Here is a 230686-nt window from a genome sequence, read left to right on the forward strand (position 1 = left end):
CACCGGAATGTGCTTCGTGTAGCGCGCCGCAGCGTCCACGCTCTTCTCGGCAATGAAGTCGTCGATCAGCTCGTTGCAGATGGCGCGGACCCGCGGCTCGAGCTTCTTCATCGCGTCCGGCGTGAACGGCGGCAGCAGCAATTGCTTGGCCGGCTTGTGCACGGGCGGATCGGAGGTGATGGGCGGAGCGGCGTTCTTGCTGGTGATTTCCGGCCGCACGTCACGGACGATGATGCGGCGGGAGGAGAAATGCTCGGTATCGTTGGCGATCTCGCGCACCGCCTCATAGGTCGTCGGCAGGTAGCAGCCGAGGAAGCGTTGCGTGTGCACGACCGGACTCGCGGCGCGCAGCTCGTCCCAGATCGGGAACGGGTTCTCCGTCCATTGTGGATCGGTGTGGTCGAAATCATGGACCCAGTCGGTCACGGGCGGATGGGCGGCGGGCTGGTTGACGTCGGACATGGCAGGCAATCCCTTGGCTCGTGTTCGCTGAAAGCACGCGGGGCGGCCGCGGCCGCGCTACTCCTCGATCACATCAATCGCGATTTCCGGGCAGTTGGATTTCGCCAGCCAGGCCTTGTCCTCGAGCCCCGGCGGCACGGTGCCGTCGCCGGTTTCGTGCGCGTTGCCATATTCGTCCAGCTCGAAAAGTTCCGGCGCGAGTGCATTGCAGCGGGCATGGCCCTGGCATTTGTCGGGATCGACGTGGACCTTCAATCGCTCTGCCATTGCGGCTCCCTTGGTCGTGCGCGCAGAGCCCGAAGGCGGCGCGTTTCCTCACCTGAATTCTATTTAAGTTATATCCTATTACATTCGCGATGGACTTCCCCTGTCAAGCGCAAACTTATAGCGGACAGTCTCGCAAATCGTGCGAAAACGTCACCAAATGTCGCGAAAGTTTCCAAACCCCGACGAGATCGACTTGGAACCTGTCGTCAAGCTGTTCAAGTGCTCGGTGCCGCCACCTGGTTGCTCACCGAGATTGATCCCGGACGATCACACCGTTGCCTGGGCCCTTCGCGATGTTGGCATAGGCTTCCCCGAGTTTGGCACCGTCAGCCTGACGGAGCTCGCAGCCTTTCGCGGGCAATCAGAGTCGGGATCGAACGCGATCTTCACGGGCACGCGGGCCGATCTCGGCTGATGTTCAAACCGCCAGTAAAGCGTTGGATCGAGCATCAGGTTTCCCGGTTTCCCCAACGGTCTTTCCCAGGCTCAATCACCCGTTGGTCCGCCAGTTGCAGCCGCAAGCTGGCGGACCTGTCCTTTAAAGATCTCTCAGGCGCCGGGCCGCTGTCCCAACCAGCCTGGGCTCGGCTCGCCTCTCACTTCGCCAAAGTAGATCGCAAAGGTTTGGCGCCACCTTTCGACCAAGGCTCGATTTTCCATGAAGCGTGGAAGCTCGGCGAAATTGGAGTTTGCATAGTCCCAAACCGGCTTCAGGCCGCCTTGCGGCTGCACGTCCGTGCGAACGGACCAGCCGTTATAGGCCTTGCGCTGGTTCTTCTCCGAGATCTGGCAATTCATGTACAGCTTGGCAGCAGCCTTGTGAGGTGCCTCCTTGAGGATCGCGGCTCGTTGCCCCCAAGCAAGGAATGGATGTCCGTCCGCGATGGCCCATTTCACCGGCGCGTTGGCCGGTGTCGTCAGCGATCCGGATCCGCCGAGACCGAGGATGATGATGATGTCCCGACCCCGGCGCTTCATCTCAGCGGCAAGCCCGCTGATCTTCAGGATCTCCGACACGCCGATCGACGAAAGGCGGCGGGAGGGGCGGAATAATGCCGAGCTGTGAAGAGGCGCGTTCATCTATCTTTTCTTTACGCCACGTCGAACTTGACGCCCTGCGCGAGCGGCAATGTGCGGCCGAAATTGATCGTATTGGTCGCGCGGCGCATGTAAGCCTTCCAGGCATCCGAGCCCGACTCGCGTCCACCGCCGGTTTCCTTCTCGCCTCCGAAGGCGCCGCCGATTTCGGCGCCGGATGGGCCGATATTGACATTGGCAATGCCGCAATCCGATCCGCGCGCCGACAGGAACGCTTCGGCCTCGCGAAGGTCGTTGGTGAAGATCGAGGACGAGAGTCCCTGCGGCACTGCGTTGTGCAGGTCGAGCACCGCATTGAAGTCGCGGTATTTGATCACGTAGAGAATGGGCGCGAAGGTTTCGTGCACGACCGGGCCAGTCTGTTCTGAAATCTCGACCAGCGCCGGGCGAACATAATACGCCTCATCGGCGCCGTCGGCGAAAACGCGCTCGCCGCCGAACACCTTGGCGCCCGCGGCGCGCGCCTCGCTCAGTGCCTTCTGCATCGAGGCGAAGGCTGCGGCGTCGATCAGCGGACCGACCAGGGTGCCGTCCTTGAGCGGGTCGCCAATGGTGACGGATTCATAGGCGCGCTTCAGTCGCGGCACGAACGTGTCATAGACGCTTTCGTGGACGAAGAGGCGTCGCAGCGTCGTGCAGCGCTGGCCTGCCGTGCCCATGGCGGCAAATGCGACGCCGCGCAGGGTCAGGTCGAGGTCAGCCGTCGGCGCGACAATTGCGGCGTTGTTGCCGCCGAGTTCGAGAATCGCGCGGGCAAAGCGTTTCGCGAGGCGCGGTCCGACGATACGCCCCATCGCCGTCGAGCCGGTTGCCGACACCAGCGGGACCTTGGCGTGATCGACAAGAATTTCGCCGATCTCGCGGCCGCCGAAGAGAACGGTGGACAGCGCGTCCGGCGCCTTGCCGCCTTCCGCCTTGAAGCGCGCGAGTGCGCGATCGAACAGTGCTTCCGTCGCAAGGGCCGTCAGCGGCGTCTTCTCGGACGGCTTCCAGACGATGCTGTTGCCGCAAATCAGCGCCAGCGCCGCGTTCCAGGACCATACGGCAACTGGGAAGTTGAACGCCGAGATGATCCCGGTGACGCCGAGCGGATGCCAGCTTTCCATCATCCGGTGGTCGCTGCGCTCCGTCGCGATGGTCAGGCCATAGAGCTGGCGCGACAGACCCACCGCGAAATCGCAGATATCGATCATCTCCTGGACCTCGCCGAGGCCCTCGGAGGCAATCTTGCCGGCCTCGATCGACACGAGCCTGCCGAGCGCCTGCTTGTTGGCGCGCAACTCCTCGCCGAGCAGGCGGACGAGCTCGCCGCGCTTCGGCGCTGGCACCAGTCGCCATTCGAGGAAGGCCGCATGCGCCTTGTCGATTGCCGCCTGTGCATCGGCGGCGCCGATCTCGTTGACATGGCCCGTGATCTCGCCGGTGATCGGCGATCGTGCGATCAGCTTGCCGCCGGTGTACCGGCTGCGCTTGACGCCGAGCGAGATCAGGAGCGCGTCTGCCTCGCCCGCCAGGGAATTGATGGCGCGAGTTGAAGTCTGGGTCGTGGTCGTCATGGCGGTTTTCTCTTGGACGTTTGAAAGGCGGTTCGATTAGGCCATCGCGTGGCGTGCGAGGTGCGGTGATCCGAGCTGGACCAGAGCTTGCTCCAGGGAATCCCTTTCCGCCCGCGCGTAAAGCTCCATCTCGTCGTAAACCTTGGCACCGAGGGCGGCTTCGAACGCAGTCCGGTTGGAACGCGCGGCGTAGTTCTGCTGCTGGTCGGCGCCGAGATTCGACTGGAAGATTCCTGCCGCGCTGACAGGGAGGAAATCCTCGTAGACGATCGGATCGTAGTGCAGAAAGCCCGCAGACACCAAATCCTCGAGGCTGGATGGCGGAGCGTGCCGCCTGCATGCCTCAATGCCTGCTTGCGTCGCCAAATAGCGGAAGAAGGCGAGCCCCTGCGCGCGAAGCTTCGACCATCGTCCGGAAACGCTTTGAATTGATCGGCCAATTCGGTATCGTAGTCGCGCGCGGTCGCGCCCGCCTGCCGCACGGAGGCGAGCAATCGGTCGTAGAGCTCGCGGCCTTTGGAAGTGAGAGCGGCACCGCGCTGCTCGATCTCACCGAAGCGGGCCGTATGCGTCCCGGCGACCTTTGTGGCGTTTGCCTGTCTGAACAGGATGGGCTCTTCGAGCGCCTTGAAGCTGGTCTGGCGCAGCAGGATCGGGCAGTCGCGGCGCGGCGGCCCTTCGATCACGGCCTTCGGCGCAATGCCGCGTCGTGGCACCCCGGCCTGGACGGCATCGATGTCCAGCGTGCGCGGTGTCAGATGGTTGATGTGAGGCCCTCTGAAGCTCACCACGTCGGCGATCAGCCGATGCGCGTCATGCAGCCGCTTGTAGACCTCGAGGCTCACTGTCGCTTCGCTATGCCAACGGAAGGTGTCGAGCGCTTCGCGCACGAACTCCTCCGCCTGCGCGACGGTCAGGTGACCTTCCGTCTCGAAAATGTTCACGAGCTCGAGTGCGCGCGGCGTAAAGATGCGGCGCTCACCAAGGATTCGCTCCGCCTGGGCGCGAAGGGTCTCATCCTCGATCAGGTCGAGGCGCAGCAGCGAGGTGAATACCCGGAACGGGTTGCGCCGGAGAGCGGCATCGTCGATCGGCCGAAAGGCCGTGGCATGGACGGGCACGCCGGCCACCGACAGGTCATAATAGCCGACCGGGTGCATGCCCATCACCGCAAAGACGCGACGCATGTCGAACAATTCGTCCGCCCGCCCGAGGCGAACGGCGCCGTGACGCTCGACGTTTAACCGCTCGAGTTCATCACTTCGCTCGAGGCTCGCACGAAGCTCCTCGTGCTGGCGCAACGTTTCGCGATTGGTGTCGTTGACGAGTTCCATCAGGGTGCCGTATTGCGGCACTTCGACCCGGTACATGTCCGACATGGCGCGGGAAAACAGAGTGCGGATCTCGTCCGCGTCCGCGCGCAGCGCTGGCATCAAAATCTCCATCGACGGCGGATCGGCCGTCCTCGTTGGCTAGATCCAGGGATCATGCAGTTTCATCATGATCCTGGCGATTAGACCTTGCCTATTCGGCTAGTTCAAACGATGTTTAATCAGAAGATCATTCTAAAACGGAATGAAGAGGGATGATCTGCGCGCGCCTTGACCAGACGGGCGCTGCGCGCACGCGGCGGCGCGCGAGACGGCGCTTGGGCGCCGCCGATGTCGCGGCCCGACTCGCCGCGCAGACCCGCGAGTCGCGGCCGCTGACGATTGTGGATTAAGGCGGCCGCGGGCTGCCAACAGAAAACAATAAGCGAGGGGAGAGAACCGATGCCGATCGCGCGAAGGAATTTATGGGCAATACTGCTGGTGGCTGCGACTTGCCAGATGACATCGGCATCCGCCGAGCCGCTGGCTTGTGACGACGGCATCAAGGCTGCCTTCCATCCCGACGAGATCACGACGGTGATCGCGGTCCGCCAAGTCAAGAAGAGTGAGGAGTTGTTGGCGCCCGATGCGCCGAAGCCGATCACGGCGGCAGCCGATCTTTGCCTCGTGAAGCTGCTGGTCGGTCCCGGCGTCACGGCTGAGAAAGACAAGACCGCGCCGTCTTATTCAGAAGGTATCGGCATCGAAGTCTGGCTGCCAACGCAGGGTAACTGGAATGAGCGCATCCGCAACTATGGCGGCGGCGGCTGGGTCGGCGGCGGCCATCGCTACCCCGACAAGATCGGCAGCAAGGTGCCGGCGATCGTCAATGCCAATATCGGATATGCCTCCGGAACAACGGATGCGGGCCAGCCCTGGTATCAGGACGGCTCGTTCGCCTTCCTCTCCGACGGCAAGGTCAACGTCGAGGGCCTGCGCGACTTCGCGGTGCGGGCGATGGTCGAGCAGGCGGTCAAGACCAAAGCGCTGGTCAATCTCTACTACGGCAAGGTGCCGAAATTCGTCTACTACGATGGACACTCGCAGGGCGGCCGCCAGGGCCTGAAGATCCTGCAGGAGTATCCCGAGCTCTATGACGGCTACATGATTGCGCAGCCTGCGCTGAACATCGCGAAGTTCGGCACCACCAGCCTCTATCCGCAGATCGTGATGAAGACCGAGCTGGGCTTCACAGCAATCAACAAGCCAGAGGCCGCCGCTTTCGCCGCCAAGGTCGAGGCCGCCAATAAGCGCGCTGTTGCGACCTGCGACAAGGCCGGCCTCGGCTTCCTGCTTGATCCCTTCGCCTGCGACTACAATCCCGCGCGTGACGCGGTGCTGCTTTGTGCGGGCGAAGCGGGCGACGGCGTCACCGGCAGCAATGGCGACACGGCGGCCTGCATGAGCGCGAAGGAAGCGGGTGCGCTCAATAAGATCTGGTACGGGGCGACCCGCGATGGCAGCGTCGATCCGGCTCAGACGGCGGAAGCCCGTAGCGGTAAAGCGCTCGGCGTGAAGCAGCTGTGGTGGACTTTTACCAAGGGCACGTCGATCTCGATGCAGATCACGAGCGCGTCGACTGACAATTTTGCGCTCGGCATGCAGGACGTCAGCTACGCCGCCGATGCCAGCGCGACGTCAGCCATTCCGATCACCAACACCTCGACCGCCAAGCGTAACCGCTGGCTCGAGCTCGACTATGCCGACCTCGCCGCTGGCGTCGACAAGAACGTCGCGCTGCAGCCCACGCTGTTCAGCAATCTGATCACCGACAAGACGGATCTCTCCAAGCTGCGCGATCTCGGCCGCAAGGTGATCGTGTGGAGCGGACTTGCGGATGATGCGATCCCGCCGGCCGGCAACGTCAACTATCACGAGCGCGTGCTTGCTGCGATGGGCGGCGATGCCGAGGTCTCAAAATTCATGCGGATGTATCTGGTGCCGGGGGTCGCGCATTCCTCGCAGGGTCGCTCGTACACCGTGACCGGCAAGAACGACGCCGTGCCGCTGCCGAAGCTGCCAGGCAACGCCAACCAAACGCCGACCCGCGACAAGGACCAGTTCTTCTCCGCATTGACCGATTGGGTCGAGAAGGGAGTCGCGCCGGGCGAGATCACGTTGACCTCGCGCGATGGCAGTGTGAGCTATCCAGTCTGCGTCTATCCCCAGCGGACGACGTGGGATGGCCACGGCCCGGCGACGCAGTCTTCTAGCTTCAGCTGCCGCTAGTCCCTGAAGCGTTGCCGGCACACAAACCTGATTGTTGCGATACCGGCCGAGGCGAGGGTCGCCGTCTTGGGCCCCATTTTGCAGGAGAAGCTATTTCCCCCTCGCGAATTGAACCTGCCCTGGGTCGATCATGGCGAGCTCAGCGTCATTGGTTGGGCAGCCGTTTGAAGCTTGCTGCAAATCGCGTCGTTTGAACGGGGAATGAGCACCGTCAAAACTAAGCTCTCACAAACAAAAGCGGGAGAGCCGGTTTTGGGTTAAGCATACGCTTTGAGACACCGAGGCAACTCGTCGGGTCCGGTGTGTGCTGGCTAACAATGCGCCGCCGTGGGCAGCCATGATCTAGATCGAGCTACGTTGGCGCGAGGGTGCTTCAACATATTTTGGGGAACGAGATGGCAGTGGTGGCGTGCGGGTATTCCGTCATCAGCGTCGTCCACACCGTATCGAGATCGCGCGCGACGACCAGCGGCAATCTCACATCGAGGAGGTCTTTGAACCCAGACTACCGGCTTTGGGCCGTTCAGTACGGACCGGTCACGGATAGTGTTCGACAGCTGCTGGAAGCGCATGCGCTGGCTCATGGCGTGCTGATCCTGACGGGTGCCGAAGAATTAGAAGATTCAGGGCAGCTTCCGCCGCGGCGAGCCGGATCGGGTTGAACGTGCAATCCCACATCGGAGCCGCGTATGGATACAGAATGAGAATCCTTTCGCACGTTTTGCTCGACTTGTCGCTTTATCCCGCACTTTTTGCTTGGTAAGTTTCGCAATCGAGGTTGGACCGGGGAAACTAAATGTCTGAAAGTGCTGCGATGATATTCTCGGTAATTGCCTGACGGACCATATAGGCTTCGCCTCAACATGCACTCAAAACTCGCCCGCAAGCCCGTGAAGACCTACCACCATGGCGATCTTCGCGATGCGTTGATCAAGGCTGCGCTGCACGAAGCAGAGCAGGGCGGCGCCGAGGCGATCAGCATCAAGGCGCTTGCAAAGAAGCTCGGTGTCTCGCAGCCGGCGCCATACCGGCATTTTGCCGACCGCGAGGCGCTGCTCGCGGCAGTCACCGCGGAGGCATTCCGGCAGCTCTCGGCGCTTCTGCGCGAGGCAATGGCAAAGCCGTCGAAGCAGTCGAAACTCTCGCGACTCGCGCAGGCGACGCTCGATTTCGGTCTGCGCCGAAATGGCATCTACCGATTGATGTTCGCTTCGCGCACGGTGTCCTGTGCGGCCAAGGGCAGCGAGCTGCACGAGGCGACACGGGAGACCTTTGCGCTCGTGATCGAAGCTTTGGAAGCGCCCGCTGTCGGCTACTTGCGTGAACGGCAGGCGCTCAAGATCTGGGCGGCGCTCCACGGTGTGGTGATGCTGGCCGAGCAGGGCTTGTTCACCGGCGAGGCGGCGCATGCCACGCGCGAGGAGCTGGTCGAGGATTTCGTCCACGAGACGAAGGCTGCGCTTGCGGTCGCGATCAAGGACGTCCAGCGTCGAAAAAGGGCTGGCGCTTAAGCCTTCGCCTTCAGCAGTCTCATCAGCTTGTCGACCGCGCTGTCCGGCGTCGTCACGACAGGGCGACCGGTTGCCTCCGCGACCAGCGGCGCCGTTGCCGCAATGCTGAACTGCGCCAGTGCGACGACGTCGCAATCGCGCAGCTCCCTTGAAGCCTCCGCAATCAGCCGGTCATGTGTGGCGCGGTCGCCGCGGTCGAGCGCAGCCAACGCGCCCTCGGCGAGTTTCGGAACGATTTGGACGGAGGTCGGAAATTCCGGCGGCATCGAGACCAGCGTCGGCGGAAAAGTCGAGAGCAGGCCGATGCGCTGGCCCATCGTCACCGCGCGCTCGATCATGGCCTCGTTCGGCTTGAGCACTGGCATCGATGCATGCGCGCGCGCCACCGCCTCGATGCAGGGGCCGAAAGCGGAGCAAGTGAACAAGATTCCATCCGCTCCCGTCGCCGCTGCGTAATCGCCGAGCGCGAGGAAGCGATCGGTCATGGTGTCGCTGAGCGAACCGTCGCGCGCCAGGTCCGCCGACAGGCTGTCATCGAGCAGGTTCATCAGCCGCGCCTCGGGCCACGCCTTTGCAAACGCCGCTTCGATCGGGGCGATGGAATGCTTGAGGGCGTGGATCAGGGCGATGCGAGGGGGCGTTGCCATTGAACGTGTCTACTGGTTCCGTGCCCCGGACGGAGCGCAATGCGCAGCACTGCGCTCCGGAGCCGGGGTCCATTGTCGCTGCTGGGTCCCGGCTCTGCGCAGGAGCGTTGCACTGCAGCGCGTCCGGGACACGATCAATATCTACTTGAACGGAATGGCGTACATCAGGCCGCCCTTGCTCCAGAGGCCATTGAGCCCGCGATCGAGCTTGAGCGGGCTCGCCTTGCCGACGTTGCGCTCATAGATCTCGCCGTAGTTGCCGGTGGCCTTGATCGCCGTGGCCAGCCATTTGTTGTCGAGCCCGAGTCGCGAGCCGAGGTCGCCCGAGGTGCCCAGCAGGCGCTGGATCGCCGGCGTCTGCGACTTCGTCATCTCCTCGACATTGGCCTGCGTGACCCCGAGCTCCTCGGCCTCGATCAGGCCGTAATGCAACCAGGTGATGATGTCGCTCCAGACTTCGTCACCGTTGCGGGTGAAGGGGCCGAGCGGCTCCTTGCTGATGGTCTGCGGCAGCACGACGTAGTCGGCCGGGTTCGGCGCCGCCGTAGTCACCGCGCCGGCGAGTGCGGAAGCGTCCTGGGTCATGGCATCGCAGCGGCCGCCGAAAAAGGTCTGGTACATGGTGTCGACGCGATCGAACACCAGCGGCTTCCAGTCGATGCCGTTGGCTCGGCCGTAATCGCCGAGCGTGACCTCGTGCGTGGTGCCTTGCGCGACGCAGACGGTGGCGCCCTTGAGGTCCTTCAGCTCCTTCACGCCGAGGTTCTTCTTCACGACAAAACCCTGGCCGTCGTAGAAGTTGATCGGGCCCTGGCGCAGGCCCAGCGTCACGCCGCGCAAGTAGGTCTGCGTCGAGTTGCGGTACAGCACGTCGATCTCGCCTGATTGCAGCGCGGTGAAGCGGTTCTGGGCCGTCAGCGAGACGTAGCGCACCTTGTTGGGGTCACCGAGCACGCCGGCGGCAAGCGCGCGGCAATAGTCGACGTCGAGACCCTTGTAGTTGCCTTGCGAGTCCGGCGCGGAGAAGCCCGCGAACCCGGCGCTGACGCCGCAGACCAGCGTGCCGCGGCTCTTCACCGTGTCGAGCGTCGCCGCCGACGCCATCACCGTTGATGCTGCGAGCACGCTCGCTGCGATAACCACTTTCCTCATACTACTCTCCCCTCAGTGATTGATGCTACGCAACACGTTATCGACGGCGGTGCCGAGCTTGTCGACGATCAGGTCGATCTCGTCGACTGATGCGATATAGGGCGGCGCCAGCAGCACGTGGTCGCCGCGCACACCGTCAACGGTGCCGCCGCCCGGATAGCAGCCGAGCCCGCCGGCGAAGGCTTCGGCCTTGATCTTCTGGTGCAGCTTGAGCGCTGGATCGAAGGAGGCGCGCGTCGCGCGATCGGTGACGAGCTCGATCGCCCAGAACAGGCCGCGGCCCCTGATGTCGCCGACATGGCGGTGATTGCCGAAACGTTCGGTCAGGCGCTGCTCGAGCTGCCGGCCGCGCTCCTTGACTTGCTCGAGCAGACCGTCCTCGCGGATCACATCCTGCACCGCGAGCGCGGCCGCGCAGGCGAGGGGGTGCGCGAGATAAGTGTGGCCGTGCTGGAATGCGCCCGAGCCCGAACGGATGGTGTCGATGATCTTGCCGCTTGCGAGCATCGCACCGATCGGCTGATAGCCGCCGCCGAGCCCCTTTGCGATCGCCTGGATATCAGGCGCCACGCCCTCCTGCTCCCAGGCATGCGTCGTGCCGGTGCGGCCCATGCCGCACATCACCTCGTCGAGGATCAGCAGAGCGCCGTGGCGATCGCAGATCTCGCGCACGGCTTTGAAGTAGCCGTCCGGTGCGGTCACGGCGCCGGCGGTGGCGCCGACGACGGGCTCGGCGAGGAATGCAGCCACGGTGTCGGGGCCGAGCCGCTGAAACTCGGCTTCGAGCTCGGCGGCGAGCCGTGCGACGAACTGCGCATCCGACTCGCTCTCGCGCTTCTCGTGGTAGGCGAAGGCCGGCGTCACGTGACTGAAAGCGGTCGAGAGCAGCGGCGCATAGGGTGCGCGGCGCCAGGCATTGCCGCCGGCGGCGAGCGCGCCGAGCGTGTTGCCGTGATAGCTCTGCCGCCGGGCGATGAAGTGCTGCCGCTGCGGCTCGCCGCGCTCGATGAAATATTGCCGCGCCAGCTTGATGCTGGCTTCGATCGCCTCCGACCCGCCGCTGACGAAATAGGCGTAGGCGAGGCCGCCGGGCTCGTGTCCCACCAGCGTTTCGGCAAGTGCTTCTGCCGGCTCGGAGGAGAAGAAAGCAGTATGCGCATAGGCGAGAGTGGAGGCCTGCTTTGCCATCGCCGCGACCACGCGCGGATGCTGATGGCCGAGGCAGGAGACCGCCGCCCCGCCGGAGGCGTCGATGATGCGGCGCCCGTCCTCGGCGAAGAGATAAACGCCTTCGCCGCCAATCGCCTTCGGCGGCGTCTCGCGTAGCGAGCGATGCAGCACGCGGCTGGTGCGAGTACTCATGGATCAACCTTTCTCCGAGACGTAAGTCGAGGCCGCAGCAAGCCGCGCCTCGGTATTCTCCAGACGTTTCTTGGCGGCCGTACCGCCGAGCGAGAACATCACCGCAGCGAGCGACTGGGCGATCGCGATGGCGCCGGTGAGGCTCGGGAAGAAGCCGGGCGATGAGGCGGCTTCGAACAGCAGCACGTGGTTGGCGCCCTCGGCCATCGGCGCTGCGAGACTGTCCGCAATCGCGATCAGCGTTGCGCCACTGCGATGAGCGGCTTGCGCGACGCGGACGCTCGCATGTGTGTAAGGCAGGAAGCCGATCACGATGACGGCTTCGCCGGGACGGAAGGCGCCGAGATCGAGATCGTCGGGACCGGATGCGCCGACGAGCTGCACCTGCTCGGGGCGGAACAGTCGCAGCTCGTAATTCAGGAGCTCCGCAACGCTGCGGCAGCTTCGATAACCTGCGATCCAGATCCGCTTGGCATCGTGCAGCGCGCGCGCCGCTTCTGCAATGAGTTGCGCTGGAATGCGCGGAAGGCCGGCGGCCTCGGCCTCGAGCTTGTCGATGACAAGTGCGACATCGGCGTTCGGCCCATGGCGACGGCCTTTTGTGCGCCCGGAGAAGGGCGCGGTCTGCGACGGCCGCCGTGCCTCGGTCAGCGCCGCACGCAGTTCGTCCCAGCCAGAATAGCCGATCGCCTTGGCAAGCCGCGTGAACGCGGCTGGATCGGCGCCGGCCTCTGCCGCGAGATCGCGCATTGAGCGGGTGGTGGCGTCATAGTCATTGGCCGCGACGAAGCGCCCGACCTCCTGCAGCCGCATCGGCAGCGATGGCAACGCGATGCGCAGTTCGCTCAAGGGCGAGGATTTCGCGGGCTCAGCCATGAAACATTTGTTGCATGAAACGGGGTTTGGTGCAACACTTGACGTGCGCCGCCGGAAATCGCTGCATTTTGAGAAGGATTTTTGTGCTGTGACTGCCGATCATCCCAGACCGCCGCCGCGCCGCCGCCTGTTCGCGCTTGGGCGGAACGAATTGGAGGGCCTGTTCTGGCAGGTCCTGGTGGTCGGCATCGCGGTCGCAGTGATCGTCTTCCTCTGGTCCAACACCGTCACCAATCTCTCGGCCCGGCGCATCACGACTGGCTTCGCCTTTCTCGGCCGCGAGGCCGGCATGCCCATTGCCGACAGCCTGCTCGCCTACAATCCGAGGGACACCTATTTCTGGGCGTTCGTCGTCGGCATCGCCAACACCTTGCGCGTCGCCGTGATCGGCATCGTCCTTGCGACGATCTTGGGCACGTTGATCGGGATCTCGCGGCTGTCGGCCAACTGGCTGCTGTCGCGGCTCGCCGCCGTCTATGTCGAAACGCTCCGCGACATCCCGCTGCTGCTTCAGCTCCTGTTTTGGTACGTGCTGATGCAGGCCTTGCCGGCTGCACGCGCCGCCTGGCGACCCGTCGAGGGCGTGTTCCTCTCCAATCGCGGCCTGATCCTGCCGGCGATCCCGTTCGGTCCGCCGCAACTCGCGGTGCTCGGCGCTGCGGTATTGGGTTGCGCGGTGTCCTATGTCATTCGGCGATGGCTGGTCGCGCAGCAGATGCGCGACGGAAGGCCGCGGCCGGCCTGGCCGTTTGCGCTCGGCCTCATCGTCGTGATGCCGGTGGCGGTCTCGCTCGCGCTCGGCGTGTCCTGGTCGATCGAATGGCCGCAGCTGCGCGGCTTCAACTTCGTTGGCGGGCTGACGCTCGCGCCGGAATATTTCGCGCTGCTGATCGCGCTCGTCACCTACACCTCGGCCTTCATCGCCGAGATCGTCCGCAGCGGCATCCAGTCGGTGCCGCGCGGCCAATGGGATGCCGCCAACGCGCTCGGCCTGCGTCGCAGCTTCATGCTGCGGCAGATCATCCTGCCGCAGGCGCTCCGCGTCATCGTGCCGCCGATGACGAGCCAGTATCTCAATCTGACCAAGAACTCCTCGCTCGCGGTCGCGATCGGATACCAGGACGTGGTCTCGATTGCCAACACCACGCTGAACCAGACCGGGCAGGCGATCGAAGCCATCGCCCTGATCATGGCGGTGTTCCTGACCATCAGCCTTTCGATCAGCTTCTTCATGAACTGGTACAATGCGCGCATCGCGCTGGTGGAGCGCTGATCATGACCGCAATCACGGAGATTCCGGACGCCCCGCGCGCCGCCCGCCGTCCGCAGATGGGCAATCCGGTGCTGCGCTGGCTGCGCACCAATCTGTTCTCCTCGATCCCGAACGGCATCATCACGGTCGTGCTGCTGGCGCTGCTCGCCAAGGGCATCTTCAGCTTCGTGCAATGGGGCATGGCGAACGCGGTCTGGCTGACGCCGCCGAACGATTCCAGCGCCTGCCGCGCAGTGCGTGGCGTCGGTGCCTGCTGGGCGATCATCCCCGAGAAATATCGCTTCATCCTGTTCGGCACCTATCCATTCGACGAGCAGTGGCGGCCGGCGCTATCAGTCGGGCTGTTCATCGTGCTGTACTACCTCTCGACCCGCCGCGCACTGTGGCGGCGCGAGCTTGTCTATCTCTGGATCGGTGCGCTGGCGCTGATCAGCGTGCTGATGTGGGGCGGCGTGCTCGGGCTGTCCTTCGTTTCGCAAGACCGCTGGGGCGGACTGCCGGTGACGCTGATCCTGGCGACGTTCGGTCTCGCTTTCGGCTTCCCGCTCGGCATCCTGGTCGCGCTCGGCCGTCGCTCGAAGCTGCCGGCCATCCGCTCGCTCAGCGTGCTCTATGTCGAGCTGATCCGCGGCGTGCCGCTGGTGAGCCTGCTGTTCATGGCGAGCGTGATGTTTCCGCTATTCATGCCCGCCGGATTCAACATCGACAAACTGCTGCGCGCGCAGATCGCGATCATCCTGTTCGCCGGCGCCTACCTCGCCGAAGTGATCCGCGGCGGGCTTCAAGCCGTGCCGCGCGGGCAATATGAAGCCGCCGACGCGCTGGGCCTGTCCTACTGGCGCAAGCACCGGCTCATCGTCCTGCCGCAAGCGATCCGCCACGTCATCCCGCCGCTCGTCAACACCTTCATCGCCTTCTTCAAGGACACCAGCCTCGTGCTGATCATCGGCATCTTCGATCTGCTGACGACGGCCAAGACCGCGATCATCGATCCGGCCTGGCAGCAGTTCTCGGTCGAGGTCTACGTCTTCGTCGCCGCGATCTACTTTGTCTTTTGCTTTGCGATGTCGCGCTACAGCCGGAGCCTGGAGGCAAGGAGCGGGAGATGAGGTCTCGTGTCCCGGACGAGGTGCAGCGCGCCAGCGCTGCGCCGGAGAGCCGGGACCCAGGAATTCACGGGAGCTCGCGGAGAGATGGGCCCCGGCTCTGCAGCGCACCGCACCGGACGATCCTTCGCACCGCCCGGGACGCTGCGCTGCGCCCGGAGCACGATTACCGCTTCACCTTTGGATCAATCGGCGTCGTGGCGCGAAGGTCCAGAATATCCTCCAGCACCTTCGCGCCGGCGATCACCTGCGCGTCGGCGCGGGGGGCGCCGACCACCTGCACGCCGACGGGCAAGCCTGATGCCGTGAAGCCGCACGGCAGCGACAACGACGGGCAGCAGGCCAGCGTGATGGCGTAGACGATGCCGAGCCACTCGATGTAGTTCTCGAACCTCTTGCCGGCGCATTCGGCGACATAGCGATGTTCGATCGGGAAGGGCGGCACGATCGTCGTCGGTGTCAGCAGCAGATCGTAGGTCTTGAAGAATTCGACCGCGCGCGCGGTCATACCGACGCGTTGCTCCTCGGCGCGCGCCAGCCGGTCGACCGTGAGCTTGAGGCCTTCCTCGATGTTCCAGATCACCTCAGGCTTGAGCAGGTCCCGCTTGGTGCGTAGCAGATTGGCCTTGCTGATCGCGAAATCGAAGGCGCGCAGCACGTGGAAGCATTCATGCGCCTCGCGCCAATCGGGATGCGCCTCCTCGACGATCGCGCCGGCTTCGGCAAAGCGTTCCGCCGCTTTGCGCGTAATCGCTTTCACTTCGGGATCGACCGGGGTGATGCCGAGATCGGGCGAATAGGCGATACGCTTCGGCTTCTTGCCTGCGCGCGCGGATGTCAGGAACGAGGTTGCGGGCGCCGGCAGTGACAGCGGATCGTCGGCGTAGTCGCCGCTCATGGCATCGAGCAGCAGCGCGAGATCCTCGACGTTGCGCGCCATCGGGCCCTGCACGCCGAGATTGCGATCGATACCTGCCTTCGGCGTATGCGCGACGCGGCCGATGCTCGGCCGCATGCCGACGATGCCGCAGAAGCTAGCCGGGCTGCGCAAGGACCCGCCCATGTCGGAGCCCTGTGCCAGCCAGGCCATGCCGGTCGCAAGCGCCACCGCCGCGCCGCCGGACGATCCCGCTGCCGATTTCGTCGTATTCCAGGGATTGAGTGTCGCGCCGAACACCTCGTTGAAGGTGTTGGCGCCGGCGCCGAATTCCGGCGTGTTCGACTTGGCGTAGACGAGGGCGCCGTTGGCCTCGAGGTTCTCGACCATGAGGTCGGATTTCGCGGGGATGTTGTCCTTGAAGATCGGCGAGCCCTGCGTGTTCAGTACGCCCGCGACGTCGGTCAGGTCCTTGATCGGCACCGGCAGGCCTGCGAGCAGCCCGCGCGCACCGGCCGGCTTCTGCATCAGCGTCTTCGCACTCTCGCGCGCGCGATCGAAGCACAGTATCGGCAGCGCGTTGACCTTGCCGTCAACCTCAGCGATGCGCTTCTCCAGTACATCCAGGAGCTCGAGCGGCGAGACGTCGCCGGAGCGCAGCTTGTCGACGACGGTGCAGGCGGTTTCGCGGATCAGGTCTTGAGACAACTATCTTACTCCTACCTCTGGATCGTCATTCCGGGGCGCCCGAAGGGCGAACCCGGAATCTCGAGGGTTCTCAGGTGCGCAACTGCGCACCATGGTTCGATGCTCTTGCATCGCCCCGGAACGACGGTGCCTAAATCATTTCGGGGCGATTAACCCCACCCCGCGCTGATGCCGCCGTCCACCGTGTAGATCACGCCCGACGTGTAGCCGGCGCGGTCCGACGCCAGGAACGCCATGAGGTCGCCGATCTCGCGGGCATGCGCGGGGCGGCCGAGCGGCAGGCTCTTCTGGAATTCTTTGTAGCGACTCTCGTCGCCGAATTGGTGCTTGGCCCGTGTCTTGAGCAGGGTGACGTGGCGGTCGGTGCCGACGGGCCCGGGATTGATGCCGACGACGCGGATGTTGTCGGCGAGGCTCTTGCCGCCGAGCGCACGTGTGAACGCCATCAGGGCCGCATTGCCGGCGCTGCCGCAGATGTAGTTTGCGTCGAATCTCTCGCCAGCTGCGCCGATGTCGTTGACGATGACGCCGCCACCCTTCGCCTTCATCTGCGCATAGATATGCCGCGTGAGGTTGATGTAGCCGAACACCTTCAATTCCCAGGCGTGCCGCCAGGTCGCCTCGTCGATCTTGTCGATCGAGCCGCCGGGGATATCGCCGGCATTGTTGACGAGCACGTCGACGTCGGCAGCTTCTTTCGCCAGCCGCGCGACGTCCTCTTCCTTGCGCAGATCGACGATGCTCGTCGCGGCGTCGATCTGGTGCGCTGCGCGCAAGCGGTCGGCCAGCGCGTTCAGCACCTCACCGCTGCGGGCCGCCAGCAGGAGATGCGCGCCTTCCTCGGCGAACGCCTCGGCGGCGGCTGCGCCGATGCCCTTGGACGCGCCGGTGATCAGGACGCGCTTGCCACGCAGATGCAGATCCATGAGGGGTACTCGTTCGTGGGAACAGGATCAAATCAGTAGGCGCTTGGCCGCGCCATGGTCAAGATTGCAGTGCAGCGTTGCACTGCCGCCGCGTTTGGTCCATTGCAGTGCGGTCAAAACGCGGCGGCTGCCGGACCAACCAAGGACGTTATCGATGAGCAAGAAGCAATACCGGATCGCAGTCATTCCTGGCGATGGCATCGGCAAGGAAGTGATGCCGGAAGGTCTGCGCGTTCTGGAGGCGGCCGCCAAGAAGCACGGCGTCTCCGTGCATTTCGACCATTTCGATTTCTCGTCCTACGACTATTACGAGAAGCACGGCCAGATGATGCCTGATGACTGGAAGGAGAAGATCGGCAAGCACGATGCGATCTATTTCGGTGCGGTCGGCTGGCCGGCCAAGATTCCGGATCACGTCTCGCTGTGGGGCTCCTTGATCAAGTTCCGCCGCGAGTTCGACCAGTACGTGAATTTGCGTCCGGTGCGGCTGATGCCCGGCGTGCCGTCGCCGCTGGCAGGTCGCAAGCCCGGCGACATCGATTTCTGGGTGGTGCGCGAGAACACGGAAGGCGAATATTCCTCCGTCGGCGGCCGCATGTTCCCGGATACCGACCGCGAGTTCGTGACGCAGCAGACGGTCATGACCCGCACCGGCGTCGACCGTATCCTGAAGTTCGCCTTCGAGCTCGCGCAGTCGCGGCCGAAGAAGCACCTGACCTCGGCGACCAAGTCCAACGGCATCTCGATCACCATGCCCTATTGGGACGAGCGCGTGGAAGCGATGGCCAAGAAGTTTCCGGGCGTGAAGTGGGACAAGTACCACATCGACATTCTCACGGCGAATTTCGTGCTGCATCCGGACTGGTTCGACGTCGTGGTCGGCTCGAATCTGTTCGGCGACATCCTCTCCGACCTCGGCCCGGCCTGCACCGGCACCATCGGCATCGCACCGTCCGGCAACATCAATCCCGAGGGCGATTTCCCCTCGGTGTTCGAGCCTGTTCACGGCTCGGCGCCCGATATCGCGGGGCAGGGCATCGCCAACCCGATCGGCATGATCTGGTCCGGCGCGATGATGTTCGAGCATCTCGGCGAGAAGGAAGCCGGCAAATCGATCGTCGAGGCGATCGAGCGCACGCTGGCCGAACGCACGCTCCGCACCAAGGACCTCGGCGGCAATGCCGATACTACGGCCTGCGGCAAGGCGGTCGCGGATATGGTGGACTAAGTTGTTCTGGCGCGTTCACGCATCCAAGGCGGAACGCGCCAGCGTCCGACAGTTTATCACCCGACGATCTTCTCGATCGCCGCCTGATCCAGCCCGAACTTCTTCGCGGCTTCTAGAATCTCCTGCCAAGTGGTCGGATCGATCGGAATGCCTTCGGCAAGGCGCTTCGTCTTGGTCTCGCGCTCGGGATCGCCGGCGATCCTGACCTTGTCGACGCCGGGTGCGGGCGGCGAGCCGGTGTGCCAGGCGACGAAGCTCTCGACTTCGCGCGCGAGATTTTCGCCGGTGCCGAGCTTGCCCGGGTCGATGACGATCGAGAGCATGCCGTTGAGGACGTTGTACTTGCCGTCGGACGGACCCTTGACCACCTGTCCGCCGGAGAGGGCGCCGCCGAGGATTTCGCAGACCAACGCGAGGCCCGACCCCTTATGCTCGCCGAACGGCAGGATGGCGCCGTACGGGGGGATCACGGTGTAGCGCGGATTGACCGTGGGCTTGCCTTCATTGTCGATGATGGTGCCGGGCTCCAGTTCGACGCCCTTGTTGTGGGCGACGCGGGTCTTGCCCTGCGCGATCCTGCTGGTGGCGAAGTCGAGCACGATGGGGTCCTTGCCCCTGCGCGGAATGCCGACGCAGAACGGGTTGGTGCCGTGGCGCGCATCGCTGCCGCCCCAGGGCGCCACGATCGGACGCGAGATCACGTTGACGAAATGGATCGACACCAGCCCGTGGTCGATGCACTGCTCGGCCCAGTGGCCGATGCGGCCGATGTGGTGCGAGTTGGAGAGGCCGACGAGACACACGCCGTTGCGCTTGGCGCGCTCGGCCGCCAGCTCCATCGCTTCATGGCCGATCACCTGGCCGTAGCCGGTGAGGCCGTCGAGGGTGAGGAGCGGACCGGTGTCGAGCACGATCTTGACGTGCTGGTTCACGGCGAGGGCGCCATTGGTGACGCTTTGGACATAGCGCGGGATCATGCCGACGCCGTGGGAGTCGTGTCCCTTCAGATTGGCCTCGACGAGGTTGGTGGACACGAGCTCGGCTTCGCGGTCCGAGGAGCCGCCGGCCTTGACGATGGCGCGGATGGCGTTGGTGAGCGGCTCTGCCTTGATGGTACGATAGTCGGCCATTGTTGTTGCTCTTATCCTTGCACGATGCGGCGGCAGTGGATCCAGGCCGCTTCAATCAGATTTTCGCTCGCTTCCGGCGTGCGGAATGCGGAATGCGCCGACAGCGTCACGTTCGGCAGCTTCGTCAGCGGATGATCGCCGGGCAACGGCTCGATGTTGAAGACATCGAGGCCGGCATGGCGGATGTGGCCGGATTTCAGCGCATCGATCATGGCGGCCTCGTCGACGATCGCGGCGCGGGCGGTGTTGACGAGGATGACACCGCGCTTCATTGCAAAGATCCTCTCGCGCGTGATCATGCCGCGGGTCTCGTCGTTGAGCAGCAGATGCAGCGACACGACGTCGCTTCTGGCCAGCACCGTATCGAGATCGGTGAACTCGACCCCGGGATGGCTCTTGGGCGAGCGGTTCCAGGCGATCACCTTCATGCCTGAACCGGACGCGATGCGCGCAACCTCGGCGGCGATACCGCCGAAGCCGATCAGGCCGAGGGTCTTGCCGGTGAGCTGCATGCCGTCCTCGCGCAGCCAGTTGCCGGCCCGCATCTCGCGGTCCATCATCGCGATGACGCGGGCCGAGGCCCACATCAGCGCGATCGCGGATTCGGCGACCGCCGTGTCGCCATAGCCCTTGATCAGATGGACGGAGATGCCGAGCTCGCTGAGCTCCTCCGGGTTCATGTAGCTGCGCGCGCCGGTGCCGAGGAACACGACGTGCTTCAAGCCGGTGCATTTCTTTGCCACCTCTGTTGGCAGCGCGGTGTGGTCGACGATGGCGATCTCGGCGCCATCGAGGATCTCGGGGTATTGCTCGGGCTTGATGTCGGGATCCCGGTTAATCCGGACCTTGGGATCATCAGGCTTGTTCAGCCGCTCCATGATCGCCGCGAGGGTTTCATTGGCGTCGACGAAAACTCCGCGCATGGTTCTCTCCGGTCAGGATGCGACGCCGGCGATCGCCAGCACGGTATGCATGAGGACGTTGGTGCCGGCGGCGCAGTCGCCCTGCGTGGCGTCCTCGAGCTCGTTGTGGCTGATGCCGTCCTTGCAGGGCACGAACACCATCGCCGCCGGCATGACGGTGTTGAGGTTGCAGGCGTCGTGGCCGGCACCGGAGGTGATGCGGCGGGAGGAATAGCCGAGCGTCTTCGCGGCGTTCTCGACTGCCGCAATCAGCTTCGGATCGAAATGCGTCGGCGCCTTGCGCCAGACCAGGTCGATCTTGACCTCGACCTTGCGGCGTGCGGCGATGTCTCCAATCGCGGCGCGCAAATCGCGATCGAGCGCGTCCATGATGGCGTCATCCGCGCTGCGGCAGTCCATGGTGAAGGCGATCTCGCCGGGAATGACGTTGCGCGATGGGTTTGCGATCACGGCTTCGCCGATGGTGCCGACTGCGTTCGGTCCGTGCTTCTTCGCGATGGACTCCATCGCCAGTACGATCTCCGACAAGGTCGCCAGCGCATCGCGTCGCAGCAGCATCGGGGTCGAACCCGCATGGCTCTCGAAGCCGGAGATCTTGCCGTCATACCACAATACGCCCTGACCGGAATCGACCACGCCGATGGTCTTGCCCTCCGCTTCCAGAATTGGACCCTGCTCGATGTGCAATTCGACGAAGCAGCCGAGCTTCTGGAAGCCGACCGGCTTGTCGCCGCGATAACCGATGCTGTCGAGCGCCTGGCCGACGGTCGTGCCTTCGGCGTCCTTGCGCGACAAAATGTCGTCGGTGGTGAAGTCGCCGACATAGGCGGCAGAGGCCATCATCGCAGGTGCGAAGCGCGAGCCTTCCTCGTTGGTCCAGTTGACGACGCAGATCGGCGCCTCGGTCTCGATGCCGGCATCGTTCAGCGTGCGGATTACCTCCAGCGCGCCGAGCGTTCCCAAAATGCCGTCATACTTGCCGCCGGTCGGCTGGGTGTCGAGATGCGAGCCGATACCGACCGGCGGCTTCGACATGTCGCGTCCCTTGCGCAGGCCGAATATCGAGCCAAGCGCGTCGACGTGGACCTCCAGGCCGGCATCCTCGCAGGCCTTGCGGAACCAGTCGCGCACCTGTTTGTCTTCGCTGCTGAGCGTCAGCCGCCGCACACCGCCCTTGGCGGTCGCGCCGAATTGAGCAGTTTCGTGGATGGAGCCCCACAGGCGGGCGGAATCGATTTGCAGATTGGTGGCGGCTCGGCTCATGCGGTCAGTCCATTTTGGCTGTCGTTCGGGAGCGGCTCGAAGAGCCGAACCCGGAATCTCGAGATTCCGGGTTCGATGCTGTCGCATCGGCCCGGAATGACGTTGAAGGTTGTCCGGCGCTTTTTCAATGACGCGCCAGCGCGGGCGCGTCAACCGCGAGGCTGCTCTGCGCAATCTGCCGTGCGAGTTCGGCAACGCGCTCCACGGCGACGACGTCGGGCGAGGCGAGCCAGCTCGCGGTGAAGGTCAGCGGCGCGATCGCAAGATCGGTGTCGAGCAGTTGCAGCCGCCCGTCGGCAAGCTCGTTCTCGACGATGGCGTCGGGGATTACGGCGATACCGAGTCCCTCGACCGCCATATGGATGACCGTCGCCAGTGAGGCGGAGGCATGCAGGCGGATCGGCGGCAGCTCCGGGCGGTCGAACACCTCGCGCACGACTTCGTAAGGCTTGGTCTTGCGCGGGAACGTGATGATCGGAAACCGCGCAAGCTCCGCCGGCGTCACCGGCCCCTTGCCGAGCCCGAGCGAGGGGCTGGCGAGGAAGCCGATCGGATAATCGGCGAGCACGCGATTGTGCACACCGGAGGCGGACAACGGCCCCACCACGAAAGCGAGCTCGATCTCCTGCGCGAGCAGGCGCGCGGTCAGGTTCGGCGTGATGTCGACTTCGATCTCCAGCGACAGGTTCGGGTAGACCTCGTTCACGCTCTTCACGAGCCGCGGCAGCCAGGTGTGCACGATGGTCTCGGCGACGCCGAGCCGCATCACCCCGCGCATCGCCGAGCGGTCGCCGATCTCCGCCATCATCTGCGCGCGCAGGCCGATCAGCTTCTCCGCATAGACCATCATTTGCCGGCCGCTCGGCGTCGGCGAGGCGATGCGATGATCGCGGTTCAGGAGCTTCACGCCCATCTCGCGTTCGAGCTGGGCGATGCGCTGGGAGATCGCCGGCTGGGTGGTGTTGAGCCTTTGCGCGGCGCCACGAAAGCTGCCGAGCTTCACAACCCATAGGAACGTCTCGATCGACCTGAAGTCCAGCATTGGAAGGATTTTCCTAGTCGATAAATCAGATTTATCGAGATTGATTAGAAACGACGATTAGACTTTATAGCACGCTTGGTGTTGGCTTGTCTTTGTCGAGTTTATAGGCAGGTCGATCACATGACTGTTTTGGTGGCAGCGCAGCAAACTGAAACGCCCGACGCCCTTCCGAGCCGTAAGGCTCGGCTCGCCTACCGCGCGGGGCTGGTCGCCTCCACCGCCGGCGTCGCCCCCGGATACGTTCAGGGCAATCTGGCGATCCTGCCGGCGGAATATGCCGGCGCCTTTCACCGCTTCTGCCAGCTCAATCCGAAGCCGTGCCCGATCATCGGCATGTCCGACGTCGGCAGTCCTTTCATCCCGTCGCTCGGCGCCGATCTCGACATCCGCACCGACGTTCCCCGCTACCGCGTCTGGCGTGACGGCGAAGTCGTTGACGAGCCGACCGATGTGTCCAAGTATTGGCGCGACGATCTCGTGACCTTCGTGCTCGGTTGCTCCTTCTCGTTCGAGGAGGCGCTGCTGGAGGAGGGCATGCCGATCCGCCACATCGAGAAGAACGTGCGCGTGCCGATGTATCGCACCAACATCGCCTGTGGTGAGGCGGGACCGTTCGCCGGTCCCATGGTTGTGTCGATGCGTCCTTTCAAGCCGGCGGATGCGATCCGCGCGGTGCAGATCACCTCACGCTATCCCGCCGTGCACGGCGCGCCCGTGCATCTCGGCCATCCGCATCTGATCGGTATCAAGGACATTGCGAAGCCCGACTACGGCGATCCGGTGCCCGTCGCGGATGACGAGATCCCGGTGTTCTGGGCCTGTGGCGTGACGCCGCAATCGGTGATCAACGCCGCGAAGCTCCCATTCGCGATCACGCATTCGCCCGGCTTGATGCTGGTGACGGATCTCAAGAACAGGGCCATGGCCGTGATTTAGTGGGCAGCGTTTGCCGCTTCTTCAGGCTTTACCGAATCCATCAATCGCTTCATTCGATCGGCCGAAATTCAGTAACAGGGGACATTGCCATGACGATCACTCGCCGCGACGTGTTGTTGGGAGCCACCGCCACTGCCGCTCTGGTGCCGCTGGCAGCGCGCGCACAGACCTCGGAAGTCGTGATCGGCGTGATCTATCCGTTCTCCGGCGGCAGCGCGCAGCAGGGCGTCGACGCGCAGAAGGCCTATGAGACTGCGCTCGAGGTCATCAACAAGGACACTGATTTCGACCTGCCGCTGGCCAAGGGCGAGGGCCTGCCGGGTCTCGGCGGTGCGAAGATCCGTCTCGTGTTCGCCGACCACCAGGCCGATCCGCAGAAGGGCCGCGCCGAGGCCGAGCGCCTGATCACGCAAGAGAAGGTCTGCGCCATCATCGGCACCTATCAGAGCGCGGTGGCCGTCACCGTCAGCCAGATCTGCGAACGCTATCAGGTCCCGTTCGTTTCCGCCGACAACTCCTCGCCGAGCCTGCATCGCCGCGGCCTGAAATATTACTTCCGCGCTGCGCCGCATGACGAGATGTACTCGGCCGCGATGTTCGACTTCTTCGACGCCATGAAGAAGAAGGGCGCCAAGATCGAGACGCTGTCGTTGTTCCACGAGGACACCATCTTCGGCACCGATTCCGGCAATGCCCAGACCAAGATCGCCGGTGAGCGCGGCTACAAGATCGTCACCGACATCAAGTATCGCACCAACTCGCCCTCGCTCTCGGCCGAGGTGCAGCAGCTCAAGACCGCCAATGCGGACGTGCTGATGCCCTCGAGCTACACCACCGACGGCATCCTCTTGGTCAAGACCATGGCCGAGCTCGGCTACAAGCCGAATGCAATCGTGGCGCAGGACGCCGGCTTCTCCGAGAAGGCGCTCTATGATGCCGTCGGCGACAAGCTCGAAGGCGTGATCTCGCGTGGCACCTTCTCGCTCGACCTCGCGCAGAAGCGCCCGATGGTCGGCAAGATCAACGAGATGTTCAAGGCGCGCTCGGGCAAGGATTTCAACGACCTCACCTCGCGCCAGTTCATGGGCCTGATCATTCTCGCCGACGCCATCAGCCGCGCCAAGTCGACCGACGGCGAGAAGATCCGCGATGCGCTGGCGGCGACCGACATTCCGGGCGAGCAGACCATCATGCCCTGGAAGCGCGTCAAGTTCGACGAGATGGGCCAGAACAACGACGCCGACCCGGTGCTGCTGCAATATGTCGGCGGCAAGTTCGTCACCATCTTCCCGCCGCAAGCCGCGATCGCGGAGGCGATCTGGCCGATGAAGTAGGTGTTGGGGGGCAAGCATTTGGCAGTTTAGCCAATAGAGCTGCCTCACCGCACGTCATTGCGAGCGAAGCGAAGCAATCCAGAAATGGATCCACGGAGACAGTCTGGATTGCTTCGTCGCAAGGCCTCCTCGCAATGAGGAGGAGGTAGTTTCCGCGCTTATCCAGTCATTTGTGGGGGACGACTTTTGACAGCCCAAGCCATTATCCAAAGTCTCGCGAGCGGCCTTCTTATGGGCCTGCTCTATGGACTGATCGCGGTCGGCCTTGCGCTGATCTTCGGCCTGATGGACGTCGTGAACTTCGCCCATGGCGAGTTCCTGATGATCGCGATGTATGCGAGCTTCTTCCTGTTCGCATTCTTTGCCATCGATCCCTTGCTGTCGGCGCCGCTGGTCGCCGCGGCGCTCTTCGTGTTCGGGGCAGTGGTCTACCTGCTCGTTGTACGCTTCGCCATGCGGGCCAAGGCCAATGCCGGCATGGTGCAGATCTTCTCCACCTTCGGCCTCGCCATCGTGATGCGGGGCCTCGCGCAATTCTTCTTCACGCCGGACTATCGCAGCATTCCGCAGTCCTGGCTCGGCGGCAAGACGGTGTCGATCGCGGGCATCTTCCTGCCGGAGCCGCAGCTGATCGGCGCGCTGGTCTCGATTCTCGCCTTTGCCGGCCTCTACTTCTTCATCAATCGCACCGATTTCGGCCGCGCGCTGGAGGCGACGCGTGAGGATCCCGGCGCCGTCGCCCTCGTCGGCATCGACAAGAACCGCGTGTTCGCGCTCGGCTGGGGCTTGGGTGCCGCACTGGTCGGTCTCGCCGGCGCGATCATGGCGGTGTTCTTCTACATCTATCCCGACGTCGGCGCGTCCTTCGCCCTGATCGCCTATGTCACGGTGGCGCTCGGCGGCTTCGGCAGCGTGTTCGGCGCCTTCGCCGGTGGCATCATCGTCGGCCTCGTCGAGGCGGTTACGGCCCTGGTGCTGCCGCCATCGCTGAAGTCGGTCGGCATCTACGCCGTCTATCTCCTGGTCGTGTTCATTCGGCCGCGTGGCCTGTTCGGATCGATGTGATGGACAAGAATTTCGCTGCGCGGCGCCGCCGCGACCTCATCATCGCCGCGGTTCTGGCCGGGCTCGCGGCGCTGGCGCCGCTGTTCATCAAGGACGTCTACGTCCAGAACATCCTGATCCTGACCTTGATGTATGCGGCGCTGTCGCAGAGCTGGAACATCCTGTCCGGCTATTGCGGCCAGATCTCGCTGGGTCACGCGCTCTATTTCGGCATCGGCGCCTACACCACCGAGCTCTTGTTCACCAAGTTCGGCGTGCTGCCCTGGTTCGGCATGCTCGGCGGCGGCGTGATCGCCGCACTCATCGCGATGGGACTCGGCTATCCCTTCTTCCGCCTGCGCGGCCATTACTTCGTGATCGCGACCATCGTCGTTGCCGAAATTGGCCTGCTGCTGTTCCAGAACTGGGAGTGGGCGGGAGCCGCGATGGGCATCACCATTCCGATCCGCGGCGACAGCTGGCTGAAATTCCAGTTCCTGCGCACCAAGCTGCCATACTTCTATTTCGCGCTGGCGCTCTGCTGCCTCGCCTGGTTCGTCACCTGGTGGCTGGAGGACTCCAAATGGGGCTTCTGGTGGCGCGCAGTGAAGGACAATCCGGAGGCGGCCGAGAGCCTCGGCGTCGTCGTGTTCAACTCCAAGATGGGCGCGGCCGCCGTTTCCGCCTTCCTGGTCGCGATCGGCGGGGCCTTCTATGCGCAGTTCCTCGCCTATATCGATCCTGAAAGCGTGATGGGCTTCCAGTTCTCGCTGCTGATGGCGCTGCCGGCCGTGCTCGGCGGCATCGGCACCCTCTGGGGGCCGGTGCTTGGCGCCGCCATCCTGATCCCGATGACGGAGCTGACGCGCTCCTATATCGGCGGCTCCGGTCGCGGCGTCGATCTCATCGTCTATGGTGCGCTGATCGTAGCGATCTCGCTGGCGTTGCCGCGAGGCTTGGTGAGCCTGTTCTCCCGTGCAAAACCGAAGGGAGCCACGCGATGACCGCACTCCTGGAAACCCGCGGCGTCTGGCAGCGCTTCGGCGGCCTGGTCGCCAACAGCGACGTCTCGATCTCGGTCGGCCGCGGCGAAATCGTCGGCCTAATCGGTCCGAACGGTGCCGGCAAGTCGACGCTGTTCAACCTCATCGCCGGCGTGCTGCCGCCGACCCAAGGCTCGATCTGGTTCGACGGTGAGGATGTCACCCACATGCCGGCGGCCGAGCGCTGCCAGCGCGGAGTGGGCCGCACCTTCCAGGTGGTCAAGAGTTTTGAGACCATGACCGTCGTCGACAACGTCATCGTCGGTGCGCTCGTGCGCAATACCGTGATGCGCGAAGCCCGTCGCAAGGCGCATGAGGTGCTCGAGTTCACCGGACTTGCCGGGCGCGCGGACGTGCTCGCGAGCGACCTCGTGCCGGCCGAGAAGCGCCGCCTCGAAGTCGCGCGCGCGCTCGCGACCGAGCCAAAGCTGCTGCTGCTCGACGAAGTCCTCACCGGTCTGACGCCGACCGAGGCGCAGACCGGCGTCGCGCTGGTGCGCAAAGTGCGCGATGCCGGCATCACCGTCTTGATGGTCGAGCATGTGATGGAGATCGTGATGCCCTTGGTCGACCGCGCCATCGTGCTCGACCTCGGCAAGGTGCTGGTCGAGGGCAAGCCTGCCGACGTGGTCCGCGATCCCAAGGTGATCAGCGCATATCTGGGAGATCGTCATGCTGTCGGTGCGTGAAGTCACGACGGCCTATCAGGGCCTGGTCGCGATCTCCGCGGTCTCGATCGAGGTCGAGAAGGGCGAGATCGTCTGCGTCGCCGGCGCCAACGGCGCGGGCAAGTCGACGCTGCTGAAATCCATCGCCGGCGCCGAACGTCCGCGTTCTGGCACGGTGACGTTCGACGGCAAGCGCCTCGAGGGGATGGCACAGCATCACATCACCGCAACGGGCATCGCCTATGTGCCGGAAAACCGCCGCCTGTTCCCGCGCCTGTCCGTGCGCGACAATCTTCGCCTCGGCAGCTATCTCTATCGCAGCGAAGCCGACCGCGAGGGGCCGCTCGATCTCGTCTTCAACCTGTTTCCGCGCCTCTCCGAGCGCCTGGAGCAGCGCGCCGAGACGCTAAGCGGCGGCGAGCAGCAGATGCTCGCCATCGGCCGCGCGCTGATGACGCGCCCGCGGCTCTTGATGCTGGACGAGCCGTCGCAGGGCATCATGCCGAAGCTGGTCGACGAGATCTTCCAGGCGGTGAAGCGCATCCGCGACGCCGGCATGACCGTGCTGATCGTCGAGCAGCGCATGGCCGAATGCCTCGAGATTGCCGACCGCGCCTACATCCTGCAGACCGGCCGCGTGCTGATGCAGGGCCCGTCCGCGGAGATCAAGGGCAATCCGGATGTGAGAAAGGCGTATCTGGGGCTGTAACCACAAGCGCGCTGCCGTAGCCCTGATGAGCGTAGCGATATCCGGGACGGGCGGTCCCACATGTCGCTGCGCTCATGCGGGCTACGATGATCGCCACAATCTCAGTCATTGCGAGCGTAGCGAAGCAATCCAGAATCCCTCCGCGGAAAGACTCTGGATTTCTTCGCGGAGCCTGTCATCGGGCCGCGCTTCGCGCGGACCCGTTGGCTCGCAATGACGAGCAGGGAGCCGGGCTCAATGCCCGTGCCCATGCTCGGGCAGCGTCACCCCGAACACCTTCACCAGATCCTTCACCTGCTCCGGCGACAAGTACCGCGGGTTCATCCCGCGCAGCAGCAGGTACAGCTTCGCCGTCTCCTCCAGTTCCTCCGTGGCGAACACCGCAGCCTCCAGCGTGTCGCCGGCGACGACCGGGCCGTGATTGGCGAGCAGCACGGATGAATATCTCCCGGCGAGACCCTTGATCGCATCCGCAACGGCCGGGTCGCCCGGGCGGTAATAGGGCACGAGGGCGGTGGCGCCGCATTTCATCAGGTAATAGGCCGTCATCGGCGGCAGCGCGGCACGCGGGTCGATCTCGGGCAGCATCGAAAGCGCGACCGAATGGGTGGAGTGCAGATGCACGATCGCCCGCGCAGTCCCGCGCGTGTCGTAGAGCGCCGTGTGCAGCGGAACTTCCTTGGTCGGCGCATCGCCCGAGACCAGCTGACCTCGGCTATCCAGCCGCGACAGCTTCGCAGGTTCGAGGAAGCCGAGCGAGGCGTTGGTCGGCGTCACCAGCCAGCCGCCATCGTCCAACCTGACGCTGATATTGCCGGAGGAGCCCGGCGTCAGCCCGCGCTCGAACAGGGACCGCCCGAAGCGGCAGATATCCTCGCGCAGCAATGTCTCGTTGCTCATGGCCGTCATGCCTGCTTGTCTCACGCTTTGGCAGCGCGGCCAAGCCGTGATATTCGGTTGCCAGGCTGCCGCAAAGGGCGGCTATTCGGGAAACGTTCAAGGGTCAGTTGCATGTCCGCCTCCACGTCACAAAATCAGCGTATCGCCGTCGTCGGGCTCGGCTCGATGGGTTTTGGCATGGCGACCTCGCTGAAGCGCGCCGGCCATGCCGTGACCGGCTGCGACGTCTCGGCGGATGCCGTCGCGCGCTTCGTGAAGGATGGCGGCGCGGGCGCCAGGACCCCGGCCGAAGCGGCCAAGGAGGCCGATATCGTCGTCAGCGTCGTCGTCAATGCGGCGCAGACTGAGGCGATCCTGTTCGGCAAGGATGGTGCCGCCGAGACCATGCCGAAGGACAGTGTCTTCATATCCTCCGCCACCATGGATCCCGACGTGGCGCGGCGCCTCGCCAAGCAGTTGGAGGCGACCGGCCGGCACTATCTGGATGCGCCGATCTCGGGCGGGGCCCAGCGCGCCGCGCAAGGCGAGTTGACGATTCTCGCCTCCGGTAGCTCCGCCGCTTTTGCCAAGGCGCGGCCCGCGCTTGATGCCATGGCGGCAAAGCTGTACGAGCTCGGCGATGCCGCCGGACAGGGCGCGGCGTTCAAGATGATCAACCAGCTTCTCGCCGGCGTCCACATTGCTGCCGCCAGCGAAGCCATGGCCTTTGCGGCCAAGCAGGGCCTCGACATCCGCAAGGTCTATGAGGTGATCACGGCATCCGCCGGCAATTCCTGGATGTTCGAGAACCGCATGCCGCATGTGCTGGACGGCGATTACACACCGCGAAGCGCGGTGGAGATCTTCGTCAAGGACCTTGGCATCATTCAGGACATGGCGCGCAGCGCCAGATTCCCGGTGCCGGTCTCTGCCGCAGCGCTCCAGATGTTCCTGATGACATCAGCCGCCGGCATGGGCCGCGACGACGATGCGTCGGTCGCGCGTATGTATGCGCAGGTCACCGGCGTCAAGCTGCCCGGCGACAAGTAAGCAAGAGGATCTGCAATGCCGCGTTTCGCCGCCAATCTCTCGATGATGTTCACCGAGGTGCCGTTCCTCGACCGCTTCGATGCCGCCGCGCAAGCGGGCTTCACTGCCGTCGAGTTCCTCTTTCCTTACGAGCATCCGGCCGAGGTGGTCGGCGAGCGGCTGCGGCGCAACGGCCTGACGCAGGCGCTGTTCAACTTGCCGCCCGGCGACTGGAACGCCGGCGAGAAGGGTTTTGCGGCGCTCCCGGCGCGATTCAATGATCTCAAGGCGAGCCTGGAGACGGCGCTGCCTTATGCCAAGGCGACCGGCGTCAAGCGGCTGCACCTGATGGCCGGCATCGCCAACCGCGGCGAGCGCGTCGCGATCGAGGCCTTCTACAAATCGGTGGCATGGACCGCGGAATTCTTCGCGCCGCACGGCATCGACGTCGTGATCGAGCCGATCAATGCGCGCAACGTGCCCGGCTACTTCCTCAACGATTTCGGCTTCGCACGTGATCTGATCCAGGAGCTGAGGCTCGCGAACCTGAAACTCCAGTTCGACATTTATCACTGCCAGATCATCCATGGCGACGTCACCATGCGGCTGCGCGAGATGATGCCGATCATCGGCCACATCCAGATTGCCAGCGTTCCCTCGCGCAACGAGCCTGACGGCGAGGAGTTGAACTATCCGTTCCTGTTCGAAGAGCTCGACCGGCTCGGCTATGCCGGCTTCGTCGGCTGCGAATACAATCCGCGCGGCAAGACCACCGACGGCCTCGCCTGGTTCAAGCCTTATGCTGGAGTGAAGTCGTGACACTTGCGTTGGGCTGCATCGCCGACGACTATACCGGCGCCTCCGACCTCGCCAATACGCTGACGCGCGCTGGCTTGCGCACCGTGCAGACCATCGGCGTGCCTGCCGACGATCTCGCGCTGCCCGAGGTCGACGCCGTCGTGGTGTCGCTGAAGAGCCGCTCGATCGAGGCGGGCCTTGCCGTGTCGCGCTCGCGTGCGGCGGAGGCGTGGCTGCGCGGCCGCGGCGCGGGCCACGTCTTGTTCAAGATTTGCTCGACCTTCGATTCCACCGATGCCGGCAATATCGGTCCCGTCATGGACGCGCTGCGCGCCGATTGCGGCGAGGGTGCCGTTCTGGTGACGCCGGCCTTCCCGGAGACCGGCCGTACCGTCTACCAGGGCAACCTCTTCGTCGGCGCCGTGCCGCTCAACGAGAGCCCGCTGAAGGACCATCCGCTCAACCCGATGCGCGATTCCAATCTGGTGCGCGTGCTGGCGCGTCAGAGCAGGACGCAGATCGGCCTCGTCGATCTCGCCACCGTCACGCGCGGGGCGGATGCCGTGCGGGCGCGACTGGCCGAGCTGGCGGGCAAGGGCATCGGCGCTGCGATCATCGACGCCGTGTTCGATCGCGACCTCGAGACCATCGGCCTTGTCGCCGCCGGACATCGGCTCTCGGTCGGTGCCTCCGGCATCGGCCTTGGGCTCGCGCGCGCGTTGGTGTCGACGGGCAAGGTCAAGTCGGCGTCACCGAGCGGCGAAACCGGCGCTGCGGTCGGCGGGCTGGCGGCCTGCCTTGCCGGAAGCTGCTCGCAGGCGACCCTTCAGCAGATCACCAACGCCGAGCGCATCATGCCGGTGCTTCATCTCGATCCAGACCGCATCATTATGGGGGCAGGCGAAGTGCAGCGCGCGCTGGACTGGGCAAGACCACGACTGGGCGAGGGTCCGGTGCTGATCGCATCGAGCTCGACACCCGATCAGGTCACCGCGCTGCAAGCGCGCCACGGTCGCGACGCCGCCGGCCATGCGATCGAGCAGGCCATGGCCGATATCGCAGAAAACCTCGTCAAATCAGGCGTGCGGCGACTGATCGTTGCCGGCGGCGAGACGTCCGGAGCCGTTGTCGATCGGTTGAAGATTCCCGGATTTCTCGTGGGAGTGGAAATTGCGGCAGGCGTTCCGGTGCTGCGCGCGGTCGGCGCCGAAAGCGACATGCTGCTCGCTCTGAAGTCCGGAAATTTCGGCGGCGGAGAGTTTTTCTCCGATGCGCTTATGCTCATGCGCTGAGCACAGTGCATTCTTTGCTGCCTGTTCATTTCATTGAGCTCCGTACTCGTACGGAGTCGCAGTTAACATTTGCGCAGGTGCTCTGGTGTTGGATGTCGGTGCCGCTCCTTTTAGTTGATTCGTAAAGTTTCCGGACGCGCCACCGCGTCAGCACAAAGAGACCCGATTATGCTCGCCACCATTTCCATCCGCGCCAAGATTATCAGTGTCGTGGCGTTCCTGCTGGTCGTGATGGCCGGCATGGGGCTGCTCGCCGTCATGAAGATGCGGACGATCAACGCCAACACCGTCGATATCACCACGAACTGGATGCCCAGCGTCCGCGTGATCGGCGACCTCCGTGCCGGCGTCATCACCTACCGCAACGTGATCCGCGAGCACATGCTGGCGGAGACACTGGAGGAAAAGCTTGCGGCCGAGAAAACCCTGGCAACAGTGGTCGAGGCGAACACGAAGTTCCGCAAGTCTTATGAGGGTATGATCGCCTCGCCCGAAGAGAGAGCACTGTACAGCGAGTGGTCGAAAAAGTGGGAAGAGTACAAGAATGGCACCCAGGAAGTCATGGCGCTGTCGCGCCGGGATGCCAACAAGATCCCGCACGACGCGCACGAGCTGGACAGCAAGACAGTCAACAAGATCGGGCTTGAGGCCGATGCCATCCTGGCCAAGGATATCGAGCTCAACACCAAGGGCGGTGATCAGGCCGCTGCGGATGCCGCCGATACCTTCTATTACGCCTTCATGCTGGTTGCGATCATCCTGGGCGCCGCCGTCATCTCCGGCATCAGTGTCGGCTTCTACCTCGTCCGCGACGTCTCCAGCGGCATCAATTCCATCATCCAGCCGATGCAAGCGCTCGGCAAGGGCGACCTTTCCGCCGAAGTCCCGCATCGCGGCGAGAAGACCGAGATCGGCGCCATGGCCGACGTGCTCCAGATCTTCAAGGAGGCGCTGATCGCCAAGAAGGCCGCGGACGAAGCCGCCGCGGCCGATGCCGAGGCCAAGATCGAGCGCGGCCGCCGCGTCGACAACATCACGCGCGAATTCGAAACGATGATCGGGGAGATCGTCCAGACCGTGTCGTCGGCCTCGAGCCAGTTAGAGGCCTCCGCCTCGACCCTGACTGCGACCGCCGACCGCTCGCAGCGGCTTGCGACCACGGTTGCCGGTGCTTCGGAGGAAGCCTCGACCAACGTGCAATCGGTGGCCTCGGCCACGGAGGAGATGGCGTCGTCGGTCGGCGAGATCAGCCGTCAGGTGCAGGAATCGGCGCGGATGGCGGGCGATGCCGTCGGCCAGGCGCGTGCCACCACCGAGCGCGTCAGCGAACTCTCCAAAGCCGCCTCGCGCATCGGGGATGTCGTCGAGCTGATCAACACCATCGCCGGCCAGACCAATCTCCTGGCGCTGAATGCCACCATCGAGGCGGCGCGCGCGGGCGAAGCCGGTCGCGGCTTCGCTGTCGTCGCCTCCGAGGTGAAGGCGCTAGCCGAGCAGACCGCGAAGGCGACCGGCGAAATCGGCCAGCAGATTTCCGGCATCCAGGCGGCGACCAACGACTCGGTCGGTGCGATCAGGGAGATTTCCTCGACCATCGAACGTCTGTCGGAGATCTCGTCGGCGATCGCGGCGGCGGTGGAAGAGCAGGGCGCGGCGACGCAGGAGATCGCCCGCAACGTGCAGCAGGCCGCGCAGGGCACCCAGCAGGTGTCGTCCAACATCACCGACGTTCAGCGCGGTGCGACCGAGACCGGCACAGCCTCCTCGCAGGTGCTGTCGGCGGCCCAGATGCTGTCGAACGATTCGAACCGGCTCAAGACCGAGGTCGGCAAGTTCCTCGCCAACGTCCGTGCGGCGTAGGACGCGCAGCTGCATGGCTGCGATGTAGATTCCGCAGTGCGGTAGCAGGGAAGTGAATGCGTGAAAGCCGCCGGAGGTTAGCGTTTCCGGCGGTGCTCAGGTAAAGGGGACGGAGGATCCCCGTGGGGGCGGATTCCGTGATTGCTCTGGTCCGTATTGCCCTGAGCCGGCCTTATACGTTCGTCGTGCTGGCGCTGCTGCTGCTGATCATCGGACCGCTCGCGGCGCTGCGGACCCCGACCGACATCTTCCCGGACATCCGCATTCCCGTGATCGGCGTGGTCTGGCAGTATACCGGGCTGCCGCCGGATCAGATGTCAGGCCGCATCACCACGCCCTTCCAGCGCGCACTGACGACCACCGTCAACGACATCGAGCACATCACGGCCAACTCCTACAACGGTTTTGGCATCATCAAGATCTTCTTCCAACCTAACGTCGACATCCGCACCGCCAACGCGCAGGTGACCGCGATTTCGCAGACGCTGCTCAAGCAGATGCCGCCGGGTGCGACGCCGCCCTTGATCCTGAACTACTCGGCTTCTACCGTACCGATCATCCAGGTGGCGTTGTCAGGTGAGGGGCTCACCGAGCAAAACCTCGCCGACATCGGCATCAACCAGCTTCGCACCCCGCTGGTCACCGTGCCTGGCGCTGCGATTCCCTATCCATTCGGCGGCAAGCAGCGCCAGGTCCAGATCGACCTCGATCCGACCGCGCTCCAGGCCCGCGGCCTGTCCGGCCAGGACGTCGCCAATGCGCTTGCCGCGCAAAACCTGATCACGCCGGTCGGCACCCAGAAGATCGGCCAGTTCGAATACAACATCCAGCTCAATAACTCGCCGCTTCGGATCGACGAGCTCGGCAACCTGCCGATCAAGACCGTCAACGGCGCCATGGTCTATGTGCGCGACGTCGCCACCGTGCGTGACGGCAATCCGCCGCAGACCAACATCGTCCATGTCGACGGCAACCGCTCGGTGCTGATGATGGTGCTGAAGGCGGGCGCGACCTCGACGCTCGATATCATCGCCGGCATCAAGCAGAAGGTCATCGACGTCAAGGATCAGTTGCCCGACGCGCTCAGAATCGGCTTCATCGGCGACCAGTCGGTGTTCGTCCGTGGCGCGATCGAGGGCGTCGCCTTCGAGGGCGTGATCGCGGCGCTGCTGACCAGCGTCATGATCCTGTTGTTCCTCGGTAGCTGGCGCTCGACCATCATCATCGCGGTCTCGATCCCGCTCTCGGTGTTGGGCGCCATCATCATGCTGTCGGCGATCGGCGAGACGCTGAACATCATGACGCTCGGCGGCCTCGCGCTTGCGGTCGGCATCCTCGTCGACGACGCCACCGTCACCATAGAGAACATCAACTACCATCTGGAGCAGGGCAAGCCGGTCGAGCAGTCGATCCTCGACGGCGCCAACCAGATCGTGACGCCGGCGTTCGTGTCGCTGCTCTGCATCTGCATCGTGTTCGTGCCGATGTTCTTCCTGACCGGCGTCGCGCGCTTCCTGTTCGTGCCGATGGCTGAAGCGGTGATGTTCGCGATGATCTGGTCGTTCATCCTGTCGCGCACTTTGGTGCCGACCATGGCGAACTACCTCCTGCAGGCGCATGTCCATCACGAGGGCGCTCCGCCGAAGTCGCGCAATCCTTTTGTCTGGTTCCAGCGCGGTTTCGAGGCACGGTTCGAGCGCGTCCGCGGCTTCTATCGCGGGCTGCTGGGCCTTGCACTGGCGCATCGCGCGGTGTTCGCGATCGGCTTCGTCTGCGTGGTCGGCGCGTCCTTCGCGCTGGTGCCGTTCCTCGGCCGGAATTTCTTTCCCGCGGTCGATGCCGGCAACATCCTGATGCATGTCCGCACGCAAGTGGGCACCCGCGTCGAGGAGACCGCCAATCAGCTCGCCGACGTGCAGAAAGCAGTCCGCAAGCTGATCCCCGGCGAGATCGAGACCATGACCGACAATATCGGCATGCCGATCTCCGGCATCAACATGACCTACAACAACACCGGCGTGATCGGCCCGCAGGACGGTGACATCCAGATCAAGCTGAAGGAAGGCCACAAGCCGACCGAAGAGCACGTCAAGGTGCTGCGTGAGCAATTGCCGCGGCTGTTCCCCGGCGTCAGCTTCGCGTTCCTGCCGGCCGACATCGTCAGCCAGATCCTGAATTTCGGCGCGCCGGCGCCGATCGACCTGCAAATCCGCGGCGCCAATCTCAGTGCCAACTTCGCCTATGCCAACAACCTGCTGGCCAAGGTCCGCAAGATTCCGGGCGTCGCCGATGCGCGCATCCAGCAGTCGCCGAACAATCCGACCTTCAACATCGATGTCGATCGCACCCGCGCGCAATATGTCGGCCTGACCGAGCGCGACGTCACCAACAGCCTCGTGGTCAATCTCGCCGGCTCCTCGCAGGTGGCGCCGACCTACTACCTCAATCCTGATAACGGCGTGTCCTACTCGATCGTGATGCAGACGCCGCAATACCAGATCGACTCGCTCAGTGCGCTGCAGACGCTGCCGATCACGGCTGCCGGCAATGCGCAGTCGCCGATCCTCGGCGGCATCGCCGACATCAAGCGTTCGACCTCGAGCGCGGTGGTGTCGCAATACGACATCCAGTCGATGGTGCAGATCTTTGCCACGACCTCGGGCCGCGACCTCGGCGCGGTCGCCGCCGACATCCGAAAAGTGATCGCCGACACCGCCAAGGAGGTTCCGAAGGGCTCGTCCGTGGTGCTGCTCGGCCAGGTGCAGACCATGAACAGCGCCTTCACCGGACTCTTGTTCGGCCTGCTCGGGGCCGTCGTGCTGATCTATCTCCTGATCGTCGTGAACTTCCAGTCGTGGTCCGATCCGTTCGTGATCATCACCGCGCTGCCGGCCGCGCTCGCCGGCATCGTCTGGATGCTGTTCACGACGGAGACCACCCTGTCGGTTCCGGCGCTCACCGGCGCGATCATGTGCATGGGCGTTGCCACCGCCAATAGCGTGCTCGTGATCTCCTTCGCGCGTGAGCGCTACGAGGAGCTCGGCGATCCCATCGCCGCCGCGCTCGAAGCCGGCTTCGTCCGGTTCCGCCCCGTCCTGATGACCGCGCTCGCCATGATCATCGGCATGGCGCCGATGGCGCTGGGGCTCGGCGAAGGCGGCGAGCAGAATGCGCCGCTCGGCCGCGCCGTGATCGGCGGCCTGATCTTTGCAACCTTCGCCACGCTGATGTTCGTTCCCGTGGTGTTCAGCATGGTCCACAAGAAACAAGGCGTCAAAGCCGCCGCCGCATTGGAGACTCCGCATGTCCCCCACTGAACCCCGCTCGGCGGTGTCGCACCGGAAACTGGGCATCTTCGGCGTGATGGCGTTGATTGCGGCGGGCCTTGTCGTCGGCACCGGCATCAGGGCCCGCGAGGAGCAGGGCATCAAGCTGAAAGAATGGACTGACGACCAGGCCGTTCCGAGCGTGGCGGTGACGCTGCCCAGCGCCAAGGACCTCAACGCCACCATCGATCTGCCGGGCCGATTGGAAGCCTACTACCGCGCGCCGATCTTCGCGCGCGTCTCGGGCTATCTGAAGAGCTGGAGTGCCGACATCGGTGCCCGTGTCAAAGCCGGCCAGGTGATTGCCGAGATCGAGGCGCCCGATCTCGATCAGCAGCTGCTGCAGGCGCGCGCCGACCTCGCCAGCCAGCAGGCCAGCGCCAGGTTGTCGGAGGCAACGCTCAACCGGCGCAAGACGCTGGTCGCCTCCAACTTCGTCTCGGCGCAGGAGATCGACGAACGCACCGCCGACCTCTCCAACAAGAAGGCGGCCGTCAATTCGGGGCAAGCCAATGTCGAGCGGCTGGAAGCGCTCGCCGGCTACAAGAAGATCACCGCGCCGTTCGACGGTGTCGTCACCGCGCGCGACACCGACGTCGGCGCGCTGATCAATGCCGGCGGCGGTTCGGGGCCGGCGATGTTCGTGATATCAGACATCACCAAGCTGCGCGTCTACGTCAACGTGCCCCAGAACTACGTGCCTGCGATCAAGATCGGCGCCAAGGCCACCATCACGCTGCCGGAATATCCAAACCGGACCTTCCAGGCGACGGTGGAGGCCTCCTCGCAGGCCGTCGATGTCGCCTCCGGCACCACGCGCATGCAGCTCGGGCTCGACAATTCCTCAGGCGAGCTGATGCCTGGCGGCTATGCCAGTGTGAAGCTGAACCTGCAGCATGACGCCGCGCCGCTCAGCATTCCCGCCAGCGCCCTGATCTTCAACGGCAGCGGCCTGCGTGTGGCCACCGTCGGCGCGGACGACAAGGTGCGGTTCAAAACGGTGGCGATCGCCCGCGATCTCGGCCGCGAGATCGAGCTGGCCTCGGGGATTACCGCGGATGACCGCGTCATCACCGCTCCGCCGGATGGCTTGTCGGATGGCGATCCGGTTCGCGTCGTTGGCGCCGGCGCCAAGGGCAAGCCGGCGACCGCGTCCGAGAAGCAGCCGCCGCGGAGCTAAGGCATGATCCGGAAAAGTGCGAAGCGGTTTTCCGGAAAGATCATGCGTAAACAACAAGCTAAAGCGCGATGACGATTCATCCAAATCTCATCGCGCTTTAGGTCAGTCCAGTGCCCGGGACGCAGCGCAGCATGAAATGATGCGCTGCTGCGCCGGGACCCATCTCTCTCCCAGCGGTACACGTTGCTGTCTGAGTCAGCTACGCCACCCGCCACTCCGGCACGCCATCCGCAGCCATCGCTACCTCACCGAGCGAGCCCACCGGCGTGCGATCCATGTCGAGCAGATGCGCCAGCGTCGCACTATCGCTCGCCGGAATCCGCGCCAGCGTACGCCGATCATCGGTCGTGCGCAGCATCACCACGCCATGCTCGACATCGCCGCCGCGGCCGTAGAGCACGGTAAAGCTCTCGACTTTGCCCTTGCCTGAGGCCTCCGTGACGAACTCCGGCACCGCGTGCTTGTTGCGGTCCGCTTCGCCTTGCACGCTCGTCTCCTGCGCCAGAGTCTCGCGGGGCGCCGTCTTCGACACCACCAGCGCGTGATGCTTGGTGACGAAGCCGCCCTGGCCGTAGAGCAGGCCGAGTCTTGCGCCACCGCGCACACGCCGCACCATCGCGCAGGCCGCATGCGTCATGTAGGTGTTGAGCGGAGCGCCAAAGAAGGTGAGGCCGCCGGTCACGGTCGGCTGCACGTCGGCAGAAAGGCCCAGCGTCCGCCGCGCCATCTTGGGTACGCACGGAAAGCAGCTGTAGAGCTCGATCGCGTCGAATTTCCTGCCGTCGCCGCCGGCGATGTCCATCACGCTTCTGAGCACCGCGTTCTGCGGATGGCTCTCGTAAAACTGGTCGCGCAACAGATAATCGCGCGGCTCTTCCGCCGAGGCGCCGCCGAGCGGATAGACCAGCTTATCTTGCGCGATACCGAGTGCCCGCGCCTTGGCAAGGCTCGTGAGCAGCAGGGCACCACCCATGTTGACGCTGGGATTGGCGACCATCAGCTTGTTATAGGGCCACGCGATCAGGCGGTTGTCGGCGGTCGGGGTCGTGATCTCCTCGGGCACATAGCGCCGCTTCAGCCAGGCATTGGGATTTTGTGCGGCGGCTTCCGAATAGCGCGACCACAGCGTGCCGGACTCCGCCATCGCCTCGCGCGGCGTCTGGCCCCAATGCGCAGCGGAGGCCGCCTCGTAGAAGGGATAGACCGTGACCGGGCGGAACACGCCGAGCTTCACCGCCAGCGGCTTCTGGAACGCCGCGCCGCGCTTGGGCTCCTCGACATCATGGGCGAACGGCGTCCATGGCAGCTTGACGCCGGCGCGCTCCGCCTTGGTCGCGGTCGACTGCGCCTCCGCGCCGCACACTGCGGCGACGCCGCATTCCCCGCGCGCGATGCGCTTGGACGCTTCGTGGACGTAGCGGACCGGACTCTCGCCGCCGACCGGGCCGTAATAGCAATGCGCGGGCGAGATGCCGAAGCGCTGCGCCAGGAGCTTCTCCGGATCGCGATAGCGCCAGCTCAGGAAGTTGACGACGTCGAGCGACTGCACCTCGCCGAGCAGCTTTGCGCCGGCATCAGCCTCGGCGCGCCGCAGTGCCTGTTCGAGCAGATCGAGCGGCTCGAGACCATCGGTGATCTCTTTCGGGCGGTCGACGATCTCGCCAATGCCGACGATGACGGGGATGCGGTCTTCGGAGATGGGGTTCTTGTCAGTCATAATCTCGATTCACGACGTTAGTTGCTTCGTCAATTGCGAGGAGCCCGCGACAAAATTGCGAAGCAATTCTGCGCTGGCGACGAAGCAATCCAGAAATGGATCCGCGGAGGCAGTCTGGATTGCTCACATGGGGATTTGGTGTGTCAAGGCGGTTTGTTCAGCTCTTTGTTCGATTGCAGGCCAGCTCTTCGTCCCGACCGTGGAGCACGTAGGATGGCGCGCGCAGATCGAGTCAAGGTCGGCCCGTAGGGCCGTCGCGAAGCGACTTGGCCTTGACTCGAGCGAGCACGCCATCAGGCTTTGGCAGTCGGGGCAGCGGGCGGATAACTCCTTTTCGTCAGGCGATCCAAGGGTCGAGCCGGTTTTTGCAATCTGGTTTGCTTGCCAGATCAAACTCACATTCGGTCGCCGCGCGGCGGCGGCTGCACCAACATTCCGCTTGCGGCGGGCAGGCTCGAGAGGACGAGACCATTCTTCGTTACGGCGTTTGAAGCCATGCAATCCATCGGTTCGTCCACCCGGATCGGCCGAGGCTGATCAATCTCGGCGGATTGGCTTTGAGGCTGAGGAGCGTGGTGTCAGGCGGCGGCCTTTATCTCGGCTCCCTCGATCACCACGCCCGCGGTCACGTACTTCCAGAGGGCCACGAGCAGCTTGCGCGCGAGCGCCACGATCGCGCGCTTGCGGCCGCGTTGGCTGTGCACCTTGAACCACTGGGTCAAAGCCGATTGAGGCTGGTGGCGTACCCAGAGCCAGGCGAGCTGGATCATCGTGGTTCTCAGGCGCGGATTGCCAGCCTTCGACACGCCTTGCTCGCGCTCGATGCCGCCACTGCGCCATGGCGTGGCTGCAAGGCCGGCATAGGATGCAATCTGGCGGCGGTTGGCGAACTGCCGGTAAAAGGCCTCCGACCAGAGAACGGCCGTGAAGTTCGGGCCCAGGCTCTTCAGTTCGAGCAGCATTGCCACCGGGTTCGATACGGTCTTCTCCCCCGCCGCCTTGCTCGCGGCCAGCAACGCATCCTGCTCGCGCTCCACCGCCGTGATCTGGTCGAGCAGCAGTTCGAGCCGGTCGAGTTCGCGGCTGATCTGCGCCTTCAGATGCGCCAGCAAGGCGCGCCCGTCGCCCGTCCGCAAGGCCTCCAGCCGCTTCCGCCGGTCTCGCCGCAGCGGCGCGTAGTCGAAGATCCCTTGCGCGAACAGAAGACCCTTGATCCGGTTCACATGCTCGATCCGCTCCGCGATCAAGGTCTCTCGCTCGCGGCACAGCCTACGGCGGTCCTCCTCTGCCGGAGAGGGCGCAACGACCATGGCGCAGACCCGTACCTCGCCGCGCTTGTAGGCCAGCAGCGTCCGCAACAGCGTCTCGCCATCCAGCCGGTCCGTCTTGGCCCGCCGGCGCCGGCGCGGCGTCGCAATCGAGGCCGGATCGACTACGTGGCTCTCGATGCCTTCCTGCTGCAGGGCGCGGTGAAGCCAGAACCCGTCCAGCCCCGCCTCCTGGATCGTGATGAGCGGATAGCTCTCACCCGTTCGCGCCTGCGCCTTGCGCTTCAGCTCCGCAAACAGCTTCAACAGTTCCGAAAGGTCGCCGGCCTTCATGCTGCGTTTGGACATCTTCTCGCCCTTGCAGGGCGACAGCGAAGTGACCAGCCATGTCGAACGGCTTAGTTCCAATGACACAAAAATTGCGCCAAACTGCGTGCGGATAGCGGCCAGTCCGTCGGAAGGATGATCGAGCAACATCGTCGTCTCCAGGTTGAATGGATTCAGCAACCCTCAGTCTGGCCTCAGACCTGGTCGCTATCCACTCCCCATGGAATCTTCGCTGCCCTCGCAATGACGATGCAGTGACTACTGCGCCACCAGCGCATTCATGTGCTCGACGGCTTCGGCGAACTCTTCCTTGAACTCCTGCACCACGGCACCCGCCGATTTCACGCTGTCGATCAGGCCGACGCCCTGGCCGACGAAATAGCTGACGAGATCGCGCGCCTTGGCGTTGCCGCTCGCGGCGGCTCGGTCGATGGAATGGAAGGCGTCGCGGCTGATGATGCTCTGCAGCGGCATCGGCAGCGCGCCCGGGCTGTCCGGCGCGCGGTCCCAGGCATCGGTCCAGACCGAGCGGAGCTGCCGTGCCGGCTTGCCGGTGCGGCCCTTGGAGCGGACGGCGTCGCGGGAGGACGCCGCGATCATCTTCTCGCGGAAAATCTCCGTGGTCTCGGCCTCGACGGTGGCAAGCCACACCGAGCCGGTCCAGACGCCGGCCGCGCCCATCGCCATGCAGGCCGCCATCTGCCGTCCCGTCATGACGCCGCCGGCCGCCAGCACCGGCACGTCGCGAATGGGCTTGATGGCCTTGATCACCTCCGGCACCAGCACCATGGTTGAGACCTCGCCGCAATGGCCGCCGGCCTCGGTGCCCTGCACCACGAGGATGTCGACGCCGGCCGCGACCTGGCGCAGCGCGTGCTCCTTGGCGCCGACCAGCGCCGCGACGGGGACGCCGCGCGTCTTGCCCATTTCGATCATCGCCTTCGGCGGCACGCCCAGCGCATTGGCGATCAGCCGGATCGGATGATTGAAGGAGACCTCCAGCAGCTGAAGCGCGGTCTTCGCATCGAACGGTTGCGGCTGGTTGTCCGCGACGTCGGTGGTGGTCAGTTCGATGTCGTACTTCTTCAGGAGATTTCGCGTGTAATCGCGGTGCTCTTGCGGCACGCGCGTTTCCAGTCTCTTCCAGGTGACGTCCTTCTCACCCGCGGTCGAGATGTTTTCGGGGATCAGCACATCGATGCCATAAGGCTTGCCATCGACGTGATCGTCGATCCACCTCAGCTCGCGCTCGAGCGTATCAGGCGTGTGCACGGTCGCGCCGAGCACGCCGAAGCCGCCGGCGCGGCTGACGGCGGCGACGACATCGCGGCAATGGCTGAAGGCGAGCAGTGGGAATTCGATACCCAGCATGTCGCAGATCGGCGATTTCATGGTTCTCTCCCGGCAGCAGCCTTCCGCGTTGCTGTTGTTGCTTTGCTTGCGAAGGCCCCGCGACGCTAGCCCATCGTCGCCCGCGATGCCAATCCGGATTTGGCGGCGCATCTTGCGTACAGGCGCCACGAAGCGGATGAGCCATTCCGCTCTACAAAATAAGCAGCCCAGAGCCTGCCGATTTGCCTCTTGCGCTTTCGAGGACGAAAGCAAATGCTGGCGTACAACAACAGAAAAATCAGGGAGCGCCAATCAATGTCGTCAGCGCAATCGAACCCCGCCCGCGCCGCCGAGGCCTACGATGTGGTCGTCGTCGGCGCCGGCTTTGCCGGCATGTACATGCTGCATCGCTTGCGCGGGCTCGGCTTCTCCGCACGCATATACGAGCAGGGCGGCGGCGTCGGCGGCACCTGGTATTGGAACCGCTATCCCGGCGCGCGCTGCGACGTCGAGAGCATGCAATATTCCTACTCGTTCTCCGAAGAGCTCCAGCAGGAATGGGACTGGAGCGAACGCTACGCGCCGCAACCGGAGATCCTGAAATACGCCAATCACGTCGCCGATCGCTTCGATCTGCGTCGCGACATCCAGTTCAACACCCGGGTCGAGCGCGCTGTGTTCGACGAACGCGCGGAGCGCTGGTCGGTGACGATCTCCGACGGAAAGACCGTTCAAGCGCAGTTCGTCGTGCTTGCCACGGGCTGCCTTTCGAATGCACGCAAGCCCGACATCAGGGGGCTCGAAGATTTCAAGGGGCCCGTCTACCACACCGGCAACTGGCCGCATGAAGAGGTCGACTTCACGGGCCTGCGCGTCGGCCTGATCGGCACGGGATCATCGGGCATCCAGTCGGCACCCGTCATCGCCGAGCAGGCGAAGCATCTCACCGTGTTCCAGCGTACAGCCAATTTCTCCGTTCCGGCCCGCAACGCCGCGCTGACCGCTGAGGAACGCAGCGCGTTCCGCAGGAACTATCCCGAAATCCGTCGCTTCGCCCGCGTGGTCGCCCGCAATGGCATCTATGCCGCGCAGCCGGATCGTGGCGCGCTCGATGACGACGACGATGTCAGGCGCGCAAAGTATTCGGCGCGCTGGGAGCGCGGCGGGCTCACCTTCATGTACGCCTATAACAATCTCGCCCTCGACCGGGCCGCGAACGACACCGCGGCGGATTTCGTGCGCGGCAAGATCGCCGAGATCGTGAAGGACCCTGAGACCGCAAAGCTGCTTCAGCCGAACAGCCATCCGATCGGCACCAAGCGCATCTGCGTCGACACCGACTATTTCGCAACCTTCAACCGTTCCAACGTCTCGCTGGTCGACATCAAGATCAATCCGATTCAAGAGATCACCGCAAACGCCGTGCGCGTCGCGGGGAAGGACCACGAGGTCGATGCGCTGGTGCTTGCGACGGGGTTCGACGCGATGACCGGCTCCGTCGCCAGGATCGACATTTTGGGTCGTGGCGGGCAGACGCTGAAGCAGAAATGGGCGGGAGGTCCAAAGACCTATCTCGGCCTGATGAGCGCGGGCTTTCCGAACCTCTTCATCATCACTGGCCCGGGCAGCCCCTCGGTCCTGTCGAACATGATCGTGTCGATCGAGCAGCATGTCGACTGGATCGCAGACGGCCTCGTCCACATGCGCAAGCAGCGCCTCGCGACGATGGAGGCGGGCAGGGAAGCCGAGGAGAGATGGGTGGCGCATGTCAACGAGATCGCCCACGGCACGCTCTATCCGCAGGCCAATTCCTGGTACATGGGGGCCAACGTCCCCGGCAAGCCGCGCATCTTCATGCCCTATATCGGCGGCGTCGGCGTTTACCGGCGGATCTGCGAGGAGGTCGCCGCGAAGGGATATGAAGGATTTGTGATGAAGCACGAGGAGCAGCCGCAAGCCGCGGCGTCCTAGGTGGCGCCGTCATTCCGGGCTCGCCCTGCGGGTGCCCCGAAATGAGATGGGGGAGGGGTGCCATGACAAAACGTGGAGTTGGCCCATCCGACAATGCATTTCGGCGCCCTTGTCATCGGCCGTTCGCGGGCTAATTAATGCAGGCGCATCTTTCCGCCGGAGCCCTTGCATGACTGACACCCCTTACGTGCCGCCCAAAGTCTGGACCTGGAACAAGGAGAATGGCGGGCAGTTCGCCAACATCAACCGCCCCATTGCCGGCCCCACCCATGACAAGGAGCTGCCGGTCGGCAAGCATCCCCTCCAGCTCTATTCGCTGGCGACGCCGAACGGGGTGAAGGTGACCGTGATGCTGGAGGAACTCCTGGCGCTCGGCCACAAGGGGGCCGAGTACGACGCTTGGCTGATCAGGATCGGCAACGGCGAACAGTTCGGCAGCGGCTTCGTCGACATCAATCCGAATTCCAAGATTCCAGCGCTGATGGATCGTTCCGGCCCCGAGCCGATCCGTGTGTTCGAGTCCGGCTCGATCCTCCTCTACCTCGCCGAGAAGTTCGGCGCCTTCCTGCCGAAGGACATCAAGACCCGCGCCGAGGCGATGTCCTGGCTGTTCTGGCAGATGGGCAGCGCGCCCTATCTCGGCGGCGGTTTCGGCCATTTCTACGCCTATGCGCCGACCAAGATCGAATATGCCATCGACCGTTTCGCGATGGAAACCAAGCGCCAGCTCGACGTGCTCGACCGGCGCCTTGCCGACAACGAATATCTCGCGGGCAAGGAGTACACCATCGCCGACATGGCGGTGTGGCCCTGGTATGGCGCGCTCGCCAAGGGGCTGGTCTATGGCGCCGGCGAATTCCTCTCGGTACAGGACTACAAGAACGTGCAGCGCTGGACCGACCAGATCGCCAAGCGTCCGGCGGTGAAGCGCGGCCGCATGGTCAACCGCATCTCCGGCGACCCCGCCAGCCAGCTCCATGAGCGTCACGACGCATCCGATTTCGAGACCAAGACGCAGGACAAGCTCGCGCCCGCGATGTAGTTCGAACGGTGTAAGGTGGGCAAAGCGAAAGCGTGCCCACCACTTCTTGCGAGGTCACGGTGGTGGGCACGGCGCGAAGAGCGCGCCTTTGCCCACTCTACGGCACCTCGTGACTCACGCCATGCTCAGCTCGTGGCGTCCGACCACCATCCAGTGCACCTCGTCCGGACCGTCGGCGAAGCGCAGGTGCCGCACGTCCTGGTACATCTCCGCGAGCGGGGTCCAGTGCGAGATGCCGGTGGCGCCGTGCATCTGGATCGCCTGGTCGATGATCTTGCAGGCGCGCTCCGGCACCATGGCCTTGACCATGGAGACCCAGACGCGAGCCTCCTTGTTGCCGAGCACGTCCATCGCCTTCGCCGCCTTCAGCACCATCAGCCGCATCGCCTCGATCTCGCAGCGCGCCTGCGCGATGATCTGCATGTTGCCGCCGAGATGGGCGATCTTCTTGCCGAAGGCTTCGCGGGTGAGGCCTCGCTGCACCATGAGGTCGAGCGCCTTCTCGGCCTTGCCGATGGTGCGCATGCAGTGATGGATACGTCCCGGGCCGAGGCGGAGCTGCGAGATCTCGAAGCCGCGGCCTTCGCCGAGCAGGATGTTCTCCTTCGGGACGCGCACATTGTTGAAGCGCATGTGCATGTGGCCGCGCGGGGCATGATCCTGGCCGAACACGTACATGGGGCCGAGCACCTCGACGCCGGGCGTGTCGCGCGGCACCAGGATCTGCGACTGCTGCTTGCTCGGCGGCGCGTCCGGATTGGTCTTCACCATCACGATGAGGATCTTGCAGCGGGGATCGCCGAGACCCGAGATGTAGTACTTCTCGCCGTTGATGACCCATTCGTCGCCGACGAGCTTCGCGGTGGTCGAGATGTTCTTGGCGTCGGAGGAAGCGACGTTCGGCTCGGTCATGACATAGGCCGAGCGGATTTCGCCGTTGAGCAGCGGCTTCAGCCACTTCTCCTTCTGCTCCTCGGTGCCGACGCGCTCCAGCACCTCCATGTTGCCGGTGTCGGGCGCCGAGCAGTTCATGGTCTCCGATGCCAGCGGGCTCTTGCCGAGCTCGGCGGCAATGTAGGCGTAATCGAGATTCTTCAAGCCCTGGCCGGTCTCGTCATCGGGCAGGAAGAAGTTCCAGAGGCCTTCCTGCTTGGCCTTGTTCTTGGCCTTCTCCAGCACCTCGAGCTGCTTCGGCGTAAAACTCCAGCGATCCTCCTTGCCTTCGCCCGCCTTGGCGAACTCGATCGACATCGGCTCGACGGTGTCGCGGATGAACTTCTTGACGTGGTCATAGAGCGGCCGGACCTGGTCCGACATCCTGAGGTCGTTGAGTTCGTCGCCGGGATTGAGCGTGTAATTGGTGGTGCGGGGAATGTAGGTGTGTTTTGTCATTGTTCCTCCCGGGGACGCTGAGATCGTTCTGGGCGCAAGAATAGTCGCAGCGCTGCCAAAGTGCGAGCGCGCATTTTGCGCGCAAGCCATGCCATGCGATGGAATATCGCGAGGACGTTTGAAATGTTGTTTGAATGGGGCGGCGTAGGGAAGCGGCAGGTCCGCGCCTCACTCTCCGCTGTCATCGCCCGACTTGATCGGGCGATCCAGTACTCCGAAACGGCAGCGATTGAACCGAGAAGCTGCGGCGTACTGGATTCCCCGCCTCCGCGGGGAATGACGGCATCCTGAGCGATCAGTTCGCCATCCGATGCATCGCGCAGATCTTGTTGCCGTCGAGGTCGCGCAAGTAAGCGAGATAGAGCTTCACTCCGGAGCCCTCCCGGATGCCGGGCGGATTTTCGATCGGCGTTCCACCAGCGGCGACGCCCGCGGCGTGCCATCTGTCGACCTGCTCAGGCGAATTGGCGGCAAAGCCGATGGTGCCGCCGTTGGCGCAGGTCGCTGGCTCGCCATTGATCGGCTTCGACACCGAGAACACGCCGGTCTTGGTGATATAGAAAATGCGATGGCCGTCGACCTTGGCTGGCCGCACCTCGAGCGTGCCCAGCAGTTGGTCGTAGAACGCCTTGGCTTTGTCGAGGTCGTTGGTGCCGACCATGATGTGCGAGAACATTTGCCCATTCCCTCAGTGTTGTAGCCCGGATGGAGCGCAGCGAAATCCGGGTCTTGCCTCACGGTTACGCCGGTCCCGGATTGCGCTGCGCTCCATCCGGGCTACGAAAATCAAAACGCCGTATAGCCGCCGTCGATCACGAACGTATCCGCCGTGTGATACGACGACGCCTTGCTCATCAGATACACCGCGATGCCGCCGAAATCGGAGGCTTCGCCGAAGCGCCGCATCGGAATCCGCGGCATCACGTTGGCGACGAACTTGTCGTTGGCCATGAGCCCTGCGGTCATGTCACTCTTGATCCAGCCTGGCAGGATCGCATTGGCGGTGACGCCGTAACGCGCCAGCTCGACCCCGAGTGCGCGCACCAGCGCGTTGATGGCGGCCTTGGTCGCGGCATAATGCTCGTTGCGCGCCGTGCCGAAGATCGAGGCGAGGCTCGAGGTCGCGACCAGCCGGCCGAAGGGATCGCCTGCATTGGCGCGATCGGTCATGTGTTTCGCCGCGGCCTGGAACGCGTGGAACACGCCATCGAGATTGGTCGCGAACATCGTGCGCCATTCCTCCTCGGTGCGCTCGATGAAGGCGCGCCGGCCGCCGCCACCGATGCCAGCATTGGCGAAGCAGCCGTCGACGCGGCCGTAGGTGTCGAGCGTCGCCTTCATCGCCGCATTGACCGAGGCCGGATCGGTGACGTCGCAGACGCGGGTGTCGACCTTGCCGGCAAGGTCGGCCAGGCTCGCGGCGGCACTCTTGTTCTTGTCGGGATTGCGGCCCCAGATCGAGACGTTGCAACCCTGGGCCGCAAGCGCCTGCGCGATGCCGAGCCCGATGCCGCCGTTGCCGCCGGTGATCACGGCGACGCGGCCGGAGAGGTCGAAAATGGTCATGGCGCGTTTCCTTTTTTTGGTCTGCGGCCCGTCAGCCGCTGCGCGCAAGATTGCTTGCTATGCTCTGATCACCATGGACAAGACCGCGACAAAAATCAAATATGCACTCCGGCAAAAACTAATTCCGGTCTGCGAAACATCGCGGCCGCAACTGACGAGGAAACAATGCAGTTCAAACACGTCACGCTCGATTTCGATGGCTCGGTCGCGATCCTCAAGCTCGACCATCAGGAGGTGATGAACGCGGTCTCCGTGGATATGCTGGGAGGTCTCGCCGAAGCGCTCGACGCGATCGAAGAGAAGAAGGACGAGGTGCGCTGCGTCGTCTTGACCGGCGCGGGCCGCGCGTTCTGCACCGGCGCGAATCTTCAAGGCCGCAACAACCAGTCGAAGAAGACCAAGGCCGGCCTGACGCTCGAGACGGGTTTTCACCCCTTCCTGCGCCGCATCCGCAACCTGCACTGCCCGATCGTCACCGCGGTCAACGGCCCGGCTGCCGGCGCCGGCATGAGTTTCGCGCTGCTCGGCGACATGATTTTGTGCGCGCGTTCCTCCTACTTCCTGCAAGCCTTCCGCCGCATCGGCCTCGTGCCGGACTGCGGCTCGACCTGGCTCCTGCCGCGTCTCGTCGGCCGCGCGCGCTCGATCGAATTGTCGCTGATGGGCGAGCGGCTGCCGGCCGAGAAGGCGCTGGAGTGGGGCCTCGTCAACCGCGTCTATGACGACGGCGTGCTGATGGAGGAGGCGATGAAGCTCGCACGCGAACTCGCCAGCGGCCCCACGGTCGCGCTGTCACTGATCCGCAAGCTCTATTGGGACAGCCCGGAAAACTCATTCGAGGATCAGCTCAATCTCGAATTCCAGTGCCAGCTCCGCGCCGGCGACACCCAGGATTTCCGCGAGGGCGTCGGCGCGTTCCTGGAGAAGCGTCCCGCGCAGTTCAAGGGCAAATGATCGAGGCGGAGCTCTCGCGCAGCGTCGCGCGCTGGTGCCCGGGCGCGACCGGCGTCACAGGCGCCGCAAAACTGTCCGGCGGCGCGAGCCAGGAGACCTGGCGCTTCGACATCGTGCATCCCGATGGTCCGATCGGTGCGATCCTGCGCCGCTCGCCGAAGGGCTATGGCGCCGCACCGACGCGTGCAGCGGGCCTTGGTGCTGAAGCGCAGCTGATGCAGCTCGCCTATGAGGCCGGCGTGCCGTCCCCGCGCGTGATGCATGTGCTCACGCCGGAGGACGAGCTCGGCACCGGCTTCATCATGCAGCGTGTCGAGGGCGAGACCATCGCGCGCAAGATTCTTCGCGATGAGGAGTACGCGGCGGCGCGGCCGCTTCTCGCGCGGCAGATCGGCGGCATTCTCGCTGGCCTCCACAGGCTGCCGCAAGACGAATTGCCTGCGCTGCGCAGCCGGGGGGCGACACAGGAGATCGGCGAGTTCGAGCGCGACTATCGTAGCCTGAACTGGCCCAAGCCCGTGTTCGAGCTGGCACTGCGCTGGCTGCGCGACCACGATCCCGGTCCCGCGGCCGAGACCACGCTGGTGCACGGCGATTTCCGCAACGGCAATCTCATCATCGGCTCGGACGGCGTTCGCGCGGTGCTCGACTGGGAGCTCGCTCATCTCGGCGATCCCATGGAGGATCTCGGCTGGGTCTGCGTCAATTCCTGGCGCTTTGGCGAGATCGACAAGCCGGTCGGTGGGTTTGGCACGCGCGAGGAATTGTTCGCGGGCTATGAGGCCGCAGGCCGCAAGGTCGATCCGGCGCGCGTAAAATTCTGGGAAGTGATGGGGACGCTGCGCTGGGGCATCATGTGCGGCGGCATGATGCAACGGTTTCGCGAAGGGCCGGACCATTCCATGGAGCGCGCCATGATCGGCCGCCGCGCCTCGGAGACCGAGATCGATCTGTTGCGGCTCTTGGCGCCGCGCGGGAGCTGACGCATGCAGGATGAACCGACGCCCATCGAGCTGACGAAAGCAGTCGCCGATTTCCTCCGGAGCGACATCACGCCGCTGATTTCCGGCCACCAGGCCTTCAAGCTGCGCGTCGCCATCAACATCCTCGAGCTCGTCACGCGGCAGCTGACGCGGGAGAAGGAGAGCGACGCTGCGGAGGTGGAGCGCCTGCGTACGCTGCTTGGCATCGACGGCTCGGTCACCGAGCTCAACCGCGCGCTCGCCGAGCGCATCGCCCAAGGCGAGGTTGATCTGACAACGCCCGGTCTCGCCGAGCATCTGTGGGCGACCACGATGGACAAGCTCGCCGTCGATCAGCCGAATTATGCGTCCTACAAGCGGGAGCTGTCTCGAGGCGGGTAGGCGGCGCCTCAACCTCCGCCGTCATCGCCCGCGAGGGCCGGCGATCCAGTATTCCAGAGACCGCAGCGAGATACGGAGAAGCCGCGGCGCACTGGATGCCCCGGTCAAGCCGGGGCATGACACAGATGGTGTCGGGCGTCTCATCGTGAGGAGCGGAGCCGCTACTTCCCGACCCATTTCGGCGGCCGCTTCTCCGCAAACGCTTTCGGACCCTCGATATAGTCCTGCGAGGCCACCATTGCCTTGACCGCCGGATACTCCCGCTGCTCGGCGATCGCCTGCTCCAGCGACACGCCAAGCCCACGCTGGATGGCCTGCTTCGAGGCCCGGATCGACATCGGCGAGTTCTTGGCGATCATCTCGGCCCAGCGCAGCGCGGCGTTGAGCGCCTCGCCCTGTGGCACCACCTCATTGACGAAGCCGAGCTCAAGACCTTCCTTTGCGCTGACATGGCGCGCGGTGAGGATCATGCCCATGGCGCGCTTGAGGCCGATCTGCCGCGGCAGACGGTGCAGGCCGCCGGCGAGTGCGGCGAGGCCGACGCGCGGCTCGGGCAGCGCGAAGGTTGCGTTCTCCGCGGCGATGATGAGGTCGCAGGCCAGTGCGATCTCGAAACCGCCGCCCATGGCAACGCCGTTCACTGCGGCGATGATCGGCTTGTCGCAGTCGAAGCGCGAGGTGAGGCCGGCAAAGCCGCCCTTGTCCCAGCCGCGCTTGCCGCCGGCGGCCTGCCATTTCAGATCGTTGCCGGCGCAGAACGCCTTGTCGCCGCTGCCCGTGACGATCGCGATCCACTGCTCGGGATCGGCGGAGAAATCGTCGAACACTTTTTGCAGCTCGAAATGCGCATCGGTATGCAGCGCGTTGTAGACCTCGGGCCGCGACAGCGTCACGATCGTGATCGGTCCCTTGCGTTCCACCTTGGAAAAGTTCAGCTCCATCGCGCGGCTCCCGCATTTTCTTGTGAAGGAATATCGGCGTCATACTAGCGCGCGTCGCCGCTCGAGCACCATCGAATTGCGTAGGTGCGCCTTGCGCCGCCGGCACGTCTCGGCTCGCTTGACTTGGCGAGGCTCTTCTCACCTTAATCATGCGAAGCAAAGACGCGCCTAGCGCCTCAACGCAAAACGAAAATCAATCCGGGAGAGAACCGTGGATTTCTCATTGCCTGCCGATCTCGTCGCTTATCTCGGAGAGCTCGACCGTTTCATCGAACGCGAGATCAAGCCGCTGGAGAAGGCCGAGGACAACATCCGCTTTTTCGATCATCGCCGCGAATGGGCGCGCACGGATTTCGAGAATGGCGGTCTGCCGCGGCATGAATGGGAAGCGCTGCTGCGCAAGGCCAAGGATCTCGCCGACGCCGCCGGCCATCTGCGGTTCCCGGTGCCGAAGCAATATGGTGGGAAGGACGGCTCCAACCTCTGGATGGCCGTGATCCGCGAGCATTTTGCCGCAAAGGGCCTCGGCCTGCACAACGATCTCCAGAACGAGCACTCGATCGTCGGTAACTTCCCCGTCGTCACCATGCTCGACCGTTACGGCCGCGACGACCAGAAGGCGATGATCGACGGTTCGATCAGGGGCAAGTACCGCATCACCTTTGGCCTCACCGAGCCGCATCACGGCTCGGACGCCACCCACATGGAGACGCGCGCGGTGCCGGCCACGCGCGACAACGTCAAGGGCTGGATCATCAACGGCGAGAAGATGTGGACCACCGGCATGCACGTCGCCACCCATTGTGCGCTGTTCGCGCGCACCGGCGGCAATGACGGCGATGCCCGCGGCATCACCTGCTTCCTGGTGCCGGCCAAGAGCCCCGGTGTGAAGGTCGAGGAATACATGTGGACCTTCAACATGCCGACCGACCATCCGCGCGTCAGTTTCACCGATGTGTTCGTGCCCGAGGATGCGCTGTTCGGCGAGGTCGGCCGCGGCCTCTCCTTGGCGCAATGTTTCGTGCACCAGAACCGCATCCGCCAGGCCGCGAGCTCGCTGGGAGCGGCCGTCTACTGCATCAACGAGAGTGTGAAATACGCCCGAGAACGAAAACCGTTCGGCAAGGCGCTCGCGGAAAACCAGGCGATCCAGTTCCCGTTGGTCGAGCTCGCCACCCAAGCCGAGATGCTGCGCCTGTTGATCCGCAAGACCGCTTGGGAGATGGACCAGCTCACCGAGGAGCAGATCGAGCGCACGCTCTCCGACCGCGTCTCGATGTGCAACTACTGGGCAAACCGCCTCTGCTGCGAATCCGCCGACCGGGCGATGCAGGTCCATGGCGGCATGGGCTACTCACGCCACAAGCCGTTCGAGCACGTCTACCGCCATCACCGCCGCTATCGCATCACCGAGGGCAGCGAGGAGATCCAGATGCGGAAAGTGGCGGGTTTCTTGTTCGGCTATATGGGGCCGGGGAAGCATTAGCGTCATTGCGAGCGCAGCGAAGCATCCAGAAATGTTGCCTCGGAGGGACTTGGGATTGCTTCGCTCGCAGCGGGGCTAATTCACCCGTCGATCCTTCCCCGCCCAATACGGCTCGCGCAACTGCCGCCGCAAAATCTTGCCGCTCGGATTGCGCGGCAGCGCCGGCAGGAACTCAACGCTCTTCGGCGTCTTGTAGCCGGCGATGCGCGTCCGGGTGAAATTGATGATGTCGGTGGCAGTCGCCTGTTTGCCGGGCTTCATCACCACGACGGCCTTCACCGCTTCGCCCCATTTGTCGTCGGGCACGCCGATCACGGCAGCTTCCGCGATATCAGGATGATCGCACAGCGCGCTCTCGACCTCGGCGGGGTAGATGTTCTCGCCGCCGGAGATGATCATGTCCTTGATGCGGTCGTGGATGTAGAGGTAGCCGTCCTCGTCCATGTAGCCGGCATCGCCCGTGCGCAACCACCCGTCACTGCGCAGCGTCGCAGCGGTGGCCTCCGGCAAATTCCAGTAGCCGACCATATTGGAGCCCGAGCGCGTCGCGATCTCGCCGACCTGGCGCGGCGGCAGCGGCTTGCCGTCGGCGTCCAGAATCGCGATCTCGACGCCCGGCAGGGCCTTGCCGGCCGAGCGCATCCGCTCCAGCCCCTCGACATGGTCCTCAGGCGGCAGCGCGACGATGGTGCCGGTCGTCTCGGTCATGCCGTACAGCTGCACGAAGTCGCATTTGAACACCTCGATGCACTCCTTCAGCAGCGCCGCCGGGATCGGCGAGGCGCCGTACAGCATGTATTTCAGCCGCGAGAAGTCCATCGTCTTGGCCCGCGGCTGCCGCACCACGAACTGCATCGCCGCCGGCACCATGAACAGTTTTGTGATGCCCGACTGCTCGAAGAAATCCAAAACCTTGGTGGGGTCGAACTCGCGCGCGATCACGCCGCGGGCGCCGTGATAGAGCCCCATCACGCCCCAGCCTGAGCCGCCGATGTGGAAGATCGGCATCGCTACCAGCGAGACGTCGTCGGTCGACCACCGGTTCCACTCCGGCTTGTCCTCGGCATTGCCTGTCTGCATGAGGTTGAGGAAGTTCGCGTGGCTCAGCATCGCGCCTTTCGGCTTGCCTGTGGTGCCCGAGGTGTAGAGCTGGATCGCGATGTCCTTCGTGTCGATCGGCACTTTTGGATCGTCGCCGCTCTGTGCATCGCGCCACGCCGTAAAATCCCGCCACTCCGGCGCGCCGCCCTCGGTGGTGATGACGGTGCGCACGCCCGGTATCTGATCCCTGATCTGGCGAACCTGTGTGATGAACTCCGGCCCGACGAACAGCACTGGCGCCTTGCAATCCGAAACGATGAAAGCGACCTCGGGCCCCGCGAGCCGCCAGTTCACCGGCGCCATCACCACACCGGCCTTGATCGCGCCCAACAGCAGCTCGAAATAGAGATCGCTGTTCTTGCCGAGATAGGCGACGCGATCACCCTTCTTCAAGCCCATTGCAATCAGCGCGTTGGCAACCTTGTTCGTTTTGATGTCGAACTCGGCAAAGCTGGTGAGGCGGCCCTCGAACTCGTAGGCGATGGCATCGCCGCGGCTGTTGGCGCGCTCACGCACCATGTCGGCGAGGTCAGCCAGTTTCTGTGTGGACATGTTTCTCCCGTGACGTTTTGTTTTTATTGCGGGGGAGTTTGGCGGCATCTGTGGGTGAAGACAAGGTGGGGAGCCCCGCGGTCGTCCCGGACAAGCGCAGCGAAGCGGAGCGCAATCCGGGAGCCATAGCCCCTAAACGCAATTTGGCGAAGACTGGTCATTGCCAATCTTCGCCAAGCTAACTTCTGTGGTTATGGGTCCCTGCGTTCGCGGGGATGACAGGTGAGGGTGGCGTGAGGGGGCGTCAGCTCCTCACGCCTTCATTCGGGCGACACAACTAGCCCCGCTTCGCCCGGTCCTTTTCGTTCTGCGCCATGATGCTCTCGCGCGCGGTCTTCCAGTCCTCGTCGCTCCAGTCGCGCAGCTGGTAGAAATTGCCGCCCATGGCCAGCGCCTGGGCGCCGTCCATGGCGATGGTCTCGCCGTTGATCCAGTTGCAGCCGCCTGAGATCAGGAACACCGCGAGGTTCTGCAATTCCTCCATGGTGCCGACGCGGCCCATCGGGTTCATCGCCTTGGTGCGCGCGCCGGCCTCGTCACCCGGCTTGATGCGTTTGCTCATGCCCTCGGTCGGGATCTCGCCGGGGGCAATCGTGTTGAGGCGGATGCCGTAGCGGCCCCATTCGGTCGCCAGCGACATCGTCATGGCGTGGATCGCCGACTTGCTCATCGCTGACGGCACCACATAAGGCGAGCCGTTGCGCACCCAGGTCACGGTGATCGACACGACGTTGCCCGGCTGCTTCAAGGCGATCCAGCGCTTGCCGACCGCATGCGTCACATAGAACGTGCCGTGCATGACGATATTGGCGACCGCGTCGAACCCGCGCGGCGAGAGCTCCTCGGTGCGGGAGATGAAGTTGCCGGCGGCGTTGTTGATGAGGTCGGTGAGGGGGCCATCGCGGAAGATGGTCTCGATCATCTCCTCGACCGCGAGCGCATTGCGGATGTCGACGCCGTGGCTGGTGACGCGGCCGCCATAGAGATCCATCAGCTCGGTCGCGGTCTCGTCGCACACGATCTTGCGTCGGCCGCAGATGTGCACCTCGGCGCCGAGCTGGAGGAAGCGCGCCGCCATCGACTTGCCGAGACCGGTGCCGCCGCCGGTCACGAGAATGCGCCGGCCGGCCAGAAGATTTTCCTTGAACATGGCTGTTTCCCCCGTAGGGATTGTCAGTTAATTGGTCGATTGACTAAATCCGGCCTCCAGCGTCCTGTAAAGCGGCACTGAACAAGAACAGGGAGAATTCGTCCATGGAAGATCGCGTCTCGATCTCGATCTCGGAAGGCGTCGCCGACGTGCGACTGGTGCGCAGCGACAAGATGAATGCGCTGGATCAGCCGATGTTCGAGGCCCTCGTTGCCGCAACCGACCGACTTTCCAGGGAAAAAAGTGTCCGCGTCGTCGTGCTCTCAGGTGAAGGCCGCGCCTTCTGCGCCGGGCTCGACATGGGGCGTTTCGCCGCCATGAAGGAGAAAGGCGGCGATGGAATTCCGGGTGGCGAAAATCGGGATCTCACGGTGCGCACGCATGGCAAGGCGAATTTTCCGCAGCAGGCAGTGTGGGGTTGGCGCCAGCTTCCGGTGCCGGTCATCGCGGCGGTGCACGGCGTTGCCTTCGGCGGCGGCTTCCAGCTCTCGCTCGGCGCCGACATGCGCTTCCTGGCGCCCGATGCGCGGATGTCGATCATGGAGATCAAATGGGGTCTCGTCCCTGACATGGCGGGCACGCCGATCCTGGCCTCACTGGTGCGCGACGACGTCTTGCGCGACCTCACCTACACGGGCCGCATCTTCTCCGCCCAGGAGGCGATGACGTATGGGCTCGCCACGCGCATCTGCGATGACCCGCGCGCCGCGGCGCTGGAGACCGCGCGCGAGATCGCCGGCAAGAGCCCCGATGCGATCCGTGCGGCCAAGCGGTTGCTGAACAATCTCTTGGTCGATCCGGGCCCGGCGCTGCTCGCCGAGTCCGTCGAGCAGCAGAAGCTGATCGGCAGCCCCAACCAGACCGAAGCGGTGCGCGCCAACCTGGAAAAGCGTGCGCCGAAGTTCGCGGATTAGCCCTTGTCGTTCCGGGATGGTCCGAAGGACCAGACCTCGGGTGCGCAATTGCGCACCAGAGTTCGGCTCTCCGAGCCGCCCCGGAATGACCAACACAACAACAAAGAAAAACAAAATGAGCGAAACGTCCCCATTCCTCGGCATCGTCTCCGGCGACCGCCGCCGTTCCCATGCCGAAGTCGCCGATCGCGCCGACCGCATCGCGAGCGGCCTTGCCAAAATCGGCGTCAAGCAAGGCGATTGCGTCTGCATGCTGATGCGCAACGACATCGCCTTCCTCGAAGCCGCCTACGCCGCGATGCGCCTGGGCGCCTACGGCGTGCCGATCAACTGGCACTTCAAGCCGGAGGAGATCAATTACATCTTGAACGACACCGGCACGTCCGTGCTGATCGGGCACGCCGACATGCTGCACGCGCTGCGCGATGCGATCCCGCGCGGCGTCACCGTGCTCAGCGTGCCGACGCCGCCGGAGATCCGCTCCAACTACAAGATCGATCCGGCTCATCTGGCGACGCCTAGCTTCGCGATCGATTTCGAATCCTGGCTCGCGCAGCAGCAGCCCTATGACGGCCCGGTCGTGCCGCAGCCCATGAACATGATCTACACCTCGGGCACGACAGGCCATCCCAAGGGCGTCCGGCGGAAGGCGCCGACGCCGGAGCAGCAGGCCGCCGGCGAGCGCATGCGCGCGATGATCTATGGACTGAAGCCCGGGGCCCGCGCGCTGCTGCCGGGCCCGCTCTATCATTCCGCGCCGAACTCGTTCGGCATCCGCGCCGGCAAGCTTGGCGGGGTACTGGTGCTGATGCCGCGGTTCGAGGCGGAAGAATTTCTGCAAGCGATCGAGCGATACAAAATCGACACCATCTTCATGGTGCCGACCATGTTCATCCGCCTGATGAAACTGCCGGAGGCAGTCCGCAACAAGTACGACGTCTCGTCGCTGCGCCACGTCATCCATGCCGCCGCGCCGTGCCCGGCCGACGTCAAGCGGGCCATGATCGAGTGGTGGGGACCGGTGATCTACGAATTCTACGGCTCGACCGAGTCCAGTGCCGTGACGTTTGCGACCTCCGAGGACGCGCTGAAGAAGCCCGGCACGGTCGGCAAGATATCGCCCGGCGCCGAGCTCCGCTTCATCGGCGAGGACGGCCGCGTGCTCGGCGTGGGTGAGATCGGCGAGATCTATTCCCGCATGGCGGAGCTGGCCGACTTCACCTATCACAACAAGCCGGAGAAGCGCGCCGAGATCGACCGCGACGGCTTCATCACCTCCGGCGATGTCGGCTATATCGACGAAGACGGCTACGTCTTCATCTGCGACCGCAAGCGCGACATGGTGATCTCGGGCGGCGTCAACATCTATCCGGCGGAGATCGAGTCCGTGCTGCACGCGGTATCAGGCGTGCATGATTGCGCGGTGTTCGGCATCCCCGACGCCGAATTCGGCGAGGCGCTGATGGCGGTGGTCGAGCCGCAAGCCGGCGTCACGCTCGATGAAGCCGAGGTTCGCGCCGCGCTGAAGGCGCATCTCGCCGACTACAAGGTGCCCAAGCACATCGAGATCCGCACCGAGCTGCCGCGCGAAGACTCCGGCAAGATCTTCAAGCGCCGCCTGCGCGATCCCTATTGGGAGCGGGCGGGACGGAAGATCTGAGGTGATGCCGTAAGGGTGGGCACGCGCGTCCGCCGTCGCTCGAAGAGCGAAGGCGGACGCGCGTGCCCACCAAATTCGCTGACGGAGACAGATCGTGGGCACGTCGCAAGGGCCCCTTTGCCTACGAGACTTCGCTCCATCCGGATCTACGTCTTGCGGGCATTGAAGCGTCTTAGCAGGGACAGATTTCGATCCTATATAGATGGCGTCATCCACCTCCGGATCATGTCATGACCCCCGTCTCCATCCTCCTCAACATCGTCTGGATCCTCATCGGAGGCGCCTGGATGGCGTTTGGCTGGCTGATCGCCGCGATCATCATGGCCATCACCATCATCGGCCTGCCCTGGGCGCGGGCGGCCTTCAACATCGCGGTCTACACGCTGCTGCCGTTCGGTTCAAAGGCGGTCAGCCGCTACGAGGTCACGGGTGTCGAGGATATCGGCACCGGCCCGCTCGGGGTGATCGGCAACATCATCTGGTTCATGCTGGCCGGCTGGTGGCTGGCGCTCGGCCACCTCGTGACCGCACTGGTGCTCGCTGTCACGATCATCGGCATCCCCTTCGCCTGGGCCCATCTGAAGCTTGCAGGCATCGCGCTCTGGCCGATCGGCAAGGTGATCGTGCCGGCATAGGCCCGTGACCGTGAACGTCGGCTTTCGACGGCAGAGCGGAAGTCGCGCGGTTTGGCCATCATTGACGGCTTGTGGACCCATGCCGGTCGTCGCCTGTCCGTCCGACACGTCGTTTTCGGGCTGCTCGTCTCGCGCATCTCACGTACATGACAGGAAGAAAGTTAACCACTTTGATTTAACCTAATTTAATATTGAAGACATTAAATCGTATAAAGTGCCACGATACCCGAGCAAGCTTTTGGGGCAGGGCGTTGCGGGCGCACGTGCCCTGGTGGCCCAAGCTCGTTCTATCGGAATGGAGCTGGCTGGCATGGATCGAGAAGACCTTGACGCGATGTCCATCGATGAGTTGTGGGCGCTTCACACTGAGGTCGATCAGATCCTCGCTGCGAGGCTCCTTGCGGAAAAGCGCGAACTCGAAAAGCGGCTCGATCAGCTCGGCCAAGGAGCAAAAGCAAACCCGAACGAACCGGCAAAGAACTCCCCGGCGAAGCACTAGAATGCGAAAGCCGGTTTCTGGCGGGAACCGGGGTTCTGTTATATTTAGTGATTGAAATGAATTAACGTAATTTAATTAATTCGGAGCTCGATGGGGGTTTAATTGCAGCAACCGTGAGGGGCTCGATGTCCTCATCCGAACACAAATACCGGCGCGAGTTTTTGGAGACCTGCGGAAAATTCGCGGCCGTAACTCCTCCTGCCGTAACCATGCTGCTTTCGAGATCAAACTCGGTCGCGGCGTGTGGCGGGGAGGGCGCGGGGGCCCATAAACACTATCATCACAAACGCGGTGAAGATTAGCTGAGGGTCGCCGACCGGGGCGCGGCCTTACTGCTCATCTCTTCTCGCGACGAAATCGGTGGAGAACCTTCGGAGGTTCGAACCCTCGGTACGTCGCCACGCGGAGGACCGGCCATGAGTGGTCTCCATCATCTCCAGACTTCCCCGGCGGCCCTGGCCCGGGCCGATCTTCTCAAGTCGGCCAAGGTGCCGGCGGGCAATCCCTGGGTGGATGCCGCTGCCGCTCTTCTTCGTCACCGTTTCGAAGCGCTCGCTTCTCAGCTCGCCGAACTGGAAGCGCTTCGCGAACGAGTGCTTGAGGCTGAGCAGAAGCTCGACCCGAGTTTCACCTGATGAAAAGCTAGGTCGGGCAACAGCAAGCACCGCTAGCTTGATGAACTCGGCCCCGTTCCGCTTCTGGGCCTCTGAAGAGTGCTGCCGCGCCAAAGAAATAGGGCGCCATTGGAGGCAGATATGCTCAGATCGGTGATCAAGTCTACTGTCATAGCAGCGTTGTTGATCACCTTGATTAACCCGCCGGTCATCACCCAGGCCTTTGGCCACGGGAGCGGTGGTGGCGGTGGTGGTGGTGGCGGCGGTGGTGGTGGTGGCGGCAGCGGTGGTGGTGGCGGCAGCGGTGGTGGTGGCGGCAGCGGTGGTGGTGGCGGCAGCGGTGGTGGTGGCGGCAGCGGTGGTGGCGGCGGCGGCGGTGGTGCCGGTGGCGCTGGAGCTGGAGGTGGAGCTGGCAGCGGTGGTGCCGGTGGCGCCGGAGCTGGCGGCAGTGGTGCCGGTGGCGCGGGAGGCGCTGGAGCTGGCGGCAGTGGTGCCGGTGGCGCGGGAGGTGCTGGAGCTGGCGGCGGTGGTGCAGGAAGCGCTGGTGGTGCCGGCAGCGGTGGTGGGGGTGACGCTGGTGGTGCTGGATCCGCGAACGGCGGTGCCGGTGGCGGTTATGGCGGGGGCCATGATTATGCTGGTGCATCCAGCTTGCCCTACTCGAGCCGGCTGGGCACGAACATGCAGATGATCCAAAGAAGCAATGCTTGGCCTCGCGGTGGTTGGGTTCGTGGCGATACTTTTTTTTATGGGTTCCGCGAACGCGCGCCCCGGCTGCGGTGGGATATGTGGAGGTACGCAGCGCCCTCATCTGATCTCCACAGGCTTCACAAGGCTCAGCGAACAAGGATCAAGCCGCACGAAATGCGGAAGATATCGTCGGACCAGAAATCTGTGCAATCGTTCGGGGCGCGAACCTCAGTGGACGCCCATCGCCGAGGGCGCGATGATGCGACAGCTGCCAGCGGACCGGTAAATCGCTCGCGGGTCGAAGTTCAGGCAGCGCCGCCATCCGTGATCGAGCGTCAGGAAGAGCAAAGGACTGGCGCGGCGCCGGTAGATGTCCCGGCGGATGTAGTTAAGGTCACATCGCCACCCGCGATCGAGCGCAAAAGCGAGGAAACGATCGGCACGGCACTCGTAGACGCGGATGTCGCTCAAGTCAGCCCGCCATCCATCATCGAACATCACGACGCGTCGATAACGAGGTCACTCGAAGGGCTGGTCATGATGATGGCACTCGTGGCACTTGGTTTTGTCCCATTGCTCATTCGCCATAGGTATGCCCAACGCGTGTTAGCCTATGCTGCGACGCGTCGCTCCGAAGCACAAGTTGGCGATGCTCGCCCCGTCTACTTACTTTGTCCACCGCGGATCGAGGCCGATCCAGATCTCGTATCCAATCTGGAAGCCTCCGTGAAAAACGTTCTCGACACAATCAAGGAGGCGGAGGCCGAGATCGCTCTCTCGCGACAGCTCCGAAGACCCTCGTGAAGCCGAGACCCTCGCTTTGTCAGTACACCACGTGCAGGGAAAAGAGCGCGCCATAAGCCGTAAAACCATTGCGCAGGGAAGGCCGGGAGCCCGGCATCACCTGTGGTCAACACGCGTGCGTTTCTCGCGTGCGGACCCTGGGTGCCAGCCGGCGCCCGGCCTTCCCTGCGCCCTTTCTTCTCGATGAGGGCGAAACGGTCAGCAGAGCTCGGGCGGAGCGCGCCGCGAGACCGCGAAGACATGCTTGTTGAAAGACTGATTGTTTTCTTGTGCCCCGGACGCAGCGCAGCGCGCCCCCGGCGATGCAAGGCATCGTCCGGTGCGGCGTGATGCACTGCAGAGCCGGGGCCCAGAATGCGGCGATGTGCTCTTCGGCTCCTGGTCCCGGCTCTGCGCCGCAACGCCCGCAACGCCAAGGGCGTTGCAGCGCGTCCGGGACGCGAGCCTCGCCGGCAGTGTGCACCGCCCCCAACTTCACCTTGCACTGCGGTAGAAAAATAGCGCACACTCCTCCCGACCGGGGAGCCGAGCCAGCTCTTCAAGAGAGCGCTTGAAGGGGAGCGAGCCATGTCCCTCCAGACCGTACCATCCGACCCCACTGAGCATCGCCCCAATCGCCCTGAGGACGTCCAGGCGATGGAGGCCGATGCGCGGCTGCGGGACGACATCCGCCTGCTCGGGCGCATCCTCGGCGACACCGTCCGCGACCAGGAAGGGGCCGACGTATTCGACCTGGTCGAGCGTATCAGGCAGACCTCGATCCGTTTTCACCGCGATGAGGACCGGCTCGCCCGCCGCGAGCTCGAGCAGATTCTCGATAGCATGTCGATCTCCGAGACGGTGCGGATCGTCCGTGCCTTCAGCTATTTCTCGCACCTTGCCAACATCGCCGAGGACCAGAACAACATTCGCCAGATGCGCGCGCGCAGCGCCGCCAGGAGTGGCGGCTCCGGCGTGCTGGCGGAAACGCTCGCCCATGCCAGGGACGCCGGCATCGGCCCTGACCAGCTGCGCAACTTCTTCAAGACCGCGCTGGTCAGCCCGGTGCTGACCGCGCACCCGACTGAGGTCCGCCGCAAGAGCACCATGGACCGCGAGATGGAGATCGCAGCCCTGCTCGACCGCCGCGAGCGGGTCGCCATGACAGCGGAGGAGGCCGACGCCAGCGACGAGCAGCTCCGCCGCGAGGTGCTGACGCTGTGGCAGACCAATCTCTTGCGCCGGACCAAGCTCACCGTGCTCGATGAGGTCGCCAACGGCCTGTCGTTCTACGACTACACTTTCCTGCGCGAGGTGCCACGCCTGATCAACGCGCTGGAGGACCGGCTGGACGAGCGCGGCGAACAGGCTGCGAGCGAGCTCGCCTCGTTCCTGCGCATGGGCAGCTGGATCGGCGGCGACCGCGACGGCAATCCCTTCGTCACCGCCGACGTGATGCGCGGCACGCTGCGGCTGCAGTCGAGCCGGGTGATGCAGTTCTATCTGAACGAGTTGCACGTGCTCGGCTCGGAGCTGTCGATCGCGGCGCATCTCGCCGACGTCTCCGAGGAGCTGCGCACCTTGGCGGAGCGCTCGCCGGACACCTCGCCGCACCGGAGCGGCGAGCCTTATCGCCTTGCGGTTTCCGGCATCTATGCGCGCCTGACCGCGACGGCCGAAAAGCTCGAGGTCGAGATCACGCGCCGGCCGGTCGGCAAAGCGGCGCCATACGAGAGTGTCAGGGAGCTGCAGGCCGATCTCGACGTGCTGCATCGCTCGCTGATCTCCAACAACGCGCGCGTTATCGCCCGCGGCCGGTTGCGGCATTTGCGGCGCGCGGTGGACTGCTTCGGCTTCCATCTGGCGCGGCTCGACATCCGCCAGAACTCGGCAGTGCACGAGCGCACCATTGCCGAGCTGATGGACGCCGCCAACCCCGGCATGTCCTATCTCGCGCTCGGCGAGGACGCGCGCATCTCGCTGCTCACCAATGAATTGCGCTCGACGCGCGCGCTGGTGTCGCCCTTCGTCAAGTACAGCGACGAGACCATGGGCGAGCTCAACGTCTTCCATGCCGCCGCGGAAGCGCATGCGAAATTCGGCTCGGATGCCATTCCCCAATGCATCATCTCGATGTGCAAGGGCATGTCCGACATGCTCGAGGTCGCCGTGCTCCTGAAGGAAGTGGGCCTGGTCCATCCTTCAGGGCGCAGCGCCATCAACATCGTGCCGCTGTTCGAGACCATCGAGGATCTGCAGGCCTCGAGCGGCATCATGGACCGCATGCTGTCGCTGCACGATTACCGCCGCCTCGTCGACAGCCGCGGCAGCGTGCAGGAGGTGATGCTCGGCTATTCCGACTCGAACAAGGACGGCGGCTTCGTAACTTCGGGCTGGGAGCTCTACAAGGCCGAGATCGGCCTCGTCGAGGTATTCGAGCGCCATCATGTGCGGCTGCGTCTCTTCCATGGCCGCGGCGGCTCGGTCGGCCGAGGCGGTGGGCCGAGCTATGACGCCATCATCGCGCAGCCGGGCGGCGCCGTGAACGGCCAGATCCGCATCACCGAGCAGGGCGAAATCATCTCGTCGAAATATTCCAACGCCGAGGTCGGACGCAACAATCTGGAGATCCTCGCCGCGGCAACGCTCGAAGCAAGTCTGCTGCATCCGCGCCAGAGCGCGCCTCGCCGCGAATACCTGACTGCGATGGATGAATTGTCGAACCTCGCCTTCAAGGCCTATCGCGGCCTCGTCTACGAGACCGAGGGCTTTGTCGATTACTTCTGGGCTTCCACGGTCATCAACGAGATCGCAACGCTGAACATCGGCAGCCGCCCGGCCTCGCGCAAGAAGACCCGCGCGATCGAGGATCTGCGCGCGATCCCGTGGGTGTTCTCCTGGGCGCAATGCCGCCTGATGCTGCCGGGCTGGTACGGCTTCGGCAGCGCCGTGGAGCAGTGGATTGCGGAGCATCCCGACAAGGGCATGCCGTTCCTGAAAGAACTCTACACGGAATGGCCGTTCTTCCGCATGCTGCTCTCGAACATGGACATGGTGCTGGCGAAGAGCTCGATCGCGATCGCCTCGCGCTATGCCGAGCTCGTGCCGGACGAAGCCTTGCGCGAGAAGATCTTCGGCCGCATCCGCCGCGAGTGGCATTCCTGCATCGAGACGCTGCTCGACATCATGGGGCAGGACCGCTTGCTGCAAGGCAATCCGCTGCTGGAGCGCTCGGTGCGGCACCGTTTCCCCTATCTCGATCCGCTCAACCACGTGCAGGTCGAGCTCTTGAAAGAGCACCGCGCGCAGAATCCCGACGAGCAGGTGCTGCGCGGGATTCAGCTGACGATCAACGGAATCTCGGCGGGGTTGCGGAATACGGGGTAGGGCGAGGCAGCCCGCCACACCCTCGCTCGTCATGGCCGGGCTTGACCCGGCCATCCACGTGCCTCTGCAACCACGGGACAGGCATGGATGCCCGGGTCAAGCCCGGGCATGACGAACAGAGTGCCGGGCATTCAACAGAAATGCGCCCCCTGCGTCTCCACATAGACCGCATAGAGCGACTGGCTCGCGGTCATGAACAGGCGGTTGCGCTTCTTGCCGCCGAAGCAGACATTGGCGCAGGTCTCCGGCAGCAGGATCTGGCCGATGCGCGCGCCGTCGTTCGGCGCGAACACCTGCACGCCGTCGTAGCCCGGCCCGACCCAGCCCGCGCCGACCCAGATGTTGCCTTCGGTGTCGACGCGCAATCCGTCCGGGAAGCCCGACTTGCCCTCGAGCTTCATGTCGATCAGCTTCTTCGGGTTCGACAGCTTCGTCCCGTCGATGTCGTAGGACCATACCACATTCTCGGCCTGCGGATAATGCGTGATGCCGGTGTCGCAGACATAGAGCTTCTTGTAGTCGTGGGAGAAGGCGATGCCGTTCGGCTTGAACGGCTCGTCCGCGACTTTCGCCAGTTGGCCAGTTTGCGTGTCGAGGCGATAGACGGCTTCCTTCTGGTGTGGCTGAACCGAGCCTGTGTTGGCGAGCTTGCCCTCGTAGATGCTGATCGCGCCGTAGCCGGGATCGGTGAACCAGATTGCTTTGTCGTTGGGATGCACGACCATGTCGTTCGGGCCGTTGAGCGGCTTGCCGTTTGCCTGCTCGGCCAGCGCTGTCACCGAACCGTCATGCTCGTAGCGGACAAGGCGGGTGCGCTCGGCACTGATCTGACGTCCCTCGGTGTCGAATGAATTGCCGTTGGCCTCGTTCGACGGCTTGTGGAACTGCTCGGAGATGTGGCCGTCGTCGTCGAGATAGCGCAGCTGCCGGTTGGCCGGGATATCGCTCCAGACGAGATATTGGCCTTGCGCGTTCCACGCCGGCCCCTCCGCCCAGAGGCAGCCGGTATAGAGCCGCTTGATCGCGGTGTTGCCGACCTTGGCCTTGAAGCGTTTGGGGTCGATGACGACGATGTCTGGGTCGGGATAGCGCTGCGGCTCGGCGTTGGCCCCGAAGTCGCGGGCGTCGGCGTTGGAGGCGAGCAAGGTCGATGCAGCGAGTGTCGCCGCACCTTGCAGCAGGGTGCGGCGGTCGAGACCGCTGCTGGCCGTTGTGTCGTTGGGGTTGGTCAGTATTCTTGTCATGGTTTCCTCCCAAAGTTTCGTTGGGAGGACACCATTCGCCCGCATTCAGGCGTAAACCGGGGCGATCTCCGGCCGAGACAACCGAAGATCGCAGGGCAGGAATGCCGGAAATGCGGCTAGACGGGATCCCAAGTAAAGATGTCGGCGGAGCGGTCGAGCTTGTAGAACGAGCCCTTCAGCGCCGGCATGCCGTGTTCCGCGATGGATTGCGGCGTCCAGCCTTCGCTCCGCTGCACCGAGCGGATCGGGCGGTTCTGGCTGAACAGGAAGATCTCGTTCATGCGCACGCCGAAGATCTGGCCGGTGACGTCCTTGGCGGAATCGCCGAGCAGATAGCCGCAGAGCGGCGCGATCTTCTCCGGTCCCATCTGCTTGATCTTCTCGACCCGCGCCTTCTCCGCCTCGGTCTCGGTCGGGATGGTGCCGATCATGCGCGTCCAGGCGAATGGCGAGACGCAGTTGGAGCGGACGTTGAAGCGGCCCATGTCGAGCGCGATCGACTTCGACAGCCCCACGATGCCGAGCTTGGCCGCGGCGTAATTCGCTTGTCCAAAGTTGCCGATCAGGCCGGAGGTCGAGGTGAAATGCACGAAGGAGCCCGACTCCTGCTCGCGGAAGATCCGCGCCGCAGCGTGGCTGACGTAGAACGAGCCCATCAGGTGCACCTTGATGACGGCCTCGAACGCTTCCACGCTCATCTTGTGGAAGATCATGTCGCGCAGGATGCCGGCATTGTTGACGACGCCGTCGAGCCGGCCGAAATGATCGGTCGCGGTCTTCACGATCTTGCTGGCGGGGATCGCTTCCGCGACGCTTTCGAAATTGGCGACCGCGCTGCCGCCGCGCTTCTTGATCTCCTCGACCACTTCCTCGGCGGGCGCGGCGTTCGAGCCGGCGCCGTCGGCGGCCCCGCCGGGATCGTTAACCACGACCTTGGCGCCTTCGGCAGCACACAGCAGCGCGATCTCGCGCCCGATGCCGCGGCCTGCGCCGGTGACGATGATGACCTTGTCTTGCAGTGATTTCGTCATGCTAGCCTCTCTATGTTGCCGTCGCGGCCGCAGCTAACCAAGCTCGTCATGCGCGGGCGTGACCCGCGCATCCATCTTCAGAAGAGGATGGATTGCCGGGTCAAGCCCGGCAATGACGAGCAAATGTTGTCCGAGCCGCTTACCTCTCGTTCGTGAACACGATCGTGCCTGATGCCGCGAACATGCCGCCGACGCCATGGCACACCGAAATCTTCGCATTCGGCACCTGCGCCGGTGCTATCCCGCGCATCTGGCGCACGCTCTCCTGAAGCGCGTACATGCCGTACATGCCGGAATGCATGTAGCTCAAACCGCCGCCATTGGTGTTGAGGGGCAGTTTCCCGCCCGGCCGCGTGTTGCCGTCGGCGATGAACTTCCCGGTCTCCTCGTACGGCATGAAGCCGAGATCGCCGAGGCCGAACAGCGGCAGATGCGCAAAGGCATCGTAGATCATGAGGTGATCGACGTCCTTGTGTGTGATGCCGGCCTCCTTGAAGGCCAGCGGGCCCGCAACTTTGAACGCGCGCGAGGAGTTGAACGTCTCCATCTGGCTGACCATCGGCGTTTCCACGCTCTCGCCCGTGCCCATGATGTAGACGGGCTTCGTTGGAAAATCCCTGGCACGGTCGGCCGAGGTCAGGATCAGCGCGCCGCCGCCGTCGGTGACGAGGCAGCATTGCAGCAGCCGGAACGGATAGGCGATCATACGCGAGTTGAGCACATCGGCGACCGTGATCGGGTCCTTCATCATCGCGCGCGGATTCTTCGCCGCCCATTCCCGCTGCACCACCGCCACCGAAGCAAGCTGCTCATGCGTGATGCCGTAGGTCTTCATGAAGCGCAGCACGGGAATTGGGAACATGCTCGGCGGGCCGTAGACGCCATAGGGCGCTTCGAACTGGCCCTGCAGGCTGTCTGCGGGAATCGAGCGCGGCAGCTTGCCGATCATCGACTTGCCGCTCTCGGCATGGGTGATCAGCACCGTCTTGCACAGGCCCGCCTCGATCGCCGCCGCCGCATGGCGGACGTGCAGCATGAAAGAGCAGCCGCCGACCGAGGTGCCGTCCACCCAGGTCGGCTTGATGCCGAGATAGTGGCAGACCTGCTGCGGTGTTTCGACCGCGGTGGCAAAGCCGTCGATGTCGGACAGCTTCAGCCCGGCGTCGGCAATGGCATTGAGCGCCGCATCCGCATGGAGCTGGAGCTGCGAGGCGTTGGGGATGACACCGAGCTCGGTCGTCTCGGCCGCGCCGACGACGGCAACCTGGTTCCTGCGCATGACTTACCCCTTCACCGGACGGAACACGGGGAGGGTGATCTTGTCGTCGAGTGCCTCGAAAGCGACCTCGAGCTTCATGTCGAGCTCGAGTGCCTCAGGCGTCTGCGGGCAATCGATGATGTTGCTCATCATCCGCGGGCCTTCGTCGAGTTCGACCACCGCGATGGCGTAAGGCGGCGTGAAGCCCGGCGCGGCGGGGCGATGGTTGATCACGTAGCTGTAGAGGAAGCCCTTGCCGCTCGCCTTGAAGATGCTGACCTTGCGCGAGGCGCAGGAGGGGCAGAACGGGCGCGGCGGGAAGTAGACATGCGCGCAGGCATCGCAGCGCTGCAGGCGCAATTCGCCGGCTTTCGTGCCGTCCCAGAAATGCTGGGTCTCCGGCGTCGGTTTCGGTCGCGCGCGCTGCGGTTCGGCCATTCGGAACGCCCTCCCAAGGGCAGGCTTCACGCCCGCCTGTTTCGATCTTGATGCGACAATCGACCATCGTGCGTCAACGGTCCAGCAATGCGCATGCATGCCATCATGCGCACAATGCTTGTGTCGAACCGAGCCAGCGCTATAGATTGCGCGCGAAATATTCCGTGAGACAGACATGCCCGATTTTCCGACACTGGCGAAGCTCGCCGAAGACCTCGAAAGCGGCCGCACCACCGCCCGCAAGCTGGTCGAGGCATGCCTCGCCAAGATCGCCGACCCCGCCGGTGAGGGCCGCCGCACCTTCATCCATGTCGATAAGGACGCGGCGCTGACCACCGCCGATGCCATGGATGCCCTGCGCAAGGTCAAGGCGGCGCCGTCGCGCTATGCCGGCATCCCGATCTCGATCAAGGACCTCTTCGACATCAAGGGCCAGGTGACGCGCGCCGGCTCCCGCGCGCTCGACGATTCCCCGGCGGCCGAGCAGGACGCGGCCACGGTATCGCGGCTGCGCAAGGCCGGCTTCGTGCTGATCGGCCGCACCAACATGACCGAGTTCGCCTATTCCGGCATCGGTATCAATCCGCATTACGGCACGCCGAAGGGCGCCTGGAACCGGGCCGAAGGTCACGTGCCCGGCGGCTCCTCCTCCGGCGCGGCGGTCTCCGTGCTCGACGGCATGGCGCATGGCGCGCTCGGTACCGACACCGGCGGCTCCTGCCGCATTCCAGCCGCCTTCAACGGCATCGTCGGTTACAAGCCGACGCAGCGGCGCGTGCCGCTCGATGGCACCGTGCCGCTGTCGTTCTCGCTCGACAGCATCGGGCCGCTGGCGCGATCGGTCAGCTGCTGTGCCATACTCGATGCCGTGCTCGCGAACGAGCCCATCGTCGCGCTGAAGCCGCGGCCCGTAAAGGGCATGCGGCTGGCGGTGCCCACCACGATCGCGCTCGATGATCTCGATGCGGAGGTCTCCGAGACCTTTGAGCGCGCGCTGAAGACGCTTGCCGACCATGGCGCCGCCATCGAGCGCATCGAGATGTCCGAATTCCACGACATCGGCCCGATGAACGCCAAGGGCGGCTTCGCTGCCTCCGAGAGCTATGCCTGGCACCGCTATCTCATCACGTCCAAGGGCGACGTCTACGATCCTCGCGTGTCGGTGCGCATCATGCGCGGCGAGGCGCAGAGCGCGGCCGACTACATCGATCTCCTCAACGAGCGCCGCTCGCTGATCGCGCGCGTCAATGCGCGCATTGCGCCCTATGACGCTCTGGTGCTGCCGACCACCGCCAACACGCCGCCGAAGATTTCCGATCTCGCCGACGACAAGGCCTTCACCACTCAGAACCTGCGCGCGCTGCGCAATTGCACCCTGATCAACATGATCGACGGCTGCGCCATCTCGCTGCCCTGTCATCGCGCGGGCGACGTCCCGGTCGGCCTGATGCTGGCGGGCGCGGGCGGCTCGGATCGCCGTATCTTTGAACTTGCCGCCGGCATGGAGGCCGTCATTCGTGTTTGACCTCACTTTCACCATCGACGCCCAGGACACCACCACGCCGCTGACCTTGGCGATCGACCAGATGGTCATCGCCGGCTGGACCGGCCGCGATCCGGTCGCGCGCGACAAGCACATCGCCGAGCTACAGGAGATGGGCATCGCCCCGCCGGCCTCCACGCCGATCTACTACCGCGCCTCGGCGCGGCGGCTGACCCAGGAAGACCGCATCGAATGCAGCGGCGGCGATTCCAGCGGCGAGGTCGAGTTCGTGCTGATCGGCTGGCAGGGCCGCATCTTCGTCGGCTGCGGCTCCGATCACACCGACCGCAAGGTCGAGGCCTATAGCGTCACGGTCTCCAAGCAGATGTGCGACAAGCCGATCGCCTCGACGCTGTGGGAGCTCGAGGACGTCATCGGTCATTGGGACAAGATGATCCTGCGCTCCTACGCCACGATCAAAGGCGAGCGCGTGCTCTACCAAGAGGGCACGCTGGATGCGATGCTCCCGGTCGCCGACCTCATCGCGCGCGGCTTTGATGGCGGGAAGCTGCCCGATGGCTGCGCCATGTTCGGCGGCACCTTCGCCGCCAAAGGCGGCATCCGCCCTGCCGACCGCTTCGATTTCGAGATTGAAGATCCCGTGCTGAAGCGCACGATCAAGCACGGCTACGACGTGGTGACGCTGCCGGTGAGGGGCTGATCTCTCCCCGCCGTCGTTGCGAGCGAAGCAATGCAGGCTGGTTCCGAGCAGGGACTCTAGATTGCTTCGTCGCAAGGGCTCCTCGCAATGGCGGGGGATAGTCATCGGAAATCGGGTGGCCGGGGGGGCGTCGTATTGCGAGAGTCGCAGCCATGACTGCAACCGCACGCAAATCGTCCCATTCTCCCTCCATTGACCTCGCCGGGCAGATCGACGCACTGGATTGGCCGCAAATCACCGCGGAGCTCGACTCCCAAGGCTGCGCCGTCCTGAAGAACCTGCTGACGTCGGACCTATGCCGCGCCATGGCCGAACTCTATCCGGACGATACGCACTTCCGCAGCCGCATCGTCATGAGCAGCCACGGCTTCGGTCGCGGCGAGTACAAATATTTCTCCTATCCGCTGCCCGAGCTGATCGCGCAGCTGCGCCCGGCGCTCTATGCGCATCTCCAATCCGTCGCCAATCGCTGGAACGAGGCGATGGGGATCGACATCCGCTATCCCACAGCGCATGCGGCATTCCTGAAGCGCTGTCACGAGGCAGGGCAGGCGCGGCCGACGCCGCTGCTGCTGCAATATGAGGCTGGCGACTACAACTGCCTGCACCAGGACCTCTATGGTGAGCACGTGTTCCCGCTCCAGGTCGCGATCCTGCTCTCGGAGCCCGGACGCGATTTCACCGGTGGCGAGTTCGTGCTGACCGAGCAGCGCCCGCGCATGCAGTCCCGCGTCGAGGTGGTGCCGCTCGCGCAGGGTGATGCGGTCGCCTTCGCTGTGCATCACCGCCCGGTGCAGGGGACACGCGGCACCTACCGCGTTAATCTCCGCCATGGCGTCAGCCGTATCAGGTCCGGCCGTCGCCACACGCTGGGTGTGATCTTCCACGATGCCAAATGAGCGCTGCGATTGACGGGTGATCTGTTCGACAATGTCGCCGAGGCGCAGCGCTCACGCGAGCAGATCGCGGACGGTGCCGTGCTGCTGCGCGGCTTCGTCAAGCCGATCGAGAGCGAGCTGGTCGATGCGGTGCGGGCCATCGTCGCGCAATCGCCGTTCCGCCGGATGACCACGCCCGGCGGCTATCAGATGTCGGTGGCGATGACCAATTGCGGCGAGCGCGGCTGGATCACCGATCACACCGGCTATCGTTACGATCCCATCGATCCGCGCACCGGCGCGCCTTGGCCGGCGATGCCGCCGGTGTTTTGCGATCTCGCCCGCCGCGCGGCGGAGCAGGGCGGCTTTGCCGGCTTTGCGCCCGATGCCTGCCTCGTCAATCGCTACGAGCCCGGCACGCGGCTGTCGTTGCATCAGGACAAGGACGAGCTGGATTATTCCGCGCCGATCGTCTCGGTCTCGCTCGGCCTGCCCGCGACCTTCCTGTTCGGCGGCCTCGCGCGCGCCGACAAGCCGCGCCGCTTCCGACTAGTTCATGGCGATGTCGTGGTCTGGGGCGGGGCCTGCAGGCTCGCCTATCACGGCGTCGCGCCGCTCGCCGATGGCGAGCATCCGCTGCTGGGAAGGAAGCGGATCAATCTGACATTTCGCAGGACGCGCTAGGGACCCGTCGTTCCGGTGGCGCGCGCTAGCGCGAACTATGGTGCGCATCGCCCCGGAACGACACTAAGGCTTCGGCGGATGAATGAACGCCCACGGGCTCACCTCCGAATCCCTGGTCACCTCGACCGAGATCAGATACGGCCCGCCATGGCTGAGCGCCTTCTCCATCGCCGCCTTGAACTGATCGGGCGCGGTCACGCGTGCTGCGGCCACGCCAAAGGACTCCGCGAGCTTGACGAAATCCGGATTGACGAGGTCCGACGCCACCACGCGGCCGTCGAAGCGTTCGCGCTGGTCGCGTCGGACATTGCCATAGGCGTTGTTGTTGAACACGAGCGTCACCACGCCGATGTTGAACTGCACGGCGGTGGCAAGCTCCTGCACGCCGAACATGAAGCCGCCGTCGCCGGTGATCGCCACCACCGGCTTGTCGGGGTTGGCGACCTTGGCGCCGAGGGCGGTCGGAAAGCCCGAGCCGAGCGTGCCCTGGTAGCCCGAGGTGATGAAGGTGCGCGGCTGGTACACCGGGAAGCCGTACCAGGAGGCGAAGCCGACCTGCGACAGTTCATCGGTGACGATCGCGTTGTGCGGCAGCACCTCGCGCAGGATGTCGAGATAGGCCATCTGCGGCTGGATGCGCTGGATCTCTGATTGCGCCGCCGCAGTGGCTTCGCGGATGTCTCCGCGCCGGCCGCGGCCCTTGGCATAGCCGACCTTCTTCACGGCGGCGACGAGATCGGCGGTGCCGGCCTTCGCATCGGCGACAATCCCGACATCGGCGGCGAGCCGGCGCATCTCGGCCGGATCGATGTCGATACGAATGGATTTCAGGCCGCTCGGTTGACAGGGCCAGCGGAAACCGGATGCCGGCAGCTCCGCGCGCGTGCCGATCGCGATCATCAAATCGGTTGTCGGCCACAATCTGTAGGCCGCCGCCATGGTAAGGCCGAGCTCGTGCGCGTTGGAGACGATGCCGCGGCCGCTGCGGAAGGCGACCACGGGCGCATCGATCATCTCGGCAAGCTCGAGGATCTCCTCGCGCGCGTCGATCGCGCCGCTGCCGACGAAGATCATCGGCGACTTGCCCGCCTTGATGAGCGCGGCCGCCTGCTTGATCGTATCAGGATCGGGTTGCGGCGCGGGCAGCGGCTCCAGCACCTGGGCAGCTGCCGTATTCGCGCGCTGGGTGAAAACGTCCCAGGGCATCTCGACCGAGGCGGGACCGCGCCGTCCCGACATCATCTCCTGGAACGCGCGCGCGACGACCGTCGGCGCGTTGCCGGGATATTCGATGCGCTCGGCCCATTTCACATAGGTGCGCAAGGTCGCGAGCTGGTCCGGCATCTCGTGCAGATGGCCGCGGCCCTTGCCCAGGAACGGCGTCGGCACCTGGCCGGTGACGCACAGCACCGGCTCGTTGCAGCCGAACGCGGTGAGCAGAGCCGCGCTGGCATTGAGCACGCCGGGGCCTGGCACCACGCTGAACACGCCGGGTCGGCCGCTCGAGCGCGCATAGCCGAATGCCATGTAGCCGCAGGCCTGCTCATGCCGCGCGCCGATCACCTTGAGCTGGGCCTGATGAAACGCGTCGAACAGGCCGTAGACTTGCGCGCCAGGCAGGCCGAACACGGTGTCGACGCCATGGGCGACGAGCCCGCTTACGATCGCTTCGCCGCCGGTGAGGGTGGTCATTGCACTATTCCACTTTGGTTGTTGGTCAGGCTTCGTCGATGATGCCGTTGCGTAGAGCGCCGATGCCCTCGGCCGCGATCTCGACGACGTCGCCGGGCTTCAGGTATCGCGGCGGATCGAACCGCGCGCCCGCTCCGGTCGGCGTGCCCGTGACGATGATATCGCCGGGGACGAGGGTTGCGAAGGTCGAGATATAGTTCATGAGATAGCGGAACGGAAACATCAACCGGCTGGTGCGATCGTCCTGCCTGAGCTCGCCGTTGACATGCGTGGTGAGACGAATGTCCGCAATCTGCGATTCCGATGTGTAGGGCACGAGCCACGGGCCGAGACTGCCGCTGGAGTCAAAGTTCTTGCCCTGGGTGACGTTGAACTTGGCATGACGCAGCCAGTCGCGCACCGAGCCCTCGTTGCACAGCGTCAGCGCCGCGATGTGGTCGAGCGCGGCGCTTTCTGGAATGTGCCGGCCCTGCTTGCCGATCACCAGCACGATCTCGCCCTCATAGTCGAGCTGCGCGGAAGCACGCGGGCGGACCAGCGGCGTGTCGTGGCCGACGAAGGAGCGTGGGCTCCGCATGAACATGCTGGGATATTTCGGCGCGTCCTGGCCGTCCCTGTATTCGGCGTTACGGTCGGGATAGTTGACGCCGATGCAGATGATCTTTTCCGGCGCGGGCACCGGCGGCAGCCAGGTGATGTCGGCGAGCGCGTGATCGGGCGTGCGGCCGGTGGCCTCCTCGGCGAGGCTCACGAGCTTGCCGGCCGCGATCACCTCGCGCAGGGTCGGATAGTCCTTAGCGTAACGCGCCGACAGATCGATGATGCCGCCGTCCACGACGGCACCATAGCGGGTTGCACCCTTGACGGAATAGGTGGCGAGGCGGGGGAGTATCATCAATCCGCCACCAGCACGTCGGCCACGAATCTCGGCTCGCGCACTGCCTGGCCCGTAAAGGGCGAGCCTTGCTCGAACCAGGAGCGCGGGGCAGGCGCGCCCCACAGCGTCTGGCGGCGCGGATCGCGCAACGACCAGCGCAGCGGCTCATGGTCGTGATCGCCGGTGAAATAATCGCTGGTGTAGAGCTCGAGGCGGTGGCCGTCGGGGTCGCGGACATAGAGGAAGAACGCGTTCGAGATGCCGTGACGTCCCGGGCCGCGCTCGATGTTCTTCACGAACCCTTGCGAGGCCATGACGTCGCAGAGATGAATGATGTTCATCGCCGTCGGCGTCCAATAGGCGAAATGGTGCAGCCGCGGGCCCTTGCCGTTGGTGATGGCAAAATCGTGGACATTGCCTTTGCGATGCATCCAGGCCGCGGCGATGCGCCCGTTCGGGCCGTCCTCCTCGGCATATTCGGTGAGGCGGAAGCCGAGCCGGGCGTAGAACTCCATCGTGTCCTGCACTTCGGCAGCGAACACGTTGAAATGGTCGAGCCGTTGCGGATGGCAACCCCGGTAGAGGTCGTAGCGGCGCAGCAAATGCGGTCGGCGATCCATCGATGCATAGAGCTCGATCTGGAAGCCGAAGGGATCGGTGAACTGCAGCGTGCGGCCCTGGAACGGCTGATCGGCGAAGGCGTAGCTGAGGCCGTGCTCGGACAGGAACGCGGCCGCCTTGTCGAGATCTTTGTCGTTGCCGACCTTGAAGCCGAGCCTGTTGCAGGCGGGCACGGCTGCCTTGCGCAGCACCAGCGAATGATGCTGATGCTCCTCGGCGGCGCGCAGGTACACGACCTTGTCGTCGGCGTCCTCGACATGCAGGCCGACGGTGGTCTCGTAGAACGAGCGACTCAGCTTCAGGTCGGTGACGTCCAGCACGACGTGGCTGGAGCGGATGATGTTGAACGGTGGCTCGAAGACGTGTTGCGGTACGGGCATGTACGTTTCCCCTCGTCCTGTCATTCCGGGGCGGTCCGCAGGACCGAACTATGGTGCGCAATTGCGCACCTGAGAATCTCGAGGTTCCGGGTTCTCCGGGCCGCGCTTGCGCGGTCCCGTCACCCCGGAACGACGAAGCGTTAAATTCCCAGCTTCTGAATCTTGTGCGTGCCCCGCGCCAGCGAGACGTGCTTGGTTTCCATGTAGAAGTCGAATGAATAGTCGCCGCCGTCGCGGCCGATGCCGGAGGCCTTCATGCCGCCGAACGGCGTCGGCAGATGGCGGACGTTCTCCGAGTTCAGCCAGATCATGCCGGCCTCGAGCGCATCCGCAACGCGCAGCGCGCGGCCCATGTCGTTGGTCCAGACATAGCCGGTGAGGCCATAACGGATGTCATTGGCGATCTCGACGGCGTCCTTTTCGTCCTTGAACGGCAATACCGTGAGGAACGGGCCAAACACCTCCTCCTGCGCCACGCGCATCTTGCCGTGCGCGCCGGTCACCAGCGTCGGCTCGACATAGTGTCCGCCGCCCGGGCCGTCATAGGCCTTGCCGCCGACCGCGATGGTCGCGCCGTCCTGGCGTGCGACGTCGAAATAGGAGCAGACTTTTGCGAGGTGGCGCTCGTGGATCAGCGGCCCGATCTCGGTGGCGGGATCGAGGGGATGGCCGATCCTGAGCGCCTTCACGCGCGCGGTCAGCTTCTCCACGAACTTCTCCGCGATGCTCTGCTGGATCAGCAGGCGGCTTGATGAGGTGCAGCGCTCGCCGTTGAGCGAGTAGATCATGAACACGACGGCATCGAGCGCGCGGTCGAGATCGGCATCGTCGAACACGATCACGGGGTTCTTGCCGCCGAGCTCGAAATGCACCCGCTTCAGCGTGGGCGCGCCCTGAACCATGATCGCCGAGCCGGTCGCGCTCTCGCCGACGAAGCCGATCGCCTTGATGGCGGGATGCTCGGTCAGAGCCTTGCCGGCCTCTTCGCCAAAGCCGTGCACGGTGTTGAGCACGCCGTCGGGAACGCCGGCTTCCTTCACGAGCCTCGCCAGAATGGAGGCCGTCACCGGCGACCACTCGGCCGGCTTGTGCACGACAGTGCAGCCGGCGGCCAGCGCCGGGGCGATCTTCCAGGTCGAGAGCATGAACGGCGTGTTCCACGGCGTGATCACGCCGACGGGGCCGATCGGCACGCGGGTCGAGATGTTCCAGTGCTCGTCGCTCGGCGTGTTGAGGCCGTCGCGCGCTTCGGCGCATTTGTCGGCGAAGAAGCGAAAGTTCTCTGCGGCGCGGATCGCGGCCTTGGCCATGAAGCGATAGGCCTGTCCGGTGTCGATGCATTCGAGCACGGCGATGTCTTCGGCATTGTCCTCGATCGCATCGGCCACCCGATGCAGCAGCTTGCGCCGCATCGCAGGCCCCATGTCGCGCCAGGACTTGAAGGCGATCGCCGCGGCCGTTGCTGCCGCGTCGACATCCTCCGCATTGCCACGCGCGACGCTGGCGAGCACGGCGCCATCGACCGGCGATTTGGTCTCGAATGTCTCGCCCGAGATCGAGGCGACGGTCTTGCCGTCAATCGTGTGGCCGATGCCATCAGCGCGCAGCGTCTTCAGCAGCGGCGCGACGCGGTCGCGGTTGGCCTGAAATACGTCGGCTTTCGGCGTGGGCTTATCCATGGGCAGCCTCTACTTTCAGGGCGTCGTGGATGTTGTTGCGCTTCCAGCTCGTATCCTTGTCGTTGATCTGCATGTCGAACGATAGGGCGAACTTGCTGGCGGCGAAAACGGGATCGAGATGTCTTGAGAGCGCCTGGAAGACCTGCTCGCCGGCCTTCTGGCGCGTGGGAAGGTCGCGGCCCTCGCCGATGCGCAGCACCATGTCGAGAAAGCCGTAATCCTGCCGCGCGTCGGCGATCGCATAATGCTCGCACTTCACGGCGCGGACGCGGATGCCGCCGAGCGGGAAGATGCCGGTCTCGACCGCCGCCTTGCGCACCACTTCGCAGACCGCGCCGATGTCGAGACGGCCATCGAGATTGGCCGAATATTCGATGGTGAAATGCGGCATCGCGGTTTCACTCCCTGTCTTCTTGTCCGCCTTAAGCGAAGTAGCAGCTCACCGAGCCGTAGGCGCCATAGTCGGCTTGAATTGTGTCGCCCTTGCGGGTCTCGATCGGACGGATGAAGGAGCCGGCGAGCACGACCTGACCGGGCTCCAGCGCAAGGCCGAGCGGCGCGATCTTGTTCGCAAGCCACGCCACGGCTGTCGCAGGATGATTGAGCACGCCGGCGGCAAGGCCGGTTTCTTCCAGCTGGCCGTTCTTGAAGCAGAGCGCCCCGATCCAGCGCAAATCGGCGTCGAGCGGACGGATCGGCCGTCCGCCGAGCACGATGCCGGCATTCGCCGCATTGTCGGCGATGGTGTCGAAGATTTTTCGCGTGGCTTTGGTCCTGGGATCGACGCGCTCGATTCGCGTGTCCAGGATCTCCAGCGCCGGCACGACGAAGTCGGTGGCGTTGAGCACGTCGAACAGCGTGCACGCAGGACCGGTGAGGCGCTTGCTCATGACGAAAGCGAGTTCAGCCTCGACGCGCGTCGCGATGAAGCGCTCGGTCGGAACGAGGCCGCCATCGGCGAAGAACATGTCGTCGAGCAGCACGCCGGAATCCGGCTCGTCGATGTTGAGCGCGCTCTGCATCGCCTTCGAGGTCAGGCCGATCTTGTGGCCCTTGACGATGCGCCCCTCCGCGATCTTGACGTCGACCCAGGCCTTCTGAATCGCGTAGGCATTGGCAATGGTGATGTCAGGGAAATCCTGGGAGAGCTGGCGAATCTGCGAACGGGTCTTCTCCGCCTGGTGCAGACGCCTCGCGCAGACCTGGATATCGTCGTTGGAAAGCGCCATTCGTCATCATACAAATCGTGGTGCCCGGAGATACTTAACATGTTAAATGAATGCGTCAAACGGAATCTCGGGTTGTTGCACTGCAAACGTTTTGCAGTCTGAAAGGGCGTCATGAGCAAGAGACCGGCTGACCCCGCCAACGGAAGCGTGCCTGCCGCGCGCCAGGTGCCGATGCGCGACTTCTCGCGCTCGCTACCGATGTCGCTGCTGCGGGCGCGCGAGGCGGTGATGCGGCAGTTCCGGCCCTCGCTGCGCGAGCACGGCCTGACCGAGCAGCAATGGCGTATCCTGCGGGCGTTGGCGGCCATCGAGGCTGTCGAGGTCACGGAACTCGCGCGTACGGCCTTCCTGCTCGGGCCGAGTCTGTCGCGCATCCTGCGCGACCTCGAGGCGCGCAACCTGATCGAGCGCAAGACGGCGAAGGCGGACCAGCGTCGCAGCATGGTCTCGATCTCGAAGGAGGGCGTGAAGCTGATGGCCGCGGTGGCACCGACGTCGGAAGCGATCTATGCCGAGATTACGCGGCGCTTTGGCGCACGTAAGCTCGCCGAATTGCAGGAGATGCTCGGCGAACTCGAGCACAGCCTCGCCGGGCTCCGAAGCGCGGATGATACCCTCGCGGAGGGATGAGCCCAGATATGCGTGCGTGCGCGGTCAGAGCCATGGACATTCACGCTTTTTTTCGCTCAAAGTGCGGCCCAATGCGATCCGCGGCGAGTGAGAGCAACAGGGAAGGAAAGGCAACGTGGCGAACAAAGTCAAAGAGATCTGGAAGTCGGGCAAGGCCGTGGTCAACGCGTGGCTGGCAATTCCCTCCGGCTTCTCGGCGGAGATGATCGCGCAATGCGGCTTCGACAGCGTCACCGTCGACATGCAGCATGGCGTGCAGGACTATCTGTCGATGGTGCAGTGCTTCCAGGCCATGGACAAGCATCCCGTGACCCCGATGGTTCGCGTGCCCTGGAACGAGCCCGGCATCATCGGCAAGGTGCTGGATGGCGGCGCCTATGGCGTGATCTGCCCGATGGTCAACACGCCGCAGGAAGCCCGGAACCTGGTCTCCTATGCGAAATATCCGCCGAAGGGCGTGCGCTCCAACGGTCCGATCCGCGCCGGCATGTACGGCACTGCGGGCTCCTACCAGAAGACGGCCAATGACGAGATCGTGCTGCTGCCGATGATGGAGACCAGGACCGCGGTCGAGAACATGGAAGCGATCCTCGACGTCGAGGGCATCGACGGCGTCTATATCGGCCCGTCCGACCTCGGCTTCTCCTACGGCCTCGAGCCCAAGCTCGACCGCAGCGAGCCCGAGATCCTCGCGATCTACGAGAAGATCGTCAAGGAATGCGGCAAGCGCGGCCTCAACCCGGGCATCCATTGCAGCGGCGCCGAAGGCGCTGCGCGCGCCATCAACATGGGCTTCAAGCTGGTGACGCTGTCCAACGAAGTCGGCCTGATGACGACCTATGCCAAGATGCAGGTCAACGCGACCCGCAAGGATTCCGGCGGCAAGGCCTGATGCTCTCGCGTCCCGGACGCGATGCAGCGCGTAGCGCTGTTTCGCAGAGCCGGGACCTGGAAGCCAATGAAGCACATGACGTAAGCCTGGGCCCCGGATCAACAGCGCACCGCTATCGCGCTGCGCAGCGTCCGGGGCACGATAGTTTCGATACAGGAGACCACCCATGACCATCAGCCCCGTCATCCGCCTGCATCCCGATGATGGCGTGGTGATCGCGCGCGCGAGCCTGCCGCCGGGAACATTGGTCGCAGACGGCGTGACCACGGTCGATCGCATTCCCTCCGGCCACAAGGTCGCGATCAAGCCGATCGCAACGGGCGAGCCGGTCAAGCGCTACGGCCAGATCATCGGCTTTGCCACCCAGGCCATCGCGCCCGGCCAGCACGTGCACACCCAGAACTGCGGCATGGGCGACTTCGCCAAGGACTACGCCTATTGCGCCGACGTCAAGCCGACGCCGAATTTCGACCTGCCGGCGACGTTCGAAGGCATCCGCCGCGCGGACGGCCGCGTCGCCACGCGCAACTATATCGGCATCCTCACCTCGGTGAATTGCAGCGCGCATGTCGCAAGCCTCGTCGCCGACGTCTTCAAGAAGAATCCCTTCACCGGCGACAATCCGCTGGCCGACTTCCCCAATGTCGACGGCGTGGTCGCGCTGACCCACAAGACCGGCTGCGGCATGACGCAGAACGAGCCGCTCGCGCTGCTCCGCCGCACCCTCGGCGGCTACGCGCGGCACGTCAATTTCTCCCATGTCATCGTGCTCGGCCTCGGCTGCGAGGTGAACCAGATCGGTGGCCTCATGGAAGAGCAGAAGCTCGCCGGCCGCTTGCGTGCGATGGACATCCAGGAGGTCGGCGGTACCCGCAAGACGGTCGAAGCAGGCATCGCCTTCGTGCGCGAGGCGCTCACTGACGCCAACAAGGTCAAGCGCGAAACCGTGCCCGCGAGCGAATTGACCGTGGCGCTGCAATGCGGCGGCTCGGACGGCTATTCCGGAGTATCAGCCAATCCTGCGCTCGGCGCTGCCAGCGATCTCGTGGTGCGTCACGGCGGCACCGTGATCCTGTCGGAGACGCCGGAGACCTACGGCGCCGAGCATCTGCTCGCGCGCCGCGCGATCAGCCGCGAGGTCGGCGAGAAGCTGGTCGATCTCATGCGCTGGTGGGACGAATATACCGCGCGCGAAGGCGCCGAGATGAACGCCAATCCGAGCCCCGGCAACAAGGCCGGCGGCCTCACCACCATTCTGGAGAAGTCGCTCGGCGCGATGGCGAAGGCCGGCACCACCAATCTCGTCGAGGTGCTGCGCTACGCCGAGCCCGTCACCAAGAAGGGGTTCGTCTTCATGGACACGCCCGGTTACGATCCCGTGGCTGCGACCGGCCAGGTCGCCGGCGGCGCCAACCTCGTCTGCTTCACCACCGGCCGCGGCAGCGTGTTCGGCTGCAAGCCGGCACCCTCGATCAAGCTCGCCACCAACACGCCCATGTACAAGCGCATGGAAGAGGACATGGACGTCAATTGCGGCACCATCCTCGAAGGCGAGGAGAGCGTCGAACAATGCGGCCAGCGCATCTTCGATCTCATCCTCAAGACTGCCTCGGGCCAGCCGACCAAGAGCGAGAGCTTTGATTTCGGCGGCGCCGAGTTCGCGCCATGGGTGCTGGGTGCGACGATGTAAGAAAGTGAATGGCGAATAGGGAGTGACGAATAGGACGGGCAAGCTTATTCGCTATTCGCCACTCACCATCCGCCCGTGCCGTAGGCACCCTCTGCCCGTTGTTAGTGCTTGATCACGCTGACCTCAGGTGTTCTGCTCAAAAAAGCTGCTGGAGCACCGCACCCCGTGTCGATTTACGTCGCGCTACACCACGTCACGCACTACAAGTACGACCGCCCCATCGACCTTGGCCCGCAGACCATCCGCCTGCGGCCGGCGCCGCACACGCGCACGCCGATCCTGAGCTATTCGCTCAAGGTCACGCCCGCCAACCATTTCGTGAACTGGCAGCAGGACCCGCAAGGCAACTGGCTTGCACGCTACGTCTTTCCGGAGAAGACCACCGAGCTGAAATTCGAGGTCGACTTCACGGCGCAGATGACCGTGGTCAACCCGTTCGATTTCTTCGTCGAGCCCTACGCCGACAGTTTTCCGTTCGAGTATCCGAAGGACCTGAAAACGGAGCTCGCGCCTTATCTCGAGACCATCAAGCCCGATCGCCTGTTCGCCAAATTTCTCGACTCGATCCCGCACGAGGCCCCGAACACCGTCAACTTCCTGGTCGAGCTCAATCGCGAACTCCAGAAGAAGATCCGCTACATCATCCGCATGGAGCCGGGCGTTCAGACGCCGGAGGAGACGCTTGCCTCCGGCGCAGGATCGTGCCGCGACTCCGCCTGGCTGCTGATCCAGACCTTGCGCCATCTCGGTCTCGCCGCCCGCTTCGTCTCCGGCTATCTGGTCCAGATCCGTCCCGACATCGATCCGATCGAGGGCCCGCCCGAAGTCGAGAACGATTTTACCGATCTGCACGCCTGGGCCGAGGTCTATCTGCCCGGCGCGGGCTGGATCGGATTCGACGCGACCTCCGGCATGCTTGCGGGCGAGGGGCACATCCCGGTGGCCGCCACGCCGCATTATCGCTCGGCCGCGCCGATCTCCGGCGGCGCCGGCTTTGCCGAGGTCGAGTTCTCCTTCGATATGCGCGTCAAGCGCATCCGCGAGGCGCCGCGCATCACAAAGCCGTTCTCCGACGAATCCTGGGCGCGGCTCAACGACCTCGGCGAGCAGGTCGACGGCGATCTCGCCGCGCAGGACGTACGGCTCACCATGGGCGGCGAGCCGACCTTCGTCTCGGTCGACGATCTCGAGGCGGGTGAGTGGAATACCGAAGCCGTCGGCCCGACCAAGCGCACGCTCGCCGACGATCTGATCCGCCGCCTGCGCACGCGCTTTGCGCCCGGCGGCCTTTTGCATTACGGCCAGGGCAAATGGTATCCGGGCGAGAGCCTGCCGCGCTGGGCCTTCGGCCTCTACTGGCGCAAGGACGGCGTGCCGATCTGGAAGAACGCCGATCTCATCGCGAAGATCGCGAACCCGCGGCGGCCCGAGGTCAGGGACGCCGAGGCCTTCATGGAAGGCACCGCCGCGCGGCTCGGGGTCGATCTCGGCTACATCATGCCGGCCTATGAGGACCCGGCCTATTGGCTGATGAAGGAGGCCGAGCTTCCGGTCAATGTCGATCCCACCGATTCCAAATTGTCCGATCCCGAAGCGCGCGCACGCATGGCGCGCGTGTTCGACCAGGGCCTGACCACGCCGCGCGGTTTCGTGCTGCCGATCCAGCGCTGGAATGCGCCGCCGCGCTGGCGCAGCGAGCGCTGGCCGCTCCGGCGCAATCATCTGTTCCTGACGCCGGGGGATTCTCCACTCGGCCTGCGCCTGCCGATGGGCTCGCTCGGCTACGTCCCGCCGAACCAATATCCCTACGTCGTTGAACAGGATCCGACGGAGCCGCGCGGCAAGCTGCCGGTGTTCACCCGCATGGCGCGCCCGCCATCGCCGCCGCGCACCGCCCCCGAGCATCTCAACACGTCCATTCCCGTGCGCACCGCCATGGCAGTGGAAATCCGCGACGGCGTGATCTGTGCCTTCATGCCGCCGGTCGAGCGCATCGAGGATTATCTCGAGCTTGTCTCGGCACTGGAAGACACCGCCGAGGAGATGCAGCTTCCCGTTCACGTCGAAGGCTATCCGCCGCCGTTCGATCCGCGCATCGAGGTGATCAAGGTGACGCCCGATCCTGGTGTCATCGAGATCAACATCCAGCCGGCCAGGAGCTGGCGCGATGCGGTCGAGATCACCTCCGGCCTCTATGAGGACGCGGCGAAGGTCCGCCTCGGCGCCAACCGCTTCCTGGTCGACGGCCGCCACACCGGCACCGGCGGCGGCAATCACGTCGTGGTCGGCGGCTCGAGCCCACAGGATTCGCCGTTCCTGCGCCGGCCTGATCTGCTGAAGAGCCTCGTGCTGTACTGGCAGCGGCATCCGTCGCTGTCCTATTTCTTCTCCGGCCTCTTCATCGGCCCGACCAGCCAGGCGCCGCGCATCGACGAGGCCCGCCACGACAGCATCTACGAGCTCGAGATCGCGCTCTCGCACGTGCCGCCGCCCGGTTACCAAACGCCGCTGTGGCTGGTGGACCGGCTGTTCCGGCATCTGCTCGTCGACATCACCGGCAATACCCACCGCGCCGAAATCTGCATCGACAAGCTCTATTCGCCGGAGGGGCCTACGGGGCGGCTCGGTCTCGTCGAATTCCGCGCGCTCGAAATGCCGCCGGATCCGCGCATGTCGCTGGCACAGCAGCTCCTGATCCGCGCGCTGATCGCAAAATTCTGGCGCGAGCCGCTGGCCGGCAAGTTCGTGCGCTGGGGCACCGCGCTGCACGACCGCTTCATGCTGCCGCATTTCATCTGGGAAGATTTTCAGGAGATGCTCACCGAGCTGAAGCAGTTCGGCTATCCGTTCGAGCCGGAATGGTATCTGGCCCAGCTCGAATTCCGCTTTCCCGCCTTCGGCCGGGTCCATCATGGCGGCGTGACGCTGGAATTGCGGCAAGCGCTCGAGCCCTGGCACGTGCTCGGCGAGGAGGGCTCGGCCGGCGGCACGGTGCGCTATGTCGACTCGTCGGTCGAGCGGCTCCAGGTCAAGGCCGAGGGCTTCGTCGAGGGCCGCCACATCGTCACCTGCAACGGCCGCCGCCTGCCGATGACCCCGACAGGACGCTCGGGAGAAGCCGTGGCCGGCGTCCGCTTCAAGGCTTGGCAGCCGGCTTCCGGCCTGCACCCGACCATCCCCGTCCACGCGCCCCTGACCTTCGACCTGATCGACACCTGGAACGGCCGCTCGCTCGGCGGCTGCGTCTACCATGTCGCCCATCCGGGCGGGCGCAACTACGACACCAAACCGGTCAACACCTACGAGGCCGAGGCGCGGCGGCTGGCGCGCTTCCAGGACCACGGCCACACCCCGGGTCCGATGCAGCCGCCGCCCGAGGAACGCACAAATGAGTTTCCGCTGACCCTCGACTTGCGGACGCCGCTCCTGCAATGAGTATGATGCGGGGGCAGTGAGAGGCGCATGGGCGAGGGCGTAGCCGAAGACAACGATCAGGCGGGTAGGGCCCAGGCCCAGCAGCGGATCGCGCAATGGGTCCGCGACTACACCCGCTTGCCCGGCATTCCCGACGAGTTCCTTGGGCCCGATGGTGCGCCGCGCGCGGTCTGGAGCCGCTTCTTCGATGCCTTCGGCGCGCTGGCGCCCGACGAGATCGAGCGGCGCTTCGGCATGGCCGATCGTCATCTCCGCGAGGCCGGCGTCACCTACCGCGCGCCCGGCGACAGCGCCGATCGGCCCTGGTCGATCAGCCATCTGCCGCTTTTGATCGACGAGGCCGACTGGCAGCAGCTTTGCGCCGGCATCACCCAGCGCGCCGAGCTGCTCGAGCGCGTGCTGCGCGATATCTATGGCGAGGGCCGGCTCGTCACCGAAGGCGCGCTGCCCGCGGCCGCGATCGCCGGCAGCCCCGAATATCTCCGTCCCGTATGCGGCGTGCCGCCGCCGGGCGGGCGCTATCTCTCGATCTATGCCGCCGACGTCGGCCGTGGCCCCGACGGCCGCTGGTGGGTGCTCGGCGACCGCACCCAGGCGCCCTCGGGTGCGGGCTACGCGCTGGAGAACCGCCTGGTGCTCTCGCGCGCCTTCTCCGACCTCTATAAGTCGATGAACGTGCCGCGTGTCGCGCCCTTCTTCGAGTCGTTCCGCGACTCGCTACGTGCGCGGGCCGACCGCGACGAGCCGCGGATCGGCGTGCTCACCCCCGGCAGCTTCAGCGAGACCTATTTCGAGCATGCGACACTGGCGCGCTATCTCGGCTTCCTGCTGGTCGAGGGCGACGATCTCGCGGTCAGCGACAACCGCGTCCACATCCGCACCGTCGCCGGGCTCAAGCGGTTGGATGTGCTGTTGCGCCGGATCGATTCCAACTCGCTCGACCCGCTCGAGCTAGATGCCTCCTCGCGGCTGGGCGTGCCTGGCCTGATCGATGTGCTGCGCAAGGATGGCGTCGTCGTCGCCAACATGCCTGGCTCGGGCGTGCTGGAGGCGCGGGCGCTGCTCGGTTTCCTGCCGGCGCTGAGCCGCCGACTGCTCGGCGAAGAGCTGAAGATGCCGCACATCGCGACCTGGTGGTGCGGCCAGCGCGCTGCGCGCGACGAGGTGCTGGCAAGGCTCGACGAGGTTGCGATCGAAGGGGCCTATTGGCGCGGCGTGCCCGGTTTCGACAGCAATGGTCCGGTGCTTGCGAGCGAGCTGGATGCCGCCGAGCGCCAGCGGCTGGTCGATGCGATTACAGCGCGCGGCATGGACTATGTCGGCCAGGAGGTGGTGCGGCTCTCGACCATGCCGGTGTGGGAGCATGGGCAGATCACGCCGCGTCCTTTCGTGTTGCGGGTGTTCGCCGCCGCAACCCCGGACGGCTGGGCCATCATGCCAGGCGGATTCTGCCGGATCGCCGAGCAGCCGGACGCACGCGCGGTGTCCATGGGCGATGGCGCGCGCGCCGCCGACGTCTGGGTCGTCTCCGACAAGCAGGTCTCGACCGCGACGCTGCTACCCGCGACCGACAAGGTGCGCATCCGCCGCATCGCCGGCGTGCTGCCGAGCCGCGCTGCCGACAATCTGTTCTGGCTCGGCCGCTACCTCGAGCGCGCCGAGGCGACGCTGCGGCTGGTGCGCGCTTTGGGCTCGCCGAGCGGGCCCAACAAGGGCACCGCGGCCTCGGTGCAATCGGCCGAACGCATCCAGCGCATGCTGGTGGCCTGGGGCGCGGTCTCGCAAACCTCTCGCACCGCGCCCGGGCGCATCGTCGCAGAAGGGTTGCAAAGTCCCGACCGTTTCGGCTCGGCGCTGTCGCTGGTGCGCGCGGCCCAGCGCACCGCGACTTCCTTGCGCGAGCGGCTGTCGCCCGATGCCTGGCAGGTCATCACCGAGATGGCCGAGCGTCTCGCTTATGAAGTGGAGGACGACGACAGCGTACTGCGCGCGGCCGAGCTGACCTTGCAGGAGCTTGCGAGCTTCGCAGGCCTTGCCCAGGAGAACATGAACCGCGCCGCGGGCTGGCGTTTCCTCGACATCGGTCGCCGCGTCGAGCGCGCCATCAACACCACGCGCTTTACCCGTCAGTTCGCCTATGACGAGGCCGGCGACGAGGATCTCGACATTCTGCTGACGCTGGTGGATTGCCAGATCACCTACCGCTCGCGTTATCTGCTGGCGCCGATCCTGGCACCGGTGCGCGACCTCGCCGTGCTCGATCCCTACAATCCGCGGTCGGTGGCCTTCCAGGTGACCACGCTGAACGAGCACATCGCCGCGCTGCCGAGCCTGAAGGAGCACGGCCTGATCGAGAAGCCGCAGCGCCTCGCGGTAGCGATGCAGGCGATGCTCGCGACCGCGGAGGCCGAAAAGCTCGAGGTCAAGACCCTGTTCGCCCTGGAGCAGGATCTGCTCAGCCTCGCCGACGCGGTCGGGCAGCACTACTTTCCGCACGGTCCCAATGCCAGCCGGCCGGAAAAGCTGACGGGGCTGGCGTGATCTACGACATCCGTCACGTCACCACCTACGAGTACGAGAATCCCGTCAGCTTCGCCCGCTGCACGCTGCGACTGGAGCCCAGAAGCGGCGGCGACCAGGATTTGATCTCGCACGATGTCGAGATCCATCCACGCCCGGCCGAGCGCAACGTGCGGCGCGACTTCTTCGGCACGCTGACCGAGAGCGTGGTGATCGAAGCCGCGCATCGCAACTTGCGGATCGATTCACGTTCCCGTGTATCTGTCTCGCGACAGCCGCCGGCGCGTGATGCCGCGAGCCCACCATGGGAGACCATTCGCGACGTTGCCTTCGAGGCGACGAGCCTCGGACCGTCCTCGCCGGTCGGCTATGTCTTTGCGAGCCCGCTGGTGCCGGTGCTGCGCCCGGTCAGCGCCTATGCGGCGGAAAGTTTTCCGCCCGGCGCGGGTGTCCTCAAAGGCGCGGTCGATCTCATGCATCGCATTCGCAACCAGTTTCGCTACGACCCCAAGGCTACTGTGATCTCGACGCCGCTCAATGAGGTCTTCGACAAGCGCCACGGGGTCTGCCAGGACTTTGCCCATGTGATGATCGCAGGGCTGCGCGGGCTCGGTCTTCCGGCCGCCTATGTCAGCGGCTACCTGCGTACCGCTCCGCCGCCCGGCCAGCCGCGCCTGCAAGGTGCCGACGCCACCCACGCCTGGGTGTCGCTCTGGTGCGGGGCGGAGCTCGGCTGGATCGATTTCGATCCGACCAACGATCTCCTGGTCGCCAATGACCATATCGTGCTCGCGGTCGGGCGCGACTTTTCCGACGTCTCGCCGGTCGACGGCGTCATCGTCGGCTCGCCTAAACAGAAGCTCGGCGTCGCCGTCGACGTGCTGCAGGTAGAATAACCGCAATCTTGCGATCTGGACACCGGCGCCTCTAGGGTGTATCGCGCCATCGTTGCAACCGCGCTATGGCGGAGCGCAACTGCAACATCTTTCCGGATTTCCGCCCCAGGATTTGGCCAAGCGGCCCAAGATGGGCTATGCTGGCTCTTGCATCGAGGACGAGAGGAAATGTCGGGGATTGGCGTGAAACACCACCGACAATCGGGGCCGCACCCATGATGACGTTACCGAGATTGGCGGCGGAAACCCTGGAGAAGATGCTGGGCTCGTTCATGCGTCGCCGGTACGATGAGACGTCTGCAAGTATCGTCGAGAGCGCCACCCGCACCGCGATGGAATGCATCGGTAACAGCGATGCGCTCTATCATAACATCGAGCATACGATGCTGGTGACGCTGGCTGCCCAGGCGATCCTCAAGGGCCGAAGTCTTCATACGCATCTGTCGGCCGAAGATTACGTCCACGTCCTGATCGCCTGCCTCGCCCACGACATCGGCTATGTGCGAGGCCTGTTCGAGGAGGACGATTGCGATGGATTCGTGATCGATGCGGCCGACACCAAGATCTCCCTGCCGCGCGGCGCATCTGATGCCAGCTTGATGATGTATCACGTCGATCGGTCGAAGCTTTATGTGACGCGGCGGCTGCGACATATTCCCGGACTCGACCCGGACCGCATTGCCCGCGCTATCGAGGGTACGCGCTTTCCGGCCCGCGAGGGCCAGGACTATGACGAGGATGCCTCGATCCTGCGCGCGGCCGACTTCATCGGCCAGCTCGGCGATCCCAACTATCTGCGCAAGGCCAACGCGCTCTATTACGAATTCGAGGAGGTCGGCATCAATCGTCAGCTCGGCTACGATTCGCCGGCCGATATCGTGAACCGCTATCCGCAATTCTATTGGAACAGCGTCGCACCGCACATCCAGACCGAGATCGGTTATCTCAACAAGACCGAGATCGGCCGGCAATGGATCGCCAACCTCTACAGCAACGTCTTCCGCGCCGAACGCGACATCTCGCTGTCCGGTCCGCAGAAATAGCGGCGCGTTTTATCGGGCCGGTGGCGCCCAAGCCCGGCGATCCCGATCAGTACGAGGGCACCGGGATCGGCCTTTCGATCGCATCGCGCATCGTGCAACGCCACGGCGGACGCATCTGGGCCACTGCCGAGGTCGGCAAGGGCGCAGCATTCTATTTCGGCATTCCCGACTGAACTGCGCTCGAGCCGCCGCATTCGATTTGATTTGCGTCGACGTTGGTGCGGCGGCGGCTGCTCTGGCTGTCGCCCCGAAATGGCTGTGCTATCATGACGCCGTGCCCCCGGGCTTCGCATGCCCGCGGTATCCGATTTTTCCTCATCTCGGGAACCTTTTCCGATCGGAGCCGTCCAAGCTGAAGGACCGCTGCTGGATGCGGCCCGTCGGAAGAGGAGGCTGTTGATGAAGTCACAAGCGCGCAAGCTTGAGCGTGTCGCGGTCGCGCAGGCGCCGAGCGATCGGCCTGAGAGGTATGAGGTCGAGCAGGCGGTCCGGACCATGATCCGCTGGGCCGGCGACGATCCCGAGCGCGACGGCCTGCGCGACACGCCGGATCGGGTTGCGCGCGCCTTCGAGGAATATTTTACCGGTTATGCGCAGGATCCAACCGAAATCCTGCAAAAGACCTTCGAGGAGATCGAAGGCTATGACGAAATGATCGTCCTGCGCGGCGTTCGCTTCGAAAGCCATTGCGAGCACCATATCGCGCCGATCGTCGGCCGTGCCTGGGTCGCCTATATCCCGCAAGGGCGCGTGGTCGGCATCAGCAAGCTTGCGCGCGTGGTCGACATCTACGCCAAACGGCTCCAGATCCAGGAGAAGATGACTGCGCAGATCGCCAACACGATCAACGACGTGCTGAAGCCTCAAGGGGTCGGCGTCATCATCAAGGCGACGCATCATTGCATGACGACGCGCGGTGCGCACAAGCCCGGGACCGATCTCGTCACCAGCCGCATGTTAGGGGTGTTCCGCGATAATGCGCTGACCCGCCAGGAACTGCTGGGCCTGGCCAACTCGGACGATTGATCCGTGACAGCGCGAGGAGACGACGCCATGACCGAGGACAACAAGCCGCGTGGGCCCGACCTGACCAGGGGCGTGTCGCTGACGGAGTTCAAGGACGGTAAATTGCTTGGTCATGTCGGCGAGGAGGATGTCCTGCTCGTTCAGGCCGGCAGCGAGATTTTTGCGATCGAGCCGGCTTGCAGCCATTACCACGGGCCGCTCGCGGAGGGGCTCGTGGTCGGCGAGACCATCCGCTGTCCCTGGCATCATGCCTGCTTCTCCTTGCGCTCGGGCGAGGCCACCCGTCCGCCGGCGCTGAATCGGCTTGCGCTATGGGACGTCGCGCGCGACGGCGACAGGATCGTCGTTCAGCGCAAGCGCGAGGCACCCAGGCCGTCAACGGCTCATCGCAGCGCGCCGACGCCGGAAAAATTCGTCATCGTCGGCGGCGGTGCGGCCGGCTTCGCGGCAGCGGCGACGCTCCGGCGCGAAGGCTTTGCCGGTGCCATCACCATGCTCAGCAATGACGGCGCGATGCCGGTCGATCGGCCGAACCTCTCCAAGGATTATCTCGCCGGCAGCGCGCCGGAGGACTGGCTGCCGTTACGGTCCGAGGATTACTATCGGGACACCGGCATCGATCTCAGGCTCAACACGAATGTCTCTGCGGTCGATCCAAAATCTCGCAGCGTCACGCTGGGCAATGGCGACAGGCTGCCATTCGACCGTCTGCTGCTTGCGACCGGGGCCGAGCCGGTGAAGCTCCAGATTCCTGGCGTCGACCAGCCCCATGTCCACACCTTGCGATCCGTTGCCGACAGCCGCGCAATCATCACGGCGGCAGGCAGCGCGAAACGCGCGCTCGTGATCGGCGCCAGCTTCATCGGCCTCGAGGTCGCGGCTTCCTTGCGCGCGCGCAAGCTGGAAGTCCATGTGGTCGCGCCGGAAGAACGGCCGATGCAGAAGCTGCTCGGCGCCGAGATAGGCGACTTCGTCCGGTCGCTGCATGAAGAGAATGGCGTTGTTTTCCACTTGAAGGATACGGTCGAAAAGCTCGACGGCAAGCGCGCGACGCTGAAGAGCGGGGCTGTCGTTGAGGTTGACCTCGTCGTGGTCGGCATTGGCGTCAAGCCGCGCCTCGCGCTGGCCGAACAGGCGGGCCTCGCCGCCGATCGCGGCGTGAGCGTGAGCGAATATCTGGAAACCAGCGTCGCCGGCATCTTCGCGGCCGGCGACATCGCACGCTGGCCCGATCCGCATTCCCGGCAAACCATTCGTGTCGAGCATTGGGTGGTGGCGGAACGGCAGGGTCAGACCGCGGCGCGCAACATGCTCGGCAAGCGCGAGCGCTTCGACGCGGTGCCCTTCTTCTGGTCCCAGCACTACGACGTGCCGATCAATTATGTCGGCCACGCCGAGAGCTTCGACGACATCGCGATCGACGGCAGCATTTCCGGCAAAGACTGTCTGCTGAAGTACCGCAAGGCCGGCCGGGTGCTGGCGGTCGCTTCAATTTACCGCGATCTCGACAATCTCAAGGCCGAGCTCGAAATGGAGCGGTCGCGCGCCTGACGCACCGCATTCGATCTTGATTTGTGTCAATGCTGCTGCCGGTGCAGGTGCTCTGCTGGCTGTCGCCCCGGTACGGTGCGTGCTATTCTGGCGCGTACCCGCGGGCTAGGAGTGACCGCCATGACCAGTGCTTCCGACACGTCTCGTAATCCAAGCCTTGGCTCGGGCATCGCGACGCTGCATGCGAAATGGGGCTGGATCGTCGCGCTCGGCGTGATCTATCTCATTGCCGGATTCGTCGCGCTTGGCAGCATGGTGATGGCGACGGTGGCGAGCGTGATCGTGGTCGGCGCGATGATGATCGTCGCAGGCGCTACCGAGATCATCGGCGCGTTTCAGATGAAGAGCTGGGGCAAGGCCCTGATCTGGGCTCTCCTCGGCGTGCTCTACGTGATCGCGGGCTTCCTGACCTTCGAGAATCCGCTGTTCGCGGCCGTCCTGCTGACTCTATTTCTCGGCGCCTCGCTGATCGCCTCGGGCGCGGTCAGGCTGTTTCTCGCCTTCAGCATGAAGCGCGAGAGCCCGTGGGTCTGGGTCGCGCTGTCGGCCGTGATCACGCTGCTGCTCGGGCTGGTCATTCTGGCGCGCTGGCCGGTGAACAGCGTCTATATCCTCGGCCTGTTCCTCGGCATCGATCTGATCATGGCCGGTGCTGGCTGGATCAGCCTCGGCTTCAGCCTGAAGCGGCGCGGCTAGGCGAACTGGGCGCGAAGACCTCTGACCACCTCTCCCCGATGGGGAGAGGTGAACCCTGGACTCATGAGCGAACGTATCAGCAACTCGACGCAAGACCATCTTGCTGAACTCCGCTGATCTGGCGCGCTGACAAAAGCAGCACGCCGCGCGTGCGCCTCGCCGCGCGGCGATCATCATCGGGGAGACACCATGAGAGCCGCTTTGGCCCTGGCCGCAGCTTTGGCTGCCGCCTGCCTGTCCACGCCTGCACCTGCGCAAAAATCCTATGGTCCCGGCGTCAGCGACACCGAGATCAAGATCGGCAACACCATGCCCTATAGCGGCCCGGCCTCGCCGCTCAGCATCACCGGCCGGGTGATCGCGGCCTATTTCGACGAGGTCAACGAGAAGGGCGGCGTCAATGGCCGCAAGCTCAATCTGATCTCGCTGGACGACGCCTTCTCGCCGCCGAAGACCATGGAAGCCGCGCGTCGGTTGGTCGAGGGCGACGGCGTCGCCTTCATCTTCGCGACCATGGGCACTGCGCCGAGCTCGGCGATCGCGAAATATCTCAACAGCAACAAGGTGCCGCAGATCTTCCTGATCAGCTCGGCCTCGAAGTGGAACGATCCCGCCAACATGCCGTGGTCGATGGCGCTGCCCTGGGCGCCGAACTACACCAGCGAGGCCGCGATCGACGTCGCCTATGCCCGCGCCAAGAACCCGAATGCGCGCTTTGCGGTGCTCTATCAGAACGACGATGCAGGCAAGGAATATCTTCGCGGCGTCAGGGAGGCGCTCGGCGCCGATGCGGACAAGGCGATCGCGATGGCCTCGAGCTTCGAGGTCGCCGATCCCACCGTCGATTCCCAGGTGCTGACGCTCGCCAGCACCAAGGCCGACGTCTTCATGATCTACTCGGTGACGCCACGCGCCTGCGCGCAAGCCATCCGCAAGGCACATGAAGTCGGCTGGCAACCGACGCGCTTCCTCGCCTCCGGCTGTGCCAACAAAGCTACCGTGATGGTGCCGGCCGGGCTCGAGGCCGGCAAGGGCGTGCTGTCGCTCGGCTCGCTCAAGCCCTTCGTCGAGCAGTCGAAGGACGATCCGGCGATGACCGCCTATATCGAGTTTATGAAGAAGCGCCTGCCGAATGCCGACGTCAACAACGTCGCGGGCCTCTACGGCTACACCGTCGCCGAGGCGCTGGTGGTGCTGCTGAAGCAGTGCAAGGACAATCTGACGCGCGAGAACATCATGGCGCAGGCCGCCAATTTGAAGAACGTGCCGCTGTCGCTATTGATGCCCGGCATCACCCTCAATACCACGCCGCAGGATTTCCGCCCGATCAAGGACGGCTATATGCTGCAGTTCGACGGCAACGACTGGGTCGTGGCGAGCGAGCTGTTGCGCGGCACGTAAGGGGCGAGGCCGGCGGCCGCTTCGGAGACACCGATGCCTGCCCAACATCATGGCCGGGCCTGTCCCGGCCATCCACGCCTTGCGACACGGCACGAAGAACGTGGATGCCCGGGACAGGCCCGGGCATGACGACGTCAAACGCTGCGAACAGGAGACCCCAATGCACTTTCAACATTCCGCCCGTTCGCTGGAGCTGCAGGAGCGCGTCCGCCAGTTCATGCGGGCGCATGTCGAGCCGGTCGAGGATCTCTATTACGAGCAGGTCAAGCCGGAGGCCGCGCGCTACAGGACGCCGCCTGTGCTGCAGGATTTGAAGCGGCTGGCGCGCGAGCAGGGGCTCTGGAACCTGTTCCTGTCAGGCAAGCACGGCCAGGACCTCAACAACACTGGCCTCTCCAACCTTGAATATGCGCCGGTGAAGGAGATCATGGGCCGCATTCTCTGGGCACCCGAAGTTTTCAACTGCTCGGCCCCTGACGTCGGCAACATGGAGGTGCTGGCGAATTACGGCACCAAAGCGCAACAAGAGCGCTGGCTGACGCCGCTGCTGGAGGGGCGCATCCGCTCCGGCTTCTCGATGACCGAGCCGCAGGTTGCCTCCAGCGATGCCACCAACATCCAGTGTGAGATCCGGCGCGACGGCGGCGACTACGTCATCAACGGTCGCAAGTGGTTCACATCAGGCGCGATGAACGAGGATTGCGAGATCCTGATCGTGATGGGCAAGACCGCGCCCGACCATCCCGATCGCCATCGCCAGCAATCCATGATCCTGGTGCCCAAGAACACGCCCGGTGTGCGCATCGTCCGCGACATGCTCACCTACGGCTATGACGACGCCCCGGTCGGCCACCCCGAGATCGTCTACGACAACGTCCGCGTGCCCGCAGAGAACATCCTGCTCGGCGAGGGCCGCGGCTTCGAGATCGCGCAGGGCCGGCTCGGCCCCGGCCGCATCCACCATTGCATGCGGTTGATCGGCTGCGCCCAGCGCGCGCTGGAATTGATGTGCCAGCGATCGGTTGCGCGCGTCGCCTTCGGCAAGCCGCTGGCCGAGCAGGGCTCTGTGCGCGAGGACATCGCAAACTCCTTCTGCGAGATCGCGCAGGCGCGGCTGTTGACGCTGCAAGCCGCCGACAAGATGGACCGCGAAGGCAACAAGGCCGCCCGCGACCTCATCGCTGCCGCGAAGATCGTGGTGCCCAGCATGGCCGCCCGCGTCATCGACCGCGCCATCCAGATCCACGGCGCCGCCGGCGTCTCGCAGGACACGTTCCTCGCCCGCGCCTATGTCTACGCCCGCTTCATCCGCATCGGCGACGGCCCGGACCAGGTGCATTTGGCGGCGGTCGGGAAGGAGCTGATCAGGCGGGGCGGGGTGATGGGGTAGTGGGGCCGGGCTTCCCTGCGCCTGCATTCGCTCGATGTCCGCTTATGGTTGCGAAGCAGACCAATCAGCCAATGCGGCACTTGTACCGGTGCGAATTGAAGAAGTTCGCACCAGTGGGAAAAGTCAGCCTCGGCAAAACAGGTCGATCACGCACATTCACGCAAAAGTTGCTTGCCGTTTGGCGAGGAGTGTCACGAAGTAAGAAACGGTTAAGGCAAAATCGATACAACTTTAGCACGAATGGGGCACGGGGCTGACGGAAATTTGGTCCTGGTCCGGGGAGGGATACGACCGCCCGTCAGATGCATTGGGTCCCGGAGGTCATCAATTTTTGATGTTTTTCAGGGGCCTGTCATGTTTTCCAACATCTCGATACGAACGAAGATTACCGCGGTCGTTTCCGGCCTCTTGCTGGCTCTGATCGGCACCGGCGTTTTCGCCGTCTGGAATATGCAGGTGATCAACGCAGCGGTCGTCGACATCCGGAGCAATTGGCTTCCGAGCGTCCGCGTGATCGGCGAGTTGCGCGCTACCACCATTACTTACCGCAACGCGGTGCGGCAGCATCTTTTGTTCGACCGTGCGCAGGACAAGGCGGATCTTGATAAGCGCATCGAGACAATCGCCGAAAGGATGGCGCAGAACATTGCGGACTACAAGAAGCTCATCTCCAGTCCGCAGGAGCGTGCACTCTTTGATGAATGGAGCGGCCTCTGGAACGATTACATGAAGGGCGCTCAGGAGGTGCTGATTCTGTCGCGTGCTGCGGCTGGTCGTTTTCCTCAAGAGGCCAACGATCTCAACAGCAGAAACGTGAATCCCATTGGTCTCGACGCGGATAAGGTCCTGGCGAGTGCTATTGATCTCAACAACAAGGGCGCGGACGCTGCGGGAGCCGAAGCCGCAATCGCCTACATTAGCGCGGTCAAGACCCTCGTGGCGACAGTGACGATCGCCGGACTCCTCGGCGCCCTCGTTGCCTTTTTCGTGATGAGAACCGTATCGCAAGGCATCAACGCAATCGTCTCGCCGATGCGGGCCCTCAGCGCCGGCGATCTATCCGCAGAAGTAACCCATCAAGGCGAGCGCACCGAGATCGGCCAGATGGCCGATGCGCTGCAGGTGTTCAAGGAGGCGCTGATCGCCAAGAAGGATGCAGAGGAGGCGCGAGCCGAGCAGGAGCACCAACAGGCCGAGCTCCGGAGGCGCGAGATGCACCGCCTTGCCGACGCATTCGAAGGTGCGGTGGGCGAAATCGTTCAGACGGTCTCCTCTGCGTCCAGCCAGCTCGAGGCATCGGCGGGCACGCTGAGGGCGACGGCCGAGCGTACCCAAGATGTAGTGGCCGGCGTCGCTGCCGCCTCCGAGGAAGCGACGACCAATGTCCAGTCGGTGGCGTCCGCGTCCGAAGAATTGGCGGCATCGGTGGGAGAAGTCGGCCGCCAGGTACAGGAATCCTCGCGCATCGCGGATGAGGCCGTGCGACAGGCCGAGATCACGAACGAACAGATCGAGCGTCTCGCGCAGGCAGCCGCACGAATTGGCGACGTAGTCGATCTCATCAACAGCATTGCCGGCCAAACCAATCTCCTGGCGCTCAACGCGACGATCGAGGCGGCGCGTGCAGGTGATGCCGGTCGCGGCTTCGCGGTCGTGGCGAGCGAGGTCAAGGCCTTGGCCGAACAGACGGCGAAGGCCACTGAAGAGATCGGCCAGCAGGTCGGAAGCATGCAGGCGGCCACCGAAAAATCGGTCGCAGCCATCACTGATATCAGCGGCACCATTTCCAGAATGTCAGAAATCGCAACGGCCGTCGCTGCCGCGGTGGAGCAGCAGGGCGCGGCGACGCACGAGATCGCTCGCAACATCCAGCAGGCGGCCCAAGGCACCGGCGGCGTCAGCGCCGGAGTCGCCAACGTGCAACGCGGCGCAGCCGAAACGGGCAGCGCGTCGGCTCAGCTTCTGTCATCCGCCGGGCTGTTGTCGCGCGACTCGACACGTCTCAGGGAGGAGGTCGCGCATTTCCTGCGCACCGTTCGCGCCTGATCGGTTCTCGGTGAAGAACCAGATTCAGCTCCAGCGGCTTGGCAGTTCCGGGGGGCATCCTGAGCTGCCGACCGGCTCGTCAGGCTTGGCCCATCGCCGACTTGCCGAGGCTAAACGGTCGCTTCAGGTTTTGGCGGCAGAGCCGACGAGACGCGGCCACTTTGGCAAGACTTGCGCGCCCCCGATCACCATGGCGAACAGGGCCGTACAGCGCGTGTTTCCATGATGACATGATGCCGGTGTTTTGCCCGACGAGTCAAAATCTATTTCGTAGAATCAGTAGACATGCGAGTGCGTCGCTAAGCCATTGAAAAACCTGTGCTGGCCTACTGTGCATGGGGTTGTTTTTCAAGTTTTTGTTTGACGCGGCCCGCTTGGCGGCCGCTATCCCGACTTGGCGATGCGGCCGTCCGTGGCTCCCGAGCGCAGGTTCTGGAAGAACGTCTCGACTTCCCGCGATAGCGTGTCCGCCGTCGCGGTCAGGCTGCTCGCCGCCGTCAGCACGGAGGCTGCCGCCGTGTCGGTCTCGCCGATAGCATCGCGCAGCGAGGTGATGTTCGCCACGAGCGTCTCGTTCCCCTGCGCAGCGCTTTGCGCGTTGGAGGAGATCTCGCGCGTGGCGGCGTCCTGCTGGTCGACGGCGCCGGCGATCGCCGAGGTGACCTCGTTGATCTCGCGGACCGCGCCGCCGATCTCGCGCACGGCGTCGACCGCATTGCGCGTGGAGGCCTGGATCATCGAGACGTTCTCGCTGATTTCGGCCGTGGCCTTGGCGGTCTGGCCCGCGAGCGCCTTCACTTCATGAGCGACCACGGCAAAGCCGCGGCCGGCATCGCCGGCGCGCGCGGCCTCGATGGTGGCATTCAGCGCGAGCAGATTGGTCTGCTCGGCGATCGCCTGGATCAGGTTGAGCACGCCGTCGATGCGTTGCGTGGCCGCGGCGAGGCTCTCGATCTCGGAGATCGACTTCTCGGTGCGCTGGCCGGTCTGCTCGACCGCACCGGCCGATTGCCGCACCTGGCGCCCGATCTCTTCCACCGAGGCCGACAGCTCCTCGGCGGCGCTCGCGACCGCCGAGACGTTGTGTGAGGCCTGCTCGGTGGCGTTCGCCGCGGTGCCGGCGCGGCTGCTCGCATCCGCAGTGACACGCGTGATGGTCTGTGCGGTCTCGCGCATGACCTGCGCGTTGTCGCTGAGGCCGTGCATGATGGCGCCGATCACCCCGCGGAATTCCTCGACCGATCGTTCGATGTGGCGGGCGCGCTCCTCGCGCGCGGCTGCGTCTTGCGACACTTGCGAGGCGAGGTTGCGGTTTCGGCCCATGGCCTCCTGGAACACCTGGATCGCGCGGGCCAGGGCGCCGATCTCGTCGGCGCGGTCCGAGTGCGGCACCACGACGTTTTCGGCACCGTCGGCGACCTGCTTGATGGTGGCGGTGATCGAGGCGAGCGGCCGGGCGATCGAGCGGGCGATGATGACGATGCCGATCACGACGAGGGCGAGCGCCAGGCCGCCGAGGCAGGTCAGCAAGAACGACAATTCGCGATTGGTTTCGGTCTGCTGCGCGATCTGCCTGGCGCGCTCGGCATAGACCTTGGACAGCGCCTCGAGATCCTTGTTCAGGGCCGAGCGCACGCTGCGATTGGCGTCATTGTCGCCCCATTCGCGGCCCGCGGCCGCATTGATCTCGACGCCGCGGCGCACCAGCTCCTTGCGGAACTCGACGAACTGCTCGATGCGCTTCTTGAAGGTTGCAAACTGCTCGGCATCGTCGGCTTTGACGATGGTCTCCCAGCGCTTCACGACGTCGAGGATCTGGGCATTGAACTTGAGCAGGCCCTCGCCGTACTTCTGCACCAGCGACGGCTCGGTCGACATGTAGACGCCGCGCGATTCCATCACGACCGCATAGACCAGCGAGTTGACGCGCTCGACGTTGAGCGCGGCGGCGTTCGCCGTCTCGATCGCGCTGATCAGCTCGGCGCTGCGGCGGCTGTTGTAGTCGGACAGCATCGCGATCGCCGCCGTCAGCAGCGCGAACAGCGCGAAGATCGCGTAGAGCTTGGTGGCAAGCGTGAAACGGCCTGCCAGGGCGGTGGCATTCCCAGATCGGTCAATTGTCATGGTGTTCGAGGGCCCGGATGAGCTTGAGGCGGGAGATGAGCGCGGTCGTGTAAAATTGATGCAAAACTATGCAGAACGAAGATGGACGCGACGTTAATGCGTCCATCGGCTGCCTTCGTCTTAGGTCGAACGAAACGTAAGATATCTCAGCGTCTTGATCCGAAGGTATAGTTTCACGATAGTCCTGGAGTCGGCCATTGGCCGATGAACCCCGGAGACACCCTTGGTCTACCGCCATACCATCGACGCCACGAGCTACGCGTTTCCGGATCTGCGCGACCTGCTCGCCAAGGCAACGCCGCCGCGTTCCGGCGACCGGCTGGCCGGGGTTGCCGCCGACACCGCCGCGCAGATGATCGCGGCGCGGATGGCGCTTGCGGATGTGCCGCTCGGCCAGTTCCTGCAGGAAGCTGTCGTCCCCTATGAGCTTGACGAAGTCACCCGCCTCGTCATCGACAGCCATGACGCCAAGGCCTTCGCGCCGGTGGCCTCGCTGACGGTCGGAGCTTTCCGCGACTGGCTGCTGTCGGACGCCGCAACGCCCGAGGTGCTGCGCAAGCTGGCAGGCGGCATCACGCCGGAAATGGCGGCCGCGGTGTCAAAGCTGATGCGCAACCAGGATCTGATCCTGGCGGCGCGGAAATGCGAGGTCACCACCGCCTTCCGCAACACCATCGGGCTAAAGGGACGGATGAGCACGCGGCTGCAGCCCAATCATCCGTTCGACGACGCCAGAGGCATCACCGCCTCGATCCTCGACGGCATCCTGCTGGGAGCCGGCGATGCCTGTATCGGCATCAATCCCGCGAGCGACGATCCCACCGTCATTGCGCAATTGCTGCGGCTGCTCGACGAGATCATCGCGCGGCTGAAGATCCCGACGCAAGGCTGCGTGCTGACCCATGTCACGACGACGCTGTCGCTGATCGGGCAGGGCGCCCCGGTCGACCTCGTCTTCCAGTCGGTCGCCGGCACGGAGGCCGCCAACCGCAGTTTCGGCATCGATCTCGCGCTTCTGAAAGAGGCGAAGCAGGCCGGACTGTCGCTGCGGCGCGGCACCGTCGGGCAGAACGTGATGTATTTCGAGACCGGCCAGGGCTCGGCGCTCTCGGCGGGCGCCCATCACGGCGTCGATCAGCAGACTTGCGAGGCGCGCGCCTATGCGGTTGCTCGCGCCTTTGATCCGCTGCTCGTCAACAGCGTGGTCGGCTTCATCGGACCGGAATATCTCTATGACGGCAAGGAAATCATCCGGGCGGGACTTGAGGATCATTTCTGTGGCAAGCTGCTCGGCCTGCCGCTCGGGGTCGACATCTGCTACACCAACCATGCCGAGGCGGACCAGGACGACATGGACAATCTCCTGACGCTGCTCGCCGCCGCCGGCGTCACCTTCGTCATGGGCGTCCCCGGCGCAGACGACGTCATGCTGAACTACCAGTCGACGTCTTTTCACGACGCACTCTATGTCCGCGACGTCTTCGGTTTGCGCCGCGCGCCGGAATTCGACGACTGGCTGGCGGGCTCGGGCATTGCAGGCGCCGATTTCCGTCTTGCCGGCGATGCAGGCCTGCTGCCCGATTTTGCCTCGCGGCTGATCGCATGAGGCGGCGGCAGGTGCCAGCTCTCCCTGCCTAGGAAACCATCGGCGCCTTCCGGAATTATGCTTGCGCCACAATATTGAGAAATTCCGGCGACAGCGTTAGCCTATGTGCATGGCTGGCAATTGTCGCACCATCGGTCGAGCGTGGCGGGGGAGCTTTGATGCGAGCTGAAAGCAACGGAACGTCCCGGCGGATTCTCTGTGTATTTCCACGCTACACCTCGTCCTTCGGTACATTCGAGTATTCCTATCCCCTGACCGATGGCGTCCGCGCCTTCATGCCGCCGCAGGGGCTGTTGCTGATCTCCGCCTATCTGCCGCAGGACTGGCAGGTCAAATTCGTCGACGAGAATCTGCGCCGCACGACGAAGGAGGAGTTCGAATGGGCGGAAGCCGTCTTCGTCAGCGGCATGCACATCCAGCGCCAGCAGATGAACGACATCTGCCGCCGCGCCCATGAATTCGATCTCCCGGTCGCGCTCGGCGGTCCCTCCGTCAGCGCCTGCCCCGACTATTATCCGTCGTTCGACTATCTGCATGTCGGCGAGCTCGGCGACGCCACCAACCAGCTGATCGAGATTCTGTCGCGCGATACCTCGCGTCCTGACGAACAGGTGGTCCTCACCACCAAGGACCGGGTGCCGATGACGGAATTCCCGATCCCCGCTTACGAACTCGCCGACGTGAAGAAATACTTTCTCGGCAGCATCCAGTATTCCAGCGGCTGTCCCTATCAGTGTGAGTTCTGCGACATCCCGGGCCTCTACGGCCGCAATCCGCGGATCAAGACACCGGAGCAGATCATCGCCGAGCTCGATCGGCTGCGCGAATGCGGCATGACCGACACGATCTATTTCGTGGACGACAATTTCATCGGCAACCGCAAGGCGGCGATGGACCTGCTGCCGCATCTGATCGAATGGCAGAAGAAAACCGGCTACGTGGTGCGGCTCGCCTGCGAGGCGACGCTCAACATCGCCAAGCGGCCCGAGATCCTCGAGAAGATGCGCGAGGCCTATTTCATCACCATCTTCTGCGGCATCGAGACGCCGGATCCGGATGCATTGCATGCGATGCACAAGGACCACAACATGATGGTCCCGATCCTGGAGGGCGTGCGCACCATCAACTCCTACGGCATGGAGGTGGTCTCGGGCATCATCATGGGGCTCGACACCGACAAGCCGAACACCTCGGACGCACTGCTCGCCTTCGTCGAGGAGTCCCGGATTCCGCTGCTCACCATCAACCTGCTCCAGGCGCTGCCGAAGACGCCGCTGTGGGACCGGCTGGAGCGCGAGGGACGATTGGTCGATGACGAGGGTCGCGATTCCAACGTCGAATTCCTGCTGCCCTATGACGAGGTCGTCTCGTCCTGGAAGCATTGCATGGAGGTCGCCTACGCGCCCGAGAAGGTCTATGCGCGCTATCAGCATCAGTGCGATTACACCTATGCCAACCGACTCAAGGTGCCAGTGGCACCGGAGATGAAGACTTGGCCCAACATCAAGCGCGGCCTCGTCATGCTGCGCAACATTTTCTGGAAGGTCGGCGTGCTTGGCGATTACAAGCGCGTGTTCTGGAAGTTCGCGCTGGGACGCATCAAGCGCGGCGATCTCGAAGGCTTGATCGGCTGCGCCACGATCGCGCATCACCTCATCACCTTCGCGCGCGCGGCCTCGAGCGGCAAGCAGAACGCTTCGAATTATTCGATCCGGCTGCGCGAGGCCGCCGTTCCCGCCGAATGATGCGACATGTCTGATCCGGTCCCGCTGCGTCGTCCGACGCTGGATTTGCGGGCGTTCACGCCCGCGCGCGTTGCGCTGGGCCGCAGCGGCGCGAGCATGCCGACACGTGCGCTGCTTGATTTCACGCTGGACCATGCCCGCGCGCGCGATGCCGTGCATGCCGCCTTCGATACGCCGCGTCTGGTCGCCGATCTCGGCGCGCTCGGACTTGCCGTGACCGAAGTGAGGAGCCGAGCGGTCGATCGCAGCGACTATCTGCGGCGGCCGGATCTGGGACGACAGCTTGAGCCCGGCTCGGCGCAGCTTCTGGCACGAAGCACCTCCGCGCCGTGCCAGCTCGCGCTTGTGATCGGAGACGGCCTGTCCGCGGCGGCGGTCCACAGCCATGCTGCGACGGTGGTGGGGCGCCTGTTGCCATTGTTTGCGGAGCGAGATGCTGTCGCAATCGGCCATGTCGTCGTCGCCTCAGGCGCCCGGGTCGCGCTCGGCGACGAGATCGGCGCGATCCTCGGTGCGCGCATGGTCGTGATGCTGATCGGCGAACGGCCCGGCCTGTCGGCACCCGACAGTCTTGGCGCCTATCTGACTTTCGCACCGAAGCCCGGCCGCACCGATGCCGAGCGCAATTGCGTGTCGAACATCCATCATGCCGGGTTGAGCTGTGACGAGGCCGCCCTCAAGATCGCCTGGCTCGTCCGGGAGGGCTTGGCCAGAGAGGTGACCGGCGTGGCGCTGAAGGACGAAAGTGGCGACCGCCCCCCGCCTCGACTTGGCGCGGCTTCGGCTGAAGGAACGGAATCGGGGGCCAAAATGTCCTGATCTTGATCGGTTTGGCCGACCTGCGCCTGCTTGCGAGACCATGGCGGGACCTGCTAAACCCCGTGCGGCGATTTTCCGCGCATTTTCAAGGGCCTCCCATCCGTATGGCGTTTTCAGGCCGTTCGCGGGGCGCAATAAGCTCACAAACCGAGCCGATTTAGGAACTGGACAAAGCATGCTCGAAAAGCACAGCGAGAATGAGGTTCATGTCGACAAGGTCGAGCAGGGACCTGCGTCCTCGATCGCCTTCGGGCTGGAGCGGCTCGGGCTGGTCGCCGTCCGGGCGCCGATTGTCTCCTGCATCGTCCTGCTTGCCCTGATCGTCGGCGCGGTGTTCGGCATCCAGCGCATCAAGATCGATGATTCGCTGTCGCAGCTATTCCGCTCCAACACCCGCGAATTCCGCCAATACGAAGAGGTGACCAAGAAGTTCCCGGCCGAGGAGTTCGACGTCCTTGTCGTGGTCGAGGGCAAGACCCTGCTGGAGCGGAACAATCTGGAGAAGCTGCGCGACTTCGTCACCGACCTGCAACTGGTCGAGGGCACGCGTGGCCTCGTTTCGCTGTTCTCGGCACGCCAGGCGCCGGCCCCGGGCAAGCTGCCAGCGGCGCTGTTCCCGGCCGAGCTGCCGGAGGGCGCGGCCTATGACAAGTTCATCGAGACCGTCAAGAACAACGAGATCATCCGCGGCAAGCTGCTGTCAGAGGACGGCACGCTGGCGCTGATCGTGCTCTCGCTCGATCCGGAAGTCGTCGGCTCCAACAAGCTGACCAAGACCGTCGGCGACATCCGCGGGCTGATCAAGGAGGATCTCAGCGACACCGGGCTCAACGTGCAGCTCTCGGGCGTGCCGGTGATGCAGCTCGAGATCCGCAATGCTGTCGAGCGTGACGGGCTGACCTACAACATCCTCGGCATCCTCGCCGGCTGTGTCATCGCCATCATCTTCTTCCGCAAGATCTCGTTCATGGTCGCAGCGGCGTTCCCGCCGATGATCGCGATCCTGCTGGCTCTCGGCGCGCTCGGCTGGGCCAATTTCAATCTGAACATGTTCCTGAACGTGATGACGCCGCTCATCATGGTCATCAGCTTCTCCGACTCGATGCAGCTCACCTTCGCTGCGCGCGACCGGCTGATTGCAGGCCAGGACAAGTTCACCGCGTTCAAGAACGCGGTGCTGGTGGTCGGCCCGGCCTGCGTGCTGACGCACGGCACCGCGGGCATTTCCTTCATCGCGCTGCAATTCTCCGACTCCGATTTGATCCGCAAGTTCGGCGAAGCCGGGCTCGCCGCCACCATCATCGCGCTGGTCGCCGTGCTGTCGCTTGTGCCGGTGTTCGGCGTGCTGTTCGTGCGCAACGAGAAGGTCTTTGCGGTCAAGTTCCAGGGCGCCGATGCCGGCGTCCAGGCGCTGCGCAATTTCTGCTATTGGATCGCGGTGCGCATGGTCGGCCGTCCCGGCCTGTTCAGCCTGATCGCGGTGCTGTTCGTCGGTGGCCTCGGCGTCATCTATGCCAATCTGGAGCCGCGCTACCGGCTCGCCGATCAGGTGCCGGACAAGCGCCAGGCGGTTGCCGCCAGCGACCGGTTGGATGCCAAGCTCACCGGCGCAAATCCCGTCAACGTGCTGATCGTGTTCCCGAAGGGTGAATCGCTGTATTCGCCGGAGACGCTGCAGACCATCGCCGACGTGCACGCGACCGTGGAGAAGGCGGCCGGCGTCGGCAACGTCTGGTCGCTCGAGACCCTGCGCCGCTGGCTCGCGGAAAAGGCCGGAAGCACCGACGTCGCCACGTTGAAGGAATACGTCAACGTCATTCCCGAGCATCTGGTGCGGCGTTTCATCGACGCCGAGCAGGATGCCGTCGTTGTCGCCGGCCGCGTGCCGGACAAGGATTCGAGCCAGCTCCTGCCGATCGTGGACAAGCTCGACACCGAGCTCGACGCCGTCCGCAAGAAGCACCCCGGCTACGAGGTCGCGGTGACCGGCCTTGCCGCCATCGCGGCGCGCAATTCGGCCAACATGATCGAGAAGCTGAATCGCGGCCTCACCGTCGAATTCGCGCTGGTCGCGATCTTCATCGGCCTCGCCTTCCGCTCCTGGGTGGTGATGCTCGCCTGCATCCTGCCCGGCATCTTCCCGGTCGTGATGTCGGGAACGGTGCTATGGGCGATGGGCGAGGGGCTGCAATTCGCCAGCGTCGTCGCACTCACCGTCTCGTTCGGTTTGGGCCTCAGCGCCACCATCCACTTCCTCAACCGCCTGAGACTCGAGAGCAAGCCGGGCGTCGGCTCGGCTCTCGCGGTGGAGCGGGCGACCGTGCTGGTGGGACCTGCGCTGATCCTGACCACGGTGGTGCTGGCCTGCGGCCTCGTCGTCACCGTGTTCTCCGATCTGCCGTCGCTGCGGCTGTTCGGCTGGCTCAGCGCCTTCTCGATGGTCATGGCGCTCGTCGCCGACCTTTTCATCCTCAGGCCGACGGCGATGTGGCTGATCAACCTGCACGGCAAGCTGCAGGGCACGGACAAGCCGGCGATCTGAGCGGCATCGTGGCGCTTTGGTCCGTGCACCACTGGAGGAGGCGCAGCGAGTGCTCCAGCAAAAAGCGCCCGGCTCGCGAGAGAGCCGAGGGCTTTGTTGTTCTTGAACGGAAACGGGCTCTATCCCTTCGTCATCGTGATGTTGACGCCGCGGATCTCGCCCTTGGAAGAGATCTGCACGGTCTGCTTGGTGCCGTTGGTGCGCAGCGACAGATTGGCTGCAAAGCCGTTGGCCTCGACGAATACGTCGATCTGGCCGCCGCCGGCCGTGCCCTGGAGATTGCCGAAGATGTTGCGGCTCGCCTCGCTCCAATTGCCGGAGATGCGGTCGCCCTGGCTCGTCACGTCGCTGGTGAGGTCGAACTTGTAGCTGTCGGAGGCGCAGTGCAGGGCCTGCTTGAGGTTGAGACCGCTGCCCGCGACCTTGTAGTCGGCCTTGCAGCGGATGCGCTCGGTGGACCCGTCGGACAGCGAGACCGTGCCGGTGCCGGTCCACGCGCCGTCGAAGCCGGCAAACGGCCCGGACGATTGAGCATGGCTCGCCGAAACCGAGAAGAGCAGCGCAGCCCCAACGCCGGCCGCAGTGATTGCCAGTCCAGATCGCCCAAAGAATCTCATCACAAATATCCCGTTTTGGAACGACGTCCGTTCAAGATCGAAGACGTCTCGCCACATCGAAAGTTTAGTGTTCCGAGCCTGTGCCAGGTTCAACGTGCCCTCACCCGAGATGGCGGTTCACCGGGCCCGGGAAGGGGGCGAGGACCATCCGATTTACCTTGTTCCGGGGTGTTTCTGGCCAAAACCACGGGGCGGAGAGATGCAGCTCTGCAACAGCCGTGCAGCAAAATGCGGTCTCTCTGAATTATGATGTAGTATCAACCCCTTACATCTGCCAATGAAGGCGCGGGGAAGACCTGATTTGGTGGGTGCGGCGCCAATTTGGCCGCATTTGCCAGTGCTTGTGCCTTCTCTCGGCCGCACCTCCTGCGGCGACTTGCCATCAGAACAATCCGCTCCGGTTGTCCGCCCTGTGCAGCCCGGGATCGGTGCGATTCTGCCGTCAGAATGAAGGAATACAATGCGTAAGCTTCTCGTCGCTCTCACCCTGCTGTCGGCATCCCTCTCGACGGCTGCGCTCGCCCAGCAAGGGCGCGGCACGGAGGCCGAGCAGAAGGCCTGCACCCGCGATGTGCAGAAGTTCTGCCGTCCGGTCATCGATCAGGGCGATTTCACCATCCTGGCCTGCCTCAAGGAGAACCGGGCCAAGATCTCGCAGGCCTGCGACCAGGTGCTGAAGAACCACAACCAGTAAGCTCGGCCGCTGGCCCACACCAAGGCGGCCCCGGCGCCGCCTTTTCGGCCGCGGTCCGCAGAGGGCAGCCATCGAGCGGCAGGATTGGTTTTGCGGCCGTCTTCCCCTATATGGGGGCCGCGGCGGCATCGCCGGCGTGAGCCCGCGCGAGCGAAAAAGCCGTTCCTGTCCAAACGATTGTAAACCAGCCCTCGATGACATCTGCGAGCGAATTGCGATCCGGCAAGGGTGACCGCGACGAGAATTTTCCCGTCGCGTCCTGGATCATTCATCCGCGTCATCGCGCCCTGATCCTGGCCTATTACAATTTCGTCCGTACCGCCGACGACATCGCCGACCATGCGACACTGCCGGCCGACCAGAAGCTCGCTTATCTCGACCTGCTCGAGACGGAACTCCTCGGCGGGGGCGACACCCAGGCCGAGGCGGTCACCCTGCGCCGTGCGTTGGCCGAGCGCGGCATGGCGCCGCGCCATGCGCTCGACGTGCTCATCGCCTTCCGCATGGACGTGACCAAGCTGCGCTACGAGACGTGGGACGAAGTCATCCACTATTGCCGATATTCTGCGATGCCGGTCGGCCGCTTCATGCTCGACGTTCACGGCGAGAGCACCTCGACCTGGGCCGCGTCGGACGCGCTCTGCGCAGGCCTGCAGATCAACAATCACCTGCAGGATTGCGGCAAGGATTTCCGCGAGCTCAACCGCGTCTATCTGCCGCGCGATGCGCTGGCAGCACACGGTGCCTCGGTCGAGCAGCTTGGCCTCGCTCAATCGCCGCCGGCGATGCTGGCCTGCCTGCACGGGCTCGCCGCGCGCAACGAAGCGCTGCTCGACGAGGGCAGGTCGTTAGCTGCGGAGATCCGGGATTTCCGCCTCGGCGTCGACGTTTCCGTCATCCAGGCCTATGCCGACCGGATCGTGCGCCTGCTCAGGGTGCGCGATCCCCTGCGCGAGCGCGTGCATCTGAACAAGTTCGAGCTTCTCACCTTCAGCCTCGCCGGCATGATCGGCGAAGTCGGCCGCCGCGCGATCGGACGCAAGGCCGTTTCCAGACCGGGGACTGCACATGACGCTTGAGGCGACCACGCCCGGCGCCAATTACGGCTCGACCGCATCCGGCAGCTCGTTCTATGCCGCGATGCGCATCCTGCCGCGTGACCAGCGCGAAGCGATGTTCCAGATCTACAGCTTCTGCCGCCAGGTCGACGACATCGCCGATTCCGACGGCCCGCGCGAACAGCGGCTCGCAGCGCTTCAGGAATGGCGCAACGACATCGACGCGCTCTACCAGGGCCATCCGCCGCCGCGGCTGAAGGACTACGTCGCCTCGGTGAAGACCTTCGGCCTCAAGCGCGAGGATTTCCTGGCCATCGTCGACGGCATGGAGATGGACGTGCCGCAGGACATCCGCGCGCCCGACATGGCCACGCTGGATCTCTACTGCGACCGTGTCGCCAGCGCCGTGGGACGGCTGTCGGTGCGGGTGTTCGGCATCCCCGAGGAAGACGGCATCCTGCTCGCGCACCATCTCGGCCGCGCGCTTCAGCTCACCAACATCCTGCGCGACATCGACGAGGATGCCGGTCTCGGCCGGCTCTATCTGCCGCGCGAGGCGCTGCTGCATGCCGGTATCACCTCCAATGATCCGAACCGCGTGATCGCCGAGCGCGCGCTGCCGAAGGTCTGTCTGCCGCTGGCGCAGCGCGCGAAATCGCATTTCGAGAAGTCGGACGAGATCATGAATCGCAACAAGCGCCGCGCCGTGCGCGCGCCGCGGATCATGTCGAAATACTATCATTCCATTCTGGACCTCCTGATCGCGCGCGGCTTCGCCGCGCCGCGCGAGCCGGTGCGTGTGTCGAAGATCACACGCATCCTGATCCTGCTCCGTTACGCTTTCATCTGATGCAAAACACAGCTCACATCATCGGCGCTGGAATGTCCGGCCTCTCCGCCGCCGTGCGGCTCGCCAATGCCGGCTTCAAGGTCGCCGTGCACGAGGCGACGCACCAGGCCGGCGGCCGCTGCCGGTCCTATTTCGACGGCGCCACCAATCTCACCATCGACAACGGCAATCATCTGGTGCTGTCGGGCAACAGCCATGTGCGCGCCTATGCGCGCGCGATCGGCACCGAGGCCGGCCTCGTCGGCCCCGAGCGCGCGCAGTTTCCCTTCGTCGACATCAAGACGGGGCAGCGTTGGCAGATCGACCTCGGCGATGGCCGGCTGCCGACCTGGGTGCTCGACGAAAGCCGCCGCGTGCCCGACACCGGCCTCACCGATTATCTCAAGCTGGCGCCGCTGCTCTGGGCGTCGGAGGAGACGCTGGTTGGCAAGTCCATTCCAACCGAGGGCATCCTCTACCAGCGCCTGGTGCAGCCGCTGCTGCTGGCGGCGCTCAACGTCGATCCGCCCGAGGGCTCGGCGGGGCTTGCTGGCGCGATCGTGCGCGAGACGCTGCTCGCGGGCGGGCAGGCCTGCCGTCCGCTGATCGCGCGTGACGGCCTCAGCGCCGTCTTGATCGAGCCCGCCGTGAAGTTTTTGCAGGAGCGGGGCCACACCGTTCAGCTCGGCCACGAGCTGCGTTCGTTCGCCAACACCGGCGGCAAGGTGGCTGCACTGAATTTCGGCGGCGAGGACGTGATCCAGCTCGGTGCCGGTGACGTCATCGTGATGGCGGTGCCGCCGCGCGCGGCCTCCAGCCTGCTGCCGGGCCTGAAGACGCCGACCGAATTCCGCGCCATCGTGAATGCGCATTTCCGCATCACACCGCCGCCGGGCTCGGCGCCGATCCTCGGCGTGATCGGCGGCGTCGTGGAATGGCTGTTCGCGTTCCCGAACCGTCTCTCGGTGACCATCAGCAATGGCGACCGTCTCGTCGACGTGCCGCGCGAGGAGCTCGCGCAGGCGATCTGGAACGATGTCTGCGCGGCGGGCGGCGTTTCCGGCGAGCTGCCTCCCTGGCAGATCGTGCGCGAGCGCCGTGCGACTTTCGCCGCGACGCCGGCGCAGAATGCCCTGCGTCCCGGGCCGGTCACTGCGCTGAAGAACCTGTTCCTTGCGGGTGATTGGACTGCTACGGGATTGCCTGCAACCATCGAGGGATCAGTTCGGTCCGGTGATCGCGCCGCCGATCTGGTTCTCGCTGCACAGCGGCCCTGACGGGCAATGTCCCGGCCAACCTTCAATCGACTATCGGAGCAATCGAGCGATATGGATTCCGTGAACGCGACCAGCCGCGAAGCTTTGGAATCGAGCATTGCGTCGGCGACGCAGGGCGTCCTCGACTTCCAGCAGGCGGACGGCCATTGGGTATTCGAGCTCGAGGCCGACTGCACGATTCCGGCCGAGTACATCCTGCTGCGCCACTATCTCGGAGAGCCGGTCGACGCCGTGCTCGAGGCCAAGATCGGCAATTACCTGCGCCGCGTGCAGGGCGCCCATGGTGGCTGGCCGCTGGTGCACGATGGTGAGTTCGACATGAGCGCCAGCGTGAAGGCCTACTTCGCGCTCAAGATGATCGGCGACTCCGTCGACGCACCGCACATGGTGCGGGCGCGCGAGGCCATTCATGCCCGTGGCGGCGCGATTCATAGCAACGTCTTCACGCGCTTCCTGCTCGCGACGTTCGGCGTCGTGACCTGGCGCGCCGTGCCGGTGCTGCCGGTCGAGATCGTGCTGCTGCCGTTCTGGTCGCCGTTCCATCTCAACAAGATCTCCTACTGGGCGCGCACAACCATGGTGCCGCTGATGGTGATCGCCGCGCTGAAGCCGCGCGCGAAGAATCCGAAGGGCGTCGGCATCGACGAGTTGTTCCTGCAGGATCCGCGTTCGATCGGCATGACCGCGAAGGCACCGCACCAGAGCATGGCTTGGTTCCTGCTGTTCCGTTCGCTCGATGCGATCTTACGCGTGATCGAACCGATGTTTCCGAAGAGCCTGCGCAAGCGCGCGATCGATGCGGCGCTGGCCTTCATCGAGGAGCGGCTCAACGGGGAGGACGGCATGGGCGCGATCTACCCGCCCATGGCCAACATCGTCATGATGTACGACGCCCTCGGCAAGGACGAGAACTATCCGCCGCGCGCGATCACGCGCCGCGGCCTGGACAAGCTGCTCGTGATCGGCGACGAGGAGGCCTATTGCCAGCCTTGCGTCTCGCCGGTGTGGGACACGACGCTCACGGCGCATGCGCTGCTGGAAGCCGGCGGCGACAAGGCGGTGCCTGCGGCCAAGCAGGGCCTCGACTGGCTGATCCCGAAGCAGGAGCTCGAGGTGAAGGGCGATTGGGCGGTGAAGCGGCCCGACGTCCGCCCCGGCGGCTGGGCCTTCCAGTACAACAACGCGCACTACCCTGATCTCGACGACACCGCGGTCGTGGTGATGTCGATGGACCGCATGCGCCGTGAGCACGGCGTCGCCGGCTATGATGCCGCGATCGCCCGCGGCCGCGAGTGGATCGAGGGCATGCAGAGCGACGACGGCGGCTGGGCCGCCTTCGACGTCAACAACCTCGAATATTACCTCAACAACATCCCGTTCTCCGACCATGGCGCGCTGCTCGATCCGCCGACCGAGGACGTCACGGCGCGCTGCATTTCGATGCTGGCCCAGCTCGGCGAGACCGTGAAGACCAGCAAGCACGTGGCCGATGGTGTTGCCTACTTGCGGAAGACCCAGCACCCGGAGGGGTCCTGGTACGGCCGCTGGGGCATGAACTTCATCTATGGAACCTGGTCGGTGCTGTGCGCCCTCAACATGGCGGGCGTCGACCACAAGGACCCCATGATCCGGAAGGCCGCGGCGTGGCTGACCTCGATCCAGAACGATGACGGCGGCTGGGGCGAGGACGCCGTCAGCTACCGGCTCGACTACAAGGGCTGGGAGTCCGCCCCCTCGACCGCCTCGCAAACGGCATGGGCCTTGCTTGCCCTGATGGCGGCAGGCGAGGTTGATCACCCCGCCGTCGCCCGCGGGGTGGAGTACCTGATTGCAACACAAAACAAAAAAGGATTGTGGGACGAGCAGCGGTACACCGCCACAGGCTTCCCCCGCGTGTTCTATCTACGGTATCATGGTTACCCAAAGTTCTTTCCGTTGTGGGCATTGGCGCGGTATCGGAACTTGCGGAACACCAACAGCAGGGTGGTAGGGGTCGGAATGTGACTTTGGGGACGGGGGACTATTTTACCGCGGGTCAAGCCATCGACCCGCGGCCGATACTGATCGTGACCGGACTGGTTCAAGAGGCCCGTATCGCAGCCGGGCCCGGAATGGCGGTTATCTGTTCATCCAGCAGCCCGACGCAGTTGCGGGCGCTTCTGACGGTGGTGGACCCCGACACGATTCGCGGTGTGATCTCGTTCGGCGTGGCCGGCGGGCTCGACCCGAGCTTGCGCTCGGGCGACGTCGTGCTGGCGACCGAGGTGCTGTCCGGCGATGCCCGCTGGGCCGCCGGGCTGTCGCTCGGCGACGACCTGATCGAGCGCCTGACCTCCGGCCGCCGCCGCGTCGTGCGCGGCAGCCTCGCCGGGGCCGAGGAGGTGGTCACGAAACGCTCGTGCAAGGCGGCGCTGCATTCGGAAACGGGCGCAGCCGCCGTCGACATGGAAAGCCACATCGCGGCCGCCTATGCCGCCGAGGCCGGGCTGCCCTTTGCCGCGGTCCGCGTCATCAGCGACCCCGCCCATCGCGCCCTGCCGGCGCTGGCCCGCGCCGCGATCAAGCCGAACGGGCAGATCGATCTCGGTGCCGTGCTGCGCGGAATCGTGCGCAATCCGGCGACGTTGCATGCCCTGGTCTCGACCGGCATCGACTTCAACCGCGCGCTGCGGTCCTTGCGCGGCTGCCGCGATTATCTGATCGGGACGGAGCTGATCGGCAGCGAGGCGCTGGTCTCCGAGGCCGCGTGAGCGCATACGTCCAACTGCCGAAGGCCCGTTCGCCATGGCGTGCGGGCCTTTTTCGTTAGGCCAGCTTCGTACTGACGGTCACGGTAACGCCTGCGAGCATCAATCCCTGGTCCAGTCCTCTAGCCGCAACCCGGCGATACGCTGGAATTCGGCGGTGTTGTTGCTGACAAGCGGCAGGCCGCGCGCCATCGCTTGACCGGCGCTCAAGATGTCATAGGGACCGATTGGTGTGCCGTGCTTCGCAAGCTCCGCCCGGATCTCGCCCGCGGCTCGCGCGTCCTCTTGGTCGAGGTCGAGGATGTCGAGATCGGAAAATAGAAGGCGAAGCGTTTCCATCCAGCACTGTCAGCCGGTCGGGCAAAACACCGGAACAGCCAGTCAATCCCTTCCGTAAAAATATTTCACTTTTCCGAATTTCGGATTTATGGCATAGGGCTGTCATCCCGATCCTGCCAGAGGGGCGCTTCGCGATCGTCACGAGATGCGGGTCGGGGTGCGGTGGACGCGGCAGCGCCGGCGCGAAAGGCGATGACAGGGCGGGCAACCGTGAGTCATGCGCGGCGCGATACGACACGGCGCTGTCACAGCGGCCAAGCTGGATCTTGCGGGGTGAGCACACGCGAGCCTCGGATGCGTCCGGCAGGGCCGTCCGCGGACGGAGAAGTCGTGTGGTCCCGACGCCCGGGGTTCTGGCGTCAAACTTCGCGGTGATGTGGCAGCCAACCGGCACGCGCATCGATCAGCGGCGAGGCGACGGGGGCAATAGTGCAACGCTCCCCGAGGAGAGCACGAAGAACACCGTTAAAACCATCCGCGCAGGGAAGGCCGGCGACCGGCATCACCTGTGATCCACCCCGTGTGCGTTTCCGATGCACGCGGACCGCGGGTGCCGCCGGCGCCCGACCTTCCCTGCGCCCTCTGGCTTTCACGGGGCGTGAACGAACAGCAAAGCTCGGGCGAAAGAAGCCGCGAGAATGCGCAGGTATGTCTACGAGGCAGAGGGCTGATGGAAAAGCAAGCCGGTGCCATAGACGCCGTCATTGCGAGCCAACGGGTCCGCGCGAAGCGCGGCCCGATGACAGGCTCCGCGAAGCAATCCAGACTGTCTCCGCAGAACGATTCTGGATTGCCTCGCTGCGCTCGCAATGACGCTGGGGTGAACGCGTGCCTCCAAGCCTCACGAAACTTGCGCAAAAAGAAGCCCGGTCGCGGTGGCGACCGGGCTTTCGTCGTGAGATTTGATCGTGCGCCCTTACGCGGCCGTCGAAGCCTTCTGCGCGGCCTTCGCCGCAGCGGCTTCGGCCTCGTCGCGGCGGATCTCCGACAGCTTCTTCTGGACCTGCTCGGAGAAGATGTACTGCGCCGGGCGCTGCTTGGAGAGGTCGATCTCCGGCGCCATCGGGCCGCTCGTCCGGACGCCGCGCAGCGCCACCCACATCGCCTTCAGCGGGTTGTTGAAAGCTGCGGCCGCCGCGGTCGGCTCGTAGCCGCAATGGGCCATACAGTCGGCGCACTTCTCGTAGCGGCCGGTGCCGTAGCTGTCCCAGTCGGTGGTCTCCATCAGCTCCTTGAAGGTTTTCGCGTAGCCTTCACCGAGCAGGTAGCAGGGCTTCTGCCAACCAAAAATGTTGCGCGCGGGCATGCCCCACGGCGTGCACTCGTATTCCTGGTTGCCGGCGAGGAAGTCCAGGAACAGGCCGGAATGCATGAAATTCCACTTCTTGCCCTTGCCCATCGCAAAGACGTCGCGGAACAGCTTCTTGGTCTTGGTGCGGTTGAGGAAGTGCTCCTGGTCCGGCGCGCGCTCATAGGCATAGCCCGGGGACATCGAGACGCCGACGCCGAGCTCGGTGGTGAAGTCGAGGAATTTGGCGATCTCCTCGGCCGGGTGGCCGTCGAAGATGGTGGCGTTGACGTTGACGGTGAAGCCACGCGCCTTGGCGGCCTTGATCGCCGAAACGGCGCGGTCGAACACGCCCTTCTGCGACACCGCCTTGTCGTGGTGATCGCGCAGACCGTCGAGATGCACCGAGAAGAACAGGTAGGGCGAGGGCTCGAACAGGTCGAGCTTCTTCTCGAGCAGCAACGCGTTGGTGCAGAGCGAGACGAACTTCTTGCGCGCAACGAGGCCGCGTACGATCTCTCCGATCTCCTTGTGGATCAGCGGCTCGCCGCCGGGAATGGCGACCATCGGCGCGCCGCACTCGTCGGCGGCGTCCCAGCACTCCTGCGCGGTCATGCGGCGGTTGAGGATCGCATCCGGATAATCGATCTTGCCGCAGCCGACGCAGGCGAGGTTGCAGCGGAACAGCGGCTCCAGCATCAGCACGAGCGGGTAGCGCTTGCGGCCAAGCAGTTTCTGCTTGAGCAAATAGCCGCCGATACGCATTTCCTTGAAGAACGGGATAGCCATTACAGTTTCTTTCTGGGCTTTGAATTCGGATGGGTCAGCTCGCGGCCAGTTGGGCCGGAAGCCGGAATTCGATGTCTTCCTCGCGGCCCGGCAACACCGAGACCTTCACGGGTCCGATCCGCCGCATCGCTTCGATCACGTCATCCACGAGTACCTCGGGCGCCGAAGCACCGGCCGTGACGCCGACGGTCCTCGCATTCTTCAACCACTCCGGATTGAGCTCGCTGCCGTCGGCAATCAAATAACTCGCGACGCCGGCTTCAGTGCCGATTTCGCGGAGCCGGTTCGAGTTCGAGCTGTTGGCAGCGCCCACCACCAAGATCACGTCGACCAGCTTGCTCAGGTTCCTTACCGCAGATTGGCGGTTCTGTGTCGCATAGCAGATATCCCGGATATCCGGGCCTTGAATATCTGTAAAGCGGGCCTGAAGGGCCGCGATGATGTCCCTGGTGTCGTCGACCGACAACGTGGTCTGGGTGATGTAGGCCACTGGCGTATCCGCCGGCAGGGTCAGGGCCTTAACCTCTTCAACGCTCTGGACAAGCTGCACCGGCCCCGGGACCTGGCCCATCGTGCCCTCGACTTCGGGGTGGCCGGCATGGCCGATCAGGATCAGGGTCCGGCCCTTGCCGATGTAGCGCTTCCCCTGATTGTGAACTTTCGTGACCAGCGGGCAGGTGGCATTGAGCACCGGGAGGTTGCGCGCGGCGGCCTCTTCCTCGACGCTGCGGGCGACGCCGTGGGCGCTGAACACCGTCACCGATTTCGGCGGAACCTCGGAGAGCTCCTCGACGAAGATTGCGCCTTTGTTCTTCAGGCTCTCGACGACGTATTTGTTATGCACGATCTCATGGCGCACATAGACGGGCGGGCCGTACTTCTCCAGCGCCCGCTCCACGATCTCGATCGCACGCACCACGCCTGCGCAGAAGCCGCGCGGCTGCGCCAGATAAACTTCCATTGGACGCCCATCACGCAAGTTGCACCAATCCGCTTCAATGTCCCCGGCGGCACCCAGATACTGACCAATGAACTGCAATATCCGCACCATTGGTTCGCGCATGCGGTAGCCTGCCCACCCCGTAGGGCTCCGGCGCATGCAGGCGCAATACTTTGTGTCAAAAAATCGGCAATAGGGAAAGCCCGGAACTCTGTTGGACCGATTCTGAGGTATTTTAGTAAGGCATACGGGGGTGCGCAAGCGCGCGGCATTCGTGCATCGTCCTTCGTCACTTTCCCGCCTCAACTCCACGGCTATACCGGCCGCCCCGCATGATTTTGCCGCGGCCTTGCGCCGTTTACCTCGAACCTTCTCGGGGCGAGAACCATCAAAACAGCAATAGGTTTCGCCCGGGAACTCCGATAAACAGCGGGCGTTTCCGGCAAGCTGTTAACCGCAGAAAGAAAAGAAGTGCTGCAAAGCGTCGTCGTCGCCATCGTCAGGGCCTGCACCCGGTTTGCCTCCCTCGTCGTCATTCTCGGGCTCCTGCTGTCGGTGGGAGCGGGCTATTACGCTGCGCGCCACTTCGCCATCAACACCGACATCAACTCGCTGATTTCTCAAAATCTCGACTGGCGCAAACGTGACCAGCAATTCGACCAAGCGTTTGATCAAAACGAAACGATTCTCGCCGTCATCGAGGCCCGGACGCCGGAGATGACGAGCGCCGCAGCAAACGCGCTCTATGCCAGATTGAAGGACGACAAGACCCACTTCCAGTCGATGCAGCAGCTCGGCAGCGGCGAGTTCTTCGAGAAGAACGGCCTGTTGTTCCTGCCGACCGAGGAGGTCGCCAAGATCACCGGCCAGTTCGAATCCGCCGCGCCCCTGATCGAGATCATGGCCGGCGATCCCTCGATCCGCGGCCTCACCGGCGCGCTGGAGACCGGCCTTGCCGGCGTCAAGCGCGGTCAGGTCAAGCTCGACAACACCGAGCGGCCCTTCAACCTGATCGCGCAGACGGTCGAGACCGTGCTCAACAAGGGCAATGCCAGCTTCTCCTGGCGCGAGCTCGTCAGCGACGAGCCGTTGAAGGATTCGGACAAGCGCGCCTTCATCGAGTTCAAGCCGATCCTCGACTATAACGCTTTGGAGCCCGGCAAGGATGCGACCGACGCGATCCGCAAGGCCGCCGCCGATCTCGATTTCCCAAACAAGTACCAGGCGCGGGTGCGGCTGACCGGCCCGGTCCCGATCGCCAACGAGGAATACGCCACCGTCCAGGAAGGCGCCGTCGTCAACGGCGTCGGGACCGTCCTCGTCGTGCTGCTGATCCTGTGGCTGGCGCTGCATTCGGCGAAGATCATCTTCGCCGTCTTCGTCAATCTCTTCGTAGGCCTTGCGATCACGACCGCGGCCGGCCTGATGATGGTCGGCTCGCTCAATCTGCTGTCGATCGCCTTTGCGGTGCTGTTCGTCGGCCTCGGCGTCGATTTCGGTATCCAGTACAGCGTCCGCTACCGCTCGGAGCGCTACAAGGTCGACCATCTCTCGAGCGCGCTGGTGCTGGCGGCCAAGCGCTCGGCGGTGCCGCTGTCGCTGGCGGCTATGGCCACTGCGGCGGGCTTCCTCTGCTTCATGCCGACCGATTACAAGGGGATCTCGGAGCTCGGCCAGATCGCCGGTGTCGGCATGCTGGTGGCGTTCGTGTCCAGCATCACCGTGCTGCCGGCGCTGCTCAAGCTTCTGAATCCGCCCGGCGAACCGGAGCCCGTCGGCTATGCTTTCCTGGCGCCGCTCGATCATTTCCTCGAGAAGCATCGCGTGCTGATCGTCGGCGGCACGCTGCTGCTCGCGCTTGGCGGCCTGCCGCTGCTCTACTTCATGAAGTTCGACTTCAACCCGATGAACCTGCGCAACCCGAAGGCCGAATCGATCGCCACCTTCCTCGACCTGCGCAAGGACCCGAACACCGGGGCCAATGCCGTCAACGTGATGACGACGTCGGAAGAGCAGGCGAGGCAGGTCCAGGCGAAGCTGGAGAAGGTGCCCGAGGTGCTCCGGGTGATGTCGCTCGACAGCTTCGTGCCGCAGGACCAGCAGCCGAAGCTGAAGCTGATCGCACAGGGCGCCAAGGTGCTGAACCCGGCGCTCAATCCCGATCAGATCGATGCGGCGCCGACGGACCAGGAAAATGTCGAATCGCTGAAATCTGCGGTCGACAATCTGCGCCGAACGGCGGGCGACGCGAAGGGCCCAGGGGCGGTTGCCTCGCGCCGTCTTGCAGACGCGCTCGAAAGGCTCGCCAATGGCGACGAGGCCACGCGCAACAAGGCGCAGGACGTGTTCGTCACGCCAATGAAGATCGTGTTCGACCAGCTCAGGAACGCCATGCAGGCCGAGCCGGTCACCCTGAAATCACTGCCGCCCGATCTCGTCAGTGCCTGGAAGAGCAAGGACGGCATCATCCGCGTCGAGGCGCTGCCCAAGGGCGATCCCAATGACAACGACACGCTGCGCAAATTCGCCGCGGCGGTGCTCGCGGCCGAGCCGACCGCGATCGGCGGACCGGTCTCGATCCTGAAGTCCGGCGACACCGTGGTGAAGGCGTTCATCCACGCCGGTATCTATGCGCTGCTGGTGATCGGGCTATTGCTGTGGATCACGCTAGGCCGGTTCGTCGACGTGCTGATGACGTTGGTGCCGCTTCTGGTTGCGGGCGCGGTGACGCTCGAGATCTGCGTGTTGATCGGCCTGCCGCTGAACTTCGCCAACATCGTTGCGTTTCCGCTGCTGCTCGGCGTCGGCGTCGCCTTCAAGATCTATTATGTCGTGGCCTGGCGGTCGGGCAGGACAAACCTGCTCCAGACCAGCCTGACGCGTGCGATCTTCTTCAGCGCGCTGACGACGGCGACCGCGTTCGGCAGTCTGTGGCTGTCGAGCCACCCCGGCACGTCCAGCATGGGCAAGCTGCTGGCACTCTCGCTGGTGACGACGCTCGCCGCTGTGCTGCTGTTCCAGCCGGCCCTAATGGGCAAACCCCGCAATCTCAGGGAGTAGGCAGATGTCGCCGACGGGGTCGGCGGCGCCCTTCTGACCGGGCTTGGCTGCGGCCTTCGGAGCCGCGGGCGCAGGCGCGGTCGCGCCTGTCGTGGCTTGGGCTGCTTGGGGCCCCTGGGGTTTCGGCGCGGCGCCACCGGATTTCTGCACGCCCTTGGCCATGGCGTTCGCAGGACTCGAGGGGATTGGCGGGCCGACCCGGGTCCAGGTCTCGCCGCCGCAGAGGAAGCCCATCACGCAGCCCTTGATTTCGAGCTGATCGGGACCGGCCGGCGTTATGGTTGCGCTGTAGAGCTGGCCGTCCTTGGCGTTGTAGACCTGTCCTTCCCACTGATCGACGCCGGGCTTCTTCTTCATGTCGATCAGGGTTGCCATGCCCAGGGTCGGCCTGTTCTTTTTCGAGACATCCGGATTGTTCTCGTCGCGGCCGCCGGGCTGCTTTTCCCAGGAGACCGCACCCCACATGCTGCCATTGCATTGGGCGACACGGATGTTGGCGACGCCGTCAGCGACCCGCCAGTCGCCGGTGGGATCGGCGGCGAGGGCTGGGGTCAGGCAGGCGTAACCGCCAGCCAGTATAATTCCGGTGTAAAGGGCCGAACGCATGAGTGTTCCTTGGCAGTGCAACATGGTCTAAAGCTGTGCTTGCGAAGATGGTCCGAAAAAGGGCAAAAGGCCGCACAGACCGTTTACAGTAATGGTCCGGTTTTCAGTTGACGAGACGGCCCTCAAGCGAAGTATGTAGCGGATGCACAGCCCAAATCCAGACATGTCTCAGCTATTCGCGGACCGTCAGGCCCAGCGCAGCACCCTGCACAATCGGTATCTGAACGAGCAGTTCGTTCGGGTTCTCAAGACCATCGGCTACGATGTCGGCTTCCAGAAGGGCCAGGGGCAGTATCTCTACGACCGCGAGGGCGCTCGCTATCTCGACCTGTTGTCCGGCTTTGGCGTGTTTGCGATCGGGCGCAATCATCCTGTCATGCGGGATGCGCTCAAGAGCGTGCTCGATGCCGACCTTCCCAACCTCGTCCAGTTCGATGTCTCGACGCTCGCCGGCGTGCTGGCCGAACGGCTGCTGAAATACGTTCCCTATCTCGACAAGGCGTTCTTCGCCAATTCCGGCGCGGAATGCGTCGAGGCCGCGATCAAGTTCGCGCGCGGCGCTACCGGCCGGCCCGGCATCGTGTATTGCGCCCACGGCTATCACGGCCTGACCTATGGCGCGCTGTCGCTGACCGGTGACTCGAATTTCCGCACCGGCTTCGAGCCGCTGCTGCCGGGCTGCACCCCGATCCCATTCAATGATCTGGCCGCGCTGGAAAAGGCGCTGGCCTCGCGCGAGGTCGCGGCCTTCGTCGTCGAGCCGATCCAGGGCAAGGGCGTCAACATGCCCACCGACGAGTTCCTGCCCGGCGCGGCCGCGCTCTGCAAGAAATACGGCACGCTGTTCGTCGCCGACGAGATCCAGACCGGTATGGGCCGCACCGGCCGCTTCCTCGCGGTCGAGCACTGGAACGTCGAGCCCGACATGGTGCTGCTGTCGAAGTCGCTGTCCGGCGGCCACGTGCCGGTCGGCGCGGTGCTGACGCGCAAGAGCATCTTCGACAAGATCTTCAACCAGATGGACCGCGCGGTGGTGCACGGTTCCACGTTCTCGAAGAACGACCTCGCGATGGCCGCGGGCATTGCCACGCTCGACGTGATGGAATCCGAGAAGCTCATCGAGGCGGCCGCCAAGCGTGGCGCCGAGCTGCGCCTTGCGCTGACGCGCATGGTGCCCGGCTACGAGCTGTTGAAGGAAGTCCGCGGCAAGGGCCTGATGATTGGCATCGAGTTCGGCCCGCCGAAATCGCTGCGCCTGCGCGCCTCGTGGAACGTGCTGGAGGCCGCCAACAAGGGCCTGTTCTGCCAGCTCATTACCGTGCCGCTGTTCAAGGATCACAAGATCCTCACGCAAGTGGCGGGCCACGGCAGCCACACCATCAAGCTGCTGCCGCCGCTCACCATCACCGAGGAAGACTGCAGCTGGATCGAGCGCGCCTTCGACGACGTCATTGCAGGCAGCCACAAGGTCCCCGGTGCGATCTGGTCGCTCGGCAAGACGCTGGTCGACAACGCGGTGAGAAGGTCGGCTTAAGGCTGATCATTCAGGCGGCCTTGGGCTTGTTCGGGGTCTCGATGCGATCGAGCGCCTTGCCGAGCCGGGCTCTCGACTTTTCTCGTCATCGCTTCAGAAAACACCGCATTGAACAGCGGCAGGACGTCGCCATCCTTCTCGACCGCGAGAATGGCGCGGCGCTGCGTCGCATAGATCATCGGGATGTCCATCCAAGCTCTGCTTCGGATCAGAAGCGAATTGTTGGACGCGTCCTGCGAGACAGCGGAGAGACCCATCAGGAAATGCCGGTCGTCGATCCTCACCGATAGCGCGGCAATCGGTGCACCCTTGGCCGCTTCGTTGCTCTTCATGAGCAGGCCCATGACCTGTTTGATACTGCCGCCGGCGAAATCGAGCGAAGGCGCGAATTCGATCTGCACCGTGTGAGTGGCGGGCAGGGACGAATCGAAATTGCGTCGAATGGAGCGTGTCATCCGCAGATTTCGCGAAGGCACTTCGACGTCGCCGCGAACCGTGACGTCGCCGGGCGGGGCAGACGCATCTGTCGTCGGTTCTACCCGCCAGGTGACTTGTCCGACCGCGCGATCGCCCTTCGGGTTGCCAATGCTCTCTTCATAGAGGACAGCGCGCATCGTGGTGGCTAGTCCATTACGGGACGCTGCCGGTCCGCACGAGGCTATCGTCGAGGTGAAGACAATCACGAGAAAAAGAATGCGGTGCATGACGCCGAATTAGCAGCGATCGGTCAATGGTGCAACCATACGGTGCAGCTTCGCTGCCCTCTAGGAGCGCCTTTACCCCTCCACATTCGCCTTCATCGCCGCGTCGAACTTATCGACGAACTCGGCGAGCTCGTCGGCGCCGAGATCACTGACGGCCCAGAAGTTCAGGCCGCGGTCACCCCAGCGGCGGCAGTTGAAGCCCTGCATCGACTGCGTCTTCGGCGGCCGGTGCTCGGTGCTCGCGGTTTGCGACACGAACAAATTGATCACGTGCTGCCGACGCTTGTAGACGACGGCGCCGATGGCGCGCGCATCAATATAGTCGAGCCGGCCGCCGACCAGGGTAAAACCCTGCGCGGTGAGATCGATCACGGGCGGGGCGACGTCGAGCTTGCCGTTGAACCAGGGCTTGACGGTGTGCTGGTCGGTGGAGACGACGTCGGTGAGGTGGCCGGCCTGGAGCGAGCGCAGATGCGCGGAGACGACCTCCGACAAGATGCGCTGCTGGTCGTCCTGGCGCAACACCACGGCAACAACGCCGGAAGCGGCGAGCGCGGAGACCGCCGAGCCCATCGCAAAGCCGCGCAGCACGGCGCGGCGCGACGGCTGCTGGCGCTGCGCCTGCGAGGCTTCGATCCGGCTGCGCAGGCTTGCCGGTGCGGTGTAGCGTAAATTGGTGTCGGCGAGCACGCGCTGCATCTCGCGCTGTGCGGCAAGCTCGACTGTGCAGTTCGGGCAGCCGGCGACATGGGCTTCGACCTCGCGCGCATGGCCGGCGTCGAGCTCGTTGTCGAGCAACGCGTGAAGCAGGATCCTTGCTTCGTCGCAGGTCATCTTGCTTGCTCCTCTCCCGCCATCCAGGCCGCGCGCAGCATGGCGCGGGCGCGGGCGAGGCGGGACATCACGGTACCGACGGGGACGCCGACGGCTTCGGCGATTTCACGATAGGACAGATTGTTGATTTCGCGCAGCACGAAGGTCTCCTTGAACGGTTCGGCGAGCGTGTCGATCAGCTTGCGGATCGCGCCGGCATCGCGGCTGCGCAGCACTTCGGTTTCCGGATTCGCTTCGGTCTCCTGCCAGAGCGGCGTCTGCTCGGCGGCGCCGGGAGTATCCTCGATCGGGGTCGGTCTGTGCGCGCGCCGCGCATATTCGGCGTTACAGACGTTGCGCAGGATCGCGAACAGCCAGGGCTTCATTGCCGGCCCGCGATAACTGTCAAAATGCTTCAGCGCGCGCAGATAGCACTCCTGCACCGCGTCTTCGGCGTCGGAGGCGTCGCGCAGCAGGTAGCGCGCGAGCGTATAGACGTCGTCGAGATGGGGCAGCGCCGCTTCGCGGAAACGCTGCGCCTTCTGTACATCGTCGGTGGCGGGCATCGCTCCTCGCTTTGCCTCTGCGTCTTGTTTTGCCGTCATCGAACACGCACGCGCCCGGCCGGCGTGGGACCACCGGCCGGGCAAGACGTTGATGCCTAGGTTGAAGACGTTACTCAACCTTGATCATCCCCGTCATGTGCGGGTGCAGCGAACAAAAATACTTGTACTCGCCCGCATTGGTGAAGGTGAAGGAGAACTTGTCGTCGGTGTCCAGGGTCTTGGACCTGAACTTGCCCGCCGACACCACGGTGTGCGGAATGTCGTCCCGGTTGGTCCAGGTCACGGTGGTGCCGACCTTGATCTTGAGCTCGGCCGGCTGGAACACGAAATTGTCGATGTGCACGTCCATGTCGTCGGCGCGGGCTTTTGTTGCGGGCAACAGCATGGCTGCGGCCAAGGCCAGACCGAGCTGGACACCGAAGTCACGGCGATTGAGTGTCTTCATTGTCAGCTTCCGTTCAAACTCAGCCCTGAAGCGGTGTGTCGATGATCGCGAGCCGCTGCTCGTTCTGCTTGAAACTGATGCTGGCGACGCCGAGCATGGAGCGGAGCTTTGCGTCCTCGACCTTCATCGGTCCGGGCGAGGGGGCGGCCCCCGGTGCCGGCTGCGGGAAGGCGGTCGAGCGCGCGGTGTGGAAGGTGACGTTGCCCTCGACCTTCTGCATCACCTGATGGATGTGCCCGTTCAGCACGGTGACCGAGCCAAAACCCTTGACGTATTCCAGCGCGCGGCCACCATCCTCGGTTCCCCAGCCCCATTGCGGGTAGACCGTCCACAGCGGGATGTGCGCGAACAACACGATCGGCGTCGATTTCGACTTGCCGCGGAGATCGTCCTCCAGCCAGGCGAGCTGCTCGGCGCCGAGATTGCCGAGGCCGCCAGCCTTGAGATCGACGACGTTGACGAGGCCGATGAAGTGCACGCCGCCGGCGTCGAAAGAGTACCAGCCGTACCCCTTGGTGCCGCGGCCGTAGCGTTCGCGATAGAGCTTCACCTCCTCGTCGATGAAATCGTGTTCGCCGGGCACGTAGTGCACGTCGAGCTTGGTCTGCGAGATGATCCTCTCGGCATTGTCGAACTCGGCGGCTTTCGACAAATGGGTGATGTCGCCGGTGTGGATCATGAAGGAGGGTTTCGCCGGCATTGCGTTGATCTTGTTCACGGCCTCCTCCAGCGTGCCGAGCGCGTTGGGATTGGCCGGCTTGTCGAAGCCGACATGGCTGTCGCTGATCTGGAGGAAGCTCATGCCGGGCGCGGCCGCGGTCGCGGCCTCAGCGGAATCGATGATGCCGAGCGAGCGCGGCACGCCGCCCGTGACGGTCCAGAGCACTCCGGTGCCGGCCCAGGTCATGCATTCGAGCACCTTGCGGCGGCTGACGCCGTCATCCCCGTGATCTTGTCCGCTCATAGCGCCTCTCCACGTCGCCCGGAATTGGGCTTCGGGGACGTGATCAGGGGAGGGGCGGGTTTATTCCTGAATGGGATGACGATTTCGTGAGTGCAGTCCCGTGTCCCGGGCAAGGCGCAGCACCGCTTTGCGCTGCGCCGCGTCCGGGACACGATAGCGGCTACTTCGCATCCTCCAGGATCATCGTCGCCCCCTTCTCCGCAATCATCGCGGTCGGCGTGTTGGTGTTGCCCGAAGTGATCGTCGGCATGATCGAGGCATCGACGATGCGCAGGCCGCTGAGGCCATAGAAGCGCAGGCGCTCATCCACCACCGCCATCGGATCGTTTGCCGTGCCCATCTTGGCGGTGCCGACGGGGTGGAAAATGGTGGTGCCGATGTCGCCAGCAGCTTTGGCCAGCGAGGCGTCGTCGTCGCCGACCGTCGGCCCCGGCAGGTACTCGCTGGGCCGGTATTTTGCCAGCGCCTTCTGCTGCATCAGGCGGCGCGTGGTGCGAATGGCGTCGGCGGCGACCTGGCGATCGTCGTCGGTCGAGAGGTAGTTCGGCGCGATGATCGGCTTCTCGTCCGGGCTCGCGCAACGCAGCCGCACGGTGCCGCGCGAGGTCGGCTGGAGGTTGCAGGCGCTGACGGTGATCGCAGGGAAACGATGCAGGGGATCGCCGAACTTGTCGAGCGACAGCGGCTGCACGTGGAACTGGATGTTGGCGCGGGCGCGCGTCGCATCGGAGCGCGTGAAGATGCCGAGCTGCGACGGCGCCATGGTCAGCGGTCCGCGGCGGCGGAAGGCGTAGTCGAGCCCCATCAGGCCACGGCGGAACAGATTGTAGTAGGTCTCGTTCAGCGTGCGTACGCCCTCGACCTTGTAGATCGCGCGCTGCTGGAGGTGATCCTGGAGGTTGCGCCCCACACCGGGCTTGTCCATCACGATGTCGATGCCGAGCGGCGACAGCCAGTCGGCGGGTCCGATGCCGGAGCGGTGCAGCACCTGCACCGAGCCGATTGCGCCGGCCGAGAGCACCACCTCGCGCTTCGCGCGCACCTCGACGATCTCGCCGTTCTGGATGAATCGCACGCCGACAGCGCGGCCCTGCTCGATGATGAGACGGTCGACCAGCACGTGCTTCTCGAGCCGCAGATTGGGGCGCCTCAAGGCGGGCTTGAGGAAGCCGCGCGCCGAGGACCAGCGCCGGCCGCGCTTCTGGTTGACGTGGAAGTAGCTGGTGCCTTCGTTGTCGCCGGTGTTGAAATCCGGGATGCGCTTGATGCCCATCTCCTCGGCGGCGTCACCGACCGCGTCGAGAATGTCCCATGACAGCCGCGGCGCCTCGATGCGCCAGCCGCCGCCGGCGCCGTGATGCTCGCTGGCGCCGAGGAAGTGGTCCTCGATACGCTTGAACAGCGGCAGCACGTCGTCATAGCCCCAGCCGGTCAGGCCAAGCTGGCGCCAGTGATCGTAATCGGCAGCCTGTCCGCGCATCGAGATCATGGCATTGATCGCCGAGCAGCCGCCGATCACCTTGCCGCGGGGATAAGCCAGCGAACGGCCGTTCAGGCCGGGCTCAGCCTCGGTCTTGAACATCCAGTCGGAACGGGGATTGCCGATGGCGAAGAGATAGCCGACGGGGATGTGGAACCAGATCCAATTGTCGTCGCCTCCGGCTTCAAGGACGAGAACGCGATTGCTGCGATCGGCTGACAGCCGGTTCGCGACGATGCAGCCCGCCGTCCCGGCTCCGACGACGATGTAGTCAAACTCACCTTCAAGCCGCCTTGGCATTCTGTTTCCACCCGGATGGTCACTTAACGTTCCGTCCTAATAGGCAGACCCGCCGGACCGGGACAAGCCCGGCCATGTCCGTTCGTCAGGGCCAGACCCCGATCCCAGGGAGTTGGGTGGACTGACGCTTGCATGATAGACAGTCCTGTATTCCCATATTCCCAAGAAGGCTTGAGACCCTCCATGCCCATCGTGAACCGTGTCGCCGACCTCCAACCCGATATTCAGGCCTGGCGCCGGGACATCCATGAGCACCCCGAGCTGCTGTATGACGTTCACCGCACTGCAGCATTCGTCGCGGATCGCTTGCGGGAGTTCGGCTGCGACGAGGTCGTGACCGGCCTCGGCCAGACCGGCGTCGTCGGTGTGATCAAGGGCAACAGGCCAGCCGGCGAGGGGCTCAAGGTCATCGGCATGCGTGCCGACATGGACGCGCTGCCGGTGGAGGAGCAGACCAATCTGCCTTACGCCTCCAAGACGCCCGGCAAGATGCACGCCTGCGGCCATGACGGCCACACTGCGATGCTGCTGGGTGCCGCCCGCTATCTCGCCGAGACCCGCAATTTTGCCGGCGATGCCGTGGTGATCTTCCAGCCCGCCGAGGAGGGCGGCGCCGGCGGCGCGGCAATGGTCAAGGACGGCCTGATGGAGCGCTTCGGCATCGAGCAAGTCTACGGCATGCACAACGGTCCGGGCATCCCAATCGGCTCGTTCGCGATCAGGCCGGGTCCGATCATGGCAGCGACCGACGAGGTCGACATCATGATCGAGGGTGTCGGCGGCCACGCCGCGCGTCCGCACAAATGCGTCGATTCCGTGCTGGTCGGCGCGCAGGTGATCACGGCACTGCAGTCGATCGTCGCGCGCAGCGTCGATCCCCTTGAATCCGCGGTGATCTCGATCTGCGAATTCCACGCCGGCAACGCCCGCAACGTCATTCCGCAGACCGCGACGTTGAGAGGCACCATCCGCACGCTGTCGCCGGAAGTGCGCAAGCTGGTCGAGAAGCGCGTGCATGAAGTCGTGGCCGGCGTCGCACAGATCACCGGCGCCAAGATCGACCTGCACTACAAGCGCAATTATCCCGTCGTGAACAATCATGCGGCGGAGACCGAGGTGGCGCGTCGCATTGCCACGCAGGTCGCGGGCGAGGCCAATGTGCACGAGATGGCGCCGCTGATGGGCGGCGAGGATTTCGCCTACATGCTGGAAGCGCGGCCCGGCGCCTTCATCTTCTGTGGCAACGGCGACAGTGCCGGCCTGCACCATCCCGCCTACAATTTCAACGACGAGGCGATCGTCTACGGCACGTCGTATTGGGTGAAGCTGGTCGAGGAACAGCTCGCGGCGTCGTAATGCCGAGTCGTTCACCTTGTCCCGCTTGCTGTAGGCAATGGCGATGAGGTTCGGGCTCGGGCACTGACAGTAACCACAGCGTCATGGCCGGGCTTGTCCTGGCCATCCACGCCTTACCACGCAGTGCATAGAACGTGGATGCCCGGGACAAGCCGGGCATGACGACGTGTGCTGAATGTGCAAGGCAATTGCCCTTCCCCGTAAGAACGGGGAGAGGGAGAGATCACCTTGGATGCCGCGTCGGACGTTTTCTGGAACTGGGCGACTTGGGATTCCGGCAGCGCGCGGTTGAGCGCATAAGCAGTCGGCACGGTGCCGATCAGGATCAGCATGATCAGGCCCATGCCCTTCTGGCCGTCGTTCGAGCCGTGCGCGAAGCTGACGCCGGTGCAGGTTGCTATCAGCAGGCCGCCGCTCTGGTTTCCCTGCCAATACTCAGGCGGCCCGTGCAGCCTTCTTCTGCAAGCCGGCAGCGATCTTCAAATCATCGACAAAGCGCTGATACTCCAGCACCTTGGATTCCGGATCGGGCAGCCGCAGCAGATAAGACGGATGCACCGTCACCAGCGCCTTGCGTCCGTCGGGAAGGTCCATGAGCCGGCCGCGGTTCTTGCCGATCGGGGTGATCTTGCCGAACACGCTTTGCGCGGCGGTGGCGCCCATCGCCACGATGAGATCCGGCTGGATTGCCGAAACTTCCCGCTCATACCATTGCCGGCACGCCCGGATCTCAGGTGTGTTCGGCTTCTGGTGCAGGCGGATCTTTCCGCGCGGCACGAATTTGAAGTGCTTCACGGCATTGGTGACATAGACCTTCTTGCGGTCGACGCCGGCCTCCTCCAGCGCGCGGTCGAGCATCTGTCCGGCCGGACCGACAAAGGGATGGCCGGCGAGGTCTTCCTTGTCGCCGGGCTGCTCGCCGACCAGCATGACGTTGGCGTTCTTCGGGCCCTCGCCAAACACGGTCTGCGTCGCATCCTTGTAGAGATGACAGGCGCGGCAATGGGCGGCTTCCTCGCGGAGCATTTCGAGATCGTCGGCAGCTGGCTTGCGTTTCATCGGAGCCTCCGGCCGCTTCTGAGGCTTATGCGGATCGGTTGCGGCATTGGCGATCATGGCGCCGGTCATGCGCTCGGCGTCCTCTATCAAGGGCTTAATGATCGAAGCCTCGGGCAGGTTCCTCCAATATTTCTTCGGCATCTCGGCCTGCATCGCCTTCACCTTGAGCCGGGCCGGATTGAAGATGCTGGCGTAGTAGCGCCGCCAGGTTTCCTCCAGCCGGTCATCGCCCGGTGCCTCGCTCTTGCTGACACCCGGCGTGAACGAGAGCGCGTGGCCGTCCCAATGCGCGCATAGATCGGGCGTCAGGATCGACCAGGGCATGTCGACAAAGCGCTTGGCGAAGAACGGCGCGGCGAGCTCGACGATGTGATGCTCCGGCTCGAACCAGGCGACGTAATGGGCCTGGCGTTCGCGGCCGATCTCGCGGAAGCGGACGAAGGCATGCATCTTGTGCTCGTCGCGATAGACCGCTCTCGCCATGGAAGTGACCTGCGCGACATCAGGGTCGGTTGCGACCTCGATGAGATCGTGGTTGTCCTTCAGCCGGAACAGCAGACGATAGAGGATCGCAAAACGCTCGACATCGCGGTGCAGAATTGCGGCCTTGGCGAGCTCGACGAATTTTGCGGATACGTTGAAGGTGCCGTCGTTCACCTCGAGGATCGGAGACGGCGCGGATGGCGCGAATAACTCTGCTTCGCCGCCTCGCACGGTCCAGGTGACATCGCGCGGCTCCACATGATGTAGTACGAGCGTACGCGCGGCTTTGCGCCAGCCGCCGAAATCGGTTTCGGTGTCGAGGATGATGTACTGCATCAGAAGCCAAATCCCAGTTGCGTTGCTTTCGGCCTGAATCGTTCGATCAGCCCGGCAGCGTCGAGCTGATGCGGTGAGGGGCGGTGATCGCTGAGGACGATGAACGGCAGCGCCTTGTTTCGCGGCACGTGCAGTCGCGTGAGATCGGCCACGCGGATCGTGCTGGTGCGCCGCGTCGCGATGATACGTTCGACCGCCTTGGTGCCGAAGCCCGGCACGCGCAGCAGTTCCTCGCGGCTGGCGCGGTTGACGTCGAGGGGGAAGCGGTCGCGATGGCGCAGCGCCCAGGCGAGCTTTGGATCGATGTCGAGCGGCAGCATCGCGCTGTCGTCGACGATCTCGCCGACGTCGAAGCCGTAGAACCGCATCAGCCAGTCGGCCTGGTAGAGCCGGTGCTCGCGCAGCAGCGGTGGCTGTATCAGTGGCAAAGCGCGGCTCGCATCGGGGATCGGGCTGAAGGCGGAGTAGTAGACGCGCCGCAGCCGGTAGGCGCCGTAGAGATTGGCACTGGTGTGGAGAATGGTGTGATCGGAGGCCGCGTCGGCACCGACGATCATCTGCGTGCTCTGGCCGGCCGGCGCGAAGCGCTGCGGTTTTGCCTTGGTTTTTGCGCTGCGGCTGTCCTCGGCTTCGTCGAGCTTGAGCCGCAGCCGGCCCATGGTGCGGCGGATCGCGCGGACGTCCTTCTCCGGCGCGAATTGCTGCAGGCTCGTCTCCTCAGGCATCTCGATGTTGATGGAGAGGCGGTCGGCATATTTGCCGGCCTCCGCGATCAGCGCGTCGTCGGCTTCGGGAATGGTCTTCAGGTGGATGTAGCCGCGGAAGTGATGCTCCTCGCGCAGTTTTCGCGCGACGCTGACCACCTGCTCCATGGTGTAGTCGGGGCTGCGGATGATTCCGGAGGAGAGGAACAGGCCCTCGATGTAATTGCGCCGGTAGAAGTCGAGCGTCAGCTTGACCACCTCCTCGATGGTGAAGCGGGCGCGTGCTACGTTCGAGGAGGCGCGGTTGACGCAATAGAGACAATCGTAATTGCAGGCGTTGGTCAGCAGTACCTTGAGCAGGGAGATGCAGCGTCCGTCCGGCGCATAGGAATGGCAGATGCCCATGCCTGGCGCGGTCGAGCCCATGCCCTTGCCGTCGCTGGAATCCCGTTTCTCGGTGCCGCTGGAGGCGCAGGACGCGTCGTATTTGGCGGCATCCGCCAGAATCTCCAGCTTGCGTTGTACGTCCATCCTGGAATCCCCTTGATTCAGCTCATGAATCCCTGAGCGCGCAATTCGATTGACTCTGTGGCCGCCGTTAGCTTTATATTAGAACATATCATGAACAAATGAGCCAGCCGTTGGTTCTTCTTTTGAGGACCACGGCACCAATCTCTGAAGGAGCGGCGAGCATGAGCGGCGCACGTGGAAGCGCGCTTGCGATCTTGCGCGGCCAGATCGAGCGCATCGAGACCGCGGAGGTCGCGCATCAGCACGAGCGCGTCGCGCTCGGCCATAGCGAGGCCGACGCTGCGCTGAAGGGCGGGCTGGCGCGCGCGGCAATCCACGAGGTGTTTTGCGAAGGACGCCAGGGCGCGGCCGCCACCGGCTTCGTCATGGGGCTTGCTGGGCGCGTCTGCGCGCGTCGACCGCTGTTGTGGGTGCGGCAGGATTTTTCGGAAATCGAAACCGGCGCGCTGTCGATGAGCGGCCTCGCCGAGCTCGGGCTCGACCCGCGCCGCGTAGTGATGGTGCGTGCCGCCGATGTCGAGAGCGCGCTGCGCACTTCTGCCGATGCACTCGCCTGCGATGCGCTGGGGGCCGTCGTGATCGAGCTCTGGGGCGAGATCAGGCAGTTCGATCTCGTCGCGAGCCGTAAGCTGACGCTCGCTGCGCAAGGCTCGGGCGTTACCGGTCTGATGCTGCGCATGGCCGCGCAGCCGCTGCCCTCCACCGCGGAGACACGATGGATGTTGCGGGCGGCGCATTCGCCGCCGGGCTCGATGTGGAGCGCCTGGGGCGCGCCGGTGTTCGATGCCGAGCTCTTGCGCAATCGTCATGGCCCCTGCGGCCGGTGGATCATGGAATGGAGTTGTGATGAGTGCCAGTTCAGCGAGCCGTCGACGTATCCTCAGCCTGTGGCTGCCGCGCCTGCCCATCGACCGGATCCAGCGCTTCTTCAGCAGCGCCGGGCTGGGTAAGGCCAATCATGAGCCGAGCATCGTCGTCATCAAGGACAACAATGCGCTGGTGATCCATGCGCTGGACGAGGCCGCCGAGCGCCTCGGCCTGTACATCGGCCAACCCCTGGCCAATGCGCGGGCGATGTGTCCTGACTTGAAGGTGTTCGATGCCGATACCGTCGCCGATGCCAAGACGCTCAGCGACATCGCCGACTGGTGCGACCGCTTCACGCCGCTGGTGGCGTTCGATGCGCCGCACGGGCTGTTCCTCGATATCACCGGCTGCGCGCATCTGTTCGGCGGCGAAGCCGCGCTGTTGCGAACACTGGTCCGCGCGCTCGGCCGGCAGGGCTTTGCCGTCAGCGCGGCGATCGCGGGCACTTCGGTCTGCGCCCGCACGCTGACGCGGCAGGCATCCGGCACCATCGTGGCCGATGGCGGAGAGGCGGAGGCGATCAGCGGGCTGCCGGTGTCCGCGCTCGGTGCGGGCGAGGCCATCACCACCGGCTTGCGTCGCGCCGGCTTGAAGACCATCGGCGATGTCGCCTCGCGCGAGCCGCACGAGATCACGGCGCGGTTCGGTGCGCGGTTCTCAACCCTGCTCGCGCATGCGCTCGGACAGGGCGATGCGCCGATCAATCCGCGCAAACCGCTGCCCGATTACATCGTGGAGAAGCGCTTTGCCGAGCCGATCGCGACCGACACGATGATTGCGATGACGCTGTCGCGGCTCGCCGACACGCTTGTTACGTCCATGGAGAAGCAGGGCAAGGGCGCGCGGCGGCTGGAGGCCGCCTTCTTCCGCACCGACGGCGTGGTGCGGGCGATCACGATCGAGACCGGACGTCCGGTGACGCGAAGCGCCGTGATCGACCGGCTATTCCGCGAACGCCTCGATGCGCTCGCCGATCCCCTCGATCCCGGTTTCGGCTTCGATATGGTGCGGCTGTCGGCGAGCCGCACCGAGATCGTGGTGCAGGAGCAGCGCGATCTCGATGCCCATGTCCACGACAATGACGAGCTTGCCGCGCTGATCGACCGCATCGCCGCGCGCATCGGGGGAAAACGCGTCGTCGTGCACCTGCCGCAGGAGACCCATATCCCCGAAAGCGCGGTGCTGGTTGCATCGGCGCAGCATCATCTCACCTCTGCCATGCAGGCCGAATGGCCGGCGCGCACCGAGAGCGAGCCGCCGCTGCGTCCCTTAAGGCTGTTCGACAAGCCGGAGCCGATCAAGGTGCCGTTCGCGACCGTGCCTGATGGTCCGCCACACCAATTCACCTGGCGGCGTGCGCTGCATGCGGTGGTGAGGGTGGAAGGGCCCGAGCGCATCGCGATGGAATGGTGGCGGCAGGACGGCAAGCAGCTGACGCGGGATTATTTCCGCATCGAGGATGCCGAGGGCCTGCGTTTCTGGATCTTTCGCGATGGTCTTTACGAGGGAGAGGTGTTCGACGGCGACGGCAAGCCCGCTTCTCCCGGCTGGTATGTGCATGGTCTCTTCGCATGAATACGCCCGCTTATGCCGAGATCGGCATCACCACCAATTTCTCCTTCCTGCGTGGCGGCTCGGATCCGCGCGCCTATGTGCATCAAGCCAGCGCTTTGGGAATTCCGGTGATCGGCATCGCCGATCACAACACGCTCGCCGGTGTGGTGCGGGCCTACAAGGAACTCGACAATGACGAGGTGCTGCACAAGCCGAAACTGCTGATCGGCGCCCGCATCGTCTTCATCGACGGCACGCCCGACATCCTGGTCTATCCGCACGACCGCGCGGCCTATGGCCGGCTGTGCCAGCTTCTCACCCGGGGCAAGCGCGGCGACGACATCACGCGGATCGAGAAGGGCGAGTGCCGTCTCACTTTCGTCGATCTCCTCGAGTTTTCGGAAGGCCAGCTCCTGGTCCTGACGCTACCGCATCGTTTCGACCCGGCGCAGGCGCTGGATGTTCTCGCAAAGCTCAAGGGCAGTCGCGCCGAGGGCGTGTGGCTGGCGGCGAGCCTGCTCTATCGCGGCGACGACCGCCGCCGCCTGGCGCGGCTCGACGATCTCGCGGTAAAAGCCAAAGTGCCGCTGCTCGCGACCAACGAGGTGCTCTATCACGATCCCGGCCGCCGGCCGCTTCAGGATGTGCTCACTTGCATCCGGGAGAAGACCACGATCGAGGCGGTCGGGCGAAAGCTCGAGGCCAATGCCGAGCGATTCCTGAAGACGCCGCGCGAAATGGCGCGGTTGTTCCGCGATTTCCCCGAGACGATCGCGGAGACCATACGCTTTGCGGACAGGATCGACTTCTCGCTCGACCAGCTCAAATACCAGTACCCGGACGAGCCGGTGCCGCCGGGCAAGACCGCGCAGGGACATCTGGAGGACCTGACCTGGGCCGGCGTGCAAAAGTATTTCGGTGGCGAGATCGACGACAAGCTGCGCGCCACCTTGAAGAAAGAGCTCGCGCTGATCGCCGAGCTGAAATACGCGCACTACTTCCTCACCGTGCACGACATCGTCCACTACGCGCGCAGCCAGAACATTTTGTGCCAGGGGCGGGGATCGGCGGCCAACTCGGCCGTCTGCTACGTGCTCGGCATCACCTCGGTCGACCCGACCAAGGTCGATCTGTTGTTCGAACGCTTCATCTCCAAGGAGCGGCTGGAGCCGCCCGACATCGACGTCGATTTCGAGCATTCGCGGCGCGAGGAGGTGATGCAATATGTCTATCGCCGCTACGGCCGCCACCGCGCCGCGATCATCGCTACCGTCATCCATTATCGCCCGCGCAGTGCCATCCGCGACGTCGGCAAGGCGCTTGGCCTGACCGAGGACGTCACCGCCGCGCTCGCCGACACCGTCTGGGGCAGCTGGGGCAAAGGCCTCAACGACATGCAGGTCAGGCAGGCCGGGCTCGATCCCAACAATCCCATGATCAACCTTGCGGTCGAGCTTGCGACCGAGCTGATCGAATTCCCGCGCCATCTCTCCCAGCATGTCGGCGGCTACGTGCTCACCCAGGACCGGCTCGACACCTATGTGCCGATCGGCAATGCCGCGATGGACGACCGCACCTTCATCGAATGGGACAAGGACGATGTGGACGCGCTTCATATGATGAAGGTCGACGTGCTGGCACTGGGCATGCTGACCTGCATCAGGAAATGTTTCGATCTGATCGACCAGCACAAGGGCGAGCGTCTTGTGCTGGCGAGTGTCCCGCAGGACGATCCCAGGGTTTACGACATGTTGTGTGCCGGGGAATCGCTCGGCGTGTTCCAGGTCGAGAGCCGTGCGCAGATGAACATGCTGCCGCGTCTGAAGCCGCGGACCTTCTACGATCTCGTCATCGAAGTCGCGATCGTGCGCCCCGGGCCGATCCAGGGCGACATGGTGCATCCTTACTTGAGGCGACGCAACGGGCTCGAGCAGGTGAGCTATCCCTCGCCCTCACCGGAGCATGGCGACAAGGACGAACTCTACAAGGTGCTGCACAAGACGCTCGGTGTCCCGCTGTTCCAGGAGCAGGCGATGCGCATTGCGATCGAGGCCGCACATTTCACCTCCGAGGAAGCCAACGGCCTGCGCCGCTCGATGGCGACCTTCCGCAATGTCGGCACCATCGGCCAATACGAGGAGAAGCTGATCGGCAACATGATCCGGCGTGGCTACGATCCCAATTTCGCCAAAAGCTGCTTTGACCAGATCAAGGGATTTGGCTCCTACGGCTTTCCGGAGAGCCATGCGGCGAGCTTCGCGCAGCTGGTCTACATTTCGTCGTGGCTGAAGCACTACCATCCCGATGCTTTCTGCTGCGGTCTGTTGAACTCCCAGCCGATGGGCTTTTATGCGCCGGCGCAGATCGTCGGCGATGCCCGCAAGAACGGCGTCGAGGTCCGTGACATCGACGTGTCCTACAGCTTTGCGCAGAACACGCTGGAAAATACAGATGGCAAATTCTGCGCCGTACGCCTCGGCTTCCGCCAGATCGACGGTTTTCACTGGCTTGATCCTGATGAGGAGTTCCTGAAAAACGAGCAGGCAAAGCGGCAAAGCAAGGAATATGTCAGCCAGAAAGATTGGGCCGACCTTATCATTGCCGCCCGCAATCGCCGTCCTTTCTCCTCGCTGGAAGACTTCGCGCGCGATACCGGCCTGCCCAAGCGCGCGCTGATCCTGCTGGCGGATGCCGACGCCTTCCGCTCGCTCGGGCTCGACCGCCGCGAGGCGCTGTGGCAGGTGCGGCGGCTGCCCGACGACGTGCCGCTGCCGCTGTTCGAGGCGGCGACCGCGCGCGAGCAGCCGGACGAAGGCGCAAGACCGCTGCCGGCGATGCCGCGCGCCGAGCAGGTGGTCGCGGACTACCAGACCATCCGCCTGTCGCTGAAGGGCCATCCGATGGAATTTTTGCGCGAGATGTTTACGCGTGAGCGCGTGGTCGCCTGCAAGGAGATCAGCCATGAGAACGAGCGGCGTCGCGTCCGCTGCGCCGGCGTGGTCCTGGTGCGGCAGCGGCCGGGCAGCGCCAGCGGCGTCGTGTTCATGACGCTGGAGGACGAAACCGGCATCGCCAACGTCGTGGTGTGGCCCAAGATCATGGAGCAGTACCGCAAGGAGGTGATGGGCGCGCGCCTCATCCTGGTCGAGGGCTACATCCAGAGCAGCCCCGAGAAGGTGACGCATCTCATCGCCCAGCGCATGGTCGACCGCTCGCACGATCTGGTCGGATTGGCCAATGATGCGCTCAGCCGCAAGCATCCGGTGCCGGCAGGAGCCACCGTGGTCGAACCGCTCAACGAAGACCCTCGCGCGCTCGCAGACATGCCGGCGCAAAAAATCCGCCACCCCCGCAACGTCCGCATCCTGCCGCCGTCGCGCGATTTTCATTGAAGACACGGCGCGCAGGATGCCGCCACATCTCATTGCGAGCTCGCGATCACGAGTTTGATGATGCGGATCGCGCGCCACACTCTCAGTCGTCATGCCCGGGCTTGACCTGGGCATCCACGTCTCTCCGAGTGCTCCGGCACCGCGTGGATGGCCGGATCAAGCCCGGCCATGACGGTGGAGGAAGCCGCGCAAATCAGGCTCACTTCAAAAATTCACCCGGTTCGAGATCGCGCCATCCACGACAAGGTTCGATCCCGTCGTGAACCCCGATACCGGGCTTGCCAGAAACACCGCCGCGCTCGCGATCTCCTGCGGCGTTGCCATGCGGCCGGTCGGATTGCGGCTCATCGCATCCTTATAGCGTTCCGGCATGTTTTTCTCGATCATCTCCCAGACGCCGCCCTTGAAATAGACGGTGCCGGGTGAAACGACATTCACGCGGATCTTCTTCTTCGCATATTGCCGCGCCAGTCCCTTGGCCATGTGGATCAGCGCGGCCTTGATCGGACCGTAGGAACTCGCCGTGTCCGCCTGCGCCGCGGAGATCGACGAGATGATCACGAAGGCCGCATCGCCGCTGCTGGCACCGCTTGTCTCGAGAAACGGCCGCGCCGCGTCGAAAGCGTGCACGGCGCCGAGAACGTCGAGCCGGAAATTCTGCTCCCAGGACGCGGGATCGTGTCCTTGCGCCATTGCGCCGGCATTGGAGAACAGCATGTCGATGCCGCCGAGCTCCTTTGCTGCAGCCTCGATCCAGGATTTCAGGGCCGTGCCGTTGGTGACGTCGACCGGGCCGCCGGTGGCGTTGATGCCGCCCGCCTTCAACTCCGCGACAGTGGCCGCAACCTGGTCCGCATTGCGCGCGCAGACCGCGACATTGGCGCCTTCACCGGCTAGCGTCGTCGCGATCGCCCGCCCGATCCCGCGCGTGCCGCCGAGCACGATCGCGTTCTTGCCTTTCAGACCGAGATCCATCTTGGACTCCTTCTTTGTTTCTTGGTCGCAGGAAGTGTAGCTGCTTGAAGGGACACGCAGAAGCCTTCAAATCATCATTGCGAGGAGCTCTTGCGACGAAAGCAATCCAGACTGGATGCCGCAGCAACGATTCTGGATTGGTTCGCTTCGCTCGCAATGACGTGGAAGGAGATGCGCTCGCCTCACTCCGGCGCCGCGCCCACTGGCGGGCCGCCGGGCGGCCGGTGCAGGAAGGTCAGCGATGCGTAGGCGCCGACCCAGGAGCCGAGCGCCGCGAAGGCGACATAGAATGCATTCTCGGTGTAGCTGATCACCGCGTAGGATGAGAGCAGGTACCAGATCGCGCTCCAGGTCGCCGCCGGCACGCGCTTGCGCGCGACCACGGCCGAGGTGAACATCACATAGACCGCGTCGGTGGCCGCCGTCGCGACGAAGACGGCGCCTGCGGTGAGGGGATCGATGGCGGCCATTGCATTCCCTTGTGTGCTGATGGATGGTCGCAAAAACTACAGCATGATCCGTGAAAGTGTGCAGCGGTTTTCCGAAAGATCATGCTCCTGGAAACGGAGAGAAGCGGCCATGCAAAGCCCCGCCGATATTCTTCGCAGTATCTGGACCTCCGTCGGCGGTGATGCGTCCGCCCTGGATCGCGTGCGGCTGACCGGCACCGAGCCACAGATCCCATCCTCGTTTCGTGTCGCCGTCGCCGGCCAGACGACGATAGCCGCCGCCGGCCTTGCCGCCGCCGAAATCTGCCGACTGCGCAGCGGTGAGACTCAGGATGTTCATGTCGACATGCGCCACGCCGTCGCCGAATGCCGCTCCGAGCGCTATCTGCGCGTCGATGACAAGCCGCCACCGCCGGCCTGGGACGCCATCGCCGGCGTCTACCGGACCGGCGACGGCCGCTTCGTCCGCTGCCACACCAATTTCCCGCATCATCGTGACGCCGTCTGCAAGGTGCTTTCCTGCGCGCCCGAACGCGAGAAAGTTCAAGCCGCGTTGATGCAGTGGCGCGGCGAGGATTTCGAAACCGCGGCCTACGCAGCAGGCGGCGTCGTCGCCTTGATGCGCGGCTATGACGAATGGGCGGTGCTGCCGCAGGCGCGTGCACTCGCCGAACTGCCGCTGGTATCGATCGAGAGGATCGGCGAGGCCCGGCCAAAGCCGTGGCCAAGAGGCGATCGTCCGCTCTCGGGTCTTCGCGTCCTCGATCTCTCCCGCGTCATCGCGGGCCCCGTCGCCGGCCGCACGCTCGCTGCGCACGGCGCAGACGTGCTGCTGGTGTCAGGGCCACAGCTGCCCGCGATTCCCTGGCTCACCATCGATACCGGTCGCGGCAAGCTCACCACCTCCATCGAGTTGAAGAATGAGGCCAGGCGTGCGCAGCTGCGCGAGCTATTGAAAGACGCCGACATCTTCTCGCAAGGCTATCGCCCGCGTGCGCTCGCCGCGCTCGGCTTTGCGCCGGAGGACGCAGCGCAAATCAATCCCGGCCTCGTCTATGTCACGCTGTCGGCCTATGGTCACACCGGCCCCTGGGCCGAACGGCGCGGCTTCGACTCTCTGGTGCAGACCGCGACTGGCTTCAATCATGCCGAAGGGCGGGCCGCCGGCATCGATGCGCCCAAGGAATTGCCGGCACAGATCCTCGATCACGCCACCGGCTATCTGATGGCGTTCGGCGCGATGATGGCCAAAGCGCGCCAGGCGCGCGAAGGCGGCAGCTGGCACGTGCGCGTGTCGCTGGCGCAGACCGGACGGTGGCTGTGGAATCTCGGCCGGCTCGACGGCGGGCTGAATACCACGGATCTTACGGGCGAGGCCGTACACGCTGCGTTCATCGAGAGCGTGCCATCTGGCTTCGGCACGTTGAAGGCAGTGCGCCATTCCGCACTGCTATCGAAGACGCCGGCGCGATGGGGCCGTCCGGCAATGCCGCTTGGCAGCCATCCGGCACAGTGGCCGGAGCGAAGCTGACGTGAAGCTGACGTGTCGCAAAATTTTAACGCAAACCGAAAGGTGCGAGGCGTTTTTTAGGTTGTTTGAACTCCCAATTCGGCAGTATTAGCGCGATCGACAAGGCAGGCGTCTGCCGAGATCGCCGCAGACACGACCGGGCTCCATGGCAGTTGAAAATACCAAGCGATTGCAGGTGTTTACAAGACAACGGATGATCGTGTCCGTAGTTTTACTAGCTCTTGCCGGTGCCGGGGCCTACGGCTTCCTCTATGCGGGGCCGAAGGAAAAGAAGCCCTCCGAGATCTCGAGCCAGTCACGCAAGAATGCGCAGACCTTCACGCCGACGCCGTCCGAATGGGCGACGCTGACGATCGAGCCGGTCAAGGCCAAGACCTTCCGCGCCGAATATGTCACCGAGGGCAAGGTCGCCGTTGACGAGGACCGCTCGACACCGGTGTTTTCGCCCTATGCGGGCCGGGTCACCAAGCTGCTGGCCAAGCCCGGCGAGATGCTGAAGCAAGGTCAACCGCTGTTTACGATCGAGGCCGCCGACACGGTGCAGGCCCAGAACGATTTCATCGCGGCGATGACTGCGCAGAACAAGGCGAAGTCGGCGATCGATCTCGCCGACATCCAGTACAAACGCGCCAAGGATCTCTACGAGGGGCACGCCATTCCGCTGAAGGACTACCAGCAGGCGGAAACAACCCAGATCCAGGCGCAGAACGACATGCGCTCCGCGGTGACGGCGCTGGAAGCCGCGCGCAACAAGCTGCGCATCCTCGGCTTCACCGACGAGACCATCAAGACGTTCCAGGAAAAGGGTACGATCAATCGGGAGATCACGATTTACTCGCCGATTTCCGGCACGGTCGTGCAGCGCAAGATCGGCCCCGGCCAATATGTCAGCGCCGGCGCCAGCGATCCGGTCTTCGTGGTCGGCGATCTCTCCACGGTCTGGCTCACCGCCTTCGTGCGGGAGAGCGATGCGGCCGCGGTGTGCATCGGGCAGGACATCAGCGTCAATGTGATGGCCCTGCCGGGCCGTCCGCTCGCTGCCAAGATCAACTACGTTGCCGCCGCGATCGACCCCACCACCCGCCGCCTGCTGGTCCGCGCCACCATCGACAACCAGGACGGGCTGCTGAAGCCGGAGATGTTCGCGAATGTCACGATCTATTCGGCCGGCGACCGCGCCGCGCCGGCGGTGCCGAAGCAGGCGCTGATCTATGAAGCCGACAAGGTTCGCCTCTGGGTCGCGCGCGAGGACAAATCGGTCGAGCTGCGCCAGATCAAGACCGGTCTCATCAACGGCAACCTCGTCGAAGTCACCAGCAATCTGAAGCCTGGCGAGCAGATCGTCACCAAAGGCAGCCTTTTCATCGACCGCGCGGCGTCAGGCAGCTGATCGACGACCCAAAGAAATTGAAGACCTGAATGGATCGTCTCGTCGCCCTTGCCGTCAACCGGCGCTTTCTGATGGTCGGCATGTTCGTCGCCGTGTTGATCGGCGGCCTGATCGCGTTCAACCAGCTCAACATCGAGGCCTATCCCGATCCGACCCCGCCGATGGTCGACATCGTGACGCAAAGCCCGGGCCTGTCGGCGGAGGAGATCGAGCGCTACATCACGATCCCGATCGAGACCCAGGTCGCAGGTCTGAAGAACCTCACCACCATCCGCACCATCTCGCTCTACGGCCTCTCCGACATCAAGCTCCAATTCTCCTTCGCCTATACTTATGACGAAGCGTTGCAGCAGGTGCTGAACCGCCTGGCGCAGCTCGCGCCGCTGCCCGGTAACGTGCAGCCGCAAATCTCGCCGCTCAGCCCGATCGGCGAAATCTTCAGGTATCGTCTCGTCGGCCCGCCGAATTACAGCGTGCTCGACCTCAAGACCATCCAGGACTGGATCCTGCAGCGCCGCTTCCGGGCCGTGCCCGGCGTCATCGACGTCACCGGCTGGGGCGGCAAGAGCAAGACCTATGAGCTCGAGGTCGATTTCAACAAGCTGGTCGCCAACGGCCTGACCCTGCCGCAATTGCTCCAGGCAGTCGGCAATTCCAACGTCAATGTCGGCGGCAACACCGTGGATATCGGCCAGCAATCGGCCGTGGTGCGCGGCGTCGGCCTGATCCGCTCGATCGACGATCTCGCCAATACCATGGTGGCGCAGACAGGCGGCAACCCGGTGCTGGTCAAGGACGTCGCCACCGTCACGGTCGGCCAGAAACCCCGCCTCGGCATCGCCGGCATCGACGAGGCCGACGACATCGTGCAAGGCATCGTCCTGATGCGGCGCGGCGAGCAGAGCTCGCCGACCATCAAGCGCGTCCACCAGCTGGTCCAGCAGATCAACAACTCCAGCATCCTGCCGCCCGGCGTGCGCATCGAGCGCATCTACGACCGTGGGGATCTGATCGAGCTCACCACTCACACCGTGCTGCACAACATGGTGGTCGGCATTTTGCTGATCGTGCTGTTGCAGTGGATATTCCTTGGTGATCTCCGCAGCGCGCTGATCGTCGGCGCCACCATTCCATTCGCACTGTTCTTCGCCGTGATCATCCTGGTGCTCCGCGGAGAATCGGCGAACCTGTTGTCAGTCGGAGCGATCGATTTCGGCCTGATCGTCGATGCCACCGTGATCATGGTGGAGGCGATCTTCCGGCGTCTGACCGAGACGACGCCGGTGTCGGAAACCGAGCAGATGTCGAATGAGACGCTGTTCGGCATGAAGAGCCATGCAATCCTCAGCGCCGCGGCGGACGTTTCGCGCTCAATCTTCTTTGCAGCGGCAATCATCATCGCGGCCTTCCTGCCGCTGTTCACGCTCTCCGGCGTCGAGGGTAACATCTTCGGGCCGATGGCCCGCACCTATGCCTATGCGCTCGCCGGCGGGCTCCTTGCGACGTTCACTGTCACGCCGGCGCTGTCCGCGATCATCCTGCCCGCCCACGTCCAGGAAACCGAGACGAAGGTCATGCTGATCCTGCACCGGCTCTACATGCCGGTGCTGAACTGGGCCGTCGCCAACCGCAACATCGTCCTCGGCGGCGCCGTCGGCCTCGTGGTGATGACGGTGGCACTCGGCCGGCTGCTCGGTCTCGAATTCCTGCCGAAGCTGGAAGAGGGCAATCTCTGGATCCGCGCCACGCTGCCGCCGACCATCTCGCTGCAGGAAGGCAATTCCTATGTCAACGAGATGCGCAAGGTGATCCGCGCGCGGCCCGAGGTCGAGTCCGTTGTGTCGCAGCACGGTCGTCCCGACGACGGCACCGACGCGGCCGGCTTCTTCAACGCCGAGTTCTTCGCGCCGCTCAAGCCCGCGAGCCAATGGCCCGGCACGCACGACAAGGAAGAATTGACCGCGCAACTGCTCAAGCAGCTCGACGATCGCTTCCCCGGTGTCGAGTTCAACTTCTCGCAATACCTCCAGGACAACGTCTCGGAAGCCGTCTCCGGCGTGAAGGGCGAGAACTCGATCAAGCTGTTCGGCAGCGACCTCCAGGCGCTCACCGACACCGCCAACAAGATCAAGTCGGTGCTGGCCACCGTGCAGGGCGTCACCGACCTTGCGGTGTTCACCTCGCTCGGGCAGCCGACCGTCCAGATCGACATCGATCGCGCCAAGGCCGCGCGCTACGGCCTTGCGCCGGGCGACATCAATGCCACCATCAAGGTCGCGATCGGCGGCGACACCGCCGGCGACCTTTATGAGCCTGGAAGTGACCGCCATTTTCCGATCATCGTTCGCCTCGCGCCGGAATACCGCCGGAGTGCCGAGGCGATCCAGAATTTGCGGGTCGGCGCGCCCGGGCCGAACGGCACCGTCACGCAGATCCCGTTGAGCGAGGTCGCCACTATCAACCTCGTCTCGGGAGCGGCTTACATCTATCGCGAGCAGCAGGAGCGCTATCTGCCGATCAAGTTCTCGGTGCGCGAGCGCGACCTCGGCAGCGCGATCCGCGAGGCGCAGCAGAAGATCGCCGATCAGGTGCAACTACCGCCTGGCTCGCACATGGAATGGGTCGGCGAGTACGGCAATCTCCAGGACGCGATCCGGCGACTGTCGATCGTGGTGCCGATCTCGCTGGCGCTGATCGGCATCCTGCTCTGGTTCAACTTCGGTTCGATGGCGGACACGCTGCTCGCGATGAGCGTGATCCCGATGGCGATCTTCGGCGGCGTGCTCGGGCTGTTGATCACCGGCACGGCGTTCAGCGTGTCCGCGGCAATCGGCTTCATCGCGCTGTTCGGCATCGCCGTGATGGACGGCATCATCATCATCTCGCAGTTCAACCAGCTCATCGAGGAGGGAATGGACCGCATGGGCGCGGTCGTGCGCACCGGCGAGCTGCAGCTCCGGCCCGTGCTGATGACCTGCGTTGTCGCAGGCGTCGGCCTGCTGCCGGCGGCACTGTCCGAAGGCATCGGCTCGCAGGTGCAGAAGCCGCTCGCGGTCGTCGTCGTCACCGGCATGATGCTGGCGCCGGTCGTGATCCTGGTGACCTTGCCGGTCCTGATCTCCTTTTTCTCCCGCCGCGCGCGCTGACCGTCAGAACCCGTAGAGCCGCGCCGGATTGTCGACCAGGATCTTCTTGCGCACCTCCGCGTCCGGCGCCCACACCGGGAGCTGGTTGAGCAGGCGGCCGTCGTCGATCTGATAGAGCGGCGCGATGTCGGTGGGCTTGCGTCCCTCGACGCGGCTCGAATCCGGATGCGGCCAGTCGGTGCCCCAGACGATGCGGTCGGCATTCGCCGTGATCAGCGCGCGGGCATAGGGCACCATGTCCTGATAGTCGGGCGCGAGCTTGGACGAACGATAGGCGCCGGAGATCTTCACGTAGGCCTTGCCGGACTTCACCAGTGCGACGAGATCGGAGAAGCCCGGCTGCTCCAGCCCGAGCGAAGCGTCGAGGCCGCCGAAATGGTCGAACACGACGGGCACCGGCGACGTCTCGACCAGGTCCTTGATCGCCGAGATCATGGTCAGCGTGGTGTAGAGCTGCACGTGCCAGCCGCGCGTCCTCATGCGCTCGACGGCGGCGGTGAAGCGTGGTCGGCCGACATTGGGATCATTGACGCCGCCGGTCGCCAGATTGAGGCGGATGCCGCGGAAGCCGTCCTGATGCATCGTATCGAGCGCGCTCTCCGGCGTCTTGTCGTCGATCACGGCGACGCCGCGCGCGGTCGCGCCGCGCGCCTTCATGCCGAACAGAGTGGACGAATTGTCGGTGCCGTAGACGCTCGGCGTCACGATCACCACGCGCTCGATATGCAGCGCCTTGTGCAGCGCCGCCATTTCTTCCGGCGAAGCCGGCTCCGGCGTGTAGACGCGCCCGGCGAAGAACGGAAACTTTTCGACATCGCCATGAATGTGGGTATGGCAGTCGCAGGCATGCGCCGGCACGTCGAAATTGATCGGCGTCGCAGGCTGCGCCGCGCGGGCGTGGGCTCTGTTGGTCATGGCTACTCCGGCGGCGAGGGAGGCAAGCAGGACGCTGCGTCGATTGAGCATGGTTTCTCTCCCGGTTATTTTTTTGTAGGCGGGTGAGAGGAGACTATCACGTCAGCCGGGCAGCCGCTCCGCTTCGCTGCATAGCTGCTCGACGAGACCAGCAAGCGGACGCGAGCCGTCCACGCGCACGACCGGGCAGGACAGGCCCGCGAGCCAAGCCTCATCTTTTGCGAGACTGCGGCCCTCGCGGTCGCCGGCTTCGTAGCGCGAGGCCCATTCGACGAAAGATTCCGTTTCCTCATGACGCCAGCCGCCCTGCTCCGAAATGCGCGGCCTCGCGGCCACGCAGGCGCTGCAAGCGAAGCTCGCGTGGCGTCGTCACAAAGATGACGAGATCGAAGAGCGGGACGAGCTCGTTGCCCCAGCCGGTGACGGTTCCGCTGAGCACCCAGTCGAGGCGCGGCAAGAACATCTCGCGCATCAGGCGCAGGCGGTCGGCGGCGGGGCGGGTCGTCTGATAGGGCGGCACGGTCGGCAGCCAGAAATAGTCGTCGCTGTCGTGATGCGGCAGCGCCAGCCGGCCGGCGAGCGCGCGACCGATCGTGGTCACGCCCGAGCCCGAGGCTCCCATCAGATGAATGCGGCGGCTTTTCATCGGCATCCACCAGAGAGATTTAGGCTACTGCCCCGACGGCGTGCGCAGGCCGTGCCAGGCGTCGCGGACCTGGTGGTAGTGCACCTCGGGCAGATAGTCCGGCGTATTCAGGTTCAGCGTCTTGACATCGAGATGGCCGATGGCGCTGAGCAGCGTGTAGGAGGCGATCACCCGGTCGCGTTGCGCACCGATCAGGCGGGCCTTGGCCTGGATCAGATCGGCTTGCGAGTTCAAGACGTCGACCGTCGTGCGCTGCCCGCCGGCGGCCTCGCGCTGCACGCCCTGCAGCGCGACGGTCGCCGCCTTCACCTCGGACTCCGAGGCCGAGACCGCGATCTTGGCGCCTTCATTGGCGGCCCAGGCGCTGACCGCCGCCGTGCGCGCCTGATTGCGCACCTGGTCGAGCACCAGCCGGCTCTGCGCCGTCATCTCCTTGGCCTGCCGGGTCTGCGCCGCGGCCTGGCCGCCGTCATAGATCGGCGCGGTGACGTTGGCGATGATCGAGGCCTGGTCCTCGGCGAAGGTGCCGAGGGTCGGGTCGTTGTTGCGGCTCTTGCTGGCGCTGCCCTGGATGGTCGCGCTCGGCAGCAGCGTGCCTTCGGCGATGCGGATGTTGGTGGAGGCGACGTCGACGTCGAAGCTGGCGGCCATCACCGCCGGATGCTGGCGGATCGCCATCGTCATGGCGTCCTCGCGGCTCTTCGGCAGATAGCGGTCGATGGCCTCGGCAGGCTTGAGCTGCGACGGCGCATTGCCGATCACTTGCGTATAGGTGGCCTGGCTGACGGCGAGCGCGACCTCGGCCGCGTTGAGATCGGAGAGGCCGCGGTTGAGACGGGCCTCGGCCTGGGCGGTGTCGGTCGGCGTGACATCGCCGGCATTGAGACGGCGCTGGGTGACGGCGAGTGTCTCGCGCAGGAAGGCGACGTTGGAGCGCTGCGCCTCGACCAGCGACTGGTTGGCGAGCACGTTGGTGTAGGCGGTGACCGCATCGAGCAGCACGCCCTGGCCGACATTGCGCAGCGCCTCCCGGCCCGACTGCACCTGGAGTTCGGCGGCCCGTACGCCATTGGCGGTGCGGAAACCATTGAACAGGGTCTGCGTCACGGTGACGCCGATGATCCAGGGCTTCAGATTGGCGGTCTGGATGGTGTTGTCGGGCAACAGATTGCGCACCGATTGCAGGCCGGCGCTGAGGCTCGCCACGATCTGCGGCCGGTAGCCGGCAAGCGCCTGCGGCACGTTCTCGTCGGTCGCGCGCTGGCGCGCGCGCTCGGCATTGAGCTGCGGATTGGTCTGGTAGGCCTTGGCCAGCGCCTCGGGCAGAGCTTCGGCCCAGGCGGCGGAGGGCAGGGCGCAGGAGAGTGCCAGCGTGGTCCATGTCGCAAACACGGGACCCACGCCCCATCGATGCCGCGTCACCACGCGACCGGCTCTGGCGGTACGCCCAATCATGTAATCCCGCTTAACCCCCGGCTATCCGCCCCCACCGACGATGGCCTCTTAACTGTTTAGCCAGCCGAGGTCCCGCAGGCAAACTGCCGCGGGGAAAACTCCCATGTATTCCGTGCTTGTTGCAGCTCCGTCACAGGATTTCAGCGGGAAGGCGCCAGAGCCTTACACCAGCCTGACCGGTGTGCGCCCTACCGGTTCTTGTTCACCGGTTTGCGCTTCTCGATGAATGCCGCCATGCCCTCGGCACGGTCCTCCAGCGCGAAGGTGGAGTGGAACAGATTGCGCTCGACGCTCATGCCCTCGGCAAGCGTGGTCTCGAAGGCGCGGTTCACCGCTTCCTTGGCCATCGCGGCCGCAGGGCGCGACATCGACGCGATCTTCTCGGCTGCGGCGATCGTTTCGTCCATCAGCTTGTCGGCGGGTACGATGCGGCTGACGAGACCCGAGCGCTCGGCTTCCGCCGCATCCATCATCCGGCCGGTGAGGCAGAGGTCCATTGCCTTGGACTTGCCGATCGCCCGCGTCAGGCGCTGGGTACCGCCGATACCGGGAATGGTGCCGAGCGTGATCTCGGGCTGGCCGAACTTTGCGGTGTCGGCGGCGATGATGAAATCGCACATCATGGCGAGCTCGCAGCCGCCGCCCAGCGCATAGCCGGCAACCGCCGCGATCGTCGGCTTGCGGCAACGCGCGACGCGGTCGCCGCCGATCGCGGCGAAATCCTCGGAGAACATGTCGATGAAGCCCTTGGGCTGCATCTCCTTGATGTCGGCGCCGGCGGCAAAGGCCTTCTCGTTTCCGGTCACGACGATGCAGCCGATGGCATCATCGGCCTCGAGATCGTCCACGGCGGCGGCGATCTCGCGGAAGACGCCGAAAGAGAGCGCGTTGAGCATCTTCGGCCGGTTCAGCTTGATGATGCCGACCGCACCGATGTTTTCGACGATGATGTGTTCGAACGTGCTCATGCTCCACCCACGCTTTTGACTGAGCGGGCAATGTGCCCGCTGGCGCGGTGGGCTTCAAGGGGCTACCGGCCGCCGGAACGCGACGAGACGCGCGTTCCGGACGAGGTCCGCCAGGCCAGGTCTCAGGCCGCCAATCGGCCAGCAATCACGCCATGAACATCCGCGCGGCGGACGCCAGCGTCAGCAGCGTGCCGACGCCGATGAAGATCTTGCCGATCAGGGAGCTCTGGTCCCAGGCCGAGCTCTGCTGGCTGCTTGCCATCACCGGCGCCGGCCTTGGCTGCGCCTCGGTTGCGGCAATCACCGCCTTCTGCGCCGGCGGGTTCTCCTGTTGCAGGGCGCGATCGATGTCGTTGAGCTGATCGGGCGCGACGACCTGACTTTCGGGGGGCGCTGCGTTGGTATTATCGGCTGCTGCCTGGACATTGTCGTTGGCGCGGTTCGTCATCGCGGAGGCGGCAGCGGCAGGCGGCGTATCGGCGGCGAGCTGCGCATTGGCGTTGGCGACGTTGGGCGGCATCTGGCTGGACGCCGGCACCTCACCATCGGCCTTGGTGCCGTTCTTGGCCTCGTCGGCCTTTGCCGCAGCGTCCTTCTTGTCGGCCTTGTCGTCGGATTTTTGCACCGCCTTGCTGCTGCTGGTGCGGCGCGAGTCCTGGCGCCGGTGCTTGGCCGTATCGGCCTGCTTGTCCGCGCTGTCCGCTTTACTGCTCGCGGCCGAATCCGGCGCCGCCTGAGCAACGCCCCCGAACAGCAAGAAAAGCCCGGCCAAGACAATCAGGGCCGCGCGCGCGCTGGTCTTCATCATGTTGACGATCTCCCCAATTCCGCCCGTCCCGGCTGCGAACAGAGACCCCGGGGCGTGACGACAGCGGGGCAAAAAATGGGAATCTTCGAGTTGCACCCGGCAAAAACGGGGCAAAGCGTCCCCTCGCCACCGGCGGCCCGATGCGGGACGCGTCAATCGGTGTTATGAGCCGTCGCCGATGTTTGCTGTCGCATCGGTCGCGAGGTCCGGGTCTCGATCACGAATTCGTGATAAGCCCGGCGTCCCCGTAACAAATTGAAAGAGCGGCCGAATTGCATGGTGAGGGGCGCGGGTGCGCGGACGTGAGGACGAATGGACCGGCCTGATGCGGTCGGCCATGGCAGGCGATGATGCGGCGTATCATCGCCTGTTGAAGGCGGTCACGCCGGTGCTGCGCGCCGCCGCAAGGCGCGGCCTGGCGCGTGCCGGGCAGCCTCCCGACCAGGCCGAGGATATCGTGCAGGAGATTCTGTTGGCGGTGCATCTGAAGCGGCACACCTGGGACAGCGAAGCCCCCTTCGCGCCCTGGCTGTTTGCGATCGGCCGCAACAAACTGATCGACGCGCTCCGCCGGCGCGGCAAGCGCGTCTTCGTCAACATCGACGATTTCGCCGAGACGCTGCCGGGCGAGGCGCCGCAGGAGACGGCTTCGGCGGGCGAAGTTGCCGCGCAGCTGAGCACCTTGCCGCAGCGCCAGCGTGACGTGTTGCAGTCGATCGCGGTCGAGGCCGCCTCGATCAAGGACACTGCAGCGAAGTTCTCGATGAGCGAAGGTGCGGTGCGGGTCGCGCTGCATCGCGGACTCGCCGCGCTGACGGCCAAATTGCGGGACCATTAGTCATGGACACCGATCAACTCATTCGCTCGCTCGCAGCCGACAACGCGCACCGCGCGCCGCGCGTCGGCGCCATGCTGACCTTGGCGCTGCTGGTCGCCGCGCCCTTGTCGATCCTGATTTTTGCGACATTCCTCGGTGTGCGCGCCGACGTGATGAGCGCCATGCGCAATCCGTTCTTCGATATGAAGTTCGCGGTGACGCTGTCGCTCGCAATCCCCGCCATCATCGTTAGCCTGCATTTGTCGCGGCCAGAAGCCCTGCTGCGCGGCTGGGGCTGGCTGCTGCTGCTCCCTGTCGGCCTGCTTGCGGTGGCGATCGGCAGCGAGGCGATGATGGCACCAGCTATGCCGATGACGATGCGCCTGATGGGCAAGAACTCCCGGGTGTGCCTGGTCGCGATCCCTGCGATGTCATTGCCGCTGCTTGCGGGGGCGCTGTTCGGCCTGCGCCACGGCGCGCCGTCGCGGCCTGCACTGGCCGGTGCATTCGCCGGTCTGGTCTCGGCCGGGCTCGCCGCGACCCTCTATGCCTCGCACTGCACCGACGACTCGCCCCTGTTCGTCGCGACCTGGTACACGCTCGCGACGGTGGTCATGACCGTGATCGGTGCGGCGGTTGGTGCGAGGGTGTTGAGATACTAGGGCATGATCCGGAAAGATGTGCAGCGGTTTTCCGAAAAGATCATGCTTAAACAAGAACCTAAAACGCGATGACGATTCATCCTGATCTCGTCGCGCTTTAGTTCAGGCCACCGGCGTCGCGCTTTGCATGCGGTGGAAGCGCAGCACCTGCTGCGCCGTCGATGAGCGCAAGGCCTCGTAGGTGTCGCGTAGTGCCAGCATGTCGGTCTGCGGCCCGCCGGAGAGCTTCTCGCGCATGGCGATGATGGCGCGCACGCTCGACCATTGCATGCCCGCGACCTTGGCGAGGATCATCACGCCCTCGGTGCGGCTTTCGATCATCACAGTCTCGGCGGTCTCGACCGCGACGCCGGCGAGCGCGGCGAGCCCGGCATTGGTCTCGTCGAACTTGCCCTGTTCGGCGAAGGTCGTGACCTGGAATTCGTTGAGGCGGCCGTCCTCGTGCAGCGACTTCACCAGTGCGCGCGCCATCTCGGTCTGCCTGGTCATGGTGGCGGCGCGGACCCGTTGGGCCGCTTGCTGGACTGCGCTCGACACTTCGTCTGCGAGCTCGGGATGCGCGGCCGCGAGCTTCCTGCGCACGCTCGATGACGCCTTGGCGACCAGCCTCAGATAGTGATGACGCGGCAGGTCGGGCCGCAAGCCGATGCAGCTGGCGAGGTCGTCGTCGCGTTCGGCGCGCGTGACGAGGTCGTCGAGACTTCCCTCGGAGAACCGCGCGCCCGGATTGCTGACGGTTGACTGCACCACGTCCTCGTTGCCACGCGTCACCAGCACGTCGGTCAGCGCTTCCGACAGCATCCGCCGCAGCGAGATCGCCTTGAGATGCGCTTGGCTCCTGGTGCGCGCGATCTCGATCAGGGTCGCCTCGTCCAACCGTTCCGACTTCGACAGCACCGGGCCGGAGACCTCGATGATCTCGTCGAGCGCGAGCGTGCGGATGATCTGCGGTGGCGCGGACGCGATCGGTGCGAGGCGCTCGGCGAGCAGTGCCCTGGCCGAAATCTCGATCTGCTCGATCAGGCACTGGAACACGTCGTCGAACACCCGGATGTGGTCGTCGGAATAATCGACTGCATTGCCCACGAAGAGATCGGTGACACGGCGCAGCGTCTCGACCCGGCGCGCAACTGTGCCGTGCGAGAGGGCCGCCTGCAGTTCCTCGATCAGGTTCTCGGATGGTGTTGCCGATTTCGATCTCATTGCCCTGTCCTGGAGCGTTCGATCCGGCGGCGTCTTCTCACGCGCCGGAGGAAATGAATTGGTCAGCCCGTTGCAACGCGATTGCGCCCTTGCGCCTTGGCGGAATAAGCGCGCGGTCGGCGCGCGCTAGAAACGTATCGGCAGTATCGTTGTCGTGCAGCGTCACGACGCCCGCGGAAATGGTCACGTGCATGCCCGGGGAAAACGCGCTCCAGTCGAGATCGGCAACGATTTGGCGCAAGCGCTCGAGCATGTGGCGTGAGGCGTCGCCCGAGGTGCCCGGCGGCAGCAGCAGGAATTCCTCGCCGCCATAGCGGCCGAAACTGTCGGTCGGCCGGATGTTGGCGAAAATGCTGATCGCGAAGGTGCGAAGCACCTCATCGCCAATGGGATGGCCGTGGACCTGGCCGATATACATCTGGCGGCGCTGCCGGGCCCGGCGCGCCTGGACTTCGGGGGCCGTCGTCCCAGGTGCGAGGACAAGATCCGCGACCTCTGCGGCATTCCTCTCGGGAAAGGACGTCGCGGCCGTGCTCATGGTCTCGCCAATGATGGATGTCAGCGCAAAATCTACGTGGCAAGCCTTTAGGTTTGGTATCCTTCTGCAGCCGAATCCGAACCGGGCACCGCGAGAATTTTTACCGGGGATCATGCATCTTTCGCGATGCGGTCGAGCCAAAGCAGGGCTTGGCGCGACAAACCTGGTGCAGGGCTGCTATGGAACCGGAATTAGCCGGCCCCGCCTGTGCCGGGCGGCATTCCGCAGGGAAGCGTCTTAGTATTATGATACCTAGCTGGATCGATGCCGCTGACTTCGGCGGGTGGGGTAAGAAAAATGCGCGGATGTGGGGTAGCTCACATCAGCCCTCGTATGACTGCGGTAGCCTCAACAATTTTGCCCCTCCCGTCGAACCGTCCACCGCATCGACCCGACCAACTTTGCGAGACGGCCATTGAGCGTGACACAGGCGGCTTCGGACGAGATCCTGATCGCCAGGATCGCTCAAGGTGACCGGCTCGCCATGCAGGTGCTGTACGGGCGGCACCATGTCAGGGTTTACAGGTTCGGACTGAGGCTCGTGCGGGACGAGCAGGCTGCGGAAGACCTCATCAGCGAGGTGTTTCTCGACGTCTGGCGTCAAGCCGGCAAGTTCGAGGGCCGATCCGCCGTTTCCACCTGGCTGCTGGCAATCACCCGATTCAAGGCCCTGTCTGCGCTGCGGCGCAGGAAGGATTTCGAGCTGGACGAAGAAGCTGCCAACGCGATCGAGGATTCGTCCGACGATCCGGAAACGGTGGTGCAGAAGAAGGATACCAGTGAGGCGTTGCGGGAGTGTCTGACGGGTCTCTCGCCGGAACATCGGGAGATCGTCGATCTCGTCTACTACCACGAGAAATCCGTGGAAGAGGTGGCCGAAATCGTCGGGATACCGGAGAACACTGTGAAGACGCGCTTGTTCTATGCGCGCAAGAAACTGGCCGAACTGCTGAAGGCAGCCGGCGTTGAGCGAGGCTGGCCATGATGGCTTTGAGCAAGAAGATGCTGGAGCAAGAGCCCAGTGAAATTGAACTGCTGCTGCCCTGGCACGCTGCCGGCACGCTGAACGCGCGCGATGCGCGCCGTGTCGAGGAAGCGCTGGCGCGCGATCCCGAGCTTGCCAAGCAATATGCCGCGATCCGCGGCGAGTACGAAGAGACGATCCATCTGAACGAGAGCCTAGGGGCGCCGTCGGCGCGCGCCATGCAGAAGCTGTTCGCAGCGATCGACGCCGAGCCGGCGCGGACGACCGGCTCGCTGCCGCTGTCGGCGCGCATCTCGGCCTTCTTCGCGAGCCTGTCGCCGCGCACGCTGGCGTGGTCGGCAAGCCTCGGCGCCGTCGCGCTCGTGCTGCAGGCCGGAATCATCGGGGCCGTGCTGATGAAGAACCAGCCGGCGACCTTCCAGACGGCTTCGCTCTCGACCAGCGCGCCGATCACACGCGAGCTCGGTAGCACGGCCGCGCCGGCGCGTGCGCTGGTGCGCTTCACGCCAGAGGCGCGCGTCGCCGACATCACCGCGCTGCTCGACAGCTACCAGGCTTCGATCATCGGCGACGCCAAAGGTGGCATGTTCCGCCTGCAATTCGACAGGGCGATGAGCCAGGACGAGCTCGCCTCGTTGCTCGGCAGGATGCAGCGCGAGAAGTTCGTCAACCTCGCCGTCGCGGCGCCCTAGGCGCGCCGTCGAGCCGATGACGCGCAAATCCGAGAGCAGGGTGCGTGCCGGGGCCTGCGCTTCATCGATCGGGGCCGCGCTTCTGATCGCCACCTGTCTTGGTGTCGAGGTTGCGCAGGCGCAGGCGATCATGCGCACGCCTACGATCAGCGTTCCCTCGCGCGCGCCGACCATCACTCCGAGCATCGCCCCGCGGGTCAGCCCCAGCGTCGCCGCGCGCGCGGTCAGCGTCGACCGCGGCCCGCGGGCGATAGCGACCATTCCTCACACCACGTCGTCGCGCACGCGGCTTACGCCGGTGCTGCCCTATGTGCGCTACTCGCCCAACCTCTATCCGGCCTGCACCGCACCCTATCGTGACGGCGATGGCGAATGCCTGGCGCAGTCGAACGCTGGCGGCGAGGGCACCGGAAAATCAGGCAAGAAGAGCACCGGCAAGGGGCGTGGCAACAGCACGCCGGCCGCGGCCAACCTGCGCAGCGTCGCAGGCGAATTCGTCGCCGAGATCGACGGCGCGCTGTCATCGGCCGAGGCCGACGAGCTGGCGCGTCGCCATGGCCTGACCCGCGTCGCTTCTGAGACCTTCCCACTGATCGGAGCCACGTTCGGTCTGTTCCGCATCACCGACGGCCGGCCGTACGAGACGGTGCGCCGCGAATTCGCGGCCGACGGCAGCGTGCGCTCGCTCCAGCCGAACTTCCGTTATTTGCTTCAGGACCAGAAATCGGCGGAAACGACCGAGGGCGATCCTGCGCAATATGCGCTGACAAAGCTCCGCCTGCCGCAGGCGCATACGCTGGCACGCGGAGCCAACGTCACGATCGCCGTGATCGATTCCGGCATCGACGCCAAGCATCCCGAACTCGCCAATTCCGTCGCCGACAATTTCGATGCACTCGGCAGTGCCGAAGGGCCGCACGTCCATGGCACCGGCATCGCCGGTGCCATCGTCGCGCATGCCCGGCTGATGGGCAGCGCGCCCGAGGCCCGCATCATCGCCATCCGCGCCTTCGGGGGCGCCAACGGCGGCGCCGAGAGCTCGTCCTACATCATCCTGCGCTCGCTGAATTACGCCGCCGAGCACGGCGCACAGATCGTCAATATGAGCTTTGCCGGTCCGAAGGACGCGGTGATCGAGCGCGCCATCGCGGCGACCGCCGCGCGCGGCCTCGTGTTGATTGCCGCCGCCGGCAATGCCGGCGCGAAATCACCGCCGCTCTATCCGGCAGCCAATCCCAACGTGATCGCGGTCAGTGCGACGGATCAGCAGGACAGGCTCTTCTCCGCCTCCAACCGCGGCAACTACATTGCGCTCGCAGCCCCAGGCGTCGATATCTTCCTGCCGGCGCCCGACGGCAAATACCAGATGACGTCGGGGACCTCGTTCTCGGCCGCTTATGTCTCCGGCGTCGCGGCGCTGCTGCTCGCGCGCAACTACGCTCTGAAGCCGGAAGCGCTGCGCATGACGCTGGCAAAGACTGCGCGCGATCTCGGCTCACCCGGACGTGACGACCTTTTCGGCGACGGTCAGGCCGACGCATTTGCGGCGGTCACGGCTGTTCCCGCCGACAGCGCGACGCCGGTCGCGGCTGCCTCAGATACAACAAAACGTGAAGACGTGGGGAAGCGTCGCGACGAGCCCGGCAGCCGCGCGATCGAGCAACCCTCGCTGTCCGGCGCGGACGATAAATCCGCGGTTTCTCAGGCAGATAGGCCGGCGACGCGGTAGCGGCTGCGTCAATGATGCGGCAGAGGCCGAAGGTCAAAAAAGCAGACCCTGCATTGAACGTTCAGCCGGCTGCCACGACCAACTGATGTGGGAGCGGTCATCCCTCCCCATCAGTCATATCAGGCGCGAGCGCCCATCCACCCCAAGCGCCCATATGGCTCGACCCGTCCGGTTGTCCCCCCGGACGGGTCTTTTCTTTTCGGGCGTCCGATTTTTTGAAGCTTCGCATTCGTTCAGCTTGCGGTTGAAGATCGCCAGCGCGTTGGGTCGCCGTCACTCGCGCAACGCGCCGCAAGTCCATTATGCTTGTGCGAAGCTTGACTCGAAAACACAGCAAATCTCCGCTCGACTACGGTGATTGATGACGAATGTCGTGTCGTTGCTGGACAAGTCAAAACTTTTCCACAAAATATTCATGTCGCGTCTAAATTGATTCGTGTGCGTTTGCGTCTCCGCGTCCGTATTTTCTCCTGACGGGCTGGTTCATGACACATCGCCAAGGGTTTGTTCGCGACGCGGCTAGCAGCCGCCAAGTCGCGGCGCGCTGGTGCGCTCTCGCCGAGCAGCGCCTGCAACATCTCTCTGAAATGTTCGAGACCGGCCGCTGGCGCCGCTATCACTCCGAGATCGCGTTCCTCGAAAACATCCAGGAAGCCAAGCGTGCCGTCCAGACATGGCGCGCGCTTGCAACCGGCGGGGATGTCGCCGAGGCGGCTGCGAGCGTGACGCCCGCATTCGGTTGGTCGCCGGCGACGATGCCGCGCGTGTTTCCGCGCGAGCAGCAGCCGCAGACCTTGCAGCCAAAGGCCGTTCACATCGCTCCCGAGACCGCCATGCCGGTGAGGCTCGATCCGAAACCGGATGTGCTCGCGGAGATCACCGAAGCCCCGATCGCGCCGCTTGCTCCGATCGCACCGCGTGCCGCGCCCGCAGCAACGGCACCGCTCACCTTGCCTGCTGCCACGGCGCCGAGCGCGGCGCTGGCGGCGCTCCTGCCGCAGTTCTCCCCGCCCGCCACTGAGATCGTCGCAGCCCCCGAGCGCGTCGTCGAATTCACCTTCAGCCTCGATGGCCTGGAAGCGAAGTACCCGCTGCTGCGGAACGCGTTCTGACGCTCCGGAGCGTGGGCAGAGGGGAGCAACGCCATTTCTCGCTCCGTCATCCTTGAGGTGCGAGCACAGCGGCGCAACGCGCCGTTTTGAGAGCCTCGAAGGATGCACGGCCCGTCTTTCCGGCCGCGCGCCTACCGCCGCACCGCATTGCCGCCGACCACCACCTGCGCGAAACGCTGCGCTCCTTCGGCCGACAGATCGGAGGTCACCGCACGCGCGTGGTCGAGCCCGACCACGGCGCCGCGTGGCGTTTCCGAGATCATGTTGTTGTTGACGAGCGCGGTGCCGGCGCCCGGCATTACGGAGACGCCGACGCCGGCCAGCGCCTTGCGGATCACGTTCCCCGTGATTGCTACATCGCGCAGATATTTGCCCCAGCCGGCGACGATGCCGTAGGACGGCGCGTTCTCGATCACGTTGCCGGTGACCGAGGTATCAGCCTCGATGTAGATGCCGACGCCGGCATCGTCGTCCGGCGCGGTGCCGAGCGGCCGCTTCGGGATCAGATTGCGGATGATGTTGCCTTGGACCACCGCGATGCGGCCGCCTTCGTTGAAATTGCAGACGGAGACGCCGACGGCGGCGCCGTCGACAATGTTGTTGGCGATCACCGCGGCCTCGAACGCGAATTCGGAATAGAGCGCGACCTCGCGCACGTCGCTGACGCTGTTGCCGCTGATGTGGATGTTCGAGGCCGAGTTGCCGCGCACCGCCGAGTAATCGCAGTTCCTGATGCGGTTGCCGCGCACGATCACGTTACCGGCGCGGAAAGCGTTGATGGCATTGCCGTACTGGCCCGAGCCGCCGGGCCCAGCCTTGATGTCCTCGATGCGGTTGTCGGCGACTAACGTGCCGTCATCGCCGATCGCGGTGCGCAGGATCTCGATGCCGTTGTCGTTGGTGCCGCGAATAGTGTTGCGGCAGACGCTGAGGCCCCGGGCATCGAACGAGACCACCGCCGTCACCGCGATGTCAGTGAAGATGTTGCCGGAGATATCGCCCGCGACCTGCTCGAGCCAGATGCCGCTGCCGCCGGAGTTCGTGATCTCGCAATCGGTGATGCGGACATCGCGGCCGCCGAGGACGTGAACCAATCCGCGACGCGTCGGCAGTGGGATATTGCCGCCGTCGAAGGTGAGGCCGGTGAGGCCGATCGCATCGGCGCCGTCGCTCTGGATCGCCGAGGCGCCGCCGGTGAACACGAGCTTGGTCGCGCCGCGCACGCCGATCAGTTGCGCGCCGTTCGGGAGCCGCAACAGACCGGTCCGGTAGGTGCCGGGCGGCAAGGCAAGCGGCGTTTGCGCCCGCGCGGCCTCGTCGATGGCGCGCTGCAGCGCGCGCGTCTGATCCTCGCTGCTGCCGGGTCGCACACCATATTGCGTGGCATCGCGGCCGAGCAGCGACGTCAGCGGCGCCGCGTGCGCGGCGTCAACAGGCGTGGCCAGCGCACCGGCAATGCCCGCGGTTGAGGCTCCGATGAGGTGACGGCGATTGAGCATGACGCGTCCTCCGGCGGACGCGGGAGGTGTCCGCGCGGGATTGGGTAGCGCAGCGTGGCCGGGGCCGTGAGGATTGTTCGCGGTAGGGTTAAATGTTTACGCAATCGGGCTGCGTGTTTTCCTTGCCAGCCGCACCATCTCCATCAGCATGGCTTCCCCCGCATCCACCAGCTCCTCCAGCGTGATCCGCGGCGCGCCCTTGCGCCGGGTTGCGCCGCTGCGCGCAAGCAGGGGGATATGGATGAACGCCGCGAGCCGTGGCCCACCCGCCCTGACGTTCTCGATCGCGCGCCAGCTCAGGTAGTTGCAGAGATAGGCGCCAGCATCGCGCGAGGCGCGCGCGTCGATGCCGGTGCGGCGCGCCGCGCGCAGCAGCCTTGCGGTGTGCGGGCCGAACATCATCGCGTCCGCATGGCCGGCGATGCCGCGCTTGCTGGAGCGGGTGTTGGCGGCATCGGGCCAGAGCATGGTGACGGCGTTGCGCGCGCGGGTCTCGATGCGCAGGTAAGGCGTGCGGGCCGCGAGGCCGAACATCAGCAGCGCGTCGGGCTTTCGCGCCGCGAGCACCTCGGGTAGTTGCCGGTCGACCGCGGCATAGGTCACCGGGAAAATGTGGCTCGCGATTGTGACATCGTCGAGAGCCGGGCGGCGCAGTTGCGTCAGCCGCGCCACCAGCGGCTGGGTCGGGTTATAGGGCGCGCCGGGAAACGGACCAAACCCAGTGAGGAGGATGCGGAGCTTGTCGCTCATTGCAGCAACTCCAGGATCTGCTCGGCGGCAAGCGCCGGCGTGAGATGGCCGTCGGCGACTTCGGCCTCGATCTTCCGGACTTTCGTGCGCACCGATGCCTCGCTGCGCAGCCGCGCCAGCATGCGCTGCTCCAGCATCGACCACATCCATTTCACCTGCTGCTCGCGCCGTCGCGCGGCGAAATCGCCGGAGGCGTTCATCGCCTTGCGGTGGTCCAAAACCTTCTGCCAGATCTTTGCGATGCCATCGCCTGTGAGCGCCGAATAGGTCTCGACCGGCGGATGCCAATGCTCGGATCGCGGTGCCAAGATATGCAGCGCGCCGCGATAGTCGGCAGCGGTGATCTTGGCGCGCTTGAGATTGTCGCCGTCGGCCTTGTTGATCGCGATCATGTCGGCGAGCTCGACCAGGCCCTTCTTGATGCCTTGTAGTTCGTCGCCGCCGCCCGGCAGCATCAAGGCAAGGAAGAAATCGGTCATGTCGCACACGGCGGTCTCGGACTGGCCGATGCCGACTGTCTCGACCAGCACGACGCCGAATCCGGCGGCCTCGCACAGCAGCATCGCCTCGCGCGTCTTCGCGGCGACGCCGCCGAGCGTGCCCGAGGAGGGCGAGGGCCGGATGAAGGCATCGTCCGATGCCGCGAGCCGCGCCATCCGCGTCTTGTCGCCGAGGATCGAGCCGCCGCTGCGCGCCGAGGACGGATCGACCGCGAGCACCGCGACCTTGTGGCCCTGCTCGATCAGATAGGTTCCGAGCGCATCGATCGTGGTGGATTTGCCGACGCCGGGCGAACCGGTGATGCCGACGCGAAACGCCTTGCCGGTGTCCGGCAGCAGCATCTGCACCAGCTCCCGCGCCAGCGTCTGATGGTCGGCGCGCCGGCTCTCGACCAGCGTGATGGCTCGGGCGAGGGCCGCGCGACTGCCGGTGCGCAAGTCGCGGGCAAGGGATTTGATATCCGGCGAGGCCTTCTTCTCAGTCATGCCCTGCTTTACAACGCCGGGGAGAGACAGGCGAGGGCCGCCCGCCCGATATCACCGGGATGTCGCCACGACCGTCTGCGGCTGCTTCACCTTGCGCCATACCCACACCATCACCGGCCAGAGCAGGGCGCCAATCGCCATCGCGGCGAGGATGGCCGCCACCGGCCGCTCGAAGAACGGCAGGATGCTGCCGTCGGACTTGATCAGCGAGGTGACGAAGGCCTGTTCCACCATGGTGCCCATGACGATGCCGAGCACCATCGCGGCGACGGGATAGCCGTTCGCCTCCATCACATAGCCGATCACGCCGAACGCGGCGACGGTGACGACGCCGAACATGTTGTTGCCGATCGCGAACGAGCCGACCGCGCAGCACAGCATGATGATGGGCATCACGGTCGAACGTGGTGCCAGCAGGATATAAGCAGCGACCCGGATCATGGCGATGCCGAGCGGGATCATCAGGATGTTCGCGATGATGAACATCAGATAGATCGCATACATGCTCGACGCCTTCTCGGTGAACAGCGTCGGGCCGGGATTGAGCCCCTTCATGTAGAGCACGCCGATCGCGATCGCGGCGATGGTGTCGCCGGGGATGCCGAACAGCAGCGACGGCACCCAGCCCGAGGCGATGCTGGCATTGTTGCTGGCGCCGGCTTCGACCAGGCCCTCGACATGTCCGGTGCCGAACTTTTCCGGCTCCTTGGAGAAGCGCTTGGACATCGCGTAGGACACCCAGGCGGCCATGTCGGCGCCGGCGCCGGGAAGCACGCCGATGATGATGCCGACGATGTTCCCGCGCGTCATCTGCCAGTGATACAACTTCGTCAGCTTCCACTGGCCGGCCATGATGCTTCCGAACTTGCGCCGCGGCAGCGGCGGCGGTTCCGGCGTCAGCATCGCCCGCATCACCTGCGCCACCGCGAACACGCCGACGAGGGCCGGGATCGGCTCGATGCCGCCGAACAGGTCGGTGATGCCGAAGGTGAAGCGCGGCACGCCGCCGGGGTTCTCGATGCCGATGCAGGAGACGAGCAGGCCGATGAACATGCCCGCGATCGCCTTCACCGGCGAGGAACGCGCCACCAGAGTGGCGCACATCAGACCGAGCAGCGCCAGCCAGAAATATTCGAAGGTCGAGAACGACAGTGCGATCTCGGCGAGCGGCGGTGCCAGGATCATCAGCGACAGCACGCCGGCGATGCCGCCTACCGCGGAGAACCAAACGCCGGCACCGAGCGCAAGCTCGGCCTGGCCCTTGCGCGTCATGGCGTAGGCTTCGTCCGCGTAGGCGGCGGACGCGGGCGTGCCGGGAATGCGCAGCAGCGCGCCGGGAATATCGCCGGAGAAGATCGCCATCGAGGACGCCGCCACGATGGTCGCGATCGCCGCGATCGGCGAGAGATAGAAGGTCACGGGGACGAGCAGGGCGGTCGCCATCGTCGCCGACAGGCCCGGCAGCGAGCCGATCACGAGGCCGTACACGGAGGCTGCGAACATCGCGATGATGACCTCCCAGGTGGATATCAGCGCGAAGGCGTCAAGCAGGGTTTTCAGCATGGGATTACCAGGGCGTCGGCAACAGGCCGGCGGGCAGCGGCACGCGCAAGAGCTTGCCGAAGATGAGGTGGATGGCGAAGGGCGAGAGCGCCGCGAGCGGCAGCGCCAGCTTCCATTTCGCCCCGAGCGCGGTCGAGGTGACGTAGACCATGATCGCCGCGGTGATGATGAAGCCGAGCCGGTCGGCGGCCAAGACGTAGAACAGCAGCAGTGCCGGCGGCAGCAAGGCGCGCAGGCCGTAGAGCTTGCCTGGGAGTTTTCCTTGCGGCGGCGGGGCGGCTGCCTGGCCGTCCTCGAGCGGGACGAGCTCTTCCTCCTCCTCGAAGGAATGACCGACGCCGAACACGATCGCGAGCCCGCAGAGTGCGAGGCCCATGCCAATCAGCAGCGGAAACACGTTGGGGCCGACCGGCTGGCCCGGCACCGGCGGCAGGATCCAGCCACCGTAGGCAGCTGCAGCGCCGAGCACGACGAGAAACGATCCCGTGACGGAGTCGGGAAGACGCATGGGAGGGGTCCTATGGGAGGTGCGGTCCCTCTCCCCGCTTGCGGGGAGAGGCGATCAGAGCGTCGCAGGTGCGGATCACGCCTTGCTCAATCCGGCCGCCTTCATCGCTTCGCCCATCTGGGCGTCGCCCTTGTCCATGAAGCCGGCGAAGTGAGCGGCATCGCCCCAAACGGTACCGAAGCCGCGATTGCTCATGAAGTCCTTGAACTCGGCGGAGTCGTAGACCTTCCTCAGTGCCGCGGTGAGCTTGGTTGCGATCTCCGGCGGCAGGTTCTTGGGCGCGCCGATGCCGCGCCAGGCGCCGGTCGCGTAGTCGATGCCCATCGCCTCCTTCAGCGTCGGCACATCCTTGAAGATCGGGTTGCGCGCAGGCGCCATGATGGCGAGGCTCTTGGCCTTGCCCGCCTCGATGATGGCGCGCGCTTCGGGCACCGAGCAGGTGGTGAGGTCGAGGCCGCCGGCGGCGAGATCCTGCATCGCGGGCGCCGCGCCGTTCGACGGCACCCAGGCGACCTGGTTGGCGGGCAGCCCCATGGCCTGCATCCAGCCGACCAATGCGAGATGCCAAATGCCGCCCTGGCCAGTGCCGGAAGCCTTGAACTTGCCGGGAGGCGCCGCCTTGATCGCATCGGCGAGCTCCTTGACCGTCTTGTAGGGCGAGGAGGAGGAGACCTGGATGCCGGGGGGATCCTCGTTCATCAGCGCCAGGGGGGTGTAGCTCCTTGGCGTCAGGTCGGTCAGGCCCTGCCAGTGCATCATCGAGATTTCGACCGTGAGCATGCCGATGGTGTAGCCGTCGGGCTGCGCGGTCGCGATCGCGCTATGGCCGACGACGCCGGAGCCGCCGGTGCGGTTGACCACGTTGAAGGGCTGGCCGAGGTCCTTCTCCAGTAGCGCCGCGACGATGCGCGCGGTGGCATCGGTGCCGCCGCCCGCGCCCCAGGGCACGATCACGGTGACCGGACGCGCCGGATAGGCTTGTGCAAGGGCCGGCCTGAAGCCGAATGCGGCGGATGCTGCAACTGCAGCGGTCGAGGCCGCAAACGCGCGGCGCGAAATCTTGGACATGAATGCCTCCCAGCGGCGCCCGTGACGTCGGGCGCTCTTCTCAACAGCGGCATTCTAGTCGGCTTTGCGGCGGGGCCGCAAGGTAGCGCTACCAACGCGTTGTGAGCAACGCGCGCCGGCTCAAGGCTGATTACTGCCCTTCGTCCCCGTCGGTCTTCGGCCGCTGGCCGCCGAAAATTCGCAGACCTTCCGGCGAGAGATGGGGCTTCAAGGCTTCCCACGGAACGAAAGCGCCGTATGCGCCCTCGACATAGGGGCCGACGGCATAGGGTGGATAGTAGAACTTGAGGCCGGCGCTCTTTCCGATCTCGGTTGACGGCGCGAGGGTCACTGCGCCGATCTTCAAGAGGCTTGGCTTGATATTCTTGACCCAATCGTCGCCGTCCACGTCGGGCACATCACGCTTCTTCTTCTCGATCCTGAGCGAGGCGATCACGGCCTTCATCATCGCCTTCATGGTCGGGCCGTTGTCGGCGGTTTCGTTGAAGAATGGGCGGATCGAGATGCGCTTGTTCTCGGTTCTGTCCCACAAGATCGTGTTGGTGTCGGAATTGGGATGCGCGCCGAGAGTGTCCGTATACTCGGACCTGACGATGCTGACATAGCGGCCGCCGACCACCGAATCGACGGTGTAGTTGCGCTCGAATTCCCAGGCGCGATCCCTGAAGAGCTCCGGGTCGGTCTTGCGCGTGGCCGCCGCTTCCGCCGCGCTCTTGTCGAGCCAGTTTCTCCCCTCAGCGAGGCAATCGGCCGCGAGGGCAGGATCGGCCCTGATCGTGTCGTCGAGCAGGACGCGCGCCGCGATGTTCTTGGTCTTGAGGACGGCATCGGGCTTGGGATCGGCGGCGAGGGCGGAAAACACGCACGTTGCGCCAAGCGCCAGGGCGACGCTCAAACCGGTCATGAACTTCAAGGATTGTGCTCCTCGCGTGAGCGTCAGAATATTTCCAGAATGTCGTCTGCGCTGTGTGGCGCAAAGCGGGGCGACATCGAGCGGCGAACGGTTGCCTGCGCACGCAAACCGGTCGCGTCCTCGATGATGTGTTCGACATCGATCAGGTTTAGTAGCGAGAAAGTGGTCTCAGGTTCGACCTCGACCAGAATGTCGATATCGCTGGCGGCGCGGTAGTCTTCGCCTGCCCGCGAGCCGAGAATGGCAAGCTTCGAGACGCCCTTGCCTTTGATGGCGTCGGCGTTCTTGCGTATCGCCGCGATGATTTCGTCGCGTGTCATGGACACAATCTGGCCGGCTACACGGCCAGTCCATCATCTACTCCGCTGCCTCGCTATGGCCGAGCCGGGCATTCAGCTTGCGGATCAGCTCCTCGGCCGCATCCGCGATCACCGTGCCGGGTGGGAAGATGGCCTCGGCGCCGGCCGCGTAGAGCGCATCGTAATCCTGCGGCGGCACTACCCCGCCGACGATGATCATGATGTCGTCGCGGCCCTGCTTCTTCAGCGCGGCCTTCAATTCCGGCACCGCGGTAAGGTGGGCGGCGGCGAGCGAGGAGACTCCGAGGATGTGGACGTCGTTCTCGACGGCCTGCCGTGCGGCTTCGTCAGCGGTGGCAAACAACGGCCCGATGTCGACGTCGAAGCCGATATCGGCAAATGCCGACGCGATCACCTTCTGGCCCCGATCGTGGCCGTCCTGGCCGATCTTGGCGACCAGGATGCGCGGGCGGCGGCCTTCCGCCTCCTCGAACGCGTCGATCAGCGCCTGAACCTTCTCGACCCGGTTGCCCATGCTGGACGCCTCCCGTTTGTAGACGCCGGTGATGGACTTGATCTCGGCGCGGTGGCGGCCGAACACCTTTTCCATCGCGTCCGAAATTTCGCCGACGGTCGCCTTGGCGCGTGCCGCGTTGATCGCGAGCGCGAGCAGATTGCCATTGCCTTCACCGGCCGAGCGCGTCAGCGCGGCGAGCGCGGCATCGACGTCCTTCTGGTTGCGTTCGGCTTTCAGCCGCTGGAGCTTGTCGATCTGAAGCCGGCGGACATTGGTGTTGTCGACCTTCAGGATCTCGATTTTGTCCTCGTCGGTCGGCCTGTACTTGTTGACGCCGATCACCGCCTGCTTGCCGGCATCGATGCGGGCTTGCGTCTTGGCCGAGGCCTCCTCGATGCGCAGTTTTGGCACGCCGGCTTCGATGGCTTTTGCCATGCCGCCGAGCTCCTCGACCTCCTGGATGTGGCCCCACGCCTTGGCCGCGAGGTCGCGCGTCAGCCGCTCGACATAGTACGAGCCGCCCCAGGGATCGATGATGCGGGTGGTGCCGCTCTCTTGTTGCAGGAACAGCTGGGTGTTGCGGGCGATGCGCGCCGAGAAGTCGGTCGGCAAGGCCAGCGCTTCGTCAAGCGCATTGGTGTGCAGCGACTGCGTGTGGCCTTGGGTGGCCGCCATCGCTTCCACCGTGGTGCGCATCACATTGTTGAAGACGTCCTGCGCGGTCAGCGACCAGCCCGAGGTCTGGCTGTGCGTGCGCAGTGACAGCGACCGCGGGTCCTTCGGATTGAACGGCTTCAGCAGCTTCGCCCAGAGCAGCCGCGCCGCGCGCAGCTTGGCGACTTCCATGAAGAAGTTCATGCCGATCGCCCAGAAGAACGACAGCCGCGGCGCGAAACGGTCGACGTCGAGGCCGGCGGCAAGGCCGGCACGCAGATATTCGACGCCGTCGGCGAGCGTATAGGCAAGCTCGAGATCCTGCGTCGCGCCGGCCTCCTGCATGTGATAGCCGGAGATCGAGATCGAATTGTACTTCGGCATCTTTTGCGAGGTGTAGGCGAAGATGTCCGAGATGATCCGCATCGATGGCGCGGGCGGATAGATATAGGTGTTGCGCACCATGAACTCTTTCAGAATGTCGTTCTGAATGGTGCCAGAGAGCTTTTCCGGCGGTACGCCCTGTTCCTCGGCGGCCGCGACGTAGAGCGCGAGGATCGGCAGCACCGCGCCGTTCATGGTCATGGATACGCTCATCTGGTCGAGCGGAATGCCCGCGAACAGCGTGCGCATGTCGTAGATGGAATCGATGGCAACGCCGGCCATGCCGACGTCGCCGCCGACGCGCGGATGATCAGAGTCATAGCCGCGATGGGTGGCGAGATCGAAGGCGACCGAGAGGCCTTTCTGCCCCGCCGCGAGGTTGCGGCGGTAGAACGCGTTGGAATCCTCAGCCGTCGAGAAGCCGGCATATTGCCTGACGGTCCAGGGCTGGTTGACGTACATGGTCGGGTAGGGCCCGCGCAGGAACGGCGCGATGCCCGGATAGGTCTCGAGGAAATCGAGCCCGCCGAGATCCGCCTCGCCATAGACGGGCTTCACCAGAATGCCCTCGGGCGTCAGCCACGGCTCGGCGCTGCCGGCTGGCGCAGCGGGGGCGGTCCGGTCGAAGGCGACGTCGGCGAAATTGGGAATGCGGCTCATGGCTTCAACCATATCAAAAGCACTCAATCATGATCCGGATGCTGATAGCTGACGATGGTCGCCATCTTCTCCGGTCCGTAATTCTGCTGCGTGGTCTGGCTCGGCAGGTTGGCGATGCCGACCACCCAGCCGAGGCGGGATTCGGTGCCGAACTGCCGCGTCGGGATGACGCGGTCGGGGTGGTCGAAGGTACCGGTCATGATCTCGATCCGGTCGCCGTCGATGCGGCCAAAACTCAGTGGCGTGCCGCAGCCGGCGCAAAAGCCACGCTCGGCGATGGTGGAAGAGCGGAAGAACGAGGGCTGTCCCTTGGTCCAGGCAAAGTCCGTCTTGTTGATATCGGCAAAGGAGGCGAACGGCGCGCCGCTCGCCTTCTGGCACATCCGGCAATGGCAGATCGAAATCCTGGTCGGTGCCGTCATGACTGCAAAGCGCACGGCGCCGCATTGGCAGCCGCCGGTGAGAACGGGTTTGCCGGTTTCAGTCATGGCTGCTCCATCCGTCGATAGGCGTCTTGCAGCGTCGCAAGCGCGTCGCCTCCGGCGAAGACAAAGCCCGTGACGCCGGCCGCGCGCAGCGCCGCCTCGCCATCGGTCGGGCGGCCTGCCAGATAGATATGTCTGCTGCCCACCGTTTGCAGCGCCCGGGCGGCCGGTTCCGCCTGACCGGCATAGACCTTGTCGCTGGAACAGAGGCAGGCGAGCTCCGCGCCGGAGGCCTTGAAGGCGGCGGCCAGCTTGGCCGGATCGGTAAAGCCCTCGCTGTCGACGGCCTGGATGCCGCCGGCTTCGAAGAAGCTTTTGGCGAAGGTCGCGCGCGCCGTGAAATCGGCTGGCGTGCCGAGATTGGCCAGGAAAACCTTTGGCCGCGTGCCCCGCACCTTCAGCGCCGCGTCGGACTTGTCGCGCAGCGCCTCAAACGGTTCCGCCAGCCGGATCGGCGGCAGCGCCTCGAACTTGTATCGCTGTTCCCCATAGGGCGGAAGGACGATCGGCGTTGCCTTCAGTACGGTGGCTTCGCTCTCATGGAGATTCGGAAACTCGCTGGCACCGGTCAGCACGTCGCGGCGCTTTGCGATGTTGGCGGCGCGCGCCTTTCGCGCGCCCGCGACCTTGCTCTGGAACACGCCCTGCTGAAGCGCCGCGAAAGCGCCGCCGGCTGTCTCGCTCTCCTGGAACAGCGCCCAGGCCGCTTCGCACAGTTGCCCTGTCAGCGTCTCGATGCCGCCTGCGCCGGCTGCGGGATCGCTGACCTTGGCGAGGTTGCTTTCTTCCAGCAGCAGAAGCTGGGTATTGCGCGCCACGCGGCGCGCGAACGGATCGGGCAGGCCGAGCGCCAGCGTATGCGGCAGCACGGTGATCGCGTTGGCGCCGGCCAGTCCTGCCGCGAACGTTGCCATGGTCGCGCGCAGCATGTTCACGTAAGGATCGCGCTGCGTCAGCATGCGCCAGGCCGTATCGGCGGCGATGAACAGCGGCTTTGGCGCGAGCCCGCAAGCCGTCTCGATGCGCGCCCACAACAGCCGCAGCGCGCGGAATTTGGCCATGGTCAGGAACTGATCGGCATCCGCAGCAAGCCGCGCATAGACCATGCCCTGCGCCTGCTCGAGGGGGATGCCAGCGCCTTCGATGGCGCGTAAGTAAGCGACGCCGCAGGCAAGCACGAAGGCAAGCTCCTGCACTTCCGAACCACCGGCATCATGGATCACGCGCCCGTCGGCGGACGCAAACGGTCCCTTGAAACGGAGTGCGGCCAGGCCCCTGATGGCGCCGGTGATGGCCGGAACGATCTCGTCCCAGGTATAGGGGCTGTGGCCCCACGCTGCGGCGGCCGCGAGCGGATCGAGCCCGAAGCGGATGTTGCAGGCTGCGGGATCGAACCCCTTGCTCTCGACATATTCCGCGACATGGATCGCGGCCATGCGCGATTGCGGTCCGATCTCGAGCTCGATGCCGATCCCTGCGTCGAGATGTATCCCGCTCAACACCTTGGCAACGGCGTCGGCCGTAGGTTCCAGGCCAAATCCATGGGCCGCATTGCCGCCGGCGAACACCAGCGCGAGCCCCGTCGCGCCGTTCTCCAGATCCTGCAAGGCCTGCGCATTCGCGAGCGCCGTATCGGGATGGTCGATCCGCTGCATTATCTGCCACGGCGCCGCCGCCGGCCGGCCGACCACGGGCGCAACGCCCTTGGCGCGCGGATAGAGCGGATCGATCTTGAGGCCGTCATAGGTCTTGCCGACCAGCTTCTCGAACGGCGCGCCCTTCAGCACGCCGTCGACCAGCTTGCGCCAGTCCTCCACGGTGGCTTTGGGAAAATCCGCCGCCAGCGGCAGGTCGTCAGTCACGGAGGTCATGCGGCGATGGGCTCCCGAAAATCTTGTTATTCGCAGGCGAAATTGCCACGGCCGACCGTCCCTGCAAACGGTTGTTTTTGGTTAACCGGTATCCGGAAGCCGCTCAATGCCTTGCGTCGAGACGCTGGCGAGCCCGTCACGCACGCGAATGCCTGAGATGATGCGGTCGGGCGCGATTTCGGCCAGCGGCACCAGCACGAAGGCGCGCTCGAACAGGCGTGGATGCGGCAGCGTCAAATCCGGCTTCTGCAAACTGACGTCGTCATAGGCGATCATGTCGAGATCGAGCGTGCGCGGGCCCCAGCGCCGTTCCTTGGTCCGCGTGCGGCCGAATTTCTGCTCGACTTTCTGCAGCACGAACAACAGCGCGTGTGGATCGAGACTGGTCTCGATCTCGATGCAGGCGTTGATGAAGGGAGCCTGGTTCTCATCGCCCCAGGGCGGGGTCGTATAGTCCGACGAGCGCGCGATCAGCGCGGCCTGCGCCATGCCGCAGATATGCGCGATCGCCTTGGCGAAGGTCGCGCGGACATCGCCGACATTGCCGCCGAGTGCGATCAGCACGCTCGCCATATTACGGATGCCGAGAGCGGGTCAGCATGATGCCGACGTCGTCGAAGATCGCAGCGATCGGCGCGTGCGGCTTGTGCACGGTGACCTTCACCGCGCGGATGCGCGGGAAGTGCGACAGGATGGCATCGGCGACCGCGCCGGCGGCGCGCTCCAGCAGCTTGTAGTTGGTGTTCTTGAACGCCGCCGTCGTGGTCGCGACGACATCCGCGTAGGACACGGTGTCGGCGAGCCGGTCACTGCGCGACGGCTCCGACAGATCGGTGTAGAGTTCGAGGTCGATGACGAAACGCTGGCCGACCTCGGTTTCGTGATCCATCACGCCGTGGCGGGCATGGATCGACAGGCCGGTGACGAAGATGGTATCGGTCATTGCTTGCTCTCGATTGCATGCGCCACCCGCAGGGCCTGCAGGGTTTCGGCGACGTCATGGGTCCGGATGATCTTCGCACCGCGTTGCGCGGCGATCAGATGTGCCGCGATCGAGCCGGCGAGCCGCTCCGATGGCTCCGACGGCGACACCGAGGCGATGAAGCGTTTTCGCGAGGCACCAACGAGGATCGGCAGGCCGAACATGTCGAGTTCGCGCAAGCGCGCCAGGGCGATCATGCTCTGCTCGGCCGTCTTGCCGAAGCCGATGCCGGGATCGAGCACGATGCTCTCGCGCGCGATGCCGGCTTTTGCGGCGATGTCCAGCGAGCGCAGGAAGAATGCTTTCATGTCCGCGACGATATCGATGGCGGGATCGACACTGTCGCGGTTGTGCATGACGATGACGGGGACGCCCCTTGCGGCGATCAACGGCGCCATGTCGGCATCCCGTTGCAGGCCCCAGACGTCGTTGGCGATCGCCGCGCCCTGATCGAGCGCGAATTTCACCACCTCCGCTTTCATGCTGTCGATCGAAACGGGCACACCGAGCGCCACGACGCCAGCCAGCACCGGCTTCAGCCGCGCGAGCTCTTCCGCCGCCGTGACCGGCCGGGCGCCCTTGTAGGGCCGGGTGGACTCGGCGCCGACATCGATGATGTCGACACCATCGGCGATCATCGCCTGCGCCCGCGCGAGTGCCTGATCTGGTGCGATGAAGGCACCGCCGTCGGAGAATGAATCCGGGGTGATGTTGAGCACGCCCATCACTGCAGGAAGAGGCTGTTCCAGCAGCGTCCGCAGCACATCGGCCCCGGCCGAGCCGGCCGGCGGGACGGAAGGGGAGGGCGAGGCATTCATGCGGCCCGCTTTGCGCGGTTGGGAAGGGGGTGTCAAGACCAACACCCTCCCTGTCATTGCCCGCGAAGGCGGGCAATCCAGTATTCCGAGGCAGTGCGGTGATACGGAGGAGCCATGGCGTGCTGGATACCCGCCTTCGCGGGGTATGACACCGACAGCTAATGCTGCAGGTCGTGCGCCGAGACGTCCGGTCTAATACGTGATCTTCGGCGGCAGCTTCTTGGCCTTGGCGATGATGTCGCCGACCGACTTCTCCGACGGCAGGATGCGGACCAGCTTCTTCTTCTCGTTGGCTTCGCGCATGCTCTGCGCCAACCTTGCCGGATTTCGATAGGCGAGCTCGCGCACGGTGGTGACGCCGGCGGCGCGGACCAGACCGACCTTGGCCTTGCCCATGCCGGGAATGCGCATGTAGTCGGAGACGTTGGCCCACTCCAGCAGCGACTGCTCGCTGATTCCCGTCTTGGCGGAAAGCGCCTTGCGGCCCTTCACGGTCGAGGCCGCCTCGAGCAACGCGTCGGTTGTGCGGATTCCTTGCGCCTTCAACTTGTTGGCTGCAAAGGCAGGCAGGCCCTCAATCTCGGAGATCGGATATGTCATGATGCTCGATGTGAAATGCGTGCCTTCAGGCGAACTGGCTGAGGCCCGGCGTCCCCGCAATGATCTTGCCCATCTGATCCGCTCCGATTTCGTCGCGACCGTAGCGGAAAAGTTCACGGGCGACATTTTGAATCTCGGACATGCCGAGCCCCAGACCCATCAGGCGGGTGCCGACGGCCATCAGGCCGCCGCCCATCAGCCGCGACAGGCCGCCGCCGCTCCTGGATGCCTCGATCGCAGCTTCCGCTCCGGAGATTTGGTCGATCAGGGCCTGCACGCTGTCGGAAGGACCCTCACTGCGGAGGAAGCCCAGGATGATGCCGACGGTCTTTTCAGCGACAGCACCATCTATGCCGGCGCTTGCCGCCAGCCGTCCGATCAGCTCGTCCATAAGACCCGCCCCTCAGCCGGTTTACATGCCGGAGTATTGCTTTCGAAAAATGATCTTGAGCCGGTGTGATGTGAAATTCAAGCGATGAACGCACGCGCCGCCGCGATTCAGCTTCGAACGCGCGAAAGGTGTTGCAGTCGTGCAAGAGCCGAGGACGAATCGGCGATAATTTGCCGCGTTGCGAACGGCTCGTTCCCACTTTCGGCTTATGTCGATCGTTCTCGTCCGACAATGTCGCATGCTTGGGCGCGTTGAACGGTTTCAATCGGTGCACGAGATGCGTTAAACTACGGAACTGGTGCATTTGAGTTTCAATACGGGAAACTCGGCAGAGAGATCAGAGAGAATAATGACCGCACAGGACAGCAAGCTCGGCGATACCGACGAGAAGATCTTTGTCGGCAAGGGAGACGAGCAGGCTTGGCTGACGCTGGCGCTCGCCAATCGCCACGGCCTCGTCACGGGTGCAACTGGAACCGGTAAGACCGTATCGCTGCAAGTGATGGCAGAAGGATTTGCGCGCGCCGGTGTTCCGGTCTTCGCAGCCGACATCAAGGGCGATCTCTCCGGCATCTGCCAGGTCGGCGAACCCAAGGATTTCATCGTCAAGCGCGCCACCGAAATGGGGCTGTCATTCCAGCCCGATCAGTTCTCGACGGTGTTCTGGGACGTATTCGGCGAGCAGGGCCACCCGGTGCGCGCCACCGTCACGGAAATGGGGCCGCTTCTGCTCGCGCGCATGCTGGACCTGAACGATGTGCAGGAAGGCGTGCTCAACGTCGCCTTCCGCGTCGCCGACGACAACGGCCTGACTTTGATCGACATGAAGGACTTGCGGGCGCTGCTCGATGCCATCGTGCCCGACAGCGGAAAGAAGGGGGCGGATGCGGAAGAGGATCCGCTCGCCGCCATCCGCAAGGCCGCTCAGGGCTTCGGCAACGTCACCAAAGCGACCGTCGGCACCATCCAGCGCCAGCTTCTGGTGCTGGAGAACCAGGGCGGCACCAAATTCTTCGGCGAGCCGGCGCTGACGCTGAAGGACTTCATGAAGACCGACCGCGACGGACGCGGCATGGTCAACATCCTGGTCGCCGACAAGCTGCTCCAGAGCCCCAGGCTTTATGCGACGTTCCTGCTGTGGATGTTGTCGGAGCTGTTCGAGGAGCTGCCCGAAGCTGGCGATCTGCCCAAGCCGAAGCTCGTGTTCTTCTTCGACGAAGCGCATCTGTTGTTCAACGACGCGCCCAAGGCGCTGATGGACAAGATCGAGCAGGTGGTGCGTTTGATCCGATCCAAGGGTGTCGGCGTCTATTTCGTGACGCAAAACCCGATCGACGTGCCCGACCGCGTGCTCGGACAATTGGGCAACCGGGTGCAGCACGCGCTGCGCGCCTTCACCCCGCGCGACCAGAAGGCGGTCGCCGCTGCGGCGCAGACCTTCCGGCCCAACCCGAAGCTCGACACCGCGAAGGTGATCATGGAGCTCGGCAAGGGCGAGGCGCTGGTGTCCTTCCTCGAGGGCAACGGCACGCCTTCGATGGTGGAGCGGGTGATGATCCGGCCGCCGTCGGCCCGCATCGGACCGATCACGCCGGACGAGCGCAAGGCGATCATGGCTGCAAGCCCGGTGAAGGGCAAATATGACACCGCCGTCGATTCCGAGTCCGCCTACGAGATGATTCAGAAACGCATCGCCGCCACGGCGGCCACGGCGGACGCTCCGGCCGGCGGAGGCGGCGGCATCCTGGGCCAGATCGGCTCGATCGTCGGCACCATCTTCGGTACCAACGTCAAGCGGGGCCGTCTGTCGACCGGCCAGGTCATTGCGCGAGACGTGACGCGATCGGTCACCAATCAGGTGATCGGCGGACTGGCCGCCAATGTCGGCAAGTCGATTGGCGGCCAGCTCGGCGGCTCGATCGGCCGCACCCTGGTCCGCGGCGCGCTCGGCGGATTGCTGCGGCGATAGGCAGAGCGCCTGGTTTGAGGCAGTCGCCGTATCCGGTCATGAAGCTCTAGGACTTTGACCGTCGCCTGATATTTGCTCGTCCGAGCTACCACGGCGCACAATTTCAGGTGAGGGGCTCTGCAAGCCTTCGCCGGTCTGCTAGGTCCTGTGTCGTCGCCGTTCAGGACCACACCGTGAACCCGCCCGCCCAATTAGGCAAGCCTGACGCAGCCAGACGCCCGTCGCTGGGTGCGCCGCTGGATCTGCTTTTTCTGTTCTGCTGCGTCCTCCTGACCGCCGACGTGCTCGTCCCCGAGATTTTAGGGCACGGCAAGACCAAGGACTACTCGCTCTGGTACTGGGCCGGACAGCAGGTCCTGGAGGGTGGGCCGCTGTATCCTGCCACAGCCGTCGAGCATTTCGATTTCATCTATCCACCGCTGCCGGCAATCCTGTTGGCGATCCCGAGCTGGTTCGGCAAGATCCCGCTCTATGTCGTCCTGTCGATCTTGAACGCCGTGGCGTGGTGGTACACCGCGGCGTTCTCCCAGGTCATGACCGGCTCGGACCGCGCGCCGGGTCGTTGGCTCGAGGCGCTGCCGGTCGCCGTCACCGTGACCTTCGTGTTCGACATGTTCGACCTCGGCCAGCCGAACCTTCTCCTGCTGGCGATGATGCTCTACGGCTTCTGGAGCTTGCGGCATCAGCGATCGTGGCTGGCCGGCTTCATGTTCGCGCTCGCCGCCGCCATTAAGGTGTTCCCGATCGCCGTGCTGCCCTATCTGGCCTGGCGGCGCAAATGGGCGGCCCTGGTCAGCACGATCGTCTTCACCGGCATTCTTCTCTATGTCGTGCCGGCACCGATCCGCGGCTTCGAACGCAACGCGGCCGAGCTGGCGACCTGGTACCAGGGCATGGTCGGGACCAGCTCGGAAAAGGGCTTTGGCCAGCGTCGCGAGCAGAACTGGTCGTGGGTCAACCAGTCCCTCATTGCCGTCACGCATCGCCTGGTCCGGCCGATCAACTACAATCAGGACGATCCCAACAAGCCGCCGCGCACCATGAACGTGATCGACGTCGACTACAGGACGGCGAACTGGATCGTGCTTGCGCTGTCGGCGCTGCTCGGGCTCGGCTTCGTTGCGATCATGCCGCGGCAAGCGCGGCGGACGGCGCGCTCGGATGCCGAGGAGCTCGGCATCTTGTTCTGCCTCATGACGGTAGCCTCGCCCTTGGCCCGGCAATACTATTTCATGTGGCTGTACTTCCCGGTGACGGTGTTGATGCATCGCGCCGCATTCGACGAGCGAGCGCAGGTGCGCCTGGGAACCTGGCTCGCCCTGGGTGCCGCCGGCATCCTCATGCTGCTGTCATTGCCGTGGTTTCCGATCGCCTTCCAGGCTTGGGGCAACAACCTCGCTGCGACCGCGGTCCTCGCAGGGTGCCTCGCCTGGCACATCAGGCATCCGCCGCTTGCGGCTAGTCCCGAGGCCGCGCCGGCGCTAAAACCCGGGACCTCTTGAGCCCAACAACTTGGATTCGCAATCATGGCCAATGCGCAGCTCCAATCCGTGCTCGACCACATCGACAAGGATTTCGACAACAGCCTGGAGCGCCTGTTCTCGTTGTTGCGGATCAAGTCGATCTCGGCCGATCCGGCCTTTGCGGATGATTGTAAGGCCGCGGCCGAGCATCTCGCCAAGGACATCGCCAGTCTCGGTGTTGCCACCGAGGTGAGGCCGACCGCAGGCCATCCGGCCGTCGTCGGCAAGACCGGCGCGGGCGGACGGCCGCACGTGCTGTTCTACGGCCATTACGACGTGCAGCCGGTCGACCCGCTCGATCTCTGGCACCGTCCGCCGTTCGAGCCCGTCGTCACCGATCATGCCGATGGCCGCAAGATCATCGTCGCGCGCGGCGCCGAGGACGACAAGGGTCAGGTGATGACCTTCGTCGAAGCCTGCCGCGCCTGGAAGAAGGTGACGGGCTCACTGCCGATCGACATCACCTTCCTGATCGAAGGCGAGGAGGAGGTCGGCTCGAAGAATTTCGTGCCCTTCATCGAGGCCAACAAGGACGAGTTCAAGGCCGACTACGTGCTGGTCTGCGACACCGGCATGTGGAATCCCACCACGCCGGCGATCACGACCTCGCTGCGCGGCCTGCTCTATGAAGAGCTGAAGATCACCGCCGCCAATCGCGATTTGCATTCCGGTGTGTTCGGCGGCACCGCGATGAACCCGATCCGTCTGCTCACTAAAATTCTGGGCGGCCTGTTCGACGACGACAACCGCATCACCATCCCCGGCTTCTATGACGGGGTGAAGGATACGCCGCCCGACATCCTGGAGCAGTGGAAGAAGCTTGATTTCACGCCCGAGACCTTCCTCAAGCCGGTCGGGCTGTCGCTGCCGGCTGGCGAGAAGGGCAGGCTCCTGGTCGAGCAGGCCTCGACGCGTCCGACCTGCGACGTCAACGGCATCTGGGGCGGCTACATCGGCGAAGGCTCCAAGACGGTGATTCCCTCGCATGCCTCGGCCAAGGTCTCGTTCCGTCTGGTGCAGGGCCAGGACCCGCAAAAGATCCGCAAGGCTTTCCGTGATTACGTGACGGCGCGCATTCCCGGCGACTGCAAGGTCGAGTTCGGCGACCATTCCGCCGCGCCCGCAGTTGCGCTCGACTGGACCATGAAGCCGCTCGCTGCCGCCAGCAAGGCGCTGGCCGACGAGTGGGGCAAGGAGACCGTGCTGATGGGATCGGGCGCCTCGATCCCGATCGTCGCCGACTTCAAGCGCACGCTCGGCCTCGACTCGCTGCTGGTGGGCTTTGGCCTCGACGACGACAACATCCACTCACCAAACGAGAAATACGACCTGCGGAGCTTCCAGAAAGGCATCCGCTCCTGGGCCCGCATCCTCGCCGCGCTGGCGGAGGTGAAGTGACCGCGTAGCGCGCCCCGGAATGACGGGCGTGATGAACAAATAAAAACGCCGCCCGGAATTGGGCGGCGTTTCATTCCAAAACGTGCAGAGGTCGTTCGAAAACTACCCTACACGAAATCGCGAAAATCTCAAGACCGGTAGCCCGGAAGCTCGCGGTCGAGCTTGCGCAGCAAGGGCGGCCACACCAGGGTGGTGGCGCGCAGCTCGGCGCGGTCGCGATTGGACAAGAGCTCGGTGTTCTTCTCGATCGCGATCTCCTCGACCGGATAGACCGGCGTGCCCAGCGCACGCGTCCGCACCTGCATCGAGCAGGCGCGCTCGAGATGATACATGCGCTCGAAGGCGGAGGCGACCGAGCGGCCGACCGTCAGCGTGCCGTGATTGCGCAGCAGCATGTGGTTGTGGTTGCCGAGATCCTTCTGCAGCCGCGGCCGCTCGTCGTGATCGAGCGCGATGCCTTCATAGTCGTGATAGGCGAGGTCGTGGGTGACGAGCTGCGCGGTCTGGTTCAGCGGCAACAGGCCTTCCGCGCTGCTCGACACCGCAGTGCCGTCGAGCGTGTGGAGATGCAGCACGCAGATCGCGTCCTCGCGCACTTCGTGGATCGCCGAATGGATGGTGAAGCCGGCCGGGTTGATGCTGTATTCGCTCTCGGACAGCTGGTTGCCGTGCAGATCGACCTTGACGAGGCTGGAGGCCGTGATTTCCTCGAACATCAATCCGTAAGGATTGATCAGGAAGTGATGATCGGGACCGGGGACGCGCGCGGAGATGTGGGTGTCGACCAGATCGTCCCAGCCGTACAGCGCGACCAGGCGATAGCAGGCGGCGAGATTGACCCGTTGCTGCCACTCCGCCTCCGTCATGTTCGACGGCACTTCCCTCAGGCGCGCTTCCGCTGGCGACATGGCAATTTTCTCCGAACATCGTTGTTGCAGGAAGCGACCGTAGTCTTGGGCGGGGCTGGGGGCAAGGCGCGAAGAGCGTGGCTGTCGCGCGTAGCCCGCATGGAGCTTTCACCGTAGCTCGAAGAGCGAAGGCGGAAGCGCCCGGATTTCGCTTGCACTCCGTCCGGGCTACGTACAGGAGAAAATTATTACGGCGCCGGGATCGACAGCAGGCTGGAAATGCTGCGGCCGCGGATGTCGTAGACGCGGGCGAATACCACGTCGTCGCGCTTGATCTCGACCATGACGGGCGCGGTGAGACCCTTGCAGTAGAATTCGCCGAGCGTCATGGCGAAATCGGCTGCGTTGGAATCCCAGCCGATGGTGAAGTCGGGCCCAAGCGCGACCTGGGCCGGGCGCTGCGGACCACACACCGCGACCTTCCATTTGCGGTTTGCAGGCGGCACTTCCTGGCGCTCGACCAGCTGCTCGCGCAGTTCGTCGGAGGCCTGCTTCAGGGCGAGACCCCAATAGTCCAGCATGAAGCGGTCGTCGGCGCCGCGCACGGTTCCCGCGATGTGATTGAAGTGCGTGTACTGATAGGGGTGCAGGCGGATCATCTCGGCGAGCGACAGCGCAAGGCCAAAGCAGAAGGTGCCGAGCAGGACCGGCTGCCAGATGCGGTGATTGGCGCGCAGGCGCTCCATGGCCCAGGCGAAGGCGACACCGCCTAGCACCGCCATCGGCGGGATCACGAAGACGAAATGGCGGATGCCGTTGTACAGGGCCGGGCGCTTCACCATCGCGATCGCGAGCGGCAGGGTCGCAGCCAGCGTCAGCATCAGGAGAATGGTCTTGCGGCGCGCCGGAACGTCGTTCCGCGGCAGCAGCGCAAAGGTGCCGACCACGGCGCCGCCCATCAGCACCAGCATCACTTCGGGCAGCTGCAGCGCGAACAGCGTCGGCAGATAGGACCAGGGCATGTCGGGCACCGACACGATCGCGCCGTCGAACATCTCCTTCCACGGCTTCTCGAAGAAATGCGAGAAGTAGGTCAGCGCCTCGAAGGGATTGCCGGGTTCCATGATCGACCACGGCCAGATCAGGCCCATCACGAGGTAGCCGAGCGTGAGGCCGGGCAGCAGCACATAGACGACATGGGCGAAGCGGCGGACCGACTCGCGCAAACCTTCGGTGCGCAATTCCTCCAGGAACAGCGGCATGAAGCCGAGCACGGCGTAGACCAGTGCGAGCCCGCCGAGAACACGGCAGCCCAGCGAAAGGCCGGCACCCAGGCCGACGATCAGGACCGTGCGCGGCGACGGCTGCGGATATTCCTCTGCGAGCCGGACGAGGCCGAGCATCAGGATGATCATGGCCACCGCGAAGGGTGCATCCTTCGGGTTCATGAACATGTGGCCGTAGAAGATCGGGCAGAGCGCGAGCAGGAGCAGTGCCGCGAGGCCTGCGAGTGGTCCGCCGATGCGGCGGCCGAGCCGCCAGGTCACGGCAAGCCCGATCACGCCGACGATGGCGCCGACCAGACGGCGGGTCTCGAACAGCTCGAGCGGAATGACCTTGTGGAGCAGGGCCGCGATCATGTCGAAGCCGCCGCCATACATGTAGAGGTTGGCGAAGGAGAGCGCCGCCGTGTCCCTGAACCCGGAACCGAACATGCGCAGCAGCAGGTCGGCGTATTCCGCGTGTGTGTAGTCGTCCCAACCCAGCCCGTAGTCCCGGAAGGTCAAGCCCGCAATGACGGCGACCGCGGCCAGCACCAGCATGGCGAGATCGTCGCAGGTTCGTTCGACCGAGCGCCGCTGAGGCGCGTCGATCGCCGAAGTCGTGATGGATGTCATGGCTATCGGTGCCCCGGAATCCCCTTTTGGCCCTGCTGGTGCGCGCGGGCCTGCTCCCCGGACTCCGTATAGCGCAGTTCCATTACCAAGTAATTGGGCATTATGGCTAAATTCCTGATGCGACGCAGCAATTCCGGTTACTTGAGAGCAGCCCAGCAGTAGCGAGCCGGAGCTGAAGGGAACGTGAATAAGTCCCTGATTTCCTTCCCTTTAGGAACACTGCCTAGAATTGGCCGTTGGCGAGGAACATCGTATGGCGGTATCGTGGCCCAGCGGCGGCTGCGCGGCCGGGGGTGAGTTCGATGAATTTGGCATTGTTGATCGTGGGGATTTGCGCCGTCCTGGCGGGTCTCCTTGCAATCATTTTCGGCCTGACGATCAGGGAATTCAGCCTCGGTGGGACTCTCATAATCTCCGGCACCATTGGCGTCTGCTCCGGAATGTTACTGGTCGGCCTGCATCTGGTGCTGCTTGAGCTCAAGAGCGTCGCTCGCCGGCTGGCGGGCGTGGTCGCCCCGTCCGAGGTTCGGGTGAGGCCCGTGCTGCCGGGCCTCGCCGTGCCTGGCGCGGTTGCGCCCGAACCGGTGCCCACCGCGGCGGCGAGAATCGAGCCGGCGCCACCGCCGTCCGCAGGTCCGCCGCCCTGGCAGAGCGAAGCTGCTGCGCGCGAGCGTCCGCGCGTCGAGGGAGCGCAGGAGCCGGAAGCTCCTACGCCGCCCGCCGCTCCAGAGGCGCCCCGCCGCCGCAACCTGCTGTTCGCCTCGACCTCCCGCAAGGAGCGCGAGCGCGCGGAGGCGAAGACCACTGAAGGTGCGCCGCCGCAGCCGCCTGCGGAGCCCCGTGAGGCCCCGGACCTTCCGCCTGCGAGCTTTGACGTTGCCTGGCCGAAGCCGGACCGGATGCGCTCGCCGGAGCCACCGGCCGCCCCGCGCCGTCCGCCGCCGCGCTCCCCGCCGACCTTTGCGGAGGCCGTCCCACCGCCTGCACCCGAGCCGCCACCACCTGCCGAGCCGACACCCGTGACCGTACTCAAATCCGGCGTCGTCGACGGCATGGCCTATTCGCTCTATTCCGACGGCTCGATCGAGGCACAGATGCCGGAAGGCATGATGCGCTTTGCCTCGATCGACGAGCTCCGCGCGCATCTTGACCAGCGCGGTTGAGGTCACGCTTGCAAGTAAAGCGGCGCCGTTCATCAGTAATCAACGCACCGTCGTCAGTTGTCCTATTTCAGCCGAATGTATTCTTGACACGGAATACTGTGATGTCGTCAATCCCGTGAGACTTAAGCGGGAGAAGGAATGGGCGCATGTCGGACGCGGGGGCGAAGAATTTCATCGAGCTGACCGCGAGCATCGTGTCGGCCTATCTCAGCAACAATCCGACGCCGGCGGCTGAGATTCCGAACCTGATCAGCCAGGTGCATGGGGCCCTGGTGCGGGTCTCCTCAGGCCGCACCGAGACCCTACCGCTCGAGCCTGCCAAGCCGGCCGTCTCGCTGAAGAAGTCGATCGCGCCCGACTATCTGGTCTGTCTGGAAGACGGCAAGCGCTTCAAGTCGCTGAAGCGCCATCTGCGCACGCAGTACAACATGACGCCGGAGCAATACCGCGAGAAGTGGGGCTTGCCGGCCGACTATCCCATGGTCGCGCCGAACTATGCGGTGGCGCGCTCGCAGCTGGCCAAGCAGATGGGCTTGGGGCAGCAGCAGCGGAAGCGGAAGTAAAGCTGCTGCAGCTTGCAACGCACTCCGCCCTCATCCGGAAGGAGACCGCGAAGCAAGCGTCTCGAAGGATGGCTGCGGGCGAAGGGCGGGGCTTCATGGTTCGAGACGGCGCTGACGCGCCTCCTCACCACGAGGATTGTCAATAAGCTTCCGCGAGCGCTTCTTTCGCGTCGGTCTTGATGCGCTCGACCATCGAGCGCAGGCCGTTGGAGCGCTGCGGCGTCAGATGATCGCGAAAACCGAACTCATTGAACACGGCGATGGCGTCCGTATCGAGGATCTCCTGCGGCGTGCGGCCCGAATACAGCGCAAGGACGATCGCGACCAGCCCGCGAACAATATGGGCGTCGCTGTCGCCGCGATATTTCAGGATCGGCGCGCCATTGCTGCGATCTATCAGCTTCTGCAGCCAGACCTGGCTGACGCAGCCCTGCACCTTGTTCGCGGCGGAGTGTTCCGCCTCGGGCATCGGTTCCAGGGTACGGCCGAGCTCGATGACATACCGGTAGCGGTCGTCCCACTCGTCCAGAAGCTCGAAATTATCCCTGATTTCGTCGATCGTCGTCATCTTGGCCCACAGTTCCCGTTAAGGCCAATATAGGGACGCGAGGACGTGAAATCGATAGGGTTTGGGCGTTAATTCGCTGGACCTGGCCCGCGCCATTCCAGCGCGAGGTCGTCCTGGGTCAGGGTATCGCGCGGCGCCTCGTTTGCGGCAGCGTCACCCTCGCCGGCCATCGCGATCGAGCCGGTGTGGTCGGGGGCCTTCTTGTTGTCGTTCTTGTTGCCGTCGTTCTTGTCGTTGGTGATCTGCTCTTTCTTGTCGTTGATGATCTGGTAGAGCTTCTTCGCGCCGTCCTGGGCTCGCTGGCCGATGATGGTCGCGGCCTGGCCACCGACCTCGCAGGCCGCCGGCTGGCGCTTGCAGAACTGGGTCATGTCGGAGACGGCCGCAGTCGCAGCCTGCACCGCGTCGGCGGCGCCGATCTGCGGCAGCTTCTCCGATTCGGGCGTCTTGTCCCGCGGCAGGAGCACCAGCACCAGCCCGAGCCAGAATGTGATGCGAAGCAGAAAGCGCATCTTATCGACCTGTCCGTTAGAATCCGCCCGCGGCGATCTCCGCGGATGCCGGACCTAGCAACCCTCGATAAATCGCAAGTGATTGCCTTGAGCTTAATTCGCGGAAAATTGACGCAAAATTCTTTGGAAGCGGCGGTCTCGTAAATTTTCGATTGATGCCCGCGCCCGTGATTTTGCTGGCCGCAACGCGTCCACCAATTCGAAACCATGCGGACGACGATGAAACCCTGTGTTCACCATCCGTAGCGAAGACGTCGCCAAATCGTCTAAAAAGCTCCGCGATAACGCGGTGTCCGGCCGCATGCGGCGCCGCCTTAGCACTCGTTTAAGGTCGCTCTGACACGGTGGCTCAACGACAAGGAGGCGTTCCGGCGCGTCTTCCAAAGACGATTGAGCCGAAGCGCGAGACCCGTGACAGTTTTGAGTATCATCCGCGATTGTCTCGATGCACTGCTGCATCCCTCCGCGCGCTACGATGCGCTGATGCGAGCGCGCCATCGCGCCTTCATGGCACCGCGGCTGCTGGGCAGTCTGGCAGCTTTTGCCGCATTCCCTGTCTATCTCGCCATGCGTGGCGCGCCGAGCGCGATCGAGGTTGCGGCCTTTGCCTGGCTGATCGCGCCAATCATGTTGTCCTGGTTCCTGTCGCGCACCGGCCGTTACGAGGGCGCGCACGTGCTATCGTCGCTGGCGCTCGCCGGAATGATCATGGCGGTCGCGGTCACGACGGGCGGCATCGAATCATTCGCCGCGGTCTGGCTGGTCGTGGTTCCCCTCGAAGCTGCGCTGTCGGCCTCGCGCCGCGTCGCGGCGTTCGCCTCGCTGCTCGCGTTGTCCTGCGCCGGGATTCTGATCCTGATCAGCCAGCTCGGTTGGTTGCCGGTGCAGGAGCCGAGCGCGGCCGAGCGCGGCGTGCTGATGGCCTTCGGCGTCACGTCCGCGACCCTCTATGCCGCAGGCCTCGCCTTCGGCGCGGAATCGCTCGCGCGCACCAGCGTCGCGCTCTTGTCGCGCGAAGAGGAGCGTTACCGCCTGCTGGCGCGCAACATGAGCGACGTGATCTCGCGGCATCAGCGCAATGGCGCGGTGCAGTTCATCTCGCCGGCCGTGGAGACCATGCTCGGCATGCAAGTGGCGCAATTGCTCGGCCACGGCCTGTTCGACCGCGTCCACGTCGCAGATCGGCCGGCCTATCTCACGGCACTGTCCGACGCGGCGCGCGGCGACATGCGCAGCGTCGAGTTCCGGCTGCGGCGCGAGCCTGTCGGTTCCGAGCGCGGTCAGGTCGATTTCATCTGGGTCGAGATGCGCTGCCGCCCGCTCGATCAGGATCTGGGCCGCCGGGATACTGATCGTGGGTCCACGCGCGAAGCCGAAGTCGTCGCCGTGATGCGCGACGTCACCGACCGCAAGCTTTCCGAGCAGGCGCTGGATCAGGCGCGCAGCGCCGCCGAAGCGGCCGATGCCGCCAAGACGCGTTTCCTCGCCACCATGAGCCACGAGCTGCGCACGCCGCTCAATGCCATCATCGGCTTCTCCGAGATGATCGCGCAGGAGCAGATCCTGATGCTGGGTGCGGCCCAGCGCAAGGAATACGCCCAGCTCATCAACGATTCCGGCCAGCATCTGCTCTCGGTCGTCAACGGCATCCTGGACATGTCGAAGATGGAATCGGGCAATTTCGAGATTTCGTCGGAGCCGTTCGCGCCGCGCGCCTCGCTGCTCCATTGCTGCAATCTGCTGGCGCTGAAGGCGCGGGAGAACGGCATCGACCTGATCACCGACGCGCCGCAGGACCTGCCCGTCATGACCGGCGATCCCAGGGCCTTCAAGCAGATCGTGCTCAACCTCGTCGCCAACGCCATCAAGTTCACCGAGCGCGGCGGTCAGGTCTGCGTATCAGCCGGCGTGTCTGGTTCGCAGCTGACGCTGCGCATCAGCGACACCGGCGTCGGCATCGCACCTGACGACCTCAAGCGCATCGGCGCGCCGTTCTTCCAGGCCGGCAAGACCTATCAGCGCCGTCACGAAGGCACCGGCCTCGGACTTTCGATCGTCAAGAGCCTCGTGGCGTTGCATCTCGGCGAATTGACGGTACAAAGCAGGTTGGGCGAGGGCACCGCCGTCACCGTCAAGCTTCCGCTCGTCTACACGCCGCCGCAAGACAGGCTGGTCGATGACAAGGCGAACGCGAGCAAGATCGCGATGCTGACGCCGGCGTTGCGCCAGGACCTTCAAGACCAAACTCTCGACCAGTCTCAGGACCAACCCGCTCTGGTGAAGAAAAGTGCCTAAGAAGTCTGCGAAGGACGAAGCCGCTCCGCGCCGCCGCGGCGCCAAGACCGCGGTCGTTGACGTCGACACCGAGCGCAATCTCGTGATGCGCGTGCTGCTGCACAGCCCCAAGGATACGCTGGCCGGCCTCGTCGCCGTCGCCGCGATCACTGCGATCGTTGCCAATGCGCTGTTCCTCCAGACCGGCCGGCACCCCGCGCCGATGTTCGGCACGGTGATCAATCTTCCCGCGCCGTCCTCGGTGCCGCTGTCCAATCCCATGCCGCGTCCGCGCCCCGTCGGCGCCGATACCTCGCCGCTCGAGCCGAGGGCGACGGAGTTTCGCGTCGAGCCGAAGCCTGTCGAGCGTGCCGCCGAGAAGGCGCCCGAAAAACCCGTCGAGGCGACGGCCTCGACGCGTTCGAACGATCCGATGACCAATCTCGTCAAGGCCACGACCGCGACGCCGCCCGCGGCCTTGCGTCCGCCCGCGCCGATTCCGGCGCAAAGCCCCGCCGCGCGACGTATCGCCGGCGTGCAGCGCGCGCTGTCCGAATATGGCTACGGCAATTTGAAGATCACCGGCGCCATGAGCGGCGAGACCCAGTCCGCGATCCAGAAGTTCGAGCGCGAGCACAAGATGCAGGTCACCGGGCAGGTGTCCGATCGGCTGCTGCGCGAGCTCGCCGCTGCGATCGGCCATCCCGTCGAATAGCCGCACGAGCTGAGGCTGGCGTGAGACCTCGCGCTGGCCTATCGTCGGATTCATGCGTTTGAAATCCAACATTTGGGTGGCGGCTTACCTGCGCCGCTGCCAGACCGAGGGCGTGTTCGGTGCCGTGCGGCGTCGTGGTGCCGAGGAGGCGGGCGCGGTGTTCGTGAAGGTGTCGCTGCTCGACGGCAATGCGATGCTGTATGCGCCGGCGCCGCAGACCGTCTATGACGAGGGTCGGCCCATCGATCGCCTCTTCGTGCCGGTCGCGCCGCAGCCTCTGCCGGAGCACACGATCGAGGAGCGGCTGACCAAGGAGATCCGCTTCGATCCCGACGCGTGGATCGTCGAGACCGAGGATCGCGCGGGCCGGCATTTTCTGGAATTGGCGAAGACGTAGCTGTCGCCACAACGTCATTGCGAGCGCAGCGAAGCAATCCAGAATCTTTCCGAGGAGGGACTCTGGATTGCTTCGCTGCGCTCGCAATGACGAGATTGGAAGTCGTTTCGTGCCTAACGCTCAGCGTCGCCACCTGCTGAGGCGGCGCGAGCAAATCAGCGATCCGACGATCCGCCGGTCCCGGTGCGCACCGTCGGACTGGAGCCCGGCTGTACGCCAGGCCGCGTCTGGTTCGCGCCCGCGCGCGCCCGCTGGCGTTCGCCGTCATGCAGTGACGGTTGATACTTCGCCCGCGTCACCGCGAGCGTCGAGCCGCGCCAGGCCGCCACCATCACCAGCGCCGAGCGGTCGCCGAGGCGGTCGTAGAGCCGCGACAGCCGGTACACGGCGTTCACGGACGTGCCGATCTCGGGCTTGAAGAACAGCAGGATGCGCTGGAAGACCGGGCTCGGCATGTCGAGCGCGCGCGCGGCAACCGCGAGCGCCTCGCCGCCGGCATCGTCGACGATCTGGGCTGCGACGCGCGAGGGCAGGATCAGGCTGTCGCCGAGCTCGAAGGTGAAGTTCTCGGCGTCACCCGCGATCGCCGCCATCTCCAGGATCTGGATCGCGCGCTTGGCGCGCGCGGTCGGAATGCGGGGAGCGGCCTTCAGCGGGGTCTGCGCCAGATTATGCAGGATCAGCGCGCGCTCGGAGGCGCCGGCGCGGAAGAACATGTCGTGGATCTCGGCGGCCTCCTTCGGCTGCATCGCCATGTTCGAGGCCATGCGCTGCTCGGCCTCGCTCGGCGCGCGCGCCGCAGCGGGTGCGTGGGGCGGAGCGGGAATCTCCCGCGCCAATGGAATCCTGCGGCCTTCCTGGGTCGCGACCAGCCCGAGCTTCTGCAGGATCGGGACGGGCGTCTGCGGATAGACCGCGAGCCGCGCCTTGACGGCCGCGCGCGTCGCATCGTCGACCTGGTCGATCAGCCGCGTGGCAAGCTCGACGAACTGCCGCTGCTCGTCATCGCTGTGGGTGCTGGTCTGGACATAAAGGTCGGTCAGCACGCGCAGCAGCGTCGGACGGACATCGACACCTTCGCGACGGGACAGGGTCATCAGCCCGTCGAATCCGGGAAACAGCGACTTGGTCATGGAGGCGTACGCAACTCGGGAAAGATACTTGGGGCGAGCCTAGCGCAAGTTCTTTTAAAGCCTCGTTAAGGAAAACGAGGCGTGAAGCCGGCCCTGCAATTTGAGGCGTTGTCGTGCCGCAACGGGACGGCGCGGCCCGTCCGTGCGGTTACGGTCCACGGGACGCGTTTACACCCCGTTAACCATGAGCTGATCTTAATGCATGCATGTTGCAGGGGCGCGTTCGGTCGCGCGGCAATTGAAGAGAGCTGGCATGGGGACCATCATCGAATTTCCGGCCGGTCGCCGGGTGGGCTCGTCGGGGGATGTCGCTCCGCGCGTGGACATGGGAACGGTCCTGATCCTTCCCGTGATCCGCATCGAGCGTGAGGCGGACGAAACCAGCGGCGATCGCGGGCCGGAGCAGGGCGCAGCGCCGGGGCGCCGTCGCCGCCGTCGCTGACATCCGGTTTCATGCGATGCCGGACTCCATCCGCCAGATCCGGCCTGTGCTGTCGGCCGTCCTGCTCGCGCTGCTCGCCGCGACTCTCGGCGCGTGCAGCGGCGGTGATTTCGGCCGCACCCGCGCCGACATGCGCAGCGACGACATGCACCGCTGGCTGGGCGCGGAGGTCACCTCCAGCGTCGGCGTGACGCCCTCGCAATTCCAGCTCACCGACGAAGAGCGCCAGCTGCGCGACCTCGCTTATCCCATGATCGAGCCGCCCTTGTCTCGGCCCGCCTGGAAGAGCGTGTTCGGCGACTACAAGCCGCTGCCCTCGCCCTGGCGGCAGAAGATCGTGTTCGACCGTACCATGTACGGCCGCACGCTGATCGACGAGCCGCACCGCTCGCATTCCTCGCGCTATGCGCAGCTGATCGAGGACGTCCGCAACGACATCACCCGCTTCGAGCCGTTCTTTGCCAGCGCGATCCGCGTCATCGATCTCGACAGGAAACGCAATGCCAGCATGGCGCGCGTCTCTGCGCTATCGCCGAGGGAGAGGGACGACGCGGTCGCGCGCATGCAGGAGAACTCACTGATCATCCAGTGGGTGCAGCAATGCCTGGAGCAGCGCATCTCATCCTACCGCTGGGCGCTGGAACGCCTGGTGATCCAGGCCCCCGACGGCATGGCCGCCGATGCCGACCGACTGATCGGCGAACTCGCCGCCCAAACCGCCAATCCGCCGGTCCAGGCACAGCCGCCTTACGGACGCGCGGTCGTCTCGAAGGGCTGACCGGTCCTGCCTGCGCGTCTGCCACCGATGCACAGTATCAAGCGCCGGTCAAAGGGAGCCGCCGGCTCCAATCTCACGCGTGATCCACGCGGCGAAAACGCGGACGGGCCGCCGCTGCCGGCTTGCACGCGGAAAGACGAGATGATGGCCAACATAGCGGATATCGACCGAGCGTCCGGCGAGGGGGGCGACCAATCGCCTGGTCGCGATTTCCTGTTCGGCCAGCCGGGTTGATTCCAGCGTCACGCCGAGGCCGCTCGACGCCATTGCGATCGCCAGGAAGCTGCGATCGAAGCGCATGCCGTGAATCGCCGGCGCTTCGAGCCCGTTGGCGGTGAACCATTGATGCCACTGCACCTGCTTCACTTCCGAGCGGATCAGGACCTGATCGAACAGGTCCTTCGGCTTGCGGATTTTCTTCGCCAGTGCGGGCGTACAGAGCGGCGTCACGGTCTCTTCGCCGAGCGGAATGACTTCGACCCCCTCGGCTCTCGGCTGTCCATACACGATGTCGATGTCGAAATCGTCGTTGCTGAACCGGGCATATTCGGTGTTGGCGGCGAGGCGTACCTCGAGCTTGGGTTCGGCGGCCATGAAGCGGGCGAGGCGCGGAGCGAGCCACTGGGCGGCAAAGCTCGGTGCGCAGTGCACCCTCAGCAATTGCGGGCCGCGGCCGGCGACCTCCTCGATGCCGCGGCGCAAATTATCGAAAGCGGCGCCGGCATGGCGCATCAGGTTCTCGCCCGCTGGCGTCAGGCGGACCGCGCGGGCACTGCGTTCGAACAATATCGTGCCCATCGCGCTTTCGAGCTTGCGAATAGCGTGGCTCACCGCGCTCGGCGTCAGATGAAGCTCGTTCGCCGCATCGCGGAACGAGCCGGTGCGCGCAGCCGCCTCGAAAGCGCGGACAGCGGATATCGGGATGCTGGATAGCAGCATCCGACGAGTGAACCAAATTCACCCATGCAAGACAACAGCGCGTTTGTCGGAAAGCGGGCAGGGGCATTATCAACCGGTCAAGAACAATGGCGCCCCTCGGGAGCCTCGGCACAGCCTTCAGGGAGGATCAGATGCTGCTTCGCGGCAAGACTGCAATCATCACCGGCGCGGCTTCGCCGCGGGGCATCGGCCTTGCCACGGCCCGGCGCTTTGCCGCCGAAGGCGCCCGGGTCGCCATTCTCGACATCGATGGTCCGGCGGCGGAAGACGCAGCGCGCAACCTCGAACCGGTCAATGGCCAGCCGCATCTCGGCCTCGCCTGCAACGTCACTGACAAGGACGCCTGTATCAAGGCCGTCGAGGCGGTCATCGGAAAGTTCGGCCGGATCGACATTCTCGTCAACAACGCCGGCGTGACCCAGCCGGTGAAGCTTCTCGACATCACGCCGGAAGATTGGGACCGCATCCAGGACGTCAACCTCAAGGGCATCCTGTTCCTGTCGCAGGCCGTGATCCCGCACATGCAGAAGCGCAGAAGCGGATCGATCGCCTGCATGTCCTCCGTCTCCGCCCAGCGCGGCGGCGGCATCTTCGGCGGGCCGCATTATTCGGCGGCCAAGGCCGGCGTGCTCGGGCTCGCCAAGGCGATGGCGCGCGAGTTCGGGCCCGACGGCATCCGCGTCAATTGCGTGACGCCCGGCCTGATCGGCACCGACATCACCGCAGGCAAGCTCACGGACGAGATGCGGGCGAAGATCCTCGAGGGCATACCGCTCGGACGGCTGGGCGAGGCCGCCGACGTAGCCGGCATCTACACTTTCCTCGCCTCCGATCTGTCGGCCTACGTCACCGGCGCGGTCATCGACGTCAACGGCGGCATGCTGATCCACTGAGCGAGGAGGGGAGACACATGGCAACACCGACACTCGCAAATGCGCTGACGCTGGCACAGCGCGCCCGCAACATCCGCCGCAATGCCCTGCTCATGGGCGAGGTTCAGGGCCAGGGCTATATTGCGCAGGCGCTCGACATCGCCGACGTGCTGGCGGTCGCCTATTTTCACGCGATGCGCTTTCGGCCCGAAGATCCCGCCTGGGAGGGGCGCGACCGCTTCCTGCTCTCGAACGGACATTATGCGATCGCACTTTATGCGGCGCTGATCGAGGCCGGGATCATCCCCGAGGCGGAGCTGGAAACCTACGGCTTCGACGAGAGCCGCCTGCCGATGTCGGGCATGGCCTCTTACACGCCGGGCATGGAGATGTCCGGCGGCTCGCTCGGCCTTGGGCTCGGCATCGCCGTCGGAATGGCGCTCGGGTTGAAGCGCAAGAAATCCGCGGCGCGCATCTACACGCTGTTCTCGGACGGCGAGCTCGACGAGGGCTCCAAATGGGAGGCCATCATGTCGGCGGCCCATCACAAGCTCGACAATCTGATCGCAATCGTCGACGTCAATAATCAGCAGGCTGATGGTCCCTCCAAGCAGATGCTCGGCTTCGAACCGCTGGTCGACAAGCTCGAAGCGTTCGGCTGGTTCGTGCAGCGCGTCGATGGCAATGATCTCGCCGCCGTGGTGGGTGCTTTCGATGCCGCGATGGCACATGCCGAGCCGAAGCCCCGCATGATCGTCGCCGACACCTTGATGGGCAAGGGCGTTCCCTTCCTGGAGCAGCGTGAGAAGAATCATTTCATCCGCGTCGAGCCGCATGAATGGCAGCTCGCGCTGTCTGAACTGAACGCGGGAGAGCAGCCATGAAATCCGCCGGATCGAGCTCTTCGGCCAAGCCGCGCCTGACCACCTCTGCGATGATCGCTTCGATCGCGGCGGAAGGGCAGCGCACCAAGCCCACTCCCTTCGGCCACGCGCTCGTCGAACTCGCCCGCAGCCGCGAGGACGTGGTCGGCATGACCGCCGATCTCGGCAAATACACCGACCTGCACATCTTCGCGCAGGCCTTTCCCGATCGTTACTACCAGATGGGCATGGCCGAGCAGCTCCTGTTCGGCGCAGCCTCCGGACTCGCGGCCGAAGGCTTCATGCCATTCGCGACAACCTATGCGGTGTTCGCCTCGCGCCGGGCCTACGATTTCATCCACCAGACTATCGCGGAAGAAGACCGCAACGTGAAGATCGCCTGCGCGCTGCCCGGCCTGACCTCGGGCTACGGACCGAGCCATCAGGCGGCCGAGGACCTCGCGTTGTTCCGTGCGATGCCCAACATGACGGTGATTGATCCCTGCGATGCGCACGAGATCGAGCAGATCGTGCCGGCGGTCGCTGCTCATCGTGGACCGGTCTATATGCGGCTGCTGCGCGGACAGGTGCCGCTGGTGCTCGACGAGTACAACTATCGCTTCGAGCTCGGCAAGGCCGCGCTGCTGCGCGATGGCGGCGACGTCCTCATCATCTCCTCGGGCATCATGACCATGCGCGCGCTGGAGGCGGCGCAGGCCTTGTCGGATGACCGCGTCAACGCGGCTGTCCTGCACGTGCCGACGATCAAGCCGCTCGACACCGAGGCGATCCTGCACGAGGCCGGCAGGCCCGGCCGCCTCGTCGTCGTCGCCGAGAACCACACCGTGATCGGCGGTCTCGGCGAGGCCGTGGCCTCGCTCCTGATGCGTTCGGGCGTTCATCCGGCATTCCGCCAGATCGGACTTCCGGACGAGTTTCTCGCCGCCGGCGCGCTGCCGACGCTGCATGATCGCTACGGCATCTCGACCGCCGAAGTGACGCGGCAGATCAAGGAGTGGCTGCGCTAGCCCGCAGCCACCGTTCAGCATCGACCAGGCCAACATGCTTCGCAGCGCTGCTGCGGAGAGGGAGAGCTGCTGTCCAATGCCGGTGCACCGAGGGCCGGCCGGCAGCCACGGCAGTGGCGAAAGCCATCGCTGCAGAACAATCCAAGCTCAACAGGAGGAATAGATGATTCCGCGGAAACCAATCACCCTCACCCGTCGCAAGCTGCTCCTCGCCGGCGCGGCCGTGCCGTTGTGCGCCATTCTCACGCGTCCCGCTTCGGCCGCCGAATTCACCTACAAGCTCGCGACCGGTCAGGATCCGACGCATCCCGTCAATATCCGCGCCAAGGAAGCTGCCGACCGCATTCGCGAGGCAACGAGCGGCCGGCTCGAGATCAATCTGTTCCCGGCCAACCAGCTCGGCTCCGATACCGACCTGCTCACCCAGGTCCGCAACGGTGGCGTCGAGTTCTTCAACCTGTCGTCGCTGATCCTGGCGACGCTGGTCCCGGCCGCGGGCATCGTCAATCTCGGTTTTCTCTTCACCAGCTATGATGCGGTTTGGAAGGCGATGGATGGCGAGCTCGGCGCCTACATCCGCGCGCAGATCGCGAGGACGCCGATCATGGCGGTATCGAGCCCCTGGGATAACGGCTTCCGCCACGTCACCTCGTCCGGCCGCGAGATCAGGACGCCCGAGGACCTCAAGAACTTCAAGCTGCGCGTGCCGGCCGCCCCCAATCTGACATCGCTGTTCCAGGCGCTCGGGGCCGGTCCCGCGCCGATCAACTTCAACGAGGTCTACTCCGCGCTCCAGACCAAAGTGGTCGACGGTCAGGAAAACCCCCTGCCGATCATCGCGACCGCCCGGCTCTACGAGGTGCAGAAAACCTGCTCCCTGACCGGGCATGTCTGGGACAATTACTGGATCCTCGGCAACAAGCGTGCCTTCGAGAAGCTGCCCAAGGACGTGCAGGCGATCGTGACGCGCGAGTTCGACCGTTCGGCCAAAGACGAGCGCGCCGATATCGCGAAGCTGAGCGAATCGCTGCGCGCGGACCTCACCGCCAAGGGCATGCAGTTCATCGAAGTCGACCGTGGTGCGTTCCGGCGGGCACTCGCCAAGACGAGCTTCTACTCCGATTGGAAGGGCAAGTTCGGCGAGGAGGCTTGGGCGCAACTCGAGAAGGCGGCGGGCAAGCTGTCATGACGGCGCGCAACCATACGCCGAGCATCGACGAAGGCGCCGCTGTCGCGGCACCTCAATCCGGTGTGCGCCTATGGGCCGTCAGGGCCAACAGGGCGCTTGGTCATGTGGTTGCGATCCCGGCTGCACTGCTGGTGCTGGCCGAGATCGTCGTGCTGTCGGCCGGCATCGTCGGACGATATGTGTTTCACGCCCCGATCATCTGGGCGGACGAGCTCGCCGGCATCTTGTTCCTGTGGCTCGCCATGCTGGGATCGGTGATCGCGTTCCAGCGCGGTGAGCACATGCGGATGACGGCCATCATCGGCATGCTCAGTCCCGACGCACGCGCATTCCTGGACGTCGTTGCCGCCGCGGCATCACTGGCGTTCCTGCTGCTGGTGATCCACCCGGCTTACGAATTCGCGGCCGACGAGGTGTTCGTCACCACGCCGGCGCTCGAGATCGTCAACAGCTGGCGGGCGGCGGCGTTACCCGTCGGAATCGGATTGATGCTGATCGCGGCTGTCCTGCGGCTCGTCCGCATCTCGGGCTTGCGCAGCCTGCTCGCAGCCGTCGCGCTCGTCGCCGGCATCATCGCCGCGCTCGTTCTCATCGCGCCGGTGCTCAAGCCGCTCGGCAACCTGAACCTGCTGATCTTCTTCGTGGTCATCGTCGGCGCCATGGTGCTGGCGGCGGTGCCGATCGCGTTCGCCTTTGGACTTGCGACCGTCGGCTATCTCGCGCTGACGACGAACACGCCCGATGTCGTCATCATCGGACGCATGGACGAAGGCATGAGCCATCTGATCCTGCTTGCGGTGCCGCTCTTCGTGTTCCTCGGCCTGCTGATCGAAATGACCGGCATGGCGCGCGCCATGGTCGGCTTCCTCGCCAGCCTGCTCGGGCACGTGCGCGGCGGTCTGCATTACGTGCTGATCGGAGCGATGTATCTGGTTTCGGGCATCTCGGGCTCGAAGGCGGCGGACATGGCCGCCGTGGCGCCCGTGTTGTTTCCCGAGATGACCAAGCGCGGCGCCAAGCCCGGCGATCTCGTCGCGCTGCTCGCGGCAACCGGCGCCCAGACCGAGACCATTCCGCCGTCGCTGGTGCTGATCACCATCGGCTCGGTCACTGGGGTGTCGATCGCCGCCCTGTTCACCGGCGGCCTGCTGCCCGGCATCGTGCTCGCCATCGGCCTCTGCACCGTGGTGTGGTGGCGATACCGGGGCGAGGACCTGTCGCATGTGAAGCGGGCGACGTGGAGGGAGATCGGCCGCGCCTTCGTCATCGCCATTCCGGCGATGGCACTGCCCTTCGTCATCCGCGCCGCGGTGGTCGAGGGCGTCGCGACCGCGACCGAGGTGTCGACGATCGGAATCGTCTACGCGGTTCTCACCGGACTGCTGATCTATCGTCAGTTCTCCTGGCGCCGGCTCTATCCGATGCTGGTGGAGACCGCGTCGCTATCCGGCGCGATCCTGCTGATCATCGGCGCCGCGACCGGGATGGCGTGGGCCCTGACGCAATCGGGATTTTCGGCCTCGCTCGCAAAGTTCATGACGGCGCTGCCGGGCGGAACACCTCAGCCCGGATGCGAGCTCGCGTCCGAGCTCACGCAAGGACGCCTGGAACGGCATCAGATCAGGCTCATAGTGACCAGCGAAGGGATTGCGAACGACTGCTATGGCCGTCCCGACCAGCAGCGGCTTCTCCAGCCGCGGGCCGCGCTCGTGCCAGACGGTCTCGACGCTGAGCGCGGTCTTGCGAGTGTCGTGGGACATGCCGCGTCTTATGCCTCGTCCACGACGGGATTGCGGAGCACGCCGATGTTCTCGATCTCGACCTCGACCACGTCGCCGGGCTTGAGGAAGATCGGCGGTTTGCGGGTGAAGCCGACGCCGGCGGGCGTGCCGGTGGCGATGACGTCGCCGGGCACGAGGTCGAAGATGGTCGAGCAATATTCGATCAGCCGCGGGATCGAGAAGATCAGCATCGAGGTGTCGGAGGACTGCACGGTCGCGCCGTTGACGCGGGTCTCCAGCTTCAGCTTGGTGGGATCGCCGATCTCGTCAGGTGTGACCAGCCAGGGCCCGAACGGGCCGGTGCCGACGAAGTTCTTGCCCGAGGCGATCTGCTGCGCGTGGCGCTGCCAGTCGCGCACGCTGACGTCGTTGTAGATCGAGTAGCCCGCGACGTGATTCCAGGCGTCGGCCTGGCTGATGTGGCGGCCACCCTTGCCGATGACGACGGCGAGCTCGCCCTCCCAGTCGAAATTGTCGGAGACCTTGGGCCGGATCACCGGCGCGTTGTGCGCGACCTGCGAGCGCCAGACCCGCAGGAAGATCGGCGGAAACTCGGTGATCTCGCGCTTCATGCCGAACGCCACCGCCTCGTTGTGGTGGTCGAGATAGTTGCGCACCGCGCAGACGATCTTCTCCGGCCGCGGGATCACCGGCAGGTATTTGATATCGCCGAGCGCGAAGGTCGGCTTGTGCCCGGCGACGATGGCCTCACGGCGCGCGTAGTCGTCGCTGCCAAGGAAGTCGGCGAGCGTGGGGTACTGGGGCAGGGCGCGGCTGAGATCCACCACGCCATTTTCGACAACGGCGCCCCAGCTTTCCCGATTTCCGTCCAAGAACGACAGCAGCTTCATGGTTCCGTCCCAAGGTTTTGATTTTCGATGAGACGCATTATTTTCGAAAATTATCCGCGACGCAAGCCCGCAGCGCGAAAATGCTACCCGCCCCTATTCGGCGTCGAGCAGATGGCCGGCGTACGTCGCGACGTTGTCGGAGGTCGAGCGGATATGCGCCTCGATCAATTGCACGGCGAGATCGGCATTGCGCGAGATCGCGGCCTGCATGATGGCCTGGTGCTCGCCGGCCTTGTCGCGGGGGCGAGGCCGGAAATTGGCCGAGAGGTGCCGGTAGCGCTCGGCGCGATCGAACAGCTCGGCGCGAATGGCGAGCAGCGTCGCCGAGCCGCAGGCGGAGACCAGCGCCTGATGGAACTGGCGATGGGCGATCTTCCATTCGGGATCGCGCAAGGGATGTTCGGGATCGCGCTGCTCGATCCGCTTCAGGCGATGCAGCGTCGAGATGACAGCGATTTCCCAGTCATCGTCGCCGCGCTCGATCGAGCGGCGGATCAATTCCACCTCGATCAGGACGCGGGCATCGGTGACCTCCACCAGATCCTGGCGGCTGACCGGCGCGACGCGGAAACCGCGCTGCTCCTGGGCGTCAACCAGGCCTTCGGCGGCCAGCGCCGTCAGCGCCTCACGCAGCGTCGTAAAGCTCGCGCCAAAGCGTTCGCGCAGCACGTCGAAGCGCAGCGGCTCGCCCGGCGCGAGGCCGCAGGCGATGATCTCCTCGCGCAGCCGATGGGTGATGTCGGCGGCGATGGTCTTGCCGAATTCCTTGCGGGGGCGAATGGCGCTGTCGGGCATGGGCCTGCCAATGAATCGATGGCTCAAGATGCCGCGGCAACGACCATCTTGCAATAATTTTCGTAAACGGTATGATTTTCGAAAATATGATCTGGGGAGCATAAACAAATGAGGGCAGTGCTGGTGCGTCAGCCGGGCGGGCCGGATGCACTTGAGGTGGTCGAGCTTCCAGTGCCCGTGCCGGGCGCAGGCCAGGTGCAGATCCGGGCCGAGGCGTTCGGGGTCGGGCAGCCCGACGCGCTGATCCGGCGCGGCGTCTACAAATGGATGCCGCCATTGCCGGCCAATCCCGGCAACGACGTCGCCGGCCGCATTTCTGCCCTCGGGCCCGATGTCGAGGGCTTTGCAATCGGCCAGAAGGTACTGCTGAGCGCCCGCGATCTGTCTCAGCGCGGCGGCTGCTACGCCGATTATGTGGTCGCACCCGCAGATGCCATCCACCCGCTGCCCGACCATGTCGATCTGCAAGCCGCCGTGTGCCTGTCGAACTACCAGGTCGCCTACGCGCTGCTGCACGAGTGCCGCCATCCGCGCGCTCCCAAAAGCGTGCTGGTGATCGGGGCTGCCGGCGGCGTCGGCACCGCGCTGGTGCAACTGGCAAAGCTCGCGGAGATGACCGTGATCGGTACGGTCTCGACCGAGGAGAAGGCCGCGTTCGCGAAGGCGAACGGCGCCGATCACATCGTCTTCTACCGCAGCGAGGATGTGGTGGCGCGGACGCGCGAATTGACGAAAGGCGAGGGCGTCGGCCTCGTGCTCGATCATGTCTGTGGGCCGGAGTTCACCGCCTATCTCGGCGCGCTCGGCAAATGGGGCACGCTGCTGTCGTACAATGCCTTCGCCGGATTGCCGGAAGAGAATCTGATGGCGGCGATGCGCAACCATCTCGACATCTGTCCGGCCGTGCGCTGCTTCTCCTTCCACATCTACGACCATGATCGCGACGGCCGCCGCGCCCTGATGCGCAGCGTGATCGAGGCGCTGAGCCGCAATGCGATCAAGCCGGCGATCTCGGCGGTGCTGAAGCTCGACGAGGTCAGGAAGGCGCATGCGCTGCTGGAGCAGGGCTCCGCGCTCGGCAAGATCATCATGACGCCATGAGGGGGTGGACGATGACACAAGCGCCCATTGCACGCTTTACCCGGTTGCGGCACGCGACCTTCACCTCGCCCGATCCGGAGCGGCTGCTCGACTATTACCGCGTCGTGATCGGTCTCGGCCTCGTCGCCCGTGATGGTGGCCGCCTATTCCTCGCCAACGAGTCCGAGCAGCTCTCGCTGGTGATCGAGCGAGGGGACGCCGCGCTGCAGAGCATCGCCTTCGAGATATCCCCCGATGTCCAGATCGAGGCGCTGGGCGCAGCGCTGAAGCAGGCCGGCTTGCGGCCCGAGCTTCACAGCGATCCCCTGCCTGGCGTGTCCCGGCTGCTGTCCTTCAGCGACCCCGAGGGAACGCGCTTCGAATTGATCCAGGGCTGGACGCCGACGCCCGCGCAGGAGCGGATCGGCGGGCTCGCCGTCGCCAAGCTCGGCCATGTCGCGCTGCGCACGCCCGATCCGCAAGCCGCTTCGGAGTTTTATGCGAACGTGATGGGCCTGCGGGTCTCAGACTGGATCGAGGACCGCTTCGTCTTCATGCGCAGCGGCTTCGAGCACCACACGCTCAACTTCGCTCGCGCGCCCGTGCGCAACCTGCATCATTTCGCCTTCGAGCTGCGGGGCCCGGACCACATGCATCGCGCCTGCGATCATCTCGCGCGGCACAAGCTGCCCGTGCTCTGGGGCCCGGTTCGTCACGGCCCCGGCCACAACACCGCGATCTACCACCGCAATCCCGACGGCCATCTGGTCGAACTGTTCTGCGATCTCGACCGCATGACCGACGAGGCGCTCGGCTATTTCGAGCCGCGCCCGTGGCACCGCGATCGTCCGCAGCGGCCAAAAGTCTGGGTCGGCCTGCCGCGCGACGTCTGGGGCATGGCGCCTTCGCCGGAATGTACGGAGTTCGCGCGCTAGACATGATCCGGAAAAGTGTGAAGCGGTTTTCCGAATAGATCATGCTCACACTTTAACGAATTTGAGTTCGAACGAGAGATCGCCGCACGCGCTGCGGCCAAAGACATAACAATCAAGGGGAGAAGCATCCATGCGTGGGATGAAGCGACTTGCTGCGGCCATTTTTCTGCTGAGTGGTTGCCTTGCAACCACTCTTGCGGCGGCGGATAACTATCCATCGCGCCCGATCCGCCTGGTGCACGGATTTGCCGCGGGCGGTGCGGCCGATGCGCTGTCGCGCATCATCGCCGACGGGCTCTCGAAGAAGCTCGGGCAGCCGATCATCGTCGAGGCGAAGCCCGGCGCGGGCGGCAACATCGCGGCGGATGCGATCGCAAAGGCCGCGCCCGACGGTTACACGATCGGTCTCGTCACCGGGGCGCATGCGATTTCCGCGGCGACCTACAAGAGCCTCGCCTACCAGCCCGCCGAGAGTTTCGAGATGATCTCGACGCTGGTCTATTACGCGCTGGTCATCGCCGTGCGCAACGACTACCCCGCAAAATCGCTCGGCGATCTCATCACCATCGCGAAGGAGAAGCCGGGTGCACTCAGCTTCGGATCGGTCGGCTTCGGCAGCACGCATCATCTCGCCGGGGAGCTGCTGAACGCGGCGGCCGGCGTCGAGATCGTGCACGTGCCGTATCGCGGCGATTCGCAATCCATCACCGCGCTGCTCGGCGGCGAAGTGCCCATCATCGTCGGCACGCCCGTCCTGCTGGCGCCGCAGATCCAGAGTGGTGCGATCCGCGGCCTCGCGGTGACCTCGCCGACGCGCACCGCCCTGCTGCCCGATGTCCCCACGGTTCAGGAAGCCGGCATCAAGGGCTACGACGTGCGCACATGGGCAGGGCTCCTGGCTCCGAAGGGCACGCCGCCTGCGATCATGGCGACGCTCAATGCCGCGACGCTCGAGGTGCTCAGGGACCCCGAGATCAAGCAGCGTCTCGAGACGGCTGTCGGCGGCGAGGTCCGTGGCAGCTCGCCGGCGGAGATGAAGGCGCTGATCGAGACCGAGATCGTCAAATGGACCGGCGTGGTGGAGCGGGCGAAGCTCCCGAAGATCTGATCTGCGAAAGCATGCCCGCCGCTCCGCTATGCGCCCGAACGCACGCTGTCGTCCGGAGCATGCGTCGCCTCACCGTCCGCGCGATTGCGCCGGTGCCTCCTCGGGAATCGCAAAGCACGAGCTCGCGTTGATCTCGCACAGCACGTAGCTGTCGGCGCCGGCCGCATCGACATGGTCTTCCGGTTTCAAGACTGGTGTGGTTCCAAACGAAGCATGAAATTCTTTGTGAGGATTCCCGGGGGAGGGGTGAGTTGACAGCTCGGCCAGCCGGTCTTCTACTCGGCCTGTCGGGGATGTGCGATCTCCCCGTGAGGCGACATGCCCAAGAATCGCGTCCTGATCTTCACCAGGGACGCCGCATGTCATCCGACACCCCGATATCATCCAACACATCATTTCGGCTCGTCAGTCCGGCGCGGCGCGCCGGACTTCTCGATGCGTAACCTTGCGAAACGGACTTCACCTGGGGCGGGGACACAGGAGAACGACCATGCGCACACGGACAATCCTCCACGCTTTCCTCATTCTGGCGCTGACGGGCGGCGCTTCGGCCGCACGCGCGCTGACCCAGGACGAACTCATCGCCAGGATCAAGGCGGCTGGCTACACCGAGGTCAGCGACATCAAGTCGACCGCCGAGGGAACGACCGCCAAGGCGATCAAGAACGGCAAGCAGGTGCGGCTCGTCGTCGACAGTAGCGGCCAGATCAAGGAGCGGAACTGAGACGGCTCCGGAAACCGAATTCAAGCTCAAGGGAAGAGATCAATGCGCAAGACAATCTCGGCGCTGATGGCCATCGGCGCCTGCTTCATCGCGACCGCTCATGCACAGGATGTCGACTGGCAGAAAGTCGATGACGCGCTCGGCCGTAAGCCGGCCGTCACCGGCGATGTGCATCGCTACGGTTTTCCCCGCACCGACCTCACGGTGACGCTCGATGGCGTGACCATCAAGCCGGCGCTGGCGCTCGGCGGCTGGGTCGCGTTCAAGCCGGCCCATGGAGGCGTCATGGCGATGGGCGATCTGGTGCTGCTCGAATCCGAGATCAGCCCGGTCATGACGAAGATGATCGCGAACGGGCTGGAGATCACGGCCGTGCACAACCATCTGCTCGGCGCGAGCCCTGCGACGTTCTACATGCACGTGGCCGGACACGGCGATTCCGTCAGGATCGCGACGGCTCTCAAGGAGGCGCTCGCCGAAAGCAAGACGCCGCTCTCCGTGCCGGCTCCCGCGGCCCCGCCGTCTGCCGTCGATCTCGACACCGCGCAGCTCGACCAGATCATCGGCGTCAAGGGACAGGCCAATGGCGGCGTCTACCAGTTCAACGTGCCCCGCCGTGATCCCGTCACCGAGCAGGGAATGCAGCTGAGCCCGGTCGGGCCGCTGGGGGTTGCGACCGCCATCAACTTCCAGCCGACCGGCGCGGGCAAGGCGGCCATCACCGGCGACTTCGTGCTGACCGGCGACGAGGTCAACCCGGTGATCAAGGCGCTGCGATCGCATGGCATCGCCGTGACGGCGTTGCACAGCCACATGCTGGACGAGCAGCCGCGCCTGTTCTTCATGCATTTCTGGGCCAACGACGATGCGATCAAGCTCGCGAGCGGCGTGCGTGCGGCGCTGGACAAGACGGCCAGCACCAAGAGTTGAGCTCAGGGGAGGGAGCTACGAGGGAGGGGAGCTGCAGACGATGATGCTCGTCGAGCGAGGCGCGTGCTTTACGGAGTCGAAGTCATTCAGAGCATCAATTCAGTGCATGGGCGTGGAGCAAGGCGCCTTATTCGAGCGTTGTCCCGTGCAGCGCCAGGGGTTGCGATCGCTTCTGAACTCGGGTGCTGGTCTGACCCTTTCGTCGAACCGAGGAGGAAACCATGCGCGTTCTTGCAATGACAACGGCAGTTCTGCTGTCCTGTACTGTTGGTCCTTCGCTTGCCGCCGAATTGGAGAAGGCCCCGGCTCAGCCAGGTCCGGCCGCCGCTCCGGTGCTGCCGGATCAAACGCCACGGCAGGCCGAGCAGACCCGGGGGCAGGACAAGAGAGATGCCGAAGACGTCCAGATTGGCCGTGACTGGAAAGCGCAAGGTGGCAACGAAGCCGAGCACATGGGGCGAGCTGAGCCGTCCGGGCAGGATCATCAAACAGTGGGTCGAGATTGGCGGACTCATCCTGACGATCGTGAGCGGCAGTGAGTCGATAGCCGTCCCGCACAATCGCAGGCGCTCGCTGTGGTGCGGACAAGTTCAAGGATCCATTCGTTGGATCAGAGCGGAGCGCGCATCCATTTGACCATCATGATGGTTCGAAGGTGCAATTCCGAAACATTCGCATCAAGTCGGTGGTGCCGGGGTGGTCGACCTGCCTGTCCCGAAAGTCGCTTAGTTTCGTCCGCGCGGTTCGACCACTTCGCCGTCTTCCTTGACGAAGCGGCCGACAGGATTGTCCAGGAGATCGATCACGGCTTCCGACGGCCGGCACAAGCGCGTGCCCTTCGGCGTCACCACGATCGGACGGTTGATGAGAATGGGATGGGCGACCATGAAATCGAGCAGTTGGTCGTCCGTCCATTTTGGGTCATCCAGGCCGAGCTCCTTATAGGGTGTCCCTTTCTCACGCAGCAGCGCGCGGACCGGAATGCCCATTGTCGCGATCAGCTCCTTGAGCTTGTCCCGCGACGGCGGCGTCTTGAGATATTCGACGACGACGGGCTCGGTGCCGCTCTGCCGGATCATCGCCAGCGTGTTGCGCGAGGTGCCGCAGGCGTGGTTGTGATAAATGGTGACGGTCATCGGGTTGTCTCCGTGATTGCGACTGAGGCGGACGCGCGTGAGCGTCCGAGCAGCCAGTTCATCAGCAGCATGCCGGCGAAGGCGCCGCACAGCTCGGCAAGGATGAAGCCGGGCAGGTCGGCGGGACGGATGCCGGAGAACGTGTTTGTCAGCGACCTCGCAATGGCCACGGCCGGATTGGCGAACGAGGTGGAGGCCGTGAACCAATAGGCCGCGGTGATATAGAGGCCCACCAGCCAAGGCACTGCCGTCCGCTGAAACCGGATGCCGGCCAGGATCGTCGCAACCAGCCCGAAGGCGGCCACCGCTTCGGCGAACCATTGCGGCCTTCCGGTTCGAATTTTCGTCGAGAGGTCGAGCAGGGGCAGGGCGAACATCAGATGCGCCGCCACCGTCCCCGCGATGCCGCCGGCGATTTGCGCGATGACATAGAGCGCAGCCTCGTTCGCCGGCAGCTCGCGCTTGCCGGTGAAGACCAGTGTCACGGCGGGATTGAAGTGTGCGCCTGAGACCGGGCCGAGCACCGTGATCAGGACAACCAGAATGGCGCCGGTCGGCAAGCTATTGCAGAGCAGGGCAAGGGCGACGTCCTTGGTCAGCGTTTCCGCCATGATGCCGGAGCCGACCACGGTGGCGACGAGAATGCCCGTGCCGAGCGCTTCGGCGGCGAGGCGCCGCGAGAGAGCGAAATTGTCCATCAGCGGGCTCGCCCTCTGGGTTTCGGTGAGCAGCACGATTGCAGGGTCTCGACGACAGGCTCGCAAACTTCCGGCCGGCCGCCGCAGCAATCGCGCAGCAGGAAGACGGCAACATCACGAAATTCGCCGAGACTGGCGCGATAGATGATCGAGCGGCTGTGCCGCTCCGAAGACACGAGGCGGGCGCGGCTCAGTATCGACAAATGCGCCGACAGCGTGTTTTGCGGGACTTCCAGCAGGCGCGCGAGGTCGCCGGCCGCAAGACCTTCAGGCTCGTGTCTGACCAGCGTCCGGAACGCCTCCAGACGGGTGGGTTGGGACAGCGCGGCGAGTGCCAGGACAGCTTTCTCTATTTCCATATATCTGGAGTTACGGAACTATGGGCGCCGCGTCAACCGGAGATCCGGTCCGGCCATTCATGCGCTTTATCGGTTCGCAGCCGATCGGCTCAGAACCCTGCGCGGCGCCACGAGCCTTGCCAATCCCGGGAAGACCGCAAAAGAGCCGGCGTCATCTTCGGCCGCTACGGTTGCGGAGGAAAGCGGTCGAATGCCGGCAGTTCGTGCGCCCGCTTCATCCAGCGCAGCCGCTCGGCGACCTGGATCTGCATCGTCACAGGCACGGCCTCGGGATCATCGTAAGTCGCGCTCTGGATGTCGACGATACCAGGCATGCTGGCGTTGAAATAGAACAGGCCGGTTCCGCAGTCGGCGCAAAAGTGCCGCCGGACATGTTCCGAAGACCGGTACACCTTCGGCTCGCCCTTCGTCACCTTGACGGCATCCTCCGCGTACATCGTCCAGCCGACGACTGGGGCGCCGGCGTGGAGCCGGCAATCGCGGCAGTGGCACAGCGCGTGGACCATCGCGTCGCCCTGGACCTCATAACGGATTGCGCCGCAGTGACAGCCGCCGGTGATGGTGCTCATGCGTACCTCCGATTCAAGATCGGTTTTTCAAATCGATAGCTCACGACATTTGCGACTGCAACGCGGCGAGTGATTTGCGATTGCGTCCATCTGTCGCCTGACAGCTCCTGCCATCGGAGCCACCCAGACCGCGGGAAATGCAGGGAGGCGCCGCAGTTCCGCGCGCCCGAGCTTGAATGAGTCCCGACGACGCGCTGTGCCGCACGGCTGCGTTTCGGCCAATGCCGGTCAGGATACGATTTCGCACACGGGCGGATGGAGCCTGACAGGCGTGCTTCCCTAACGCTCCTATTGACTCGCATCGCGAATGAGCAAATCCTTCCAACACGCAATTGTCATCGCCCATTTCAGCACGACGAACTTCGGCGCTTCGGCCTTTGTCGGCGCCATCCGACCAAATTATTCTGAACAGAAACGGAGGGGCCCATGCGCGCGCTCGCCTTGAGAACCGTCTCTCTTCTCGCCATCGCGACCCTGGGCTCGATCTCCGCCACACCTGCGGCACGCGCGGAGGACGGGACCGACCAGCAGTTTGGCAAGGTCCACTTCCAGACCTCCTGCAACGAGGTGGCGCAGCGCCGCTTTGACCGCGGGATGCGCTATCAGCACTCGTTCTGGTACCGGCCCGCGAAAGAGATTTTCGAGGAGACATTGCAGGCCGATCCCGACTGCGCGATCGCCTATTGGGGCATTGCCCTGAGCCTGCTGTACAACCCGCATTTTCCCGCCCCGAAGGAAAACCTCGCCGAGGGCCTCGCGGCGCTGCAGAAGGCCAAGGCACTCGGCGCCAAGAGCGAACGCGAACGTGACTATATCGACGCGCTGCTGGCGTTCTATTCGGGCGACGAAAAGACGACGTTTGGCCAGCGCGCGCAGGCCTATCTCAAGGCAACCGAAGCCGTCGCCGCGCGCTATCCCGACGATGACGAGGCGCAGATCGCCTACGCCATCACGCTGAATGTCACGGCCTCACCAAACGACAAGACCTATGCCAACCAGCTCAAGGGCGCGGCCATCCTGGAGCCGATCTTCAAGCGGCAGCCACGGCACCCCGGCGTCGCCCATTATCTGATCCACCTCTACGACTATCCGGCGATTGCCGAGAAAGGCCTCGACGCCGCCAAGCGGTATTCCGAGATCGCGCCGGCGGCGCCGCACGCTTTGCATATGCCGTCGCACATCTTCACGCGCGTCGGCTACTGGAACGAATCCATCGAGGCCAATAGCCGTTCCGCCAAGGCTGCCAAGGAGGGCAAGGATCCCAGCGAGCAGCTGCATGCCGACGACTATATGGTCTACGCCCTGCTCCAGCTTGCGCAGGACAGCCGAGCCCGCGACGTCATCGCGGACATGGTTGCGACCACGGGCTATGCACCTTCCGTGCGCGCCGGTCCCTACGCGATAGCGGCCAGCCAGGCGCGCTATATGGTCGAGCGCGGTGATTGGCAGGGCGCCGCCGCGCTGAAGGTCGAGCCGAGCCGATTTGCCTATGTCGATGCGATCACCTGTTTCGCCCGCGCCCTTGGCGCCGCGCGCTCCGGCAATGCAGACGCAGCAACGGCTGATATCGCCAAGCTGGCGGAGCTGCGCGACAAGCTGCAGCAGGACAAGGACGCCTATTGGGCCGAGATCGTCGACATTCAGCGGCAGGTCGCCACGGCCTGGCAGCTCAATGCCCAAGGGAAACAGGCGGAGGCGTTGGAAGCGATGCGCCTTGCCGCCGATGCCGAAGACAAGACCGAAAAATCCATCGTGACGCCGGGACCGCTTGCCCCGGCACGCGAGCTTTACGGAACCATGCTGCTCGAGCGCGGCATGGCGACAGAAGCATTGGCCGCGTTCGAAAGCACCATGCGCAAGGAGCCGAACCGCTTCGGCGCGACGATCGGCGCCGCTCGCGCCGCCGAGAAGGCGGGTGATGCGGTGAAGGCACGCCAGTACTACGCGAAAGTCGTCGACATGGCGCGCAATGGCGACTCCTCGCGGGAGGACCTCGCGGCGGCGCGAAAGTTCATGGCTCAGAATTAGTAGAAGTGCCGCGACAGCTGCCATGCGCCTGACAAGCAAATTTATTGCGATCAGCGCAGCCGCCGCACTGCTCTGCGCAGCCGCTGCGTTCTGGATATCGCGATCCGGCGAACCGGCCCGCACAACAGCGGCGTCCGGCGATGTCCGCCCGGTGTGGACGGAAACCGACTGGCCTTTCGCCGCAGATCCCTGGGGGAAAGGAAAGGCGTTCCGCTGCAAGGCCGAGGATTGCGGCGGCGAGGTCCAGCTCTACGTTCGCGCCAAGCTCGGCTTCTGCAATTGCGCCACCGGCATCGCCGACGATGGCGACCTCGAGCAAATGGGCGACCTGGCGCTGATCGGCAAGGCAACGCCAATCGCTGCCGGCCGAGAGATCGTCGTCGGTGCGATGCGCGGCCGCAGCCGGGCTTATCGCATCGAGGGACATCGCAATGCCGCGCTCTCACTCGCCTTCAATCAGCGCTGCGACATGGTGGCCGCGACGGCCTTGGTTGGACAGGGCGCGCCCGCGTCACTGGAGCCGGCGGTGCTGGCGTTCCTCAATAGCGACCGCATGTTGAAATGGGCCGAGATCGCGCTTGGGTTATGACGCAAGGCAATTCGGCTTCCGTCGCCCCGAGAACCGCATTCTGATCGAGCTGCCACGACTACGCCTGGGACAAGCCCAAGCGTACGTTGAGACTGCAATTCGCAGAAACTACTGTCGTGCCGCGCCGCTGGCCCCGGGGATTTGCCCCCCGAACTTTGACGGGCCGGTGCCGCTGACGCTCGTCGGCCCGCCGGCCGTCCCATTCGGGTCGGTTCTGGCGGCGGTCCGGCCGGGGCCGTGCATCATGTTCATCGAATTGAACCACCCGTGGTGGTGATGGCGTTTGGCGCTATGGGCCGAGGCATAGCCGGTCGAGCAGGCCAGTAAGATCGCCAAAGTAAGCGTTGCTGTTTTCATCTGTGTTTCCTCTCCAGTTGAGGAAACGGCGTGGGCAAGCGACTTGTTCCAAGCTGGTGCCGCGCCGCTTTCGCCAAGGAATCGGCACCATCCACACCCACGACAGTATCGACTGCGCAAAGCGAGATCTCTGCGAATGGATATTTCGAATGAGGCCGTGATCCGGCGACGGTCGATGCCATCCTGCGTGAGTTGGACGGGGTCGATGTGCTCGTCAACAACGCCGACTTCGGCTTCTACGGTCCAGACCGTATTCATGTGACATAAGGGCGTCCTCGGATGTGTTTGATCGACAGCCGAGGGTCTCACGCCGGAAATGATACGCAGCAGATCGCAGACCATTAGCCGACCTCCACAAGCCGGCTCCGCTAGCTTTCCGGAAGGCGCGGTGGAAGCAAAATCACGGCTGCCAGCGTTCCCAATGCGCACGCCAAGCCAGTGCCCACGAAGGGCCAGAAGTATGCCACAGCTCGATCCGAGGAACTCAGTAGCGCTCCAAACGCCGCGATACCGACGGCAAAGCCCGCTTGTCGCATGACGATGGTCACCGCCGATGCCATGCCGGCTTGCTCACTAGGAACCAAGGCAACGACGACACCGGACAACTGAGGATGTGCCAGGGCGGCGCCGAGTCCGACGACAATCATAGCCAATATCACTGGCCATTGATTTGGGGTGCCGTTGGCTGTCAGCGCCGCAACGAAACCTGCGCTCCCGATGGTCATGATCGCGAGAGCCAATGTGAAATACCATCGCCATCCGAGCGCGGGTACAATTCTGCCCCCGAGCGGTGGCACGAACAACATTGGCAAGGTTGCCGCCAACATGACGATGCCGCCCGTGTCGGCGCTCACGCCAAGGGACGCGCTGAGAAACGGCGGCAGGTAGACGAGCATGGCCCAGTACCCGATCGAAACCGCGGCGAGAAGCACAGCAATCCCAACCATCGCGGGACGCAAAAGACGACTGGGTCGAAGATGGGCTGCGCACGCCTTCTTTGTTGAAGCGCGAAGACGAAAAATAGCACGAGTGCAATGCCACAGCCGACCACGAGCGTCATCCTTGCAGTCCGACCGTAGAGAAGAGCCTCTATCAGCACGAAGAGGGCAGCTGTCAGGATGATCATCCCGACGAAGTCGAGCGGACGAGGTGAAGGCTCCTTTGCTTCGCCAACAAGATGGGGGATGCCCCAGGCCACTAAGACGCAAGCCGGAATATTCGCCAGGAATATCCAACGCCACCCGAGCCAGGACGAGACAATGCCGCCGAGCGTGGGGCCCAATGGAGGGGCTCGTTACTGTTGCGGCGCTTGACCATAGCCGGTGTGAAGGGCTCATCTATGCGGCAACTGGGACGTGTAGATGATGGGGAAGTGGCAGACTATGACTGCTGGGCTTGCATTGATACAGACTAATCCTAAGCGGGAAGCCGATAGAAGGATCTGGCGTGTTGCTGGGCCTGCCATGCTGGCCAACATATCGGGCGCTTTAGTCGGAATCGTCGATATCTGGGCGATCGGTCACCTTGGCAGTGAAGCTCCGTTGGCGGGCCTGGCAGTCGGCACGTTCTTTATGATCAACCTCTATGTGTTGTTCAGCTTCCTCTATATGAGCACCGTTGGTTTTGTGGCCCAATCCTTTGGATTCGGTCGGCGTCGGCAGATTATCGAAGTTACAATGCGCTCCCTCGTCATGGCCGCTGGATTGGGGCTCCTGGTAGCTCTTCTATCTCCCGTACTTCGGGAACTGACCGTGCGTGTCTGGAATCCGTCGCCGGAAGCAGCCGAAGCTGCCAGTACCTATCTCGGAATTCGGATGCTGAGCGCGCCTGCAATCTTCATGAGCATGTCAATTGAAGGCTTTCTGATCGGTACTCAACGGGCGCGAATTTCATTGGGCCTCGATCTTATCCTGAATGCTCTAAATACCTTGCTTACTGTGACTTTTGTCGTCGGGCTGGGATGGGGGGTTGCTGGTGCGGCTACCGGTAACTTGATTGCCGAATGGGGCGCCGCAGCGGCAGGGGTTGCGTGGTTGGTGCGGCTAATTCGTCCCGCCCGTTCGGCAGCCACCGTTCGGCGCGCCGGGTTCTGGCACCTGGCGCATTTCCGCGAGCAAGCGACAGTCAACACTTTCCTTTTTATGCGAACTTTGTGCGTCCAGATCGTGTTTGCGATGATGTCAGTTTGTGGCGCACGCTTGGGTGATGAGGTGTTGGCCGCGAACCACGTTTTGCTCCAACTGGTCTTTGTGGCCACGCTAGCGATCGTTGGGATGAGCAGCGCGACCCAAACCTTGATCGGCGAGGCCACGGGGGCCGGCGACCGTGCTCTCTTTCATTTCTGGTCGGCGCGAACGGCGTTCTGGTCTTTTGTGGTCGCGATGGCCATGACGCTTGTCTACGGTATCGGTGGAGGAGCGATCGTGGCAGCATTTACCAACGTCGAGGGGGTGCTTGCCGCGGCTGAGCGGCAGCTCCACCTCGTCGCTTTGTGGCCAGTGCTAGCGGTGTGGAGCTATCAATTTGACGGGATATTCATCGGGGCAACTTCCGCTAAGCCAATGCTTTGGGGGGCAGCCGCAGGAGCCTTAGTTTTTGTCGTTCTGCAACGGTTGCTCGTAGGTCCGTTAGGCAACGAAGGTTTGTGGATCGCTTTCATCCTGTTTTTCATCACCCGCGGAGTCGTGTTAGTCGCCTGCTACAGAGGCTTAGGTCAAAAGATAGGGCAACCACGAGCTCGCGAGAATGACGTGTCGCGTGTCGCATTCTAGAGTCGGAGAACGGTATCAAGGGCCTGAGGCTACTCCTGGCTCTACCGCAGTTGCAATGACATTCACTGTCCGCTTTCCGCAAAGATACCGATCGGACTGGCTTGGCACGATGAAGCATGCCCCCATGCGGTTAGAGCAGGGAGGCTTGCCGCGTCTACTCGGAAAGGCGAGTTCAATCGCTTCTCGTTCGGTCTACCACCACGAAGATTACGCCATTCAAGTGATGACTGAGAAAGACATCTGCGTAGCTAGAAGCGACTTAGTCGCTTCGAAGCGACAAACAATCTGAAGGAAACAGAGCGCAAATGGAGCGAACTAACGAGCATCGCAACGCTCCTTCACATTATGACCTGCTGCTGACTATGCTCCGTGCTCCCAAATGAAAACACCCGCGACGGATTGCTCCGCGCGGGTGTGACGAACTCTCGATGATGCCAGTATGCCCCTGTTTTGCCCGACGAGTCAAAGGGAGCGTACACGTCCGTCCGGTGGCTTCGTCATCGCCGACCGAAGAACGTAATGATTTCAATGCCCCCGCTACTGTGCATGGGGTTGTTTTCGCAGTTTTTGTCTTGCACTGCCGATATGGCAGCGCTCAACGGCGGCCGCGCGGCGTCTCGGCCTTGGCCGGCGGCTCGGTCTGCGGCGCGCAGGTCGCAGCTGCAAGCGTTGCTTGCGCCTGCTGCATCAGGCTGGGCTCCGGGGCGAGTGCCTTCATCAGGATCAGGCCGGTGGTGCTGGGAGAGTCGATGATCAGGCGGTCGGCTGCGGTGACCTCTTCGTCCTCGGGCAGCTCGTTGTGCTGCGCTTCCGTCATCAGGTCGAGCTCGATCACCTTCTTGCCGGCCGAGCGGTCGTTGATGGCGTAGTAGGCGATCTCGTTACGGGTGTAGAACGACACCGAGGTGTAGGCCTGGCTCACCGGCACGGTGAGCTTGATCGGCCCGCCCGAGAGGTCATAGCGGCAGATCGCCAGCGCAAAGGCCGGGTCCATGAACGGCATCGGCGAATTGTTGGGGTCGGCGAGGGGAAGCTGGGTGACGGCGTTCACCTTCGTCATCGGCGTCAGCCGCGAATAGGCATCCTGCGTGGCGATCCGCGGCAGCGCCAGCACGCTGACGAGATGGACCACGAGGCCCAGCACCACGCCGGCGATGATGGTGAACGCGAGCCGGATCATGAGCAGCCCACCGTGGTGATGCTCGGCATCGGCGCATCGCGCTGGGTGCGCGTCGCAACGCCGACCGGCGTGTCGTAGAGGCGCAGCATCAGCGCGTAGCGCTCGATGCCGCCGGTCGGCAGCCAGTTGCCGGCGCGCGAGCGCGAGGCGATGCGGATCTCGAACGAGCCGTCGGAGGAGCGCACGATCTCCTGGCTGGTGAAGCCGTAGCGGGCAAGCGAGTTGGCGACGAGATGGCCCTTGCGGTCGTACAGCGTCAGCGTCCAGAACCGCGCCGGCGGCGTCACGCCGGAGACGACGACGTCACAGCGGCCGTCGAGCGCCTTCTTCTGGTCGTCGGTGGTGGCGGTGAAGGCGACGCCGTCGCCGGTGCCGATCGGCAGCTCGCCGTTGCGAACGATGGTGGCACGCGAATAGGGGTCGACGTCGGCAGTGCCGGTGCGCGGCCGCGCCGTCCAGGCGCCGATGGTCAGTGCGCCGATCTCGGTGCCGCGCGTCGTCGTCATCCAGGTCGCACCCAAGCCGACCACCGTCGCGAGGAGAAGCGCCGTCAATGTGATCAGGATCAGCCGCACGGGTTTCGATCAGTTCTTGCGCGGAGCGGATGCGTTGGCATTCTCTTCCGCATAATTCTGCGGGAAGGCGAGCGCGCTCGTCGACGAGGCCGGCTTGCTGTCATTTGCCGTCGATTTGTTCGCAGTCTTGGCCGCATCATCAAGCAGCTTCTCGACGCGCACAAGGATGTCGGCGCCGCGCTTGGTCAGTACCGGCGGCGGGCCGGGCTTGGTCTCCAGCACCTTCGGCGCCGCATTGGCTTGCGCGTTGCTCACAGGCTGCGGCGGCAGCTTCTGACCCATGCCGATGCCGGGGATCTCCCGGACCTCGACGCCCTGATGCGCGGCGACCATGATGTCGTGCCAGGTCTGCGCCGGCAGCGAGCCACCGGTCATGCGGTTGGTCGGCGAATAGTCGTCGTTGCCGTACCACACCGCGCAGGTGAAATTGCCGGTGTAGCCGACGAACCAGGCGTCGCGATACGCATTGGTGGTGCCGGTCTTGCCCGCAGTCGGAATGCCGTCGAGCGCCGCGCGTCGCGCGGTGCCTTCGCTGACGACGTGGCTCATCATGCCCGCCATGTCGGCGGCGATGTTCGGCGGAATCGCCTGCTTCGGCTTCGGGCCGTCGCGATCCCACCGCCAGACGAGATCGCCGGCGCCGGTACGCACCTCCAGCACTGTATGCGGCGTCACCGCCTTGCCGCGGTTCGGGAAGGTCGCGTAGGCGACGGCATGCTCGAGCACGGTGACTTCGTCCGAGCCGATCGGCAGCGACGGCGTGTCGGGCAACGGCGCCTTGATGCCGAAGCGGCGGGCGACTTCGACGATCTTGGCGCGGCCGACCTTGGCCGGGTTCGGCGCCTTCGGCTGCTCCCGCCGGCCGATCTCGATCGACAGCTTCACCGGTACGACATTGATCGAGCGCGTGATCGCCTGCGTCAGCGTCACCGAGCCGGAATAGGAATGGCCATAGTTCTGCGGGCACCAATTGCCGATGCAGACCGGGCCGTCGACCACGATCGAGTTGGGCGTGAAGCCGTTCAAGAGCGCCGTGGTGTAGACGTAAGGCTTGAACGACGAGCCGGGCTGGCGATAGGCGTCGGTGGCGCGGTTGAACTGGCTGGCGCCATAGTCGCGGCCGCCGACCATGGCGCGGATGCCGCCATCGAGGTCGGCGACGACGGTCGCCGCTTGCGTTGCGTGATAATCGCGGCCGAACTGGCGCAGCTGGTTCTCGATCGCGTCTTCGGCGGCCTTCTGCACGTTGGTGTCAATCGCGGTGCGGACCACGAAGACGCGCTCGGTGTAGGACTTCGGGAAGGTGTCGACCAGCTTGCGCATCTCGTCGAAGGCATAGTCGAGATAATAGTTCGGCGATGCCTCGTCGCGGCGGTCGACGGCGAAGGCCGGGTTGCGGCGGGCGCCGAACACCTGGCCCTCGGTCATGAAGCCGGCATCGACGAGGTTGTCGAGCACGACGTTGGCGCGGGCGCGGGCGGCGGGCAGGTTGATGTGCGGGGCGTATTTCGTCGGCGCCTTGAACAGGCCGGCGAGCATCGCCGCTTCCGCCAGCGTGACGTCGCGCGCCGACTTGTTGAAGTAGAAATGCGCCGCGCCGTCGACGCCGAAGGTGCCGCCGCCCATATAGGCGCGGTCGAGATAAAGCTTGAGGATCTCGTTCTTGGTCAGGCGCCATTCCAGCCAGACCGCGAGGAAGGCTTCGTTGACCTTGCGCTCGATGGTGCGCTCGTTGCTCAGGAACAGGTTCTTGGCGAGCTGCTGGGTGATCGAGGAGCCGCCCTGGCGCACGCCGCCGGCCTGGGCGTTGGTGACGAGCGCGCGCGCGGTGCCGGCGATGTCGATGCCGAAATGCTCGTAGAAGCGGCGGTCCTCGGTCGCCAGCGTCGCCTTGATCAGAACGTCGGGGAAATCTTCCAGCGGGATCGAGTCGTTGTGCTTGATGCCGCGGCTGCCGATCGGGCTGCCGTAGCGGTCGAGGAACGTCACCGCGAGGTCGGACTTCTTCAGCCAGTCCTCGTCCGCGGTCTCGCGGAAGGCGGGAATGGCGAGGGTGAGCATCACGACCAGGCCGCCGAGCCCGAGGGTTGCCGCCTCAGACAGCGGCTCGATGAACACCCAGCGCTTCCAGCGCCCGACATAGAAGCGGTCCATGAAGGTCGAGTAGCGCTCGTAGAGCTCGCGGATGCCCTTGGCCGAGGAAAACAGCGAGGAGTCGATGCGCGCATCGAGGTCGAGGAAGAAATTCCGGACCCTCTGCTTCCAATGCGGTGGTATGATCTGGCGCACCTAGAACCCTTGAGGCTTGCTTCGAAAGCGTTCAAGCACCCGGCCGGGGCGGCATCGAGACGTCTTGCGGGAATGTTGCGGCAAACCCAAGGCGCCCGGCCAGCATCCGAGGGACTTGCTTTTTCTTCTAGCCGAGCGGGGCCTATAAACCAATGGTCACGCTCGGGATTTTGAACAACAGGTCCAATTGACCCCGGTTCTTTACGGGCTTCAAAGGGGCCTCGCTTGCACCCTTGCCGCCGCGCGCCCTAGATGGGGTTGCCGTAGCTCTTTCGAATTGTTGTTGAGGCGTATGACCGCAGCTCCCAAACGACCTTCCGGCCAGGAAGGATTCTTCTGGAAAACCAAGACGTTGGAAGAGATGTCTGGGGACGAATGGGAGAGCCTGTGCGACGGCTGCGGTCGCTGCTGCCTGAACAAGCTCGAGGACGAGGACACCGGGCATATCTATTTCACCCATATCGGCTGCAAGCTGCTCGATGGTGCCAGCTGCGCCTGCAAGGACTATCCGAATCGTTCCGACAAGGTTCCGGACTGCGTCCGCCTGACCCCGGCCAATGTCCGCACCCTGAACTGGCTGCCGCCGAGCTGCGGCTACAAGCTCGTCGCGGAGGGGCGCGACCTCTATTGGTGGCATCCGCTGGTGTCGGGCGATCCCAACACCGTGCATGAAGCCGGCGTCTCCGTGCGCGGCCGGGTGGAGGGCAGCGAGGAAGAGGTCCCGGACGAGGAGCTCGAGGACCACATCGTGCAATGGCCGGCGACCTTGCCGAAACGGGCCCGCCTGAAGCGACGCCCGAAGGACTGATCCGCCGCGCGATCGGATCACGTCTTCGGGATGGCCCCGGGGCGGGATGCACCCATGCGCCGCGGTGCCTGCCTGGGAAAAGCTTTGCTGTCTACATTGCGCTGCATAGAACGATTCCTTCGCGGCGTTGCGCCGCCACATGACGTCCGATCGAGATGAACAAGTTCGAACGGCAGAGCGCTGCCGACGTCCAAACGTTGCCTGAGGACATCGCCGAAGAGCTGTCCCGCCTTCCCAGCGAAGTGTTGAGCGTCGATGATGCGCCGTCCATCGCGCCGCCGGTGCCGCTGTCACGGGACGAGGTCCGCACCATCGTCATCAGCTTGATGCTGACCATGTTTCTGGCAGCGCTGGACCAGACCATCGTGGCGACTGCGCTGCCGACCATCGGACGCCAGTTTCAGGACGTCTCCAATCTTTCCTGGGTGATCACCGCCTATCTGCTCGCCTCGACTGCGGTCGCGCCGGTGTTCGGCACACTGAGCGACATCTACGGCCGCCGCGTCATGATCATCATCTCGCTCAGCCTGTTCGTCGCGGGCTCGGTGCTGTGCGCGATCGCGCCGAACATGCCGATGCTGATCCTGGCGCGCGGGCTTCAGGGCCTCGGCGGTGGCGGCATCATGCCGGTAGTGCAGACGGTGATCTCCGACGTCGTCAGCCCGCGCGAGCGCGGGCAATACCAAGCCTATTTCTCCAGCGTCTGGATGGTCGGCGGCATCCTCGGCCCGGTCATCGGCGGCGTCTTCGCCGAGCATCTGCACTGGTCGATGATTTTCTGGATCAACCTGCCGCTTGCGGCCGCCGCGCTCGCTCTGCTGCTGCCCAAGATGAGCAAGATCCCGGTGTTCCACCGCAAGCGCAAGGTCGACTGGCTCGGCGGGGTTCTGCTGATGGCTGCCGCCGTCGTCTTCATGCTGGTGCTGACCTGGGGCGGTACGCGCTATGCCTGGCTATCACCGATCGTGCTTGCGATGGTGGGCGCCGCCGTCGCGCTCGCGATGACATTCGTGTGGCACGCCCGGCGCGCCGACGAGCCGTTTCTGCCGCTGCCGTTGCTGACAGGATCGGTGGCGCCTTTCGCGCTGACGGCCGGCGGCTGCGGGTTGGGGGCGATCACCGGCCTCACCGTGCAGCTGCCGCTCTATTACGAGCAGGTCTATCATCTCACCGCCAGCGAGGCGGGGCTTGCCCTGATTCCGCTCGCGGCGGTCTCGACCTGCGGCGCGGCGATTGCCGGCCGCACCATGGCGCGGGCCAAGCACTACAAGCGCGTCGCCATCGTCGGCACGTCCTGGGCTGCGCTGTGCGGATTCGGGCTCACGGTCACCACCTTGCCGCTCTGGGGCCTGCTGTTGCTGATGGCCGCGTTCGCGCTTGGGCTCGGCACGACCTTCCCGGTGTGCGTGGTCTCGTTGCAGAATTCGGTCGCGCGTCCGCAAGTCGGCACCATTACCGGTGCGATGAACTTCTTCCGCTCGCTGATGTCCTCGTTCACGGTCGCCGCGTTCGCAGCGATCCTGCTCATCGCACTCGGTACCGACCTCCCGCTCGCCGGCGAGCATCACGCCGCGGGCGCCGTCGCGATACCCGCCGACGACATGCGGCACGCTTTCCGCTACGTGTTCGGCGCCGCCACCGCGCTGATGACCACCGCTGCGCTGTGCCTGATCGCGATGGAGGAGCGGCCGCTGGCCGGGCCCTCGGTCCAGCAATCCGTCGAGATGGCCGAGTAAGTCTCAGCGGCTTGCGCCCGGGAAGCTGCTCTTCCGCGGCAGCCGGATCGTGAACTCTGTAAACGCGCCGGGCTCCGTCGCGACGTCGATCGTGCCGCCGTGCTGCTTCACGACGATGTCGTGGCTCATCGACAGCCCGAGCCCGGTGCCTTCGCCGGCCGGCTTGGTGGTGAAGAACGGATTGAACATCTTCTCCTTCACCTCGTCCGGAATGCCGGTACCGTTGTCGCGGATGGTGATCTCGATGTGATCGCCGCGATCTCGCGTCGCGGCGATTACCGTCGGCTCGTAGTCGGCGGCCACATCCGCCTTGCGCCTGGTGACCGCGTGGAAGCCGTTCGAGATCAGGTTCAGCAGCACGCGGGTGATCTCCTGCGGAAACACTTCGGCGTGTCCCGCCGCAGGATCGAGCTCGCGCTTCAGCGTCACGTGGAATCCCGGCTTCTCGGCGCGTGCGCCATGATAGGCGAGGTTGAGGCTCTCCTCGACCAGCGCGTTGATGTCGCTCAGCCCATGCTCGCCGCCGCCTTCGCGCGAATGCAGCAGCATGTTCTTGACGATGGAATCGGCGCGGCGGCCGTGCTGCACGACCTTCTGCAGATTGTCCTTCAGAAGCCCCGTCAGCTCGTCGACCTCCGCGCGGAGATCGCCTGCGAGGGGGACCGGCGCGAGCACCTCGTTCAGCTCCGCAGTCAGCTCGGCGGAGAGCGATGCGAAATTATTGACGAAGTTGAGCGGGTTCTTGATCTCATGGGCAATGCCGGCAGTGAGCTGGCCGAGCGAGGCCAGCTTCTCGGTCTGAATCAGCCGGTCTTGTGCTGCGCGCAGATCATCGAGCGATTTGGCAAGCTCGCTGGTGCGGTCCTGCACCTCGTTGAACAGGCGGGTGTTCTCGACCGCGATCACGGCCTGGTCGGCAAAGGTCTTGAGCAGGTTGATCGCCTTGTGGGGGAAATGCCCGGGCTCCCGCCGCGTGACGGCGATGGTGCCGATCGTGACGCCGTCGCGCAGCATCGGCACCACCAGGATGCTGCGATAGCCACGCGTCCGTGCCAGCTCCTTCATGGCCTCGGTGAGATCAGGCTCGTTCTGCATGTCGCTGCGGAAGGCATACTCGCCGCTCCGCGCCACCCGGCTGTGAATGCCTGACGAAGATAGCGGCGTCGGGAAGGAGCTGAGCAGATCGGCATTGCCGGCTTCGTTGTCGGTGGTGAAGGCGGCCAGATGCAGCATACCGTCAATGACGCGAGTGACGGTAGAGGAGTGCCCGCCGATCAGCGCCTTGGCGCTGTCGGAGATGGCCTGGAACACCGGCGTGACATCCGACGGTGAGGCCGCGATCACCTTGAGGATGTCGGCGGTCGCGGTCTGACGTTCCAGTGCCTCCCTGGTCGCGTTGAACAGGCTGACATTCTTGATCGCGATCACGGCCTGGTCCGCGAAGGTCTGCAGCAGCCGCACGTGATGCTCGGCGAACGCGCCGGTCGCGCGGCGCGTGGCGATGATGATGCCGATGGCCTCGCCCTCGCTCATGAGCGGCGTGAACAGCATGCTGCGATAGCCTCGGGCACGCGCGATGTCGCGCGCGGCCGGCTCGAGCTCGGTGTCGGGAAGTTGCGCGGCGGCGCCATTGGCCACGAGCTGGTAGGGCGGGAACTGTGTGAACGGCACCGGGAAGGAAGCCTGGAGCACGCGATCGCCGGCCGGATCGGTCGGCGTGAATGCCGCAAGGTGCGCGGCACCGTCGGTATAGCGCAGCACCGCGGTGGAGAAGCCGCCGATCAGCCGGTTGGCATTGGTGGCGATGGCATCGAACACCGGCTGCACGTCGGACGGGGAGGCCGCCATCACCTTCAGGATCTCCGCAGTGGCGATCTGGCGTTCGAGCGTTTCCTTGGTCTCGTTGAACAGTCGCGCATTCTCGATCGCGATCACGGCCTGGTCGGCGAAGGTCTGGAGGAGTTGTACGAGGTCGGCCGCGAACGCGCCCGGCTCGGCGCGCGTGACGCTGATCATGCCGACCGGCGTGCCCCGGTTCATCAGCGGCATGAACAGCACGCTGCGGAAGCCGCGCAGCCGCGCCAACTCCCGGTTCAGCTCCGGGACGTCAGCGGCCTCGCTGTCGGGAAACTGGATCGTCTCGCCGCCACGCACCAGCGCAAAGGTCGGGAAGTCCGCGATCTTGCGCGGGAACGACGCCTTGAGCCTTTCGTCCGCCTCCGCGTTGGTCGGCGTGAACGCCACGAGATGCAGCTCGTCGGCGATGAATTGAAGCACGGTGGCGGAGAAGCCGCCGAGCAGGCGCTTCGAGCTGGACGCAATCGCCGCAAAGACCGGCCGGGCGTCGGAGGGCGACGCCGCGATGGTGCGCAAAATCTCGGCGCTTGCGCTCTGGCGATCGCGTGCAATCGCAAGCTCACTGCGCAGCTGCGCATTCTCGGCTGCGGCCGACTGCAATCGGCGCTCGAGTTCCTCGATTTCGTTCGAAGGGGTGGTCATTCCTCATCCGGCTTGATGCCGCGACATGCGCGGCACCGGGCCGGATTATCACATCTTCTGTGGCTGGAGCCAGCGCCAGTGGTCTTGCCATTGGGGGCCCTGCCGACCTCACGTCCCCGGCCGTGACACCTCGGTCTCCTTGCTGGTGATGAACTCCAGTAGCACCGGCACGCCTTCCCTTGTCTTCTGGATACCCCGCTTGATGGCGGGCACGATGTCCTCTGGCCTCTCCACCCGCTCGCCATAGCCGCCGAAGGCGCGTGCCATCGCGGCGTAGTCGCCGGAAATGTCGGTCGAGCGATACTTTTCGGTCGAGACCGGCATCACCTTCAACTCGATCGCCATCGAGAAATTGTTGAGCAGGATCGACATGATCGGGATGCGTTCGCGCACCGCGGTCTCGAAATCCATGCCGGTGAAGCCAATCGCCGCATCGCCCCAGACGTTGATGCAGAGCTTGTCGGGTCTTGCCAGCTTGGCGCCCATCGCCAGCCCAAGGCCATAACCGAGCTGCGTCGTCTTGCCCCAGCCGAGATAGGTGAGGGGCTCGACCGCCTTCCAGAACGGCGAGAGCTGGTCGCGCGGGCTGCCGGCGTCATGCGTGATGATGGTGTTGTGGATGTCGACGGTGTGCTGCAAGTCCCAGAGTACGCGATAGGGGCTGAGCGGCACGTCGTTGCTGGCCAGCTTCGGCATCCATTTCGCCAGCCACTCCTTGTGCGAGGCCGCGATCTCGGCCGCGACCGCCGAGGCATCGCGATCCGCGGTGACGGTCTTGCCGATCTCCTCCAGCAGCGCGTCGAGCACGAGCCCGGCGTCGCCGACGAGGCCGATCTTGGCTTCCACATCCTTGTTGAGATGATTGGGATCGAGCGTGGAATGGATGATGGTCTTGCCCTTCGGCATCGCGACGCCGAAATTGGTCTCGGTGAAGGAGCAGCCGATGCCGAAGATGACGTCGGCCTCGCTCAGAAACTTCGGCACTGCCCGCGGCACGGCGAGCCCACCCGAGCCGAGCGAGAGCGGATGCGTTTCCGGAAACGATGATTTTCCGCCGAGGCTGGTGGTGACGGGGATCGCCAGCCGCTCGGCGAGCCGTTTCAGCTGCGGCCAGGCCTGCGCGTAGTGCACGCCCTGGCCGGCATAGATCACCGGCCGCTTTGCATTCACGAGCAGGCCTGCTGCTTCCTTGACGTGAACAGGATCGGCGCCGTAGCGGGTGCGCAGCACCGGCGTGTAGTTCAGCGGCTCCGGCACTTCCTCGTTCCACATGTCCGAGGGAATTTCGACGATGACCGGCCCGCCGCGTCCGTTCTTCAGTTTCGTGAAGGCCCGGCGGAAAATGTTGGCGACCTCAGTCGCGAGGATGATCGGCTCGGACGATTTCGCAAACGGCTTCATCGCCTCGCTGGAATTGAAGTTCGGCTCGATATGCGACAGCCTGCGCTGATAGCCCATCGGCAGCACCAGCACGGGCACGGATTCGCCGAAGCACTGCGCGACGCCGCCCATCGCATTCTCGGCGCCCGGCCCATGCTGCATGCAGAACGCGCCGATGCTGCGCCCCGACGTCACCCGCGAGATCGCATCCGCCATGTGAATGCCGACGCGCTCCTGCCGCACCATCACGGGGCGGATCTCGGCCTTGGCCGCATGCTCGATGAGATGGTTGACCGGATAGCCGCAGAGGATCTCGATCCCCTCGCGCCTCATGATTTCCGCAATGGCGGTGCCGAGCTTCATGGCGTCTCTCCCTGGCAAGGCCGGTTGATCCGGCCGATTGCAGGAGAGAGGATCAGGAAATGTTGGAGCGGTAAAGCGCGTGCAGCTAGCGCTGCGGTAGGGCTGCCATGCAACAAGTTGCCGAATCCCGGGGGAGCGCAGCCCAATCTCGGACGATGTTATCCGCGGAGCAGCTCGCCGGAGTTCGCTGCGGTCCATTCCGTTAAGAGCTTGCCATTTGCCGATCGGCTTCGACCATGCCCGACAAACGTCTTATTTGCAGTTGCGGCAGATCGTCAGCTTGCGTTTCAAGGCGTCATCTTCCTCATCGACTGATGACTGCCCCGTGACCCCACTTGTGCCCAGATTGGGTTTGGAGCCCTTTGCTGTGCGCGCCCTCACGGGCGGCGCCACCTGCTTTGGGGTGTCATTGTCGTCGAGGGTCCCTACGCTGAAGCCATCGTAGTCGGCGGCTGCATTTGGCGTCGTCGGAAACCCGCCGATCACCGGTGTCGAAGCCTCTCTGCCCGACGTCGCCGGCGGAACTCTGGAATGTGTGGCGCTTGCGCCTGGCGGCGATGCGGGCGGAGCAAGGGAAACCGGCGGCGTGACCGTAGTCTGTCCTCTGGCGCTGTCGTGCGGCCAGGCGACAAACATGAGGCCGAGAGCCAAGAGCATCACGTTTCTCATCCGCATCCTTAGCAGCGTTGGTTGATCGATTGACAGCATGGCTCGTCGAGCCCGCTCCGCTGAAGAATATCAGCACTCAGAGGACCGTCAAAGCGCCGCAGCCTGGGGCACAGGCGGATGCCGGCGCCCTTCTCGAGCGACGCGCCCGCGATGCGGGCGAGACGGTTCAGACGCAGGCAGTCGATTGCGGATCATGCGCCGCCCTGACGTTGAAACTGAGCGGTCCCAGCTCGTTGCTGCAGGTCGAGGGCCCCTGGGCGTCGATGATCTTCTGCATCTGCTTCAGCGCCGCGCCGCTGTCGAGCAGGTCTCGCGCCCGGGCATGGCCGGCGCCGCCCTATCGTTGCCGAGCACTGCCATTACGTCGTTGGCCTCGAGGATCGGCCCGATGCCGTCGCCGATCGGCTGGCTTCCGTCGGCTATGATCACCGCGACCGCGCGGCCGAAGCGGTCGCCGACGAATTCGAACAGCTTAAGTTGGGAGTGCGGGAAGGTCTGGATGCATGGACAGGCCGGCAGGAGGGAGTCGGGCCTCCATGCTTAGACCTCGCCGTCCTGATGCTGTTGACCCAGATCATGGCCCTCGGCCGGCGGACATGGCGAGCGCGGCGCGTCGTTAGGCGGGACTGGGCCAGCCGCTATTTGATAGCCGAGTTGACCAGGTTGAACTTGCTGTTCAATAGCGCGCCGCCGGTGTTGTTCACGGCGACCACGATTGCCAGTGCGATCCCGGCGGCGATCAGACTGTACTCGATGGCGGTGGCGCCATTCTCATCTGCAAGGAAAGACCTGAGCAAACGCATTGCCAACTCCTGTTCATCCGATCGAACGGATGGCCGCCTCGTCAGCGAACTCGCAAATAGATCGAGTAAGTCGTGTGCGCACCAAAAGAATTAAACCCCGGGCAATCGCACCTCCGCTCATACGACGGCATTCATTAAATTAAGGTTCCGTCGATCCGTCCAAGTGGATTGATATCGGCAAGCGGCCGCACGGCTGCGCCGGCGCAGTGTCCGTCAAGGCGTGCCCCTTAACCGATTTTTGACCCTGTTCGTCAATGCGTCGGCAAGCATACTCGGATCGCTCTCATCCGCGCGAGGCGTCCGCATTCAGCGCCCGCAACATGGCGATGCGGGCGAACATCAGCCAGGCGCCACTGGTCTCGGCCGCATTGATCAACGTCTCGATCGCGGTCTGCCAGTGCGCCTCGTGCTGGACGTCGTCGGGCAGCTGCATGATGTAGTCCGCAGCATCTTGCAGCGTGAGCAGTTTGCGCTTGTTGCTCACGCGAACGGGATCGTCGAACGCCGTCGACCAGGGCATGTCAGGCCGCCCGATCGGCGAGGAGAGACATCACGGCGCGATCGTGGGGTGTGATGCTGCTAGCCGGCCTTCTTTGCCCGCGCCGGAGCCCGCACCGGCTTGTCGGCCTTCTTCGTGGCCTCCTTGGGCGCGGTCTTTGCCGCGGCGTCCTTGCCGCCCTTGCCTGATATCGGAAGCAGCATCTCGCGCTGGCCCTCGACGCGCTTCTTCGGCTTCTTGCCCTTGGCGGTCTCCTTAACGACCTTCGCAGCAGGGGGAGCCTCCTTCTCGCTCGCGAGGCTCTTCTTCAGCGCATCCATCAGGTTGATGACGTTGCCGCCCGTCTTCGGTGCGGCCTTCGCGGTAATCGGCATGCCGCTGCGCTTCTTGTTGATGAGATCTATCAGCGCGGTCTCGTAGTGATCCTCGAACAATTCGGGCTCGAACGCGCCGGACTTCTTCTCGACGATGTGTTTTGCAAGGTCGAGCATGTCCTTCGTCAGCTTCACGTCCTGGATATCGTCGAAATATTCCTTTTCGCTGCGGACCTCGTAGGGGTAGCGCAGCAGCGTGCCCATCAGCCCGCTCTCGAGCGGCTCCAGCGCGATGATGTGCTCGCGGTTGGTCAACACCACGCGGCCGATCGCGACCTTGTCCATGCTGCGGATGGTCTCGCGGATCACCGCATAAGCGTCGTGACCGACCTTGCCATCGGGTACGAGATAATAGGGGCGGATCAGGTAGCGGTTGTCGATGTCGGACTTGGGCACGAACTCGTCGATCTCGATCGTGTGCGTGGAGTCCAGCGCGATCTCGTCGAGCTCGTCCTTGGTGACCTCGATATAGGTATCGGTGTCGATCTTGTAGCCCTTGACGATGTCCTCGGAGGTCACCTCGTCGCCGGTCTCGGCGTCGACCTTGAGGTACTTGATGCGGTGGCCGGTCTTGCGATTGATCTGGTTGAACGAGACCTTCTCGGTATCCGAAGTGGCCGGATAGAGCGCGACCGGGCAGGTCACGAGCGACAGACGCAGAAAACCCTTCCAATTGGCGCGGGGGGCCATGGGCTACTCCAGACGCAACAGAGGACAAGTCCTGAGGATAACATCGCCCAGGTGCGAATCATAGCAAGCGCCGGCGCGGAATCTCGCAACGGCGTTAATCGCCGCCTGCGCCATGTTGCCGGTTGGGCCCATGCTCCGGAACATCGCCCGAGATCGCGCGTTGCTCCCCGGCAATTCGACGCCGCGAGGAGCGCGGCAAACCGGCGCGACAGCCACAGATTGAGGTCACCATGGCTACCACGCGAGAGCAGAACCGGATCGTGGAAACTCCGACCGAGGCGCGCCAGGGCGAACCCGGGCCTTCGGTGGCGGCGCTTCTCGCCATCTCGACGGGACTTGCGATCCTGATCCTTGCCGTCGTCTGGTTCGTGTTCTTCAGAACCTGACGGCCCGAACCGCCCGGCTCGCCGCGTTACGCGGCCATTGCGCCCGCCATGCCGTCGGCTCGCCCGGCTGCGCGGCGGGCGCACTCGCGTCAGTGCATGAGAAATCGTATATGACCAAAAAGTAACGCGGCCGGTTCCCGGCGTTCATATTCAGTTCACGCCGGAATTGCTCATCTGGAGCGGTGTTCGTGCGGTCTATTTCTGGAGAGAAGCGTGCGCCTGCTCGTTGTCGAGGACGACCCCGATCTCAATCGCCAGCTCACCAAGGCGCTGACCGACGCCGGCTATGTCGTCGATCGGGCCTTCGACGGGGAGGAGGGGCACTATCTCGGCGACAACGAGCCGTATGACGCCGTGGTGCTCGATATCGGCCTGCCGAAGAAGGACGGCATCTCGGTGCTGGAGGCCTGGCGCCGCAACGGCCGCACCATGCCGGTCCTGATCCTCACCGCACGCGACCGCTGGAGCGACAAGGTGCAGGGCTTCGACGCCGGCGCCGACGACTACGTCGCAAAGCCGTTCCACCTGGAGGAGGTGCTGGCGCGGATCCGCGCGCTGCTGCGCCGCTCCACCGGCCATGCCCAGAGCGAGCTGAGCTGCGGTCCGGTCACGCTCGATACCCGGACCGGACGAGTCAGCGTGTCGGGCAATCCCGTCAAGATGACGTCGCACGAATATCGGCTTCTGGCCTACCTGATGCACCATTCCGGCCGCGTCGTTTCCCGGACCGAGCTGGTCGAGCATCTCTACGACCAAGACTTCGATCGCGACTCCAACACCATCGAGGTCTTTGTCGGACGCATCCGCAAGAAGCTCGACGTCGATATCATCCAGACCGTCCGCGGCCTCGGCTATCTCCTGACCCCGCCGCCCGCGCCCGGCGCCTGAGGCGTTCTCGGGCTTGACGGGAGGCCGAACAGGGCCCTTGGTCCGGTCATGACGTCCGACGACCTGACTTCCAGCCCCTGCCGGGACCGTTCCGATGGCCGCTAGCTCCCTTGCGAACCGACTGTTCTTGTCGGCGACCGCTTGGCTCGTGGTGATCCTGGCCATCACCGGCGTGGTGCTGTCGTCGGTCTACAAGAACGCCACCGAGCGCGCCTTCGACCGCCGGCTCAATCTCTATCTGCGCACCTTGATCGCCGAAGTCGCGACCCCGGACGAACCGCCGGACCGTCAGTTCCAGTCGCTTGGCGAGCCCCTGTTCGAGCTGCCGCTGTCCGGCTGGTACTGGCAGATCACCCGGACCGACACCGAGAAACCGGAGGTGCGCTCCTCGCGCTCGCTCTGGGACAAGAAGCTGCCGAAGCTGGAGGAGCAGGGCGCCGAGCTCACCGCCGCCGGCATCCGCCTCGCTTATGTCGACGGGCCCGAAGGGCAGAATCTGCGCATGGTGGAACGGCCGGTCGATCTCGGTGCCGACGGCAAATTTCTCGTCAGCGTCGCCGGGGACGACACCGAGATCTTCGATGAGACGCGAAGCTTCGACTACTATCTCGGCGGCACCTTCACCGCGCTCGGCATCGTGCTGCTGCTCACGACCGTATTCCAGGTCCGCTTCGGCCTTGCACCGCTCAAGCGCATTTCGGAATCGATCGCCGACATCCGCTCTGGGCGGGCCGAACGGCTCGAGGGGGAATTCCCGGTCGAGATCGCACCGCTGGCGCGCGAGACCAACGCGCTGATCGAGGCCAATCGCGAGATCGTCGAGCGCGCGCGCACCCATGTCGGCAATCTCGCCCATGCGATCAAGACGCCGCTCTCGGTCATCGTCAACGAGGCCGGCGCCCACCCGTCTGATCCATTCGCTACCAAGGTGATGGAGCAGGCGGACGTCATGCGCGACCAAGTTGCCCATCATCTGGAGCGTGCACGCATTGCGGCGCGGGTCTCGGTGGTCGCGACCGTGACGGAGGTGGCGCCCGCCATCGAGGCGCTGCGGCGGACCATGGAGAAGATCCATCGCGACCGCGGCGTCGTGGTCGAGGCCAAGGCCGACCCATCCGCGAAGTTCCGGGGCGAGCGGCAGGATCTCGAGGAGATGGTCGGCAATCTCGTCGACAATGCCTGCAAATGGGCGGCCTCGCGCGTCTTCATCGAGGTTCTGGTCGAGACGCCGCACCAGGCCGGCGCCGGGCCGCGTTTGCGGATCATCGTCGATGACGACGGCCGCGGCCTGTCGGAAGCGGAGCGCGCCCAGGTCGCCCGGCGCGGCCAGCGGCTGGACGAGTCCAAGCCCGGATCGGGCCTCGGCCTGTCGATCGTGACCGATCTCGCCGCCCTCTATGGCGGTGGCCTCTCCCTTGGCGCTGCGCCGATCGGGGGCTTGCGGGCGGTGCTGGTCCTGCCCGGAATATAGTCCTTTGTTCCAATGGGAGTTTTCGGCTCGGGCGCGCCCGATCCGCAAAGCCCATGAAGGCATTGGGGCGAACGTCCTCAACGGCTTCTTAAGGCGCGGCCTCCTATGATTGCGCCCGGACGCATCCCGTTGTCCGCCATTTTACCGTGCATTACCCGGGCGCATGAGCCAGACATCGATCGAGCGGCTGAGGGAATATCTCGCGCAGCTCCCGCCGCAGTCGCAGGCGCTGCTGATGCGGGAGTTCGAGCGCGCCCTCGAGCGCGGCCAGGACACGGCGGTGGCAACCCTCGTGCTCGAGCAGCTGCGCAAGATCGTGCGCAAGACGGAAGCCGAGGAAGCCCCGCCGCCACGGACGGACGATCTGTCGCGGCTGTTGTTCCAAGTGGTGGAACCCTTCCTGGTCGAGGCGGGGACGCCGATCCGGGTCGGCCAGATCCGCCGCTCCTCGCTGCAGCCGATCTGGCAATGGCTCGGCCGTGACGGCGCTTCAGACAAGGTGAGCGAATTCGAGGCGGCGCTCGCCCGTATGCCGCCTGACGGTGCCGGGCAAATCGAGGCGCTGGCGCACAAGCTCCAGGCGGTAGCCACGGACGCGATCATGGAGCTGACGGGGCCGGGCGGCGGCGACAAGTCGCGGGCGCTCGCCCGTGTCGGTCCCCCCAACGTGATCGAGGATCTCTATTCGATCGGTGCGGTGCTCCAGGTCCGGGACGCCATCGCGACGCTCAACGAGAAGCTGCCGCGCACCTTGCGGACCTTCGGCGATTCCCAGATCGCCTCGGTGACTTCGGCGCTCAACATTCCGGTGCTCCAGACGCCGCAGATGCTGCCTTTCGCCTTATCGGTCGTCGTGCAGCGGATGACCGCGCCGTGGCAGATCATCCGCCTTGCCATCAAGATTGCCGCGTCGGACGACGAGATCCGCGTCGCGGCGACACCTTACGGCGTCGCCGTCACGATCGCCCTGCACGATCTGTCCTGCATTGCCGCGATCCTGCGCACGGACATCAAGCGCGGCCATTTCGACAATGTCGCCGCCAATCTCAAGACGCTGCACGACGGCGTGCGCGGCCTGCGCACCGAGCTCGACCTGCGCAACGATTCCGCCTGGGGCAAGCAGCTGACCTCGATCCGGGCCGACATCTCCAATGCGCTGCAATCCGAGATCGACAGCGTTCCCGGGCGCGTTCGCCGCATTCTGCGCCAGCGCCCCGAGAAGGACATTCCGCCGGGCGCGCGGATCGACGGCACCGAGGTCGAGGAAACCGTGGCG

198 protein-coding genes and 7 pseudogenes (2 of these 205 running past the window's edge) are annotated in these 230686 nt (G+C 64.6%); 105 read left to right on the forward strand and 100 right to left on the reverse strand.

What is annotated here, in order from left to right; genetic code table 11:
- On the reverse strand, positions 1–462 hold the start of the coding sequence (locus P6U28_RS06970) for a cytochrome P450 (protein ID WP_407121990.1). It extends 762 nt beyond the left edge of the window; the window shows 462 of its 1224 coding nt (coding positions 1–462); the start codon lies at positions 460–462; the stop codon falls past the left edge of the window.
- Positions 463–519: 57 nt separating this feature from the next.
- Positions 520–729 (reverse strand): ferredoxin, encoded by a 210-nt coding sequence (locus P6U28_RS06975; RefSeq protein WP_122404291.1) that lies wholly within the window; start codon positions 727–729, stop codon positions 520–522.
- A gap of 193 nt (positions 730–922) precedes the next feature.
- On the opposite strand from P6U28_RS06975, the gene P6U28_RS06980 reads away from it, so the two are divergent.
- Positions 923–1144 (forward strand): DUF2958 domain-containing protein, encoded by a 222-nt coding sequence (locus P6U28_RS06980; RefSeq protein WP_407121991.1) that lies wholly within the window; start codon positions 923–925, stop codon positions 1142–1144.
- A 134-nt stretch (positions 1145–1278) separates the two neighbouring features.
- Here P6U28_RS06980 and P6U28_RS06985 read toward each other — a convergent pair whose 3' ends face one another.
- From P6U28_RS06985 to P6U28_RS06995, 3 genes and pseudogenes are all read right to left on the reverse strand, one after another.
- A complete protein-coding gene (locus tag P6U28_RS06985) occupies positions 1279–1809 on the reverse strand; it encodes a hypothetical protein (RefSeq protein ID WP_145987025.1) in 531 nt (176 codons plus the stop codon).
- 11 nt (positions 1810–1820) lie between these two features.
- Entirely contained in the window at positions 1821–3383 is a 1563-nt protein-coding gene (locus P6U28_RS06990) for an aldehyde dehydrogenase family protein (protein WP_122404288.1), read from the reverse strand.
- Positions 3384–3419: 36 nt separating this feature from the next.
- A pseudogene (locus P6U28_RS06995) lies at positions 3420–4717 on the reverse strand (VOC family protein).
- Positions 4718–5212: 495 nt separating this feature from the next.
- On the opposite strand from P6U28_RS06995, the gene P6U28_RS07000 reads away from it, so the two are divergent.
- Positions 5213–6982 (forward strand): tannase/feruloyl esterase family alpha/beta hydrolase, encoded by a 1770-nt coding sequence (locus P6U28_RS07000; protein WP_407121992.1) that lies wholly within the window; start codon positions 5213–5215, stop codon positions 6980–6982.
- Positions 6983–7845: 863 nt separating this feature from the next.
- Positions 7846–8493 carry a TetR/AcrR family transcriptional regulator gene (locus tag P6U28_RS07005; RefSeq protein WP_122404286.1) on the forward strand — a complete coding sequence of 216 codons (648 nt, stop codon included), beginning with the start codon at positions 7846–7848 and terminating at the stop codon, positions 8491–8493.
- Here the strand turns inward: P6U28_RS07005 and P6U28_RS07010 are convergent.
- The 4 genes from P6U28_RS07010 to P6U28_RS07025 form a co-directional block, all read right to left on the reverse strand.
- Positions 8490–9140 carry an aspartate/glutamate racemase family protein gene (locus tag P6U28_RS07010; RefSeq protein WP_122404285.1) on the reverse strand — a complete coding sequence of 217 codons (651 nt, stop codon included), beginning with the start codon at positions 9138–9140 and terminating at the stop codon, positions 8490–8492. The genes P6U28_RS07005 and P6U28_RS07010 overlap by 4 nt on opposite strands.
- A 141-nt stretch (positions 9141–9281) precedes the next feature.
- Positions 9282–10292 carry an amino acid ABC transporter substrate-binding protein gene (locus P6U28_RS07015; protein ID WP_407121993.1) on the reverse strand — a complete coding sequence of 337 codons (1011 nt, stop codon included), beginning with the start codon at positions 10290–10292 and terminating at the stop codon, positions 9282–9284.
- A gap of 12 nt (positions 10293–10304) precedes the next feature.
- Positions 10305–11654, reverse strand: coding sequence for an aspartate aminotransferase family protein (locus P6U28_RS07020; RefSeq protein WP_407121994.1), 1350 nt, complete (start codon positions 11652–11654; stop codon positions 10305–10307).
- 3 nt (positions 11655–11657) lie between these two features.
- On the reverse strand, positions 11658–12530 hold the full coding sequence (locus tag P6U28_RS07025) for a MurR/RpiR family transcriptional regulator (RefSeq protein WP_407121995.1): 873 nt from the start codon (positions 12528–12530) through the stop codon (positions 11658–11660).
- A gap of 88 nt (positions 12531–12618) precedes the next feature.
- Here P6U28_RS07025 and P6U28_RS07030 point away from each other — a divergent pair, with 88 nt between their 5' ends.
- A complete protein-coding gene (locus P6U28_RS07030) occupies positions 12619–13803 on the forward strand; it encodes an amino acid ABC transporter permease (RefSeq protein WP_129143560.1) in 1185 nt (394 codons plus the stop codon).
- 2 nt (positions 13804–13805) lie between these two features.
- Complete coding sequence (locus tag P6U28_RS07035; protein WP_407121996.1) at positions 13806–14912, forward strand: amino acid ABC transporter permease; 1107 nt, start codon at positions 13806–13808, stop codon at positions 14910–14912.
- Positions 14913–15075: 163 nt separating this feature from the next.
- Here the strand turns inward: P6U28_RS07035 and P6U28_RS07040 are convergent, their stop codons facing one another.
- Both P6U28_RS07040 and P6U28_RS07045 read right to left on the reverse strand, forming a co-directional pair.
- Complete coding sequence (locus tag P6U28_RS07040) at positions 15076–16494, reverse strand: amidase (RefSeq protein WP_407121997.1); 1419 nt, start codon at positions 16492–16494, stop codon at positions 15076–15078.
- A 149-nt stretch (positions 16495–16643) separates the two neighbouring features.
- Positions 16644–17420: an SDR family oxidoreductase gene (locus P6U28_RS07045; protein ID WP_407121998.1), complete on the reverse strand. Its 777-nt coding sequence runs from the start codon at positions 17418–17420 to the stop codon at positions 16644–16646.
- Between the two features lie 154 nt (positions 17421–17574).
- On the opposite strand from P6U28_RS07045, the gene P6U28_RS07050 reads away from it, so the two are divergent.
- Positions 17575–18648: a tartrate dehydrogenase gene (locus P6U28_RS07050; RefSeq protein WP_027571253.1), complete on the forward strand. Its 1074-nt coding sequence runs from the start codon at positions 17575–17577 to the stop codon at positions 18646–18648.
- Positions 18649–18704: 56 nt separating this feature from the next.
- Here P6U28_RS07050 and P6U28_RS07055 read toward each other — a convergent pair whose 3' ends face one another.
- From P6U28_RS07055 to P6U28_RS07070, 4 genes are all read right to left on the reverse strand, one after another.
- The gene (locus P6U28_RS07055) at positions 18705–19778 is read right to left on the reverse strand and encodes a malate/lactate/ureidoglycolate dehydrogenase (RefSeq protein ID WP_407121999.1); all 1074 of its coding nucleotides are present in this window, start codon (positions 19776–19778) and stop codon (positions 18705–18707) included.
- A gap of 11 nt (positions 19779–19789) precedes the next feature.
- Positions 19790–20701, reverse strand: a complete 912-nt coding sequence (locus tag P6U28_RS07060; RefSeq protein WP_122404276.1) for an NAD(P)-dependent oxidoreductase — start codon at positions 20699–20701, stop codon at positions 19790–19792.
- A 12-nt stretch (positions 20702–20713) separates the two neighbouring features.
- Positions 20714–21964 (reverse strand): Zn-dependent hydrolase, encoded by a 1251-nt coding sequence (locus tag P6U28_RS07065; protein ID WP_407122000.1) that lies wholly within the window; start codon positions 21962–21964, stop codon positions 20714–20716.
- Positions 21965–22088: 124 nt separating this feature from the next.
- Complete coding sequence (locus P6U28_RS07070; RefSeq protein WP_122404274.1) at positions 22089–23006, reverse strand: LysR family transcriptional regulator; 918 nt, start codon at positions 23004–23006, stop codon at positions 22089–22091.
- A gap of 120 nt (positions 23007–23126) precedes the next feature.
- Here P6U28_RS07070 and P6U28_RS07075 point away from each other — a divergent pair, with 120 nt between their 5' ends.
- The 6 genes from P6U28_RS07075 to P6U28_RS07100 all read left to right on the forward strand — a co-directional run bounded on the left by P6U28_RS07075 (position 23127) and on the right by P6U28_RS07100 (position 28740).
- Complete coding sequence (locus P6U28_RS07075) at positions 23127–23942, forward strand: putative hydro-lyase (RefSeq protein WP_209295575.1); 816 nt, start codon at positions 23127–23129, stop codon at positions 23940–23942.
- An 89-nt stretch (positions 23943–24031) separates the two neighbouring features.
- Positions 24032–25276, forward strand: coding sequence for an ABC transporter substrate-binding protein (locus P6U28_RS07080; RefSeq protein WP_162500370.1), 1245 nt, complete (start codon positions 24032–24034; stop codon positions 25274–25276).
- A 186-nt stretch (positions 25277–25462) separates the two neighbouring features.
- On the forward strand, positions 25463–26341 hold the full coding sequence (locus P6U28_RS07085; RefSeq protein WP_122404271.1) for a branched-chain amino acid ABC transporter permease: 879 nt from the start codon (positions 25463–25465) through the stop codon (positions 26339–26341).
- Positions 26341–27324 carry a branched-chain amino acid ABC transporter permease gene (locus P6U28_RS07090; RefSeq protein WP_407122002.1) on the forward strand — a complete coding sequence of 328 codons (984 nt, stop codon included), beginning with the start codon at positions 26341–26343 and terminating at the stop codon, positions 27322–27324. Before P6U28_RS07085 ends, P6U28_RS07090 begins: the two co-directional genes overlap by 1 nt.
- The gene (locus tag P6U28_RS07095) at positions 27321–28052 is read left to right on the forward strand and encodes an ABC transporter ATP-binding protein (RefSeq protein WP_122404269.1); all 732 of its coding nucleotides are present in this window, start codon (positions 27321–27323) and stop codon (positions 28050–28052) included. Before P6U28_RS07090 ends, P6U28_RS07095 begins: the two co-directional genes overlap by 4 nt.
- Positions 28036–28740 (forward strand): ABC transporter ATP-binding protein, encoded by a 705-nt coding sequence (locus P6U28_RS07100; protein WP_122404268.1) that lies wholly within the window; start codon positions 28036–28038, stop codon positions 28738–28740. Before P6U28_RS07095 ends, P6U28_RS07100 begins: the two co-directional genes overlap by 17 nt.
- Before the next feature lie 234 nt (positions 28741–28974).
- On the opposite strand, the gene P6U28_RS07105 is transcribed toward P6U28_RS07100, so the two are convergent.
- The gene (locus P6U28_RS07105; protein ID WP_162500369.1) at positions 28975–29649 is read right to left on the reverse strand and encodes an aldolase; all 675 of its coding nucleotides are present in this window, start codon (positions 29647–29649) and stop codon (positions 28975–28977) included.
- A 102-nt stretch (positions 29650–29751) separates the two neighbouring features.
- On the opposite strand from P6U28_RS07105, the gene ltnD reads away from it, so the two are divergent.
- The 6 genes from ltnD to P6U28_RS07135 all read left to right on the forward strand — a co-directional run bounded on the left by ltnD (position 29752) and on the right by P6U28_RS07135 (position 39104).
- Positions 29752–30669, forward strand: coding sequence for an L-threonate dehydrogenase (gene ltnD, locus P6U28_RS07110; protein ID WP_122404266.1), 918 nt, complete (start codon positions 29752–29754; stop codon positions 30667–30669).
- Between the two features lie 15 nt (positions 30670–30684).
- The gene (otnI, locus tag P6U28_RS07115; RefSeq protein WP_122404265.1) at positions 30685–31467 is read left to right on the forward strand and encodes a 2-oxo-tetronate isomerase; all 783 of its coding nucleotides are present in this window, start codon (positions 30685–30687) and stop codon (positions 31465–31467) included.
- Positions 31464–32738 (forward strand): 3-oxo-tetronate kinase, encoded by a 1275-nt coding sequence (gene otnK / locus P6U28_RS07120; protein WP_122404264.1) that lies wholly within the window; start codon positions 31464–31466, stop codon positions 32736–32738. The genes otnI and otnK overlap by 4 nt, the downstream gene beginning before the upstream one ends.
- Before the next feature lie 168 nt (positions 32739–32906).
- Positions 32907–34598, forward strand: coding sequence for a methyl-accepting chemotaxis protein (locus P6U28_RS07125; RefSeq protein ID WP_122404263.1), 1692 nt, complete (start codon positions 32907–32909; stop codon positions 34596–34598).
- Positions 34599–34735: 137 nt separating this feature from the next.
- Positions 34736–37915: an efflux RND transporter permease subunit gene (locus P6U28_RS07130; RefSeq protein ID WP_122404262.1), complete on the forward strand. Its 3180-nt coding sequence runs from the start codon at positions 34736–34738 to the stop codon at positions 37913–37915.
- Positions 37902–39104 (forward strand): efflux RND transporter periplasmic adaptor subunit, encoded by a 1203-nt coding sequence (locus P6U28_RS07135; RefSeq protein ID WP_122404261.1) that lies wholly within the window; start codon positions 37902–37904, stop codon positions 39102–39104. The genes P6U28_RS07130 and P6U28_RS07135 overlap by 14 nt, the downstream gene beginning before the upstream one ends.
- Positions 39105–39303: 199 nt before the next feature.
- On the opposite strand, the gene P6U28_RS07140 is transcribed toward P6U28_RS07135, so the two are convergent.
- From P6U28_RS07140 to P6U28_RS07150, 3 genes are all read right to left on the reverse strand, one after another.
- The gene (locus tag P6U28_RS07140; RefSeq protein ID WP_122404260.1) at positions 39304–40821 is read right to left on the reverse strand and encodes an acetyl-CoA acetyltransferase; all 1518 of its coding nucleotides are present in this window, start codon (positions 40819–40821) and stop codon (positions 39304–39306) included.
- Between the two features lie 578 nt (positions 40822–41399).
- Positions 41400–42566, reverse strand: a complete 1167-nt coding sequence (locus tag P6U28_RS07145; RefSeq protein ID WP_122406339.1) for an IS110 family transposase — start codon at positions 42564–42566, stop codon at positions 41400–41402.
- A gap of 108 nt (positions 42567–42674) precedes the next feature.
- Complete coding sequence (locus P6U28_RS07150) at positions 42675–43808, reverse strand: nitronate monooxygenase (RefSeq protein ID WP_407122005.1); 1134 nt, start codon at positions 43806–43808, stop codon at positions 42675–42677.
- Between the two features lie 255 nt (positions 43809–44063).
- Between P6U28_RS07150 and P6U28_RS07155 the strand changes: the two genes are divergently transcribed.
- Together P6U28_RS07155 and yghU are read left to right on the forward strand one after the other, a co-directional pair.
- Positions 44064–45719: an NAD(P)/FAD-dependent oxidoreductase gene (locus P6U28_RS07155; protein ID WP_122404259.1), complete on the forward strand. Its 1656-nt coding sequence runs from the start codon at positions 44064–44066 to the stop codon at positions 45717–45719.
- Positions 45720–45888: 169 nt separating this feature from the next.
- Positions 45889–46761 carry a glutathione-dependent disulfide-bond oxidoreductase gene (gene yghU / locus P6U28_RS07160; protein ID WP_122404258.1) on the forward strand — a complete coding sequence of 291 codons (873 nt, stop codon included), beginning with the start codon at positions 45889–45891 and terminating at the stop codon, positions 46759–46761.
- Positions 46762–46875: 114 nt separating this feature from the next.
- Here the strand turns inward: yghU and P6U28_RS07165 are convergent, their stop codons facing one another.
- From P6U28_RS07165 to P6U28_RS07175, 3 genes are all read right to left on the reverse strand, one after another.
- Complete coding sequence (locus P6U28_RS07165) at positions 46876–48153, reverse strand: acyl-CoA dehydrogenase family protein (protein WP_162500368.1); 1278 nt, start codon at positions 48151–48153, stop codon at positions 46876–46878.
- 295 nt (positions 48154–48448) lie between these two features.
- On the reverse strand, positions 48449–48829 hold the full coding sequence (locus P6U28_RS07170; protein WP_122404256.1) for a VOC family protein: 381 nt from the start codon (positions 48827–48829) through the stop codon (positions 48449–48451).
- 110 nt (positions 48830–48939) lie between these two features.
- Positions 48940–49719: an SDR family NAD(P)-dependent oxidoreductase gene (locus P6U28_RS07175; protein WP_129143541.1), complete on the reverse strand. Its 780-nt coding sequence runs from the start codon at positions 49717–49719 to the stop codon at positions 48940–48942.
- A 165-nt stretch (positions 49720–49884) separates the two neighbouring features.
- Here P6U28_RS07175 and P6U28_RS07180 point away from each other — a divergent pair, with 165 nt between their 5' ends.
- Genes P6U28_RS07180 through P6U28_RS07190 form a run of 3 tightly spaced genes read left to right on the forward strand, consistent with a single transcriptional unit; the run spans position 49885 to position 52037 of the window.
- The gene (locus tag P6U28_RS07180; protein WP_100230120.1) at positions 49885–50673 is read left to right on the forward strand and encodes an enoyl-CoA hydratase/isomerase; all 789 of its coding nucleotides are present in this window, start codon (positions 49885–49887) and stop codon (positions 50671–50673) included.
- A complete protein-coding gene (locus P6U28_RS07185; RefSeq protein WP_122404254.1) occupies positions 50670–51656 on the forward strand; it encodes a phosphotransferase family protein in 987 nt (328 codons plus the stop codon). Before P6U28_RS07180 ends, P6U28_RS07185 begins: the two co-directional genes overlap by 4 nt.
- A 3-nt stretch (positions 51657–51659) precedes the next feature.
- Positions 51660–52037 (forward strand): DUF6285 domain-containing protein, encoded by a 378-nt coding sequence (locus tag P6U28_RS07190; RefSeq protein ID WP_122404253.1) that lies wholly within the window; start codon positions 51660–51662, stop codon positions 52035–52037.
- Between the two features lie 161 nt (positions 52038–52198).
- On the opposite strand, the gene P6U28_RS07195 is transcribed toward P6U28_RS07190, so the two are convergent.
- The gene (locus P6U28_RS07195) at positions 52199–52978 is read right to left on the reverse strand and encodes an enoyl-CoA hydratase-related protein (RefSeq protein WP_122404252.1); all 780 of its coding nucleotides are present in this window, start codon (positions 52976–52978) and stop codon (positions 52199–52201) included.
- 211 nt (positions 52979–53189) lie between these two features.
- On the opposite strand from P6U28_RS07195, the gene P6U28_RS07200 reads away from it, so the two are divergent.
- On the forward strand, positions 53190–54464 hold the full coding sequence (locus P6U28_RS07200; RefSeq protein ID WP_122404251.1) for an acyl-CoA dehydrogenase family protein: 1275 nt from the start codon (positions 53190–53192) through the stop codon (positions 54462–54464).
- Between the two features lie 75 nt (positions 54465–54539).
- Here P6U28_RS07200 and P6U28_RS07205 read toward each other — a convergent pair whose 3' ends face one another.
- Positions 54540–56117: a fatty acid--CoA ligase gene (locus P6U28_RS07205; protein ID WP_122404250.1), complete on the reverse strand. Its 1578-nt coding sequence runs from the start codon at positions 56115–56117 to the stop codon at positions 54540–54542.
- Positions 56118–56394: 277 nt separating this feature from the next.
- On the reverse strand, positions 56395–57267 hold the full coding sequence (locus P6U28_RS07210) for an SDR family oxidoreductase (protein WP_122404249.1): 873 nt from the start codon (positions 57265–57267) through the stop codon (positions 56395–56397).
- Between the two features lie 104 nt (positions 57268–57371).
- On the opposite strand from P6U28_RS07210, the gene P6U28_RS07215 reads away from it, so the two are divergent.
- The 8 genes from P6U28_RS07215 to ppc all read left to right on the forward strand — a co-directional run bounded on the left by P6U28_RS07215 (position 57372) and on the right by ppc (position 66449).
- The gene (locus P6U28_RS07215; RefSeq protein WP_122404248.1) at positions 57372–58181 is read left to right on the forward strand and encodes a crotonase/enoyl-CoA hydratase family protein; all 810 of its coding nucleotides are present in this window, start codon (positions 57372–57374) and stop codon (positions 58179–58181) included.
- 115 nt (positions 58182–58296) lie between these two features.
- A complete protein-coding gene (locus P6U28_RS07220) occupies positions 58297–59841 on the forward strand; it encodes an acyl-CoA synthetase (protein ID WP_122404247.1) in 1545 nt (514 codons plus the stop codon).
- 230 nt (positions 59842–60071) lie between these two features.
- A complete protein-coding gene (locus P6U28_RS07225; protein ID WP_122404246.1) occupies positions 60072–60476 on the forward strand; it encodes a YccF domain-containing protein in 405 nt (134 codons plus the stop codon).
- 310 nt (positions 60477–60786) lie between these two features.
- Entirely contained in the window at positions 60787–60975 is a 189-nt protein-coding gene (locus P6U28_RS07230) for a hypothetical protein (protein WP_181956124.1), read from the forward strand.
- A gap of 416 nt (positions 60976–61391) precedes the next feature.
- The gene (locus tag P6U28_RS07235) at positions 61392–61610 is read left to right on the forward strand and encodes a hypothetical protein (protein WP_129143533.1); all 219 of its coding nucleotides are present in this window, start codon (positions 61392–61394) and stop codon (positions 61608–61610) included.
- Positions 61611–61830: 220 nt separating this feature from the next.
- Entirely contained in the window at positions 61831–62280 is a 450-nt protein-coding gene (locus tag P6U28_RS07240) for a hypothetical protein (RefSeq protein WP_407122007.1), read from the forward strand.
- A gap of 323 nt (positions 62281–62603) precedes the next feature.
- Positions 62604–63083, forward strand: coding sequence for a hypothetical protein (locus P6U28_RS07245; RefSeq protein WP_122404244.1), 480 nt, complete (start codon positions 62604–62606; stop codon positions 63081–63083).
- A gap of 567 nt (positions 63084–63650) precedes the next feature.
- Complete coding sequence (gene ppc / locus P6U28_RS07250) at positions 63651–66449, forward strand: phosphoenolpyruvate carboxylase (protein ID WP_122404243.1); 2799 nt, start codon at positions 63651–63653, stop codon at positions 66447–66449.
- A 131-nt stretch (positions 66450–66580) separates the two neighbouring features.
- Here the strand turns inward: ppc and P6U28_RS07255 are convergent, their stop codons facing one another.
- The 4 genes from P6U28_RS07255 to P6U28_RS07270 all read right to left on the reverse strand — a co-directional run bounded on the left by P6U28_RS07255 (position 66581) and on the right by P6U28_RS07270 (position 70420).
- A complete protein-coding gene (locus tag P6U28_RS07255) occupies positions 66581–67693 on the reverse strand; it encodes an SMP-30/gluconolactonase/LRE family protein (protein ID WP_209294349.1) in 1113 nt (370 codons plus the stop codon).
- Between the two features lie 116 nt (positions 67694–67809).
- Complete coding sequence (locus P6U28_RS07260) at positions 67810–68724, reverse strand: SDR family NAD(P)-dependent oxidoreductase (RefSeq protein ID WP_122404241.1); 915 nt, start codon at positions 68722–68724, stop codon at positions 67810–67812.
- Between the two features lie 139 nt (positions 68725–68863).
- Complete coding sequence (locus P6U28_RS07265; protein ID WP_122404240.1) at positions 68864–70003, reverse strand: thiolase C-terminal domain-containing protein; 1140 nt, start codon at positions 70001–70003, stop codon at positions 68864–68866.
- A 3-nt stretch (positions 70004–70006) separates the two neighbouring features.
- Entirely contained in the window at positions 70007–70420 is a 414-nt protein-coding gene (locus P6U28_RS07270; protein WP_122404239.1) for a Zn-ribbon domain-containing OB-fold protein, read from the reverse strand.
- 175 nt (positions 70421–70595) lie between these two features.
- On the opposite strand from P6U28_RS07270, the gene P6U28_RS07275 reads away from it, so the two are divergent.
- The 4 genes from P6U28_RS07275 to alkB all read left to right on the forward strand — a co-directional run bounded on the left by P6U28_RS07275 (position 70596) and on the right by alkB (position 74186).
- A complete protein-coding gene (locus P6U28_RS07275) occupies positions 70596–71945 on the forward strand; it encodes an amidase (protein WP_122404238.1) in 1350 nt (449 codons plus the stop codon).
- A complete protein-coding gene (locus P6U28_RS07280; protein ID WP_122404237.1) occupies positions 71938–72624 on the forward strand; it encodes a DUF2848 domain-containing protein in 687 nt (228 codons plus the stop codon). Before P6U28_RS07275 ends, P6U28_RS07280 begins: the two co-directional genes overlap by 8 nt.
- 152 nt (positions 72625–72776) lie before the next feature.
- A complete protein-coding gene (locus tag P6U28_RS07285; protein ID WP_209294348.1) occupies positions 72777–73523 on the forward strand; it encodes a 2OG-Fe(II) oxygenase in 747 nt (248 codons plus the stop codon).
- 9 nt (positions 73524–73532) lie between these two features.
- On the forward strand, positions 73533–74186 hold the full coding sequence (gene alkB / locus P6U28_RS07290) for a DNA oxidative demethylase AlkB (RefSeq protein WP_122404235.1): 654 nt from the start codon (positions 73533–73535) through the stop codon (positions 74184–74186).
- Positions 74187–74249: 63 nt separating this feature from the next.
- On the opposite strand, the gene P6U28_RS07295 is transcribed toward alkB, so the two are convergent.
- The 6 genes from P6U28_RS07295 to hpaH all read right to left on the reverse strand — a co-directional run bounded on the left by P6U28_RS07295 (position 74250) and on the right by hpaH (position 80664).
- Positions 74250–75878, reverse strand: coding sequence for a thiamine pyrophosphate-dependent enzyme (locus P6U28_RS07295; protein ID WP_209294347.1), 1629 nt, complete (start codon positions 75876–75878; stop codon positions 74250–74252).
- Between the two features lie 25 nt (positions 75879–75903).
- Positions 75904–76773, reverse strand: coding sequence for a fumarylacetoacetate hydrolase family protein (locus P6U28_RS07300; RefSeq protein WP_122404233.1), 870 nt, complete (start codon positions 76771–76773; stop codon positions 75904–75906).
- On the reverse strand, positions 76773–77756 hold the full coding sequence (gene hpaD, locus P6U28_RS07305; protein WP_122404232.1) for a 3,4-dihydroxyphenylacetate 2,3-dioxygenase: 984 nt from the start codon (positions 77754–77756) through the stop codon (positions 76773–76775). The genes P6U28_RS07300 and hpaD overlap by 1 nt, the downstream gene beginning before the upstream one ends.
- Positions 77757–77896: 140 nt before the next feature.
- Positions 77897–79435, reverse strand: a complete 1539-nt coding sequence (gene hpaE, locus P6U28_RS07310) for a 5-carboxymethyl-2-hydroxymuconate semialdehyde dehydrogenase (RefSeq protein WP_209294345.1) — start codon at positions 79433–79435, stop codon at positions 77897–77899.
- Positions 79428–79826 (reverse strand): 5-carboxymethyl-2-hydroxymuconate Delta-isomerase, encoded by a 399-nt coding sequence (locus P6U28_RS07315; RefSeq protein WP_122404230.1) that lies wholly within the window; start codon positions 79824–79826, stop codon positions 79428–79430. Before P6U28_RS07315 ends, hpaE begins: the two co-directional genes overlap by 8 nt.
- A 31-nt stretch (positions 79827–79857) precedes the next feature.
- Positions 79858–80664 carry a 2-oxo-hept-4-ene-1,7-dioate hydratase gene (gene hpaH, locus P6U28_RS07320; RefSeq protein ID WP_122404229.1) on the reverse strand — a complete coding sequence of 269 codons (807 nt, stop codon included), beginning with the start codon at positions 80662–80664 and terminating at the stop codon, positions 79858–79860.
- Between the two features lie 111 nt (positions 80665–80775).
- On the opposite strand from hpaH, the gene hpaR reads away from it, so the two are divergent.
- The 14 genes from hpaR to P6U28_RS07390 all read left to right on the forward strand — a co-directional run bounded on the left by hpaR (position 80776) and on the right by P6U28_RS07390 (position 99880).
- Positions 80776–81294: a homoprotocatechuate degradation operon regulator HpaR gene (gene hpaR, locus P6U28_RS07325; RefSeq protein WP_122404228.1), complete on the forward strand. Its 519-nt coding sequence runs from the start codon at positions 80776–80778 to the stop codon at positions 81292–81294.
- 115 nt (positions 81295–81409) lie between these two features.
- Positions 81410–82186, forward strand: coding sequence for an HpcH/HpaI aldolase/citrate lyase family protein (locus P6U28_RS07330; protein WP_122404227.1), 777 nt, complete (start codon positions 81410–81412; stop codon positions 82184–82186).
- 166 nt (positions 82187–82352) lie between these two features.
- Positions 82353–83876 (forward strand): UxaA family hydrolase, encoded by a 1524-nt coding sequence (locus tag P6U28_RS07335; protein WP_122404226.1) that lies wholly within the window; start codon positions 82353–82355, stop codon positions 83874–83876.
- 165 nt (positions 83877–84041) lie between these two features.
- Complete coding sequence (locus tag P6U28_RS07340) at positions 84042–87311, forward strand: DUF2126 domain-containing protein (RefSeq protein WP_122404225.1); 3270 nt, start codon at positions 84042–84044, stop codon at positions 87309–87311.
- Between the two features lie 27 nt (positions 87312–87338).
- On the forward strand, positions 87339–89852 hold the full coding sequence (locus P6U28_RS07345; protein ID WP_122404224.1) for a circularly permuted type 2 ATP-grasp protein: 2514 nt from the start codon (positions 87339–87341) through the stop codon (positions 89850–89852).
- Positions 89849–90727 (forward strand): transglutaminase family protein, encoded by an 879-nt coding sequence (locus P6U28_RS07350; protein ID WP_122404223.1) that lies wholly within the window; start codon positions 89849–89851, stop codon positions 90725–90727. The genes P6U28_RS07345 and P6U28_RS07350 overlap by 4 nt, the downstream gene beginning before the upstream one ends.
- A gap of 215 nt (positions 90728–90942) precedes the next feature.
- On the forward strand, positions 90943–91770 hold the full coding sequence (locus P6U28_RS07355; protein ID WP_122404222.1) for an HD domain-containing protein: 828 nt from the start codon (positions 90943–90945) through the stop codon (positions 91768–91770).
- A gap of 20 nt (positions 91771–91790) precedes the next feature.
- Complete coding sequence (locus P6U28_RS07360; RefSeq protein ID WP_244607687.1) at positions 91791–91943, forward strand: ATP-binding protein; 153 nt, start codon at positions 91791–91793, stop codon at positions 91941–91943.
- Positions 91944–92169: 226 nt separating this feature from the next.
- Positions 92170–92796 carry a GTP cyclohydrolase I FolE gene (gene folE / locus P6U28_RS07365; protein ID WP_122404221.1) on the forward strand — a complete coding sequence of 209 codons (627 nt, stop codon included), beginning with the start codon at positions 92170–92172 and terminating at the stop codon, positions 92794–92796.
- 27 nt (positions 92797–92823) lie between these two features.
- Positions 92824–94347 carry an FAD-dependent oxidoreductase gene (locus tag P6U28_RS07370; protein WP_122404220.1) on the forward strand — a complete coding sequence of 508 codons (1524 nt, stop codon included), beginning with the start codon at positions 92824–92826 and terminating at the stop codon, positions 94345–94347.
- A gap of 120 nt (positions 94348–94467) precedes the next feature.
- Positions 94468–95043: an HdeD family acid-resistance protein gene (locus P6U28_RS07375; RefSeq protein WP_122404219.1), complete on the forward strand. Its 576-nt coding sequence runs from the start codon at positions 94468–94470 to the stop codon at positions 95041–95043.
- A 189-nt stretch (positions 95044–95232) separates the two neighbouring features.
- Complete coding sequence (locus tag P6U28_RS07380) at positions 95233–96444, forward strand: ABC transporter substrate-binding protein (protein WP_122404218.1); 1212 nt, start codon at positions 95233–95235, stop codon at positions 96442–96444.
- Positions 96445–96604: 160 nt separating this feature from the next.
- Complete coding sequence (locus tag P6U28_RS07385) at positions 96605–97834, forward strand: acyl-CoA dehydrogenase family protein (protein WP_122404217.1); 1230 nt, start codon at positions 96605–96607, stop codon at positions 97832–97834.
- A gap of 354 nt (positions 97835–98188) precedes the next feature.
- Complete coding sequence (locus tag P6U28_RS07390) at positions 98189–99880, forward strand: methyl-accepting chemotaxis protein (RefSeq protein WP_129143511.1); 1692 nt, start codon at positions 98189–98191, stop codon at positions 99878–99880.
- A gap of 384 nt (positions 99881–100264) precedes the next feature.
- On the opposite strand, the gene P6U28_RS07395 is transcribed toward P6U28_RS07390, so the two are convergent.
- On the reverse strand, positions 100265–102004 hold the full coding sequence (locus P6U28_RS07395) for a methyl-accepting chemotaxis protein (RefSeq protein ID WP_122404215.1): 1740 nt from the start codon (positions 102002–102004) through the stop codon (positions 100265–100267).
- A 223-nt stretch (positions 102005–102227) separates the two neighbouring features.
- Between P6U28_RS07395 and P6U28_RS07400 the strand changes: the two genes are divergently transcribed.
- The 4 genes from P6U28_RS07400 (at position 102228) to P6U28_RS07415 (ending at position 108716) form a co-directional block, all read left to right on the forward strand.
- Positions 102228–103610, forward strand: coding sequence for an ethanolamine ammonia-lyase subunit EutB (locus tag P6U28_RS07400; protein WP_122404214.1), 1383 nt, complete (start codon positions 102228–102230; stop codon positions 103608–103610).
- A 158-nt stretch (positions 103611–103768) separates the two neighbouring features.
- Entirely contained in the window at positions 103769–105355 is a 1587-nt protein-coding gene (locus P6U28_RS07405) for a B12-binding domain-containing radical SAM protein (protein ID WP_122404213.1), read from the forward strand.
- Between the two features lie 6 nt (positions 105356–105361).
- Entirely contained in the window at positions 105362–106174 is an 813-nt protein-coding gene (eutC, locus tag P6U28_RS07410) for an ethanolamine ammonia-lyase subunit EutC (protein WP_122404212.1), read from the forward strand.
- A gap of 175 nt (positions 106175–106349) precedes the next feature.
- Positions 106350–108716: an RND family transporter gene (locus P6U28_RS07415; RefSeq protein WP_129143509.1), complete on the forward strand. Its 2367-nt coding sequence runs from the start codon at positions 106350–106352 to the stop codon at positions 108714–108716.
- 119 nt (positions 108717–108835) lie between these two features.
- Here P6U28_RS07415 and P6U28_RS07420 read toward each other — a convergent pair whose 3' ends face one another.
- Complete coding sequence (locus tag P6U28_RS07420) at positions 108836–109333, reverse strand: hypothetical protein (RefSeq protein WP_122404210.1); 498 nt, start codon at positions 109331–109333, stop codon at positions 108836–108838.
- A 460-nt stretch (positions 109334–109793) separates the two neighbouring features.
- On the opposite strand from P6U28_RS07420, the gene P6U28_RS07425 reads away from it, so the two are divergent.
- The 6 genes from P6U28_RS07425 (at position 109794) to P6U28_RS07450 (ending at position 115941) form a co-directional block, all read left to right on the forward strand.
- The gene (locus tag P6U28_RS07425) at positions 109794–110027 is read left to right on the forward strand and encodes a hypothetical protein (protein ID WP_122404209.1); all 234 of its coding nucleotides are present in this window, start codon (positions 109794–109796) and stop codon (positions 110025–110027) included.
- 194 nt (positions 110028–110221) lie between these two features.
- Positions 110222–111106 (forward strand): squalene synthase HpnC, encoded by an 885-nt coding sequence (hpnC, locus tag P6U28_RS07430; RefSeq protein ID WP_122404208.1) that lies wholly within the window; start codon positions 110222–110224, stop codon positions 111104–111106.
- Positions 111096–111935 (forward strand): presqualene diphosphate synthase HpnD, encoded by an 840-nt coding sequence (gene hpnD / locus P6U28_RS07435; RefSeq protein WP_122404207.1) that lies wholly within the window; start codon positions 111096–111098, stop codon positions 111933–111935. Before hpnC ends, hpnD begins: the two co-directional genes overlap by 11 nt.
- Positions 111935–113191: a hydroxysqualene dehydroxylase HpnE gene (hpnE, locus tag P6U28_RS07440; RefSeq protein WP_122404206.1), complete on the forward strand. Its 1257-nt coding sequence runs from the start codon at positions 111935–111937 to the stop codon at positions 113189–113191. The genes hpnD and hpnE overlap by 1 nt, the downstream gene beginning before the upstream one ends.
- A gap of 51 nt (positions 113192–113242) precedes the next feature.
- Positions 113243–115195 (forward strand): squalene--hopene cyclase, encoded by a 1953-nt coding sequence (shc, locus tag P6U28_RS07445; protein WP_122404205.1) that lies wholly within the window; start codon positions 113243–113245, stop codon positions 115193–115195.
- Positions 115192–115941 carry a phosphorylase gene (locus P6U28_RS07450; RefSeq protein WP_162500367.1) on the forward strand — a complete coding sequence of 250 codons (750 nt, stop codon included), beginning with the start codon at positions 115192–115194 and terminating at the stop codon, positions 115939–115941. Before shc ends, P6U28_RS07450 begins: the two co-directional genes overlap by 4 nt.
- A 99-nt stretch (positions 115942–116040) precedes the next feature.
- Here P6U28_RS07450 and P6U28_RS07455 read toward each other — a convergent pair.
- From P6U28_RS07455 to ispH, 3 genes and pseudogenes are all read right to left on the reverse strand, one after another.
- Positions 116041–116277, reverse strand: a pseudogene (locus tag P6U28_RS07455) (PIN domain-containing protein); the annotation flags it as partial.
- A 916-nt stretch (positions 116278–117193) separates the two neighbouring features.
- Positions 117194–118354, reverse strand: a complete 1161-nt coding sequence (gene hpnH, locus P6U28_RS07460; protein WP_122404202.1) for an adenosyl-hopene transferase HpnH — start codon at positions 118352–118354, stop codon at positions 117194–117196.
- Positions 118355–118388: 34 nt separating this feature from the next.
- Positions 118389–119315 (reverse strand): 4-hydroxy-3-methylbut-2-enyl diphosphate reductase, encoded by a 927-nt coding sequence (ispH, locus tag P6U28_RS07465; protein ID WP_122404201.1) that lies wholly within the window; start codon positions 119313–119315, stop codon positions 118389–118391.
- Between the two features lie 450 nt (positions 119316–119765).
- Between ispH and P6U28_RS07470 the strand changes: the two genes are divergently transcribed.
- On the forward strand, positions 119766–122354 hold the full coding sequence (locus P6U28_RS07470; protein WP_122404200.1) for an MMPL family transporter: 2589 nt from the start codon (positions 119766–119768) through the stop codon (positions 122352–122354).
- Here the strand turns inward: P6U28_RS07470 and P6U28_RS07475 are convergent.
- Positions 122322–122960, reverse strand: a complete 639-nt coding sequence (locus tag P6U28_RS07475) for a DUF2147 domain-containing protein (RefSeq protein WP_162500366.1) — start codon at positions 122958–122960, stop codon at positions 122322–122324. The two genes, P6U28_RS07470 and P6U28_RS07475, sit on opposite strands and share 33 nt — an antisense overlap.
- Positions 122961–123102: 142 nt before the next feature.
- Between P6U28_RS07475 and hpnO the strand changes: the two genes are divergently transcribed.
- Complete coding sequence (hpnO, locus tag P6U28_RS07480; RefSeq protein ID WP_122404198.1) at positions 123103–124494, forward strand: aminobacteriohopanetriol synthase HpnO; 1392 nt, start codon at positions 123103–123105, stop codon at positions 124492–124494.
- Here the strand turns inward: hpnO and P6U28_RS07485 are convergent.
- The 6 genes from P6U28_RS07485 to P6U28_RS07510 all read right to left on the reverse strand — a co-directional run bounded on the left by P6U28_RS07485 (position 124491) and on the right by P6U28_RS07510 (position 129766).
- Positions 124491–125198, reverse strand: coding sequence for a hypothetical protein (locus tag P6U28_RS07485; protein ID WP_145987024.1), 708 nt, complete (start codon positions 125196–125198; stop codon positions 124491–124493). The two genes, hpnO and P6U28_RS07485, sit on opposite strands and share 4 nt — an antisense overlap.
- Before the next feature lie 72 nt (positions 125199–125270).
- A complete protein-coding gene (locus P6U28_RS07490) occupies positions 125271–126032 on the reverse strand; it encodes an anti-sigma factor (RefSeq protein ID WP_122404196.1) in 762 nt (253 codons plus the stop codon).
- Positions 126029–126577 carry a sigma-70 family RNA polymerase sigma factor gene (locus P6U28_RS07495; protein ID WP_162500365.1) on the reverse strand — a complete coding sequence of 183 codons (549 nt, stop codon included), beginning with the start codon at positions 126575–126577 and terminating at the stop codon, positions 126029–126031. The genes P6U28_RS07490 and P6U28_RS07495 overlap by 4 nt, the downstream gene beginning before the upstream one ends.
- Positions 126578–126686: 109 nt before the next feature.
- On the reverse strand, positions 126687–127022 hold the full coding sequence (locus tag P6U28_RS07500; protein WP_122404194.1) for a cupredoxin family copper-binding protein: 336 nt from the start codon (positions 127020–127022) through the stop codon (positions 126687–126689).
- Positions 127023–127041: 19 nt separating this feature from the next.
- Positions 127042–127986: a metallophosphoesterase gene (locus tag P6U28_RS07505; RefSeq protein WP_122404193.1), complete on the reverse strand. Its 945-nt coding sequence runs from the start codon at positions 127984–127986 to the stop codon at positions 127042–127044.
- A 160-nt stretch (positions 127987–128146) separates the two neighbouring features.
- The gene (locus P6U28_RS07510; protein WP_122404192.1) at positions 128147–129766 is read right to left on the reverse strand and encodes a GMC family oxidoreductase; all 1620 of its coding nucleotides are present in this window, start codon (positions 129764–129766) and stop codon (positions 128147–128149) included.
- A 183-nt stretch (positions 129767–129949) separates the two neighbouring features.
- On the opposite strand from P6U28_RS07510, the gene P6U28_RS07515 reads away from it, so the two are divergent.
- Entirely contained in the window at positions 129950–131122 is a 1173-nt protein-coding gene (locus tag P6U28_RS07515) for a M20 aminoacylase family protein (RefSeq protein WP_122404191.1), read from the forward strand.
- Positions 131123–131340: 218 nt separating this feature from the next.
- Here the strand turns inward: P6U28_RS07515 and P6U28_RS07520 are convergent.
- The 3 genes and pseudogenes from P6U28_RS07520 to P6U28_RS07530 all read right to left on the reverse strand — a co-directional run.
- A pseudogene (locus tag P6U28_RS07520) lies at positions 131341–131532 on the reverse strand (inorganic phosphate transporter); the annotation flags it as partial.
- Between the two features lie 25 nt (positions 131533–131557).
- Positions 131558–133000, reverse strand: coding sequence for a UdgX family uracil-DNA binding protein (locus P6U28_RS07525; RefSeq protein ID WP_122404190.1), 1443 nt, complete (start codon positions 132998–133000; stop codon positions 131558–131560).
- A complete protein-coding gene (locus tag P6U28_RS07530) occupies positions 133000–134235 on the reverse strand; it encodes a putative DNA modification/repair radical SAM protein (RefSeq protein ID WP_122404189.1) in 1236 nt (411 codons plus the stop codon). The genes P6U28_RS07525 and P6U28_RS07530 overlap by 1 nt, the downstream gene beginning before the upstream one ends.
- 161 nt (positions 134236–134396) lie before the next feature.
- Here P6U28_RS07530 and P6U28_RS07535 point away from each other — a divergent pair, with 161 nt between their 5' ends.
- The 3 genes from P6U28_RS07535 to P6U28_RS07545 are packed head-to-tail and all read left to right on the forward strand — an operon-like array spanning position 134397 to position 140048.
- Positions 134397–135185, forward strand: coding sequence for an ImuA family protein (locus P6U28_RS07535; protein WP_122404188.1), 789 nt, complete (start codon positions 134397–134399; stop codon positions 135183–135185).
- Complete coding sequence (locus tag P6U28_RS07540) at positions 135082–136677, forward strand: DNA polymerase Y family protein (RefSeq protein WP_162500364.1); 1596 nt, start codon at positions 135082–135084, stop codon at positions 136675–136677. Before P6U28_RS07535 ends, P6U28_RS07540 begins: the two co-directional genes overlap by 104 nt.
- A complete protein-coding gene (locus P6U28_RS07545; protein ID WP_209294341.1) occupies positions 136674–140048 on the forward strand; it encodes an error-prone DNA polymerase in 3375 nt (1124 codons plus the stop codon). The genes P6U28_RS07540 and P6U28_RS07545 overlap by 4 nt, the downstream gene beginning before the upstream one ends.
- Before the next feature lie 204 nt (positions 140049–140252).
- On the opposite strand, the gene P6U28_RS07550 is transcribed toward P6U28_RS07545, so the two are convergent.
- Together P6U28_RS07550 and P6U28_RS07555 are read right to left on the reverse strand one after the other, a co-directional pair.
- Positions 140253–141023 carry an SDR family NAD(P)-dependent oxidoreductase gene (locus tag P6U28_RS07550; RefSeq protein WP_122404186.1) on the reverse strand — a complete coding sequence of 257 codons (771 nt, stop codon included), beginning with the start codon at positions 141021–141023 and terminating at the stop codon, positions 140253–140255.
- A gap of 182 nt (positions 141024–141205) precedes the next feature.
- Positions 141206–141493: a hypothetical protein gene (locus tag P6U28_RS07555; RefSeq protein ID WP_129142952.1), complete on the reverse strand. Its 288-nt coding sequence runs from the start codon at positions 141491–141493 to the stop codon at positions 141206–141208.
- A 109-nt stretch (positions 141494–141602) separates the two neighbouring features.
- Here P6U28_RS07555 and P6U28_RS07560 point away from each other — a divergent pair, with 109 nt between their 5' ends.
- The 3 genes from P6U28_RS07560 (at position 141603) to P6U28_RS07570 (ending at position 147539) form a co-directional block, all read left to right on the forward strand.
- Positions 141603–143003, forward strand: coding sequence for a CoA transferase (locus tag P6U28_RS07560; protein WP_407122010.1), 1401 nt, complete (start codon positions 141603–141605; stop codon positions 143001–143003).
- A gap of 145 nt (positions 143004–143148) precedes the next feature.
- A complete protein-coding gene (locus P6U28_RS07565; RefSeq protein WP_122404183.1) occupies positions 143149–144393 on the forward strand; it encodes an efflux RND transporter periplasmic adaptor subunit in 1245 nt (414 codons plus the stop codon).
- Between the two features lie 29 nt (positions 144394–144422).
- Positions 144423–147539: an efflux RND transporter permease subunit gene (locus P6U28_RS07570; RefSeq protein ID WP_122404182.1), complete on the forward strand. Its 3117-nt coding sequence runs from the start codon at positions 144423–144425 to the stop codon at positions 147537–147539.
- A gap of 3 nt (positions 147540–147542) precedes the next feature.
- On the opposite strand, the gene P6U28_RS07575 is transcribed toward P6U28_RS07570, so the two are convergent.
- From P6U28_RS07575 to P6U28_RS07595, 5 genes and pseudogenes are all read right to left on the reverse strand, one after another.
- On the reverse strand, positions 147543–148505 hold the full coding sequence (locus P6U28_RS07575) for an amidohydrolase family protein (protein WP_407122011.1): 963 nt from the start codon (positions 148503–148505) through the stop codon (positions 147543–147545).
- A 51-nt stretch (positions 148506–148556) separates the two neighbouring features.
- Positions 148557–149100: pseudogene (locus P6U28_RS07580) on the reverse strand (hypothetical protein).
- 24 nt (positions 149101–149124) lie between these two features.
- Positions 149125–150555 (reverse strand): TolC family outer membrane protein, encoded by a 1431-nt coding sequence (locus tag P6U28_RS07585; protein WP_122404180.1) that lies wholly within the window; start codon positions 150553–150555, stop codon positions 149125–149127.
- A 188-nt stretch (positions 150556–150743) separates the two neighbouring features.
- On the reverse strand, positions 150744–151523 hold the full coding sequence (locus P6U28_RS07590) for an enoyl-CoA hydratase (RefSeq protein WP_122404179.1): 780 nt from the start codon (positions 151521–151523) through the stop codon (positions 150744–150746).
- Positions 151524–151668: 145 nt separating this feature from the next.
- Positions 151669–152331, reverse strand: a complete 663-nt coding sequence (locus tag P6U28_RS07595) for a hypothetical protein (RefSeq protein ID WP_122404178.1) — start codon at positions 152329–152331, stop codon at positions 151669–151671.
- A 292-nt stretch (positions 152332–152623) separates the two neighbouring features.
- On the opposite strand from P6U28_RS07595, the gene P6U28_RS07600 reads away from it, so the two are divergent.
- A complete protein-coding gene (locus P6U28_RS07600; protein ID WP_122404177.1) occupies positions 152624–153169 on the forward strand; it encodes a sigma-70 family RNA polymerase sigma factor in 546 nt (181 codons plus the stop codon).
- A 2-nt stretch (positions 153170–153171) separates the two neighbouring features.
- Positions 153172–153810: an NrsF family protein gene (locus P6U28_RS07605; RefSeq protein ID WP_122404176.1), complete on the forward strand. Its 639-nt coding sequence runs from the start codon at positions 153172–153174 to the stop codon at positions 153808–153810.
- Positions 153811–153912: 102 nt separating this feature from the next.
- Here P6U28_RS07605 and P6U28_RS07610 read toward each other — a convergent pair whose 3' ends face one another.
- Positions 153913–155013: a DUF2336 domain-containing protein gene (locus P6U28_RS07610; protein WP_122404175.1), complete on the reverse strand. Its 1101-nt coding sequence runs from the start codon at positions 155011–155013 to the stop codon at positions 153913–153915.
- 62 nt (positions 155014–155075) lie between these two features.
- A pseudogene (locus P6U28_RS07615) lies at positions 155076–155425 on the reverse strand (GGDEF domain-containing protein); the annotation flags it as partial.
- A gap of 541 nt (positions 155426–155966) precedes the next feature.
- Between P6U28_RS07615 and P6U28_RS07620 the strand changes: the two are divergent.
- From P6U28_RS07620 to P6U28_RS07635, 4 genes are all read left to right on the forward strand, one after another.
- Complete coding sequence (locus P6U28_RS07620; protein ID WP_162500363.1) at positions 155967–156536, forward strand: sigma-70 family RNA polymerase sigma factor; 570 nt, start codon at positions 155967–155969, stop codon at positions 156534–156536.
- Positions 156533–157228 (forward strand): hypothetical protein, encoded by a 696-nt coding sequence (locus P6U28_RS07625; RefSeq protein ID WP_122404173.1) that lies wholly within the window; start codon positions 156533–156535, stop codon positions 157226–157228. The genes P6U28_RS07620 and P6U28_RS07625 overlap by 4 nt, the downstream gene beginning before the upstream one ends.
- Positions 157229–157244: 16 nt before the next feature.
- Positions 157245–158957: a S8 family serine peptidase gene (locus P6U28_RS07630; RefSeq protein ID WP_122404172.1), complete on the forward strand. Its 1713-nt coding sequence runs from the start codon at positions 157245–157247 to the stop codon at positions 158955–158957.
- Between the two features lie 485 nt (positions 158958–159442).
- On the forward strand, positions 159443–160069 hold the full coding sequence (locus P6U28_RS07635) for a TIGR03809 family protein (RefSeq protein ID WP_122404171.1): 627 nt from the start codon (positions 159443–159445) through the stop codon (positions 160067–160069).
- Between the two features lie 131 nt (positions 160070–160200).
- Here the strand turns inward: P6U28_RS07635 and P6U28_RS07640 are convergent, their stop codons facing one another.
- From P6U28_RS07640 to P6U28_RS07715, 16 genes are all read right to left on the reverse strand, one after another.
- Entirely contained in the window at positions 160201–161568 is a 1368-nt protein-coding gene (locus P6U28_RS07640) for a TIGR03808 family TAT-translocated repetitive protein (RefSeq protein ID WP_122404170.1), read from the reverse strand.
- A 96-nt stretch (positions 161569–161664) separates the two neighbouring features.
- Positions 161665–162318 carry a pyroglutamyl-peptidase I gene (locus tag P6U28_RS07645; RefSeq protein ID WP_122404169.1) on the reverse strand — a complete coding sequence of 218 codons (654 nt, stop codon included), beginning with the start codon at positions 162316–162318 and terminating at the stop codon, positions 161665–161667.
- Positions 162315–163304 carry a methylmalonyl Co-A mutase-associated GTPase MeaB gene (gene meaB, locus P6U28_RS07650; protein ID WP_122404168.1) on the reverse strand — a complete coding sequence of 330 codons (990 nt, stop codon included), beginning with the start codon at positions 163302–163304 and terminating at the stop codon, positions 162315–162317. Before meaB ends, P6U28_RS07645 begins: the two co-directional genes overlap by 4 nt.
- A gap of 51 nt (positions 163305–163355) precedes the next feature.
- Entirely contained in the window at positions 163356–164867 is a 1512-nt protein-coding gene (locus tag P6U28_RS07655) for a tripartite tricarboxylate transporter permease (protein WP_122404167.1), read from the reverse strand.
- Positions 164868–164871: 4 nt separating this feature from the next.
- Positions 164872–165375: a tripartite tricarboxylate transporter TctB family protein gene (locus P6U28_RS07660; RefSeq protein WP_122404166.1), complete on the reverse strand. Its 504-nt coding sequence runs from the start codon at positions 165373–165375 to the stop codon at positions 164872–164874.
- A gap of 75 nt (positions 165376–165450) precedes the next feature.
- Positions 165451–166443: a tripartite tricarboxylate transporter substrate binding protein gene (locus P6U28_RS07665; protein ID WP_122404165.1), complete on the reverse strand. Its 993-nt coding sequence runs from the start codon at positions 166441–166443 to the stop codon at positions 165451–165453.
- A gap of 130 nt (positions 166444–166573) precedes the next feature.
- Complete coding sequence (locus P6U28_RS07670) at positions 166574–167347, reverse strand: DUF3298 and DUF4163 domain-containing protein (protein WP_122406758.1); 774 nt, start codon at positions 167345–167347, stop codon at positions 166574–166576.
- 32 nt (positions 167348–167379) lie between these two features.
- Positions 167380–167676: a nucleotidyltransferase family protein gene (locus P6U28_RS07675; protein WP_122404164.1), complete on the reverse strand. Its 297-nt coding sequence runs from the start codon at positions 167674–167676 to the stop codon at positions 167380–167382.
- A gap of 37 nt (positions 167677–167713) precedes the next feature.
- A complete protein-coding gene (gene scpA, locus P6U28_RS07680; protein ID WP_122406757.1) occupies positions 167714–169870 on the reverse strand; it encodes a methylmalonyl-CoA mutase in 2157 nt (718 codons plus the stop codon).
- 23 nt (positions 169871–169893) lie between these two features.
- The gene (locus P6U28_RS07685; protein WP_122404163.1) at positions 169894–170358 is read right to left on the reverse strand and encodes a GFA family protein; all 465 of its coding nucleotides are present in this window, start codon (positions 170356–170358) and stop codon (positions 169894–169896) included.
- The gene (locus P6U28_RS07690; RefSeq protein ID WP_122404162.1) at positions 170355–172226 is read right to left on the reverse strand and encodes a methylmalonyl-CoA mutase family protein; all 1872 of its coding nucleotides are present in this window, start codon (positions 172224–172226) and stop codon (positions 170355–170357) included. Before P6U28_RS07690 ends, P6U28_RS07685 begins: the two co-directional genes overlap by 4 nt.
- A gap of 81 nt (positions 172227–172307) precedes the next feature.
- Entirely contained in the window at positions 172308–172799 is a 492-nt protein-coding gene (gene folK / locus P6U28_RS07695) for a 2-amino-4-hydroxy-6-hydroxymethyldihydropteridine diphosphokinase (protein ID WP_122404161.1), read from the reverse strand.
- Position 172800: 1 nt separating this feature from the next.
- Entirely contained in the window at positions 172801–173169 is a 369-nt protein-coding gene (gene folB / locus P6U28_RS07700) for a dihydroneopterin aldolase (protein ID WP_018315750.1), read from the reverse strand.
- Positions 173166–174026 (reverse strand): dihydropteroate synthase, encoded by an 861-nt coding sequence (gene folP / locus P6U28_RS07705; protein ID WP_122404160.1) that lies wholly within the window; start codon positions 174024–174026, stop codon positions 173166–173168. The genes folB and folP overlap by 4 nt, the downstream gene beginning before the upstream one ends.
- Positions 174027–174218: 192 nt before the next feature.
- Positions 174219–174626, reverse strand: a complete 408-nt coding sequence (locus P6U28_RS07710; protein WP_122404159.1) for a DUF4332 domain-containing protein — start codon at positions 174624–174626, stop codon at positions 174219–174221.
- Positions 174627–174651: 25 nt separating this feature from the next.
- Complete coding sequence (locus P6U28_RS07715; protein ID WP_122404158.1) at positions 174652–175017, reverse strand: DUF2267 domain-containing protein; 366 nt, start codon at positions 175015–175017, stop codon at positions 174652–174654.
- Between the two features lie 349 nt (positions 175018–175366).
- Here P6U28_RS07715 and P6U28_RS07720 point away from each other — a divergent pair, with 349 nt between their 5' ends.
- From P6U28_RS07720 to P6U28_RS07730, 3 genes are all read left to right on the forward strand, one after another.
- Positions 175367–176986: a helicase HerA-like domain-containing protein gene (locus P6U28_RS07720; protein ID WP_122404157.1), complete on the forward strand. Its 1620-nt coding sequence runs from the start codon at positions 175367–175369 to the stop codon at positions 176984–176986.
- 173 nt (positions 176987–177159) lie between these two features.
- Positions 177160–178488 carry a glycosyltransferase family 87 protein gene (locus P6U28_RS07725; protein WP_162500362.1) on the forward strand — a complete coding sequence of 443 codons (1329 nt, stop codon included), beginning with the start codon at positions 177160–177162 and terminating at the stop codon, positions 178486–178488.
- A 24-nt stretch (positions 178489–178512) separates the two neighbouring features.
- The gene (locus P6U28_RS07730; RefSeq protein WP_122404155.1) at positions 178513–179907 is read left to right on the forward strand and encodes a M20/M25/M40 family metallo-hydrolase; all 1395 of its coding nucleotides are present in this window, start codon (positions 178513–178515) and stop codon (positions 179905–179907) included.
- Between the two features lie 128 nt (positions 179908–180035).
- Here P6U28_RS07730 and P6U28_RS07735 read toward each other — a convergent pair whose 3' ends face one another.
- Together P6U28_RS07735 and P6U28_RS07740 are read right to left on the reverse strand one after the other, a co-directional pair.
- On the reverse strand, positions 180036–180815 hold the full coding sequence (locus P6U28_RS07735; protein ID WP_122404154.1) for a class II aldolase/adducin family protein: 780 nt from the start codon (positions 180813–180815) through the stop codon (positions 180036–180038).
- A gap of 188 nt (positions 180816–181003) precedes the next feature.
- Positions 181004–182653: a glycosyltransferase family 39 protein gene (locus P6U28_RS07740; protein ID WP_122404153.1), complete on the reverse strand. Its 1650-nt coding sequence runs from the start codon at positions 182651–182653 to the stop codon at positions 181004–181006.
- A 302-nt stretch (positions 182654–182955) separates the two neighbouring features.
- Here P6U28_RS07740 and P6U28_RS07745 point away from each other — a divergent pair, with 302 nt between their 5' ends.
- Positions 182956–183816 carry a DUF308 domain-containing protein gene (locus P6U28_RS07745; RefSeq protein WP_122404152.1) on the forward strand — a complete coding sequence of 287 codons (861 nt, stop codon included), beginning with the start codon at positions 182956–182958 and terminating at the stop codon, positions 183814–183816.
- A gap of 146 nt (positions 183817–183962) precedes the next feature.
- On the forward strand, positions 183963–184379 hold the full coding sequence (locus tag P6U28_RS07750; RefSeq protein WP_122404151.1) for a MucR family transcriptional regulator: 417 nt from the start codon (positions 183963–183965) through the stop codon (positions 184377–184379).
- A gap of 139 nt (positions 184380–184518) precedes the next feature.
- Here P6U28_RS07750 and P6U28_RS07755 read toward each other — a convergent pair whose 3' ends face one another.
- Entirely contained in the window at positions 184519–184947 is a 429-nt protein-coding gene (locus P6U28_RS07755; protein WP_122404150.1) for a SufE family protein, read from the reverse strand.
- A gap of 68 nt (positions 184948–185015) precedes the next feature.
- Positions 185016–185459 carry a DUF5330 domain-containing protein gene (locus P6U28_RS07760; RefSeq protein WP_122404149.1) on the reverse strand — a complete coding sequence of 148 codons (444 nt, stop codon included), beginning with the start codon at positions 185457–185459 and terminating at the stop codon, positions 185016–185018.
- Positions 185460–185870: 411 nt separating this feature from the next.
- Between P6U28_RS07760 and P6U28_RS07765 the strand changes: the two genes are divergently transcribed.
- From P6U28_RS07765 to P6U28_RS07775, 3 genes are read left to right on the forward strand one after another with little or no spacing between them, the layout of a single operon-like run.
- On the forward strand, positions 185871–187754 hold the full coding sequence (locus P6U28_RS07765) for a PAS domain-containing sensor histidine kinase (RefSeq protein ID WP_162500361.1): 1884 nt from the start codon (positions 185871–185873) through the stop codon (positions 187752–187754).
- Positions 187747–188448 carry a peptidoglycan-binding domain-containing protein gene (locus tag P6U28_RS07770; protein WP_122404147.1) on the forward strand — a complete coding sequence of 234 codons (702 nt, stop codon included), beginning with the start codon at positions 187747–187749 and terminating at the stop codon, positions 188446–188448. Before P6U28_RS07765 ends, P6U28_RS07770 begins: the two co-directional genes overlap by 8 nt.
- A 52-nt stretch (positions 188449–188500) precedes the next feature.
- On the forward strand, positions 188501–188845 hold the full coding sequence (locus P6U28_RS07775) for a DUF1491 family protein (protein ID WP_122404146.1): 345 nt from the start codon (positions 188501–188503) through the stop codon (positions 188843–188845).
- A gap of 155 nt (positions 188846–189000) precedes the next feature.
- On the opposite strand, the gene P6U28_RS07780 is transcribed toward P6U28_RS07775, so the two are convergent.
- Positions 189001–189978: a DUF2336 domain-containing protein gene (locus tag P6U28_RS07780; protein ID WP_122404145.1), complete on the reverse strand. Its 978-nt coding sequence runs from the start codon at positions 189976–189978 to the stop codon at positions 189001–189003.
- 253 nt (positions 189979–190231) lie between these two features.
- Here P6U28_RS07780 and P6U28_RS07785 point away from each other — a divergent pair, with 253 nt between their 5' ends.
- A complete protein-coding gene (locus tag P6U28_RS07785) occupies positions 190232–190420 on the forward strand; it encodes a hypothetical protein (protein WP_122404144.1) in 189 nt (62 codons plus the stop codon).
- A gap of 16 nt (positions 190421–190436) precedes the next feature.
- Positions 190437–191198, forward strand: a complete 762-nt coding sequence (locus tag P6U28_RS07790; protein WP_122404143.1) for a hypothetical protein — start codon at positions 190437–190439, stop codon at positions 191196–191198.
- 48 nt (positions 191199–191246) lie between these two features.
- Here the strand turns inward: P6U28_RS07790 and P6U28_RS07795 are convergent, their stop codons facing one another.
- Positions 191247–192134, reverse strand: a complete 888-nt coding sequence (locus tag P6U28_RS07795; protein WP_129143086.1) for a LysR substrate-binding domain-containing protein — start codon at positions 192132–192134, stop codon at positions 191247–191249.
- Between the two features lie 134 nt (positions 192135–192268).
- Between P6U28_RS07795 and P6U28_RS07800 the strand changes: the two genes are divergently transcribed.
- The 5 genes and pseudogenes from P6U28_RS07800 to P6U28_RS07820 all read left to right on the forward strand — a co-directional run.
- Positions 192269–193030, forward strand: a complete 762-nt coding sequence (locus P6U28_RS07800; RefSeq protein ID WP_122406755.1) for an SDR family NAD(P)-dependent oxidoreductase — start codon at positions 192269–192271, stop codon at positions 193028–193030.
- A gap of 17 nt (positions 193031–193047) precedes the next feature.
- Positions 193048–193893, forward strand: coding sequence for a transketolase (locus P6U28_RS07805; RefSeq protein ID WP_122404142.1), 846 nt, complete (start codon positions 193048–193050; stop codon positions 193891–193893).
- Positions 193890–194900, forward strand: a complete 1011-nt coding sequence (locus P6U28_RS07810) for a transketolase family protein (protein WP_122404141.1) — start codon at positions 193890–193892, stop codon at positions 194898–194900. Before P6U28_RS07805 ends, P6U28_RS07810 begins: the two co-directional genes overlap by 4 nt.
- Positions 194901–195063: 163 nt before the next feature.
- Positions 195064–196089 carry a TRAP transporter substrate-binding protein gene (locus P6U28_RS07815; RefSeq protein ID WP_122404140.1) on the forward strand — a complete coding sequence of 342 codons (1026 nt, stop codon included), beginning with the start codon at positions 195064–195066 and terminating at the stop codon, positions 196087–196089.
- Positions 196086–197651: pseudogene (locus tag P6U28_RS07820) on the forward strand (TRAP transporter large permease subunit); the annotation flags it as partial. The gene P6U28_RS07815 and the pseudogene P6U28_RS07820, both read left to right, overlap by 4 nt.
- Here the strand turns inward: P6U28_RS07820 and P6U28_RS07825 are convergent.
- The 3 genes from P6U28_RS07825 to P6U28_RS07835 all read right to left on the reverse strand — a co-directional run bounded on the left by P6U28_RS07825 (position 197532) and on the right by P6U28_RS07835 (position 199516).
- Positions 197532–197849, reverse strand: a complete 318-nt coding sequence (locus tag P6U28_RS07825; protein WP_407123206.1) for an amino acid synthesis family protein — start codon at positions 197847–197849, stop codon at positions 197532–197534. The pseudogene P6U28_RS07820 and the gene P6U28_RS07825 sit on opposite strands and share 120 nt — an antisense overlap.
- A gap of 8 nt (positions 197850–197857) precedes the next feature.
- Positions 197858–198721, reverse strand: coding sequence for a fumarylacetoacetate hydrolase family protein (locus P6U28_RS07830; protein WP_122404137.1), 864 nt, complete (start codon positions 198719–198721; stop codon positions 197858–197860).
- Between the two features lie 93 nt (positions 198722–198814).
- Positions 198815–199516: an FCD domain-containing protein gene (locus P6U28_RS07835; RefSeq protein ID WP_063690882.1), complete on the reverse strand. Its 702-nt coding sequence runs from the start codon at positions 199514–199516 to the stop codon at positions 198815–198817.
- A 108-nt stretch (positions 199517–199624) separates the two neighbouring features.
- Here P6U28_RS07835 and P6U28_RS07840 point away from each other — a divergent pair, with 108 nt between their 5' ends.
- The 6 genes from P6U28_RS07840 (at position 199625) to P6U28_RS07865 (ending at position 204832) form a co-directional block, all read left to right on the forward strand.
- Positions 199625–200617 (forward strand): zinc-dependent alcohol dehydrogenase family protein, encoded by a 993-nt coding sequence (locus tag P6U28_RS07840; RefSeq protein WP_122404136.1) that lies wholly within the window; start codon positions 199625–199627, stop codon positions 200615–200617.
- 11 nt (positions 200618–200628) lie between these two features.
- A complete protein-coding gene (locus P6U28_RS07845; protein ID WP_122404135.1) occupies positions 200629–201531 on the forward strand; it encodes a VOC family protein in 903 nt (300 codons plus the stop codon).
- 130 nt (positions 201532–201661) lie between these two features.
- Complete coding sequence (locus P6U28_RS07850; RefSeq protein ID WP_122404134.1) at positions 201662–202639, forward strand: tripartite tricarboxylate transporter substrate binding protein; 978 nt, start codon at positions 201662–201664, stop codon at positions 202637–202639.
- Between the two features lie 490 nt (positions 202640–203129).
- Entirely contained in the window at positions 203130–203363 is a 234-nt protein-coding gene (locus tag P6U28_RS07855) for a hypothetical protein (protein WP_122404133.1), read from the forward strand.
- Positions 203364–203405: 42 nt separating this feature from the next.
- Positions 203406–204293 (forward strand): DUF1259 domain-containing protein, encoded by an 888-nt coding sequence (locus P6U28_RS07860; RefSeq protein WP_122404132.1) that lies wholly within the window; start codon positions 203406–203408, stop codon positions 204291–204293.
- Positions 204294–204514: 221 nt separating this feature from the next.
- Positions 204515–204832, forward strand: coding sequence for a hypothetical protein (locus P6U28_RS07865; protein ID WP_181956122.1), 318 nt, complete (start codon positions 204515–204517; stop codon positions 204830–204832).
- A gap of 186 nt (positions 204833–205018) precedes the next feature.
- Here the strand turns inward: P6U28_RS07865 and arsC are convergent, their stop codons facing one another.
- The 4 genes from arsC to P6U28_RS07885 all read right to left on the reverse strand — a co-directional run bounded on the left by arsC (position 205019) and on the right by P6U28_RS07885 (position 207055).
- The gene (gene arsC / locus P6U28_RS07870; protein WP_122404131.1) at positions 205019–205429 is read right to left on the reverse strand and encodes an arsenate reductase (glutaredoxin); all 411 of its coding nucleotides are present in this window, start codon (positions 205427–205429) and stop codon (positions 205019–205021) included.
- Complete coding sequence (locus P6U28_RS07875) at positions 205426–206127, reverse strand: MIP/aquaporin family protein (protein WP_122404130.1); 702 nt, start codon at positions 206125–206127, stop codon at positions 205426–205428. The genes arsC and P6U28_RS07875 overlap by 4 nt, the downstream gene beginning before the upstream one ends.
- Positions 206127–206486 carry a helix-turn-helix transcriptional regulator gene (locus tag P6U28_RS07880; protein ID WP_122404129.1) on the reverse strand — a complete coding sequence of 120 codons (360 nt, stop codon included), beginning with the start codon at positions 206484–206486 and terminating at the stop codon, positions 206127–206129. Before P6U28_RS07880 ends, P6U28_RS07875 begins: the two co-directional genes overlap by 1 nt.
- 164 nt (positions 206487–206650) lie before the next feature.
- Positions 206651–207055 (reverse strand): GFA family protein, encoded by a 405-nt coding sequence (locus tag P6U28_RS07885; RefSeq protein ID WP_122404128.1) that lies wholly within the window; start codon positions 207053–207055, stop codon positions 206651–206653.
- A 426-nt stretch (positions 207056–207481) separates the two neighbouring features.
- On the opposite strand from P6U28_RS07885, the gene P6U28_RS07890 reads away from it, so the two are divergent.
- Together P6U28_RS07890 and P6U28_RS07895 are read left to right on the forward strand one after the other, a co-directional pair.
- Positions 207482–209083, forward strand: a complete 1602-nt coding sequence (locus P6U28_RS07890) for a hypothetical protein (RefSeq protein WP_122404127.1) — start codon at positions 207482–207484, stop codon at positions 209081–209083.
- Between the two features lie 22 nt (positions 209084–209105).
- Positions 209106–209672: a hypothetical protein gene (locus P6U28_RS07895; protein WP_122404126.1), complete on the forward strand. Its 567-nt coding sequence runs from the start codon at positions 209106–209108 to the stop codon at positions 209670–209672.
- Between the two features lie 108 nt (positions 209673–209780).
- On the opposite strand, the gene P6U28_RS07900 is transcribed toward P6U28_RS07895, so the two are convergent.
- Both P6U28_RS07900 and P6U28_RS07905 read right to left on the reverse strand, forming a co-directional pair.
- Positions 209781–210287, reverse strand: coding sequence for a hypothetical protein (locus tag P6U28_RS07900; protein WP_209294332.1), 507 nt, complete (start codon positions 210285–210287; stop codon positions 209781–209783).
- 110 nt (positions 210288–210397) lie between these two features.
- Positions 210398–211366, reverse strand: coding sequence for an MFS transporter (locus tag P6U28_RS07905; protein ID WP_407122013.1), 969 nt, complete (start codon positions 211364–211366; stop codon positions 210398–210400).
- Positions 211367–211492: 126 nt separating this feature from the next.
- Here P6U28_RS07905 and P6U28_RS07910 point away from each other — a divergent pair, with 126 nt between their 5' ends.
- Positions 211493–212800, forward strand: coding sequence for an MATE family efflux transporter (locus P6U28_RS07910; RefSeq protein ID WP_407122015.1), 1308 nt, complete (start codon positions 211493–211495; stop codon positions 212798–212800).
- 595 nt (positions 212801–213395) lie between these two features.
- Here P6U28_RS07910 and P6U28_RS07915 read toward each other — a convergent pair.
- Genes P6U28_RS07915 through P6U28_RS07925 form a run of 3 tightly spaced genes read right to left on the reverse strand, consistent with a single transcriptional unit; the run spans position 213396 to position 216844 of the window.
- Positions 213396–213980: a DUF1254 domain-containing protein gene (locus P6U28_RS07915; RefSeq protein WP_122404121.1), complete on the reverse strand. Its 585-nt coding sequence runs from the start codon at positions 213978–213980 to the stop codon at positions 213396–213398.
- Positions 213977–214555, reverse strand: coding sequence for a DUF1214 domain-containing protein (locus P6U28_RS07920; RefSeq protein WP_122404120.1), 579 nt, complete (start codon positions 214553–214555; stop codon positions 213977–213979). The genes P6U28_RS07915 and P6U28_RS07920 overlap by 4 nt, the downstream gene beginning before the upstream one ends.
- Before the next feature lie 9 nt (positions 214556–214564).
- Positions 214565–216844: a transglycosylase domain-containing protein gene (locus P6U28_RS07925; RefSeq protein ID WP_122404119.1), complete on the reverse strand. Its 2280-nt coding sequence runs from the start codon at positions 216842–216844 to the stop codon at positions 214565–214567.
- A 292-nt stretch (positions 216845–217136) separates the two neighbouring features.
- Here P6U28_RS07925 and P6U28_RS07930 point away from each other — a divergent pair, with 292 nt between their 5' ends.
- Together P6U28_RS07930 and P6U28_RS07935 are read left to right on the forward strand one after the other, a co-directional pair.
- Positions 217137–217652: a YcgN family cysteine cluster protein gene (locus P6U28_RS07930; RefSeq protein WP_122404118.1), complete on the forward strand. Its 516-nt coding sequence runs from the start codon at positions 217137–217139 to the stop codon at positions 217650–217652.
- Between the two features lie 155 nt (positions 217653–217807).
- Positions 217808–219388, forward strand: coding sequence for an MDR family MFS transporter (locus tag P6U28_RS07935; RefSeq protein ID WP_122404117.1), 1581 nt, complete (start codon positions 217808–217810; stop codon positions 219386–219388).
- A gap of 3 nt (positions 219389–219391) precedes the next feature.
- Here P6U28_RS07935 and P6U28_RS07940 read toward each other — a convergent pair whose 3' ends face one another.
- The 7 genes and pseudogenes from P6U28_RS07940 to P6U28_RS07970 form a co-directional block, all read right to left on the reverse strand.
- Complete coding sequence (locus P6U28_RS07940) at positions 219392–221887, reverse strand: GAF domain-containing protein (protein WP_122404116.1); 2496 nt, start codon at positions 221885–221887, stop codon at positions 219392–219394.
- 108 nt (positions 221888–221995) lie between these two features.
- Positions 221996–223828: a thiamine pyrophosphate-requiring protein gene (locus P6U28_RS07945; protein WP_283809895.1), complete on the reverse strand. Its 1833-nt coding sequence runs from the start codon at positions 223826–223828 to the stop codon at positions 221996–221998.
- A gap of 54 nt (positions 223829–223882) precedes the next feature.
- Positions 223883–224287, reverse strand: a complete 405-nt coding sequence (locus tag P6U28_RS07950; protein ID WP_407122016.1) for a hypothetical protein — start codon at positions 224285–224287, stop codon at positions 223883–223885.
- A 110-nt stretch (positions 224288–224397) separates the two neighbouring features.
- Positions 224398–224773: pseudogene (locus P6U28_RS07955) on the reverse strand (thymidine phosphorylase); the annotation flags it as partial.
- A 164-nt stretch (positions 224774–224937) separates the two neighbouring features.
- A complete protein-coding gene (locus P6U28_RS07960; RefSeq protein WP_122404114.1) occupies positions 224938–225102 on the reverse strand; it encodes a Flp family type IVb pilin in 165 nt (54 codons plus the stop codon).
- A gap of 283 nt (positions 225103–225385) precedes the next feature.
- Positions 225386–225622, reverse strand: coding sequence for a hypothetical protein (locus P6U28_RS07965; protein WP_122404113.1), 237 nt, complete (start codon positions 225620–225622; stop codon positions 225386–225388).
- Between the two features lie 59 nt (positions 225623–225681).
- Positions 225682–226665, reverse strand: a complete 984-nt coding sequence (locus P6U28_RS07970; protein WP_122404112.1) for a Ku protein — start codon at positions 226663–226665, stop codon at positions 225682–225684.
- Positions 226666–226895: 230 nt separating this feature from the next.
- Between P6U28_RS07970 and P6U28_RS07975 the strand changes: the two genes are divergently transcribed.
- From P6U28_RS07975 to P6U28_RS07990, 4 genes are all read left to right on the forward strand, one after another.
- Positions 226896–227051: a hypothetical protein gene (locus P6U28_RS07975; RefSeq protein ID WP_162832009.1), complete on the forward strand. Its 156-nt coding sequence runs from the start codon at positions 226896–226898 to the stop codon at positions 227049–227051.
- A gap of 213 nt (positions 227052–227264) precedes the next feature.
- Positions 227265–227939, forward strand: coding sequence for a response regulator transcription factor (locus P6U28_RS07980; protein WP_011085905.1), 675 nt, complete (start codon positions 227265–227267; stop codon positions 227937–227939).
- Between the two features lie 94 nt (positions 227940–228033).
- On the forward strand, positions 228034–229410 hold the full coding sequence (locus P6U28_RS07985) for a sensor histidine kinase (protein WP_122404111.1): 1377 nt from the start codon (positions 228034–228036) through the stop codon (positions 229408–229410).
- Positions 229411–229573: 163 nt separating this feature from the next.
- Positions 229574–230686: the 5' portion of a hypothetical protein gene (locus P6U28_RS07990; protein ID WP_407122019.1), read on the forward strand. 288 nt of this gene lie beyond the right edge of the window; the window shows 1113 of its 1401 coding nt (coding positions 1–1113); its start codon is at positions 229574–229576; its stop codon lies beyond the right edge, outside the window.

The organism is Bradyrhizobium sp. STM 3561, assembly GCF_045571455.1.
Classification (GTDB): Bacteria; Pseudomonadota; Alphaproteobacteria; order Rhizobiales; family Xanthobacteraceae; genus Bradyrhizobium; species Bradyrhizobium vignae.

Excerpts from the sequence above, each read along its gene's own strand:
- P6U28_RS06975 (WP_122404291.1), bottom strand. The coding sequence starts at position 729 with ATGGCAGAGCGATTGAAGGTCCACGTCGATCCCGACAAATGCCAGGGC.
- P6U28_RS06985 (WP_145987025.1), bottom strand. The coding sequence starts at position 1,809 with ATGAACGCGCCTCTTCACAGCTCGGCATTATTCCGCCCCTCCCGCCGC.
- P6U28_RS06990 (WP_122404288.1), bottom strand. The coding sequence starts at position 3,383 with ATGACGACCACGACCCAGACTTCAACTCGCGCCATCAATTCCCTGGCG.
- P6U28_RS07000 (WP_407121992.1), top strand. The coding sequence starts at position 5,213 with ATGACATCGGCATCCGCCGAGCCGCTGGCTTGTGACGACGGCATCAAG.
- P6U28_RS07005 (WP_122404286.1), top strand. The coding sequence starts at position 7,846 with ATGCACTCAAAACTCGCCCGCAAGCCCGTGAAGACCTACCACCATGGC.
- P6U28_RS07010 (WP_122404285.1), bottom strand. The coding sequence starts at position 9,140 with ATGGCAACGCCCCCTCGCATCGCCCTGATCCACGCCCTCAAGCATTCC.
- P6U28_RS07015 (WP_407121993.1), bottom strand. The coding sequence starts at position 10,292 with ATGAGGAAAGTGGTTATCGCAGCGAGCGTGCTCGCAGCATCAACGGTG.
- P6U28_RS07020 (WP_407121994.1), bottom strand. The coding sequence starts at position 11,654 with ATGAGTACTCGCACCAGCCGCGTGCTGCATCGCTCGCTACGCGAGACG.
- P6U28_RS07025 (WP_407121995.1), bottom strand. The coding sequence starts at position 12,530 with ATGGCTGAGCCCGCGAAATCCTCGCCCTTGAGCGAACTGCGCATCGCG.
- P6U28_RS07035 (WP_407121996.1), top strand. The coding sequence starts at position 13,806 with ATGACCGCAATCACGGAGATTCCGGACGCCCCGCGCGCCGCCCGCCGT.
- P6U28_RS07045 (WP_407121998.1), bottom strand. The coding sequence starts at position 17,420 with ATGGATCTGCATCTGCGTGGCAAGCGCGTCCTGATCACCGGCGCGTCC.
- P6U28_RS07050 (WP_027571253.1), top strand. The coding sequence starts at position 17,575 with ATGAGCAAGAAGCAATACCGGATCGCAGTCATTCCTGGCGATGGCATC.
- P6U28_RS07055 (WP_407121999.1), bottom strand. The coding sequence starts at position 19,778 with ATGGCCGACTATCGTACCATCAAGGCAGAGCCGCTCACCAACGCCATC.
- P6U28_RS07060 (WP_122404276.1), bottom strand. The coding sequence starts at position 20,701 with ATGCGCGGAGTTTTCGTCGACGCCAATGAAACCCTCGCGGCGATCATG.
- P6U28_RS07065 (WP_407122000.1), bottom strand. The coding sequence starts at position 21,964 with ATGAGCCGAGCCGCCACCAATCTGCAAATCGATTCCGCCCGCCTGTGG.
- P6U28_RS07070 (WP_122404274.1), bottom strand. The coding sequence starts at position 23,006 with ATGCTGGACTTCAGGTCGATCGAGACGTTCCTATGGGTTGTGAAGCTC.
- P6U28_RS07075 (WP_209295575.1), top strand. The coding sequence starts at position 23,127 with ATGACTGTTTTGGTGGCAGCGCAGCAAACTGAAACGCCCGACGCCCTT.
- P6U28_RS07080 (WP_162500370.1), top strand. The coding sequence starts at position 24,032 with ATGACGATCACTCGCCGCGACGTGTTGTTGGGAGCCACCGCCACTGCC.
- P6U28_RS07090 (WP_407122002.1), top strand. The coding sequence starts at position 26,341 with ATGGACAAGAATTTCGCTGCGCGGCGCCGCCGCGACCTCATCATCGCC.
- P6U28_RS07095 (WP_122404269.1), top strand. The coding sequence starts at position 27,321 with ATGACCGCACTCCTGGAAACCCGCGGCGTCTGGCAGCGCTTCGGCGGC.
- P6U28_RS07100 (WP_122404268.1), top strand. The coding sequence starts at position 28,036 with ATGCTGTCGGTGCGTGAAGTCACGACGGCCTATCAGGGCCTGGTCGCG.
- P6U28_RS07105 (WP_162500369.1), bottom strand. The coding sequence starts at position 29,649 with ATGACGGCCATGAGCAACGAGACATTGCTGCGCGAGGATATCTGCCGC.
- ltnD (WP_122404266.1), top strand. The coding sequence starts at position 29,752 with ATGTCCGCCTCCACGTCACAAAATCAGCGTATCGCCGTCGTCGGGCTC.
- otnI (WP_122404265.1), top strand. The coding sequence starts at position 30,685 with ATGCCGCGTTTCGCCGCCAATCTCTCGATGATGTTCACCGAGGTGCCG.
- P6U28_RS07125 (WP_122404263.1), top strand. The coding sequence starts at position 32,907 with ATGCTCGCCACCATTTCCATCCGCGCCAAGATTATCAGTGTCGTGGCG.
- P6U28_RS07135 (WP_122404261.1), top strand. The coding sequence starts at position 37,902 with ATGTCCCCCACTGAACCCCGCTCGGCGGTGTCGCACCGGAAACTGGGC.
- P6U28_RS07140 (WP_122404260.1), bottom strand. The coding sequence starts at position 40,821 with ATGACTGACAAGAACCCCATCTCCGAAGACCGCATCCCCGTCATCGTC.
- P6U28_RS07145 (WP_122406339.1), bottom strand. The coding sequence starts at position 42,566 with ATGTTGCTCGATCATCCTTCCGACGGACTGGCCGCTATCCGCACGCAG.
- P6U28_RS07150 (WP_407122005.1), bottom strand. The coding sequence starts at position 43,808 with ATGAAATCGCCGATCTGCGACATGCTGGGTATCGAATTCCCACTGCTC.
- P6U28_RS07155 (WP_122404259.1), top strand. The coding sequence starts at position 44,064 with ATGTCGTCAGCGCAATCGAACCCCGCCCGCGCCGCCGAGGCCTACGAT.
- yghU (WP_122404258.1), top strand. The coding sequence starts at position 45,889 with ATGACTGACACCCCTTACGTGCCGCCCAAAGTCTGGACCTGGAACAAG.
- P6U28_RS07165 (WP_162500368.1), bottom strand. The coding sequence starts at position 48,153 with ATGACAAAACACACCTACATTCCCCGCACCACCAATTACACGCTCAAT.
- P6U28_RS07170 (WP_122404256.1), bottom strand. The coding sequence starts at position 48,829 with ATGTTCTCGCACATCATGGTCGGCACCAACGACCTCGACAAAGCCAAG.
- P6U28_RS07175 (WP_129143541.1), bottom strand. The coding sequence starts at position 49,719 with ATGACCATTTTCGACCTCTCCGGCCGCGTCGCCGTGATCACCGGCGGC.
- P6U28_RS07180 (WP_100230120.1), top strand. The coding sequence starts at position 49,885 with ATGCAGTTCAAACACGTCACGCTCGATTTCGATGGCTCGGTCGCGATC.
- P6U28_RS07185 (WP_122404254.1), top strand. The coding sequence starts at position 50,670 with ATGATCGAGGCGGAGCTCTCGCGCAGCGTCGCGCGCTGGTGCCCGGGC.
- P6U28_RS07190 (WP_122404253.1), top strand. The coding sequence starts at position 51,660 with ATGCAGGATGAACCGACGCCCATCGAGCTGACGAAAGCAGTCGCCGAT.
- P6U28_RS07195 (WP_122404252.1), bottom strand. The coding sequence starts at position 52,978 with ATGGAGCTGAACTTTTCCAAGGTGGAACGCAAGGGACCGATCACGATC.
- P6U28_RS07205 (WP_122404250.1), bottom strand. The coding sequence starts at position 56,117 with ATGTCCACACAGAAACTGGCTGACCTCGCCGACATGGTGCGTGAGCGC.
- P6U28_RS07210 (WP_122404249.1), bottom strand. The coding sequence starts at position 57,267 with ATGTTCAAGGAAAATCTTCTGGCCGGCCGGCGCATTCTCGTGACCGGC.
- P6U28_RS07215 (WP_122404248.1), top strand. The coding sequence starts at position 57,372 with ATGGAAGATCGCGTCTCGATCTCGATCTCGGAAGGCGTCGCCGACGTG.
- P6U28_RS07220 (WP_122404247.1), top strand. The coding sequence starts at position 58,297 with ATGAGCGAAACGTCCCCATTCCTCGGCATCGTCTCCGGCGACCGCCGC.
- P6U28_RS07225 (WP_122404246.1), top strand. The coding sequence starts at position 60,072 with ATGACCCCCGTCTCCATCCTCCTCAACATCGTCTGGATCCTCATCGGA.
- P6U28_RS07230 (WP_181956124.1), top strand. The coding sequence starts at position 60,787 with ATGGATCGAGAAGACCTTGACGCGATGTCCATCGATGAGTTGTGGGCG.
- P6U28_RS07235 (WP_129143533.1), top strand. The coding sequence starts at position 61,392 with ATGAGTGGTCTCCATCATCTCCAGACTTCCCCGGCGGCCCTGGCCCGG.
- ppc (WP_122404243.1), top strand. The coding sequence starts at position 63,651 with ATGTCCCTCCAGACCGTACCATCCGACCCCACTGAGCATCGCCCCAAT.
- P6U28_RS07255 (WP_209294349.1), bottom strand. The coding sequence starts at position 67,693 with ATGACAAGAATACTGACCAACCCCAACGACACAACGGCCAGCAGCGGT.
- P6U28_RS07260 (WP_122404241.1), bottom strand. The coding sequence starts at position 68,724 with ATGACGAAATCACTGCAAGACAAGGTCATCATCGTCACCGGCGCAGGC.
- P6U28_RS07265 (WP_122404240.1), bottom strand. The coding sequence starts at position 70,003 with ATGCGCAGGAACCAGGTTGCCGTCGTCGGCGCGGCCGAGACGACCGAG.
- P6U28_RS07270 (WP_122404239.1), bottom strand. The coding sequence starts at position 70,420 with ATGGCCGAACCGCAGCGCGCGCGACCGAAACCGACGCCGGAGACCCAG.
- P6U28_RS07275 (WP_122404238.1), top strand. The coding sequence starts at position 70,596 with ATGCCCGATTTTCCGACACTGGCGAAGCTCGCCGAAGACCTCGAAAGC.
- P6U28_RS07285 (WP_209294348.1), top strand. The coding sequence starts at position 72,777 with ATGACTGCAACCGCACGCAAATCGTCCCATTCTCCCTCCATTGACCTC.
- P6U28_RS07295 (WP_209294347.1), bottom strand. The coding sequence starts at position 75,878 with ATGACCACCCTCACCGGCGGCGAAGCGATCGTAAGCGGGCTCGTCGCC.
- P6U28_RS07300 (WP_122404233.1), bottom strand. The coding sequence starts at position 76,773 with ATGATACTCCCCCGCCTCGCCACCTATTCCGTCAAGGGTGCAACCCGC.
- hpaD (WP_122404232.1), bottom strand. The coding sequence starts at position 77,756 with ATGCCCGTACCGCAACACGTCTTCGAGCCACCGTTCAACATCATCCGC.
- hpaE (WP_209294345.1), bottom strand. The coding sequence starts at position 79,435 with ATGGATAAGCCCACGCCGAAAGCCGACGTATTTCAGGCCAACCGCGAC.
- P6U28_RS07315 (WP_122404230.1), bottom strand. The coding sequence starts at position 79,826 with ATGCCGCATTTCACCATCGAATATTCGGCCAATCTCGATGGCCGTCTC.
- hpaH (WP_122404229.1), bottom strand. The coding sequence starts at position 80,664 with ATGGCGCTTTCCAACGACGATATCCAGGTCTGCGCGAGGCGTCTGCAC.
- hpaR (WP_122404228.1), top strand. The coding sequence starts at position 80,776 with ATGAGCAAGAGACCGGCTGACCCCGCCAACGGAAGCGTGCCTGCCGCG.
- P6U28_RS07335 (WP_122404226.1), top strand. The coding sequence starts at position 82,353 with ATGACCATCAGCCCCGTCATCCGCCTGCATCCCGATGATGGCGTGGTG.
- P6U28_RS07345 (WP_122404224.1), top strand. The coding sequence starts at position 87,339 with ATGGGCGAGGGCGTAGCCGAAGACAACGATCAGGCGGGTAGGGCCCAG.
- P6U28_RS07355 (WP_122404222.1), top strand. The coding sequence starts at position 90,943 with ATGATGACGTTACCGAGATTGGCGGCGGAAACCCTGGAGAAGATGCTG.
- folE (WP_122404221.1), top strand. The coding sequence starts at position 92,170 with ATGAAGTCACAAGCGCGCAAGCTTGAGCGTGTCGCGGTCGCGCAGGCG.
- P6U28_RS07370 (WP_122404220.1), top strand. The coding sequence starts at position 92,824 with ATGACCGAGGACAACAAGCCGCGTGGGCCCGACCTGACCAGGGGCGTG.
- P6U28_RS07375 (WP_122404219.1), top strand. The coding sequence starts at position 94,468 with ATGACCAGTGCTTCCGACACGTCTCGTAATCCAAGCCTTGGCTCGGGC.
- P6U28_RS07380 (WP_122404218.1), top strand. The coding sequence starts at position 95,233 with ATGAGAGCCGCTTTGGCCCTGGCCGCAGCTTTGGCTGCCGCCTGCCTG.
- P6U28_RS07385 (WP_122404217.1), top strand. The coding sequence starts at position 96,605 with ATGCACTTTCAACATTCCGCCCGTTCGCTGGAGCTGCAGGAGCGCGTC.
- P6U28_RS07390 (WP_129143511.1), top strand. The coding sequence starts at position 98,189 with ATGTTTTCCAACATCTCGATACGAACGAAGATTACCGCGGTCGTTTCC.
- P6U28_RS07395 (WP_122404215.1), bottom strand. The coding sequence starts at position 102,004 with ATGACAATTGACCGATCTGGGAATGCCACCGCCCTGGCAGGCCGTTTC.
- P6U28_RS07405 (WP_122404213.1), top strand. The coding sequence starts at position 103,769 with ATGCGAGCTGAAAGCAACGGAACGTCCCGGCGGATTCTCTGTGTATTT.
- eutC (WP_122404212.1), top strand. The coding sequence starts at position 105,362 with ATGTCTGATCCGGTCCCGCTGCGTCGTCCGACGCTGGATTTGCGGGCG.
- P6U28_RS07415 (WP_129143509.1), top strand. The coding sequence starts at position 106,350 with ATGCTCGAAAAGCACAGCGAGAATGAGGTTCATGTCGACAAGGTCGAG.
- P6U28_RS07420 (WP_122404210.1), bottom strand. The coding sequence starts at position 109,333 with ATGAGATTCTTTGGGCGATCTGGACTGGCAATCACTGCGGCCGGCGTT.
- P6U28_RS07425 (WP_122404209.1), top strand. The coding sequence starts at position 109,794 with ATGCGTAAGCTTCTCGTCGCTCTCACCCTGCTGTCGGCATCCCTCTCG.
- hpnC (WP_122404208.1), top strand. The coding sequence starts at position 110,222 with ATGACATCTGCGAGCGAATTGCGATCCGGCAAGGGTGACCGCGACGAG.
- hpnD (WP_122404207.1), top strand. The coding sequence starts at position 111,096 with ATGACGCTTGAGGCGACCACGCCCGGCGCCAATTACGGCTCGACCGCA.
- hpnE (WP_122404206.1), top strand. The coding sequence starts at position 111,935 with ATGCAAAACACAGCTCACATCATCGGCGCTGGAATGTCCGGCCTCTCC.
- shc (WP_122404205.1), top strand. The coding sequence starts at position 113,243 with ATGGATTCCGTGAACGCGACCAGCCGCGAAGCTTTGGAATCGAGCATT.
- hpnH (WP_122404202.1), bottom strand. The coding sequence starts at position 118,354 with ATGGCTATCCCGTTCTTCAAGGAAATGCGTATCGGCGGCTATTTGCTC.
- ispH (WP_122404201.1), bottom strand. The coding sequence starts at position 119,315 with ATGGAAGTTTATCTGGCGCAGCCGCGCGGCTTCTGCGCAGGCGTGGTG.
- P6U28_RS07475 (WP_162500366.1), bottom strand. The coding sequence starts at position 122,960 with ATGCGTTCGGCCCTTTACACCGGAATTATACTGGCTGGCGGTTACGCC.
- hpnO (WP_122404198.1), top strand. The coding sequence starts at position 123,103 with ATGCACAGCCCAAATCCAGACATGTCTCAGCTATTCGCGGACCGTCAG.
- P6U28_RS07485 (WP_145987024.1), bottom strand. The coding sequence starts at position 125,198 with ATGCACCGCATTCTTTTTCTCGTGATTGTCTTCACCTCGACGATAGCC.
- P6U28_RS07490 (WP_122404196.1), bottom strand. The coding sequence starts at position 126,032 with ATGACCTGCGACGAAGCAAGGATCCTGCTTCACGCGTTGCTCGACAAC.
- P6U28_RS07495 (WP_162500365.1), bottom strand. The coding sequence starts at position 126,577 with ATGCCCGCCACCGACGATGTACAGAAGGCGCAGCGTTTCCGCGAAGCG.
- P6U28_RS07500 (WP_122404194.1), bottom strand. The coding sequence starts at position 127,022 with ATGAAGACACTCAATCGCCGTGACTTCGGTGTCCAGCTCGGTCTGGCC.
- P6U28_RS07505 (WP_122404193.1), bottom strand. The coding sequence starts at position 127,986 with ATGAGCGGACAAGATCACGGGGATGACGGCGTCAGCCGCCGCAAGGTG.
- P6U28_RS07510 (WP_122404192.1), bottom strand. The coding sequence starts at position 129,766 with ATGCCAAGGCGGCTTGAAGGTGAGTTTGACTACATCGTCGTCGGAGCC.
- P6U28_RS07515 (WP_122404191.1), top strand. The coding sequence starts at position 129,950 with ATGCCCATCGTGAACCGTGTCGCCGACCTCCAACCCGATATTCAGGCC.
- P6U28_RS07525 (WP_122404190.1), bottom strand. The coding sequence starts at position 133,000 with ATGCAGTACATCATCCTCGACACCGAAACCGATTTCGGCGGCTGGCGC.
- P6U28_RS07530 (WP_122404189.1), bottom strand. The coding sequence starts at position 134,235 with ATGGACGTACAACGCAAGCTGGAGATTCTGGCGGATGCCGCCAAATAC.
- P6U28_RS07535 (WP_122404188.1), top strand. The coding sequence starts at position 134,397 with ATGAGCGGCGCACGTGGAAGCGCGCTTGCGATCTTGCGCGGCCAGATC.
- P6U28_RS07540 (WP_162500364.1), top strand. The coding sequence starts at position 135,082 with ATGAGTGCCAGTTCAGCGAGCCGTCGACGTATCCTCAGCCTGTGGCTG.
- P6U28_RS07545 (WP_209294341.1), top strand. The coding sequence starts at position 136,674 with ATGAATACGCCCGCTTATGCCGAGATCGGCATCACCACCAATTTCTCC.
- P6U28_RS07550 (WP_122404186.1), bottom strand. The coding sequence starts at position 141,023 with ATGGATCTCGGTCTGAAAGGCAAGAACGCGATCGTGCTCGGCGGCACG.
- P6U28_RS07555 (WP_129142952.1), bottom strand. The coding sequence starts at position 141,493 with ATGGCCGCCATCGATCCCCTCACCGCAGGCGCCGTCTTCGTCGCGACG.
- P6U28_RS07560 (WP_407122010.1), top strand. The coding sequence starts at position 141,603 with ATGCAAAGCCCCGCCGATATTCTTCGCAGTATCTGGACCTCCGTCGGC.
- P6U28_RS07565 (WP_122404183.1), top strand. The coding sequence starts at position 143,149 with ATGGCAGTTGAAAATACCAAGCGATTGCAGGTGTTTACAAGACAACGG.
- P6U28_RS07570 (WP_122404182.1), top strand. The coding sequence starts at position 144,423 with ATGGATCGTCTCGTCGCCCTTGCCGTCAACCGGCGCTTTCTGATGGTC.
- P6U28_RS07575 (WP_407122011.1), bottom strand. The coding sequence starts at position 148,505 with ATGCTCAATCGACGCAGCGTCCTGCTTGCCTCCCTCGCCGCCGGAGTA.
- P6U28_RS07585 (WP_122404180.1), bottom strand. The coding sequence starts at position 150,555 with ATGATTGGGCGTACCGCCAGAGCCGGTCGCGTGGTGACGCGGCATCGA.
- P6U28_RS07590 (WP_122404179.1), bottom strand. The coding sequence starts at position 151,523 with ATGAGCACGTTCGAACACATCATCGTCGAAAACATCGGTGCGGTCGGC.
- P6U28_RS07595 (WP_122404178.1), bottom strand. The coding sequence starts at position 152,331 with ATGATGAAGACCAGCGCGCGCGCGGCCCTGATTGTCTTGGCCGGGCTT.
- P6U28_RS07605 (WP_122404176.1), top strand. The coding sequence starts at position 153,172 with ATGGACACCGATCAACTCATTCGCTCGCTCGCAGCCGACAACGCGCAC.
- P6U28_RS07610 (WP_122404175.1), bottom strand. The coding sequence starts at position 155,013 with ATGAGATCGAAATCGGCAACACCATCCGAGAACCTGATCGAGGAACTG.
- P6U28_RS07625 (WP_122404173.1), top strand. The coding sequence starts at position 156,533 with ATGATGGCTTTGAGCAAGAAGATGCTGGAGCAAGAGCCCAGTGAAATT.
- P6U28_RS07630 (WP_122404172.1), top strand. The coding sequence starts at position 157,245 with ATGACGCGCAAATCCGAGAGCAGGGTGCGTGCCGGGGCCTGCGCTTCA.
- P6U28_RS07635 (WP_122404171.1), top strand. The coding sequence starts at position 159,443 with ATGACACATCGCCAAGGGTTTGTTCGCGACGCGGCTAGCAGCCGCCAA.
- P6U28_RS07640 (WP_122404170.1), bottom strand. The coding sequence starts at position 161,568 with ATGCTCAATCGCCGTCACCTCATCGGAGCCTCAACCGCGGGCATTGCC.
- P6U28_RS07645 (WP_122404169.1), bottom strand. The coding sequence starts at position 162,318 with ATGAGCGACAAGCTCCGCATCCTCCTCACTGGGTTTGGTCCGTTTCCC.
- meaB (WP_122404168.1), bottom strand. The coding sequence starts at position 163,304 with ATGACTGAGAAGAAGGCCTCGCCGGATATCAAATCCCTTGCCCGCGAC.
- P6U28_RS07655 (WP_122404167.1), bottom strand. The coding sequence starts at position 164,867 with ATGCTGAAAACCCTGCTTGACGCCTTCGCGCTGATATCCACCTGGGAG.
- P6U28_RS07660 (WP_122404166.1), bottom strand. The coding sequence starts at position 165,375 with ATGCGTCTTCCCGACTCCGTCACGGGATCGTTTCTCGTCGTGCTCGGC.
- P6U28_RS07665 (WP_122404165.1), bottom strand. The coding sequence starts at position 166,443 with ATGTCCAAGATTTCGCGCCGCGCGTTTGCGGCCTCGACCGCTGCAGTT.
- P6U28_RS07670 (WP_122406758.1), bottom strand. The coding sequence starts at position 167,347 with ATGACCGGTTTGAGCGTCGCCCTGGCGCTTGGCGCAACGTGCGTGTTT.
- P6U28_RS07675 (WP_122404164.1), bottom strand. The coding sequence starts at position 167,676 with ATGACACGCGACGAAATCATCGCGGCGATACGCAAGAACGCCGACGCC.
- scpA (WP_122406757.1), bottom strand. The coding sequence starts at position 169,870 with ATGAGCCGCATTCCCAATTTCGCCGACGTCGCCTTCGACCGGACCGCC.
- P6U28_RS07685 (WP_122404163.1), bottom strand. The coding sequence starts at position 170,358 with ATGACTGAAACCGGCAAACCCGTTCTCACCGGCGGCTGCCAATGCGGC.
- P6U28_RS07690 (WP_122404162.1), bottom strand. The coding sequence starts at position 172,226 with ATGACCTCCGTGACTGACGACCTGCCGCTGGCGGCGGATTTTCCCAAA.
- folK (WP_122404161.1), bottom strand. The coding sequence starts at position 172,799 with ATGGCGAGCGTGCTGATCGCACTCGGCGGCAATGTCGGCGATGTCCGC.
- folB (WP_018315750.1), bottom strand. The coding sequence starts at position 173,169 with ATGACCGATACCATCTTCGTCACCGGCCTGTCGATCCATGCCCGCCAC.
- folP (WP_122404160.1), bottom strand. The coding sequence starts at position 174,026 with ATGAATGCCTCGCCCTCCCCTTCCGTCCCGCCGGCCGGCTCGGCCGGG.
- P6U28_RS07710 (WP_122404159.1), bottom strand. The coding sequence starts at position 174,626 with ATGACATATCCGATCTCCGAGATTGAGGGCCTGCCTGCCTTTGCAGCC.
- P6U28_RS07715 (WP_122404158.1), bottom strand. The coding sequence starts at position 175,017 with ATGGACGAGCTGATCGGACGGCTGGCGGCAAGCGCCGGCATAGATGGT.
- P6U28_RS07720 (WP_122404157.1), top strand. The coding sequence starts at position 175,367 with ATGACCGCACAGGACAGCAAGCTCGGCGATACCGACGAGAAGATCTTT.
- P6U28_RS07730 (WP_122404155.1), top strand. The coding sequence starts at position 178,513 with ATGGCCAATGCGCAGCTCCAATCCGTGCTCGACCACATCGACAAGGAT.
- P6U28_RS07735 (WP_122404154.1), bottom strand. The coding sequence starts at position 180,815 with ATGTCGCCAGCGGAAGCGCGCCTGAGGGAAGTGCCGTCGAACATGACG.
- P6U28_RS07740 (WP_122404153.1), bottom strand. The coding sequence starts at position 182,653 with ATGACATCCATCACGACTTCGGCGATCGACGCGCCTCAGCGGCGCTCG.
- P6U28_RS07745 (WP_122404152.1), top strand. The coding sequence starts at position 182,956 with ATGAATTTGGCATTGTTGATCGTGGGGATTTGCGCCGTCCTGGCGGGT.
- P6U28_RS07750 (WP_122404151.1), top strand. The coding sequence starts at position 183,963 with ATGTCGGACGCGGGGGCGAAGAATTTCATCGAGCTGACCGCGAGCATC.
- P6U28_RS07755 (WP_122404150.1), bottom strand. The coding sequence starts at position 184,947 with ATGACGACGATCGACGAAATCAGGGATAATTTCGAGCTTCTGGACGAG.
- P6U28_RS07760 (WP_122404149.1), bottom strand. The coding sequence starts at position 185,459 with ATGCGCTTTCTGCTTCGCATCACATTCTGGCTCGGGCTGGTGCTGGTG.
- P6U28_RS07775 (WP_122404146.1), top strand. The coding sequence starts at position 188,501 with ATGCGTTTGAAATCCAACATTTGGGTGGCGGCTTACCTGCGCCGCTGC.
- P6U28_RS07780 (WP_122404145.1), bottom strand. The coding sequence starts at position 189,978 with ATGACCAAGTCGCTGTTTCCCGGATTCGACGGGCTGATGACCCTGTCC.
- P6U28_RS07785 (WP_122404144.1), top strand. The coding sequence starts at position 190,232 with ATGGGGACCATCATCGAATTTCCGGCCGGTCGCCGGGTGGGCTCGTCG.
- P6U28_RS07790 (WP_122404143.1), top strand. The coding sequence starts at position 190,437 with ATGCCGGACTCCATCCGCCAGATCCGGCCTGTGCTGTCGGCCGTCCTG.
- P6U28_RS07800 (WP_122406755.1), top strand. The coding sequence starts at position 192,269 with ATGCTGCTTCGCGGCAAGACTGCAATCATCACCGGCGCGGCTTCGCCG.
- P6U28_RS07805 (WP_122404142.1), top strand. The coding sequence starts at position 193,048 with ATGGCAACACCGACACTCGCAAATGCGCTGACGCTGGCACAGCGCGCC.
- P6U28_RS07810 (WP_122404141.1), top strand. The coding sequence starts at position 193,890 with ATGAAATCCGCCGGATCGAGCTCTTCGGCCAAGCCGCGCCTGACCACC.
- P6U28_RS07815 (WP_122404140.1), top strand. The coding sequence starts at position 195,064 with ATGATTCCGCGGAAACCAATCACCCTCACCCGTCGCAAGCTGCTCCTC.
- P6U28_RS07825 (WP_407123206.1), bottom strand. The coding sequence starts at position 197,849 with ATGTCCCACGACACTCGCAAGACCGCGCTCAGCGTCGAGACCGTCTGG.
- P6U28_RS07830 (WP_122404137.1), bottom strand. The coding sequence starts at position 198,721 with ATGAAGCTGCTGTCGTTCTTGGACGGAAATCGGGAAAGCTGGGGCGCC.
- P6U28_RS07835 (WP_063690882.1), bottom strand. The coding sequence starts at position 199,516 with ATGCCCGACAGCGCCATTCGCCCCCGCAAGGAATTCGGCAAGACCATC.
- P6U28_RS07840 (WP_122404136.1), top strand. The coding sequence starts at position 199,625 with ATGAGGGCAGTGCTGGTGCGTCAGCCGGGCGGGCCGGATGCACTTGAG.
- P6U28_RS07845 (WP_122404135.1), top strand. The coding sequence starts at position 200,629 with ATGACACAAGCGCCCATTGCACGCTTTACCCGGTTGCGGCACGCGACC.
- P6U28_RS07850 (WP_122404134.1), top strand. The coding sequence starts at position 201,662 with ATGCGTGGGATGAAGCGACTTGCTGCGGCCATTTTTCTGCTGAGTGGT.
- P6U28_RS07855 (WP_122404133.1), top strand. The coding sequence starts at position 203,130 with ATGCGCACACGGACAATCCTCCACGCTTTCCTCATTCTGGCGCTGACG.
- P6U28_RS07860 (WP_122404132.1), top strand. The coding sequence starts at position 203,406 with ATGCGCAAGACAATCTCGGCGCTGATGGCCATCGGCGCCTGCTTCATC.
- P6U28_RS07865 (WP_181956122.1), top strand. The coding sequence starts at position 204,515 with ATGCGCGTTCTTGCAATGACAACGGCAGTTCTGCTGTCCTGTACTGTT.
- arsC (WP_122404131.1), bottom strand. The coding sequence starts at position 205,429 with ATGACCGTCACCATTTATCACAACCACGCCTGCGGCACCTCGCGCAAC.
- P6U28_RS07875 (WP_122404130.1), bottom strand. The coding sequence starts at position 206,127 with ATGGACAATTTCGCTCTCTCGCGGCGCCTCGCCGCCGAAGCGCTCGGC.
- P6U28_RS07880 (WP_122404129.1), bottom strand. The coding sequence starts at position 206,486 with ATGGAAATAGAGAAAGCTGTCCTGGCACTCGCCGCGCTGTCCCAACCC.
- P6U28_RS07885 (WP_122404128.1), bottom strand. The coding sequence starts at position 207,055 with ATGAGCACCATCACCGGCGGCTGTCACTGCGGCGCAATCCGTTATGAG.
- P6U28_RS07890 (WP_122404127.1), top strand. The coding sequence starts at position 207,482 with ATGCGCGCGCTCGCCTTGAGAACCGTCTCTCTTCTCGCCATCGCGACC.
- P6U28_RS07895 (WP_122404126.1), top strand. The coding sequence starts at position 209,106 with ATGCGCCTGACAAGCAAATTTATTGCGATCAGCGCAGCCGCCGCACTG.
- P6U28_RS07900 (WP_209294332.1), bottom strand. The coding sequence starts at position 210,287 with ATGAATACGGTCTGGACCGTAGAAGCCGAAGTCGGCGTTGTTGACGAG.
- P6U28_RS07905 (WP_407122013.1), bottom strand. The coding sequence starts at position 211,366 with ATGAGCCCTTCACACCGGCTATGGTCAAGCGCCGCAACAGTAACGAGC.
- P6U28_RS07910 (WP_407122015.1), top strand. The coding sequence starts at position 211,493 with ATGCTGGCCAACATATCGGGCGCTTTAGTCGGAATCGTCGATATCTGG.
- P6U28_RS07915 (WP_122404121.1), bottom strand. The coding sequence starts at position 213,980 with ATGATCCGGCTCGCGTTCACCATCATCGCCGGCGTGGTGCTGGGCCTC.
- P6U28_RS07930 (WP_122404118.1), top strand. The coding sequence starts at position 217,137 with ATGACCGCAGCTCCCAAACGACCTTCCGGCCAGGAAGGATTCTTCTGG.
- P6U28_RS07935 (WP_122404117.1), top strand. The coding sequence starts at position 217,808 with ATGAACAAGTTCGAACGGCAGAGCGCTGCCGACGTCCAAACGTTGCCT.
- P6U28_RS07940 (WP_122404116.1), bottom strand. The coding sequence starts at position 221,887 with ATGACCACCCCTTCGAACGAAATCGAGGAACTCGAGCGCCGATTGCAG.
- P6U28_RS07945 (WP_283809895.1), bottom strand. The coding sequence starts at position 223,828 with ATGGACCGCAGCGAACTCCGGCGAGCTGCTCCGCGGATAACATCGTCC.
- P6U28_RS07950 (WP_407122016.1), bottom strand. The coding sequence starts at position 224,287 with ATGCTCTTGGCTCTCGGCCTCATGTTTGTCGCCTGGCCGCACGACAGC.
- P6U28_RS07960 (WP_122404114.1), bottom strand. The coding sequence starts at position 225,102 with ATGCGTTTGCTCAGGTCTTTCCTTGCAGATGAGAATGGCGCCACCGCC.
- P6U28_RS07965 (WP_122404113.1), bottom strand. The coding sequence starts at position 225,622 with ATGCCCTGGTCGACGGCGTTCGACGATCCCGTTCGCGTGAGCAACAAG.
- P6U28_RS07970 (WP_122404112.1), bottom strand. The coding sequence starts at position 226,665 with ATGGCCCCCCGCGCCAATTGGAAGGGTTTTCTGCGTCTGTCGCTCGTG.
- P6U28_RS07975 (WP_162832009.1), top strand. The coding sequence starts at position 226,896 with ATGGCTACCACGCGAGAGCAGAACCGGATCGTGGAAACTCCGACCGAG.
- P6U28_RS07985 (WP_122404111.1), top strand. The coding sequence starts at position 228,034 with ATGGCCGCTAGCTCCCTTGCGAACCGACTGTTCTTGTCGGCGACCGCT.